The sequence below is a fragment of the Alginatibacterium sediminis genome (assembly GCF_003610775.1).
GTDB lineage: Bacteria > Pseudomonadota > Gammaproteobacteria > Enterobacterales > Celerinatantimonadaceae > Alginatibacterium > Alginatibacterium sediminis.
The window spans coordinates 562,822-793,507 of record NZ_RAQO01000004.1; the positions used below are offsets into that span (position 1 = coordinate 562,822).

Sequence of the window (230,686 nt, forward strand, 5' to 3'; positions counted from 1 at the left end):
CGAGTTGAACCAACGACACATGGATTAACAGTCCACCGCTCTAACCAACTGAGCTACTGGGGATCCGAAGTCTAAATCTAAAGAAAGTAACAATTCAGTGTGGCTCCCCAGGTTGGAGTTGAACCAACGACACATGGATTAACAGTCCACCGCTCTAACCAACTGAGCTACTGGGGAATAACCGATTTGCTCAAGGACTTTCCTTAAACGCGTGGCGCATGTTAATGAACACCTAGGTTAGTGTCAACACAAACGGTGTGTAATTTCTTCAAAAAAGCGCGTTTGCTCAAACTGCCACCAGCTTAGAACAATAAGTATGCAACTTATGCTTAAGACGGTTAAAATAAGAGCTTACGAGTGCATATAAAGTTATACACAAAGTTGTTAGGGCAACCTGTAAAGGAGCTCGCCCGACTTATCCACTAAATCTGTGTATAAGTGTGTGGGTTAAAGTGCAAAATATCGAAAATACCGCAGCATAGTGCTTAGTTAAAGTGATTGTTCTAATTTTATACGATCTATAATCCCTAATAAATACAAGGACTTCGTATCTTTAGTTAAGCTTTGCTGATTTTTGCTACTTAGACCTTGGATAGCAATAAATCTGTAACTTAAAGTGTGAATTGTTTAAGCTCTATTTTTAGAATTACAGGCGCGATAGGAAATCTACATGGCAAAAGCTTTTGAGCTCATTTCAAACTACCAACCTGCCGGTGATCAACCGACAGCAATCGCGCAGCTTAATGAAGGAATAGAAGACGGACTTGCTCATCAGACATTACTAGGCGTAACCGGTTCAGGTAAAACATTTACTATCGCCAACGTTATTAAACAGCAGCAACGGCCCACGATAATTATGGCGCCCAATAAGACCTTGGCTGCGCAACTTTATGGCGAAATGAAGGAATTTTTCCCAAACAACGCGGTCGAGTATTTTGTTTCGTACTACGACTATTATCAGCCAGAAGCATACGTTCCAACGACTGACACATTTATCGAGAAAGACTCATCTGTTAATGCCCACATTGAACAAATGCGATTGTCAGCCACCAAAGCCTTACTAGAGCGCAGAGATGTTGTGCTTGTGGCTTCTGTTTCAGCTATCTATGGTTTAGGCGATCCACAAAGCTATCTCCAAATGATGCTACACCTCACAGTAGGCGAGGTGCTTGATCAACGTAAAATACTCAGACGTTTAGCTGAACTGCAATATAGTCGCAACGATGCCGCATTTCAGCGGGCTACTTTTCGAGTGCGTGGCGAAGTCATAGACGTTTTTCCAGCAGAATCTGAAAAATATGCGGTACGAATCGAGCTTTTTGACGGCGAGATTGAGCGGCTTAGTTATTTTGATCCGCTCACTGGCAGCATCGAAGAAAATCTTGCCCGAGTAACCATTTATCCTAAGACTCACTATGTAACACCTCGAGAAAAACTTTTAGAGGCGGTTGAACATATAAAAGTAGAATTAGTCGATCGCAAAAAGCAGTTACTTAGTAGCCATAAATTGTTAGAAGAACAACGCATCAGTCAGCGGGTTGCGTTTGATATTGAAATGATCAATGAGTTAGGTTATTGCTCTGGGATCGAGAACTACTCGCGATATCTCTCGTCGCGTGCTCCAGGAGAGCCACCACCGACTTTGATTGATTACCTACCACCTGATGGTCTTCTTATCATCGACGAGAGCCACGTGACCGTACCGCAAATTGGAGCAATGTATAAAGGTGACCGTTCCCGTAAAGAGACCTTAGTTGAATATGGTTTTCGTTTACCTTCGGCCTTAGATAATCGCCCGCTTAAGTTTGAAGAATTTGAATCACTTGCACCGCAAACTATATTTGTATCTGCAACACCCGGGAAATACGAACTCGAGCGAACTAACGGAGAGTTTGTAGAGCAACTGGTGCGCCCAACAGGTTTAATTGACCCTGAAATCGAAGTCAGGCCGGTGACAACACAAGTCGATGATTTAATGTCAGAGGCGAAACGTTTAGCAGCTATGGGTGAACGAACCTTGGTTACAACCTTGACCAAGAAAATGGCTGAAGACCTAACAGAGTATCTCACTGATCACGGCGTTAAAACCAGGTATCTGCATTCCGATATCGACACCATGGAACGCATGGAGATCATTCGCGATCTACGCTTGGGCGTGTTTGATGTATTAGTAGGGATTAACTTGCTACGTGAAGGCTTAGATATGCCAGAAGTTTCTTTGGTTGCAATCCTAGATGCAGACAAAGAGGGCTTTTTGCGCTCTGAGCGCTCACTGATACAAACCATGGGGCGAGCGGCGCGAAACGTAAAAGGGCGTGCTATCTTGTATGCTGATCGGATTACCAATTCTATGAAGGCTGCGATCGGTGAAACGGAACGGCGACGTGAGATTCAACGAGAGCATAATCTTAAGCTAGGGATTACACCTCAGAATCTAAACAAGAAAGTAAATGATGTAATGAATTTAGGCGCTGGCGTAAGTAAGTCAAAATGGGGTCCGAAGAAGGAAAAAGAACCAGCACGTACTGCAAAATCTGTACTCAAAGAAATTGCTGCGTTGGAAGCAAAAATGTTCAAATGTGCGGCTGAGTTAGAGTTTGAATCAGCAGCGCGAATTCGAGACGAAATAGCCGTTTTAAATCAACAATTACCTCTATTGTCTTAGATGCCCTGTGCGATCAATAGAAAAAAGCCCAGCATTGCTGGGCTTTTGGCGCTGTGGCTAATAAGAATTAGTTAGCTGCAGCGATAATTTTAGCAAAATCTTCAGCATCAAGTGCTGCGCCGCCTACAAGGCCGCCATCGATGTCAGCTTGACCGAACAATTCAGCTGCAGAAGCACCTTTAACTGAACCGCCGTAAAGGATTTGAATTTTTTGAGCAACGTTGCTGTCTTGCGCTGCAAGAAATGCGCGGATGCTAGCATGAACATCTTGTGCTTGTTGCGCTGTAGCTGATTTACCAGTACCAATCGCCCAAACAGGTTCATATGCGATAACTGCATTTGATAGTGAAGCAACGCCGCAAAGGTCGATTACAGCTTGGATTTGACGCTCAACAACTTCTTGAGTCTTACCCGCTTCGTTTTCTTCCAAGGTTTCGCCGATGCAAAGTACTGGCACTAGGTCGTTGGCTTGAATTGCTTGGAACTTAGCAGCAACGACTGCGTCAGTTTCGTTGTGATATTGACGACGTTCACTGTGACCAACAAGGCTGTACTTAGCACCAAATTCTTTGATCATTACTGGTGAGTTCTCGCCAGTATACGCACCCGCTACATTAACATTGGCATCTTGTGAACCATAGCTAATAGGAGTATCAGCTAGAATGCTTTGAACTTGACCCAAGAAAATTACCGGAGGGCAAACTGCAACTTCAACGTTTGATGCCGCTTTTGCAGGAGCAATCAGTGCAGTAGCTAGTGCTTCTACTGATGCTTTAGTGCCGTTTAGTTTCCAGTTACCCATTACGAGAGCTTGTCTCATTGAAATTTCTCCTTAAATAAAAATTGAAATGATTATAGCCCTTAATCTAAAAAGACGCAGCGCTAAAACTGTAAAATTACTACAAAAATCGTCATTTGGTGATCTAAATCGAGATTTATGAAAATTTACTACGAATTTCTTCCCACCATATACCCAGTTTCTCGTGCCAAAGGTAGTTAAAGCGATGCAAGAATTTGGCATCGGGTAAATACTCATGATAGCGAAGTTCACCTTGAATTTCTTTACCCATAAAATCAGTTGGGACAGCAGTTATTGCATCACTGTACTGTTCAAAATACTTGAGCGCCCTGGGCATGTGTGTGGCACTTGTGACAAGCGCAGTGGGTCGCTTTCCAATATAACTAGCAATTAATTCGGCTTCTTCAGAGGTATTGCGAGCTTTAGGCACAGAGATAATACTCGCGGGCACGATATTGCTTTGTTGAGCAACTTTAACCATTAACTCTGCGTTGGTATAGGGGTCGCTACCGCCATAGCCACTCACGATAAGTCGCGAGCCTGGATTTAGCATTGCAAGCTCAATGCCCTTAGAGATGCGGGCAAAAGACGATGTACTTAACTGTTCTGTTGCTGATAAGCGTGGGTCAGATATATGCGCACCACCTAAAACAACAATGTAATCGAAGCGTTGACTTAATTGACTTGGGATCTCTACTTGACGCTCATAGCGAATCATTTGTTGATTCACCCAAATTGGATTGCTACACAGGCCTAAAATGACGATTGCTGGTAGTAGGGCAACTGCGCCAAGTCTTGGGCGTTTCCATATGCACAATAGTAGTGCGAGCAGCATTAATAGTAGCGATACATTAATTGGCATGAGCAGCGTTCCCAGCCATTTTTTTAATAAAAACGTAAAACTTAGGTCCATCTTTAGCTTCTTTAGAATCCACAATCTTTGCCATGCTAACTGGTTTTTAAACCAAAGCGAATGTCTAGTTATAGAGTTGTGGGCTTGCTAACAGATTAAAGTTGTAAATTTACCAATTTTGTACGAGACGCAAACGAAATAGTGCGGTAATCTGACATAACTTGGAAGTTTTGATCTATTTAAGTCACCCCTAATAACATTAACGAGGATTATGATGTTTGAACTTGTCTCTGCTGCACCCGCTGACCCCATTCTTGGCCTTACAGAAGCGTTTAAAGAAGATACACGAACGCAAAAAATTAATTTAGGCGTTGGTATATACAAAAACGAAGACGGTCAGACACCAGTTCTTAATGTTGTTAAAAAAGCTGAAGCTAAACTTCTTGAAAGTGAAAGCTCTAAATCGTACCTAAGCATTGAAGGTAATGCTCAATACGGATTAGCAGTACAAAAATTATTGTTTGGAGCAGATAGCGATATCGTTAGTAGCGGTCGCGCACTTACTGCCCAGTCGCCAGGCGGTACTGGTGCATTACACAATGCAGCAGAGTTTGCCGTGAATCACCTGGGTATAAAGACCATCTGGGTTAGCAATCCAACCTGGGCTAATCATGGCAACGTGTTTAAGGCCATGGGTCTTGAAGTAAAGCAATACGAGTATTACAACGCTAATACTAAGTCGCTTGATTACCCTGCGATGCTTAGCTCATTAGAACAAGTTGCTAAGGGTGATTTAGTATTGCTGCATGGTTGCTGCCACAACCCAACGGGTATTGATCCTGACGCAGCACAATGGAAAGAGCTTGCAAATATAAGTGCAGACAAAGGTTGGTTGCCTTTGTTCGACTTTGCATATCAAGGATTTGCCACAGGAATTGAAGAAGATGCTCTAGGGTTACGAGAATTTGCTAAGAATCATAGTGAACTCATGATTGCGAGTTCATTCTCTAAAAACTTTGGGCTGTATAACGAACGAGTCGGTGCGTTTACTTTAGTTGCGAAAACCCCTGAAGTTGCTAAGCAGGCGTTTAGCCAAGTCAAAGCAGGGATCCGAGCAAACTATTCTAACCCTCCTTCACATGGCGCGGCGGTAGTGAGCATTATTCTTAATGATGAAGCTTTGACCCAAGAATGGCATCAAGAAGTTGCTGATATGCGTGTTCGTATTAAAGAGATGCGTGACTTGTTTGTTAAAACCTTAAAGGATGAAGGTGCTAAAGGAGACTACTCATTCATTCAAGGTCAAAACGGCATGTTCTCATTCTCAGGCCTAAGTAAAGAGCAAGTTGCATCACTTAAGTCAGATTTTGCAGTCTATATCGTAGGTTCTGGTCGCATTAGCGTCGCTGGCATGACCAAAAACAATATGCTTGCTCTTTGTCAGGCCATTGTTGCAGTAGAAAACGCTTAACATCATCGCCAACATGTTTTAGCTAGAGGCCGCGACGACACAGTCCCGGCCTTTTTTCTTAGCTTTATACAATGCATTGTCAGCTAGTTTAATAACTTCGTCGTAGTGTTCCACATCACTTGTATGTTGAGCGTACCCAATACTAACGGTGATTTGCACGGTCTTCTTCGGTTTTTTGTCTGCAGTGCGCTGTTTTTGACTACCTTGATCTCGAGTTTTTGAGTCTCGAATGGCAAACGCGCTCGAGCTAATCAATTGTCTTACTTCATCCAAATGCTGTTTTGCTTCGTTCATGTCTGTATTGGTAAAAACCAAGGTAAACTCTTCACCACCATAACGGAAAACTTCTGCTCGACCGTTCACTTGGTCAAGTTTCGCTGCCACCATGGCTAGAACGTCATCTCCAACATCATGTCCATATTTATCGTTAAAACCTTTAAAGTGGTCAATGTCAGCCATTGCTAATACGTAACCTTTGCTCAAGCCTCCAAGACGCTCGTTAAGAGCACGGCGAGCTTGTAGTCCTGTAAGATCATCTCGATAGGCGAGATCATATGTTGAGCTAAAACTGCTAATTAGAACGCAAAACATCGCTGCGCTGAAAAACAGAGCAGTAATTCCGACGCGGTCAAGAAAGACCAATGCCAGAATACAAAGTAGGCTACCGAAAAAGTAACCTAGTCGCACGATGTCAGGTTTATAAATGCAGCTAAAAAATAAACTAGCGAGTAAAAGTGTACACCAAGCTAATGCCATGGCGCTCATCACTATACCTGGCACCGGTCGCGTCGCGAATAGCTCTTGAAGAGAACCCAGTGCATCTGGGTGTGCGATTAAACTGGCTATGTAGATCAATGCCACCTGTAGCGCCAAAACTAAGTAACTGACATAAGCACTTTTTGACCGCATACCGTTATCTTTAAGTAACAAGTTAAGCAGAAGGTTACTAGGCAATATCAAACTTAAAATAGTAAAGACACTAAATGCTTGTGCATTCGCTATGGGTTGCTGCAAAAAAGAAAAAACACCCCAATAAGCTGACGCAACTAAGCCCACAAAAACGAGCAAGCGTCGACGATTAAACTGCAGTGCAAGTAAGCTTGTAATGATGCCTAAAGCATAAGGCATCCAGGGCAATGTTTGTCGAAAACTTAAGGGAAGATTGTCAAATTGAGCGACACTTATACCTGCAAGCACGCAAATGACTAGGTACGGAAACACATGATAATGGGGGATTTTTGAGTACATTTTTTCGTATTAAGTTCTTTTGTAGTTAGTTTACCTAGTCCAACCCAATCTGCCTATGCCTTAATTAATAAATATTGTTATCATGCAAAAAAGGAGGTCGCTGTGTTTAGTTCATTGATTACCCGATCTAAAGCCATTGTGATGACAGCTTTAGACATCAAACAACAGGTTTGGATAGTCAGTATTTCCAAGCAAGGACAACTTTCACAAAGCCTTATCGTTAATGAGGACGAATTTAGTTTCCCGTTTGAATGGATGTTCAAACAAGGCTATAGCGACGATATGATTGATCAAGTAAAACGGATGAAAATCAGTCGCATCTTAAGTTTCAAACTAGAAAACTGTACCCACAAAATTGCCCGAGTTAAATAGGAAAACAAGTAATATGATTAGATTTGCAGTTATTGGCAGTAGTTGGATCACGGAGTCCTTTATCAGTGCCGCTAAAAAAAGCCAACGCTTTGTTTTTGTGGGTGCTTATTCACGACAGTTAGAAAAAGCTCAGAATTTCACCCAGGCTAATGGTGGTGAGCGCGCCTTCGACAATCTTGAAGCCCTAGCAAACGACTCTCAGATTGACGCTATTTATATTGCGAGCCCTAATTCACTGCATTTCGAACAAAGCATGCAAATGCTCAATTCTGGCAAGCATGTTATTTGCGAAAAGCCTCTGGCATCTAATGCGCAACAAGTAGAGCAATTGATAGCCTGTGCTAAAGCAAACAATCGAGTTGTTTTTGAAGCTTTCAAGACTGCACACTTACCTAATTTTAAAGTGATAGAGCAGCAAATAGAAAAGTTAGGTAAGCTGCGTAAAGCGCATTTTAGTTATTGCCAGTACTCAAGTCGCTATGACAAATACCTTAATGGCGAAAATCCCAATACCTTTAATCCAAAATTTTCAAACGGATCAATAATGGATATTGGTTATTATTGCGTAGCCAGCGCAGTTGCATTGTTTGGTAAACCTAAGTCAATAAATGCACAGGCTAGCTTGCTTAAGTCTGGTGTTGATGCCCATGGCGCGGTATTGATGGGGTATGACGATTTTAGCGCTGTTGTAGAACATTCTAAAGTAAGTGATGGTTCAAATAGCAGTGAAATCCAAGGTGAAAAGGGCCGTTTAGAAATTGAGTTTATCAGTGAATGCTTAGCCGTCCGACTCATACTAAAAGGACAAGAAGTTCAAAATGTAACCGTAGCTCAAGATACTGAAACAATGATGTATGAGGCAATTGCCTTTGCTGATGCTATAGAAAATGACGATGAAGACCAAACCCGACGGTATACGCACTCTATTGAGTTAGGTTTAGTTTTGGAGGAAATTCGTCGCCAAACCGGTGTTGTTTTCCCAAGTGATAATAGCTAACAATTAAATAAAAGCGGGGACAAGGTCCCCGCTAATGATCAATAGCGGTAAGGTTTACCGGCTTTTTCCATCACTGCTGCATAATCTTTAAATATTTGAACAACACGGGCGTTGCGTTCGCTCGTTTCAGCAATTTCGTCCCAGAACTTGTAGGCTTCTTGTTCAACCTTCATCCACTCGTCATCAGGAATAGATGTAAGTTCCATTTTGGTACCTTCGGTCCGTAGTTTGGCTTCGCCGCCCCAATACCAATGTTGACGGTAGTAATGCGAACTATCCATACATAGTTTGAACAAGGTTTTTAGATGTTCCGGCAATTCATTCCAGCGGTCTGAGTTGGCAAAAAATGAGCCACACCAGGCACCTGATATATTGTTGGTAAGAAAGTAGTTAGTTACGTCAGCCCAACCAACGGTATAATCTTCAGTAATTCCTGACCAAGCAATTCCATCTAACTCGCCAGTTTGCATGGCAACTTCCACATCTTCCCAAGGCAAGGTTACCGGAACGACGCCAAAGCGAGATAAGAATCGGCCAGCAGTTGGGAAGGTAAAGATGCGTTTTCCTTTAAGGTCCTCTAACTTAGTAATGGGTTCCACCGTTGCAAAATGGCAGGGATCCCAAGAACCGGCACTGAGCCAAGTTACGCCTTCGACTTCACCATAAGCTTCTTCCCAAATTTCTTTAAGCCCATATTCGTTAAATAGAACCGGGACATCGAGACTATAGCGCGTAGCAAAGGGGAAATATCCGCCAAAAACGGAAATGTCTACGGGTGCTGCAATGGAGTCATCATCACTTTGCACAGCATCAATGGTACCGCGTTGCATTGCTCGGAATAACTCGCCTGTTGGAACTAGTTGATCGGCAAAATATAGCTCGATAACCATTTCACCGTTGGCCGCTGCATTGAAAGCATCAATGGCGGGTTTAATTACGTGCTCAGCAAGAGCAGGGCCTGCATAGGTTTGTAGTCGCCATTTAATCGGTTTTGCTGTTTTTGCTATGGCAGGTGCACCCACAATTGCGGCTGCTCCAGAGGCGGTAATAATGCCGGCTTTTTTAATAAATTCTCGTCTGTTTGTCATTGTGTCATTTTCCTTAACGTTTAGGTTTAAAATTGACTTCCAATTGCCGACAACCATTCTGGCAACTTATCTATGCTCTAGATTTTCTCCTTAGTAAAAATGTTAACGTTGGTAAACTTGTTCAGGCAACCAAAGCGCGATCTGTGGAAATGCCATTACAATTGCTAAAGCAAATACCATGATCAGTGCAAATGGAATGACTGAACGGTAAATATCGGTTAGGCTAATTTCGGGCGGTGCCATCGCGCGCATTAGGAATAAGTTGTAGCCAAATGGCGGTGTCATATAGGCAATTTGACAGGTAATGGTGTATAACACGCCATACCAAATCAGGTTGAAATCTAGCGCACCAACTAATGGGATATAAAGCGGGGCAACAATCACAAGCATAGCGGTATCATCTAAAAAGGTGCCCATGACTATGTATGACAGTTGCATCAAGATCAGTACTTCCCAAGGACTTAGTTGCCATTGGTCAATAAACAAAGATTCGATTGCTTTAACTGCGCCAACCCCATCGAATACTGCTCCAAAGCATAAAGCCGCAAGAATAATCCACATAAACATGCAACTAATGGCTAAGGTTTTGCGAAGCGTGTTTTCGATAACTTGACGGTTTAATCGCTTTTTATAGATAGCCGCTAAGGTTGCACTAACAGCGCCGACTGCTGAGCTTTCGACTAAACTAGTGACGCCCATGATAAATAGACCAGTCATCGCAAAAAAGATCACTAGTGGCAGAACGCCGGCACGCAGTAGTTTAAGCTTGTCTTTAAGTGGAACATTACGTTCTTCCTCACTTAAGGCAGGCCCAAGTTGCGGTTGTAGATGGCATCGAACAGCTATATAGATAATAAACATAGCGGCCATAAGTAAACCCGGAAATACCCCGGCTAGCCATAATTGTCCAACCGGTTGGCGTGCAATCATGCCATAAAGTACCAACACCACACTTGGCGGTACAAGAATACCTAAGGAGCTACCGGCTTGAACCACGCCGGTTACCATTATTTTATCGTAGCCGCGGCGTAGCAATTCTGGTAACGCTATACTTGCACCGATGGCCATACCAGCAACACTTAGACCATTCATGGCTGAAATCATAACCATGAGGCCAATAGTTCCTATCGCTAAACCGCCATTTAGAGGGCCCATCCAAACATGAAACATCTTGTAGAGATCTTCAGCGATGCCAGATTCTGAAAGCATGTACCCCATAAAAATAAATAAGGGTAGGGTTAGCAAGGGATACCACTTCATTAATTTCATAGCAGCGCTAAACGGAATTTCAGCACCACCGGTTCCCCACAGTGAAAGCGACGCAACAACAGCAACAAAACCAATGGCTGCAAACACCCGTTGACCGGTTAACAGCATTAGCATCATCGATGAAAACATCAACACTGCAATTAATTCGTAACTCATTTGATTTCAACTCCACGCCAACAAGCAATGTCTTTGATCAAGACCGCAAAGGCCTGAAGTAACATCAATACGATAGAAAAACACATTACAATTTTTATGGGCGCCATATATGGTCGCCAAGCCGAATAACTGCGCTCGCCGTATTCAAGTGCATAGCTAGTGCTGGAGATGCCACCGTAGAGTAAAACGCCGAGATAGAAAATGAGCATACAGATTGTGAATGCATCAACCATAGATTTGGTTTTAATTGACCAATTGCCGTATACCAAGTCCATGCGCACGTGGCTTTGAAGCTGCATTGAATAAGGACCACCAAGCATGTAGTAAGCAACCATGACAAATTGGGCCATCTCTAATGTCCAAAGCGACGGAAAGTGACCCAGCTTTGACACTGCGGAGTAAAACAATATGCCTATCAACACTATGATAAGGTACATTGCAAAACGGCCGACCCGGTAGTTTACGGCCTCAACAATTTTAATATAGCCAACCAATGCTTTGGGTATTGTTGGCTGATTAGAACGAGCTTCCATGTGCGTTCCTTATTTGATTCGTGTTTACGTCGTTTGCATCGCAATGAAGTTTATAATTGCTCGGGCTAGTAACAGCGAATCGATATGTTGATAAGTCGATTTTAAACCTTGTTCCATTACGTCTTGAGAATAGCTTTCGCTGCGTAGTTTGATTAGTGCACGACTATAGTCGGCTGTAAATTCAGGATGACCTTGTACGCCCAGAAATCTAGGGCTAAATTGAACTAAGCTATTTGGACAAAAGTCACTACCTGCTAGAGTTGATGCGCCATTGGGTAAGTGCGTAACTTGGTCTTGATGACTAACTAGCAAATCAAAACTGTCCTTAGCATCACCTATCCAAGCCGGTTTGGAATAAAATTTAGAACTATGTACGCCAACGCCCCAACCTTGATTAGCTTGTTCTACTAACCCCCCTAAAACTTTAGCGATTAACTGATGTCCGAAACAAATACCAATCAGCACGCGTTGTTCTTGATGTAGCCGGAATACAAATTTTTCGAGCTCTCTGATCCAATCAAGTTCGTCGTTTACGCCAAATTTACTCCCGCTTGTTATGAACGCATCGTAAAGATCAAGCTTGCTTGGGTATTTACCATCCAACACTCTAAAAGTGTGGATCTCAAGCTCACAGCCCGCAGCTTCAAACAAATTGGCAAAACTTTCAGGATAGTTTCCAAACTCGTTTTGTAATTCAGCCCTGATGTCATCACATAGCAGTAGCGCTACTCTCATGGGATTAGTTCCCCATTAACAGCGTTCATATATAATTGTTGGTATTGTTCAGCGCTAAACAATATTGGGTTTCCGCCGGCAGATGGATCGTTAACTGACATTTGAGCGATACGTTCAGCATCTGTTCCATCAATTCCTATTTCACTCAGAGCATGTGGAATTGACAAGGATTTTCTAAGTTCTAAGATCCAGGTTAGTACGCCGTCGAAGCTTTGATCACTCAGATCAAGTTGGCGTGCTAGTCTCGCCATTTTTTCTTGAATTTGGGATTTATTAGCAACTAAAACATAAGGCATTAAGATTGCGTTTAACATGCCGTGATGAGCGTTGTGAAGTGCGCCTAAACTGTGGGCGAGGGCATGCATGGCACCGAGTCCTTTTTGAAACGCGGTGGCGCCCATACTCGATGCGACCAACATTTGCATACGTGCATCGATATCTTGTCCATTACTAAATGCACGCGGTAAATAATCAGCAACCATACGAATACCTTCGAGCGCGATCGCTTCAGCCATCGGGTGGTAGCTTGGAGAACATAGTGCTTCTAATGAATGCGACAAAGCGTCCATACCTGTCGCGGCCGTTAATTTGGGTGGCAGTCCCACGCTGAGCAATGGATCGAGTATGACAACTTTAGGCAGCATCAAGGGGTGGAAAATAATGGTTTTAACTTGGCGTTCTTGATTTGTTATAACGGAGGCGCGCCCCACTTCAGAACCGGTACCTGCAGTAGTTGGGATTGCAATACAGGGTAAAACTTTATCTTCTTGTACCCGCTTCCAGTTATTGCCTACATCTTCAAAGTCCCAAAGTTCGCGACTTTGAAAAGCAGCTAAGGCAATCGCTTTAGCTGCATCTAAGCTTGAACCGCCACCAATACCTATAACGCCATCGCAGCGATTTTGTTTTACTTGGGCAATGCCAGCACTGACATTGTCTCCATTAGGATTTGCTTGGATTTGCGAAAATAGGCAAGCGTCAAGTTCGCTCCCTTTTAGACTTTGTACTAGGGTTTCTATAAAGTCGAAATCTTTTAGGCCTGGGTCGCACACGACCATTGGTCGCCTGATACCAAGCGCCATACAATGCTCAACACAACTGTCTAGGCTATTTGAGCCCGCTTCTATATGGCTGGGATAGTTCCATGTACCTTTTAACATACAACGTTCTCCACTTATCGACGTTATGGCGTATTTGATTTGATATGAAATGACTTTGGACGTGTAAGCTGTTCAAATCCAAGTTTAGATAGACTACAACCTCGGCCTGAGTTCTTAACCCCAGTCCAAGCCAAAGCCGGGTCAAGATAATCACAACGGTTCACATACACAGTGCCTGTTTCCAGTTGGGCCCCAATTGTCTCTGCGGCAACAAGGTCTTCGCTAAATATGGCAGCGCTTAAACCAAACTCGCTGTCGTTCATAAGCTCAATAGCTTCTGAGTCACTAGCAACACTTTGGACCGCAATTAAAGGACCAAAGGACTCTTCGGTCATTACTCGCATACTATGATCAACGTTACTAAGTAATTGAGGTGCAACAAATGGCGTGTTTTCTTTTGCATACGGGAAGTCATTGCTATTTATATGCGCTACTGCACCTTGGCTAATCGCTTGTTGTATTTGTTTTCGTAGGAAGGCTGCAGCTTTATCACTCACCATAGGACCTAGGTTAGTGCTTGCAGCTTCAGAAGGACCAAGTTGGTATTGTTGAATAAGAGCGACGGCTTTATCGATAAACGCTTGATAAATGCTGTGATGAACATAAACACGCTCTATACCACAGCAAGACTGACCGCTATTGAACATACCGCCATCGACAACCGTTGCAACTGCATCATCAAGCTGAGCATCTTGGCGGATATATGCCGGGTCTTTACCGCCAAGTTCTAAACCGACACCAATAAATTGACCAACCGCTGCTTGCTCAATGGCTTTGCCACCTGCAACAGAACCAGTAAAGGCAACGTAATTAATTTGCCCTGAGCCAATGATATCAGCTGCTTGTTGGTGGCTTAGGTGAAGGTGTTGAAACACACCTTCTGGCAGGCCTATGGCGTCAAACGCTGCTTGAAAACGTTCAGCGCAAACTAAGGTTTGTTGTGCGTGCTTTAGCAATACCGTATTGCCAGCTAAAAGTGCCGGAACAATACTATTAATTGCGGTAAGGTAAGGATAATTCCACGGTGCGATTACAAATACACATCCTAAGGCCTCACGTGTGATGTAGCGCTTAAAACCTGGTTTTTCTTCCACTGTTAATGGACATAATGCTTGCTCGCAGATGTCGATCATGTAACTTGCACGCTCTTCTAAACCCGCAATCTCCCCCTTACATTGAGAAATTGGACGTCCCATCATCGCAGATATTTCATTGGCTAGCTCTTGCGATTGACTAACTAAATGGCTAACGGCTTTGGTACAAAATGCTTTTCGTTGTGACAAACTTAGTTTACGCCAGTTGTTTTGTGCAGCCTTAGCTTTTGTTAGCGCGTCATTAATTTGAAGTGATGTTGAAATAGAGCGCTGTGCATAGATTTTCCCTGTACTAGGAGAAATACAATAAAGTTCGTCTGTTGCTGAATTATTTAAAGTCGACATAACTGACCTATATTATTTCAAAGTAGCGGTTTAGTTCCCAATCACTAATGTGACGACGATACTCACGTTCTTCCCAATCGCGACTAGCAGAGAAGTGATCTACAAAAGCAGAACCAAACATTTCGCGAGCCATGCTTGAGTTTTTCAAGTTGAGGGCAGCGGCGCCTAGTGAGGCGGGTAGTTCTATAGCTTTTGGGTGATCTATTTCGTAGGCGTTGCCTGTAACTCGCGCTAAGGGTTCTAATTTTTGTTCTATCCCAGCCAAGCCACTGGCCAAAGCGGCTGCTAACGCCAAATAAGGATTTGCGTCAGCGGCACCAATACGGTATTCAATGCGCTGTGAGTTTTCGCTGCCATGAATGATGCGAAGGGCAGTTGTGCGGTTTTCGGCACCCCAAGTGGCATGTGTAGGGGCCCAAAAGCCGGGAACCATGCGCGAGTAGCTATTAATTGTTGGTGCAACCATGCATAAAACTTCAGGCATGAACTTTTGTTGTCCGGCTAGAAAGTGACGTTGGATATCACTCATCTCAAGATCGTTATTGGCGTCGAAAAATGCAGACTGGCCATTTTTAGTCAACGAAATATGAATGTGACCACTTTGTCCTGGGTAATCATTACTCCACTTAGCCATAAATGTTGCCATCATGTCTCGGCGTTGCGCTAAAACCTTCATAAAGGTTTTAAATAAAGCTGCTTTATCTGCGGCTAGGTCAGCAAGATCATAAGTTAAAGCTGCCTCCAACACTCCGGGTCCAGTTTCAGAGTGAATGCCTTCAATTGGGAAGTCCATCTCTTCGCTGAGGTCCAAGATCGCTTTGTACAAATCGCTATGAACCGAATTTCGGATCATTGAATAACCAAACCAATCGGGTGTAATTGGTTTTAAGTCTCTGTATCCTTTTTCTCTAATCGAGTCGGGTGTTTCATTAAAAAGGAAAAACTCATATTCAAATGCAGCATTTACCTCAAAACCCATAGCACGTGCTTTATCTAACACACGGTGTAAGGTTGAACGGGGACAAACCTTGCGCGCATCACCATCAAATTCAGCGATGAATAGAAGCATGCCGTCTTCACCCGTCACATCGCGGCAAGTGTCTGGTAAAATTTTTACGCTAGCATCGGGGTAGCCGGTATGCCAACCCGTGAAGTCCACATTATCGTAAAGCTGGTCTTTTACGTCCCAGCCGAGAATTACATCACAAAAAGCAAAGCCCTTATCCAAGGCAGAAAAGAACTTAGACTTGGACATGTATTTGCCACGCATAACACCGTCATTATCGAAGATCCCAACTTTTATATGGGTTAACTGACGAGTTTCAATAAGTGTTTTAGCATCTTGTATTGTCTTAACGTCTCTGGCTTGCATTGACACAATTCCTTTGTGTATATGTGAAACAATTAGAATAACTGCTGTTACTACTACTATGGACTAAATATTTAAGACCGATCCAGTAGCTGATTGCTCGGTATTGCTACATAAATTTCGATAAGTTAACAGTGACTTATAGCCATATGAAATCAGTTGAGAATAACCAAGCTAGTGTGTGGCTAAAAAAACACCAACAACAATTAGTGTAGCTAGTTATCTAGCATAAGCATTACTTATAGTGTGAACGAACAAAGCTTTGAGACTATCAATTGCTTTATAACTGAAAAATACTAAGGCTCAAGGAAAGTTGACCTAGAACACCTTTATTAGCCAAGTTGAGCGACCTTGATAAGTTTAAGTGCCCAAGGTAGGTTTTGTTGAATAAAAGGTAGATAGTACTGAGTTAAGCAACTAGCGCTATGCTGAGCTAGACGCTCGGGTAGGGAGCCTAATTCGTTACGCCGTGATATAAGGGTAAGTGTTCGATAGAAACTATCATCAACAGCCAATGGTTCGTAGTGTAGGTTTTCTTGTAACCCTTGGGCTTGCAGCACACACAGCGGCGTACTTATTGTCCATCCTAAACCATTAGCCACTGCGGCCAAAACAGCGTGAGTGTTATCCAAAAAGATCCGTTCTGGTGGATTAACACCCAACTCATAAAGATAGCGCTCGATCGTTTGGCCTATGAGAGCATTACTGGTATAGCGTACAAAATCATGGTTTTTAGCTAGGAATTTTAAGTCGTTACTTTTGTGTAGCTTATGTAGTTGTTTAGGCAGCACCAAAATAAAGGGTTCTTTAAGAAGTCGGATCCGCTGTAAGTTGTCATGATTAACCAGTAGGTCATCAGAAATAACAATATCGACTTGTCGGCCTAATAAGGCTTGTTGATGCATATGCGACCGACCACTTGTCATCATCCATTGGTCACTATGACTTTTAATTGCAGCAACCAGGTGGTTGCCCATGGTTGCTGCAAACGAGTCTACGATTGCTAATCGCAGTGCATGCAAGCGGGTAAAATTACGCTGGCTAAGTGCTGTTTGTGTTTGTTGGGCATGTTCAATTAGGTGTTTTGAACGATCAAAAAAATATCGACCGGCAACGGTTAATGCAACCGGACGCACGCTACGGTCGAGCAGTGGGACGCCCACATTAGTTTCAAGATTTGCTAAGGTTTGACTTACCGCCGATTGCGAAAGGCCCAGTTGTTGTCCGGCCGCGGTCATACTTCCGCACTGCGCTGTCGCTACTAAAACTTCAAGCATTTTGATATCGAAATTTAAACCGTTCATCTAGCTAAGCCATTGAGAACATAGCTAAATACCATGCAAAACTTACTAACTATTTGCAAGTATAATATTTCACCGAAATAAAACGACGGATTGATGCTCTCTGGTCTTAATCCAAACGCTGTACTTTGTTGGCAGACGATTGTTGCTCTAGACTAGTGTGGGTGTAAATCGATAGAGTTGATAAATCACTATGACCAGCGCTTTTCATAACTACAGATAAGGGGACGCCACTTTCAATAGCTGCCGAGATGCCAGTATGCCGCATTGAATGTACACTGTAGCTGCGTAGCTCTTGAGCATCAAAGGGATTAGAACCTTCTATACTATTGGCGCAATCGATTAAGGTCGTGGTGACTATTTTCTGAATCGACGTTATCCCAAGCTGCGAATGGATCAGCCCCGCATCGCGCCCATGGGTACCGATTTGATGACGAATAAATAGTGGATGTTGTTCCTCAGGAACGGGGAGTTCCGTCAAATTGAGAGACAAACGATAACGTTTTAGCTCCTTGATGAGCTGATCAGGGCAAACAATTCGCCTAGCTTTACCGCCTTTACTTAATGGAACTTGGAAAAGCCAGTCGCCACCGCGGTGTTTAGTAAAAGAGCTCATTAATGGCGTATACCCAGCGCGCGCGGAAATTTCCGAAACGCGGGGGTAGATTAAATAGAGTAGGGCGAATAGAAATCGAGTGCGCGCGTGCTTCTGCGGGTCTAATTGCTCCATTCGACAAACATATTCCCAAAGTGTTTTCCATTGCTCTGGACTCAAAGATTTTTCTACCTCAACATCGATAGCGATTCGCGAATTGTTTCCATTGAGGCGTCTTAACAATACCGACGCAGGGTTTTTGTCCATGTACTCGAGATCATCTAGGAATACAAAGAAACTGCTTAGTATAGAAAGCTGAGTTTTCAGTGTGTTAAGTTTGCGAAGGTAAGTACCTGGTTGGCGGTTCACGAAAGGGCGCCATTTGGGATTAGCTAGGACTTCGCCGTTCGATTTATTATCAACGAAAAAAGCATAGGAGCAATGGCTGACTAGCTGAGCAGGGGGTTGGTTACAGAATTCTATAAATTGGGACAGTAACCGACGGTCTAGGTCAGCTATAGAGCATCCTTTAGTAAACCAACACCAATTGAAAAGTAGGTTTAACTCACTACGGATAGATTTGAAATTATTAGCATTAAAGCGGTTCTCAGATAGATAATCGACCGCTAATTCATAGCTGTAGCTTGCATCAACAATGCTGCGATCAAGATTTGAAACGGTAGTGTTGACATAAGCAACGCCGAATTCCAAGTGCTCGGCATGTGGGAACAAAGGTAAATATGAAGGCGAGTTGTTCAAATGAGTAGCTTATCCATATAAGGGGAATTATATGCTTAAGATAACTGTATATAAACACAGTTACTAGCACTTTGATTGTTCAAGTGCTTGAATACTCCCAAATGTTAAATTTAAACCTTAGCCGCCGGCGTTAGCGTCCTTAAACCTAGCTGTTGTGGCGGTTGGTAGCGATACAAACGACATAGCGAAAGTCTGAAGTAAGTCCTAATCGTTAATATAGACGAAGACCAGAATTTACAAGTTGTACTTAGGTCTTTTACCAAGTATTAGACACAAGTAAAACAATTGATATATAGGAGCACGTAGATGCGGCAAAGCTTTGGTCAATTTTATTTAGAGGAAAAAACTCGCTAAGAACTGTCTGTACTTGAGTTTGTGCTTAGGAATAGTTTTACGAATTAAGCTTTAACCTAATTTAGTTTAAACATCGCTCACAGGTGTTAAGTTAGAAAGCGAACTCTCAACAAGCATCATAAAAAGCTTTCATGGTTGGAAGTAAATTTTAAACTTGCTTGTTATGTGTTGCTGGTCTCAAGTTTCATGGCTACAGTAGAAATCATGCACCGATGAGTTAGATAAAGGATTGCTGATTTATATTAACTGTAAACTGAAACTCGTAGACTTGTATGTAACGAAGACTAAGGCCATTTTAAATGCCAAGTACAAACTGAGCCTAACGATTATGTGCGCTTATTCGAGTAATCACAGGCAAACTTCCAAACCACTGCAGTTATGACCTGGGTGTGCGCATAATATATATTATGTTAAATTGCATATCTGTAGACACAAGCGCGTACCACTCCTGTTGTGTTAATGTAAATTAAGGATGGTATCCAGTATCAGCTTAGCTTACATTCCTAGTCGACATAACGCGCTTGATGTTTAATCTCTATCGTATTGTTTTTAATGTATTATCTGATGAATCTGTTTCGTTGTGTCACCAAGGTTTGCGTACATGTATTATTATCTGTTTGACTGAATGTAAATTAAGGTTGATAACCGTAGTTTGATTGCTCATCTTTGCTGTATTTTCGAATCAACACATAGGCTACCAACAGAAAAAATAGTCCGAACATAGGAGGTTCTGAAACTGATACAGGAAAACTATCTACTCTGAAATAACCAGAACCATCAAGATAATAGTCTCCATTCGCATATTGCCCATCTTGAAACAACTTAAAGTCTAAATGATAAGAACCAGGGTCCAACGAAACAGTTCGATGACTAAATCCCAATGCAATTGCTTCCTCAGCACCTGAAAATGCGTATATATCTCTATGTGTAATTACATCAGAGGTAAGTGAATTGAATATTCCATTTATCCAAATCTCGAACTCGTCTCCAAACGCAAAAGCATCAACAACAGTAAGACTAGCTTCATCAGACAACTCTAGGTTAAAACCACCTATTGAAGTCGAAGCACCTACCCCTCCGGCCCAATCAAAAAGTTGCCATCCACTGTCTGAAATATAAATAGCGCTTGCATTTGCAACGCTTGTCATCCCAAATAATGTAGCCGCAAAAATCAGTTGAGAAGCTTTACCAATCATATTTTCGTCCTTTAAATCTGGTACCCTTGTGATAGAACAAATAGAAATACTAGATTTTATCCGTCAATCGCCATCTACTTATTCTCAGATAACATAAAAAAATAATCAACTCCTCGGTTGGTTTTTACTACACTTTTTAGGTATTTACAGGTGAAAGAGTCTAATCGGGCAAGGACGGTCATATATATACTTAGAAACTTCGGGAAGCTCCACAAAGCGAAACCTAACCTACCGCGCTAAACTTAAGTTCGTTAGTTCTCGATTATTGAAGAAACTACAAAATTTATGCAGTTGAAAGTGTCTAGCAAAGTCTGGGAAGTCCAGGCTAAACCGACTATCAGTTTATGCCGAAGGTTAGTCGGTGTAGCATAGGACTTACTAGCCTTTGTATATGTAACAAGAGTTACAGGCTATTTGAACTCGTCCTGACATCTGTTCATTATCGTTAACAACTCTGATGTACTTGGTTTATATTCGTATGTTTGTGTTAAGGAAAAAGATGCGGAGTTTTCGTCGGTACATCCTTTGCCATCAACTGAAGCCGATAACACGGGTTTACCGTTTGAGAACGAACATCCAGTTATTTTTGCTCTATTCCATATTCGAGCGCTGACAACTTTGCATGTAGGAAGCCCACTATCTATTTCATTCTCTCTTGGCCCTTCTCCAGCTTTAGATTCGTAAGCGGTCGAGGTATTACATTGTGGAGGTTTTCCCTTTGCGGCATGTAGTCCAAATGTAACAGTTTCGTCTCGAGTATGTTTATTCGAAAGAATATCCCTTTCTTTTTCGATACACGCGATGACTTCCTTTTCCCCGCTTATTGCATTCCCGCTTAAAATAACAAACGATAAAAATATAGTTTTATATTTAATTCTCATAGATAACGTCACATTAATGAAATGGAATAAGTAATTAAGCAAAATATAGACCGAATGAAATAAGAAATTAACAATCAATTGATAAGTAAGGCGTTTATCTAGAATATAGAAAGATAACTTCATAGTGACATGCAGTTATTGTAAATCCTATATTGCTATTGTAAGTTATTTGGTCTTACCCAAATGGGTGGTAAGCCCCTAGAACAGTAGAAACTTCATAGAATTATAATTAACCAAAAAATATGAGGTGTTACATGCGCGGAAAACGATATCCCGACGAGTTCAAAATATAAGCTGTTAAACAAGTCACTGAGCGTGGTTATAAAATCGCAGATGTTGCTGATAGATTAGGCGTCACTTCCGAAAGTTTGCACAACTGGATTAATAAGTTTGATAAGCCAGAAAAGCAACACATTACCATTGATAATCAACAAGACGAAATACGTAAACTCAAGGCTGAACTGCGTCGCGTAACCGAAGAACGAAATATCCTAAAGGAGGCCGCCGTGTACTTTGCAATCGAGTCAAAGAAAAGTACACGTTCATAAAGTCTAGGTTCAAGCACCATCCAGTAAAAATCTTATGCGAAATACTTGGCGTTCACCGCAGCGGTTCCTATGCCTGGCTTAAGGAGCATCTGAGTCGCAGAGCTACTGAAGATAAGCGACTATTAGGTAAGATTAAACAGTATTGGCTGGAAAGCGGTTGTGTCTATGGCTACCAAAATATCACTTTAGACCTTAAAGATGATGGTGAGGCTGTTGGCAAAAATCGTGTATATCGGATCATGAGAACAGCTGATATAAAGGCTGTACGTGGCTATAAGCGTAATCCAAGTTTTGGCGGAGGCGATGTTAGTCATACAGCGCCAAATACGTTAAATAGAGGATTTGACGTCGTTGAGCCCAAAAAAGTTTGGGTGACCGATTTTAACTATATTCGGACTCATGAAGGTTGGCTATATCTCACGGTTGTTATCGATCTATTCTCTCGACAAGTTGTCGGTTGGACTATGAAAAGTAAAGCTAGAGCTAACCTAGTTATTGATGCACTACTGATGGCGGTATGGAGACGCACTCCAACAGAAAAGGTGCTTATCCATTCCGATCAAGGCGTGCAATAAACTGTTCTGCTTGGCCAGCTTTCTTATAGAGCAAAACCTGGAAGTGAGTATAAGTCGAAGAGGAAACTGTCATGATAATGCAGTTGCTGAAAGCTTTTTCTCATTACTGAAAAAAGACAGGATTAAGCGAAAAGTCTACAAAACCAGAGAAACGGATAACAAGACACCCATGATAAGTTAATAAGTATTCCTCTAGAAAGCAATGCAGAAGCACTTAATAAAACCATTAGTTTTGGTATGGAAAAAGCTGTGTGTGTCTATGTTGTTCTTAAGAGGGCCTAACAAGCTTTGGGGCAAAAGTGAGTTAAGAATGATTGACCTTACTCGTTGATAGATAGAGAAGTCACAGAAGCTTTGTTCATAAATACGTCATGTTTAACAGTTACATTGTAACTGTTAAAAGTGTCTAGCAAAGTCTGGGAAGTCCAGCTCAAATCTGCACCCACTTACAACGTCTTCGCCACACAAGAAAGCCCGACGCACGCAGCGTGAAATACATTTGTAATTAGAGGTGTGGGATAAACTGACTTGCCCCTTACGGGCCTTGGCATCCCAGAACCATTATTGACTAAATAGTCACTTAAGCCTAGACCATCATCCCGTGAGTGCCATTATATGGATGTCTTGTTATTTTCTTCTAGCCACCGCGAATTTATATAAGGTTGTCGTTACAAATATGATTTACTATTTTTTGTCGGCGATAAAATGAAGATTTATTGCGAATATTATTACTAGCTTACAATAAACAGATGAATATCATTGTTAACTTACTTTCCTAGGAAAGTGATCTCAACAAAGTTTCGATAACCCTCTGATTTTTCGTTAAGGTAGTATCAGTACTAATTTACTTTAACACTGTGTCAAAAATACATCTCAATAAACGTATACCTACTAAGCGTTTGTTTAGTTTATACTTATATGCATTTTGACATACAAAAGCTGGATTGGTTGTATACGGCGCTATAGCTAATTTTTAGATTATCTGAGTTCTAGATTTCGTCTATGTGTATTTCCAAAAACTAAATAATGCAATGTTTAGTTCGATGCTTGAGTGCTTCCAAACCGAATACCTTAGTATTTCCTTAACTTAAAATTTGGGTGAATGTGTTTTAAAGGTTTAGATTCTCTATGGGCCTATTTCGCGCGAAGCAACCAGGTTCTGAATCTGGTGTTTGAATGGCTGAGCGAGTTACGTTAGTGGCTTATGCAGAAATACTTCGGTTTAGCCCACAAGATGCAGCTAAGATTTAACACCAACATAAGGGGTGCGCAGTCAGGACCGAGCGGAGCATCCTAGAAAGTTCAACGATCGACTTAATGTTTTGTGAGACCTGCGTTACTTAAGAAAAGATCTCCGGTTCATGGCATACGATGCAAAGTTTATTGCCGTCATAATCCCGAAAATACGCACCGTAAAAGTCGTCATGATATTCAGGACGCAATCCTGGTGGACCTTCACAATGCCCCCCTTTCTCAATTGCCAAATCATAGATAGCTCTCACTGTTGTTCTATCAGAAGCCATAAATGCCAGCACTTGACCGTTTCCTGGGATATGAGGCTTTCCATCGTAAGGATGGCAAATAAAAAAGTATGGGCGGGATTCACCAGCACTGTGCCAACCAGCCCATGGTCGATTTCGATCACAAAACCGCTCCTCTAGTCCGAGGCCTTTCATCATAGAACTATAAAACTGATAAGACTTCTCAAAATCACTTACGCTGATAAATATGTGTGAAAACAAGGATCGCTCCGTTCTAAAGAAAAACAATACCCAGGCTCGCTTTTGCGTGCGAGATTCGGGGCAGTTCATTGAGAACATTTGAAGGTGCTGGAGTTTAAGGGGGTTACCAGAGTTTATAAATGCTCTTGGTCAGTTCTGCCAAGCTAGAACTTAACTTAGCAGAACCCTTTTACAATCAAAAGTCAGGTTAACGGGCTAGTAGCAATAATGTTACTTTAGCCAGAAAACTTAGCTCAACTGTTTTTTTGAACATAAGAGTCAAGCATGTCTTTAGTAACCAAGGTTATCCCTTTATCTGTAACACGGAAACCATTGGCTATATCCTGTTCCCTATCATAACCAATGACTAGGCCTTCGGGTACATTACATTTACTGTCAAGGATAACCCGCTTTAATTTTGCTCGCTCTCCAACGTGGCTTCCATGCAGTAATACAGACTCTTCAATAACACTGTAAGAGTGGGCATGAACACTGGAATATAAAAGTGACCTACGAATGGTTGAACCAGAGATTATACAGCCTCCAGATACCGTTGAGTCTACAGCCATACCACGACGTTCGTCGTTGTCAAAAATGAACTTCGCAGGTGGAAGTTGTTCTTGATAAGTCCAGATTGGCCAAGATGTATCATATAAATCAAGCTGGGGATCAGGAGTAACCAGCTCCATATTAGCTTCCCAAAATGAATCTAAAGTACCAACATCGCGCCAGTAAGGTTGGTTGTCACTATCTGGGTCTTTGAAAGAATAGGCAAAGACATTGTGCTCTTTGATGATTGAAGGAATGATGTCATGGCCAAAGTCACGAGAAGACCCTTCTGTGACAACATCTTTTAGCAACTGATTAAATAAAAAGTCGGCATCAAAGAGGTAATTTCCCATTGAGGCTAAACATTGACCCGGCTTACCTGGCATTTCATTAGGTTGGTCAGGTTTCTCATCAAAAGCTACGACTTTGTTTTCAGGATCAACAGTCATTACCCCAAAACTACCAGCTGCTTCTTCAGTGTCTACCTCTAGGCAGCAAACAGTCATATCGGCTTTGTTTGCAACGTGCTCAGCGATTAATGAGCCATAATCCATACGATAAACATGGTCACCAGATAAGATTAGAATGTACTTAGGATTATGTGAACGAATTATCTCCATATTTTGGTATACCGCATCAGCAGTACCCATATACCAATCATCACCTGTTTGTTGCGAAGCCGGTAATATTTCAACAAATTCTTTAGCTTTAAAGCTTCCCCAGCCGCGGCTGATATGGCGGATTAATGAATGTGATTTATATTGTGTAGCGATACCAACTCGGTTAATGCCTGAATTGATACAATTGGAAAGAGGAAAGTCGATAATACGGAACTTTCCACCAAAATAGACAGCAGGTTTTGCGCGAACATCTGTTAGCTCAAACAAGCGGCTCCCTCGTCCGCCTGCTAAAACTAATGCATATGTATCTTTAGTTAGGTTACTAATATGTCGATCGTACTTGTTAGGCATAGAGTTCTCCATGGAGAGATATAAAAACTCGGTCATCAAAATAACCGATTATTGAATTGAATAATGGCGGTGTTGATCAAACTATAATGAACGGATGCTTACGAAACTGTTAGGTGATTCAAAGTACTCACATTTATGTTCATTTAAAAGGTATAGCGTAGTGGTCGAGCAGTGCCTGCTTGTCAGCACACAAAACAAATATCTAATGCAGGGTTAGAGGCGTTGTACAAACTAGGGAAATGTTAGTCGAAAATGAAACCTTACTTTAGTCAGTAACAAAGACTTCAAAGTTTTGAAGTGAAAACTTGTTAGTGGGGAAACGTCTGACGGCCTGGTTCGTCGTCAACACACCTTTGGATACTATGAAATAGTCGACGGTACCGTTAAAGTCAACAATCTGCCCCGCGTAGTTGAGCTAACAATGAACCAGCTCATGTACAATTGTATGGCGATAACTGTTGCAGTAAATGCTGTAAAATTGGTGTTCAATTATCTTTTCATGTTGTAGGTATCGATTGCCTTATCAACAAGTCTTTTGGCTTCTTCATAATCTGTTGGGCTAAAATAAAAGTCTACCAATGGACTACTCCCGCGATCAGGCGAATCAACGCTTACTCTATGCCTTATACTACCTGCAGCCTTGCTACAGTATATCTCTGTTATATCCGAGAGCTTTATCATTAATAGGTCATACTCGGCTTTTGTAGTTGTTTTTTTTACTCGGGAGTTATCTTTTTGAGTTAAGAGAGCAACGAACAAGCCTGCCGTTGCTGAGACTAATAGCGGTATGACAATGCTAGCAATGACAACTATGCTTCCGTTTTGTACTTCTACATTTCTCACCTCAATGCTTTGCCTGATTACTCGTTTAGATTTCCTGGTTAGCAAGGCAAATTCCCTACCTTGTAAAGACGACGCAATTCTATTTAACTGGTTCTTTGATAATGGTTCTCCTTCATATCTTACTTTAAATCCAAAGGTTGCGACCACTATGTATTCGGGGCTTTTGTTGTCGTTTATTAAAGGGATGTGGACAGGTTTTTTTCCGGTTCAGTCGTCATAGTATTCCCTTCTCTTTAGCATCTGCTTAATTTGTGTACATCCAGATACATTGCCAGTTACCAATGGTCCTTGCAAATCGGTGTGATTTTCTAAAAACTAAATGCGATGTATAGGGCTGACTATCTATGCTTTACGCGGCACCCTTTCCTAAGCTAGCTAATTAAGAACTTCGATTAATGGGCTAAAGCTTGACTGGTAACAAACGTTGCTATCCCTCTGATTAAATTGCATATGGCAAGGATAATGAATAGTCAACTTGTGACGGCGTTAAGCTTCATTTAGTTATGGCGCAAAGGAAGATCTTTATCTCAGCTATTCTTTAGCGATGAACTTTCAAATACCGCCTTAGGTGCTAACACGGAATGATATGGCCACTACAATGGATGACTAGTAGCGTGGCTTGGTGCTTACTGTAAAGATACTTTAACAATCAGCGTTTTATATCATGAGAACTAAGTGGCTGCATTCAAGCAATGAACTATCGTTAAGTCTTATGTTAGACAAGATTGAAAAAAATAAATTTGTGTCTCCAAAGGAGCTCTCGCGATTAATCGGATTGATCTATACGAGTGCTTGGAATAACGACTGGGCGGAGGCTTTATCTTTTCTTATGCACTTAAGTGGCTCGAATAAAGCGATGCTTGTGCTTAGCATCCCCTCTCAACATCAACCACTAATAATGGAGTTCCACACCAACTTTGATTACGAACCTGACGTACTCGCACGTTACAGCGCTACCACAGCTCAAGACCCGTACTATCAACAAAGTTTGGTCTTTTCTGAGGGTGATTGTATTTGCTTTGATAAACAACTCGTTATTCAAACTGTAGCTCACCAAACCTATCAAAATGAAGTATTGTCCCCTCTTAATGCGCATCAAATCTTAGGTGCTGTACTTCTTCGTAATACCATCGCTGACGCATATGTAAGCGTTAATCGCGGTGAGCTAGACTTACCGTATTCAGAAGATGATATTTTGCTAATTGAAATGTTAGTTCCTCATTTTCAACAAGCACTAAAAATGTTCATGAGTCTTCAACTCTACCGCGAATACTTGTCCATCAGTCAGCGCGTCATTGAGCAAAATAGCGAAGCCTTGTTAGTCTGTGATAAAGACGCCGCTGTTCATCTTTGTAATCCTGTCGCACGGCAGCTAATTGAAAGAAGCCCTTGGCTTGAAATGCATGACAATACCTTGCAGATCACTAAGCAAAGCTTAAGTACATGGTTTAAAAGTAAGTGCGCTAAGGTTGCATCAAAATGTGGGCAAGGCATTAATTTCGGTTTTTCGGAAACAATTGATACGACATCTGAGCATCTAACCATATCCGTAAATGCACTAAGCCAAACATCAACACGTTCTGAGATTAAACTCGCTTGCTGCTTAGTTACATTATCTTGCGGGAATGTTCCAAATTGGCAGTTAGTGAAACTCAACTTTAAGCTAACAGCTAGTGAGCTAAGTCTGGTTCAAAACTTGTATTCCAAGATGAAACTAAAAGCTATATCACAACGAGATGGCGTGAGTTATAACACCTTACGCAGCCATCTAAAATCGGTGTTTAGAAAAACCCAAGTAAGCTCTCAATCAGAATTATTCATTCGCTTAATGGAACTATCTTAACCAAACGAGAATCAGTGAATTAAATCGCACCCTATTTCGGCGTACTAAGTTCTACAATCAAGGAGCTTTGATAAAGATAATAACAATTCATTGCAGTAGATTTGAACAAGTGTTTTGTCAATAACCTACATAGACAGCCTACGTACTTATCTGCAACCCCTTCTCTTTGTGCCCTATTGATGTCTTTATAAACTTTCAGGTTTTCAGCCCAAATCGTCAGGTTCTGTTGATTATATTTACACTATTTAGACAAGCAAAATGCCGTAAAACAAGAACCAATCAAGCGAGCACTAACTTGTCACACTAAAACACCCCCAAATGGGTCAGTCTATGGAGAATACAATTTAGATTCAATGGCTGATGAGAACCGTATAACTCATTGAATATTAGCTGCAACTTCATAGTGGCACCAATGTTGTAATGCCTGTTCTACAAATTTGGTAGAGATAATGCAGATGATGAAACTATTCGGACATATTTTGGCTTTGGCGTCTTTAAGCGCTATACAAATAAACGCTACATGGGCGACTCCCATTGCAATTGATTACGGTGCATTTACCAGCGCGACGGTAAATGCACATGTACAAGGTAGCGGTAATCCACATAGCTCAGCTGGGCAATCATGTAGCGTGGGGTTTGCACCGACCGCTCAAAATTATATCTGTCATGCTGGAAATTCTTTTGACCATGAAAAGTTTAAACTAACCTCAACGGATAGCGCCACAATTGAAGCTTCGGCTTGGAATGCGCAAGCTAGGATAGTCTCGAATAATACTGCAACCTCATTTGCTGACCTCGAAACTGGCGTTTTAAAAACATATACTAAATCTTCACCAGACAGAGATATAGCTGCTGGTAGTGGCAGAGTTTTTTCGGTAAATAATTATGCGATTGCTGAAGCGTGGCTAGAGGAAACCCTACACTTCAAAATACCAGTAGAACTTGCTGGCCTAGAAATTATAGTAAATCCGTTTTTTAATCTGCACGCAGAATTTTTGTCACCAACAAGCCCTTCAGACTCATGGTTAACTTTCAATGCTTTATATAAAGCTATCTATGGAGGTGCGGGTTATTTTCATAGTCAGGTAAGTGACACAAGAACGGTTTATGATAATACGAATATATACAAAGAGTTTGACGTGATTTTACAACATGAACGAGAATACAGTGAGGATGTTTACCTTTCTCTTAACTATGGAATGCACAATATCAGTACTTCTGCCGGAGAAATAAACGCTCTAAACACTGCAAGTACAGGGATCAAGGTTCCTTTTGATCTTCAATTTACCTCAGGTTCGCAAGTATACTTGTCTAAAACTCCCGATGAGAGCCCAGTATCAGTGCCGGAACCAAGTTCTATGGCAGTATTTTTGCTTTCGATCTTAGCAATGGGTTTTAGAGTGCGCGCTTCCGTTTTATTAACAACAATAGATAGTGTAATTATCAACGTTAGAGATAGTTTATCGTTGTTTAAAAATAATAAGACGCCGATAATTAGATAATAAAAGAACTTCACGAACTTAAACTAGGCGGTTCTCTGATTGTTTGTTGTTACAGAATATTAAGTGAAGTAGTCGCCTTGTTAAGCCTAACATAGTGCAGACTTTGTTGTTTATCTGATTTATTACAATGCACTTTATTCGCGTTACTTTCATAATCACAGCAATAGTTTTTTAAACTCGTCGTAAGTGCAGCTTTGTTAAATAGTGCCTTGATGTAAACCGACGTCGCTATTTCGCAAAGTACAAGAGTTATTGTTTTAACCATTTAGTAAAGCTTGGTTACTATCCTCACATTTAATAGTAATACCCTAAAAACGACTACACCTTGGCCTTGTTAAATAGCACTGTTATTATGTCAATATCCTTTACAATAAATTATTTATTCAATATATACACTTTCTAACACACTGAATAATAGTTATTTCATAATCTGGCTTATAATTTGCTTGCTAGTATTCAGTCGTAAGTTTTATACGAACTTTTATATAGATTCGTACGTGTTATGCGCCTAACCTAAATCTAAATACAAGGAACAAAGAATGCGATTGCTACAAATAAAAAGGATTTTAGTATTGTTAGTTAGTGTATCTTGGTTTGGTACCGCACAGGCTGGCATCATAACAATTCAATGGGATACAACTGTTGAGGACACTGATTTCGCTGATGTGTCCGTTGGCGAGTCAGCCAGTTTAGTTGTTCGATTCAACGCTCTTAGCAATGATTTGGCCAATTTGGTCGTAGATGCAACAAATTTCATTGATTACAGCATTCGTTTCTCTGCTAGTGGTGAGTTTGCTACTTGGAGTGTAGCCGCCCCTGCTACCGATTTGACTTTACTTGGTCCAAACTTGTTCGAGTTTAACAATTTAGGTGAGTTAAGCTCGGTTAACGAATTCTTTATTGAAGGTAATGATTATCTAACGAGTATCAACGGCTTATCTGATGTTGCTACCCTCTATAATGATGGTGAAAATTGTATATTATGTTCTAACGTTGGAGACATAGATGTTTTTGATGTTGATTTTGGTCTAAATCCGCAAGCTTGGTCGGTCACAACGCAGGTTCCTGAACCATCAACCTTAGTTATTTTTGCGCTCGCTGTTATAGGTTTAGTTACTCGTAGAAATACAAAACTAATAGCGATTTGACCCCCGCATGATTTACTGAGGTTGTTTTCGATAATCATGGTTTTATTGCAAGCTCAAATCACGGATTTCTGGTCTTGGTGATTTGAGCTTTTCGAAGTTAGATTAAGTACGTGTTAAAAGCAAAGAATACTATTGTTTGCTAGTCGTTAGCTTTAATCCAACTGACCATTCTCTAAAACGAAGCTTTAAATTCCTCAAGAAGTTTCTTCTGATGGTCGTTTAAATCTTGCGGCGTATCTACATGAATCGTTACCAATAAATCACCGGTGACACCTTTACGACTAGTAACGCCCTTACCGCTCATTTTAAATTTGCGGCCATTTTGTGTACCCGCAGGAATTTTTAGCTTGAATCGACTGTCCAACACGTTTACTTCCGCGTCACCACCGAGCGCTGCGGTAAACATATCAATATGAGTTGTAATACTAAGATCATTGCCATCGCGCTTTAGAAACGGATGCGGTCGAACCGCAATAGTTAACAACAAATCCCCATTCACACCGCCGTTTACTCCTGCGCTGCCTTTTCCAGAAAAACGAATTTTCTCACCATCTTTGATACCTGCTGGTATCTTGACGTTAATTTTCTTTTGTTCGCCATTTACTGGTAGTTCAACTATTTTCTCTGTCCCTTGAACGGCGTCTACAAATGCTACATGTAGCGTAAACTCGTGATCTTGCCCTTTTTGCGCTCTTGAGCGACCACCACGACCTTGAGAAAACAGATCTTCAAAACCACCAAAATCATGAGCTCCACCATGTTGGCGTTGCTGTCGAAATGCACCTCCAAACATGTCTTCAAAACCAGCGTGGCCATGCTGTGATTGCCTCGAACGAGATTGAGAGCCCGAACCATCAAAAGCGGCGTGCCCAAATTGGTCATATTGCCGACGTTTTTCAGTGTCACTTAAAATCTCGTAAGCTGTTTTAACTTGCTTAAAGCTTTCTTCTGCTACTGTATTACCTGGATTCTTATCCGGGTGATGTTTCATCGCCAATTTTTTATAGGCTTTTTTTATTTCTTTGCTTGAAGCTGTTTTAGAAACTCCAAGAATGGTGTAATAATCTTGTTTGGACATCGTTGCCCCTTACCAAATACCTAAGAAAAACTGAAAAGGACGTAGAAGTTGCCTTTTACGTCCTAGTATCAATGCTGATTTGATTATGAACTAGCGCGTCTATCCTCGATAGTATCTATCAATAAAACAAGGATTTATTTCACTTCTTCAAATTCAGCTTCAACAACGTCTTCTTCTGACGCGTCTTGTTCATCGGGTTGTGCCGATTGTTGTGCTTGCTGTTGCGAAGCTTGTACTAGTTGTTGCGTCAGTTGCACAAGCGCTTGTGTCTTCGCTTCAATAGCATCTATGTCATCAGCCGCTTTAAGCACTTCTAGTTCTTGAATGAGTAGCGTCACTTGTTGCTGCTCATCGGCGCTAAGCGTTTCACCTAAGCCTTCAATTTGCGTTTTCGACGCATGGATCGAATGGTCAGCTTGGTTACGCGCTGTTGCTAGTGCTTCGAACTGTTTGTCAGCTTCTTTGTTGGCCTCCGCTTCTTGTACCATGGCTTTAACCTGATCGTCGCTTAGGCCTCCGGACGCTTGGATGGTGATATTCTGCTCTTTCCCACTCGACTTATCTTTAGCCGAAACTTTAAGAATACCATCAGCGTCTAAATCAAAACTAACATCAATTTGAGCCATGCCCCTTGGAGCTGCTTGGATCCCTTCTAGGTTGAACTGACCCAAAGAGTTGTTATGTATCGACTGCTTGCGTTCACCCTGAAGCACATGGATAGTCACCGCACTTTGGTTGTCCTCAGCTGTCGAAAACGTTTGACTCGCTTTAGTTGGGATCGTGGTGTTCTTTTCAATCAGTTTGGTCATCACACCTCCCATAGTATCAATACCAAAAGATAAGGGAGTGACATCCAATAACAGAACATCTTTAACATCGCCAGCAAGTACACCAGCCTGAACAGCTGCTCCCAAAGCAACGGCTTCATCAGGATTTACGTCTCGACGCGCTTCTTTGCCAAAAAACTCAGCAACTTTAGCTTGTACCATCGGCATACGGGTTTGACCACCCACGAGTATAATATCCGAGATATCGCCTACACTTAGCTCAGCATCCGCAAGCGCTACCTTTAAAGGCTCAAGCGTTCTAGTCACAAGATCTTCGACCAAGGATTCGAGTTTTGCACGTGTTACTTTAACGTTCATGTGCTTAGGCCCGCTTGCATCAGCTGTCACATACGGCAAGTTTACGTCTGTTTGCTGGGCTGAAGACAATTCAATCTTTGCTTTTTCGGCAGCTTCTTTAACCCGTTGCATTGCTAATGGATCGGACTTTAAGTCAAAGCCTTGTTCTTTTTTGAATTCGTCTACTAAAAAATTAATCAAACGGTTATCGAAATCTTCTCCACCAAGGTGGGTATCCCCATTTGTAGCGAGTACTTCAAAGGTTTGCTCACCGTCAACATTGTCTATCTCGATAACCGAAATATCAAAAGTACCGCCGCCGAGGTCATAGACTGCAATAGTGCGTTCACCATCTTTTTTATCAAGACCGTAAGCTAGTGCAGCTGCGGTAGGCTCATTAATAATGCGCTTTACTTCAAGTCCAGCGATTTTACCTGCGTCCTTCGTGGCTTGGCGCTGCGCATCATTGAAATACGCTGGTACCGTAATTACCGCGGCAGTAACTTTTTCGCCAAGATAATCTTCTGCGGTTTTCTTCATTTTCTTTAGAATCTCAGCTGAAACTTGCGGCGCTGCCATTTTCTGGCCTTTTGCTTCAACCCATGCATCGCCATTATCGGCCTCAAGGATTTTATATGGCATGATTTCAAGATCACGCTGGATTTCTTTGTCTTCAAAGCGCCGACCAATAAGACGTTTGATGGCAAATAGTGTGTTGGTCGGATTTGTAATCGCTTGGCGTTTTGCCGGTTGTCCGACCAGGGTTTCGCCATCGGTATATGCAACAACCGAAGCAGTCGTGCGCTCGCCTTCTGCATTTTCTAATATACGTGGGGTGTCGCCATCTAAAACAGCTACACATGAATTTGTTGTACCTAAGTCGATACCAATGATTCTACTCATAATAATTACCCTTTCGCTTCGCATTATTTTGGCTAATGCAAAATCAATTTATATAAATGTATATTCACAAGAACAGATTTAAGGTCTTCGCCGTTAAATTGCTCGTTTATCAATCAAATACGTAAGCCAAGTTTTAAGCTTAATCACCTTGAATGTGATGCTGCTGAACCTTAGCTTTGGTGCCAATGCTTAAGTGAGTAAGCGAGGGACTATTTGTTGATCAAAATCTTACGTGCTTTCATCGCTTCGGGTACTAGGCGTACGAGTTCGATGTGTAGCAAGCCGTTTTCCATACTCGCGGATGACACGTTTACGTAGTCAGCAAGTTGAAATTTACGTTCAAAGTTGCGCTCGGCAATACCTTGATAAACGTAATTAGGCTTAGTCTCTGAGCAGGCTATGTCACCAGAAACAACAAGCATGTTTTCATTTTGAGTTAGTGATATCGAATCTTCAGAGAAGCCAGCTACTGCCATGGTTATACGGTAGTTGTGCTCATCTATCTGTTCGATGTTATATGGGGGGTATGCATTTTGAGACGGCTTTTTCTGGCTGTTCTCTACAAGATTGAACAGGCGATCAAAACCAATGGCATGACGGTATAAGGGAGAAATATCTATATTACGCATAATACTATCCTTTAAAAAAGCAATAGTTCTCAACGCATAAGCGAAGAGACAGAACACATACTCCTGAGTTTTAGTTAACCCACTAGACATATGGTTCATTGGTTAAACATGAAAGCAGCGTTCTGGCTCACCAGTGCATGCACTTCGTTATGATGACCGTTGACTCCCTACTAGAGGCGAATCGAGGCATCAATGAACTGAACTAACAATTCATGGTGCTAATATAATCGCTTGTCGCTTGCTTGTCAACATTTGGATTAGATTTTCTAATGGTTGTTTCGTATTTTATAAACGCAACTAACTTGCTACCGTGAGATCATAGACTTAAAAGTTTAGCGACGATTAATCTATTCACACGTCTTTGTGGTTAAAGCCTCTAATTTGGATATAGTTGGTCTATGAACTTAAAATTGAACACCCATCTGGGAGTAATAGTTGCTTATCAACACGATTTCTTACCAGATTTACGACAAGCAAAGTCCCCCGAATGTCTTAATGGATTAAAGTGCGGTGCAAAATAAAAGACTTTTCGAAACGAGATTCTAAGCTTAGAATGAACTGGTTATTTATACAGTGGTAGTTTATGAAAATTATTCCTCTTCTCGCCCATGCTGGCATTGTTGGCTTTGAGTCACCCGCTGCTGAATATACTGACTTAGAGCTCAGTCTAGATGAACTACTGATAGAGCACCCTAGTTCCAGTTGGATAGCTCTAGCTGTAGGTACCTCGATGACTGGGGTTGGAATATTCGACGGGGATATTCTTGTTATTGATAGGCATGAAACAGCTCGTAATACCGATGTTATCGTGGCTAACTTGAATGGTGAGTTCACCTGCAAGATTATTGATTTTACCGGGCGACAATTGTTGTCAGCCTGCCCTCACCATCGTGCGGTTTCGATTTCAGAACATGACGAGTTCACTATCGAAGGTGTTGTCTCGCGTTCGGTTCGTTGTCACCGCCCTAGCCCGTTGTTTACGAGTAAATCCTAGTGTTTGCATTGGTTGACGTTAATAGTATGTATTGCGCTTGTGAGCAAGTGTTTGACCCAAGCATACGGGGTAAGCCGGTAGTTGTGCTATCAAATAATGACGGCTGCATTGTCGCCGCAAATCGGCAAGCTAAAGTGTTAGGCATTCCAAAATTTAAGCCGTTTTTTGAAGTCAAAGCGCTGTGTGAAAAACATAAGGTTGTGGTTAAAAGCTCAAATTATGAGTTGTATAGCTCGCTTTCAAACAAGCTTATGGATGTAATTGGGCGATTTGCACCAGAGCAACATGTGTATTCAATTGACGAGTCGTTTTTGTCGTTTAAGCATTGTGCTGCAATACCGGATTTGCATGCGCAAGCAATGAGTATTCGCAGGGCCGCCTGGAAAGAAACACGTTTAGCGGTATGTGTTGGTATTGGTAACACCTTAACACTCGCAAAAGTTGCGAACCATGCGGCCAAAAAGCATGCCAATTACCATGGCGTCTGTGTGATTGAATCGGTTCAGCAACGCACAGAGATTTTAAAAGCTATGGATGTAAGCGAGGTTTGGGGAATTGGTCGTCAGCTATCAAAACGTTTAAAAGAGTTAGGGATCTCGACCGCCTATGCTCTGTCACAAATGCCAGCTAAAAAAGCACGTCGTTTTTTTAATGTGAATGTTGAGCGCACAGTACGTGAGCTCAATGGTGCACCGTGTATGTCGTGGGATGAAGCGCGCGCAGATAAACAACAAATTTTCTCAACCCGCAGTGTCGGTGAACGTATTACGGAATTAAACTCTTTAAAGCAGGCGTTAAGCCAACATATTGCAATTGCAGCAGCGAAAGCACGCAAGCAAGGCAGTAATTGCCGAACCATGATGCTGTTTACTGCCAGTTCTCCCCACGATGATAGACCAAAAAGTTTTCGTCGTACCCTTCAGTTCGCTTACGCGACGAATTGTACCGTAACCTTGACGAAAGCAATGAGCAACATAGTGCATGAATTGTTTGTCACAGGCGTACGTTTTTATCGAATAGGCGTGGGTCTAATAAACTTAGAACCTCAAGAGAGTAGCCAATTTGAACTATTTGAACAAAAACAAACCAATCCTGCATTAATGCAGGTGTTAGATCGAGTGAACGCACGTTATGGACGTGATTTTATGTTTGTTGCCTCGCAAGGCTGCGAGCAAAAATGGTCTATGCGCCGAGATTATTTAACCCCTCAGTACACCACCTCATGGCAGGATATTCCCAAGGTTAAATGTTAAGCCTTAAACTCGGCTTTATTGATTCTATCTATTTGAAATCATAATAGTCGCTATCACCCCCATTTAGGATGTTTTTCTTTACGCTATCTCCATTCCCAAATGGAGAATTTTGATGACTAAACCCAAGCAATTTGTAAAGAGTCTGCTCGCGACATCGATCATGGCTACGGCCACGATAGGAAGTGCTTTCGCAACAGATAAGGCACCAAACATTGTCGCAATCATGGTCGACGATGTTGCACCAATGGATCTTTCGGTATATCACCGTGGATTAGGTGCTATAGAAACACCAAATATAGACAGTATCGCTAAACGTGGTGTGATGATCAGTGATTACTATGCCCAAAGTAGTTCAACTGCAGGTCGTGGCGCTTTTATTACTGGCCAGTACCCTATTCGAACAGGTTTAACTGGCGTAGGGCAACCGGGCTCAAAACTGGGTATTAAGAAAGAAAGTCCAACCTTGGCTGAACTGTTAAAACTAAAAGGTTATGCAACAGTACACGTGGGTAAATCTCATTTGGGTGACAATAACAGCCATTTACCAACTGCACATGGGTTTGATGAGTATTACGGTTTTTTGTATCACCTAAACGTTATGGAAATGCCAGAGCAACCCGAATTTCCGAAAGATCCTAATTTCAGTGGCGTTCCGCGTAATGTTCTTCATACGGTAGCCACGGAAACCTTTGACGAAACTCGAGACCCTAGATTTGGAATCGTTGGTAAGCAAAAAATAACCGATAAAGGCGCTTTGGGCAAAGAGCGTATGAAAACAATTGATGAAGAATTTTTAGATTTCGCTACTGATTGGCTGGATAAGCACGACGCTAATAACGATAGTCAGCCCTACTTTATGTGGTACAACCCATCGAGAATGCACACCATCACCCATGTCCAAGAATCCTATGAAGGTGTTAGTCAAACATCAACCTACTATGACGCTGTAAAAGAGTTAGATGATCAAATTGGTGTTTTGATCAATAAATTGGAAGAGCAAGGAGAGCTAGATAATACCATCATTCTGTTTAGCTCCGACAATGGAGTAAACATGGACCATTGGCCAGACGGTGGCGCAGCTTCATTTAGAGGTCAGAAAGGAACAACATGGGACGGCGGTTTCAGAGTCCCTATGCTTGTTAGTTGGCCAGAAAAATTTCCACAAGGAAGCTATGTAGACGGAATGATGTCTGCTGAAGACTGGTTACCAACGCTAATGGCAGCTGCCGGCGATAGTGATATTAAACACGATTTATTGCAAGGCAAAACCATTGAAGGCACTGAGCGCGTTGCGCATCTAGATGGCTATAACCAAATGGATATGCTTGCTAACAATGCCGATAGTTTACGTCACGAGTTCTTTTTCTATAACGAAACCGATCTTAATGCGATAAGAGTAAACCAGTGGAAAGTACATTTGCGAACCAAAACGACGTGGACTGAACCGGCAAAAAACTGGCCGTTTGGCGTTTTAATTAATATTAAAGCCGATCCCTATGAGCGCTCACCAGAAACCCCTGGCTGGTATCACTGGATGAAACAAAAATCATGGGTATTACCAGAGTTCTATCAGGCGATAGGAAAATACCAACAATCACTTATCGACTACCCACCAGTGCAAAAAGGAACCGGCGTAGGAATGGGTAACAATACGATTAACTAAACGACGCAAGCGTTGTAAATTGGGATGGCGTTCCCGTTTACAACGCCTTCAATTTCAAGCGCTAACGAAAAATAGCTACAGTAAAATTCATACTTCACGGAAGGAGACCCCAAACCAAAGCGTTTAATAGAGGCCAGCATGTCAACCCAACTTCCATTTAGTTTGATAATTAAACCTGTAGGCAGTCAATGTAATCTTAGATGTAGTTACTGTTACTACATCAACAACGATAGACAACATAAAATGACTATTGATGTGCTCTCTGAAATGATTGCTCAACACATACAAGCACAGCCCGAGCACACAAGTTATGTGGATTTTATTTGGCATGGCGGCGAACCTATGATGCGCGGGCTTAGTTTTTATGAAAGCGTCGTGTCCGAACAAAAAAAATTAAAAACAAACAAGAAGATAAAAAACACACTGCAAACAAATGGGACGTTAATTACTGAAGCATGGGCAACCTTTTTCGCCGACAATAATTTTATGATTGGGATTAGTATTGATGGACCTGAGCTGGTTCATAATATTGGCCGCATAGATAAACGTGGAGACTCAAGCTATGAGAAGACAATAAAGGGTTTGGCCTTGCTCAACAAATACAACGTTGAGTTCAACACGCTTACTGTTATAAATAACCGTTCTTTTCATAGAGGAAAGGAAATCTATAGGTCTAAAAAAGAGCAAGGGTGTACTTATCTTCAGTTCCAACCCTGTATAGACCATGAGCTAGACAGAATTTCAGATCATGATTGGTCCTTAAGTGGCAGTCAATGGGGTACATTCTTGTGCGATGTTTTTGACGAGTGGTGTATCGAAGATATCGGAACAACATATGTTCAATTCTTTGAAAATTGTCTTGCGATACTGATGGACTACCCTAGCCAAATGTGTCACCACGCGCCAACGTGTGGGCAGCAACTAATCGCTGAGGCAAATGGTGAAGTGTTCAGTTGCGACCATTTTGCTTATCAAAGTCATTCATTAGGCCAGTGCACTGATCCCAGCGACAAGGAGTACTCTTCATTAAAAGAAATGGTCAATAGTTCCGATCAACGAGAGTTTGGTGAAAACAAAAGAAATCAGCTTGCTCAGCAGTGCCTTAGTTGTGATTTTTTGCCGCTATGCAACGGCGGGTGTCCAAAAAACAGAACACTAAGCACGCAACATAATGAGCCACTAAATTCATTGTGTATCGGCTATAAGCAGTTTTTTCACTATGCACTACCAAGGCTACTAAAAATGGTTGATGCAATGAAAAATGGCTACTCTCCCATGTGCCACCAACTATTTTGAGTTAAACTCCATACAAATTATACAAGCTTGTGATTGTGTATCGTCGATGGAAAAAGATTATAACCTGCTACACGTATTGGTGGTTTTGTTTCAAACAAAACAAACTGTTGCGGCCGCTAGAAAGCTACAGATTAGCCAGCCTTCAGTAAGCAGCATGCTAAAGAAGCTACGTGTACAATTTGCTGACGAATTGTTTGTACGTAATAAAAACATGTTGGAGCCAACGCCAAAGTGCAATGAATTAATGGACCGAATCCCGCAACTTCTCGAGATGATGGACGGTCTATATGAAACAAGCGGTAGTTGGGATGTGTCGCAGATGCGTGGTGAAATCACGCTTGTATTTCCAACAACACTAATGGCTCCAGTGGCACCATCACTGCTCGCTGAACTAAACCAACGAGCACCCGATCTGACCGTAAACTGTATATCGTGGGGAAGCGATACCATCAATCATTTGGAAGCTGGTGGCAATATTTGGGCCGTTGGCTACCTGCCAATGGAAACCAATAAAAATGTAATGCAACGTCCTCTACCGAGCGACCGGTTTATATTGGTAAAACGCGCCGGTCATCCTTTAACAACAAATGACCTTCAGTCAGTTTTGCGTCACCCTATTTGCTTGAGTGTTATCCCTGGTTATATTGAGGCTTCAAAAGCTGAGATGTTAATTAAGAAACACAAACTCGACAAATCAATAAGTGTACGAACAAGCGATTCGGCACTTATGCTAGAGCTGATTAAGAGCACAAATACGATCGGAGTAATGTCACATCGTATCGATTCAACCCTACCCAAACAGTTTGAGACAATGCCCCTTCCTAAAGAGCTTAAGAACGATACATTCCAGCGTGGAGTATCGCTTTTCTATCATGCTTCAAATCGGCATGCTCCATTTACTCAGTGGTTGTTTACTCAGCTTGACCAACAAATGCGGCAAAAGGATTAGTTAATTGGAGCAAACTTTGGAACAACTAGAGTCGCTGTTGAACTTGCACACTATTACTAATCGTAATAACTCATATTAAGCACTCTAAGTAGGAATTTTCGTATATTAGCTTCAACCAACGGAGGTTTTTATGCCAACAAGTCCTATACAATCATTTGTCCTTTCCTTTGTTTTAATAACGTCGTTTTTTTCCTCGACGGTAATGGCGGATGCTAGCCATACCCAAGAAGTTAACCCTGCGCAACAAGCCTTACACAACGAAGCTTACAACTTAGGTATTAGTGCTTATCTTTGGGGTTCTACGCTAGTGCGAATGGAACAGATAAGCCGACTGTACACCGATGTGTCCATGCCACAATCCGATACTAGCTACCGTGCCCCTTTAAATGAGTTTGGTCATGCTAGGCGCCTAAGTACGCCATCAGATACCGATATGCCAAGTGCAAACCGTGACACCCTTTATTCGAGCGCCATACTAGATGTTAGCGCTGAGCCTATTGTTCTTGAAGTGCCAGCGGTGACCGACCGCTATTATGTGATTAACATGTTTGATATGTGGCATAACCTATTTAAATATGTCGGCACCCGAGAAACTGGAGACATGGCAAAACAATTCTTGATTGTTCCACCTGGATGGGAAGCGAAACAAGATATTCCCCGAGAACTCAATATCATTGAAGCACCTACAACTAAAGTTTGGCTTTGGGGGCGCACTCAAGTTACCGGGGAGCAAGACTATGCACAGGCGCACTCAATTCAAGATCAATATAAATTAACACCGTTGAATGAATACATCACCGGCGAACCGTTACTCGATAATGTTGAACTAAAAGAGCACCATTTTTCTGACAATGACCCCTTGCGGTTCTATGCAGAATTAGGTGCTTTTATAGCCGAAAACCCACTTGATGAACGTCAACATGCCATGCTTGGGCAATTCAAAAAGATTGGACTTACAAAAAATGGTTTTAATGATAATAATCTGTCTGATTCAATCAGAAACGAACTTGTACGAGCCATTGAAGATGGCAAAGAAATTGTATCAGCGCAGGCAAATCCAACAAACCTAGAAATGAAAGACGGTTGGGTTTACACCTTTGCCTTAGATGCTTTTGGTGACGACAACGCCATGCGCTCATTGATTGCACATCCTTATCTAGGCGGACAAGGTCCAAAAGAAGCAATCTATCCTATGGCTGCCATCGATACCAATGGCCAAGCTCTAAGTGGCAAAAGTAATTACACAATGACCTTTGAAAAAGAGCCACCAGTTGGTGCCTTTTGGTCAGTCACTGTCTATGACGCACAAAGTAAAATGTTAGTTGAGAATCCGATTGATCGCTATGCAATTGGTAGCTTATCAGATCTTAAACGTAACTCGGACGGCTCGTTCACCGTTCAGCTTTCACCTGATGCACCTACCGATTTACAGTTGCACGACAACTGGTTACCTACACCTAGCGGTAACTTTTATCTATTAACTCGTTTGTACATTCCAGGAAAAGAGATCCTTAATATGGAATGGACGGTGCCAGGTGTAAAACCTCAGTAATGCGACATATGTTTACAGGCATGCGAAGCGTGCCTGTAACTAAATCTGGAAAACTTTAGTTTAACTCAGCAGTACTCAGCGTCACTAAATTGAAGATCATATAAACCAGATGGCGCTTTGGCTGATTTACGCGCAATAGTGGGAGATGGTAGATCCTAAGGTTGAAGTTTACGGTTTTGATTTCAAACATAGTCAGAATACACGTATAGTAATTTGACGACATTATCGAAAAACTAAGCATGCGGAGTTCCAGTGAAACTGATAGATAAACTCACCAAACCCATGGCATACACTTCAACCTTTGATCTAGCTGATCTTGAGCTGCAACTGCCAGCTAAGCAGTTGTGTTGGGAGTTTAACCAAATTGCTCCCAGTGATAACAACAAAAAAGTTGAAGTGTTAACTAAGTTGTTTGGAACCTACCACCGGATGGTGTTTGTAGAACCCACTTTTCGCTGTGATTACGGCTTTAATATTCACTTTCATGGCATGGCGCTAATTAATTACAATTGTGTCATCCTTGATACGTCACCAGTTAATATTGGCGCAGGCGTATTTATTGCACCAGGCGTATGCATAAGCTGTGTAGGTCATGCTATCCACCCTCAACAACGGGTTGAAGGTGTAACAACATCTGCTCCTATCACAATTGAAGATGAAGTATGGATAGGCGCAAACGCCACTGTGTGTGCAGGCGTAACTATTGGTAAGGGTAGTATTATTGGCGCTGGCAGCGTTGTTACTAAGGATATACCAGCAGGAGTTATTGCAGTTGGTAGTCCTTGTAAGGTGCTTCGAGCCATTACCGAACAAGATAGACTTGAGCTGGTTTAAACTTTGCGAAATTGTATAGAAAGCTTAGCTATACTTTGCGTTTAGTTGTGAATAGTCCTTTGCTCTTTTATTGCTTGTAAGCTGCAAGTTAATTGGCTGGAGACCACCATAATTCTTGACGTTGGATGGGGGTTGCCAATGGTAGTAAAGGATTGTCCATTTTTATGATGGTTCTATTTTTCAAATCAGCTCTTTTTATGTGCTCGCCAAAATGGTCCTCAAAAATGGCTTGTAGGCTGCCATCATTGACCATCTTTTCTAAGCCATCCGCTAAGCGCTTAGCAAGGCGCGGATATTGAGGTGATACGAAGACATAGCTTGGTGCAGGTATATATAATGCGAGGGTCGATTCGACGGCTAGATTTGGTAGCGTTTGTATACGTTCTTCGAACTCATCATATATTTCATGTACCCCTCTTGGACTAAACCCAAATCGTTTTCGATTTAGCATACTAAAAATAGATTCGTAATCTGAGGTCGTAACAACATCAAACCCCAATGTTTCCATCACTCTAGTAATCGTCCAACTTTGGCGTAATCCTACGGGAATATTTTTTAAGTCGGCTACTGTTTTTACACCTCGAAATAACTCAACATCCTCTTTGTTTATAAGCAGCAGGCGATAACTAAGTATTCCTCGACGAACTGGGATACGTATAGGGATAGTTTTGTTTTCCCAACTTTGATTTGTTAATGCGATAAACACGTTTAACTGTTTACCTTCTACCATTTCGTTTAGCGCTCGCAAGGTATTCATGCGAGGAGCAGTGTCTGAGAAACGATAACTGCCATAATTGGAGACGGTTTTTTCCATCGCAGTAGTAAGAACTTCACGCTTGTAGCTCATACGGCTATCAACGTCTGACTGACCGGATTCAAAACGAATTTCATCCATAGCGAATGAAGTTCCGCTGGTGGCCAGATAAAGAACCAGCAATAGTAAATTTCTAAAGCCAAACAATTTCTGGTTGATAGCTAACGAGATGAGGTCAATGTTAAACAAGGTTTTAACCACCTTATATAAGCCTGTGTATAAATGCGGTTCTAATATATTTAAAACCAACAAGTTGTTGGTATGTATTGGATAATTATGGATACCTACAAAGTTTAGATCATTGATGTAAAACCAGCGAATTAAGATCAGGAACATTCTAGAGGATTGATAAGCGGTCTGGCCCATTATGAGTAGTGGTTTTGAATTGCTTTGCAAGTCGATATACCGGAATGCATTAAAAAATGTTCCGGTATATTAATTGCGCGCGAAAAACCTTTTCCTTTTCACTAATCTCTAGATAAGGCGTCTACAGGATTAAGTCTCGCAGCATTTCTAGCAGGCAAAAAGCCAAAGACAATGCCTATCACCGTTGAGCAAGCAAAGGCAGCAATGATGGATGTGCTTGAGTAAATCATTTCAAATTCACTGTTACTATATTGGAAAACTTCTCCAACAAGATACGCTAAGCCTATTCCAAGAGCACCGCCACAAAAACAAACCAGCACTGCTTCGATTAAAAATTGGCGCATTATATCGGTCTGCCTTGCGCCAACAGCCATTCTTATTCCGATCTCACGGGTACGTTCGGTTACCGAAACCAGCATAATGTTCATGACGCCAATGCCGCCTACCAGTAAAGAGATGAAAGCGATTGCGGATATCAATAAGGTCATCGTTTCAGAGGTTTTGGTAATATTTTGACGTATGGTATCGGTATTGATGGTGAAAAAATCGACGGTTTCGTGACGCATGGCAATTAAATCTATTATCCCCTGCTCTGCGACATCACTATCAACATTGTCACTGATCCTAACTGTTATATCATCGACATAGTTTTGCCTAAATATGCGTCCAGAGACCGTGGTATAAGGCAGCCAAATATTAAGTTCATCGCTGCTGCTCGACACGCTATCCAGAGCTTGGGTAACGCCGATAACTCGCACCGGAAGTCGACCAAGGAAAATAACACTACCTAGTGCATCGCCATCTGCAAACAGTTCTTGCTCTGTATTTGAGTCAATAACAGCTACTTGCTCTAGTGATTCGATACTGTCTTCGCCAAAGAACTGACCTTGCGCCAAGCTGTAACCCCGAACTCGGAAGTACTCTGTACCAACGCCTTGAATCGAACCGCTTACGGTTTCACTCGAATAACGAATCGCAACATTTGCCCTAACGGTAGGGGTTGCGCTGTCGACAAAAGGTAAATTGCTTAGTGCTGTAGCGTCATCCGCGGTAAGGGAGCGAACTCTTGCAGAGCGCCGATCTCCGCGTCCAGTGCCCGGCTTGATTTCAATAGTATTGGTGCCCATAGATGAAATATTGTCTAGAATCTGTTGTTGAGATCCCGCACCCAAAGCCACAACCGATACTACCGATGCAATTCCAATAATAATGCCTAACATGGTTAAAAAAGTTCGTAATCGGTGATTAGACATAGCAATTAGCGACATTTTTAGGGCTGCAAAATATCGAGACCAATTCATCCCTTTGTTTACATCTGCTTTTTGATGCAAGCCTTGCTGAGTCGCAAGTTTTGGATAGTTTGGTTCTTGACTAGAAGCATTTGATGTATCGCCAATTATTTCACCGTCTTTGATTTCGATTATTCGGTCAGCAAAGGCAGCAATTTCGGGATCGTGAGTCACTATAATAATAGTGTGTCCATCGGCGTGAAGTTCACGTAGAAGTTTCATCATCTCGGCGCCACTGCTACTGTCTAAAGCGCCCGTTGGCTCATCGGCTAAAATGACATCGCCACCGTTTACTAAAGCTCTAGCTACACTAACCCGTTGCTGCTGCCCGCCGCTAAGCTGCGCAGGTTTATGGTCTAGGCGATCACTTAATCCTAAACGGCTTAAGAGTTTTTTGGCTTTATCCTGACGGGTGTTTTGTGCTTCATTGGCATATAGTGCTGGAACTTCGACGTTACCAACGGCACTTAAATCACTTAATAAGTGGTAGCGCTGGAAAATGAATCCGAAATACTCACGACGCAATGCGGCCAAATCGTCTTCGTCCATAGCGGACGTATCTTTACCATTGATGAAATAACTGCCTTGGCTTGGTTTGTCTAAGCAACCCAGTATGTTCATTAAGGTCGACTTACCTGAACCCGACGCACCGATGATTGCAATCATTTCTCCACGCATGATTTGCAAGTTAATGTCATTAAGTACCGTTAATTGCTGATCACCGGCTGCAAAGCTGCGCGTTACGCCTTTGATGTTTAACAAAGCATCAGTCATCAGTTATAACCTCATTCCTTGACCAGGGCCACCGGCTCCGGGTCCACCAGCACCTTGACCGAGCATAGACGTACTGCCAGTCAATGAGAAACTTGAGGCTGTTTGATTACTTTTTGTCGACTCGCCAATCACAACTTGGTCGCCTTCACTTAGTCCTGATAGGATTTGAGCGTAAACCTTATTATTCATCCCTACTTCAACGTTTCGATATTCAAGTTGTTGGTTGTTTAACACGGGGATTTGATAACTGTCTTGCGTGCCTTGTTTTAGGATTAATACTTGAGATGGGACGAGTAACGCATCCTTAACACTTTCTAACACAATGGACACCTGTGCGGTCATGCCTATGCGTAGTACTTGATTTGGGTTCTCTACATCAAATAAAGCGTTGTAGTAGATTGCTTCGTCATCTCCAATCCTTAAATCGCTATCATCGCCGGTAAGTAGGGTTGGGCCAGGCTCTATGGCACGAAGAACCCCACGAAAGGATTTACCGCTTGCACCAAGAATGGAAAAATAGGCTTCTTGTCCTGACTTAACATTAATGATATCCGCTTCAGATACTTGCGCTTTAATTGTCATTGTATCAAGTTGGGCTAATTCAATAATACTCGGTGTGCCTTGATTGTTATTTACTGTTTGCCCCTCTTCAACTGATACATAAATAACGGTGCCATCAATGGGCGATGCAATGCTGGTGTACCCCAAATTAAGTTCAGCGTTATTGACATTGATAATTGATTTTTCTTTCTCGGCATTAAGTTGATCAAGCTCTGCTCTATAAACCGCAAGTGTTGATTCTGCTGTATCAAAAGAGGATTGAGATGTTGTACCCGTGGCCAACATCTTTTGGTTGCGTACGTATTCTGCGATCGCTACTTTTATTTCTGCTTGCTTGGCTGTGTATTGAGCATTAATACTTTTAAGCGAAGCTTGAGCTTCTTTAAGTGCATTTTGCTGGGTCAAATTATCAATTTCGGCTATTAAGTCACCCTGCTTCATTTCGTCGCCCAGCTGGACGTCAATCTTGCTGATCATTCCCGATACTTGTGCGCCAACACTAACAAGTTTTGACGGGTAGATAACTCCGTTGGTAAGCACCACTGTTTCTAAATCACCGCGCCGAACTTGGTCGGTGGTAAATTGCGTTTCAACAGGCTTCGCCATACTGTATTGATAGCCGAGCCCAGTGGCGATACCGGTAATAACAAGTAGCGATACAACAGTTGTCTTTAGGTGTTTAATCATGGTTATTCTCGTGACAAAGGGTAATTAGCAACCTTATAAAACACGTTAAAGCGTGCTTAACTGGCTAATCACATCAAAATAAGTTGAATTAAGTCTATCGAAGAACGTTTTAGCATGGATGACAATGCTGTCATTTAAGCGTTATAAGTGACTAGATTGAGGCGAGAACACTATTTATGAGATTCGCACTAACGATTAACTTGCCAACTTAGATACTTACACTAGAAACATGAGTTTTGATAACAGCAACCAAACAAGAAATCAGGCTATGGGGTTCACGTTTGCCAACAATGGGCTACTTCAAAACCCGTTCTAAAGTAACCCCATTGTTAACGAAGTGGCCTGATGTCGTTTGGCTGAGCTTTTCAACACCTACGAGCAGTCTTTAGCGCACTGCTGTTGGCTTTCAGTACCGTCGCAAATACCGTCGCCGCAGTATTTCTTTGGAGACTTGTTGTCACTATTTTGGTTGTCGTGTGCTACTGCTTTTTGTTTTTTTCTGCTTTCGCCTGAACTGCTTGCACTTGCACGACTAAAGTTTTCAACCGTCTGTTTGCCTTGAGCGTCACTTAGCACAAACTGGTATTGGCCATTTTCATCCCAGCTATAGCTTAACTGGTGGGTTTTTCCATTTAGGATGTATTCTAAATTGTAGCTAGATTGCCCTGTTTTGCTAAAACCACTAATGCGAGCATTATTTAAAGGACCGTAATCAGCAGTACGTACCGGAGTCGATCGCGGCTGAGGAGTGACCTGGTCTTCCGGCGCATTTGCTAATGAATCAACTTGAACTTCTCCTCGAAACCCTGCGATAAGGTAAGGTGGATAGTCGGTTGCATGATACTGATAAGAGCCGCTTTGGTTAAACCGGCCTAAATATTCATCTAGATGTTCGTCGGTCTGAGAATAAACCGGAAAACCATCTAGTGCATAGGCTATCGGATTGCCAGCCCCTACAATTTGCTCTAGGTGTTCTGGTGCCAAGTGGTAATGGTAATCATCTGCGCGCCCACTATGTCCCCCCCAGTTATCAAGCTCCCCAATATCTGCGGCATATTCACCACGATTGTTTAAGGCATTGAAAATTGGGACGCCATTAACAGCGATGGCAATTGCACCTTTATGGAAATGGTCTTTAGTTAACAATGGTGATGTTGCTAAAACTGGATTGAGCGGGATCTTCCAACTATTACTACCGCTATAGTTTTGAGGGAGTGGCACTTGTTGCTGCCAGCTGCTTATACCAACCATCATGTTATGTTCAGGCAAACCATTCGATTCGATACTGACAAAGCTTTGATCTTCACTGCTAGTCACATTTTCGAAGTGGCTAAAGTGTGAATGGATATCACCGTGCGGGTCTTGGCCTTGACCAACTGGAGACTCGCTACCGTCACTAACAGTTAAGCGACAAAGTATGGTGTTGTCTTTTTCTAGATCAGCTGTCCAGATAAGTTTTGCACTCGGAGCCCATTGTATTTTCTCAAAGCCACCTTTGGGCCGAACTTGGTCTGCGGTGTACTGGGTTGCTGGTTGCCAAGAACTGTCATCAAAACTTGGAAGTGTCCAAGACTGCGGCGCGGTAACAACTTGATACAGACATGAACCTTCGCCAGCAATCGGTGTGGACGTTTCAACACAGCTACTGTTTAAGGGCGCTTTATGAATAACCATACAACGCATGGCACTGTTAGAAACAGCAACAACATTATCCGATCCTGATTTTGTAACTTGAGTAATGAACCCACCATCTCCGATTTGTTGTCGATTTGAACCAATATATTCAAGCCCGGTGTCGTTCTCTTTAAAGTCTTTAATTTCAAATGCTAAGACAAAGGGCAATGACGCTTGAAATTGTTTAGTTTCGGCATTAAATGAACGCTCAGTGTCAATTGAAACCGAGTCCTCCAATAGCAGCTGCCCATCAATGTATGCCGTGAACCAATTGTCGGCCCACACATCAATCCCATAACTGGTTATTTCAGTGCCACTTAACCCAGTACTAACAAGCCAGCATGCACCACAGAACCTTACAATTGGAAATTTCATCGGTTTTTATCCCTGTCTTCGTATGATGCCGTAACCGTGACTATCGGTTAGTCGAAGGCCATTAACACCTAGTTGGTGATTGCATCATAGCAACCCATAGCTGTTCTCGGATGACAATGCTGTCATTTACCCAGTGGTAATACCAATAGCATTGCTACGACATCCGGATTGCTTGATTCGAGGATTAGATCGCCACCGTGAGCGCGCGCAATTTCGCGCGATAAACTTAAGCCTAAACCGCTACCTGAAATCCCCTGAGTATGCGCAGGATCGCCACGATAAAAGCGATCAAATAATTGACGTCTATGGTCAACTGACAAAGGTAAACAATAGTTGCTAATCTGTATCTCTATCACAGATCCATTTTGTTTAGCCTGAATATTTATACCCCTTTCATGCACACTGTAACGTACTGCGTTCACTAGTAAGTTGTTTAACAGTTGCCTGAAAAGAACACTATCGGCCTTAGCAATAAGATCACGTTGGATTGAGCAACGTATAACTAAGTCTTCAGAAAACAGTTCGAAGTCGGCAGTCATTACGTCTAACAGTTCGGTAATATTGAGCGGTTCAAGATGCAGCGCCATTGAGCCTGAATCGGCTTGTGAAAGCAGTAGTAGCTTACGTGTTATGGCTGACAAGTGCCCTACTTCGTCCAAAATGGCATTTAGGTCTAATTGAGAAGGATCGGCATGTGTGACAGCTTGTTCCAGTTTACCCCGCAATACAGTGAGTGGCGTTTTTAGTTCGTGGGCGGCATCCGATGTAAAACGAGAGGTTTGCTGAAAACTATCTTCAAGTCGATTTAGCATGACATTATAGGTGTTAATTAAAGCTTCAAACTCTTTATCTTCTTTGCGCATAGGTAAACGATGGCTAAGGTCTTTTTGGGTAACTTTTTCCATCGATCTATTTAGACGATTGATAGGTCGCATGGTGTTACTAGCAATAAACCACGCACCGAGTATGCATAACAACACGGAGAAAGGAATAACCACAATCAGCGCTGTACGCAGGGTATTGATAAAATCGCTAGTGGTTGCGGATACCTCAACAGCAATAAAGCTGTGAAAGTGTCCGTCGCTAGCAAATCCGCTTCGCCATTGGTTATCTAAATGGTCGAAAGAAACTAACTGACATTCAAGCTCAGAAGGCTTTTTAGTTGCCACTCCATCATTAGTATTGGTATATAGCGATAGCGAACTGACAATGTTTTGAACATTCAAGTTTGTTGACTGAGCTAAGATCCCTTGTTCGTCTGAGTTAACCAACAGCATTAATTCACTAGCTTGGTTAATCCTTAATTTATCAACTAGATCATCGACAAGTTTGTCTGTTGAGTAGTTTGGGTCATCCATCATAGAGAGTCGAGATGGAGGAGCATTTGGTTTGGTCCTTGGAAGCATTCGTTTGGCTTCCATACACAAACGGTTATCAAGATGAGCGAGTTCCACCGTCATAATGCGCGACCAACTTAGGCTGGTCACCAGCGCTAACACAGCGCTTACGGTTAAAATAGACATGGCGAATATTCGGTTTCGAAAATACATGTTGATATCTTAGCGGGGACTTAGGCGATAGCCTGTCCCGCGGATTGATTCAATGGCTGGCAGCTGTTGCTGTTCTGTTTCTAGTGAAGAAAGCTTACGGCGTATCCGTTTTATACAAACATCGACAACATTGGTACAAGGGTCAAAGTCGAATCCCCAAACATGCTCCAACAATTGACCGCGAGTGAATACTTGATTGGGTGAGCGCATAAGATGTTCAAGTAAACTGAACTCTCTACTGGTGAGCTCTATCGTTTTAGCTTGGCTGGATATCTTGCGATTCAAGCAATCTAGTGTTAGCAAGCCAACTTCAATCAGATGTTGTTTCGTCCCTTCTTGGCGTCTAAGTAATGCATGAATACGGGCGCTAAGCTCTTCAACGTAAAAAGGTTTGGCTAAATAATCATCTGCTCCAAGCTCTAAACCCTGAACGCGATCACCTAGTTCATTTCGCGCAGTGAGTAGAATAATTGGCGTCTTATTACCCGCTTCACGAAGTGATTTAAGGATATCCAGACCATCACGACCTGGCAGCATAATGTCGAGTACGATGGCGTCGTGAATATTTCTGCTCGCTTGCGCATATCCTTTATCACCGTCATCGCAGTGGGTGACTTCAAATTGTTTTGCTCGCAAACCATCGCAGATAAAGTCGGCAATTTTTTGTTCGTCTTCAACCAACAGAATGTTCATAGCTAAGGTCCTAGGGCAGAGCTCTTGAGTATCTCATCAGCACACTTGTTCAATCAACAAGTATGACAAGATGGTCATATTTAAATCCTCCGTATAATGCGAACAAGCAGCCTTAGACATGCTTATGTAGATTGATTATGAGAATTATTAAGCTGAGTCTGATAGGACCTCTGCGTTTTATAAACAGAACCGTATTGTGATGCTCTGTATTTGCACACTGTGATCTTTTCTTTGCCAAAGCACGTAAGTAGTGCTGCGATAGCTTGGCCTTATGGAGTTATAAAACTATGTGATAGCTTAGCTATTTAGTGGGTCTAAGCGCCAATTGTAGTCACAGCTTAGTTTAGAAAAATATGGTCAGCAAGCAGCTTATCGGAACGGACTGATTTTTAGCTTATTAAAGGACAAAATATGAAGCAACTACCCTTGTTAACAGCATTGTCGTGTGCAGTCTTATTGCCCGCCCAAGCTAATGACATTATACATGATGCAGAGTTTGGGATCCTTAAACGTCAACATGCTCAAGAATGGCAACGCCAAGACCTAGAAGTTGATAAAAAGCTTGCTGAAATACGGAAAACAAATGGTGATAAACGACCCAATATCGTTTATTTTTTGGTTGATGATCTGAGTTATGGGCAAATGGGAAATCGCAAGATGAACCATGTTATGGGAGTCTCTACTAAGAACATCAATGACTTTGCCAACCAAAGTTTATCTCTAGAGCGGATGTATACAGAGCCTTCGTGTACACCAACTCGCGCCGCAATGATGACAGGGCGTCATCCAATCCGAAGTGGTTCCAGTGAAGTTAAAGTTACGCTAGTCGGTGAAGGTTTATCAAAAGATGAAGTAACTATAGCGGAGGTACTATCTGCGTCAGGCTACAATACTGCCCACATTGGTAAGTGGCATCAAGGCGACATAGAAGAATCATACCCACACAATCAAGGCTTTGACTTTGCCGCTTTTCCTGCCCACCAACAAGTTCAATTGTCGTTAATGACTAAAGAAGCAGCGTTGGCCAACAACCTATTTGGTTGGAACGAGTCGATGCAGAATAATGATTTTGTTATAGACCAAACCTTTAGACCAAATGGCATGGTTACCGGACTAGAAGCAAAAAAAGGCGGGCTAGCTACCGAAGTTCATATGCCTGCCGGCCACGAATGGAGTCAAGCGGATTACCATGCCATGAATGTCAGGTATCAAGAACAAGCGCTTGAACAACTCGAGTTGCTAGCAGATTCCGACAAACCGTTCTATATGCAATATTGGCCTTTATACCCTTTAAACTTTGTACATGACCAAACTCCAAATAAAACCAGGAATGGAGGGTTCATGGTCGAAAAACTTCAGTTGCTTGATACTTGGTTTGGAGAGTTTACCGCCAAACTTGATAGTTTAGGAATTTCAGATAACACCATTGTCATTCTAATGGCGGACAATGGTTTGATGTACCACTACGGCGGTCCATCTGGATTAAGTCAACTTATCTACCGCGGTGGTAAGACGGACTTTTTGGAAGGCGGAATACGAACAGATGCCTATGTACGTTGGCCGGGTGTAATCGAAGAAAATTCCGCAGCTAGTGATATTATCCATGTCAGTGATTTGTTCACAACGATTGCTCGAATTGGACAGGCTACCGATAATATACCTAGAGACAGAGTGATAGACGGTATTGATCAAACGGCCCTATTATTGGAAGGCGAACACAATGGCAGGCGCGATTATGTTTATGTTTACCAGAACGAAATCTTAGCTGCTGTGGTTAAAAATGAGTTTAAAATGCATACACCAACTGCTGGGATGCCAGGTGCAGCCGCCCCTGTGTTTAATGTTTACCGTGATCCTCGCGAAGAAAACCCGCATATAGGTATGGCACTATGGTCAGGGGCTTCATTTCAAGACATGATCAAACGCCATGTGATGACGATTCAAAAATACCCACATCTTCCCTTGGGTAAAGATGCTCCGTACTCAGGAATAGTTAATCTGAGGCCTGAAACCCAGAAGTTAGTCGAAGACTTCAATTCCTGGCATTAAAGTGAAAAAAAGGCCTTAGTATAAGTTTATACTCGGGTCTTCCATCCAAATTTTCAGAACTTTCTTAAGCTGTGCACCTATCAATCCAACTTCTAACCAACACTGACTTGAACTATTATCTAAAAATTATAAGCCATCAAGCTACGATTATATTTACATTTATCCACACATCAAAGTGCTAAACTCGTTGTTAAAATTGGGGATGTTTATGCGTCTACCTACGCTTGCTACGACTACGATTAGAACCACTCTTGGTATGCTTTGAACGCTTTTGTGTTTGTTTTAGATACGTCGGGTCAGGCTCAAAATTGCCATACAAATCGTCGTCGCTTTCATCAACAATTGGTTTTATTGCTAGCTCAAATCCCGGGACTAGCGTTTGCGTAAAAGTGCGCCCTATTAGTTTCTCGATGGACTTGAGCTGCTTCGACTCATCGTCACTGAACAGCGAAATAGCTAAACCTTTATGTCCAGCCCTGCCAGTACGTCCAATTCGATGAACATAGTCTTCGGCAACAAAAGGTAGATCTAGATTAATCACGCATGACAGTCGACTTAAATCAATCCCTCTTGAGGCGAGATCTGTAGCAACTAAGACTTTTATACTGCCGTCTCGAAATCCACCTAAAACTTGCGTTCTAGCATGTTGAGTGCGATTGGCATGGATTGACGCGCCACGTATTCCAACTTGCTCCAAATTCGTAACCAAATTGTCAGCACCGTGTTTAGTGCGGCAAAAGATGAGTACTTGGTTCCAGCTATTACTTTTGATCAGATGGATTAGCAGTTCGGTTTTGCGGTTTTTGTCTACCGGATGTACACGTTGTGAGATAGCTTCCAAATTAGAGGTTTCGGGAGAAATTTCTACGGTCGCAGGACTATTTAACATGTCTTCAGCCAGCAAGCGAATTGGATTGGTAAAAGTTGCGGAAAACATTAAGTTTTGTCTTTTAATTGGCAACAGCTTTTGAATGTGACGTATATCGTCTACAAATCCTAAATCTAGCATTCGGTCCGCTTCGTCTAAAACTAGTATTTCAAGCTTGTCGAAGGATAAGGCTTGTTGAGTGTATAAATCGAGTAAGCGACCAGGCGTAGCAACCAGTACATCAACGCCGGACTGCAGTTTCGCTATTTGTGGTTCTATCCTAACCCCACCATGTACAGCTGTGGTGCTAAGATTCGTCAAACTGCTATAACTTAGTATTGCTTGACCCACTTGTGCTGCCAGTTCCCGAGTTGGTGTAAGGACAAGCGCTCTAATATGATTGTCAGTAGCAGCGGTCCCCTTTGTCAAAAGCTGTAGCATAGGTAAGCTGAAACTAGCTGTTTTTCCGGTTCCAGTTTGAGCGATGGCTATAAGGTCTCGTTGTTCTAGAACCAAAGGAATTGCTTGTTGCTGTATGGCTGTCGCTTTTGTATAACCCTGTTCGATTAGAGATTGTTGCAATTCTTTACATAGGCTAAAGCTGCCAAACGACATAATGAATCCTTAAATAGGTACTGGTGGTGTTAAGCGAGTGACGTTTAAACATCCGGTGATGCTTTGAGAAAAATAATAAACGTAAGATCTGAGTGACGACTTCGAACGCATACTACAGCCAAAGTTGTAATCAAGGATAGTTATAATTAGGATTTAATACCGCGAAAACTATACCAAATTCGACCGAGGCACCAACCTACAACATCGTACTAACAACAAGCCCTACAGGCCAGTGTTAGAACGATATGGAAAACAGCTAATGTTACCTAGCCTAGCTTTTTTTACTAGTTGATCCACAGAGGATTACTGGTGATCAGGATACCTGTCAGTTATTTCTGTCATCTCATCTACATGGCTGAGTACCCAATCGACAATTGTAGGATCAAAATGCGTACCCCGCTCACGCTCTAACAGCGCTAGAATACGACTTAATGGCCACGGTTCTTTATATGAACGTCGACTACCTAAAGCGTCAAATACATCTGCTATCGAAACTATACGCCCATAAATATGTATATCTTCGCCACTTGTGCCTTCAGGATAGCCACTTCCATCCCATTTTTCATGGTGCTCACCTGCAACGATAGCAGCAGATTTAAGTATTTCTCGGTCAGAACGTTGTAACAGTTGGTAGCCCATTATCGCGTGAGTTTTCATAATTTCGAACTCATCTTCTTTAAGCCTACCGGGCTTATGTAAAATAGCGTCGGGGATCCCAATTTTTCCGAAATCATGTAATGGTGATGCAACTTTTAAAATTTCTGCTTCGCGTTCGCTTAGGCCCAGTCCGATAGCAATCAGATAGCTATATTCAGCAACGCGTCGAACATGATTGCCGGTCTCTTTAGAACGAGTTTCAATAGCTTCGCCAAGCATATAAACCATATCGCGCTGCGTGCCCTCAATTTCGTCTCTTAAAAGGATGTTCTCATAGGCTATCGCAACATTTTGCAAAAATAGTTTTACTAGATCAGCGTCATCCTCTGATAAGGGCTTATTGCTGCGTAAGTAAATGATATCTTCACGCTCAGGGCTAGGTTTGAAATAGCCAACGTATGCCTCATCACGCACCACGACACTTTTGCAATCCAGTGCTTCTCGAATAATTAAATTTACGTCTTCGGGAAGCTTATGATCTAAGTCTTCTCCAATTGCATCAACATATTTACCAGTTGCTGCGACAACTTCAATTTTGTTTTTACTCATCCTACGTTCAATTGCGATACTGTCACAAAATCCATAAAGACTATTACCTTGAACATTTAGAACAGCAATTAATTGTTCAAGCACTGCCTGAATGAAACCTTGCAACATTTTGGGTCTAAACATTTCACTCGAAGACTCGATGACACGGCGTAAGCCTTTACGGTTTGCCTCTAAGCTTTCGAGGTCACGGTAGGAACGTAAAGTGGTCAGCATAGTACTAAATAGTTTTTGAGAAGTTAGCTCAGATTTTTCTTTGTAATCGTTGATATCAAAATCAAGAATAACTTTGCGCTCTGGTGCTTCTCCGGGTTGACCTGTTCTTAGCACCAAACGAATCAAACTGTTTTTTAATTCATCACGAATGTGCCGAATTAGATCTAAACCTGCGCTATCGTTTTCCATTACAACATCAACAAAAGCAACCGCTATATCGCTGTGATGTTCGAGGATTTCCATAGCCTCCTTTGCACTAAAGGCGTGAATAAATTCAATCTCTCGTGCCTCGAACACAAATTTTCGTAAGGCAAGCTTGGTGACGTCATGAACACCTTGCTCATCATCAACAATTAGAACTTTCCATGCTGGAGCTCTTTGTACCGTTGGCAATGACTCTTCGGGTGCAAAGATTAAATCTAAGTCTTCAGGCATTATTTGTCTCCTCGCTGATAATTGGCAGTGTTATTTCAAAATGAGCTCCGGACCATTCTTCATCAATAACTTCTATTGTTCCATTTAATGTGGTCTTGACTAAATTGTATACGATACTCAAACCGAGTCCGCTTCCACCCTCGCCCATGCGGGTCGTAAAAAATGGGTCAAAAATTTTGGTTTGAATCTCTTCGCTTATTCCAACCCCTGTATCACGATAATTGAGTTGGATATGATTACGAACCCGGTTTCCGGAGATTGTGATTTTTCCTGGCTGTTGAGCGTTAAACCCATGTATAAGTGAGTTTTGAATGAGATTAACGAATACTTGGTAAAGCGCTCCGGGATTGGTATATATGTCAATTGTTGTATCAATAGTGTTGGATACAACAATTTGAGTTTTGCTAAGCTGAGGCTTAATGCTGAGTATCGCTTCGTTTATATAATTATGTAGATTAATAGTTCTAGAACTATCGCTAGACTGATCAACGGCAACTTGCTTAAAACTAGCAATCAGATCTGAAGCGCGTTTTAGATTTTTCATTAATATTGTAGTCGACTCCTGAGTATGGTGAAAAAACTCGTCTAAGTCTGACTTTTTCATTGTGCCATCGGCAAGTTTGTTAGTAATCGCGGTCAACTCTTCATCCATGTTAGATGCTGCTGTTACACCTATACCAATCGGTGTGTTTATTTCATGGGAGATACCTGCAACTAAGCTACCTAACGATGCCATTTTTTGACTATGAACCAGCTCTGACTGTGCTTCCTTTAAACTTTTCATGCTTTGGTTGAGTTCCAAATTGGCATGTTTTAACTCAAGTGTGCGTTCCTCAACGCGGAGCTCTAAGGACTCATTAAGCGTTTTAATAGATTCTTCAGCATTTTTTTTGTCAGTTATATCTGTAAAAACGAGTAGATGGCGAACTTTATCTAGATAGACAAAACAGGTTAAAGCAACTTCTATTGTACGCTTTAAGTTATCGTCCTTTAATTGAAAGTGTTCTTTTACAACTTGGCTAGACTTAGTTCTATAATTGTTTACCCATAAAAGAAAGCGCGCAAAATCACCGCTTGTGAAACAATATCTGAAGTCTTTTAATGTTGTTAGTGGCCTATTGGGAATGGTAAACATGTCACGAAATAATTGGTTTGTGTCTACAAATTCATTTTGCTCAACAACAAGTAAGCCTTCACCCATATTGGCGTGTGCATCAAAAACAGCCTGGTAAAACGATTTTTCGGATATCGCTTTATCAAGAATAGTAGCCATTTGCGTTAGGAAAAGAGCCGTGACAACAATAATTGTCACAATGACGAGTAACACATCGCGATCTAGATTGATGCCGCCGGTTGGATCTGAAACACAGTCTGCGGGGATGACAACAGCAAACATACCCACATAATGCATACCTGTTACCGCTAAGCCCATAATCAAGGCACTTAGCAACTTGAATTTTGGATTTACACGGTTTTGACGAATTTGGAAGGACAACAACAATAATGCCGCGCCGGAAGCAGCAATAGCAATAAGGATAGACAACATAACGATTGGAGGCTTGTACTCAATGTCAGGCGTCATATGCATAGCAGCCATGCCGGTATAATGCATTGCAGAGATGCCAAGTCCTATGAACAACGTAACTACAGAAAACTGTAGCCAACCACCACGTCGTTGAACAACGAATAAAGCAATAAAAGAAGCGATAATTGCTGGAACTATAGAGAAAGCAGTTAAGGCAATATCGTAATAAACAGGGATGGGTAATCTAAAAGCTAACATGCCGATAAAATGCATGGACCATATTCCCATCCCCATAGAAATGGAACCACAGACGGTCCAAATGTAAGCAGCTTTACTGCGTGATACTGCAATACGTAAACAAACACCAACGACAATGTATGAAACGTAGACAGCAACTAATATAGACAACAAAACGATAAAGGGATTAAAGGTTGAATTCACTTATGCACACCTTTGAAAAATACAAAACACAGCTTCTAAATCAATAGTATGTAACCCAATCAGTATATTACACCCTCGATAACTTCCAAGATTTAACGACATCTATGTGCCATTGGATGATGGTTAAATTGAAACAGCAATAAGAATGTCTAATTTTGGCTACAAAAAATGAGTGTAGCTTTTTATTTAAACCGTGTAGTTGCCGTTTAACGAAGTGAAAAAACTGAGCCAAAATCTATCCCAAAAATAAAGTTTATAGACACTATCAGCCATTCACTCATAAGTGCGAATCTATTTAGATAAGCGCTTTGTGTTATTGGTTTCAAAATGGGCGATTACTAATTCAGGTGATTTCGGCCTTGCAAGGTAAAAGCCCTGTACCATATCGCAGTTTAAATGCTTTAAAACATTAAGTTGTTCCTGAGTTTCAACGCCTTCAGCGACCACCGTAAACGATAAACTTGTACACAGTTTAAGCATTGATTCAAATACACTTAGAGCATCTCCTTCGTTCTCAATTCCATTGACAAAACTTCGGTCGATTTTAATCTCATCTACCGGTAGGTTTCTGAGCCGACTTAAGCTTGAATAACCGGTCCCAAAATCATCAATTGAAATCCGTATACCCATAGACCTTAGTTGTTGCAAATTTTCGTTAAGGGAAGGGTCAGAGTCCAAAAACGTGTGTTCAGTTATCTCTAAACATAGACGTTCAGCAGAAACCTCGTAACGTTTTAGCAAATTGCTTATTTGTTCGATCAGCGCTGAATTTCTAAAACGCATAGCTGAGAGATTAATTGACATTGATGGACAGTCAACGCCTTGTTTTTGCCATTGAGCCAGCTGACGGATAGATTCTGTTAAAACCCAGTCATTAATACCTTCAATTAACCAAGATGACTCTGCTATAGGTATAAATTTGTCGGGACTTATCAAACCTTTTGTTGGGTGTTTCCATCTAATTAGCGCTTCTACCCCTATTGCCGATAAGTCACTTACCCTCCACTGAACTTGATAATCGAGGTAAAACTGTCGTTCACGCAATGCCAACATAATATCGCTTTCAATTTGCATTTGTTCTTCAGCACGTTGCGTGAGTTCAAGGGTATAAAATGAGAATGTCGATTTACCATCTGACTTTGCGCGATACATCGCAGCGTCGGCATTTCTTAGTAATTCAATATAATTTTTACCGTCTTGGGGGTAGATAGCGATGCCCATACTTGCTGATATACTGATTCGCTTACTGGGAATCTCATAGGGCTCAATACACTGTTGTTGAACCTTGTTAACTATATTTAATGCACGTCTTGATGCTGAGCCAGGTGTTAAATTGCTAATAAAAATACAAAACTCATCACCGCCTAATCTACAAATTGTATCGTTGGGGCCAATTGCTAGTTTAAAGCGTTCTGCTACTTGCTTTAGTAACACGTCGCCCGATTCATGGCCTAAGGTGTCGTTAATATTTTTGAAGTTATCAATATCAAGTATAATGAGGAGTGATTCATATGCCTTGTTAAGTGATACACCAATAGTTTGGTTTAAATGATATCGATTAGTTAGACCCGTAAGAAAATCATGGTTTGCTTGATGTTCCAACTTATCATGCGATTGGTTTAACGCATTAAATAGCCGTTTAAGTTCGATTGCTGAATGCTTGCCTAATTGGTTTAAGGTTTCGTTATCGTCAACAATTAAAGCATTTTTAGCTAGGGTTATCGGTTTAATGATACGTTGATAAAAATAGAACGCAGCAATACCGACCAAGCTGATTATCCAAAGCGCTAGTCCAGCAAGGATACGCAAGTTGATTTGAGAATGTTGAATACTATCGTGGTTATACTGTTTAGAAATGATGCTTAGCTGCTCAATTAACAAATTAAATTGTAGCAAGCTCTGTTGATGCAATAATAAGGAAAACTCTTCGTTTTTGGGACCAGAAAAACTCGCCAAAAAGGCGTCAAGTATGTCGATTGAGTCGTCTACATTTTTAACTAATTCAGTCCAATTGTTTTGTGTAGCAATACCTCTCACATTGGCTAACGCGACTATACTTCCGTTAAGAGCACGAGGTGAACCTAAGGTTGAACGGGGATCAACCATACCTACTGCGGTACTTACACGACTGATGAGAGTATTTGCTGTAGATATATCCAAACTTACATTTTGTCTAAGGTTAGACTCATTAAATAGTCTGATCGTTATCACACCAGTTATTGCACCACTTATTAAAGTAATGAAAAAGATGGCTAGTGTTAACTTTTGAGCAGATATATTCATTCAAGTAATTTTATTGAATCCGGGCTTACTTTAGACAATGGCCCAGTCTCAACATACTGACGGTAATCTATTGGCGCTTGGTCAACGTACCCTACTCTATAAGCCCATTTGCCTTGTTGCTCTAAATGGAATAGATCTGATTCAGCCAAATTAAGGCTAAACGAAATGTCACCATAGAGTTCACTAAGTTCCTCTGGTGAAGAATCGACGATCTCGGAATGATACAAAGCAACTTTATCAGGGTTGGAGCGAATATCTTGTTCTGCCCGCTTTAATGCGGACAAATATTTTTCAACAATCTGTGGGTGTTGTTCAAGAAAATCAGGATGCGTTACGACATACCAACCTTCTGTTGCGTAGGTAGTGCCGCGAATAACTTTAGGCTTTGTTTTAACAGCTTTGTATACATCTAAGTGAAACGGAGACCATACGATGGCAGCATCAATTAAGCCTTGTTGGCTGGCTTGAGCTAAGTTACGTGTAGGAATATTTACGATTTCGATATCATCTGGATTAATGTTGTTAGCAACCGTTACCCGATACCAAAAGTACTCAGCTGCTGTTTGCTGTTGTAAACCAAGTTTTTTACCGACTAAACTTGCCGGATCTGGGTTTTGTTCACTATCAAGGATGACTAGACTATTGAGATTGGAAGAACGGTAAATATTCGCCACTATCCGAATGTCGTTCGGAAGACTGATTCTGCCCTGTGCAAGATAGACAATTGGAGTTGGTGCGACGGTTCCAATATGTACTTCTCCTGCAATAACCTGTTTCATCGATTCAACGCCAGCCGAATTGTGAACTAACTCAATATCTAATCCTTCATCAATAAAATAACCTTCACGATAGGCATAGTAGAGGGTTGCATCACCGACAAAATTAACCATTGCTACTTTAACCGTGTTCAGTTCATCAGCATAAGAATTCGTTGAAAATCCTAGTACCGCACACGCTATAAATGTAGATAAATAGTTTCGAATAACCGAAGAACCAAACGTCATAATTTATCCTTAATAATTGCTTACTAAAAGAATAGCCCAAATGTGTAATAATTTGTGCAGCTTAAAGTAAAAGATCTGTATAAGAACAAAACTTTGGGACGCACATGACTAGATTTTAGTGCGCTAATCGTAGGCTATTTTAGCCGTTTTACTAACTAACAAGGGCTGAACGCGTACAGAGTTACGGCATAAATGCACTTAAAGATTTCGGAAAGCTAGCTATTTACCTTCTGTTTTTACTGGAAAAACATAGGTGCGCAGAACTAAAACTAACGTTAAACTTAAAAGTAAGTTGTCATCGCTATTGAAAAATAGAGACTAAAACGGAGCTTGTTTACATGTTATCTACGAATCAAAACAGTCTAGAAATAGACGCGTATACTTTGTCTCAAGTTTTCGAACACATAGAAAGTGCAGTTATTGTTGCAAGTTTAGATCGAAAGATTGTCAGTTTGAATCAAGCCGCAAGACTTCTTTTCGGTTACGACAATCAGCAACTAAAAGGTAAAAGCACCAAGTTGCTATACGCCAACGAAGCTGACTTTATAGAACTAGGTAAAAAACGGTTTAACTCACAAGCCAACTATAATGAAGAGTCTTATTCAGTTGATTACCTAACCGCATCGGGTTTACAACTTAAAGGGCAGACTTCCAGCGGTTTAATCAAGGACAGCTTGGGTCGTACTAGCCATTTTGTAGTTATTATAAATGATGACTCCGCCCGCTTAGCGGCTGAAGAAACACTGAACCGATTACACAGTATCACCTCTTCAAGACAGCTAACGTTTAAGCAGCGAGTGCAAGCCATGTTAGATCTTGGAGCGAAACACTTTGGTTTACCTATTGGTATTTTTAGTAAAATCACTGGCAACCAATATGTGATTAAAGAAGCGATTCATCCGGAAAACGCCCTAGAAATTGGGATGACTTTTGAGCTAGGTAACACCTATTGTAGCCATGTATTTAATGCGAACGATGTTGAAGGTTTTCACCATGCCTCTCAAAGTCATATTGCAACTCACCCTTGTTTTCTAAATTTCGGACTAGAAGCCTACCTTGGTGCCCCTATATTCGTTGATGGAGAACGCTACGGTACTTTAAATTTTTCTAGCCCTTCACCTACCAAAGCATTTATTCGTCAAGACATAGAAATAGTGCGCCTATTTGCCGAATGGGTCGGACATGAAATTGCTAGAGAGCATGATTTAAAAGCTTTAGAGAATGCCCACGCTCAGCTAGAAATATTAGCCAATACTGATGCCCTTACCGGTTTAGCGAATCGAGGTTGCACTGATCGTTTTTTACATGAGCAAATTAACGTAGCCCACCGTTTAGAGCGTGAGCTTGTGGTCGCTATTTTGGACTTTGACCACTTCAAACACGTAAACGATAACTATGGTCACCATGTTGGCGATGAAAGCCTTAAAGCATTTGCTAGCATTATAAAGCAATTAGCGCGAAGTCAGGATTTGTGGGGCCGTTGGGGCGGTGAAGAATTTCTAGTCATTTTTCCAAATGGCAGTATAGAAGGAGCAACAACGTCAATAGAACGTGTAATGACACAGCTTAAAGCTGTAAAATTATCATCTGAAGCACAAGATTTGCAGCTTACCATGAGCGCCGGCGTAAGTAGTTTACGCAGTGATGATACTGAGAAAAGCTTACTAGCTCGGGTTGACTCACTTCTTTACAAGGCTAAAGAAAACGGACGAGACCAAATTCAGAGTGATGATTAACGCGTGCGGTAGAAGCGTTATAATAAACTCAATGTAGCGCTGCATTTAAAGGGAAATCTTGTAGCTATCATTGAATAAAGGTTTAGGAAGGCATACGCCATAGCCCTGGGCGTAATCGACCCCTAATGTATCGAGAACATCGACAATGTCTTCGCTTTCTGCGTATTCGGCGACGGTTAATTTACCTAAAAGGTGGGCTATTCGGTTGATCGTTGCGGCCATCTCGCGATCAATTTGGTTGGTATCGATATTTTGCACAAAGCTACCGTCTATTTTGAGGTAATCAACTGGAAGCTTCTTTAGGTATTCGAAAGAGCTCACGCCAGTTCCAAAATCATCAAGTGCAAACTTAAAACCAATTGTTTTACATTCGTTAATAAAAACTGTAGCGGCTAATAGATTTTTTACCGCCACTGTCTCGGTTACTTCAAAACAAATCGAACATGGATCTACACCGTATTGCGCTACTTTTGACTCTATAAAGGGTAGTAGATTTCCAGTATTAATCGACGCGCCAGATAAATTAATACTAACCATTAACGAACAATCTTGGTATTCGTCAGTTAGCTGTTGAAAATCTGCAAATACCTTATCAATCACCCAGCGATCAATTTGCTGAATCAGGTCATAGCGCTCAGCAGCTGGTAAAAAGAATTGCGGCAATATCAGCGCATGACTTTCATCAAGCATTCTTAGTAAAATTTCCATATGTAATCGCTCTGTTTGGTCGCCGTTAAGCGAACGATATGATTGCTGATAGAGTACAAAGCGATTGTCTTTCAATGCCGATTCAATACGTTCAACCCAATGTGATTGGTTTCGATTTGCGGCAAGTTCAGTGTCGCTGGGCAGAAAAACACAGACTTGGTTTCTACCGTTTTCTTTTGCCCAATAGCAGGCTGAGTCGGCCTCACTTAATACGGCACTAGTGTCTGGGGTATCGCGTGTGATATTGGTCAATCCAATACTAATTCCTACGGTATAAACGCGTTTCATCCAAAAAAATTGAAACGAACTAATTTGATCCACGATCTCGTTACAGATCAATTCTCCTTGTGTGGTATCACAGCCATCGATAAGCAATCCGAATTCGTCCCCACCTAGGCGAGCCAAGACGTCGCCTTCTCGGACCTGAGATTCCATTAATTGTGTAATCTGCATAAGCAGTTCATCGCCTGCGGCATGACCGCAGGAATCGTTAACGACTTTAAAACGGTCTAAATCCATAAAACACAGCACAAAACGGTGCTTGCCTTGTTTCGATCTTTCAATTGCCTTTGATACTTTTTGTTCAAAAGCGCGACGATTTAATAAACTAGTAAGAGAATCGTGGGATGCCTCCCATGAGCGTTGTTCCAAATAGTTTCTCGCAATAGTGACATCGCGAATACACAAAACCACACCTGTCATTTCTTGGTTATGGCTAAAAATGGGTGCCGCGCGTTCTTCTATCGCAACGACTTTATTGTTTACGTCTAAAAAACTTTGCCCCTCACATGATGCCTCTGCTCTGGTAGCAAGCACCGTGTCAATAACCAGCGGATGCCTATCTCCAGATTTGTTTCTAAGATTCAATACATCAGCTATCGGAAGCCCCTTCATTTGTTCGAAGGGGCGTTCTAGTAGTGTCTCAGCTGCATCGTTTGCGAATAAAATATTTGTTTGAAGGTCACAGCGGATAACGGCATCACTGATCGAATGCAAAGTAATTTCAGCCCGATCTTTTTCTTCGAAAAGTTGATCAGAAATTTTTCGTACTTGACGTATAGGTAATAGACGCATGACGACCATAACCATAAAGCCAAGTATAAGACCAAATAAACCAACCATTAAGGTATTGGCTATTAATTGAGAAAGGGATTTACTGATATCAATGCGTCCGACTATGCTGTCGATATCATAAAGAGGATAACTACGGATCATTTTTAGTGAGTCAACAGGGTGTCCAGACGATGTGATTAAATCTCCTTGAGAGTCGTACACCTGTAGAAATTCATTCTCAAGTACGATAGGTTCTCGTTTCAAAATGCCTTGAATTCGGTTTTCAGCGTACATCCACGTATCCGGCATAGTTGTAATCAACTCGGATTGACTATTGGACTTAATTTTCACCTTAAAATTTAACTCACCGCTAAGATCGTTATAGGCCACAAACGCATACCCGATAGGCAAGCTTAATCCGACTATCAATGAAAGAATCATTGATAGTTTACTAATAAAATCCGTAAGCTGGCTATTTTCTTGCGGCATAGGTAAGCAACATAGTTAAAGTACCAAGTTTCCGTTTTGTATCAGAATTGCTGCACCTTTTTCAGACCGAATGAAGTCAACGACATGTTGTACATTTGGGCTCAGAGTTTCGGGAAGAATAAGATAGAAGCGTTTTACTAAAGGATAGAGACCCGAATCAATTGTTTCTGGACTGGGCGTAACACCATCTAATGTTAAAGCTTTAAGCGTTCTATTTTCAGAAAGGAGAAGGGCTAAACTGGTGACCCCGAAGCTACCTGGCGTATTCTCAATTTTGTTTACCGTTTCTTGATCGGTAGATGCAAACAAAAGCCCTTCTCGCTCTTCAGCAAGCTCAACAGCTTGTTTCAGTGCAGGTGAGAGTGCTTTAAGCTGAACAGTGTTATCGTCACCGGCTTGCCGTATGATCGGTCTAACTAGCGAACCATCTTCCCAGTTAAGGGTTGTACCAGTGTAGATGTCAACGAGTTGCTTAGTGGTGATGCCATCAATATTACTAGCATTAGATACAGCAATAATAGTGGGTGTTCGCGCGTATTCTATGGCGATCATGCCTTTGCCTAACTCGGTTTCCTTCAAAGGGCGAGCACTCAAGCCAATTTCAATTGCTCCTTTGGGTATGGCTTTGATGGCGCCACTACTACCAATGCTAGGAAGCACCTGAACCTTGTTTGTGTCGTAGCTTTTGTTGTATGCGCTTGCGATAAGTTTCATGGTACCCAAGGCGTTACCGGTGCCGCCAATTTTGATGGTTTGCGCTTGGGTCGCGAGGCTCAGCAATAGCGCTATGAATAACACTATGCCTTGTAACAAGAATTTGTGTGATTGCTTAGGTATTTGGAATATCAAAATCATTCTCCTTGGTTGAAACAGGAATGCTACTTGCCTTGCTCCATTTTAGCTTAGCGCATCATGGGAATATTCTGTTAACTGAAATCAGTGCTTACAGCCACTAATTTCAAAGTACTTCTATTGTTAACTGTGACGATAATCCAACTGACGGAGGATGAGCATCAGTGCGACCCTACTCGTTTTTTAGTTTACTTCGTTGGTATCGGCTAACTAAGCAATTTGATTGATATGTGATGGACAGATGTCTGCTGCTTAAGCATCATGATTCATATAATAAAAACTATTCACCCTAAAGGTTCAATATGTATAAGACTATTTTAGTAACCGGAGCCACTAGTGGTATTGGTTTGGCACTAACTCATGAGTTATGTAATAAAGGCTTCACTGTATTGGCGTCTGGCAGAAACCTTGCACAACTTAATAAACTTCAACTAGAAACATCATGTTTTACGTTTCAAGCCGATCTGAGTGACCCAACGCAAGTTATTGACCTCTACAACTATGCTGAGCGTGAATTAAATGGCGTAGACGTGCTTATTAATAATGCTGGTATGAATTCAAGAAAATGTGGAATCGATGAATTCACCTTAGAAGAGTTTGACCAACAATACGCTATTAATTTACGCGCCCCAGCACTCTTGTGCAGAGAAGCGTTAAACGCTATGAAACCGCGCGGTTACGGATATATCATTAATGTATCGAGCACGGTTGCTAAAAGAGCTAACGAAACAATGAGCGTGTACACAGCAATGAAACAAGGATTGTCTGGGTTTAGTGGTATTCTAATGAAAGAAGCGCAAACGCATGGAATTAAAGTTTCAACCCTTTTCCCTGGTGGGACAGATACAAACTTTAGAGAAGCTACACGTCCAGATTACATGCAGCCCTCAAGTGTCGCAACAACTATAACTACGCTTCTCAGCCTGCCCCAAGACGTGATCGTTCACGAAATGACCTTTAGACCCTCAGTAGAACTTGAATAACTACAGTGTAAACGGTCACACCTAGACAGCTAGCTGGTTTGTACCTTAAGACATAGTGGTCTCAAGGTACAGACTTACAAGGTTTAGCTGCCAAACAACTTAATTAGCAACGATACTAGTATAGAGACCAAATTGCCCTTGAATCACCAAGCAATAGATCTCCATCACCACCAATTTCATTATCTGATTAACCAAAATCTAATCGGATAGAAATAAACGCATTGGTTAAGTTTTTTTCTATCGCAGCCACTAATAATGCGATCTCAAGCTACAAGTTCAGTAACATTTACCAAAGAAGCCAATGCACTACGACTTGAGTCCTTAGATGACTCTTTAGCTGTATTGACCGAGCCTGAAGTGATTCCTGGCGGGTAGTCGTTCACAAATTTATTTGTCAAAGGTCTGGTGCAACTACAACAGGCCTGTTTAGCGTTAAGTAGCCGCTAGTTTGTCGCCAGAGTTTCAATAAGTGTGTCTATTTCTCGCTTTAAAACTTTATCACTAAGCTTAGACGCACTCGCTTTTGCCTTTTTAAGGCTCTCCATTGCTGCACTCGATTGTCCCAATTCAACTTGCATTGTTGCCATAGAGTAAGCAATTGACGCCATATACTCTTTTGAGTTCACCGCTATCGCCTTATTTAATGCCTTTTGATAGCCCGCTATTGCCTCTGCGTAATCTTCTGTGAAGTCAGCAAGGGTTTCCCATTGTACAGGGTGGTCTTTATTGGTGTTTTCGTTTTCGAGACATATCGCCTTTAACTCTAGGTAAAAGCCATCAAACGCAACTTGATTTTCAGCTTGGGCGGCGTCCATAAGCTTACTTGCAAGATCTTGAACAGCTTGGAAAGTATTGGAATCGGAACTCATTTTGTAACTTACCTATGATTTATAAATATGATGTTGGACAAAGCATAACTGCTTTATGGCGAGTGTGATGCTAATTGTAGCATTGTATGCCGTGGTATAAACCAAAGACATAGCGCTAACCATTAAAGCTAAGTTTCTTAGGCGCCCATTAAATAGCGGGCTATGCCGTAGACATACAGTATAGAAAAAATGATATTGATGTACTTTAGCTGCCGCTCAGTGCGAAGCCACGCGCAGTAAATCCATATTAAACAAAAAGGCAGGCTGACAAACATCGTAAATGGATACCAGTTTTGCACGATAGCAATAGTGCTTAATATCCCAAGTGCCAATGCAAACCATTTCAGTTCCTGTTCATAGTTAGCTAGGGTGTTTAATGTCATTCAATTTTCCTTGGACGGCATGGATGATGATACAGACGTAAAATCAACAGCTTGATTTCGCGAAGTCATGCATAAAATATGTTTATTAACTAGTTTGGCATATTAATGGTTTGCACTAATTTCAATCATTCGCTGAACAAAACAGTCCAGTACACATTGATGTGCAATAAATGCCTAATATAAGTTGTGTGAAGCGTGGTTTGTATATATCTAACGGGCTAAGAAGTGCATTATAATAGGCACTGCTATTGTGTTCGATATGGTCTTATTAGCGGGATATCGGCGTAACCATAAGGTTTACGATATTTTCAAAAGACTTTACTCCTTTATAGGTGTTTTAGCAATTAACAATATTAGCCTATCGATAAAACCTCAATACGATCTAGTTCGTAATAAGCAATGTTTAGAATTAAAAGGCTTAGAATATTGTTGCTATCAGCACTGCATCTTATGCTTTCGATGTATAATCAACATCAATGGTGTCAGCCTAGGTACAGAGAGTATTTGTAATGGAACTAGAAGAGATCTATCGTCAAGATTTGAGTTTACTAATTGCATTACAGATTTTGATAGAAGAAAGTAGTGTCAGCAAGGCTGCAAAACGTCTGCATCTTAGCCAATCAGCAACCAGTCGTATCCTTTCTAGGTTGCGCGAAATGCTAGATGACCCACTATTTTCTAGAGTTGGACAGCAGTTAGTTCCAACAGAATTCGCACTTGAGTGCTACCAACAACTGCGCCAACCAACAGGTCAAATTATTGACCTGCTCACACCAAAAGAATTTGTACCAGCCCACTGTAAACAACGGTTTTCGATCGCGGTTACTGACTACGCAATGCAAGCACTAGTCCCTTACATTTTGCCGCACATTTATCAGCAAGCGCCGAATATAAGATTAGAGATAGTCCCTGTTCAACACAATGAATTGCAAGAGCAGCTGAGTGTGAAAGGGGCAGATATTGCAGTTTGTCGTGCAATTGGGGTAACTGACAATTTGCTACATAGCTTTTTGGGTAAAGTTGGGGTTGGTTGTTTGGTGTCTCCAAATCACCCTCTTGCAGATAAACCAATTAGCTTAGATGACTACTTAGTCTATCCTCATGCAACGATTGCAATTAGTGACGGGGTAAAAGCATTGCTTGATGATGCAATTAGCCAATATCCAGCGCGGACAGAACTGTTGCGTACACCACTATTAGAAAGTGCTATTGCATTGCAATCAATTAACCCGTTGATCATCACCTTGCCCGAGGGCATGGCTGAAATTGCAGCAAAACGCCATGGTCTACTATGCAAACCCCTACCCTTTGCCCTGCCTAGCTTAGATTACAATATGTTTTGGCATACGCGGACCGAGCACGATAAGTCACACCGCTGGCTTAGAAACTTAGTCAGTAAGACAACACAAGCATTGCTGCTTTAGGCACAAAAGTTGTGCTTGATTGAAAAATAACGAGAAAGCCCCGCAAGCCACTACCTAGGGGGCAAACCCTTGTTATAGTTTAACTAATACACGACCGGTTACTTCGCCTTTGATTATGCGCTGGGCAAATTCAGGAACTTGCTCTAAGCTTATCGTTTCGCAAGCTTGCTGATAGTAGGTTTCTGGCAACAAGCTAATCACGTCATTCCAAGCCGCACGTCGTTTTTCAAAAGGACATGATACAGAATCGATACCTAATAAACTTACGTTTCGTAGGATAAAAGGCATCACGGTTGTCGGCAATGCGAAACCACCAGCTAAACCGCATATTGCAGCACTTCCACCATATTTCATTTGAGACAATGCAGTAGCTAATACTTTATTCCCAACCGTATCTACCATCCCTGCCCAGCGTTGTTTGTCTAGAGGTCTTGCATCAATGTCGAGTTCACTTCGGTCTATCACTTCTGCTGCACCCAAACGTTTAAGTAAATCACCATTTTGAGAGACACGACCTGAACTAGCTACAACCGTATATCCCAATTTGTTTAACAGGGTTACGGCAACTGAACCTACCCCGCCGCTAGCACCAGTGACTAAGATATCACCATCACTAGGTTGTACATTTGCATTTTGTAGGGCTTGAACACATAACATCGCAGTTAAACCAGCGGTTCCAATTTGCATCGCTTTAGCTGCATCACAATGTTGAGGCATAGGCACGAGCCAATCGGCTTTAACACGGGCTTTCTGAGCTAAACCTCCCCAATGATTTTCGCCAACACCCCAACCGGTTAAAATAACCTGATCACCAGCTTGGTAACGCTCATCTTGAGACTCAATAACTCTGCCAGCAAAATCAATTCCTGGAACCATAGGAAAATTTCGGATGATTTTACCCAATCCGGTAACGGCAAGACCATCTTTATAGTTCAGTGACGAGCATTCCACCTCGACCAATACTTCACCCTGTGGTAAATCAGATTCTTGTAGTTGAGTAACTGATGCAAAGGTTTGTTTGTTTTCTTGAGTTAAAACGAGCGCATTAAACATATGTTTGTCCTAATTGGTTTTAATGAAAGCATACTAAACCATCTTAATAGATGTACGAAGTGCATTATTTGCATTGTCACTATGCACACAATTCATAGCTGTATAAAACAGTTGCTCGTATTTGAGCTGAATTTGGAATTATTAAAAAAAAACGCCCATCATGGGCGTTTTAGAACTTAGCTTTTGGTTAGTTACCGACACCACCAACATTATCAACGGCTTGGGCTGAACTAAGTACTGGCCACTCAACAAAAGTTGCTAAATGCTGTTGCACAGCAGCTTGAGCAGGACCAAAGGCCCACATTTTTTCTCCCATCCATTTCATATACATGCCGGATTCGTCCGCTGCTCTTTCATAAGGATCGCGACGCAAATTAAACAGTAGTGGTGCATTGAGCTCTTCTTTAGCGCCACTCCAACCATTGTTTTGAACAACAAAATGCGCCTTCCAATCCCCAACCCTTACCGCTTGAAGTTTATCGCGTTCGTAGTAAAAGATTTCGTTTCGCGCCGACTCGCCATCTTGACTAAGCATCTGCATTTGGTTATATCCATCTAAATGCGCTTTAAAGCCTTCGTGCCCATCTAACATTTTTTGTTTCAGGTCACTAGGGCCGCCTGCTGCAGCGACCAAGGTTGGCAACCAGTCCATTCCATCAAATATACCGTTGTTAACACTTCCAGCTGGGATAGTTCCCGGCCAACTAACTAAAGCTGGCGCTCGAACCCCACCTTCCCACGTGGTACCTTTCTCACCGTGGAAAGGTGTCATGCCACCGTCGGGCCACGTCATGATCTCGGGACCATTATCAGCGGTAAACATCACAATAGTATTGTCAGCAACGCCCAATTCTTCCAACTTAGCCAACATTTCCCCCACATGATCATCGAGATCTTTCATTACAACTTCTTGTAAGCCCCAACTATTAGTACCAAGCATTGCTTCATACTTAGGTGACAAATGCGTCCAAACATGGCCTCGTGAAGGACAATACCAAGTAAAAAACGGGGTATTTGAAGCAACTGCTCGCTCTATAAAATCAATCGCATGTTTATTAACTTCGTCATCCAAAGTTCGCATACGTTCAATAGTTAAAGGACCGTCATCAGCAATCGTTTGACCGCCAGATCCGTCGGCTTTAGCATGAATGACATTTCTCGGTGCAAAAGGTTTTATTGAATCACCTTTGGGCCAATCGGGATCCTCGGCATATTCCATTGCATTTAGATGATAAAGCCAACCCCAATACTCGTCGAATCCATGCATGGTAGGTAAAAACTCATCCCTATCCCCCAAGTGATTTTTCCCGAATTGACCGGTGACGTATCCTTGAGTTTTCAACAGCTCGGGTAAAGTTGGCGTGTCAGGATGGAGTCCAACAGGGCCGCCAGGTAAGCCTACCGTATGCATGCCAGTTCGTACTGGTATTTGCCCTGTCAAAAAGGCACTACGACCTGCAGTGCAAGAAGGCTGAGCATAGTAGTCGGTAAGCAGCATTCCTTTTTCTGCGATGCTATCGATATTTGGCGTGTGGCTACTCATTACCCCGTTATGATAGGCACTCAAATTTGAAATACCTATGTCGTCAGTGAAGATGACAAAGATGTTTGGTTGTTCGGTTTTAGCTGTCGATACCGACGACCAAAAACTAACGAGTGTCAGCAAACAAAGAACACAAATCCTTTTCATTCGAACATTCCTATTTTGAAGTACGTATTTCAAGCTATTAATAGCTATCGACAACAATAAAGCTCTGTTGTGCGAAAACTCGGTTTATGTGCTCATCATCGATAACACAAATATATTTATATTGAGATCATCTGCTTATCGAAAGCACAACTAATAAAGAAAGATCCTTTGATGTAGTTAATTAGTGTTTAAAATTTGTAAAAATGCGCCGATGTTAATCGAGTACAAATTAAATCACCCTGTGCAGTTACGTAGCGTGATCAGAACTAGACTAGTAAATTCAAAGGACCATTTATTTACGAAACAGCGCAATTAGCAAGCACAGTGTCTAGCCTAGCTTATGATTACGTTAATTCAAACCAATACTAAACCTGCGTTACATACGAGCCTTATGACTCTGGATTTATGCAGATCCTTGACTACGCTTAACATTAGAAGTTTTCGTTTTGTTCGATCTTAGGAGTTTGACATGCCACATAAAGGTACATTTGCGACACTAGTTTTGGTATCCGGTCTTACAGGCGCTCCTAGTCTGGTCTCTGCTTCAACTCTTCCGATGAGCAACTGGGAGCATAGTTTTGAACTTTACGCTTTGGCCTTAAACATCGAAGGTGACAGTGCCTTGGGTCCGCTATCACCAACAATCGATGTAGATACTCGTTTTATTATGGATAATTTCGATAAAGGTTTGATGTTTCGACTAGAAGGAATTCGTAACAACACGTGGGGGTACTATTTTGACTATAGCTTTATGGACCTTAGTGCTAAAACATCGGGACCAGGCAACTTGGTTACAGGTGGATTTAAATTAAGACAAGGCGTGCTCGAGGCAAAAGGATTTAAACGTTATGACTATGGATACGCAAGCATTGATTATATGCTCGGATTGCGTTGGTGGGACAACGACATTGAAACAAGCTTAAACGGCCCTGCAGCAGGAGCAGGATTGAGTAGAGAGATAAAAGAAGACTGGCTTGATTTTGTTATTGGCGTACGCTGGATACGTCCACTTAGCGATAGCTGGAATTTTTATATCTACGGAGATGCTGGACTCGGCAAAGATACCAACTCCACATATGCTCTACAAACGGGCTTCCGTTATGAAATGAACGATTGGTCAGACATTAATCTCAGCTACAAATCTACTTGGGTAGATTATGACAATAAAGATAACTTTGCATACGATACAAAGTCCCACGGATTTCTGATTGGGCTAGGGTTAAAATTTTAAGCTATCAGAGCAATAATCACCGCTCCTAAAAGCGTTTATTTTTATGATAGTAAGTTTTATCATGCTCGTTAATGTTTCGTTGAACTTTGCATGGGTTGCCATAGGCAACTACATTTGCGGGAATATCTTTGGTGACAATACTACCCGCACCAATTACAGTATTCTCGCCGATGTTTACTCCTGGTAGCACTACCGAATTAGCACCAATCCAAACGTTGTTAGCTATAGTAATTGGTAAATTAAATTGAGCGACTTGTTCCCGCATTTGAGGATCAATAGGATGCCCCGCGGTGGCCAGAGTAACGTTTGGCCCAATCATAACGAAATCACCAATATAGATATGTGTATCGTCAACTAAAGTTAAATTGAAATTAGCATAAACGTTTTTGCCCAAGTGAGTGTGGATCCCCCAATTTGCATGCAAGGGTGGCTCGATATAACAATTTTCGCCAACAGTCGCAAAGATCTGGTTCAGCAAGTTTTGGCGTTTAGTCGATTCGCTAGGCCGAGTTACATTAAAGTCATACAGAACCTCATGGCAAGGCGTTTGTGCCGCTTCTATTTCTGGACTATGGAAGTATATGCCTTGGCCATGTAGCTTAGTTTTATAACTCATCTTTACCCCTCATTGCTTGGATAGACCTAAAATCTAACATTCTTAATAGAATCAATAAAAACTAGTTATTTACGACGTACGACAATAAAAGCCAAAGGAGAACGTTCAAGCAATCTAGCTAAAACGTAAGAAATGCTCAGCGCTCCAATAAATACCAAGGCATCTTTTAACAATCCCTGCCAGCCTAAAATACCTGCAAGATTAAACATTAGTATGACAACCAGTAAATGTATGAGATATATTGCAAGCGACCAACTCGCAAGGTGTTGGACCCACCGAGTATTCCCAATTTTCGGGTTAGCTAAAAACCACAAAAACATACCGCTAGCCCACAACGCCGTACCGAACAAATAGTCATTCATGTTAAAGACCTGGCCAAAATCATGCAAAAAAGCGGCTTCACTGAAATGAATAATCATACCAAGCGCAGCAAGTATAATTGCTTGGTAAGATTGAATGCGAACGTTTTTTACTCGAAGTTCAAGTCCGATGGCAACCATTAACAGACTAAAAAATGGGCCGTTTCGAGTAAAGAATGGCGGTTCTATTTCGGTTATAACCTGATAGCTGCCAGCAAGAACCCCGTAAATATAAAGCGCTAACGCGATTGGTAGCAATAGACGCAAGTAGCCAGTAACGATAGCAAAGGCACATAAAAATACGGCTATGACGAGTGAAGGTATAAACCAAAGGTGCACTAATCCGCCTTCTAATAAACTATTTAGGGGCGTTAATAATAGAAAGTTCCAGTAGCCGCTGCGTTCAGCAAAGTAGCCGTGCTCGACCACACTCGCCATGTTAAACGGCATCAATAATGCTATTACACTCCATACAAGCCAAAACATCATCAGTGGCGAACAATACTGCTTGGCAGTTTGCCAAGGATTTTCTAAAAGCTTAGGTGCAATCAAATATCCAGATATAATAAAGAATAACGGGACTGCAAACCGGGCAAGCTGATTCACAATGTAGCTTAACCATGGTTCATTTCCGATATGCCCGAATGTGAGAAAAACTTGAGAATGAATAACGACGATTGCAACAATAGCGACTACTCGTGCCAATTCAAGACTTGCTATTTTATTTGGCGATGACATGTATGTTTTCTTCAGTAAAATCAGACGACGGATTAATTTCTGAAACCTTAAAAACATAGGATTCAGACAATTCGGTCAAAAGATAAAATCTACAATGAGCATAGAAGATAGTTCTTTAGACTGGTCAACGCAACATATACAGGCGTTTACGCCTTAATGTGTGCTTATAGTCACAATTTATTCGGTGTATACCTTAACTGTAAAACAAAGACCTGCAACCTATACAGCTTGCCGACATCAACGACTACTTAAAATGAATGTCGTTGTATTCAGTAACTTCATGGGTGCAATCGTTTTGCAGTGGTCAAACTTCTCGCTTCCCGTGTACATTAAAATGAAAATAGCCATCGCGAACGAAAGCTTGGCCGCAATGAATATGATTGACCCTTGCTTCTATACTACCGCTTACAAACAACTCTGTGTCATTTGGCACATCAACACTTCCAAAAATGCGCATGTAATTAAACTCATCACTGATTACTTTTTCTTGATAGCCGCTTGCTACAAGTCTTTTAGCGACTTTGGTGATTACAATCGCCCCATGCTTAACTAAATTGTAATTGTCTAGCCACTGTAAGCTTAGTTTGTGTTGTCCAATGATTTACTAAGAAATACATTGGTCTCTTTTTGATAGTTCGATACCGTGCTGAGCAAAAGCAGCTATGCTGAAAGTAAGTAAGCCAAAATATAATTGCTTAAACAGCCGCAAAACAGTCCATTTATTAGTCAATTCCTGCAAACTTAACTGTGAATATAATCTTTATATAAGCTAAGTAATAAAGACAATATTATGCGATACGTAACGATAAAGATCGCTCTATTTGAAACATCACATATTAGGTGCTAAACGGCATATCCTTCTTAGAATAAGGTTACCCGATACCTTTTGCTGTATATGAACACCGAAAAAAAAACTAGGCTTGGTAAATGCAAAGATTCCTGTGATAATCCCCGCTCATTTACCTAATCAATGGCCTACCATGAAATTATTAGTACGCAACCTAGCCCGCACAACGTCTGAGCAAGAAATCCGAGTGCTTTTCTCTGAGTTTGGTGACGTAACCGACTGCAATTTAGTCCTCGACCAAGAAACAGGCCTTTCCAAAGGGTTTGCTTTTGTAGAAATGCCAGATGAAACAGAAGCAAAATCTGCCTTAGCTGGTCTTAATCTTACACTGGTAGCTGAAAGTAAAATCCGCGTCAAAAAAAGCGACTAACGTTGTGAATTGATACAAATAATCCTGTAAAACGAATCAGAATTATCAGTATAGGCACGAGTGAGTATAAGGTTGTGGAGTATTAAACTGGCTAACACAAACGTTCAGGACTTGAGAGCAATGGCGTAAAACTTGCGCCACCCTTGTTGTCTTTCTTTTTACCTAAACGTTGCACTCTAGGAGTATGATTCCAAGTACTAAGCCAAGATTCGAAATCATTAGCGCTTAAGGCTTTAGAATATATAAACCCTTGTGCTAATTCACAACCAAGTTCAAGAAGTTTTTCCTGCTGCGCATAGCTTTCCACACCTTCGGCGATAACCGGTAAATCGAAAGTCCTGGCTAGGCTTATAATACCTTTGACCATACGGAGATCGTTTGGATCGTCCAGCATGTCACGCACAAAACTGCGATCAATTTTAATGAGTTGTGATGGTAAACTTTGTAAATAAGTCAAGGATGAGTAACCTGTCCCAAAGTCGTCTAAAGCAAACCCAACACCCAGTGTTAAGCATTCGCCGATAGTCGCTGCGACGCCATTGAGATCCTCTAAAGATCCTGTTTCTGTTATTTCGAGCTGGAGTTTGTTAGCAGCTACATCAGGGAACTGGTTTAAAAAAGATTGCAGTCTTTCAACAAAATTGCCTTGTTGAATATGTAGTGCCGAAATATTTACACTAACTTTAATTTGATGCCCAGCTTTTGACCAATGATGAATTTGAGATAAAGCATTTTCGATAACCCATTCACCTAGTTTAATACTTAAGCTGTGGTCCTCTACAACATGTAAAAACTGATTAGGTCCAAGTAAACCACGCTCTGGGTGCTGCCAACGGACTAAGGCCTCAGCGCCAACCAACAGACCAGTAGTCATGTTAATTTGCGGTTGATAATGCAAGTGTAGTTCATGGCGATCTACAGCCAACTCAATACGTTTTCGATACGAATGCAACTCGCTTAGCTGGCGAGCATTCTCTGTGTCATAGATCGAATAGCAATTTTTTCCGGTGATTTTTGCTTGATAAAGAGCTTGATCCGCTTGGCGGATCAGCTGGTCAGCGGCTAAGGCATTTTTTGGGTCTAAGGGATAAAATGTTATCCCGATACTAGCAGTTACATTGATATGAAACCCATCCATTAGGATAGGTTCTGAACAACAGTCCAATAAACGTTGAGCAATCGATAGACTGGAATCTTCTAGACTTGAATCCCATAAAACTGCGGCAAACTCATCACCGCTTAAGCGAGCGATGGTGTCTTGTGTTTTGATGACAGCTCTAAATCTATCGGCAAGTACGCATAGAATTCTATTACCTATGCTAGTACCTAACTCATCATTGATTAACTTAAAATCATCTAAGTCAATCACCATTAAACTGATTTGACTATCCACACGACTAGTACTGGATTGGGCAATATTCAAACGGTCTTCGAGCAGAACTCTGTTGGGTAAACCGGTAAGGGCATCATGTGTCGATTGTTGAGCTAATTGATGTTCTCGTTTTAAACGAAGGTTCATTTCTCTTACTGATTGCGTCCATCGTTTGATGACTAGCCATACTAAAAATATAGGCGACATTAGAAGGATAATAATAATCTCATCTAGCTCCCAGTTTTCATGGCTTCGGCTAAAATTGTAAAGATACTCAAAGGCTTCAAAGTAGGAAAACGATAGACCCAATAAAACTATGCCTATAATCGCAAACAGACATTCGCGAATCTCTAAACTATTTGAACGTTTTAAAAGGCTTATCAAACTCTCATTCCTTGAGTGATTGTAGCTATATGTTTTGAGCAAACTATTATTGAGTTAATTTAGCTTATGCTCAACAAATTAATCGTTATCATCATAGACCGCGACGCAGTTGATTAAAAATCAAGTTGACTAAGACTATAATGGTCTTTGAGTTGGCACAAGGGATTGTGATTAAAAACTTTAACATTATCCGTTACATAGGCTCTCACTAACAACTATCTAGCCGAGGTATTCTTACCTATTCCACAAATGTATTCGAACAGATATGTTTAAAAATACATCAATTCAATTGCCTTAAAGTATAATAAATACAAAGCGGATCGACACCATAATCACTATAACGCTCAAAGCTAAAACTAATAGTAAAACCATTCTTTGTCCAATGGCTGCTAGTTTAGCTTTAAACCTTAGAAATACATTTTGATGGCGGATGTTTGCTGGAGCAGGTGTCTCAAGAATAGTTACTGCGACAAATAACAGTAATGACCACAACACAATCAGTACAGAAATGATTAGTACGTGTTGTTGAGTCACTGGATTGTCTATACCGAACAAACCGTAAGCAGCTACAAGCAATGCAAAACAGCTAAGACATAGCAAAACCAGCTTAAATGGGCTTAGCTTAACTGCAAGTAGATGTAGTTTATTAACAGTTGTTGGTTGTATAGGTCACCTTCGTTAATGCTGGTTAACTCTGAGAATCCGAGTCAAAATCGCATAATAAGTTGTTAGTCGGCAGGGGTTTTCACCTCTTGGTAGCACCCTTCGATTGTAACACCTTCACTGGAATCGCTGGTGCGTCTATTTACAACCAACGCATATATAAATGTTAGTACTAAGACTGGAACAGTGATCAGAAAACCTAGAATTAAGCTTGCAACTGCAATACTGGTTGCTACGACTATAGAAAATATGTTTCTCATGGCTGTGTATCCTCTGATTAATTAGACTCAGCTTATACCAATCCATATTGCTAGATCATTGCACCAAGATTAAATTTAGTTAATCTAAGGCTGAGTCGGTGAAAACAATCCTAACTCAAACAAACATCGACTAGTTTTGTGCACTACCATGACGAGAATAGCTGTCTTTTTGCCATCTTTGGAGCCCTCATGTCAAAAACTAAACAACTTCAACTTTTCGCAGATGTTGTCCAACAAGGCTCATTTACTAAGGCTGCGGCGCTGCATGGACTAGATAACTCAGCCTTGTCAAAACAAATTAAAAACTTGGAGAAAAGTTTAGGCGTACAGTTATTAAATCGCTCAACACGTAGCTTTTCGCTTACAGAGCCGGGTCAAAGTATATTGCAAGAAACCAAAAAGATGTTGTATTCCTTAGAGCAAATACACCATATCGCTGAAAACTACCAAGCACAACCACAGGGTATGTTACGAATAACATGTCCACATTTTTTTGGTCAACATATACAAGCCGTAATTTCTGATTTTATGAAAACTTATCCTGGTGCTGGGGTCACATTATCGCTAACCGACATTAAAGAAGATATCATTGCTGACCGCTTCGATATCGCTTTTAGACTGGGCAAACTCCAAGACTCAAATTTAATCGCTAAGAAGATTGCCCCAACTCAATTTGCGTTAATCGCATCGGAAAAATTCATCAAACAAAATGGCATGCCAAATTCTCCTAAACACTTGGTTGAGTTACCGGCAATCATCTATAACAATTCAGATGTCATTCTTGATCAGTTCAAAATGAGTGAATCTGCAGGTAGCAATGTTATTAAGTCGTATCGTATGCAAGGTCGATATCGGGTTGGAGATGTTAGGGCTATGATAGCTGCGGTAGTAGACGGATTAGGCTATTCATTAATTGACCTGTCAAATTTGGAGTCTTCGATTGACCAGTTAGGCCTTGTGGCGCTATTGACGGACCATACTTTATCCACGATGGATACTGGTATATATGCGCTTTACCCTCATCGTATTCAAACTCCCTTAGTGAGCGTATTCCTAAAACTGTTAGTTGCGCATATTGGTGCTCCACCTTATTGGCAATCCTATGTACCCGATTATCAAAACATGTACCAATAAGCAGATCGTTAAGTAACTTATCTGTATCGACTAGTTGCTAGCAATTTTCTCTAAGAAAACACTTAGCTCAACGAGGTTTGTTTGGCTTTATTATCACAAGCGGCCTTGAGGACTTAGTTTATATAATCCCCCACTGTCAGTTCCTATATAAATGAACCCTTTCGGACCGGTCGAGACTGAGCGTATCCGCTGGCCAAACCCATTGAGTAACCGTTCTTCTGATATAGGGAAACCTTGTTCGTCCATGACAATACGATTTAAGTGTTGAAGCTTTAGCGCTCCTGAAAACAAATCACCTGCCCATTGTTCAAATACATGACTTTGATAGACCATTAACGAACCGGGTGCAATTGAGGGAGTATAAATCTTTATAGGACTTTCAATTCCTTCGGCTGTCTCTGATTCTCCAACCGCTACGGGTCCCCAGTATTCTTTACCGTGAGACGTTGTTGGCCACCCGTAGTTGCTACCCGCTTGAATTAAATTTAGCTCGTCGCCTCCGCGTGGACCGTGCTCAATTGCCCACAATCGCTTAAAGCGCAAATCAAAAGCCAAGCCTTGTGGATTTCGGTGTCCGTAGCTAAAGATTGCCGAGTTAACCTTTGTTTGAGCTACAAATGGATTATTACTCGGTATGCCGCCATCAAGACTTAAACGTAAAATAGCTGCGGCTTGGTTACTAAGATCTTGACCGTTACTTCGAACGCCACGGTCACCAATACTCATATATAAGTGGCCTTGCGTATCAAATGCTACGCGACTTCCAAAATGGCGGTTTGTGCCACTAGACGCGTCACTAGTCAGTAGTTTTTCCCAATTTTTCTGATGTATATTATCGCTCTCATCGACTACAAATTGAGTTCTAGCTAAGCTAGTAACGCCCTGCCCCTTAAGCGCTTCAACATATGTTAAGTAAAACCATTGCTTGGGCCCTTTAACGATGTCGAGCAATCCTGCTTGGCCTTTAGACCAAACCTGTATCGGGAGATCGATGGTTTGGGTTCGGACAATATGTTCAAGATTGGTGTCAAATGTAAGACATAACAAACGACCCTTGCGCAGTGTCACTAGCAAATTGGTCTCATCTAACCAGCTTTGTGCCCAAATTACGCCTGATAACTGCTCTAATTCACGAAGCACCAGTTGGTATTCTTGGCTGTTTTCTTGCCAAACTATTGGCGCAGCAGGGAGATCCTCGTTCGCATCAACCAGCACGGTTATACATAAAGACACCAAGAGCACGCCCAGTAGTACGAGTCTTTTACTGTTTGCTAAACCAATAAACATAGCTATCCTCATCTGCATCTATAACTTGTTCTATGATTTTAGTATGGATCATTTTCGAAGCGCAGTTTCAGATATCCCGAAGCTGCATCTACCTATTGCAAAAAAGTAGCCTTACTTTAGGATGGTCACCGACCGGTTAAGATATATTGTTCGTCTTTCACGAGTAACAACGAATAGGTACAAAATCCAACACCGATAAAGCTAATTAAGAAAAGGGTAAAGTAGTCTTTTTTGCTCACTTGAAGGGATTCTGGCCATTGAGAGCGGTCTCCGCCATATTCCTTACTAAGTATCTGTTGTCCAAAATCGCTGTTCCGCGCTCCAGAAAGCCGTATTGAACTGAAATAATCAAAGGCTATCGAAGCCATCCCAAATAATAAAAGTGCGAATCCCGCCCGCTCACCATCTTGTTCGAACATTGAGGGGGCTAGCACTATGGTCACAAAAGCACACAGTAGAATTAAAATACTTACACTTAGTATTGCGGCTGATTTTCTATTCATTTACATATAGTCCTAGAATTTTAAGTCGTAAATATGCTATTTGATCGAATCGATTACAAGATAATTGAATTAAATTCGCTTACACCATTTCAGCTAATGTAAGATTATTCTTGGCCAGTAAAATAATGACTTAACTCGTTAGCGATAAAATTGAACACTCGTTTAATTTTTGCGTTATGCTGCATATCTTCATGACATACTATCCATATTGGTAGGCATATCAAGCTACCAGAGTCGCAAAACACAGCTTGTAGTTCGGGCTCTTGCGCAGCCATATCTTGCGCTAAGTAAACCAAACCTAATCCTCGCTTGCATAATTGGATTTGCATCGCTTGATTAGCAGTAATCGTTTTGAAATTATCAGAATTGACCTTTATGTTTTTTACTAGCAGTTGTTCTTCTATAATTTTACTCTGATCAAAAGCAATAATTTGCAAAGCGTCCAATGGGGCTTTGTTATTGAGCTCCAAATTGTAATCGAGAGCATATTGAGTACTCGCATACAAACCAATCTCCTCTTCTCCCAATTTACGAGCTACTAATTGACCTTGTGATGGCCTAAAACTTCGAATAGCAATGTCTGCTTCGCGACGTTTTAGATCGCTTGTTAAGTTTGATACAACGATTTCCAATGTTATACCCGGCTCTGCTAATCTCAGCTTTGAAATTATAGGCGGCATGCGGTAAATGGCGTCTAGTTCGCAAACAGAGATGACTACAGTACCAACTAGACTTTCAGATTGTCCTGATGCAGCTAATGAGAATGCATATGCTGACTCACCCATCTGATGAGCATGTTTATATAGTTGTAAACCGCTGGAGGTCAATTCAAGTCCGTGAACGCTACGTGAAAACAAGCTAATACCCAGTTCTTTTTCAAAGGAAGCAACCTGACGACTAAGCGTAGCTTGGCTACTATTTAAGGTTTTTGCTGCCGCTGAAAATGAACCCGTTTCGGCACATTGCAGAAACGCTTTTGTTTTATTCCAATCAAGGCTTAATCCATCCCATTCCATACGAATATGTATACCTTTATGCACAATTAGCTTCTTAATCTAACATTAAAGTATAGGTATAGTCTGCTTACAATTATTAATGAAAGGTTATTTGTAGATGAGAACTTTAATTGTCGGCGCTAGTGGCGCAACTGGCAGTCGCTTAATTAACGCCATGCTTACCAAACAACAAGCAATACGAATAGTGATCCGTCCAAGTAGTATTGTTAAAACACACATACTAGATAATCCATTAGTAGATGTAGTTTATGGAGAGGTTTTACGATTTAACGAACAACAAATGACGTCCTTAGTGCGCGGTTGCGATGCAATTGTTAGTTGCCTTGGACACAATATGACGTTCAAAGGTATGTACGGAGGTCCTCGTCAGCTAGTGACCGATAGCTGCGCGGCTTTGGTAAAAGCCGTAGAACTATTGAAACCACAAAAAAGCGTTAAATTTGTGCTTATGAACACCAGCGGAAACCGTAATAAACTTGCTGGGGAGACTGTGAGTTTGGCGCACCGCTTGATGATAGCTGTGATCCGCAAATTGGTCCCCCCGCATGCCGACAATGAAAATGCCGCAAACTACTTGCAAGCCAATTTAGGTATACAGAATAACTATATACAGTGGGTTGTTGTAAGGCCGGATTCACTAACGGATGAAGACAGTGTTAGTCCATATGAGCTGTATGAGAGTCCGGTTCGCGACGCATTGTTTGACGCTGGTAAAACGAGCAGAATTAATGTAGCAAACTTTATGTATCGTTTAATTAATGAGCCTGAATTATGGCAGAAGTGGAAGTTTCAGATGCCACTTATATATAATGCGGGACAATAAAAATCGATCCCACTCCTAGCTCAGTGAATCAAGTACAGAGTGGGATATATAAATAACTTACGGAACACGACCCAGCATGCGACTAATCATGCCGTCTTTATCTACGAATTGGTGCTTTAAAGCAGCCAAAACATGAAGCACCAATACGGCAATAATGACATTGATAGATGAATGGTGGATCCAACTACCTATACTTGCCAGTGTTTCCGACTTTTCACCACCCGATAAAAGTACAAGACCAAAAAACTCGGTTGCCCTGCCCCCTGCGATATTCATGATTAAACCAGAAACAGGCATAAGTAGTGTTGCAACAAGTAACAGACCATGTACTGCACTGGCGCTTATTTCTTGCCAACGAGGCAAAGCAGACAGTGCACTAAGCTTGCCTTCTTTCAAACGCCAGACTACTCGAACTGCAGCGACAACCAAAACTAACAGTCCAAGTGACTTATGGATGGCTAAAAGCTCAAATTTTTCCGGAGTTCTTGGCAAATCACTAATATAAAGTCCCATTCCTAACACCGCCAAGAAGGTCAATGCAGTTAACCAATGCAAAGCGATGGTAGGTTTACTTAACTTGGTACTCATTCTTTTTATCTCTTAATGTTAATTGACGTAATACTGCCCAAACATGTTGTGATTAACTAGCCCTGAACATGTAAAACTATGTAAAACGAGCCCGGATTACAGCAATAACATAGCTAAACAATCTATTTTCCACCTAGATAACAATTAGCGAGAGTTCTCGGCTTTTATTCGATCAATCTCACATCGTACATACTTGGCTAACGCTCCTTGAGCACGTTGTTGCAGTGGATTCTTTGTTTCTAGATCGCCAAGTACGATGATGTTTTCATCGTTTAAACGATTAGCAGGCCCGGTGTAATTAAACGAACCAGCAATCACAACGCTGTCATCGATGACCATTAGTTTGTGATGTAGTTTTCCTATGCCCTTGTGATGTCCAGCTGCATATAAATGAGCACCTTGCTGTTCTAAACGCTTTAGTGGTGCCCATTTTTGCGCGCCTGCTGCAGCATCAAATACCCCATTAATACTTATCCCTAAGTTTAATAATGCGTACATAGTGTCATCTATACCGGATGATTTTGAGAAAGTGAAGATTGCAAAGTCGATACGTTTTTTTGCTTTTAACATTTGCTTCATAATCTCCATTTCGGGGCTATGTTCCGGTGCAAACAGAACTTTTATCGAGATATCAGATACTAACCGCCTTTTTGGAATGGGGTCATGGCTTAGCATGTTACTGCCAAAACGACCTTTTTGTATTTCAGAAAACTCCTTTCGATAAATTTTAGCGATAACTGAATCGTGAACAATAACAATGTGGTTAAGATTTTTATCGGTACCCGTTAACGTAAAGTTTGTAGAGCCCGTGAGCACAGATTGGCTATCGCGCACAATAAATTTTTGATGAAATATGTGCGGATTATAGTCACTTTTAATATCTATATTGGCGCGCAATAAAGCGTCATGGATCAAACGGTTCTCTTCGTTTGACGACCGGTTAGGAACAGACCAAGGAGTCTTGGATTGGACGCTAGAACGCAGGTAATGCTGCTCGATGACTAAACGAACTCGAACTTTTCGTCGCTTAGCTTCTATGACTGCTTGCGCAATGTTTCTGTTTTCTAGTTCTTGGACTGCGATATCTAGGCTTTTATGGGCTAAATTAATAAAATCCACGATAACTTTTTCAAGATTATCGAGAGCACCAGCACGCTGTGGACCTGCGTAGAACTCAATGTCTCCGTGTTTGATAGCCATGTCAGTGCCTTCAAAAGTTATCTATTTTGAGTATAGATCACTCCGTGAAACCTGCTTGCATTGCTTTATCATTGATTTACATCTCAATTGACTAAGCAATAGCCAAAAAAGTCCTACGAAAGTACTTCATAGTAAGCTAATATTAATACAAATAGATGCGAAGTTTGCATTCTCTTTGGCTTGTAAGCACTAAAGCTGTTTGAATGAAAGTTTGTAGGACGATAGATTTAAGGACGCATTCACAGCCATATGATCCCCAGTTCACTACTAAAATATACCCGCTTAAGACTGATCATTCTCATCACATCGGTCGCAATCTTATTGTCGGTATTAATCACCTATATCATCACCATAATTTTGGCAGATGGATTTTCGTTAATCACTTTTTCCAGCGCTATAATCGTTCCACTTCTAATTTCGCCAGTTCTAACATGGTATATCGTAGGTCTTATGTTGCAAGTTCAAAAACTGGAGCAAGAACAACGTTACCTAGCAAGTTACGATATGCTCACTAAACTTCATACGCGACGGACATTTTTAGAGTTGTTTGAAGAAAAGTTCGATGCATGTGCCAATGATTACAGTTGTGTATCTTTTGCCTACATCGATATTGATAATTTTAAAGCGATTAATAGTGAGTATGGTCATAGCGGTGGCGATGAAGTCCTAAAACAGTTTGGGGACTTATTGAGAGCTTCTATACGCAGCGTTGATATCTCTGGTCGAATCGGTGGCGAAGAATTTGCCATCGTTCTACCGCACACTAGTGGCGATTCGATTCTAACTGTATTGGAACGCTTAGTAGATAACACTCATGCAAGCAGCGTTCAATTTGGCTCAGCAAATATTCAGTATACGATCAGCATTGGCTATTCAACCTATCAATATGGGGATATTACAAACAGCAAACAGCTTGTCAATCGTGCAGACCAAGCTTTATTGTTGGCCAAAAATCTCGGCAAAAACCAGGTACAACAATACCGTAAAAACACTAACTCCCACACAAGCTAAACTATTCGTCCTCATTGTAAGAATCTAGATTCGTCGATTAACAACAAATCGTGGTACTTGTTCCCCTTACTATCCATGCACGATCAGATGTAGCCTTGCATTAGTCGGCACTTTTTTTGGGGGGTCCGTCGTAATCAAGACAAATGCGTATATCTGTGTATAAACACAATGCAACAATTGCATGTTTTGTGTAGGCCCGTGCCAAAAGCTACCTAAGCGACGAACGACGCCCCACTATTAAGTGCAATGGTTTCTAGCTAAAGCTACCTAAATACTTTGTCCAAAAGCGCTTTGTTCAACTTTATACCAATCCCATTATATTTTTGGTCTTTTACTTGTTGTACTAAAACGCTTAGCTTTAGGAAGAAGTCGCGGTTATTAGCGGTCTAATGACAAGAGTTATGACGACAAGATTGGTGTTTTAGTCAAACAATAGTGATCAATAAATTACTGTGATTGGTATGACTTGCTTGATGATAGCGGTTTGTTTGAAATTACAAATAACATCCAAATCAGTATCATTAAAATATAATTAAGCGAGAGGAAGATGCTTATCAAAGATGCCGTCGTGCAGCAATGAACGCGGGTCTACTGATTTACCTAGAATGGTGTGGTGGTATTTGTAAATAAAAACATCGGCTAACACAAGCTAGCCGATGTTTTGAGCGTGGAGCTTACGATCCGTATTGGCGTTCGTAAGCAGATTCCATGACTTTCATAACTTTAGAATAACCTAAGCGCTCAAGTTGAGATTGGTATTTGTCCCAATCTTCATTGACATCGCTAGTACCCAAAATCCAAGCTTGTTGCATTTCTAACATATAAGTTTTGATTGAGGGCCAGTATTTGTCATAAACCTTTTTCTCGTCTTCAACAAAAGCAACACCCATGTAAGGTTCTAAGAGATAGTCCCCAGCTTCATATAGAGCAATCCCTTCCAGTGCGTGTTTGTTAGACCACTGACGTTCGTATTCGTAGTCTTGATAGAAACCACGTTGAACCTGAGCTCCAACTTGCCACATTTGAGTATTAATAGGCGTGCCTGCATTTAGTATTTCGGGCTTAAAGGTTGCCTTGCCATCAACTAAATCATAGTGAACGCCTTCAATACCAAAGTTAGACAGGTTACGACCTTCTTCAGTAAACCAGAAATCAAAATATTTTATAGTTTCAACGGGATGTTCGTTAGTGTACGAAATAGCCCAACCTTCAGGTTTTACTTTAGTACGTCTATTCGCTTCGACGCGCTTACCCGATATGCCTTCTGGCGGAATAAATGCTTTGAAGCTGAACTCTGGAATTTTTTCTGAAACAGAATCGTTATAACTTGAAGTTGATGCGAACCAATCATGGGTCATACCACCTAAATCGTTCGATAGTAAGTATTCGCGTGCTCGTGAACCTCGAGTAAAGACTTCTGGATCAATCAGTCCTTCTGCATACCATTTAGCTAGATTGCTGATACCAACTTTATAGCCTTCTTCAGAATAGCCATGGCGGATTTCGCCGTCTTGTACATAGAAATCATGATAGGTATCTGAACCACTGACACGTCCATCCCACAAGGTTACTAGACGGATTAGCTCTTCCCACTGGCGAGCAAAAAGTGGGATCTCATCTTTTTTGCCATTACCATTTGGATCGCCGTCACGAAACGCAACTAAGACATCGTGCAATTCGTCAATATTTTGAGGTGTTTCTTTTCCAACTGCTTTTAACCAATCTTGGCGAATAAAATAAGCTCGAGCAAACTTCCCATCTGGCACGTAAGGAATAAAGTAGAGATTACCGTCAGCAGCAGAAATTGCGTTCAAAATGTCTTTGTTAGCATCAAAGAATGCCTTTAAGTTAGGGGCATGTTCTTCAATAAGATCATTGAGCGGCAAAAATGCGCCCTGCGGTCCATATTGGTTCACATTTTCTTTAAGGCTTGAACCACCAACAATATCTGGCAAATCCCCAGATGCAATTAACAAATTAAAGGCTTCTTCACTTTTGTTAGTTGCCATGGAAGCCACGTTCTTTAAACTTACGTTGGTAAGTTCTTGAGCACGTTTTTCTACAGGCCAATCATCGTTGTATACATACTTCTTTGTATGTAGGTGAATGGTGAGTTCTAAAGGCTTGTCCGTAACCTTGTAATTCATATCTGCGGCACTTGCCGTTACTGGCAATGTCATAGACGCAGCAACCAATGCTGCCAACGTCGATATGGATAACTTTTGCATATTATTCTCCATTTATAGCAAAAAAACTTTAGGTAATAGGCCATAAAAATGGCCACAAAACACCGCTACAACTTAAATGCGGAACTACTCTTTCACTCCCCCTAACAGTATCCCTTTATTGAAATAACGTTGAATGAATGGATAGATAAACAGCACAGGTATGATTGAACACACCATAATTGCTGCGCTTACAGTTTCGAATGAATAAACAGACTCAATTAAGGTACTAGCAAATTCATCGTCATCAGAAAGTTGCGTAATCATCTGACGCAAAAATACTTGTAAAGGAATTTTTTGTTCATCTCGAAGCAATACCATGGCCCAGAAGAAACCGTTCCAGCGCGCAACGATACAAAACAGGGTTATAGTCGCTATAGCGGGTTTAGCTAGGGGGATGAAAACCTTCCACAAAACTTGGAACTCGTTCGCACCATCCATTCGAGCGGCTTCTTCTAACGAACTTGGTATCGCCTCAAAGAAGTTTCTAAGTAAAATGATGTTAAACGCGTTACAAGCAAAACCAATGATAATTCCGAAATAGCTATCCAGTAGTCCCAGATCACGCATGTTCAAGAAAAATGGAATCATTCCGGCGTTGAACCACATTGTAAATGCAACCACCAAATTCCAGAATCGGCGACCAATAAGCTGTGGACGCGACAAGGCATAAGCACCAGGAATAATAATAAGCAAACTAGTGATGGTGCCAAACAAGGTATATATAAATGTGTTCTTGTAACTGGTCCAAAACATCGGTTCAGAAAGAACGCGCTTATAAGCTTCGATGGTTACATCAACTGGCGTTAGTACAACCTGCCCTGAGGTGGCTGCATCTCCCGAGCTAAATGATAATGCGGCAATATAAATAAACGGATACAAGGTGCTAATGGTGAACAAGCCAACCAAAAACATGTTCATGTAAACGAATGCTTTATCGCCTCTAGAGTACAAATTCATATTCAGATTCATCTCGGTATCCTTACCACAACGAGGTGTTTGAAAGACGTTTGCTAATGGTGTTAGCAGACATTACGAGGATGAATGCAACCACGGCATTAAATAAGCCTGCAGCAGCGGCCAAGTCATACTGTCCCGCTTGAAGACCTTGACGATATATATAAGTACTAATGACATCAGCAGTATCGTACGTCGCAGGTTGATATAACAAAATGATAAGTTCGAACCCGACTTCAAGCAGATTACCAATACGTATAATGAGCATGATAATGATGGTTGGCAGTATGCAAGGTATTGTTATCTTCCACATCATTTGCCAGCGGGATGCGCCATCAACAACAGCTGACTCGTATAAGGCTGGGTTAACACCTGCCATTGCTGCTAAAAATACGATAGAGCTAAAGCCAGATTCTTGCCAAATTCCCGAGCCAATAAAAATAGGTCTGAACCATTCTGGTTTCACCAAGAAGTAAACAGGATCAAAGCCTAAACTTTGCAGCAACAGATTAACTACCCCCGAAGAAGGTGAAAACGCTGTAATGACAATACCGGCGATGATAACTGTCGATATAAAATGTGGTAAATAGACAATTGTTTGCGTGGTTTTCTTAAATTTTGGATTCAAAATTTCATTAAACATCAGCGCCAGCAGTATCGGGACAGGAAAACCGAATACTAAGCTCAAGCTGCTTATGATCACCGTATTCTTAATGGCTCGAATAAAATGGTCGTTTCCAAATAGCGTGGTGAAATGCTCGAACCCCACCCAAGGACTACCAACAATACCTTTAAAAACACTATAGTCTTTAAAAGCAATTTGTAATCCATACATCGGTTTGTAGAGAAAGACAATAAACCAAATTAAAGTTGGCGCAAGTAACACGTAAATTTGCCATTCGCGCTTTAAGTGCCGGCCCAACCAAGCCAGCTTTTCATTATAGCTCTGCATCGTTTAGGCCCTTTAGTTCATAGTCGGATGATTTAACGCTATGCCTGTTTCGGCATCAAAAACTGTCATACGACTTGGGTTAAAGTAGATCTCTTTTAGCGCATGTAAATGTTCTAAGCCATCAATGGTTTCAGCCTTAATAACAAAAACAGCATCGCCAACATGGGTGTGTAATAAGGCTTCAGAACCCAAAGTTTCAAGTAAATCTACTTCAATAGGTACGCCCTGAGTGCCTTCGAGAGGCACAATCGATACATATTCGGGTCTAACCCCAACTACAATTTCTTTTCCGACACGGTCTTCTAATTGTTGAGATTGCGGTAGGCTTACTAATCGATCGCCAATTTGGGCGCAATATCCATGCTCTGTTTTCACAAGCGTTGCGTTAACTTGGTTCATTGCGGGAGAACCCATAAAACTTGCGACAAAGGTGTTGATTGGATGGTTGAACACTTCCATTGGTGTACCCACTTGTTCGATATAACCATCGCGCATAATCACAATGCGATCAGCAAGCGTCATTGCTTCAACTTGGTCGTGGGTAACATAAATACTGGTAACGCCTAAACGTTTATGCAAACGCTTAATCTCGGCACGCATCTGGGTACGAAGTTTTGCGTCTAGGTTAGAAAGCGGTTCATCAAATAGAAAAACCTTCGGATGACGAACAATCGCTCTGCCCATAGCGACCCGTTGGCGCTGGCCGCCTGACAAATCCTTTGGCTGACGATCAAGATACTCTTCAAGCCCAAGTATTTTTGCAACTTCTGCGACGAGACGTTTAGTTTCTATTTCGGGAGTTTTTCGGATCCGTAGGCCAAACGCAATATTGTCGGCTACGTTTAAGTGAGGATACAAAGCGTAGTTTTGGAATACCATCGCCACATCACGATCTTTTGGAGCAACATTATTGATGAGGCGATCTCCAATCGTTACCTCACCAGCAGAGATCTCCTCTAATCCTGCCACCATTCTTAAGGTGGTTGATTTACCACACCCGGAAGGACCAACAAGCACAACAAACTCTTGTGACTTTACTTCTAAGTCAATTCCATGAACTACAGTCGTTTCGCCGTAGCTTTTAACAATACTTTTTAACGCGACACCAGACATACTTAAATTGCTCCCTATCCTTAGGACTTATATCTACGCATTTTGCGACTGCTGTCTAAGCCTTGAGTGAAAGGCATAGACGGATCGAATGCTGCAGCCTATGTTTGTAAACAGTACTTTATTTGCTTCCTCTTATATAAAGCTATTATACGACAAATAAAAAAGACAGCGACTAGCTCACAGTTTTATAAAACTCTTGTCAGTTATGTACAATAACTCCACATCGATCACAACAATTGCATTACCTGGCGATAACAACAAACTTTGATTGTTAAAGCAGCATTGGATCACAGCACTATCCTATGCTTACAAGGCTCAACAGCTTTCAGGTAATATTTCGGAAACTAAAACATTTACATCTGTGCCTGATAATTCAAACGACTAACGAGGTGAGTTGCGTGTGTAAGAAGTGTTTTCCGAATATTTCTACCGAATAATTTGCTTACGTCTGCTACTTACATTTGCTCGTTAATTGAACTAATGTATTACTTTAGAACAATGCTAAGACAACAAAGCAACATACCCTTTTATCGTCAATCACCTATTAGCTTATAAATTATTGTTACTGGACGCGTAGTAACCGTCCACGTTCTACATCCTGGGCAACAATCTCGGCACTCAATACTCCGTGACCATGGTCATGGCCATGGCCATCGAAGTGATGATGTCCTGATTCAAGTTGCTCATCATCTAAGTAGGTCTGTGTTAGTTCATTGCAGAAATCTTCATGCCATAAAACCCGCGCGCTTTCATCAGCCATAATCAATTCTGCTTTTGGACCAAGCTTGTCCATATAAAACATACCCAATTCCTCTCCAGCAACACCAGCATAGTTGACCAAATTTGAAAACGCAGGCTCTTGATCCTCGTTGCTTAGGTACCCATTTTTGTAACAAACTGTCAGTCCAATTATGTCGTTGCCAAGGGCTTCAAGTGCTGGATTGTAGTGGTTATGACTATGATTATGAGTTGCCCCATGACCACTAGCTATTGCCACACTAGGTGCACAAACAAACATTACAACCAAGGATAATTTATATAGATTCATGATTAACTCCAAATATGTTATCGAATAAACGAGGGCACTCACAAAGTGCCCTTAGTTTTTGCTTCTAATTAGTTAGATTCAGGATGAGTGGGAGACAATTCATGCTCTTCATAAAAATCATAATCGTTACCGTGTCCTTCGCTACGCTGAGTTGGACGTGTTACTGACTTACGCTCTAGACCATGATGCTCTCGTGCTTCGTCCATAAACACTTGTTTAGTGTTCATGCCTCGTTTCATTGAATCTGGCACATCTTCCGCTTTAATCACGACATCTCTATCGGTTGGCCATTCCGTCATCAATGTTGGGTGATAACCCTCGGGATAGTACAAAGCCGGATCGATTTCTAAATCTCGGATCGCTTGCTCTTGAATATCCGAACGCTGTTTCTTTGGAAGCGGAATTCTTAACTCTCCACCTGGTTGTAAATCAAACTGTGGAGCCCGAGCATTAGGGAAGTCAGGTAAAATGCCTTCGCGAACCCACGCATTGTCTTTAGTCATGTTAACTACAATGCCGTCAGGCGCACCAAAGTGGTAAGGTCCTTTCCAGTGTTCACGCACTTCTGCAACTGTTTCTTCGTTCAAGTAGGGGTCAAATGACATATGGGTAGTCATAAATAAACGTGGTTGGACTTCGTTTGCAACATAACCCGCCGCATACGCCGGTGTGTGGTGGGTGTCGACGGTATAACGAGCTAAGAAAGGCGGAACCCCTTGGATTATCGACGACACACCAAAGACTTCTGTTTGTAGTTCAGTAATAAATAAGTCAGCGCCTGCAGCGTACTTAAGGTCAAGTTCTGTTGGGCGACCATCGCCAGTCCAAACCATTGATAACACGCGGCCGTCTTCTTGAGTCCAGTTTAAGCGATAGCCTGAAGCCCCATCTTTTGCATGGCTTCGACGCCAGTGAATAACCTCAACGTTATCTTGGTCATAGATGACGCCGCCGTCATCTCTGAAATCGAATTCGTGAACAACGATATCGTTACCTGAGGGAAATACATCAAATGCATCTGTATGCCAATTAAGCATTTGTTGCATGCCTTCAACCATATGGCGTGTACCGTACTCTGGCGTAGCACCTGATGGTCCGTAAATATTCAAGGGTTTTTCCCAACGCCCGTTCCAACCACCGAATTGATATAAATATGGCAACGAACCATAGTGGTCAACATGTAAATGCGTTATAAAAATATGGTCGAGTTCGTTTAGTGCAACACCAGCTGCAACATAATTTGAAATTGAACCTTCTCCAAGGTCAAACACAAAATTTGAACCATTTCCAAGTTCAACATAAATAGATGTATTGACCTGGCCAGGTCGTATCATTGGTGACGTCCCCATGAAGGTAACGCGCATTTCATTAGGTTGTACGTCTTCAGTGCGTGGGTACCAATTTGCTCCGGAAACCATATGGTCGCCGTAAGGAGCTATACCGTCGAATAGCAAACCTTCTTTCCATGCACTACCTTCTGCTTCTCGCTGAGGATGGTTATTAACGCCCCCCATGAGAACATCCATTATTTCTTGATCAGTTGAGTAAAGTTTGCCTTTTGGCTGTGTGGCACGGTACTCCTCCATGGTGAAGCCTTCGTGGTACTCGTATTTGTTTAGATTTTCAATCTTACTTTCAACTTGCTTACTATTGTATTGCAGCATTGGGTCGTCGCTAGCAAATGCAGAACATGCAATAAAAATGGATGTTGTTAACGTGGATAGCTTGGCAAATTTTCTCATAAACTTTCTTACCTCATTTTCAAATTAGATAGTAAAGAAAATGGGTAACTCCCTGACTCACTTTCTATGCTAAGAATTATAAGAAGTAGTAGCTTAGGGAAGAATAGCCTTAGCTTGTGATGAGACCTCAATTTGATTTATGTATTATTAGTTTGAAGCACTTGGATGTTGGTTATTTCTTCAAATACAGCAAATTCGTAATATTTTTTAAAGTAATTGCTAACCATAGCTGAGGTGCGAAGGCACAAGTGTTTAACGTAATTTAAAAGCTAACCTGACTTGCTGGGCGGGAAAATTTTGAATACTACTACTGGATTTATATTTCCATTTGCTGACGGCTTCTACAGCTGCTTTATCAAAGATGTTTTTAGGGGATGAATCTAGTACTTGTATGTTTTGAGTTATTCCGTGATTGCTTACGTTAAACTCAAGCAAAACATAGCCTTCAATTTTTCTACGCCTTGCATTTCTAGGGTAACTAGGTTCAACCCGCGATACCGGAATTGCTTTAACTTGTGAGTTTTGAGTTGAGTTACTACGTGCCAGATTGCCTTTGAGATGAGTACTTGACTCATTTATACTTGCATTGTTACTCGTTTGATTCTTGTTGTTACTAGGCTTAGCTGTTGAATTAGCAGTAGAGCTTTCTTGGGGTTTTAATGCTTTATCTGTCTCTACAGTTGAATTACTACTGGGATTGATTAACGCAACGGCTACTGTGGCTGTAGTTTGCTGAGGCACATCACTTGTATTAGGACTGGGTGTATGACCAAGGGTCTCGCTATCCGCAGATTTGTTGATAATAGTAGCACTGTCTTCTTTAACTTGAACATCAGAAACCAAGGCTATAGCGTCGGATTTTGTTAATGGCTGAGTAACAACTTTTTCTTGCTTGGCATCTGACAGTGTTGCTTGCTTTATTGCGCTGCCTTGAACATCGTTCTTATGTATCGAAATCGTGTTGTAACTCACTGAATCTATTGTTTTTGTACTTGGATTAATATCTACCAATTTACTCATTAGTAGAAAAACTAATAAGCTTGCTATTAATGCCAAAGGACTAATCAACAAGAAACGAAGCATGACTAGTCTTGACCTTGAACCGTTTGAGTAGCAATAGCTATATGCTCAATACCGAGTCCTTTAGCGATGTCCATAACTTTAATAACGGTACCGGTTGCGCTGTTCTTATCCGCTTGCACTAACAAAGTAATCGCATCACCCTGACCAATCTCATTTGCAAGTATGCGATGTAAACTTGCGATATCAAACGATACTCCATCGATATATAAATCGTTACTAGCGTCTATCGCAACTATGAAATCCGTGTCTTGCTGTGCATTAGAATGACTCGCCTCCGGTCGCGATATATCAACCCCAGCTTCACGAACAAAGCTACTGGTTACTATAAAAAAAATGAGAAGAATAAAAACGATATCTAACATAGATGTTAGGTCAACCGTCGCTTCGTCACTGGCTTTTCGCTGACTACCTATGCGCACTTATTTCTCCTTATTTCAATGCCAACAAACGTTCTAAATGCAAGTGTTTACGAGACAATATAAAAGCCAACTGGGCAACAACGAAAAGAGCAACTAAGGCACTTACCATACCCGCCATTGTTGGTAGCGTAGCCAATGAAATACCTTCCGCCATCGCTTGAGTATTAGTATTGCCCTGCTCTTGCATCGTATCAAAGATTTGCATCATGCCACTGACAGTACCTAACAAGCCAAGCATTGGGAAAACTACTGTAATGAGTTTAAGTAAACCGATGTTACGCATTAAAGCATGCTGGGCCTGGGCCAAACTTGCCTCGCGTTGTTTTCGAGCAAACCAGGAGTTTCTATCGTCTCGAGAAAGCCAACTCGATACCAAATTTTTTTTTAATCTTGGGAAACTGAACACTACAAACCAACAGCGTTCGAAAACTAATAACCAAAACAGAAACATAAGGGCTAACAATACCCACAAGATTGGTCCACCAGCGCCTAAGAAGTGTTGCAGTTGCTCTCGGGTTTGCGCGAAGTATTGCAGCTGCATTGCGCTATACCAAGGTATCAACAGGACTAAGAGTAGACATCTCGGCGCGTTGAGCAACCAAACCAAGGCCCTGCTTGTCAATAATCATGCGAAGATGTTGTGCTTTAGTGTTAAGCAAACTATGCACAAATAGTAATCCAATTGCAGCAATTAAGCCCAAGACCGTTGTAACTAATGCCATCGAAATTCCACCTGCCATTAACTTGGGATCAGCGTTTCCGTGTTCTGTAATAACTTGAAAGGTCTCTATCATACCCGTCACTGTGCCTAGCAATCCCAACATGGGTGCTAAAGCAGCAAATAACTTAATTAACCCAAGACCGGACTCTAGACGATGCTGCTCTACAATAATAATTTCTAAGATGCGTAACTCTAAGGCTTCGACATTTAGTGTTTTGTCGCGTTGGTAGGCGTTTAATACACGCCCAAGCGGGTTATTAGAAGGTTTACTCGGTTGCTTTAATTGCCGGTTGATTTGATAACTAGCGACTCCAAGATAAATGGCTCGATAAATACCAACTAAAACACCAAGACAAAATAAAGCCAAAATCGTTTGGCCGATAAGGCCAGCATGTTGGAATTTTTGTATAAGTAATTCTCGTAAGTTCGATTTAGTCTCTGATGGGCTAAAATCCAAAGCAATACTTATAAATTCAGTAAAACCCAGCCCAAGTTTATCTAAATCTGGAGATGGTATTGCACGCTCATTAGCATAACTAAAAGCGATGGCCTGACGAGGGTCCCAGGACACTAAATTGCTACCATCACTAAGTCCAATATTACCGATTCTGTAAAACGACTGCTGCGTGAGTAAACCGCCAACATCGCTATGGCGTAATTGGTGTTGGCTTATTGCTGCCGAAAGCTGTAATTCCTGCACAAGGATTTCGTATAAGATTTCAAAGTCGTTACTGCTTGGGGTGCTATTTTGAGTTGCAAATCGATTAAGAAACTCAGTACTGTTCGAACTACGTATATTACTTAGCTCGGGATTGTTATCTGATATTAGTGCATTAGCAGTGTAATTAAAGGCCGAAAATGCACTTTGCAAGTCAATAGCCTCAGCATTAAACAGATTTTGTTGTTGGCTTAGACCTTGTTTTTGGCTTTCCAATTTTAGTTCTAATTGAGCTATTGATAGTGATTCTTCTAGTGGTGTTTTAGTCGTGATAGTTTGTGCGTTTGCCTTAGCAGCAACAGCTTTGAAGTCCATCGCGATTAGGGAAATGGGCAGTTCAAACGTTAAGTGTGTAAGCTTATCACTAGCAGCACTATAGGCTTGCTTTAGTTGAGAATGATGCTCACTTTGCAGCCCAATCCAAGCCCCCTGTTTAATATCCCATGTCCAATACACCTGTTTATCTAAGCTTCTTGCGATGAGGACTGCCCGCCCTAACATTAAGATTTCGACTACGCGTTGTTTATCTTCAATTTGATGGGATTCACTATACACCATTAGCCGACTACCATAGTCTATCTCTATCACCAATGCTTCGAGCAAACTACGGTTTTTTTGTGCATTAGAAACGTTAGGTAGACGCATCATTTGGCTCAGTTTCTCCAAACGCTGACGACGCTCTGGCAACAAAAAGGGTTTATCTATAATCAACCACCGTTCTAGAAACTCGAGGATCTGGTGGTTAATAAGTAATAATGCGTCGCGGGTAACAGGTAATGACTTACGCTGCTGGTCTATCGTTTGTAATTGCTTTTCTAAGGTAGCGCTGAAGTCTAACAACTGAGCGCGTTCAAGGGTTTGTGTTTTTGCGTGTTGTGATTCAATGTTCTGTTCTGAATCCTTGGCTGTCGCGCCAAAACACATAAGAAATGCGACCGCAAGCATTAAAAAGTGTTGAATACTCACTCGATACATCTTCGCTACCTAAAATTGTGAATCCAAGCAATTGCCTAGTATACCTGTGTTAAACCCAGTACTAATTATCTCATGTTTGCACAGCAGTGAGTCAGCCTTATTATGAGCTACTAACAGCACTTAACGCTCAACTTTATTGACAGATTTAGCTCAAGCATTTCGCGCGTATTAAAACAGGCCTTAAATTTTCTTCATTGCTTGCGCCATTTGAACCGTTGCTAGACTAGCGACTGTGGCTCAGATTGCAAGATTGAAGTGTCAGGTAACACCAAATGTTGTTAATTTAATTGGCTGCATCTATCGATTGTTTGTACATCTCAATGATAAACTCTAGATTGACTACTTTGATGTCCAAATCCATCTATTCGTTAAAAATACAGGCTTGCGATTGTTAGTTGATATTGACCAATTTTACCGGCAACTTAGAGCCGTACATGCGAATGACTATCACCTTTGTTTTTACTGCGGGTGCATTGCATGCCAAAAGGACTATGCTCCACCACGCGACCATCTACATAGCTATCTTTCTCGTAGCCTATCAGCTGACTTTCTTATTGTGCCAGCCTGTAAAGAGTGTTCTGTTTTTCTAAAAGGATCTCAATTACCTTTAGTCGAACAACGTCGGCAACTGGTGCAAAACAAGCTCAAACAAAAATATAAACAAGCTATACATGTGTATTTAAGTTGGAGTGAAGACGAAGTTTCCGAGATGGAAGGCAACTTACTGTTAAGCATCTCAGCTGGCGTTAAGCTGGGCGAGGAGAGCTTTATTCGTAGCTCGTATATAGGCTACGACTTTGAGCTCGATGGGCAACGAAACTCAAAAAGCCATTTTGTAAGCCCTGTTGTTAGTGTTTTTGGGCAACAATTTAATGACTTAAAAACAGCAATAACGGCTTGTAGCCAACGTTATGATATTTATGCTGCTCAATTGAGCGAAGACCTAGCTAAACACGACAATAATTTAGAAGCCGTAATTTTAGATATTCAAGATCAACAACAACAGAAAGCCTACAGACGCGAGCTTAACTCTCAATGTCTTCGGTTTGCAAAGCAACACAAATTGTCACGGATGCAAGTTGTAAACGCTGTAGAACGCTATATTGATAAAAACGCTGACTTAACCATTCCTCAAGCCTTGCAGCAGTATTATGAGCAAAGAGTCCAGTATTATTGAGCCAACATTATCTAGGTTCATGTATAATTAATACCTCGCTCACTTATAGATTTTGATAACGGACCGTTATGTCTACGATGCTCAATCCGGTATGGCTAAGAACTTTCGTAAGCTTGGTCGAAACCAAGCATTTCACGAAAACCGCGTCAGTGTTGCATATGACACAACCGGGTGTTACGCAGCATCTACAACGTTTAGAGGCAGCATGTGGAGGCTCGCTCATCGTTCGCTCCGGAAAAAGCTTTGAGATCAATGAGCATGGCGCTATCGTTTATCAATATGCTTGCCAGTTATTCGACAATGAGCAAGAGCTTCATCAAAAACTAAGCGTAGATGACCCTTATTCGGGTGAAATAAGCTTTGCTTGCTCTGGTTCAATCGCGCAAGTTCTCTACCCTCATTTTATTAACTTAATGCGAGCTTACCCAAATCTAAGCATCATAAACGAAGCGGCACCAAATCAAGTCATTTTGCAGTCAATTCAAGATAAGAAAATTCAATTAGGTGTCGTCACTCAACTCAGTGAAAACCTTGCTTACGAAGTATCGGCGCTGGGTTGCCAACAGCTAGTGTTAGTTATTCCAAGGTCATATGCGACTCACAAGATAGACTTAAAGCTCTTACAGCAACTTGGTTCAATCGAGCATCCTGATTTTTATAACTACCTAGACTTGTATTGCGCCGCAAGTGCTTTGCCTTGGGTCAACGAACTGCAGCATGCGAGCCTTACAAAACAAAGCTACGTTAATCAGATCCAACAAATCCTATTACCATTGAGTATGGGCTTAGGATTTACAGTTATACCTCGGCATACGGTCGATGTTTTTGAACAAAAAGACAAGTTGCATATCGTTGAAGATAGCAATGTCGTACAGCAGGAACTTTTCCTGGTACATAAACGATTACACGCCTTGCCTAGTCGTTACCAACAGATTATCGATCTGTGCAAGCAACAGCTTTTTTGACCTAATGGGCCAATATAGGAACATATTCAAATGATTACTCGTAACATTATTGCGCTGAGTGTGTTCGTTGCTACATTTACAATAGCAACAGAACAAGATGATCAATTCGAAGAAAATGATGCCTTGATTAGCCAACATATGGCTATCGATTTTGCTAAGGTTCAAAGTCAAAGTAACACTAACGATACCTCAGAAGTTACGCAGTGGGGATCGCTAACATTACTGGACGCTAATGTAGGCGCAGGCGAGTCTGCTACCCTGCCATGGTACTCTGGACACTTGCCTGGCGGATTTAGAATGCCCACACCAGTAGTAGTATTGCGCGGTAAACAACCCGGTCCAACGGTTTGTTTAACCGCTGCAATTCACGGCGACGAGATCAATGGCGTAGAAATTGCGCGGCGAGTCGTACAAAATCTGAATGCTGAAGAAATTAAAGGAACAATCATTTCTGTTCCCGTGGTAAACATGGACGGATTGTGGCGCAAAGATCGTTATATGGCAGATAGGCGCGACTTAAACCGTGCATTCCCAGGAGAAATCGACGGCACAACTGCCTCACGCGTAGCTTATAGCTTGTTCACAGAAATTATAAGACATTGTGACAGCCTCGTTGATTTACACTCCGGGTCAATGTTTAGAGAAAACAGCCCTCAATTGCGAGCTGATCTTACTATTGAGGATGTTGCAGACATTGCTAAGCAATTTGGTGCAATTTCCGTTTTACAAAGCATAGCGCCAGTCGGCAGTCTTCGTGGCGCTGCAACCGCTGCTGGTATCCCCACAGTAGTTATGGAAGTCGGAGGACCTTACACGGTCGACTTAGCGCTAGTTGAAACGGCAGTTAAAGCACTACGAAGCTATCTAAGTGCAATCGAAATGTTACCTCGATCGTTTTTTTGGTCTTCACCACAACCCGTTTTCTACGCCTCACAATGGGTCCGCTCACGCGATGGCGGTATACTAATCAATAAAGTCAAACTAGGCCAACAGGTAAATAAAGGGCAACTTCTGGCTACAATTAGTAATCCCATTACCGATCAGGAAGAATCAATTGTGGCACCGTTTAACGCAGTTGTGCTTGGGCGCGCACAAGATCAGTTCGTATCAGCAGGCTACGCTGTTTTTAACCTTGGTGAACGCCGAAGTATCGAAGATTTGGAGCAGCAAGGCCAAGAACTGAAGGCAAAAGCAGTGGTCAAAAATGTTGAGCAGCTAGGATTAAACACAGAGTTAATTGAAGAACAAACGAAATCAACAAGTAGCAGTATCGCAACGGATGCAACCAAGAGTACAAATTAACACCTTTCATATTAACGACTCTTGATTGGAGTTCTATTGGTAACTCACTGGCTCATGGCTAGATGTCAAAATCGTGGGTAGTGGTTTTAATTCTGCGCTTAACTAAATGTCGAATAGCACTGGTAGAAAAATTATTATCAACAATTATTTCATAGCTTTGTCGCCCAATCTCAATTTCGAGAACCTTGAGTTGTAGGTACTTCTCATGTGCAAACTCATTAACGCCTGTCATTTTTGAAAAAGGTATAAAGACATGGCCAAATTTGTAGTTGGTGTCCTTAATTCCAAGAATATATTTGCCACGGTTAGCGATAATAAGGTCAGTACCATCGGTCATGATCATACAATCGAGAAGCTTAGAATTCTTATTCGAACTATATAGATTTAGCAGACTTGCAGGGCTAGGCTCCGCGAGCTCCCTACTCTCTTGATAGCCTAATATTGTGGGTTTGCTGACCCCTTTTTCTTTGTCTCTAAAATAACGGTATATTTGTTTTTCGTTTAAAGTTCCCATTGGGCTATCTAAGCTAGGATGAGAACGTTTATTTTGTCGTAAGCCCAAGCGGATCAATTCTATCGCTTGACTGGCGACCTCCATTGAAACCAAATTGTAGCGAACATCAACAATTTCACGACTTGAAGCAATACAAATAAAGCTACCGAGTAAGTCGCCACCATGTTCTAAATAGCAAATATCTTCAAATAAAAAAACTTTTCGGCTAAGTAGTTCATTTTCTATAGTAAAAATTGAAACACTATCTTTTGAAACGGCTACAACCTGCCAATAAAGCAGCATTCCAGCGGCCATGTTGCGTCGTTCTTCTTTGACTGGAACCTTAAACGAAAAATCGGCATTTTCGATGGTATCAAGTACATCTAAAAACTGTGCTGGTACTTGGCTGGCATCTTCAATTACCATTAACCAAGGACCGAATTTATTGTACTCAATTTCTTGTTCGTTTAGATTAATGTCCATAATTTGCTCCTACACGCATCTTGTGCCCTCATACAAATTATAGCTAGAGTACGGCGTTTAAAACGTTCTAAGCTCACAATATCGGGCAAAACAACTTATAAAGAACTTTATAGCACTGGCGCACTAAGTCGTGCGATACGGACTAACAACTGAAAATACCAAGGTTTATTACTGAATTCATCATTAGCTACCAGCTGAGATTTGGAGAAATCATCTTCGAGCATTTGTTTAACCTGCTGGGCAAATACAACATCATGTACTATTGCGGTTAACTCAAAGTTTAAACGAAAAGAGCGATTGTCTAGATTTGCAGTACCAACTGCGGCTAAATCATCGTCAATTAACATTACTTTTTGGTGCAAAAAACCGTCGCTATATCGGTAGAACTTAACGCCCACCGGGCTCACGTCGTGAATATACGCAAATGCTGTTAAATAAACCAAATAATGATCGGGTTTATCTGGGATCAATATACGAATATCAATCCCTTTTAGTGCTGCTAACTGTAGTGCCGCTATAACGGCTTCATCGGGTACAAAATATGGGCTGGTTATCCATATCCGAGACTTAGCACTGCGAATACACTGGACGAACATAAGCTTAGCGGACTCTAGTTCATCTGCTGGTCCAGTGGGTAACACTAAAATGTGCGCATCTTGGTTAGCGCAGTTGGTGATTTCCCACTGTAGGTCAAGAATTTCACCTTTTGCCCAATTCCAGTCTTCTAGAAACGACAGCTGTAAAGCTTTAACAGCTGGACCTTCAATGCACATATGCGTATCACGCCAATGACCAAATTTTGGGTATTTTCCTAAATACTCATCGCCGACGTTATGACCTCCAAGCCATGCTTTATTGCCATCGATTACAACATTTTTACGATGGTTTCTAAAATTGACCTGAAATCGCTTACGGATATTACCTTTCTTGTTAAAAGTCGCGACCTTAACACCGGCTTTATTGAGTGTATTTAAGTAGGAACTGTCTAAGGCGTAGCTACCAACCTCATCAAACAAGAGGTACACCTTTACTCCACGCTGAGAACAGTCAATCAATGCATCTCGAATACGTCGTCCTAGACCATCATCTTTAATGATAAAGAATTGAAACAAAACGTAGTGGTTTGCACCGCGTAGACCTTCAATAATATGATCGAACGTTGCATCTCCATCAACAAGTAACTGCAAAGCATTGCCTTTTACAACTGGAATACGGCATAGCTCTCGGCACAACCAAACGGGGGGTTCGTTAACGCTTGGCGTGACTATATAGTTGCCTATATCACGAGTCATTTCATCGATATATGGCTTAAACTGCTCACTAGAAGCTTGTCTTGAACTGACATAACCATCAAATCGATTTCGACCCAGGAAAAAATATAAAGGCACGGCTAAAAAAGGAAAACTAAGCAAGCTAATTAGCCAAGCAATGGCTCCTTGAGTACTTCGGGTGCTCATAAGGCTGTGTATAGCCATTGCAATACCCGTAAGATAAAAGCCTAAAACTATCCACGGTATTAATTCACTCAAATTAGCCACCTTTTCGAAAAATTAACGATTACCTGAGGTGTTAGAGTAGTTCAGTATTTAAGTCAAAGCCAGCAACACTAAAATCATAGGCACGCTGATCAAGCGGATCTATAAAACTTAACTTTTGAGCCAGCAGTTTTAGTGGATTGCTATAATCTAGAGCGGCCTCGGAAAGTAGCTCTGGATACAAGCGATCATTTAAGATCGGATAACCAATATCATTCATATGCAATCGAAGTTGGTGGGTTTTGCCGGTGATAGGTTCTAGTTCAAACAAACTTATATGTTTAAGTGTATCTATTTTGACTATTTTTGACCATGAGTTGGGGTCTTCGGTTGGCTGTGAAACCATGCGAAAACTTGGTTGCCCCTTAGTTATTCTAGAATTGATATGCCATTGACTATTTTCATCCACGCCATCGCCCATTGAAAGTGCTTGATATGTCTTCTTGATGCGTCTGGATGCGAAAAGCTCATGGTAGCGGTGACGATGTTCTACTTTTTTGACTAGTAGCACTAGGCCTGCCGTTGCCCTATCTAAGCGGTGAGCTGGCGTTAGCTCCTCGCAAACAAGGGATTTTCTCAAGCGATTTACCAAACAATTTTCAATAACGTTCCCACTAGGGTTTAACGCCAAAAAGTGGGGTTTAAAGGCGACTACGAAATTCTCATTTTCAAATACAAGGTGTTCGTAAAGCGGAACTTCTGGTTCAGATTCGAGTTCGCGATAATAGTAAACACGAGCTTTAGGCTCAACGAGGGTATCTAAACCAATCAATTTATGGTCGTGCCAATATACTCGTCCTTGCTGCATACGTTGTTGCCACTGTTCACGAGAGACGTGTTTAAATCGTTGCGCCAGAAAATCAACTACAAGTAGGCGTCTGTCGGTCGTCTCCGGGATGACTACAGACGATGCTTGATTAGCGACAACAGTTTTACTCATTCGGATTCCCCAGCACGGAATACATTGATAGATCGTTAGGGTCAATATTAGTCAATTTTTGCCACTTCTTTTTCATCTGCTCGATGGTGGTGTCGGGTACGTTGTGGATAGACCCGAAATCGTCGTGGCATTCGATGACTTTAAGATGCGCTTGGTATTTTTTTGCAATATTTATGTAAGGTAACATTTCCCATAAACAAACAAAGGTGTTGGATACAACAACTGATGTTGATTGTTGCAATGCTTGCTCACATTTGTTTTGGCACCACGCATGAGCATTTGTGAGGTGATCAGCATCAAAATGATACTCTTGTTTATCATTTACAAAATATTGATCTGCTTCTAAGTGAACCAACTGCTGATCGTCCGTGCACATTTGTTTTGCTAGTGTCGACTTTCCCGAACCTGGCAGGCCCCTTATGATGGTTAAACGCACGTTGCTCCTATCAGAACACTAAGTTTTGTACGGCAAAGTGTAGCGAGACACCGCTTTGACCACAACGCGTTTTGTTATTAACCTTTTCGAATTGTGTAACGGGCTTAAATTGAAAATAATGACTGATATAACAACCATTAGCATTGCAGCTACTGATGTGGTTGAGGGGTGTTCAGCGAGAAAATAGAAACCCAACACACTCGCAATTACAGGCGCTAAAGCACCTGTTGCTGCAGCAATTTGGGGGCCAATTTGTCTGATCGCATAAGCATATAAAACGCAGGCAACGATCGCAACTGCGATAGCTTGAATGAGGGTTTGCAATGCTATGTCTGTCCATGACATCAGCTCTAATGCTGGAAAATCAACAACCAATAGCAAGGCAAACCAAACGATTGCATTGCTGCACAAAACCCAAGTTGCGGCGTTAAGCGGTGCAAGCCCACTTTTTTTGAAGCAAAAAGTAAAAATCGCCCAACAACATGCAGCGCTAAGTAAAAGTAGGACCGCTAACGACGGTGAAGCTAAACTGGTTTCAATGTTAGATGCGACTAACACTGCAACGCAAACTAGAATTGAAACCATACATAGTCGTGGCACTAAACCCAACTTAGGAACTTTTGGGTCAAAGCTGTGTAACAGCGCTAAAAATATGGGAGCTAAGGCAGGTATAACCGTACTTGCTACGGTTATACTACTAGATTGCATTCCGCCTACACCTAAAAACAAAAAAGGGAGCCCAGAACCAAACGACATCCCAAAAAGGTAAATCACTGGTGCTTGGGAAATGCGTTTCCAATTCCAAAAGAGTATAGGAGTCAGCAGTATACTTGGGAGCACATAACGGAAAAAGGCAATGTCATACCACTGCATGTTTGTACTTAAACCCACTTTTAAGCCCGTGAAAAATAAAGCCCAAATAAGCGCCGTTAATAAGGCCGCAATAGTCCCAAAAACACGGTTTGTGTTGATTGTTTTTGCTGCAGGCTCATGCTGTATTTTCTGAGTAAGCATAACGATAACCTAAGTATGAAAACATTAGTTTAAGACGAATATGGGATTGTAAGGTGGCAACTTTTACCCCATTATAAGCAACCGTTAGCTCGTTACACTAAAATGAATAACAATGTGAGTTTAAATGACTAAACTAGACAAAACTAATCGACATTTGCTTGAGCTCATTCAGAAAGATGCCCGCTTAAGTACCCATGAACTCGCTGATCTGGTTGGTCTTTCTGCCTCTCCTGTTGCACGTCGACTACGACAGTTGGAAGACGACGGCCTCATTGAAGGCTACAGAGCGCACTTAAACCAACGCAAACTTGGCTTACACATTACAACTTTTGTACATGTGCGACTCAAAGACCATCAAGAAGCCAGTGTATTGGCATTTGAACAAAGTGTTAGAGAAATGAGTGCTGTACTCAATTGCCATACAGTTTCTGGAGCCTATGATTATCTATTGCAGGTGGTTTCCCAAGATTTGGTTGACTACGAACAGTGGGTTAGATCACTGCAACGATTGCCATTAGTAAGTCATATCGATAGTAGTTTTGCTATTCGAGGTGTTAAAACTAACGATTTCCTACCAATTCCTTGATCCCATAACCAGTGTTAAAACTAAGTGCAATTCCCTAGTATTCAACTAAACTAGCGCCAGATTTAGCCCTAGACACATAGAAATGAAATCGAATACCTTCAAAACCAAAAAGAACTTTTTGGTAAAGCTTGGAAAAGCTTTGCATAAGTACGGTACTCCTGCTTCTGGTATGGAACAGCATCTGAGTGATGTGTCTACAACGCTAGGTGTCAAAGGACAATTTTTGGTTACCCCTACAACTCTCACATTTGTGTTGTTTGATGATGAGTCTGACCAAGAGTTCAACTATATACTCAGAGTAAGGCCAGGAGAAATAGACTTAGGAATGTTAACGCGTACACAACAACTCGTTGATCGGGTTGTACTGGGCGAACTAGACCTTTTCCAAGCCATTTCTACCTTAGATGAGAATGAACAAAAGCCTGATTTAAGCTCAGGTCCCTTAACTTTGCTTGCTTATGTTGTTACTGGCGCAGCGTTCGCTATGCTAATGAATGCGAATTGGATTACCATCGCTATATCAGGCCTGTTGAGCATTATAGGTTTTAGTTTAGTGTGGCAGGCCCGAACAAGGCCTCGTATCGCAAGTGCAATCGAACCTTTAAGCGCGGCGCTCAGCGCTATTGGTGCTTATGCATTAGCTTTTATATTTCCCAGCCTCGACATTAATTTAACGGTCTTGTCCTCAATCATTATTTTTATACCCGGCTTATCACTAACCTTAGGACTTAACGAGCTAGCCTCCCGCGAATTAATTTCTGGTACCGCTAGGATCATGGATTCGTTTATGACCCTATTCAAACTCTACTTTGGGGCTATCCTCGGATTGGAAATCGCCAAGCAAGCCCTTGGGATCCCGCTCCTAATATCCGATGTACAACATTTATGGTGGCTAAATTGGTTAGGTGTAATTTTATTATCATTAGGGCTAACTGTCATTTTCAAAGTTCGTAAAGCAGAGTTAGTGTGGGGGGTTTTATCTGGGGTTATTGCTTATGGGGCAAGTGTTATAGGCGCTGTGTATATTGGGGCTGGATTAGGCCCTTTTGTCGGTGCTTTTGTAGTCGGCGTTTACGCTAACGTATTTGCGCATGTACGTAAAATACCGGCGTCGGTGGTCTTACTACAAGGCATCGTTTTACTCGTGCCCGGTAGCAAAGCATATATAAGTTTAAGTAATACGTTTATTCAAGATAGCTTTGTAGTGAACAACAACATGGCATCTGAAACTTTCATGATATTTATGTCAATTATAGCAGGCTTAATATTTGCAAATCTTGCATCACAAAGGCGATTAGGTTTGTAAGCTAACGCAGTCTGCGCCTAATGATAAATGCGCTAGGACACACCGCCCTACTGCGCCATGACTCGGTTATAGCAATTGCTATACAACAATAGTGAACAGTCAATTGACAAGAACCAAATAGTTTCCGCTTTTTTAACCTACCAGCCTTGGCCACCTAAACTTTTAGAAACCAACATCAGTGCTGATTAACAGACATAAACTTACGATATTGAATCAGGCTAATATTTGCTCTAGCGAACTTCGTTTTACAAAAGTCTTGTATGTCGAAACGGATAATAGTGAATTGGGGCATTAATCAATGAAACGACCTTTGCGTTACTGTACTTTTGTTGATTTCACAATCACCAGCCAATTTTTCATTCTCGCTAGCGTTTTATAAGACTAGCAAATTCCATTTTGTGGTTTGTTTTTGATTAATGAAATTTCTAGCCGAGGTCACCGAAACTGTTTACTAATCGAGTGATACGAAAACCGAGTTCAATGTTTTAGAATGGCAATAGCAAGGTTTAATTGACTTTGGTGTCTAAAGTAGCATTGAATCCGCCCTTCATGAGCCTGTTAGTCATAACTGCAAGCTCGTACTGCAAATGTCTGAAAAACCTTGTTTGCAAATAATTCTTAAGTCGGTTTACACAAAGTTGTGAAAGACACCCTGAGGACGTATTGCTAAATGCTTTATGATAGCGACGCAGCCTTAACGCTTAACACGCTGCAATACTCAACTGTTTCAGTGAACTAATTGATGCGTACCCCTTAGCACTTTCAAAGGCGCCTATTAGACACATTTAGCTGTTGATATTTTGCACGATGAACGAGACAGCCTAAGCCGAATGCTCAATACCTTGTTGTTCTGCAAAACTGGAGAACTCAGTTGTAACAAATTTCGAGCATATTCTTTTGAACTAAAATTTAACTTGGACCCACTTATGGCTATTTTTTAGCCGAATTGCCCACTTTTCTATATGTATGTTGTAGCTAATCATGGCCAACCTGTAGCACAAACCCCTTAGAACTTACTAAATGATTGGCTTCTTTTAATCAAATCGCGTGTTGGCACATCACTGGAACTACCTCTTTAGTAAGGGTTTTCAATGTAAAGTAAGCACAAGAGCAAATAAAAGCCAGTCTTTAACTGGTGCGAAATTGATCTAGATCAACTGGGTTAAAAAAGAGTTAGTTTTTTGCGTTGATGTTACGCAAATATGTCGGCCCAATGCACATTACAAACTATTAATTGTAAGTTTGATCAAGTATCATTCTGGCTATTAACTAGCTTTGTTTTTTTATTGGATTTGAAAGCAAACTAGTTATAACTCCCACAATAATAGCAATATAGCAACGGAAGCATTCATACTATGGACCATGCAGCTACACATTCAGAGAATGACTATAACTACAAAGTAGTGCGTCAATTCACTGTGATGACTGTAATTTGGGGTATCGTTGGAATGAGCGTTGGCGTCCTAATCGCAGCTCAACTGATTTGGCCAGCCCTTAATTTCGATACACCTTGGCTCACTTATAGTCGCCTAAGACCCCTTCACACCAATGCCGTAATTTTCGCATTTGGTACCAGTGCCCTAATGGCCTGCTCTTTTTACATTGTACAGCGAACCTGTCAAACCAGACTGTTTGGTGGCCCCCTCGCCTCCATCGTGTTTTGGGGTTGGCAATTGATAATCGTTTCTGCAGCTATTTCGCTGCCGTTAGGTTATACGACAAGTAAAGAGTACGCAGAACTTGAATGGCCGATTGGTATCTTAATCGCGGTCGTTTGGGTAATTTACGCCATCGTCTTTTTCGGTACTCTGGCCAAACGGAAAACCACGCATATATATGTTGCAAATTGGTTCTTTGGTGCTTTTATTATCACCATTGCTATGCTGCATATCATTAATAACCTCGCAATACCGCTAAGTTATACCAAGTCATACTCAATTTATGCTGGTGCAGTGGATGCAATGGTACAGTGGTGGTATGGACATAATGCCGTTGGTTTCTTGTTGACAGCAGGCTTTTTGGGAATGATGTACTATTTTGTTCCTAAGCAAGCTGGACGTCCTGTTTATAGCTACCGCTTATCGATTGTTCATTTTTGGGCACTAGTATCGATATATATCTGGGCAGGCCCGCACCATTTGCATTACACAGCACTACCTGATTGGGCTCAATCCTTAGGTATGGTTATGTCTTTAATTCTGTTTGCTCCATCTTGGGGTGGCATGATTAACGGTATTATGACGCTGTCAGGTGCATGGCATAAACTACGCTATGACCCAATTTTGCGCTTTTTGATTGTTTCCTTGAGTTTTTACGGAATGTCGACCTTCGAAGGTCCGATGATGGCAATTAAAACTGTTAACGCCCTCTCTCACTATACCGACTGGACTGTTGGCCATGTACACTCAGGCGCCTTAGGTTGGGTTGCAATGGTTACAATCGGAAGTATCTATCATCTAATTCCGGTGCTCTTCAATCAAGAGCGTATGTACAGTACCAAACTAATTAACACCCATTTCTGGCTAGCAACTATTGGCGTTGTATTGTATATCGTTGCAATGTGGATTTCTGGCGTTATGCAAGGGTTGATGTGGCGTGCGGTTAACGAAGACGGTACTTTAACGTACTCGTTCATCGAATCAATAGAAGCGTCTTATCCGTTCTACTTTGTGCGTTTAGTTGGTGGTTTGTTCTTCTTAGGCGGAATGCTACTGATGGCCTATAACGTGTTCAAAACAATTTCAGCCACTGATGGTAGCCTCAAAGCTACTGAGCAAGCATAAGGAGTATTCAGAATGAAGCATGAATTTGTTGAAAAGAACCTTGGCGTGCTAATGGTTTTCATTGTTATAGCGATCAGCTTCGGCGGTATCACACAGATTACACCGCTGTTGTTCCAAGCAGAAACAACTGAGCCTGTCGATGGTTTAGAACCCTACACGGCCTTACAAATGGAAGGGCGTGACATCTACATTCGTGAAGGATGTTCAAACTGTCATAGTCAGATGATACGTCCGTTTCGAGCAGAAACAGAACGCTATGGTCACTATAGCGTCGCTGGGGAAAGTGTTTGGGAACATCCGTTTCTTTGGGGTTCTAAGCGCACCGGTCCTGATTTAGCACGTGTAGGCGAGCGATACTCAGATGAATGGCATCGTGTTCACCTAACCAATCCTCGTACCGTTGTTCCTTCATCGAATATGCCGTCCTTCCCTTGGTTGAACGAAAATATTCTTGATGGAAAGCTCACCGGCCGTAAGCTTGAGATTTTCCGCGACCACTTTGGCGTGCCTTATGAGCAATCAGATATTGACGGCGCTAAAGCAGCAGTTGAAGGCAAAACAGAAATGGATGCGGTCATCGCTTATCTTCAAGTGTTAGGCACAGCCTTAAAATAGGAGCGACGATATGGACTTTGGAACATTCAGTGGTTTGTATACAGCCTTTCTTATTCTAATTTTTATTGGAATATTCGCTTGGGCTTATAGCAAACGTCGCAAAAAGGATTTTGAAGAAGCTGCCAATTTGGTATTTGCCGACGAGGTAAATCAAAAACACGGTACTTCTAGTCAAGGAGCTAAACCACAATGATGAGCTCATTTCTAAGCATTATGGTTACTGTAATAACCTTAGGCAGCATTGTTGGCTGTATTTTGTTACTACGGGCAACTAACAAGAACAAAACCGGCGTTGACGAAGGTGCCTCTATGGGGCATACCTTCGATGGTATCGAAGAACTAAACAATCCGCTGCCCAAGTGGTGGACGTATATGTTCTATATCACTATTGTTTATGGTTTGGGCTACCTAGCGCTTTACCCTGGTCTTGGTAATTTTCCTGGCCTTTCTGGCTGGAAAAGTTCAGAGCAAGGGATTAAGTCGATCGCTGAGAAAGATCAACGAATAGAAGCCTATGCTGATAAAGCAGTCGCAAACCAATACTTAAGTGAAGTTGCGCATGCAGAAGAACGCTTTGGCGAAGTATTTAGAAGCATCGCCTATCAAAGTGACGGTAATTACCGTCCAATTGAAGAGCTAGCAACAGACGAAGATGCACTAAAAATCGGTCAACGTCTTTACCTACAAAACTGTTCACAATGTCATGGTGCAACCGCGCGTGGCTCAACAGGATTCCCCAACCTAACCGATAACGACTGGTTATATGGTGGAACACCAGAGGCGATCAAAACCACGCTTATGAATGGTCGTGCTGGCCAAATGCCTGCTTGGATAGATGTACTAGGCGCTGACGGTGTTAAAGAGGTGACAAGTCACGTTCTACGTTTGTCTGGTCGTAAGGTCAACACCCTTGAAGCTGAAGCTGGCGCCGCAAAATTTGCTGTCTGCGCTGCGTGTCATGCTGCTGACGGTACTGGTAACGAAGCTTTAGGCGCCCCTAACTTAACCAATAACATTTGGTTATATGGTGGTTCTCGTAAAGCAGTTGAAGAAACACTTACCTATGGTCGCGCAGGTGTAATGCCCGCTTGGAAGGATATTTTAGGAGAAGATAAAATCCATGTTATCTCAGCCTACGTATATTCTTTGTCACAAGAAAAGTAGTTTCTAGTCTAAATAAAAACGGCGCTAAGGCGCCGTTTTTATTTAGCTCGTAAAATAATAGCCGTAATTCCATTGTTGTTAATAGATTTAAAATCTATCATTAGCACAAATGGCACTATGATTGCCTACATTCAGACGTAGTAAGGAAATCCACGATGGATACGCAACAGTTAATTCTCCCTTGGTACAAACAATTCTGGCCTTGGTTTTTGATTGCTCTACCCGCTGCAGCTGTCATTGCGAGTATTAGTACTTTCTTTATAGCCAACAACAATAAATCTGATTTGGTTGTGGACTCGTATTACAAAGTTGGAAAGTCCATCAATCAAGATTTATCAAAGCTAAAGGCTGCAGAAACTTTAGGTATCAGTGCTGACTTAGAAAGCAAAGACGGCGCGTTAATACTATCAATGCAGGTCCCTTCGTCTTACCAAAACCAAGCTTTAGAAGTTAAGTTGGCTCACAAAACTCAAGCAAAAAAAGATTTGGACTTCTTGGTCACAGCTGATGCTAACGGACGCTACCGTTTTGGTGAAAACTTCGACCAAGCCGGTCGTTGGTTCATTCGAATAGAGCCTATTGACGGCAGCTGGCGCCTGCAAGAAGAATTAGTACTTCCGCTAACAGCAACCGAAGCAATCGATGGCCAGTAACTCTTCAATCAGTTGTTATCATTGTGGCGAGGATGTACCCAAAAATCTAAATCTTGAGGTACAAATTTTAGGCCAAAAAAGGCCTATGTGTTGCCAAGGTTGTTTTGCTGTAGCAAATACAATTATTGAATCAGGTCTAAGTGACTATTATAAACACCGGACTGCCATTGGGCCCTCTGGAGCGCAACTTGTCCCAGAAGAACTTGAGAAACTAACACAGTATGACAACTTAGATATACAAGCTGAGTTTGTAGCGGATAGTGGTGAGTACAAAGAAGTTCTATTGTGTGTTGAAGGTATTGCTTGCGCAGCTTGTGCGTGGCTAATAGAAAAACAAATCGGCAATCAAGACGGTGTCTTGAGGCTAAATGTGAATTCAACAACACAACGTGCGAATCTACACTGGGATCCAACTAAACTTGAACTAAGTCAAATTTTGCAGGACTTCCAAAACTTAGGGTATCAAGCCCTTCCCTTTCAAACTGATCAACAAGAAGCATTTTACAAAAAAACTTATCGCCAACATCTCACAAGGCTCGGGGTTGCTGGATTAGCTACAATGCAGGTAATGATGTTCGCATTTGCATTATACGGTGATTTCTTTGGTGAAATGGATGCCCAATTCATTGGTTATTTTCGTTGGGTAAGTTTACTCATGGCCACGCCCGTTCTACTTTACTCAGCGCAACCTTTTTACGTAAGTGCTTATAGAGCTTTGCGATCTGGTAGTCTAAATATGGATTTACCGGTATCGATTGCATTGTTGGGGGCATATAGCGCTTCTTTGTATGCAACTGTGCAAGGCCACGGCGAAGTCTATTTCGAATCGGTATCGATGTTTACGTTCTTGTTATTGCTAGGACGTCTACTCGAACTGCGGGCGCGTCGCAAAGCAAGCGAGTCTAGTACAAATCTTTTAAAGCTAATCCCAAAGGTTGCTAACCGCCTAGATACATCTGGAAATATCGAAGTCATCGCCTGTAAACTTCTAAAGGTCGGCGATATTGTTCGCGTACGTCTAGGTGAAACAGTTAGCGCAGATGGTATTATTAAAGAGGGTCATTGCTCTATTGATGAGTCAATGCTCAACGGTGAGTCGCTCCCACTACCTAAAACTGTTGGAGACCAAGTTTTTGCCGGCAGTATTAATCACGGTCAATCCATAGATATACAAGTAGTCGCAGCCCAACAACAAACCTTTATCGCTCAAATATTGCGCTTGCAAGAACAAGCGCATAACGACAAAGCATCGGTAGCCAGTTTAGCAGACACCGTATCTCGGTATTTTGTCGCTGGCCTGTTAGTGATAGCGAGCTTATGTTATGGCTATTGGTCAATCTATTCTCCTGATGATGCTTTTTGGATAACACTAGCAGTCTTGGTGGCAACATGTCCTTGTGCGCTATCTCTTGCAACGCCAGCCGCTCTTACCATAGCAACGCAACGATTATCCAAACACGGCGTATTGGTTAAAACGCCGCATGTACTCGAGTCACTAGCTGCGTTAAACACCATTGTTTCTGACAAAACAGGTACTTTAACATTAGGCCAACTAGAACTTTGTTGTGACCACAGCTTAAGTTCGCAAGATCTAAAACATCTGTCGATAGCTTGCTCGATGGAGGCTAGAAGCTTGCACCCAATTGCCTTAGCGTTTACCAAAGCTTCGAAGCAGTACCAGTTGAGCGCGATTAAATTTGATTCTATAAGTGAACACAGCGGCCAAGGACTGCAGGCTTATTTAGATAACGACGAGTATCGCCTAGGTTCGGCGCATTTTTGCCATGTAAGGCCTTCGCCTCGAGATACGATGATAGAAATTGTACTGTGTTGTAACGGGACACTATTGGGTCGTTATTATTTCAAAGACCAGCTAAAACAGGATGCTATCGAATTCTCCCAGTATCTAAAACAGCGCAATATTGAATTGCAAATGCTCAGTGGAGACACCAGTTCACAGGTATTCAGTTACGCTAAATTGTTAGATATTTCAGTCGTCAAAGCTGGAGCTATGCCAAAACAAAAACTTGAGTATGTAAATGAACTCCAGCTTAAGAACCACAAGCTAATGATGCTTGGTGATGGCGTAAACGACGGGCCAGTGCTAAGCGCGGCAAACTTATCAATGGCGATGAGTCATGGTACCGACTTAGCCAAAACATCGGCTGACAGCATATTACTTGGTGATCGATTAATGCCTATTGCGAAGGCAATTGAAACGAGTATATTTTGTAAAAAAATTATCAGACAAAATATGACCTGGGCAATAGGTTACAATGTACTTATTCTCCCCTTGGCAGCAACGGGAAATATTACCCCCTACATCGCCGCCTTGGGGATGTCATTGTCATCGCTAATCGTGCTAAGCAATTCGTTGAGGTTAAATAAACATTGAGTATTATCTTCGTTCTTATCCCGATTGCACTCATCTTTGTCGCTATAGCCATTTTTGTTTTTATCTGGGCTGTTCGCTCTGAACAATTTGACGATCTTGACCGCCAAGGCTCGAACATTCTCTTTGACGAAGATCAACCGCCTCTGACCAAAAAGCATTCGACAAAATCAGACGATGAACTTTGATTTTCCGCTTTTCTTCTCTGCGTTTATGGTAGGACTGTTAGGTGCTGGTCATTGCCTGTCTATGTGTGGGTCTATCGCATGCGCAGTAGGCATGACTGCTGGAGGCCCTAACAAAGCCCCATTGTTAAGACTATTTTTGTTTAACATTGGGCGGATTACCAGCTATGCGATAGCAGGCATCATCGTTAGCGGCTCTGCAGCAACATTGATTGAGTTAGGCAAACTTGAGCATATGCTGTGGATTTTACGTATCTTTGCAGCAGTTTTGCTGATCTTTCTAGGTTTATCCATTGGCCAGTGGCATCAAGGAATCAAATACGTCGAAAAAGTTGGAGCCCGCCTTTGGCGTACGCTTCAACCAAAAGCATCTCGATTATTAGCGAAGCAAGATAATCCATCTGCATTGTTACTAGGAATAGTCTGGGGTTGGTTACCCTGCGGATTGGTCTATTCCATGTTAACTTGGAGTGCTACACAAGCGTCAGTTGCCACAGGTGGCTTAATCATGGTCTTTTTTGGGCTTGGCACATTTGCGGTTATTTTGAGCGCTAGTATTGGAGCCGCTAGCTTCAATCAAAAAATCAAAAGTTTATTCTTCCGAAGAATATCAGCAATTACTATGATTTCATATGGTGTCTATCAATTGCTTTATCTCGCATAGTGTTCGACATGAGGCTTTAATCGCTACTAATGATTCTATTTATAGCATTTAATTGCAAAAAGCATTGGGTTCAGCAAAAATTTAGAAAATGATGAGATCGACTAATAGTTCTTTGAAAATGACCTAGATCAATGTAAAATCGATAGCAATTAAATTAAGAAATAATCGTATGAATAGTAGCCTAAAAGCTAAACAGCGCGTTCAAGCCGGTGGTAGTGAGATACATTGCCAAGATTGTAGTATTGCTGAGTTGTGCATTCCCTACTCGCTTAACGAAACTGAGTTGGATCGTCTCGATAGTATTATTGAGCGTAAAAAGCCGCTTCAGAAAGGCGAAGAAGTCTTTGCCGCTGGTGATAAGTTGCGTTGCCTGTACGCGATACGTTCCGGTACCATCAAGTCATATACCATTACTGAACAAGGTGATGAACAAATTACTGGCTTTCATTTGGCCGGCGATTTGATAGGTTTTGACGCGATTAATGAGCAAATGCATACCAGTTTTGCTCAAGCCCTAGAAACATCAATGATATGCGAAATTCCTTACGACACAGTTGATGAGCTTTCTGCAACCATGCCTAAACTCAGACACCAAATAATGCGTTTAATGAGTTGTGAGATTATTGCAGACCAAGACATGATTTTACTCTTAAGTAAGAAAAATGCAGAAGAACGTTTAGCTGCATTTATCTTCGGATTATCCGAGCGCTTCGCTCGCCGAGGCTTTTCTCCTCGCGAGTTTAGGTTAACAATGACGCGCGGTGATATTGGTAATTATTTAGGCTTAACTGTTGAAACCATTAGTCGTTTACTTGGACGCTTTCAAAAATCTGAAATGATTAATGTTAAAGGCAAATATATTTCTATCGTTGATCGTGAAGCTCTTTCAATGATGGCTGGCACCAAGCGCTCAGCTTAAGTTTTAAATATATAAACAACAACTTATAAAGATTGCTGATTGTTAGGTCGATCAGCTTTTTTTTTGTATAATTGAACTACAGTATATATGAGACATGTTTGTATATTGGAGTTCCAAATGACCAAATATCGAAATATATTAGTCGTTATCGACCCTACTCTTGATGAGCAACCAGCCTTAATTCGCGCATTGGCCTTAGCACAACGTAAAGATGATGTGCGTATCAAAGCTTTTCTAACTATTTATGATTTTTCTTATGAAATGACGTCGATGCTATCTATCGATGAGCGCGAAGCAATGCGTTCGGCTGTCATAAATGAACGTAACATTTGGTTGAAAGATCAGGTAAGCGCAGCTTCACAAAGCTCGAAAATTGAATGCAAAGTGGTTTGGCATAATCGTCTATTTGAAGCCATCATCAACGAAGTACTCGATTTTGGACACGATTTAGTGGTCAAAGCAACCCATGACCACCCTAAACTCAAGTCAGTAATCTTTACCCCTACAGATTGGCATCTTTTACGAAAATGCCCATCACCACTGTTACTGGTAAAACACCATGACTGGCCGGAAAACGGTAAGATACTGGCTGCAGTAGATGCAACCACTGAAGATGAAGAACACCTTCGCTTAAACGAAAGAGTGATACTTGAAGCAACTCAACTAGCTGAGTTATTAGATGCCCCCCTTCACTTGGTGAATGCCTATCCGGCTGCGCCTATCAACATAGCGATCGAACTCCCTGATTTTGACCCATATAAATATAATGCAAGTGTCCGCGAGCATCACCTTAAGCAACTTGCTACGTTCGTTGAAACACATCAATTACAAGGTTGTAGAACCCATGTGTTAGAAGGAATGGCGGATGACGTGATACCGGATGTCGCAAATGACATCAACGCTGAACTGGTTATTTTAGGGACTTCAGGTAGAACAGGGCTCAGCGCTGCGCTTATTGGGAATACTGCTGAACACATTATTGATAGCTTAGATTGTGATTTACTTGCGCTAAAACCGTCTAACTATATAAGTCCATTAGATGACTCACTTAGTTAAGCAGATAATCTTGCTATTATCATGAAAGTATCAAACTGGCAGGTAATGTATCTGCCAGATTTCTAATATACACCACTTTATCCTGCCTGTAATATTATTGTCACAAACCACTGTTTAAATGCACTGGATTCAAATTCAGCCTATACATTTAATTGAGTGAACTATTGTGAATAATAAAATATTTTCGTCTATCAGTGCCCTATCTCTCTTACTTTCAAGCGCAGCCATTGCCGGCAATACTGTCACCGTATCGGGATCGACTTCAGTAACTGGATTGATGGAAGTTTTAGCAGAAACCTACCAGTTACAACAGAACGATTATATCGAAGTCCAAGGAACAGGCTCTGGAGCGGGTATACGAGCTGCTAAAGAAGGCACTAGCATGATTGGTATGTCTTCACGCCCTGTTGCAACAGATGAACTGGGTAAGGACGTTCAACAGTTCGTTATGGCTTTAGACGGAATTGCAGTCGCAGTTAATAATCAAAACCCGATAAAAAACCTTAGTATCGAACAAGTCAAAGCGATCTATACCGGCGATATTAATAATTGGAGCCAAGTTGGCGGTGATGACCAAGCCATTGTTGCTGTCACACGAGAAGTTGGCTCAGGCACCCGTGGCGCCTTTGAGGATATTATGGGTTTAACACGTAAAATTAATGACATTACAGTAACCGCAATTTCTGCACGCGCTCAAGTACAAAGCGGTAACGGATCAATTAAAACCTTAGTTGCAAATAATAGTGCTGCCATAGGGTTTATATCCCTAGGTAGTGTTGACGAGTCACTAGCGGCGCTTCAAATCGAAGGTGTAGACGCTACCAAGGCTAATATTCAAACCGGAGATTATGGCATCGCAAGACCATTCGTATTAATGGCAGCCAATTCACCAGAACCCGAAGCCCAACAGTTCATCGACTACATCATGAGTAGCGAAGGTCAACAAGTGATCGCAGACCACGGCTATATAGAAGTTAAATAGATTTATTTCCCTATTATGCTAATCGAACAACAGTGCTTGTTGTTCGCTCTATTTCTATAAAACAAAGTTTGAGTTATGACGGATATCATTGACACGCAACTTGCTAATTTATCGAATAAAAAAGAATTAAGCCAAGAGTTAAAACGTCGCGCTATGCGCACTGATTATCTAGGGACTTTTTTTAAGTACTTGTTTTTTCTTAGTGCTTTTATTGGGGTTTTGTCAGTTGCTACGATAGGTTACTTTCTTTTCTATGAAGGTATTCCGGCTATTAAACACGCCGGTTTAATAGAATTCTTGAGTGGTCGAGAGTGGCTACCACCTGCACTTTATGGCATCGCGTCAATGATCGTTGCCTCACTTGTTTCTAGTTTAGGCGCTGTAATAATCGGTGTGCCAATTGCAATACTTTGCGCTGTTTTCCTTGCGGAAATTGCACCAAAGTGGTTGGCAAATCTGGTTCGTCCGGCTATCGAACTGCTAGCGGGTATACCGTCTGTTGTATACGGTTTCTTCGGCTTGGTAATTATTGTTCCAGCGATTCAAACCCTCTTTAATATACCAGCTGGCTCCACATTACTAGCGGCAATCATCGTATTGAGCGTAATGATACTCCCGACTGTTATTACCATTGCTGAAACGTCAATTCGCGCTGTGCCTTCTACCTATAAGGAAGGCGCTTTAGCCCTAGGAGCATCCCAGGTTTACACCATTTTCAAAGTTATTCTACCAGCAGCACGCTCTGGTATTTTAGCAGGAATTGTTTTAGGGGTTGCTCGGGCCGTTGGCGAAACTATGGCAATAATTATGGTAATGGGTAATGCGCCAGCGATGCCAAATTCTTTATTGGAATCGGCTCGCTCATTAACCGCAAATATTGCTTTAGAAATGTCTTACGCTACCGGCATGCACGCTAGTTCTTTGTATGCAACTGGTATCGTACTTCTAATATTCGTTATGTTGCTAAACGCATGTCTTCTTTACCTTAACCGCCAACGAGCGTACTCATGAACCAAGCTATCAAAGACAAATTTGCCTTAACGGCAATCTGGACCTGTGCCTTGATCACCATACTATTTTTGGTATGGATGCTCTGGCATATTCTAAGCAATGGTTTGTCATATGTGAGTTGGGAATTTGTGACAAGTTCATACTCAGCAATCGGCAAAGCTTCAGGTATATGGTCAATGATTGTATCGACCATTTATATGGTTGTACTGTCAATTTCTATCGCTGCCCCACTAGGAATTATGACTGCATTATTCCTAACTGAATATGCAAAACCCAGTAGCAATTCAGTCAAAGTAATCCGATTTTGTACCGAATCTTTAGCAGGTATTCCATCTATTATCTATGGTTTGTTTGGGATGACATTTTTTGTTGTCACACTAGGGCTTGGCTTTTCAATTCTGTCAGGAGCCCTGACGCTTTCTATTCTGATTTTACCAGTCATCATACGCACAACAGAAGAAGCTTTATTAGCAGTTCCCCAAGCCTATCGAGAAGCGGCTTACGGCTTAGGCGCGAGCAAAATTTATACCATTTGGAGAGTGATCCTGCCTAGCGCGATGCCGGGAATAATCACGGCTGTTATTCTTAGCACCGGCAGAATTATAGGTGAATCCGCGCCAGTGTTTCTTACTGCTGGCATGGTTACGCGTATCCCTGAATCGGTTTTTGATTCGGGCAGAACGTTAACAGTACATCTGTACAAATTGACTCAAGAGCTGTTCACAATTCATGAATGGAATCAAGCTTACGCCACAGCGACTGTTCTAATTATGCTAGTCCTAGCCATTAATGTGATCACTAAGATCATTGGCAAGCAACTAAACAAAGCGAATTATTAAGAGATTGTTTATGAACAAATTTAATGTAAGAGATCTAGATTTATACTACGGCGATACCCACGCGCTCAAAAACATAAACATGTTGATTCCAGAACGCAAAGTTACTGCGCTTATAGGCCCATCAGGTTGCGGAAAATCAACCTTGCTTAGAACACTAAATCGCATGAACGATCTGATAGAGAATGTACACATCAGCGGTCATGTTGAGTTAGAGGGTGTAGACATATATCAATCTCGTGACATATCAGACTTACGCATGAAGGTTGGAATGGTCTTTCAAAAACCAAATCCATTTCCGATGAGCATTTTTGAAAATGTTGCGTTTGGCCTAAAAGCCCAAGGTATAAACGATAAGCAACTAATTAAAGACACCGTAGAAAACGCGCTTCGCAGTGCAGCATTATGGGACGAAGTGTCAGATAGACTAAACAGCCATGCATTTGGTCTAAGTGGCGGCCAGCAACAGCGCCTATGTATTGCTCGAGCCATAGCCATACAACCTGACGTTATACTTATGGATGAACCGACCAGTGCGCTAGACCCTATTGCAACCCATCGCATTGAACAACTAATGGAAGAATTAAGAAAAGAGTACACGATAGTCATCGTGACTCATTCAATGAATCAAGCGAAGCGTATTTCAGACAAAACAGCAGTGTTTTGGATGGGGGAGTTGGTTGAACACGCAGATACACAAGAGATTTTCAATAACCCGCAAGACCGTCGCACTAAAGCTTATGTAAACGGAGAATTTGGTTAAGCTCAAAGTCGTTTGCGCTGTTAGCTTCGAGGTCGTATAATCCGCCGGTTTTTATCCAGAGATTAAATCATGAGTTCAGCAGCGCAAGCCAAAATCAAACATAAGCAAAACAAGCTGTCCAAACGCTTGCACCGCCTGACAGGGCAAGCAATAGCTGACTACAATATGATTGAAGATGGTGACAAAATAATGGTCTGCTTATCGGGCGGGAAAGATAGTTATGCCATGCTTACAATCTTGCTCAATCTAAAAGCACGCGCTCCAATAAACTTCGACATTATTGCCGTGAACTTAGATCAAAAGCAACCTGGTTTTCCTGAACAAATTTTACCTGAATATTTAAAGTCTATCGGGGTTGAATACAGAATAATTGAAGAAGATACATATTCAATTGTACGCGACAAAATTCCAGAAGGTAAAACTACATGCTCGCTGTGTTCACGTTTACGCCGAGGCATTCTTTACCGTGTGGCAAAAGAGCTTGGTGCTAGCAAAATTGCGCTGGGCCATCATCGCGACGACATGCTTGAAACCTTATTCTTAAATATGTTTTTTGGCGGTAAACTCAAATCTATGCCGCCAAAATTAATGAGTGACAACGGCGAACACATGGTAATTAGGCCACTGGCTTATTGCAAAGAAGCGGATTTAATCCAATTTGGAGAAGACCAACACTACCCTATTATCCCTTGCAACCTTTGTGGATCACAAGAAAATCTACAGCGCCAAGCAGTTAAGGCTATGTTATTGGATTGGGATACACGCTTCCCTGGTCGTATAGAAACGATGTTTAGCGCGGTTCAAAACGTAGTTCCCTCTCACTTGCTTGATCATCAGCTCTTCGATTTTAAAAATCTTAGCACCAACGATAAAGTTATTGACGGCGGTGACATAGGTTTTGATGCCCCAGAGATCAGCCAACCATTAGTTAAGGAAACAACTCAAGGGCTAGGAGTGCAGATCGTCGAATTAAATTAAAAGTATAAAGCTTGTAATTAATTGGTCTCTAACTGAACCCCAAATTCTGCTTCAAAAAATTCCGGCACTACCTGTGTTGCTGCGCCGTACGCATGCTCATTAAACTCGTGTTGATGCTCGCTAGGTTCTAAATTAAGCTCTACCGTTCTAGCTCCTTGGCTAGCGGCTTCATGAACAAAACCTCCTGCCGGATAAACATGACAAGAGGTGCCGATGGCTACGAACATATCGGCTTGCAACAACTGGTGATAAATTCGGTCAAGGCCCAGAGGCATTTCGCCAAACCAAACCACATGTGGCCTTAATGGATTAGGGATTTGGCAACACGTACACAAATGTTGGTTGGCTAAGTCTTGTTTCCATACTAATGTTTGTCCGCTTTGGGGACAGCGAGCACGAAGTAGTTCTCCATGCATATGCAATACTTGTTTACTACCCGCGCGCTCATGTAAGTTATCAATGTTCTGGGTAACCAAGAATAATTCAACATTTGGGTTTTGTTCAAGCTGAGCAATTGCAATATGGGCTGCGTTGGGCTTTACATCTTGCTCTTGTATTTGAGCCCGACGCAAACTGTAAAAACGTTGTACTAAATCTGGATCGCGTAAATAACCTTCAGGAGTAGCCACGTCTTCAACGCTATGTTTTTCCCATAAACCATTACTATCGCGAAATGTTTCGATACCAGATTCGGCTGAAATTCCAGCACCAGTCAAAATAACAACACGTTTTTTATCGTTTTTTATCGCCATAATCGCACAACTCTGCCCAATAAAACCCTAAAGAAATTAAGTCTTAAAATAACAAAGATACAACACTTTGTAAGCTACTACTTTAGTTTGAATGTGATGTGTAAATTTATAGCAATGGCGCACCATAATGGTGCGTATTTAAACAAAAGTTTTAAGTGGTCTATTAATCGAGCTTTTTAATTTATTATTATGTGACACATTGCACCAAAATAGTGAGCAACCGCACATTACCTACAAATAGTTAAATATCTTTGTGTTTATCTCTACTGTTAATGACTTGTGAACAACCTCGCACTTTGACCTAAAATAGTCTATTTATCGGACAAAAAATCTATTAATTCAGCTCAGTTAGAGCAATTGCTGTTGTTACGTTTATGTTGACAGCACAAAGAATGATGTTTATTTTGGACTTAACTGAAGCAAAAAGTGATCGTTTTGACTTCAGTAATATAAAACAACATAGCGTGACTAATAACAGGGATGATAATAATGTTGAAAAAGACCCACCTTAGTGCAGCAATAGCCGCCGTTTCATTGGTGTTAACAACTTTCGGAGCTCAAGCCGAAGGTGATACTCTTTCTTCAGTAAAGAGTAAAGGTTTCTTACAGTGCGGTGTTAGTACTGGTTTACCTGGCTTCTCTAACCCAGATGCAGAAGGTAATTGGCAAGGACTAGACGTTGACGTATGTCGCGCTGTAGCTGCCGCAGTATTAGGCGACGCAACAAAAGTAAAATATACTCCGCTTACAGCTAAAGAACGTTTCACTGCACTTCAATCAGGTGAAATTGATGTTCTCTCTCGTAACACAACTTGGACGCTAACGCGTGACGCTTCTCTAGGTTTGAACTTTGCTGGTGTTAACTACTATGACGGTCAAGGTTTCATGGTAAGCAAAGAGCTAGGTGTTTCAAGTGCGAAAGAACTTGATGGTGCAGCAGTATGTATCCAATCGGGTACAACTACTGAACTTAACCTAGCTGACTACTTCCGCGAAAATGGCATGGAATACACGCCTATCGTATTCGATACCTCTGACCAAACAGTTAAAGGTTTTGAAGCGGGTCGTTGTGATGTACTCACCTCAGATCAGAGCCAACTTTATGCACTACGCATAAAACTTGCAGATCCAGGTTCAGCAATGGTTCTTCCAGAAGTAATTTCTAAAGAACCACTAGGTCCAGTTGTTCGTCAAGGTGATGATGCTTGGTTTAATATCGTTAAGTGGTCACTTAACGCTATGCTAAATGCTGAAGAACTTGGTCTTACTTCTGCAAACGTAGATGAAATGGCTAAAGGTACTAACCCTAACATCCGTCGTCTAGTTGGTCTTGAAGGACCAAAAGAAGCATTAGGTTTAGAACCAACTTGGGCATATAACATTGTTAAGCAAGTTGGTAGCTACGCTGAGTCTTTCGAGCGCAACGTAGGTACAGGTTCTCCACTAGCAATTGATCGTGGTATCAATGCATTGTGGAACCAAGGCGGCTTCATGTACGCGCCACCAATTCGTTAATTAATATCCAACGATTTTAGAGCAGGCTTCGGCCTGCTCTATTTTGTGGTTTTGTTATATCGTCGGAGCTTATATGTCATCACTCCCCCCCGGTTCCAACAGTGGCTTGTCACTGCGTAAACTTTGGTTCGACCCGAACGTTCGTTCACTTGTGTTTCAACTTATTGCAGTTCTCGCCGTCGTCGGTTTTTTCTATTACATCATTAATAACGCGCTGTTTAATCTTGAACAACGCGGGATTACCACCGGATTTGCGTTTTTAGATAACAGCGCTGGTTTTGGTATTATTCAATCGTTAATTGAATACGATGAAAGCTACAGCTTTGGTAGGACGTTTTTCGTCGGTCTACTAAATACCATTTTGATTTCAGCCTTAGGCGTGTTTTTTGCGACTATTCTAGGGTTTATTGTTGGGGTTGCTCGTTTATCTGACAACTGGTTAGTGGCAAAAATTGCGACATTTTATATTGAAATATTTCGTAACATCCCCTTGTTACTTCAAATCTTTTTTTGGTATTTTGCTGTACTTAGAACGCTACCAAGCCCTAAACAAAGTTTGCAAATAGGTGAAGCAGCATTTCTGAATGTCCGTGGACTTTACTTGCCTAAAACCATATTGGAAGCGGGTTCAGGTATTGTAGTTTTTGCGTTTTTTGCTTGTTTGATCGCAACGGTATTTATTTTCTTTTGGTCTAAACGCCGCCAAATGCTAACCGGTAAACAGTTCCCTACTTTTCTGTTTAATGCCGCGTTGATGATAACCGTTCCAGGTATCGTCTTTCTATTAGCAGGGTCACCCGTTCATTTAGAGTATCCCGAACTTAAAGGCTTCAATTTCAAAGGCGGGCTTACAGTAATTCCTGAGCTAGCAGCCTTGCTAATTGCGTTAACTGTGTACACCGCTTCATTTATTGCAGAAATTGTTCGCTCTGGAATTGTAGCTGTAAACAAAGGTCAATCAGAAGCGTCTATAAGCTTGGGTCTGTCCAAAACCCAAACGCTTAAGTTAGTGGTAATTCCGCAGGCAATGCGCGTAATTATTCCGCCTTTGACCAGTCAATACCTAAACCTAACCAAAAACTCATCGCTTGCAACTGCGATTGGGTATCCAGATTTGGTTTCTGTGTTTATGGGAACAACACTCAATCAAACCGGGCAGGCAATCGAGGTTATCGCAATGACCATGGGGGTTTATCTTACGATCAGTATTTCAACATCGATCGTGATGAACATTTATAACCGTAAAATGTCTTTGGTGGAGCGCTAATATGACTGTTCATGAATTCAAACCCGATTTAGCTCCACCAACGAGCGCTAGAGGCGTTGTTGGGTGGTTAAAGTACAACCTATTTAATGGACCAGTAAACTCAATATTTACCCTGTTACTGATTTATTTGGTCATTCCACCTTTGCTTAGTGCTTTCCAGTGGATTTTTATTGACGCTGATTTTATTGGTGATTCACGCGATGCATGTACCAGCGATGGTGCTTGTTGGGTGTTCATTTCAAGCCGTTTCGAACAGCTTATCTATGGTTTTTACCCATCTGAAGAACGCTGGCGAGTAAATATTGTTTTTGTTAGTTTTGCGCTGATTATCGCCGGTCTCATCTGGCCTAAAACACCGCAGAAAACTAAACTCGCGATATTTTCCTTGGTCATTTATCCAATCATTGTATTTTACTTATTGATTGGTGATTCGTTTGGTTTAGCTAAAGTTGACACCCACCAATGGGGCGGGCTGATGCTAACCTTAACCCTAGCGGTTGTCGGTATTGTGGCAGCACTTCCATTCGGTATCTTGTTAGCACTGGGTCGACGCTCAGATATGCCGATCATTCGCAGTTTTTCAACCATTTATATCGAATTCTGGCGAGCAGTTCCGCTAATTACGGTCTTGTTCATGGCGTCGGTAATGCTGCCTTTGTTTGTTGGTTCTGAAGTCGATTTTGACAAACTTATGCGAGCGCTGATTGGTATTATTATGTTCCAGTCGGCTTATATGGCGGAAGTTATCCGTGGTGGTTTGCAGGCAATACCAAAAGGTCAGTACGAAGCCGGTGAAGCACTAGGTCTGAATTACTGGCAGTCGACGGGTTTGATCATCTTACCCCAAGCGTTAAAAATTACGATTCCATCGATTGTTAACACCTTTATTGCCTTGTTTAAGGATACCAGTCTGGTTTTAATTATCGGGCTATTTGACTTACTTGCAATTGGACAATCGGCGTTAGCAGACCCAGCATGGTTAGGTTTCTCAACCGAGATGTACGTTTTCGTTGCTTTTGTATTCTGGGTATTTTGTTTTGGTATGTCCCGTTATTCGGTCTACCTTGAGAACAAACTCCATACTGGACATTAAGATTAAAGGATTAAACTATGACTAACTCAGCTGCTAGCGAGACCAAGCCTGAAGTTGTAATTGAACTCAAGCAGATGAACAAATGGTATGGCGACTTTCATGTTCTTAAAGAACTGAACTTAACGGTTACCAAAGGCGAAAAAATTGTTGTATGTGGGCCATCGGGCTCTGGTAAATCAACCATGATTCGTTGCATTAATAGATTGGAAGAGCACCAAGCTGGCCAAATTATTGTCAGTGGCACAGAACTCACCGAAGATTTAAAAGCGATAAATGAAGTTCGAAGCCATGTTGGGATGTGTTTCCAACATTTTAACTTGTTTCCTCATTTAACGGTTTTACAAAACTGCTGCTTGGCGCCAATCTGGGTTAAGAAAATACCTCAAGCAGAAGCTGAAAAAATCGCGATGAAGTTCTTGGAGCGGGTTAAGATTCCTGAGCAAGCAGACAAATATCCAGGTCAGCTTTCTGGTGGTCAACAGCAACGCGTAGCGATTGCTAGAAGCCTATGTATGAACCCAGAAATTATGTTATTTGATGAACCCACATCTGCACTTGATCCTGAAATGGTACGTGAAGTGTTAGATGTTATGGTCGAACTCGCTGAAGAAGGAATGACGATGATATGCGTAACCCATGAAATGGGCTTCGCAAAGCAAGTCGCTGACCGTGTGATATTTATGGATCGCGGCGAAATAATCGAAGAAAATGTACCTACAGAATTTTTCGATAATCCTCAGTCAGACCGAACCAAGTTGTTCTTAAGCCAAATTTTGAATCACTAGGCAAAAATAGTTTCAATATAGGGCGCTTTGCGCCCTTTTTTTGGATGCCAGATTACACGCGAAGCAATTGTGTTTGTATTGAGCTAGTTCGCTTTCCCCGTTACTGCCCTGCCCTTATGTACCTTTAGACAATTTTCATGCTTGGATAAACCCTAACTCGTCTAAAGTGATGGCTATAGCTAGCCTCTCCACTGAAGCATGTGAATCTTCGTTCTTGGCAAGCTAGCCAAACGATAAATGTTTAATTCTCACTATGCTCTCAATGTCAAAGTCATCAGCCTTAAAAGAGACTAGAATTAAACCATAGTATTAATTCGTTTAACTTGAAAGAGACTAGTATTGATGACTGAACAAAAAGATTCTCTGAACGAAACAGAACTAAACCTGATCGAACTTAACTTACAATCTAGAAGACATAAAACCCAGATGAAATATGTCTATTATGCTGGCGCCGTATTGTGCGTTATCGGCGTCGCATTTGCAGGGTACAGTTTAAATAGCATCTCGAAACTTAAGAATGATTTGGAAGCGGTTGCTCTAAAGGCCGATAGTCCAGAAATGCAAATTAATGAAAGTACATCACTTAGTCTACAATCTTTAACTAGCGCAACTAAAACTGCAAAACAAGAGTTAGCCTTGTACCTAAAAGATTTAAAAACCAAACAAGGACGACACACCTTTAAATATACGCAAGTTGAACTACCTTTAAGCGGTGTTGATATGTGGAGTAAAAACGTCAAAGTTTGTACCAAAGATATCTTAAGCGCTAGTTGTTGGGCTAAAAATAACAAGCAAGTTGAAATACATGAAACCCTTAATGGCGGTTGGCTAAAAACATTTAGCACCTCAGAAAATGAGTCTTACAATGTGTGCGCGGTTGTGTGTTTGGACGACTATTAAAGGATTTTGTTTCTTTTGAGTACCGCTCAAAAAAAACTGCGAACCTTATTTGGGCTCGCAGTTCTTATAGACCTTGATTGTCGTTACCTGTATCCCTTAGCCACTACCTAAAAGCAGTGTCGGAAAAAGTGCACCGACTTTTACAGCGATCTCTAGTTTTACAAAGCAATGATAACCTGTTCACCATCAATCATTAGCTCTAGTTCATTATCGCTAAGCTTATAAGTCACGTCAGTTTTCGGCTGACCTACTTTGCTTGGAACCAATAGGGTCAAAATGTTGTGTTGTTTTTTAGCTTTAAACTTCGCTTCAACATGGCGGTGAATATCTAAGTCTTTAAACTCAGCTGGATCAACCTCTCCAAAACCTTCAACATTTTCGATTGAGAGTAAATCGGCTTTACAGTCATTGATAAACGACACATCTAACAAGCCATTGTCTCCAATAATCTGGAAGGAATCGTTAGCCGTTTGGGTTTTAAACGTTGTGTGAAGCAACCAAGTTAAATCTTGCTCTGTTTTCAAGGTTGCTGTGTCTCGCATTACAAAGACTTTTCCCTTGGCAAACCAGATTTTACGTTTATACGACTCTAACTCAGGATTATGGAACTGATATGACGTTGACGCGTCACCTTCAACGAAAAGCACTTCAGACTCAGTATCGTAGTCACTAATTTTACCGCCAGCTTCGATACAATAGCGATCTTGGTGCTCACCTTCGAACTTAGTCGTGGTGTTCTCCGCATACTGACCTTTTCCATTAAACAAAGGCAAGTTTTTAGAGAAGGTTCTACGGCGCCACTTAATATGCATATCAACGCCAAAACCACCATAATATCCAGTAATTGCGGCTAAGGTATCGCCAAAAGCATGTAATGTGTAGGCATTTTGATCACCATGCGAATGGCTAATTGAACCAAATGGACTGCATTTGTATACCATGTGTACATGATCTTCACGCTTTGTCATATTGCTATGGAAAGCTGCCCAACCGGTTATTGGGAATACTTTTAACTGTGGCTTGTCAGAAGGGACAACTTCTGGCATATCGTTCCAGAGATAGTCAAAACGTAGGTCATCATAGCCGAAATCCCACCAACCAAAGTTGTAAAACTTGGTATGCGCTTCAGTATCGCGCGCTTTAAGCTGGTTGTAATACCAAATATATTCTGGCTTGTTGTTAACGCCTGCAAAATGTTTGATATTGTAAGCTAGTTTTAAGCCAGGGTAATCACCAATACTAGATTGGTCACAGAAGCTGGCGCGCTTCGAATGTACAGGCATACAGTACATAATGAAGTCACCGGTATTCTTGTAGAATTCTTTATTGAACATATTGATTGAGGTGTAGCTTTTAAGCAGATCAAAAGACTCACCCAAGAATGCCATTTGGGTGTTCCAATAGTCTGGGCCTTCAGCCCATGCACCGTCTTTACCACCCCATGGAGGATAATGAACAGCATAGTATTCAATACCATACTCAATATATTCACGAGCCTTTGGATACTCGTTGTATAAGGCTATACACGTTGGTATAACCGCGGAACTAATACTGCGGACTCCATGGCTATTAAGCGGATTAGCCAACAGATCAACGGTCACCTTTAAGTGATGCATGATTTCTTCTAAACGAACAATCAGCGCTTGTTTTACGGTTTCGCGCTCGGCATCGGTAAAGTAAGCATGAAGCCAATCATAACCCCAAGCCATAGCTGCAATAACACGAAATGCTGCTTCATCATTATAGCCACGCGAAGTGACACCTTCAGGATCATATGACGCAAGTTCTAAGGTCCAAGCCTTAGCCTTTGCTATTATGGTTTCATCTTCTAATATGACACCAGCGATGGATAAGTTACGCGTTGCATTAAAAGCTTCTTGGCAACTGACATACATTTGACGCCAATAAGGGCGCCATAATGAGGCTTTTCCAACAGTTTCTTCAGGGTAAGCCTGAGGCTCTGCATAGGGTGCAACATCAAGAAACTTATTGGTCGAATTTGCCATGAATGCGTCGAACTTACAGTAACTTTTGTCTTGACTAAGCTTTGTTCTAAAGGCGGCGAGATCTTTGTTTTGTACTAACAGTCGTGGATGTTCAATGCTTAAGTTATCTAGAAAAGACAGATCAATTTCAGTTTTCTGAACCTTGATAGGCATGCAATCTACAAGATTTCCTGCGGATTTATCGTTTTCCAATTTAATCGCTTTAATCGCGTCAAAAGACTTATCTGTAGCCATTTAATACCCCAAAATAGTAGTTGTAAATTTGAGCTTTGTTTTAGCTTCCCAAGAACATGGGGGCTAAACAATAAATTTTATGTTTTCAACTTAGCCTTTATGTTTACGGTCACGCTTTTTAGTAAACGAGGCAAACATTGTTAACGAAGTTTAGCTCGAATAGTTAGCACTAGCTAATGCAAGTTGAAACGTAAGTAATTTATATCATTTGTATTACTAAATTACAATTCATACAGCTGTGAAATGAGTCACTGATCTACAAATAATTGGGGGGTGGTTGTGATCATTTTGGAGATTGATAGTTTTACACAAAGCAATATGGTGTTGTCAGATATCTAATAATAAACTTGCGTAATTAAGCACGGAACACCTACCTTAGAAGACAGCGAAACAAGATGCGCCAAACTCATGCAGCGGTAATATCGATCAATAACTTGCGTTGGTCATCCCAACGCCAAACCGTACTTTTATTAAGGTAAACCCCGCCAAGCCAGCGTTCCCAAATTTGACTTTTAGTCGTAAAACTACCAGTAGTACCTAGCAAGCTCTGCCCTTTACTTGTAATGCTAAGCTTATGTGAAGCAAAATTGCTGGCACAAATTTGTTGTCCTTCCAAACTGGATTTGATTAAAGGTTCAGGCTTATCCATTAACGCATTCAACACTAACATAAAGCTCAAATCACCCATGTAAATAGCTTCTTCGAGTTGTTGGCAGGCTGCGAATACTTTTCCAGGTTTAACTATTCCGGATCCAATCACTTGTAGGGCTTGAAATTCACTGCGGGACAATCCCGTATGTATGCATGGGTATTCTTGCATAACACGTGTCACGCATGAACTGAGAAAAGGTAACGCTGATAGATCCCTCTGCTTTAAGAGACTCCATAGCTCAGGATTTTCGAAACCGAAAGCTAGCCATGCACTGTTCGCCAATTCAAGTTGGATCTGATCCACAGGCTTTAATTTTGGTGTCAAATCACGTATAGATGAAGCAGTACAGCGTCCTAGGTAGGTTGCATTATCAAGTAGCGACAAAGTTGTAGAACTTCTGAGAATTTTGCTTAGGCTGAAGAAATGTAGAATTTGAAGCACTTGAAGTTGGTCATACATATCATGCTCGAACCACAGTTCGATGTGATCAAAAGCATGCCAATCTTTTAGTACCGAATCTCGGGTCTTAAAATCGAGACTGACTTGCTCGAATTCTGCCCATCCTAGGTTTGCAATATGACTGGCACGGAGGTGTGACAGTGATTCAAGCTCGAGTCGACTATCAATTTGCCCTTCGTGTAAGACGTCCCGCCACGCAAGGATTTCGGCCTCAAAACCAGCGCTTTGCATTACGGCTACAGCACAATCGCCATTGGTAATAATTAGACGCCGCACAATATCTCCAAAAAGGTATTAAAAAGCCGATGCAAGCATCGGCTTTTAGTACTAATCCTGGTTCAAATCGGCGTTTTCGACTCGACTTTTAAGCTTTTGTCCAGGTCTAAACGTCACCACCCTGCGCGCCGAAATAGGAATATCTTCGCCGGTTTTAGGGTTACGTCCTGGACGTTCATTTTTAACTCGTAAGTCAAAGTTACCAAATCCGGAAATCTTGACTTGTTCGCCAGCTTCAAGAGACCCACGGATTTCTTCGAAAAACGCTTCTACAAGTTCCTTAGACTCTCGTTTGCTAAAGCCTACTTGTTCGAACAATGTTTCAGCAAGATCAGCTTTGGTTAGTGCCATAATCACTCCCTCAAGGATGCGTCAAACTCAGAACAGATCGCGGTTACAACTTTTTCTACCGACGCTGCTATTTCTTTTTCTTCCAAGGTTTGGCTTACGTCCTGCAGAGTTAAGGCGATTGCAATGCTCTTCTTGTCTGCTGGAACACCTTTACCTTGGTATACATCAAACAAGTTTACGCCAACCAATTGATTTCCGCCAACTTTTTCAGCCAAATTAATTATGTCTTTACTTGCAAGGGTTTTATCAACGATAAAAGCAAGATCGCGGCGATTCGCTGGGAACTTCGATACAGCCTTTGCTGACGGGATATGTCGCTCAATTAAGCTGTACTGTTCAAGCTCAAAAACAAAACACGGCCCCTGCAAAGACAAGGCTTTGTAGTGACTCGGGTGTAAACCACCAAGATAGCCAATTACCTTACCATTTTTTAAAATTGCAGCCGATTGACCAGGATGAAGTGCTGGGTTTGAAGCGGCTACAAACTCAAAGTCTTGTAACTGCCCTGCTGCATCGAGCAGTGCTTCCACGTCACCTTTTGCATCAAAGAAGTCAACACTTCGAGCTTCTTGGTTCCAGCTCTCTGGGTTAACACTGCCACAAATTACACCAGCTATCATTGGCGTTTGTGCCACACCATTCTCAGCATTTTCGTCAGACACAAAACGTAAACCCGTTTCAAATAAACGAATCCGTGATTGTTGACGCTTTTGATTGTTACTTACTGCATCCAACAACCCCGTCCACAAGCTTAAACGCATAGCTGACATTTCAACCGAAATTGGATGTGGCAAAATCATCGCTTCTTGTTCAGGATGCAATAATATTTGTCGCTTTGGATCAACAAAGCTATAAGTAACAGCTTCTTGGTAACCACGAGTATTTAATACCTGACGTAACTTGCTTAGCGGATTGCTTGCTTCAGGCTTAGCAAACATTTTAAGACGCGCTAGCGGTGAAACATTTGGAATATTATTGTAGCCATAGACGCGCGCTACTTCTTCTATGAGGTCTTCTTCAATAGCAAAGTCGAAACGGTAGCTTGGAGCCACACATGACCAACCGTCCGAGGTTGGCGTAACCTCTAGACCCAATCGTTGTAAAATGTCTAAAACTAGAGATGCTTCGAAGGATTGTCCTACTACTTTTTCAAGGCGCGCATGACGCAGTTCTATCGTCGCTGCTTTTGGTATTAGGCTTTCATCTCCAGCTTGAGATATTGGACCAACTTCGCCCCCACAAATTTCTTTAATGAGCTGGGTAGCGCGCTCAATTGCTTTATGTTGCAGTTGATAGTCAACGCCGCGCTCGTAGCGGTGAGATGCGTCAGTGTGTAAACCATATTGACGAGCTCGACCGGTAATCGCTAGCGGCGCGAAAAATGCGCATTCTAAGAAAATATGGTTAGATTCAAGGCCAACACCCGTTGAAGCACCGCCAAATATCCCAGCAAGTGCAATCGGCCCGCTCGAGTCGCTAATAACGAGAGTATTATCGCTTAACTTCACTTCGCTTTCGTCTAGCAAGGTTAAGGACTCTTGTGAATTAGCCATGCGCACATCGATGCTTGAACCAAGCTTCTCTAAATCAAAGGCATGTAAGGGCTGACCCAACTCTAAAAGTACATAGTTGGTTATATCTACAACGGGATCGATACTGCGAGTGCCAGAGCGACGCAGTTTTTCAACCATCCACAATGGCGTTTCAGCGTTCACATTAACATTTTTTATGACGCGACCCAGATAAACAGGACACGCTTCTGGCGCACTCACTGTAACCGGGTAAGTATCGGCTATTGTTACTTCAGCTGTTTCCCAAACCGGTTCGGTGACGTCAACTTTATTAATCACGCCAACTTCACGCGCAACACCAGCAATACTTAAACAATCAGCACGGTTTGGGGTTAAGTCAATTTCGATACAATTATCATCGAGGCTCATATACTCGCGTATATTTGTACCTACTATTGCGTCAGTAGCTATCTCAATAATACCGTCATGGTCATCAGAAATACCAAGTTCACTATAAGAACACAGCATGCCCATCGAAGGCTGACCACGTAATTTTGCTTTTTTGATTTTAAAATTGCCGGGGAGCACTGCTCCAACAACAGCTACGGCAACTTTAAGGCCAAGGCGACAGTTTGGAGCTCCACAGACAATATCTAATAACTCTGAAGAACCCACATTAACTTTGGTGACTTGAAGTTTATCTGCATCCGGGTGTTGACCACACTCGACAACTTCACCAATGATAACACCACTAAACTCTGCTGCAGCTGGCACAACATCATCTACTTCTAGGCCAGCCATAGTAATTTGTTCTTGTAATTCTTCACTAGAAACAGCTGGGTTTACCCACTCACGTAACCACGATTCACTAAATTTCATTTGTCAGCAACCCTTACTTAAACTGTTTGAGGAAACGAATATCGTTTTCGAAGAATGAACGTAAGTCGTTGACGCCATAGCGCAACATCGCTAAACGTTCGACTCCCATTCCAAAAGCAAAGCCTGTGTATTCCTCAGGGTCGATATTCACAGCGCGCAGCACATTAGGATGAACCATGCCGCAGCCTAATATCTCTAACCAACCATTTTGACCAAGAACATCGACTTCAGCTGACGTTTCTGTAAATGGAAAATATGACGGACGAAAACGTACTTGTAAGTCGTCTTCAAAGAAGTGTTGCAGGAAGTCGTATAACACACCTTTAAGTTCAGTGAAGTTGACGTTCTTATCGACCATTAACCCTTCAACCTGATGAAACATTGGTGTATGAGTTTGGTCATAATCGTTACGATACACACGACCAGGTGAAATAATCCGGATCGGTGGTTTTTCTGTTTCCATGGTTCGGATTTGAACCCCTGAGGTTTGCGTACGCAGAACCAAATCAGGGTTAAAATAGAACGTATCATGATCGGCGCGAGCAGGATGATGCTCAGGGATATTAAGCGCGTCAAAGTTATGGAAACCGTCTTCAATTTCCGGCCCTTGCTTGACTTCAAAACCGAGTTGACCAAAGTAGTTCTCAATACGCTCGATGGTACGTGTCACAGGGTGAAGCCCGCCAAGCTCGTCTACGCGTCCTGGCAATGAAACATCAACGGTTTCACTCTCTAATTTTTTGTTTAACTCAGCATTTGCCAGCTGTTCACGTTGGTCGTTAATGAATGCTTGGATGCTTTGTTTGGCTTGGTTGATTAGCTGACCAGCTTTAGGGCGTTCTTCCGCGCTAAGTTTTCCTAGCGATTGAAGCTGTTGGGTCATCAAGCCTTTTTTACCTAAAAACTCGACTCGTAAATTATCAAGTGAGCTTAAATCGCTAACCTGTTCTAGTTTGGCTTTGGCCTGTGCAACTAAGGCATCAAGATCCTGCATGCTGTCCCTCTAAGGCTTGCTTATAACAATCCACATTTAGACTTTTAGTCCTTCCTGTAACTAGGGCCTAGCCAAGGATAATAGAGCTGAATAAGAGTATGTGCGTTGGTATAAAGTAATGTATTTTAAGATCAGAAATAGTAATAGATTGCAGTGGTTTATACTAGGGTGTATCAACGCCAAAGGCATAAAAAAAGGGAGCAATAAGCTCCCTTTCCAATCTATAAGTTAAAACTTACAGTGCAGCTTTCGCTTTTTCTACCAAAGCAGCAAATGCTACTTTATCGAATACAGCGATATCAGCCAAAATCTTACGATCGATTTCAACAGAAGCTTTCTTCAAACCGTTAATGAAACGGCTGTATGTCAAACCATTTTGACGTGAAGCAGCATTGATACGTGCAATCCAAAGTTGACGGAATTGACGCTTACGCTGACGACGGTCACGGTATGCATATTGACCAGCTTTAGTTACTGCTTGGAAGGCTACGCGGTAAACACGTGAACGTGCTCCGTAATAACCTTTAGCTTGTTTTAATACTTTTTTATGACGTGCACGTGCTTGTACACCGCGTTTTACTCTAGCCATCTGTGTTTTCTCCTAACCTTATGCGTACGGCAACATGCGTTTTACGGCACGTACATCTGAAGCTGCTATTAATTTCTTAGCGCGCAAGTTGCGCTTAACTTTAGTACGGCGCTTAGTTAGGATGTGACGCAGACCAGCTTGTTTACACTTAAAGCCGTTCGCTGTCTTTTTAAAACGCTTTGCAGCGCCTTTGTTCGATTTAATCTTTGGCATTTTAATAGTTACCACTTCGCATTGGTTTATCAACTAATAGTAAGGCGAATAAAAACAGCCCGACAAGCAGGCTGCTTTATTACTTGTATGCCTTATCTATTTCTTACGGGGTGCAAGTACCATTACTGCTTGACGCCCTTCCATTTTTGGAAAAGCTTCAACAACAGCAATCTCTTCTAAATCAGCTTTAATGCGATTTAGTAGATCAAAGCCGAGGCTTTGGTGCGCCATTTCACGACCACGAAAACGTAGTGTTACTTTAGCCTTGTTCCCTTCTTCTAGAAAGCGTGTCAGGTTGCGTAGTTTTACCTGATAATCACCTTCATCAGTTCCAGGTCGGAATTTAATTTCCTTAACCTGAATCTGTTTTTGCTTCTTCTTCTGTTCTTTAACAGACTTACTTTTCTCGTAAATAAACTTACCGTAGTCCATTACCTTACAAACTGGTGGCTCTGCATTTGGACTGATTTCGACTAAGTCGACTCCAGAGTCATCTGCAATTGTTTGGGCTTCAGCTAAAGTAACAATCCCTATAGCTTCACCTTCGAGTCCAGTTAGGCGTACTTCGGTAGCCCGGATCTCTTCATTGATTTTATGCGCTCTTGCAGCTGGTTGCTGACTACGTCTTCCGGATTTTATAGTTTATTCCTCCACTAAGGATAATGTTCGGTTATTGATTTCTTCGCTAACTTGCGAGATGAATGCATCTACATCAAGTTTGCCTAAATCAACACCCCTACGAGTTCGTATTGCGACTTGCTTCTCTTCGACTTCTTTATCACCGACTACGAGCAAGTACGGAATACGCTTTAAAGTATGTTCGCGGATTTTAAAGCCTATCTTCTCATTTCTCAAGTCCGCAATTGCCCTAATACCCGCTTTATTTAACTTTTCGACGGTTTCTTGCACAAAATCGGCCTGTTTGTCGGTAATATTCATAACCACAACCTGTTTTGGTGCTAACCAAGTTGGGAAGAAGCCTGAATACTCTTCAATCAAAATGCCGATAAAGCGTTCAATTGAGCCTAGAATAGCACGGTGTATCATCACCGGTACATGCCGTTCGTTATCTTCGCCAACAAAATTAGCGCTTAAACGACCTGGCATTGAGAAATCGAGCTGAATAGTGCCACATTGCCATGCACGATCTAAACAGTCGTGTAAGGTAAATTCAATTTTAGGACCGTAAAACGCACCTTCTCCTGGTAGATAACTAAATTCAATTCCAGCGGCGTTTAATGCATCTGCGAGTGCTTTTTCTGATTTGTCCCAAGTTTCGTCATCACCAACGCGTTGCTCAGGTCGAGTGGATAATTTGACTTCAACTTCGGTAAAACCAAAAGCTGCGTAGGTTTCATAAACCATTTCTATACACGAAGCAACTTCAGCTTGTATTTGATCATCGGTACAAAAAATATGCGCATCATCTTGGGTAAACCCTCGAACTCGCATTAAGCCATGCAGCGAACCCGAAGGCTCATTACGGTGACAACTACCAAATTCAGCCATGCGCAAGGGAAGATCACGATAGGATTTCAAACCCTGATTGAATATTTGCACATGACCTGGGCAGTTCATCGGTTTAATTGCGTATTCACGATTCTCAGAAGCCGTAGTAAACATGCCATCAGCATACTTATCCCAATGTCCTGATTTCTCCCACATTGAGCGATCCATGATCTGTGGCGCTTTTACTTCCTGGTAGTCATATTTACGCAGTTGACTTCGTACGAAGGTTTCAAGTTCACGGAATATCGTCCAACCCGCATCATGCCAAAACACCATACCTGGTGCTTCTTCTTGCATATGATACAAATCAAGCTGCTTTCCAATCCGGCGGTGATCACGCTTTGACGCTTCTTCTAAACGCTTCAAGTAGGCTTTAAGTTGCTTTTTGTCAGCCCAAGCAGTGCCGTAAATGCGCTGCAGCATTTTGTTGTCACTATTGCCACGCCAATATGCACCAGCAATCTTCATTATTTTAAAATGATGACAAAAACGCATATTTGGAACATGTGGGCCACGACACATATCGACGTATTCTTCATGGCGGTATAAACCTGGTCGGGCATCTTTATCGATACCGTCGATAATTTCTAATTTATACGTTTCACCAAGTTCTTCAAATGTTTTGTAGGCTTCGTCAACGCTAACTTTGGTTTTTACAACGTCATAGTTAGTTTTAGCAAGTTGCAACATTCGTTTTTCTAAAGCGTCTAAGTCTTCTTGGGTCAAGGAATGGTCAAGATCTACATCATAGTAGAAGCCATTATCAATGGTTGGCCCAATCGCCATTTTGGTATCTGGCCAAAGCTGTTTAATTGCATGGCCCAATAAGTGTGCACAAGAGTGACGAATTATTTCTATTCCATCGTCATCTTTTGCAGTAATAATCTGAATGTCTGAATCTTCGGTGACGAGTTCTACGGCATCGACACGCTCGCCGTTGATACGGCCTGCAATACAAGCTTTAGCTAAGCCCGGACCAATGTCCATTGCGATGTCTAAAATAGATACAGCAGCGTCGAACTGGCGCTGGCTACCGTCAGGAAGTGTTATTAATGGCATGGGAGTTCCTCGTGGATTCACAGTGGTGATGCATACCAAGCATCACATGTTGTCAAAGTCTAAAACTTTGCATGAACTGCGAATAATAAGGAGAGCCAAAGACTTTGACAAGCTTCACAACACCAAAAGCTGAAATTAGTTTTAATCGAGGTGTAAGTACGCCTAGGAGGCAATTATGAATACTTTGACTCTGACACGAATTGACTGCCCAGTCTGTGGCCATTCTAATCAATTTAACCTCGATACTAGCAATGGTGATCAAGAGTATTACGAAGACTGCAGCGCATGTTGCAATCCGATTCATTGCAACATGCATATTGACGAAGTACGCGGTGCAATCGAGCTTAGCGTAGACGCCAGCGACGAGCAGTATTTTTAACCTTAAGACTAAGCTTTGATAATGTATTAATGCACGCCTTAGTGTAAGCTGTCATATCTGATTTTAAACCGTTTTAAATCTTCGGCTAAGCTGTAGCGCTCGCTACACAGATAGCTATTTATCTCATTGTCTCAATTTGGTCCCTTTAAATGCCACATTCGCACCGTTTCTATAATCGATATCGTAAACAAATACTTGATATATTAGCCTTACTTGGCCCAATTTTAATCGCACAACTTACCGTTGTTGGCATGAGTTTCGTCGATACAGTCATGGCTGGTAATGTTGGCTTCACCGATTTAGCCGCGGTTGCAGTCGCTGCCAGTTTTGTCAATCCAATAACACTGCTTATGCAGGGCATTTTATTGGCTCTCACCCCGTTAATAGCCTATCAGGTAGGTGCAAAACTAACCAATCGAACTGCCAACACCGTTCACCAAGGTGTGTATCTAGCGATCGCAATGACCATATTGTCGTGGTTAGCACTAGCTTATAGTCCTGAATTATTTAGTTATTTGGAAATCGAGCCCGAGCTTGAAGCAATGGCCCGTCAATATTTGGTTTTCTATAGTTATGGGCTTCCAGCATTTGCGCTATATCACGTGCTGCGCTGTTTAAATGAAGCATATTCTAATTTGAAGGCCATCATGTTAATTGGGGTCTTTGCCCTACTACTAAACATTCCATTGAATTACATATTCATTAATGGCCTTATGGGCGCGCCAAAACTTGGAGGTGCGGGCTGCGGCATTGCGACTGCCCTTGTTTATTGGTTTATGTTCATAGCATTGTTTGTTTATGTTCAGCGCAGTAGTAAGTTTAAGAGCTTGAACTTACTTAGTCATTGGAATCCACCGCAAATTACAAAACTCAAAAAGATCCTTGGGATCGGTTTACCCATTGGTGCGAGTATATTCTTTGAAGTCTCCTTGTTTTCAACGATTGCATTGCTACTCGCTCCGCTTGGTGCAGATGTTGTAGCGAGTCACCAAATCGCCTTAAACTTTACCTCTATGGTATTCATGCTACCGCTTAGCATTGGTATTTCAGTTACCATTTTGGTTGGCAACAAACTAGGCGAGCAAGATCATAAAGGTGCTAAGCATGCCGCTTGGACAGGGATTGGTATGTGTGCAAGTTTTGCTATTTGTAGTGCTATTTTGACCGTTCTGTTTCGTCACCACATTGTCGATTGGTACACCGATGACAGCCATGTAGCTGTCGTTGCAGCAAGCCTTATGCTAATGGCTGCTAGCTATCAGTTACCTGATTTCTTACAAGTTGTAGCCGCAGGTGCGCTGCGCGGTTACCAAGATACAAAATATGTAATGATGGTCACGATGCTCAGTTTTTGGCCACTCGGTTTAGGTATTGGTAGTATTTTGGCATTCACCGACTGGGTTACTAGCGAGCCCATGGGTGTATATGGATTTTGGGTTGCAATGATTATTGCATTAACTTGCTGTTGTTTGAGTTTGGTGGTTCGTCTTAGAAAGATCTCGAACCTTACAGATCCTTTAGCAGCACACCAACAATAAGATAAATCGAAATGTACTTGCCCAAGCTAAAGTTAATACTGCAGCTTGGGCTTGTGTTTTTATCGATTTTTGTTGTTTATCGGGTATGGCAAGCCTTCGATTTAAATCAACGATATCAACGCTTTAGTCAAGCAATTTTTAGCCTGCAAAGCACTCAAGTCAAACCAGTCCCTACTCCCAAATCACCCTATCGATATCCACCAATAAAAGAATTACTGTTACGAGAATTAACATCAACATGGAACCTAAAAGACACTTACGCTCTGCGCGCCTGTAGTCTAGATGGGCTAGTTTTTGCTAACAATTCCACCCAAGCCAAAAATCAAACAGGTTGGTTACAGTTACAATACCAACTAGATTTAATTAATGGTTTGTTTGATTGTCTTCAACGTCGTGAATTAGACCCTGCATTGGAGTTGAAGATTAGTGATTTACTTCGCCATAAACGCTCGCAACTTCCGATTTATTGGAATAACTTTTTAGTCACCGAACCAGCACTCATCAATCAATGGCAAGTCAGTGGTCTGCGCTACGATAAACAACGGTATTATTCAAAATTCCCTATCGATAGTTTGGCTGTTCTTAGTGCGTTAAAAACCTATGTTCTGTCTGCAGAACTACCTATTGCTTATAACGAGACTTCTGTATTGCAGACCTTATATACCCTCGATGGGAAAGCTTATCTCAGTCCCTTGATAAGTGACCTACAATTAGCACTGATTTGGTTGCCTACATTAAATAATCAACTCAAACAGGTCACCAATTGCCCAAGTTCCAAACAAGACCTAATTTATGGCATTCTATCGAGGTATTTCACTCAAGGCACCCAACTCGAATTAGCTAGGCTTGATACCGCTTTGAACCAAGTAATTAGTCCACTTCAACGCATATATTTCGAAACCACTCACGAAGCACAAATAACTCAACTTATCCGTCAAAAAAATCAACTTCATGGCTTTCTCAAAGTTCATGTTCAACAATGGCAACGTTTGATAAGCCTTTGTGATGGCAAAAAGTAGTCAGAATGTCTAAAGAATCAGCGTTTAAGCGATAAGCCTGTAAAAAACACTTGCTCCCCTAAAGCTCACTCGCTATTATTCGCCACGCTTTCAAAGCATTCAGTACGACCGTAGCTCAGCTGGTTAGAGCACCACCTTGACATGGTGGGGGTCGGTGGTTCGAGTCCACTCGGTCGTACCAATTTATAAAGTTGTTTTGAAACAATTAGGGTCTTTAGCTCAGTTGGTTAGAGTGCTTGCATGACATGCAAGATGTCACTGGTTCGAGTCCAGTAAGACCCACCATATTCCCATTAAACCCTGCCCTATGGCGGGGTTTATTGTTTAGAACGTAAGTAGCTAATAGCTACGAGTCAATAGCTGACCTTCTCAAAGATTATTTTTTGCGTAAGTTTGGGATTTTTAACGATTGCTCCGATGATTCAATTAAAACCTGCAGTCGTCTAGCTCTTGTTTCATGCTTTTTAGCGCTCATTACCCACCAAATAGAATCTCGCTTATAGCTTGGTGCCAAGTTAATGAAGAACTTCCAAGCAGGTTTATTGAGCTGGAGTAGCGCCTCAAACTCGCTGGTCAGTGCTATGTTTCTATCTTCCGAACTATAACCTTTAGCATCTCGTCTATTGTTAAACAGACGCATACCAATAGCAGTCATCTTTCCAAGTTTATCTAGCTCTTCCACCTTATTAACATTTACAGCACTCCATACACTATTCATTTTGCGCGGTGTAAAGCGGATCGCATAGCGTTGATCATCAATGGTTTTACGAATGCCATCAATCCATCCGTAACATAAGGCAACATCAACTGATTCTGACCAGCTTATACTTGCTAGTCCTGTATGTTTCTTATAATAGCCAAGCCAAATTTCATTTTGCTCAAGGTGCGTTTCCAAGTAATCATTAAACGCTTTTTGATTTTTAAAAAATAGAGCCTTGTCCACCGCGAAGTCTCCAATTTAGTCTCATTTATTGTCTACATATGTCATATGCGTATCCTTTGTAACTTTTCGTGGATTTTGCAATTTAATACATCGTCATATTCGACAGAAAAAACTGTCCTACCCTTCACGAAACGCTAACCTAAGGCTCCGAAAATTTTACATAACCATGATTTACTATTAGATCTTTTCAAAATTATTTATTTATCGCCAGTTGCTAGTATTAATGAGCCATTTTTTAGATCTAAGTTAAGGCAACAGTCAAAAGTAGACGTTAAAGTTTTGGTCTTATAAACAATTATGCGAGAGTAAACATAGCCACTAAAAGCTGCTTGGCTTAACGCTTAAATTGTACCTATAATTTTACTTATATAAGCTCATTTGCAGTAAATTCCCACTGCATTTGTAAGGGGCCATATATTAACAAGTTAGCAGTAACGAATTTCGGCAACGCAATACAAAAACTACTGGATTGCGGGGTAGAACGAAACCTACCAGCTTTATATCAAACCATACGTGGTCTTAATACCATCATTTGTATATACATTAGCGGAACCTTAACATACACCTTGCTTTTAGACTTTGCTGAGGTTCCTTCCTTGTGGCTAACCACAATCATTTTTTGCGTCGCCTATTTGCTTGTACTTCCCTTGGTCCATTGTCGAAAAGTCTTATTTGCCGCTTATTATTGCCTAGCACTAATGATTTTCCAATTCAGTTATATTTCAATATTCGTTCTTGATACCACAAGCAAACTTTCATTACTGTTAATCACCATTATACCCGCTAGTTTCATTTTGTTACCTCATGTCTCTCGATGGCACCATTTATTTATAGCGACGTCGGCGGCAATCGCTTTAACAGTTTCGGAGTTAAGTCTCTTTAGTTTTAGCTTGCACCGACTTCCGACAAGCTTTGAACTACCGGCAATGATATTTGTTAGTTGTTCGGTGGCTTTAATGATGCACATAGCAATGCACGTCAGCTCAAGTTCAGTAGCTCGTTACCAAGCACAACTGAGTTGGCTTAGTCATCGAGATGAATTGACTAAGCTTCCTAATCGCCGCTTTTTCATAAACAGAGTTGATGAACTGATAAAAAATAAGACTCAAAGTCTTGGTTATATAATGACCCTCGATTTAGATTACTTTAAACGAGTCAACGACACTTATGGCCATAGTGTGGGTGATAAGTGTTTAGTTTCAGTTGCACAATCAATTCATCAAAGCTTACCAAACGATGCCGTGTTCGCTCGTTTAGGTGGTGAAGAATTCTCAGTCTATTTACCTATAAATAAGGCCAAAGATTCGAGTAGTGACCAAGCGGCACTAGCTCTCGCAAGCCAGATTTGCCGGCAAGTTAGTGAGCAGTACATTACAATCAACGAGACAACAGCTATTGCCTGTAGCTTAAGTATCGGGGTTTCAAAGCGGTGCCAGGATCTATCATCTGCCATGAAACAATCGGATATCGCTTTGTATCAAGCCAAAACTCAGGGACGAAATATGGCGGTCATGTTTTCTGATCAAGAAAGCAATGAACAAGTTGATATCGGTGGAGGAGATTCGAACTATGCTCCAATATCTTAAGGCAGTAGGCAACACTGATTATGGCGTAAGAGAAACTCGACTGTTAGGTTTATGTTTACTAATTGCGACCCTAAGCTTTGGCTTTATTTTTTACCAACTCGGTTTTACTGCCATCGTTCAAATGGATTGTGTTTATTTTTTGCTGTACATGGGGTTGCTCTATGGCTCTCTAAAAAGTGACTCTCGGATCATAAACGAATTGATGCTTTTGAGTTCATTAAGCCAAGTTCTTATCATTACAATCTTCTTTATTGGAACAGGACCGGGTTTACACCTCTATAGCATTGGCATGATCCCAACGGCTTATGTTGTTATAGACCCACACTACACAAAACAACGAATGAGAGTGATTTCATGCTGTATTATCGGTCTGGTGTTTGCTGAAACCCAAACCTTTTTCTCCCCTATTTATACTATAGCCGAGAACATCCAATACATTTTAAAAGCGTCGGTTACCTTCTCGGTGTCTTTTATGGTATTCGGTTTTTATTACTTGTTTTTTAATGATATTGAACGACAAAGTAATATGCTTAAACATCTAAGTGAAATTGATGAGCTGACACAACTTGCGAATAGACGTCATTTCATGAACGTTTTAGATAATGTCTCCTGCTCGTCCAAACAACATAGCCTGCTATTTATTGACCTAGACCATTTTAAACTCATCAATGACAACTACGGGCATATAGTTGGTGACGATGTACTCATTGACGCTAGTCGCGTCTTAAGGGATTTTTGTAGTGATGGGGAAATAGTGGCACGATTGGGAGGCGAAGAATTTGCCATATTACTAATAAATAATCCTCGCCAAAGCGCTATCGCAAGAGCAACTTCGCTGTGTAAGAGCATAGAAACGCGACAAGTACCAATTAAAGGGAAATCTGAGGTTCTTGTCAGCTATACGGCTAGCATTGGGGTTAGCAATCTAACTAATGACATTAATCATAGCCTCAGCTTAGCTGACGATGCGATGTATTTAGCAAAACAACAAGGCCGCAACCAAGCAATTTTTCTGTAATATAACGTAAGTATATGCTCAAGTTGAGCCATTACACATTTATAAACTAACCATTTCGTAGGCGTGATACTAGCCTTCGGCTTGCTTTACCTACTTTTTTCAATTGCGTCTTGAAAGTTACAGCTTTAGCTTGCGCATCGTGGCGCTGACGATTTCTTTGAATGTTTGCTGCCGACTGAAATTGCTCAACCAATACCTGCTTAAATTCATCATAGCCAAAGTGCACCTTATTAGGAGCAATGGATAGGGGTAAAATAATATCTGGGCAAAACAGCTGAGCGTTGTATTGAACAGCTTGGGTTATAGATTCGGCTTTGTCGCTGCATGGCTCTTCAATCCCATATGGCGGGTTCCAAACTGCTTGCGGTTGCAATCGGTCAACTTGATTTACGACAACAATTATTTTTGGTTTCTTGCGAGAAATGTTTATTGATAAGTTAAAATACTCATTGAATTTCGTTAGCAGACTTTGGTCAAGTTCCCTTGCAGCTTGGTCTGCTTTCAAAACCCAAACAACTAAATCAGCATGTATGATGTCTAGCAGCGCATTGTCTTCTGATCCTTTACTACCATCTAGGCCCTTTAAGTCCAACAAGCATAGCTGTTTATCGTCAATATTTACCTGGTAGGAGCAAGCATTCCTCGATGTAGGCAAACTATCGATCTCAGCAAGCCATTCCCCTGTTATAAGGTTGACTAACGATGATTTTCCCCCACCCGTTTGACCCACAAATACTATCCTAAAGGGTTCAAGCGCTGCAGCACCTCGTTTTTCATCTTTAAAGGAAATATCAGAACGTGGAATGGTCTCTGGAAGATTAAATCGACCACTATACAAATCAATGGCTACAGCTGCGACTTCATCCAAGAACGCTGTTTTTGCATTACGTTGTATCTCGTCAACAAGCCCCTTTGTCATTGCGGCAGTAGCTTGTTCCTTGCTTAGATCTGAAACGACTTTAAACGGATTGTAAAAAAGGTTTTTCGTATGATTTGCCCACAGTGCCACTTTAAACAATTTGTGGCCAAGGTCGCCATACTTGTCGTAGACATCAAAGCTGGTTTTCAGATAACTAAGTTTTATTAAGTCCGCTCCAGGTAAATGCTGCTCTATAACATGCCTATAACGTTCACTTATCTCTTCAAACAGTGCTAAACCCTCTGGAAGAGTAAATTCAAGGGGCTTTTTACCGAAATGCTGTGCGACTTGTCGTAATACTTCTAACGCCAATTGGTCTATTTCGGTCCAAAAAACTTGTGTTTGAGCAAGCTGTCTAACCTGCAATTTGGATTCGTTCCAAACTGACAGTTCAGCATCGGACCAATCTTCAGATGCTTTGACTAATGAATCTTCAGTTTTTATCCCAGAGCCTAAAACGTGTACCTTTGTCGCTTCACTTTTCCGTCCTAAAACATATAAGGGGATTGTAATGATCAAAGTGCTCAATGCGATTACCAGTGACAACTGTAATAGATAGCCATGTTTAAACGATAGAACTAAGCCGTAGCCCATCAAAATACAAGCTGGCAATAGTGAAGAAATCAGGAGTATTCCCCAGCGACCACCCGATAATAAATACAGTAGTTGAAAAAACTTCCTAAGTCTTATCATCGCCGCCTACCTGCTTACTTTGCTTTAATCCTTCATAAAACATAGCCTGAAGCGCTTTTTGAGACACTGGTTGATTTTTACTTTTATTATAAAAGTAATAACAGGCGGCTCTCGCTAATGCATATGAACTTGCAAAACTTAGTGTCGAGGCAGCAACTGCACCAACGGTTTGTCCATAACCAGGTATTATTTTCATAAGCTGCCTAAGCCCGTGTTTACTTGAATATTGCAGCGCGAAACTGCCCCCTATGCTTGCTATAAACTCAGTAAATGTTTTCTTATTCCACACAACACCATATTGATTGGCCAGACTTTGTAGCATCTTGGCTTGAATGCTAGGTACCGATACTATGCCTACAAGAGGAACAAGATCACTAGCTGAAGCACAACCGCAATACCAAAGTATCTCTTTCTTGAGGCGATGAAAGTTTTGAGCTTCAATACTACGGTGCTCTTGATCGTGTAACATCAATCCGACAACCGGAAGTTCTGTACTTATAGCGCAAATCATTTCATCAAAATTATAGACAGTGCCATTGCCTGTATCAAAATCAACACCTACAGAGATAAATTCAGATCCCCATACTTTACTCAATTGCGCTTCATTGAAACGTTGGTGACGTTCGCGATCATCAGGAGAAAGCTGCAATACTGCACTATGTATCACAATTAAGTGCTTTAGCTTATGCTTAAGCTTAGTGAGAACACTTAGCACTGCAGATTGTTCAGGGTCGTCGGCCTTCATGATGACAATTAATGCATGTGCTGATTTTTCTAGCTCGCTTATGTCAGCACTTGGGTCATAGTTCGCTTCGGCTAATCCTCGCGTATCAAGAAAGCGCATAATAGGCTTGTCCCTAGGGTACTCATATGCTGTTGACGTAGGGGTGCAAGGCATAAAACCGTTACCAATTATTAGCTCATCTAAACCGGCAATGCTTTTTATCAGGGATGTTTTTCCAGCTCCAGTTTTACCTAACAACCAAAGTGTTGGTAGATGTTTGCTTTGGTAGTTACCGGCCAAAATTAAGCTTGAATTCTGACTTGGGTTTATAAATTTCTTAATCTGATCGAGCATAGACACCGCTTCTTGATACTAGTTGATAGCAAAATAAGCTAAAACCGACGCTAGCTTGGGGTTCGAGTGACCAAACTAGGAGTTCCTGAAGTCTAACAAATTAAAACGACTTCACCGGCCACAAGATAGCAATCAATTACCGGCTAGAAATCGCTTAACTTATAAACGTTAGCGTATATATAACAATAAGCATGCACAATGTTCGCTTTCTTTACATTGTTTTAATCAGTCGCGCAATAAACAAGCAGGCTTTAGCAAACTACTCTTGCTCGCATTGCCATTCAACGCGTTTAAACAAATAATATCAGCTCTCCTTAATTCGATGTTCACATGCTAAACGCATTGATTTTTTTCATTTTACTAGCCAACTAAAATAGAGTCCGCAATGAAGACTGTAGTAGATCGTTTTTTACGTTACATAGCCATAGATACGCAATCCAATGCAGAACAAAAACATAGTCCAAGTTCCGAAGGCCAAATCACATTAGGCAAAATGTTAGAAGCTGAATTGCTAGCTATGGGACTAACAGAAGTAAGCTTAGACAACAATGGCTACCTCATGGCGCATTTACCGTCCAATACCAACAAGGATGTTCCAAGCATCGGTTTTATAGCTCACCTAGATACCGCTCCCGATGCTTCAGGAAAAAATGTCAAACCACAGGTCATCAAAAATTACCAAGGCAATAAAATTGCATTAGGCTCTAGTGGCGAATCACTATGCCCTACACAATATCCAAAGTTACTACAACTGATCGGTCATGATTTAATTACTACCGATGGTACAAGCTTACTTGGTGCCGATAACAAAGCAGGTATTGCCGAAATCATGACTGCTATAGATTATTTAGTTTCCCATCCTGAGATCGAACACGGGAAACTATGTATCGCATTTACACCAGATGAAGAGATAGGTCGCGGCGCAGATCTATTTAATGTCAAAAAATTTGATGCTCAATGGGCTTACACGGTTGATGGGGGCCCTATAGGTGAATTGGAATACGAAAATTTTAACGCATGCAGCGCAACAGTAATTTGCCACGGCGTCAGTGTGCATCCAGGTACAGCTAAAGATTCACTGGTAAACTCAATGACAATAGCAGCTAAGTTTCAGCTTGCTATGCCAGTGAACGAAACCCCAGAAACGACAGAAGGCTATCAAGGCTTTTATCACTTAGGCTCAATGAAATGCAGTATCGCTAAGACAGAAATGCATTACATTTTGCGTGACTTTGATCAGCTTGCAATGAAGCAGCGCAAGACATTCATGCGTGAACAAGTAGATAAGCTAAATACCAATCTTAACAAAGGCCATGTTGAGCTTAAAATCACAGATAATTACTCAAATATGAAATCTATGATCGAGCCCCACCCGCACATTATTGAATTAGCTAAACAATCAATGCTCGAGCTAAATATCCAACCTGACATTAAACCTATTAGAGGTGGAACAGACGGAGCGCGCCTTTCGTTCATGGGTCTACCTTGTCCAAACCTATTTACCGGAGGTTACAATTTTCATGGTATCCATGAATTTGCGAGTACTAATACGATGCAGCAAGCAGTATCTGTGATTGTTAAAATCTCAGAAAACCTAGCAAAGTCGGTATCACTACCCAAGTCATTGTGAATTTGGAAATCAGGATTTAGCCAATCCAAAAAATTTAATCTCAATTTACAGACAAAAAGCTTTATATTGTTGTCTAATACTGAGATTCTAACCAATTGATTGTAATGAATAAGTTCTACAGGGATGAATGGTTTGAAACAACTTTTACGCGTGTTGCAACTTGTTTGTATATGCTCTATTGCAAGTATGCAAAATAATGCAGTTGCCAACGAGAACCAAGATAAACCAACACTAGACTCAAGTTCTTTAATGGCAATGGCAGCTCGCTTGGAACAAAGTAATGCTCAAATGCAGACCTTACATCGCGATTTGGACACAATTAATGGTTTAACCCAGCAAATTAGTGAACAAAATGGTACGCAAGCCCAGCAACATAAACTCATGTTGGCTTCAACCAAGATTAATGAAGAGCTCGCCGATCTTGGTAAACTCATTATTTTTCATTCTACACAAAAGAATCAACTTGACCGATCATTAGGCTCGGTAGAACAGTCAATTAGTGATGTTCTTACTACGCTTACTAATGAGCCAAGCAATAGTGTTAGTTGCCAGGAAAACCTAGGAAAAACCAATTCAAAATTTCAACTATTGAAACCTGAACTAATGAAGTTTAAACAATATGACGTTAATGATGATGAGCAACGTGCCTTAGCCTACACCACGTTAACCGCCCTCATTCCATTAAGCATGTTGATTGGTGAAGTTCAGATGAACATACTCAGTTGCGCAGTTCCGATACCGGCTTAAGTTGTGCATTAGACTAATTATTCTCATCGGGATTATACTTGAGAACCTGATAGTACTAAGGTACGGTCTACTGAACTAAATTGAGGAAAGGATTCAGATGAAAATTAAAGCCATTGTCGTGCTTACAGGGCTGTTACTGAGTCAAAATGCTTACGCCGATTGGGAGTCGATAAAAAAATCTGCTGAAAAACTTGGCCAAGATATAAGCCAAAGCAGTAAGAAAACTTGGAAAGAGGTGAGTAGCTCAGCAAGTGAATACTGGCAATCCTTTTCGCAGTGGAGCAGCGACACTTATAATAAAGCTGGAGCTTGGACCAATGAATCAGTAGAAACCGGGAAGTCTTGGTTAGCGGAAGCCGACCAAGCAGTCTCAGACATGCTTGCAGAAGACGACCCAAAGCAGGAACAAAAAGCCATCGATACCATGGCCGATACCGCCTTGATCAGATTATTCAACACGACAGCAAGCGCAAAGCACCTTTTCGACCAAAGTTATGGTTTCGCCGTTTTCGACTCGCGCCAGTTTTCTTTAGAACAACTGGCTAAACAAGGCAGCGGTGTTGCACGAGTTAAGGGAAGTCAACAAACCTACTATTTGAAAATGACCGGCTTACCCATTACACAAGGGGGGGCAATCAAGTTCTATCAACAGGTTATTTTGTTCGAAGATCAACAAAGTTTCGATAGTTTTGTAGAGCAAGGTTGGCAAGCAAATAGTGACGCCGCGCTCGTCAAACCCAGCGAATCGTCTACTCTTTCAGCCACTTTTGTTGACGGTAAAGTAATTTATATGATCGACGACGAGGGTTACATCGTTAACCAAAGTATTTTAGGCAGTCAATACGGGGCAGCTCAACAGCCTAATTAACATCATCAATTTGCCTTGAACTACTTTTGTTGTAGTTCAAGGTCTTCAATTTCACGCCATAACTTGTCTGCGTCTGCACTGAGCATCGAATAGGTCATAATGTCTCCTCGTCTTTGGGCATGCATTGCGGTTTCAAGTAGATAATCATATTCTTTGCGTTTTGATTTCACCGGATCTCGCTTAAATAGTCCAAACATAGCAGTCTCTCCTCTTATTGCTTATATCTAATACGAGCATAGGTGGGCAAAGGTTCATATTTTCCAGATTGTTATACCAATCACAGTAATTTATTGATCACTATAGTTTGACTAAAACACCAATCTTTAGTACAACAAGTAAAAGACCAAAAATATAATGGGATTGGTATTATTGGGGCTTGATAAACAAAAAAAAGGCCAATAGAAATTGACCTTGAAATTACATGAGGTTTATTTAGTTATTTGGCGTCGAAAAACGCAATTTTTAAGGCTGCTTCCATCCCGCGAACCTCGGCTAAACCTTTAAGTCGACCAATGGCTGAATACCCTGGATTTGTGCGCTTTCGCAAGTCATCTAGCATTTGATGACCATGGTCTGGGCGCATAGGTATAAGGCGTTCATCGCCATGTGCACGACGACGTTGTTCTTCACTCAAAATAGCTTTAACCATGCCATACATGTCAACATTACCAGCCATGTGTGACGCTTCGTGAAAACTCATAGGATTCTCTTCACGTTGCGTTGAACGTAAATGGGTAAAGTAAACTCGATCCGCAAATGCTTCGGTCATGCGAACCAGGTCATTGTCTTCACGTACGCCATACGATCCGGTACACATTGTGATTCCATTGCTTGGGCTAGGAACTTCCGTGGTTAGCCACTCAATGTCTTCAATCGTCGACACAACTCTAGGTAAGCCTAAAATAGGACGCGGTGGATCGTCTGGGTGAACAGCTAGACGAAGTCCATTGGAATCACAAATTGGTGTAATTTCTTTTAAGAAATCGGCTAGATGTTTACGCAAGGTGTCACGATCAATATTTGCATACCGATCTAGCTGGGTTTGGAACTCTGAAAGTGTGTAACCTTCTTCGGCACCAGGTAATCCCGCTATAATATTTTTAGTAAGCTTTGCTATTGCTTCTGCTGACATGTCGTCGAAGTAAATTTTAGCTTCAGCTTGTTCGTGCTCGGTATAAGACTCTTTAGCATTTGGACGCTTTAGAATATAGATTTCAAATGCAGCAAACGCTATTTGGTCGAATCGAAGAGCTTTAGAACCATCAGGCATTTCATAAGCTAAGTCTGTACGGGTCCAATCAACGACGGGCATAAAGTTATAGCAAATGGTGTCAATGCCGCACTTTGCTAAATTGACTAGCGTTTGTTTGTAGTTCTCAATCCATAACTTGTAGTCACCCGTTTGAGTTTTTATTTCTTCATGGACAGGGACACTTTCAACAACAGACCAATTCATACCCTTAGCTTCAATTTCTTGTTTACGCTTTTGGATCTCTTCAACACTCCAAACTAGACCATTTGGAACATGGTGCAAGGCTGAGACTATGCCAGTTGCGCCCGCTTGCCGTATATCATCAAGAGAAACAGGGTCTTGCGGCCCATACCAACGCCATGTTTGTTCCATTGTCTTTCCTTACATCTAATATTAATTAATAATTGGGTTTTCATTAAATAGAAAACCATCAAATTCGGGGTGGTCAACGTCTGAAAATCCAAGCAGAGTTTGCTTAACGTTTTCCAAATGCTGCCACATTGCATCGCGAGCGGCTGCAGGGTCTTTACGTTGCAACGCGGCTAATATTTTTTCATGATCATGCAGCCATTTTTTACGGTAATCTTGATTACTAATATGTACATGTAATTGTTGCCACATAGAGCTGTTATTGCGGCGTACCCATAAATCTTTGACCATATCAGCAAGTACGCTATTTTGGCTCGCCTCGGCAATAGCGATGTGAAACATTTCGTCGCCATCGTAATCTTGACTATCGTTTTCTAGATGACTACGTTCCATTTCTAAAGCCTGCTTAAGCCTTGATATGTCATTCTTAGTCACTTGAGTTGCTGCAAACTCAGCAATACGGCTTTCTAGAAATTGCCGTGCTTGAAGTAATTCAAACGGTCCAACATCGGAGGTAGAGTGATCCAATTGTTTGTGCTTATGTGCTTCATCACTGACCGTATCACTGGGTAAGTGAGTGACGTAAACACCAGAGCCTTTGCGGACATTTACTATTTCTTGTAGCTCCAGCATTATTAGTGCTTCTCTAACCACCGAGCGGCTTACATTCATCATCTCTGCAATTTCACGCTCTGCAGGTAGCTTATCTCCCACGATAAATTCGCCAGCTTCAATTCTATCTTTTAGGGCTATCCCTACCTCTTGATATAGACGCTTAGGTGAATTCATTTACAACTCTTTTAACCTCGATAAACAGGGGCTTATTGCCCATTATTGCTGTAGTTCCAGCTTCTTGTAAAAATCACCAAGTAAACTAAAAGCATCCTTTTTGGTGAATTTGTCATTAGAAATTAGACCTTTGCGATTCCAGCCTTGTTGAAACATATTCTGACGACGTTCAACCCGAAATTCATAGAGTATCCAGGGAGAAATGCCTTTGATGTAATCCAATCGCTCTAGATATTCGATTTGCTCACGGTACACTTCCGACATATAAGCTTCACTAAAGAAACCTGAACTTGGCGCTCCTTTTCCAATGAACCCGTCAGCACCTGTTTCAGATATTACAACAGGTTTTCCTGGGTTGGAGTTTTCCCCGATAGCAATAAGCTCATCGAACACTTCTTCGTACCAACCGTAGTATTCGTTAATTCCGATCACATCTAATACGTCTGCTAAACGGTCTTCTATTTTGTTTTTTGCATGGTTGACCAAACAAGCCGCTGATAATAAACGACAAGGGTCAAACTCACGTGCGCTGTGACAAAGATCAGACATGAATTTGAGACGAGCGTCAGTATCAGCATTCTCATTTCCAACAGACCAAATAACAACACTTGCCCGATTACGGTCACGTTTAATCATTTCAAGTAACTGGTTTTGAGCATCCCTATATGTTGCTGGGTTTTCAAAATCAATTGCCCAGTAGACGGGAATCTCTGCCCACACTAAAATGCCATATTGGTCAGCTAACTTGGTAGCCATTTCATGATGCGTGTAATGAGCGAATCGCATAAAGTTGCAATTAAGTTCTTTTGCATGCGCAAAGCGTCGTTTTAAGTCTTCAACAGTAACCACTTTGCCATCTTGAATGTCATCTTCATGGACACTAATACCACGTAGAAAAATATTGTTGCCATTCAAAAATATCTCCGTACCACGGACCTCTATTTGCCTAAAACCAACCTGATCTTGAACACTGTCAGACAAGTATTGGCAATCAATAGTATATAGCTTTGGCGAATCTGGCGACCATAATTGTGGTTGACAAAGGATGTCTGCTGCGGCTTTACCAGAAACTACGGCAACTTGCTGTTTTATACCTAGTTCTTTTATTTCAAAATCTAAATAGCCATTTGGACCGTCTACTTCGATTTCGATATGTACGCAATTGTAGTTGTTATCGGGCTTTAAAAAGACATGCACATCGGTAATTGTAGCGAAGGGGGTGCGGATAATTTCGATGTCTCGATAAATACCACCATAGTTAAACCAATCGGTATTTCGCATCGGGACTCTGTCGAGGGTTCTAGTGTTGTTCACACAACACATAATCCAATTGCGACCAGAATTTAGTTTTCCCGTAAACTCGACAAAGAACGGAGTTGATCCCCCGTAGTGATTGCCTAAAAACTCACCATTGAGAAACACTTTACAATCATATTGCGCAGCACCTATTCGTAAGAAAACTCGTTCATTGCTATTTTTTTCAACATAGTCCCAAGCGCGGGTGTACCAAGCACTACCCTCAAAAAAATACCATTTCTCTTTTTGCATTTGCCAGCACGAAGGCACTGCGACGGTTTCACCTACGTAAGGATCATAATCCCAAGGCTCTGACCTAGCTTCTGCTGCACTGGGTTTCATTGCGTACCATCGTTGCCGTAATCCGGTATCTAGCAAGTCAACGGCAAAATTCCAGTGTCCATTAAGAGACTCAGTGTCTCGGCCAGCTACAAAGAGCATGTTGGTGTGATTTAGATTTTGAAGATTAAAAGGCACATCGTACTGTTCGTCATGCAAACTATTAATGGCGTTGTCAGCTAAATTGGATCGTTCTAACATTAGATCTCCTAAAAAGGGGGCAAAGCCCCCTATTCAATCAGGTAAATATACTATTGTGCTAAGGCATCAATAGCTGTTACATATGTTGCAATCGCTGGGTTATTCAAGGCTTCGTCATGCATAGGTTTAACCGCATCGACAAATGCTTGTTTTTCAACTTGAACAACTTTCACACCCATTTCATCTTGAGCTTGCTTAATCGCTGCATCTGTCATTTCTGACCACAAGTCTTTATGGAACATCATTGAATCTTTTGCGGCTTTTTTGAGCGCAACTTGATGCTCGCTACTTAATTTGTCCCATGATGTCGAACTAATAACGAGTACGTCAGGGATCATCGTGTGCTCATCCTGGCTAAATACCTTTGATACTTCACCATGACGCGAGTTAGTTAGTGCGGTTGGGTTGTTTTCAGCACCGTCTACAACACCTTGTTGTAATGCAGTATATAGCTCACCGTAGGCTAACGGTGTTGGAGAACCACCCATGAGTTTAATCATGTTCACCGCTGTTGGGCTTGGCTGTACGCGAATTTTTAGACCTTTTAGGTCTGCAGGAGTAAGAATCTCTTTATTTGCGTAAAAGCTACGAGCGCCTGCATCATAATAAGTTAGGCCTACAAAGCCTTTATCATATGATGCATCTAATATTTGCTCGCCAACCTCACCGGACATTGCACGGTAATAATGCTCGCGGTCTCGGAAAATATACGGGATGTTAAATGCGCCATACGCAGGTTCAAATGATTCCATCTCACTAGCATTTGACTTCGCCATGTCTAGCGCGCCATTTTGCAGTAGTTCCATAGATTCACGTTGTGTTCCCAATTGTCCATTTGGGTAAATCCGAATTTTTAACTCACCGTTCGTAAGCTCTTTAACTTCGTCAGCCATAAACTGCATTGATTTATGCACCGGATGGTTTCGGTCTTGGTTATGGCTAAGCTTTAAGTTAGTCGCAGCTGTTGCTGAAAAAGATAGACTTGCCGCAACAACACTTGTGATGCACGTAGCAAGCAATTTCTTATTCCCAAACATAGGTATTCTCCATTTCTATAGGGTAGTTTCTTGTTATTGATATTTGGTAGGACCAAAGAATCAGTTCCAATCTCGAAACGGGATTTTGCGCTTAAAAATAATAGTTTCAATGCCTTTATCAGCCATTTAAGATCCTTGTCACACTTTTATCCCTCACTTTGGTCAGTCCAATTATTTGTGATCAATATCACTTGGTCTTACCAATTACATAACTATACTTGCGCTAAATTTTTCATCATCTAAGTATCATTGTTGGTGTTGTTCGATAGCACTTAACTCTCAGGAGATCTTATGAACAAGCTCATTTCTATAATGGACCGAGCGTTATCAATCTTTTGTATTTCACTAAGTAGTTTTTTGGTGGTCTGCGTGGTTTGGCAAGTGTTTTCGCGTTATGTGTTAAATGCACCGAGTACCATGACTGACGAAGTCGCTCGTTTTCTGTTTATTTGGGTAGCCTTAATGGGTGCCGCTTACACACTCGGTCAAAAACGCCATCTCGCTATTGATTTACTAGATTTTAAACTTGAACAAAAACCCCGTATGCGTTGCAAACTACATATGTTAATCAACGTTATTAGCTTTAGCTTTGCCTCTGTCATTTTAAGCTATGGGGGAGGTCGGCTAATGCTTAAAACCTTGTCTACTGGTCAGGTTTCACCAGCATTAGGAATCGAAATGGGCCTAGTTTACGCTGCAATTCCTCTGTCAGGAATTTTCATGATCTTGTACCTAATCAATGATTTTAAATTAAATTTAGCTCAGTTAAAAACCTTACCCAATTCACTATAAACGCACTTGCGTTAGGAGCAATACACATGGAATGGCAAGTTCTAATTGTCTTATTCGGTAGTTTTTTCATTTTCTTGGGAATTGGTGTACCTATTTCATTTGCGATCGGTATCTCTTCCCTATTTACGGTTTTATTGTCGCTACCATTTGAGCCTGCAATTGCGGTCATTTCGCAAAAGATGGCATCAGGATTGGATAGCTTTGCTTTACTCGCTATCCCTTTCTTCATTTTAGCGGGCAACATCATGAACCAGGGCGGTATCGCCATGCGTTTGATTATGTTTGCTAAAGTGTTAGGGGGTCGACTTCCTGGCTCTCTTGCTCATGTAAACATCATTGCTAATATGATGTTTGGTGCAATATCCGGCTCAGCAGTTGCTTCAGCAGCTGCAGTTGGCGGCACTATGGCACCGCTACAGAAGAAAGAAGGTTACGACCCAGCTTATTCAGCTGCCGTTAACATTACCTCGTGCCCTACTGGATTGCTTATTCCACCTAGCAATACCTTCATCGTGTACTCACTTATTTCCGGCGGTACTTCAATTGGCGCGCTTTTCTTGGCTGGTTATATTCCTGGGCTGCTAATGGGACTAGGACTAATGACAGTCGCAGGTATCATTGCGAAACGCCGCAACTACCCCGTTGACCAACGCTCTAGCCTGTCTCAGGTTCTTACCACTACTTGGAGAGCACTACCGAGTCTAGGGTTGATCGCTGTGATCATGGGTGGGATCATAGGAGGTATCTTTACTGCAACCGAAGCCTCTGCTATCGCTGTTGTTTATACCTTATTACTGGCAGTCGTTTTTTATCGCGAAGTTAGTTTACGCCAGCTACCAAAAATTATCTTGGAGTCAGTGGTTACCACTTCAATCGTGCTGCTACTCATTGGTGCATCAATGGGTATGTCCTGGGCTATGGCCAACGCCGACATTCCGTATATGATTAGTGATGCCCTGCTTGCCGTTTCAGAAAATCCGATCATTATCCTACTGATTATCAACTTAATACTTTTGATTGTTGGTATTTTCATGGACATGACACCAGCACTACTTATTTTTACACCCATCTTTTTACCCATCGCAATGGACTTAGGTATGGACCCTGTACATTTTGGGGTGATGATGACCTTCAACTTATGCATCGGTATCTGCACTCCACCAGTGGGTAGTGCACTCTTTATTGGTTGTTCAGTGGGTAAAGTCAAAATTGATAAAGTGGTAAAACCCCTACTGCCTTTCTACGCCGTGTTAGTCATTGCATTGATGTTGGTGACGTTCATTCCAAAACTAAGCCTTGCCTTACCGCAGTATTTCTTAGGTTACTAAGCAATTCAATTTCAAAGAAGTGAAGCGAGAGCTTCACTTTTATAGGATGTATACAATGAAAACAGTTAAAAATTGGCGCTTTATCCAGAGTCACGACAATCGTATCGACTTTGAATGTGATGAACGTCATAGCATGCATATTTTCGTACTTGAGCACGACATTATCCGAGTTCTTTTTAAAAACAATGGTCAATTCAGACTCGACAAAACGTGGTCAATTGCGCCTGATGGCAAAGACGTACCTTTTGAAGGTCGCGAACGTATGTCAACACAGGGATTTTCGCTGCCCGATTATGACTGCACCGACAATGGCGACAACGTAACTATCACGACTGACAAACTACGCTTACGAGTTGTACAAGGTTTGTTTTTAGCCCTCGAGTGGGAACACAATATTGCAGGACAATGGCAAGCCTTAGCTCGCGATCGGAAAACAGGAGCCTATTCATTAGGAGTAAAAGATGGTCGAGTCCAACATTACATGGCTCGCAGTAACGATGATAACTACTATGGACTTGGCGAAAAAACCGGTGATTTAAACCGTAAAGGTAAGCGTTATGAAATGCGTAACCTAGATGCGATGGGTTATAACGCAGAAACTACAGATCCGCTTTACAAACATATCCCCTTTTACATTACCCGTACCCAAGATGCAGCCTTCGGATTGTTCTACGATAACCTTGCTAGTTGCTGGTTCGATTTAGGCAATGAGCTTGATAACTACCACGAATTTTATCGTTCATATCGCGCTGAAGATGGGGACTTAGATTACTATATGATCTTGGGACCAAAAGTTAGCGATGTGACTAAACGCTACACAGCAATGACTGGCGGTACTTTCTTTGGTCCAAAATGGAGCCTAGGTTACAGTGGCTCCACGATGCATTACACCGATGCGCCCAATGCTCAGGAGCAACTATTAGAGTTCGTAAACCTGTGCAATGAGCATGACATCCCTTGTGATTCTTTCCAGCTCTCCTCGGGTTATACATCTATCGGTGCTAAACGATACGTATTTAATTGGAATTACGACAAAGTACCAAGCCCTGAAACTATGAGTAAAGGCTTCCATGATGCTGGTATGTATTTAGCCGCAAACATCAAACCATGTCTGCTACAAGATCATCCTCGTTTTAATGAAGTTAAAGAGCAAGGTTTGTTTATTAAAGACTCTGAGTTCGACCAACCAGAGAGTTCTGTGTTTTGGGACGATAGCGGCTCGCACCTCGATTTTACCAATCCAAACACCGTCAGTTGGTGGAAACAGAATGTTAAAGAGCAGCTATTAGATAAAGGCATCAACTCGACCTGGAATGATAATAACGAGTACGAAGTATGGGATGGAGATGCACGTTGTTTTGGTTTTGGAAAACAAATACCAATACGCCTCATTCGTCCATTGCAACCGCTACTCATGATGCGCTCATCATTTGACGCTCAAATCGAACATCAGCCGAATCTTCGTCCTTTTCTGATATCACGTTCGGGCTGTCCAGGTATGAACCGCTATGTGCAAACTTGGACCGGAGACAACCGGACCAATTGGAATAGCTTACGTTATAACATTCGTATGGGTGTGGGCATGAGCTTGTCGGGACTATACAATGTTGGACACGATGTAGGCGGTTTCTCAGGTTTACGGCCCGAACCAGAATTGTTTGCTCGTTGGGTACAAAATGGGGTGATGCACCCTCGCTTCACTATCCACTCATGGAATGATGATGCTACCGTAAACGAGCCTTGGATGTATCCAGAAGTAACTCCCATAATTCGCGATGCTATTGCCCTACGCTATCAACTTTTACCTTATCTATATGACAGTTTGTATGCGGCTCATGCGCATCACGAGCCCATGCTTCGCCCTACTTTCTTTGACCACGAACATGACCCTAAGACACTCGAAGAATGCGACGACTATCTATTAGGGCGCGACTTATTAGTTGCATCAGTTGTTGAACAAGGTCAACGCCAACGTGAGGTTTATTTACCGGATAATGTTCATGGTTGGTATTGCTATTATTCGGGGCAATGGTTTGCGGCAGCTCAAAACGTGGTGCTTGACGCACCACTTGAGCGCCAACCACTGCTTGCTCAAGCCGGGAGTATAATTGCCACCAGCTCACGCTTGGCGCACGTAAACCCTCAATCAGACACACAACGTCAGCTACGCGTATTTCCACTACAAGGCAGAGGACAAAGTTCACGAAGCATATTTGATGATGACGGCGAAAGCTTTGCTTATCAGGAACAAAGCTTTCTTAAACTAGACATAGTTATGCAATGTAAACTTGAACGTATCGACCTAAATATATCTAAACAGGGGCAATGGCAACCCGCCTACTCAAGCATTGAAATTATATTACCAGTTAACGAAACACGTCCCGTTTTTGTAAATGGGGCAGCCTTAATGAACAATACTATTCAACTAGACTCGCTGTAGGAGCCACTAATATGAAAACTATTGCAACGGTAGATCTGCCTGCTCACGTTCAGGTACCAAGTTATGATCGCGCCCAGTTAAGGTCAAAGATTGTTCATATCGGTTTCGGCGCCTTTCACCGCGCCCACCAAGCGCTAATCCTTGACCGAGTTCTAGAACAACAAAGCAGCGATTGGGGCTATTGTGAAGTCAATCTTTTTGGGGGCGAACAACTGATTAAAGACTTACGCGCCCAAGATCATCTGTTTTGTGTAGCAGAACTTGGCGCCCAGAGCACCGACTATAAAGTGGTTAGCAGTGTTAATGAGTCTTTGCATGTCTCGCTTGACGGTACCCAAGCCATCATTAACAAAATGGCTGAGCCTCAAGTTGCTATTATTTCGATGACTATAACCGAGAAAGGTTATTGCATAGAATCAGGTTCAGGTCGATTAGACCTTAATAACCCATTGGTTTTATCGGACTTAGCAACCCCAGACGAACCTAAGTCAGCCTTAGGTTTCATTGTTGCGGCTTTGGCTATGCGTCGTAAATTAGGACTAAACGCTTTTAGTGTGATGTCATGTGACAACATCCCAGAAAACGGTCACTTGGCTAAAGCTGCAATTTTAGATTTTGCTAAACAACTAGACGGCGAGTTTGCCAGCTGGATTGAAAGCAATGTTTCTTTCCCAAGTACTATGGTTGACCGAATCGTACCCGCTGCAACACCCGAAACCCTAGCGAGTATAGAAGTAGCACTAGATGTCGCCGATCCAGTTGCCATTGCGTGCGAACCGTTCTTGCAGTGGGTAATTGAAGATAATTTTGTAGCAGGACGACCACAATGGGAATTGGGCGGGGCACAGTTGGTTGATGACGTCATTCCGTATGAGGAAATGAAATTACGCATGCTAAACGGTAGCCATTCGTTTTTAGCTTATTTAGGCTATCTAGCCGGTTATCCGCATATTTCGGACACTATGGCAGACCAACAGTTTAAAGATGCTGCCCATCAACTAATGATCAACGAACAAGCAACGACTTTAAGCATGCCCGAGGGGACTGACCTACAAGCGTATGCTCGACTATTAATTGAACGCTTTACTAATCCAAGTTTGAAACATCGAACTTGGCAGATAGCAATGGATGGTAGCCAAAAACTGCCACAACGCTTTGTTGATTCGATTCTTTATCATCGAGAACGTAAACAAGCGCACCCCCTACTTACTTTAGGTCTTGCAGGATGGATCCGCTACATAGGTGGTGTAGATGAACAAGGTAAGGCTATTGATGTTCAAGACCCTATGCTTACGCAGTTTAAAGATATCTATAACACATCTGAAGATGACATCGTGGCAAGGGTTCTAAGTTTACCAAGTATCTTTGGCAACACCCTCTCACACGATAAAAACTTTGTTAGCGAAGTTCAAAATGCCTACTTGTTGTTAAAGGCAAAAGGGGCAAAGCAATGTGTCGCAAGTACCAATACTACTAACGCATCGTTTTAGGAGCTGAAAATGAAAAACTTTATGTGCGATGATTTTCTTTTAAGCACTGAAACAGCGCGTCGCTTGTACCATGACTACGCAGCTCAATTACCTATATTTGACTATCATTGTCACTTGAATCCAAGTGACATAGCTAAGGATCGTCGATTTGATAACTTAAGCCAAATATGGCTCGAAGGTGATCACTACAAATGGCGAGCGCTCAGAAGTGCCGGTATCGAAGAACAACTAATCACCGGCAGCGCTAGTGACTTTGACAAGTATATAGCTTGGTCTAAAACGGTCCCCATGTGTTTGGGTAATCCTCTTTATCATTGGACTCATTTAGAATTACGCCGTCCATTCGGGATACAAGGCAAACTGTTTAATCCTGATACCGCAACTGAAATTTGGGAACAAGGAAATGCCCTACTCGCGACCCCAGAGTTTTCTGCTCGCGGGATCATGAAACAAATGAATGTTGAATTTGTGGGAACAACTGACGATCCAATTGATAGCCTTGAGCACCACAAAAGCATTGCTCTTGATAGCAGTTTTGACATAAGCGTTGCCCCAAGCTGGCGTCCAGATAAAGCCTTTAAAATTGAATTGCCAGGTTTTGTTGATTACATCGCGAATTTAGAGCAAGTCAGCGATCTTTCAATTTCAAGTTTTAGTCAGCTACAAGATGCCTTAATGAAGCGGCTTGATCATTTCGATGCTCATGGTTGCCTAGCGGCTGACCACGGCATCGAAATTTTACGTTTTGCCAATATCCCTAGCGAGCAGGTCTTAGATGGTATTTTATTAAAAGGTTTAACCAAACAAACTACTCTAAGTGAACTAGAAATTGCCCAATTTGGTAGTGCTGTTCAGGTCTGGCTCGCCACAGAATACCACCGCCGTAATTGGGTTATGCAGCTACACATTGGAGCGCAGCGCAATAACTCAAGCCGTATGTTCAAACTGTTAGGGCCCGATAGTGGTTACGACTCCATTGGTGACCGCAATATCGCTCAACCATTAGGCTTATTGCTTGATGCAATCGATAGCACTAATAGTCTGCCAAAAACTATTCTTTATTGTCTTAATCCTAATGACAATGAAGTTCTAGCTACAATGGTTGGTAACTTCCAGGGTGGCGGTATGGCTGGCAAGATTCAATTTGGGTCGGGCTGGTGGTTTAATGACCAAAAAGACGGGATGATCCGTCAACTAACACAATTGTCACAGCTTGGTTTAATTAGCCAATTTGTAGGTATGTTAACCGACTCACGTAGTTTACTGTCCTATACCCGTCATGAGTATTTTCGCCGTATTTTATGTGAAATGATTGGCTCGTGGGTTGAAAACGGTGAGGCACCGAATGACTTAAATATGATGGGTCAGTTGGTCAGTGATATTTGCGTTAAAAATGCTCGACGTTACTTCAAAACTTAGCTGGTTATTGAACCAAAAACCCGTGACTATTTTGTCATGGGTTTTAATAGCTTTTCGATATATAAAACCACCAGCAACTATATGTTTGCAATATAAAGAATATCATTCCAAACACTCTCTAAATAAAAGATATTCATTCCACTGTAATAGTTGATGCAGGTCAAGCCTCTATACTCCTAACTAAGTAGTCTAGTTACCAAATATAGTCCCTTGCTAAGAGTCGTGCGTCATGAAGAACGTGTTCAAGCCTATCCTTAATAAATCGGTATCTAGACGTGGATTTATTAAATCCACGTCCATTGCCGGTGGAGTTGCAGCCGTAACCAGTGCTGTAAGCCTGCCTTTTACATCCTTTAAATCTAAAGCCAACGATTCAGTCGCGAGTGAAGAAAAAGTCGTTTGGAGTGCTTGTACCGTTAACTGTGGTAGTCGTTGCCCGTTGCGGATGCATGTCCAAGATGGCGAAATTAAATGGGTTGATACAGATAATACCGGTAATGATGACTACGAAAACAAAGATGTACAAGTTCGGGCCTGCCTTCGGGGCCGCTCAATGCGCCGCAGAGTTTACAATCCAGACCGCTTAAAATACCCATTAAGACGGGTTGGGAAACGTGGGGAAGGAAAATTTAAACGAATTTCCTGGGATGAAGCCTACGATGAGATTGCCAACAGCATTACCAGCATCCGCAAAGATTACGGCAATGAAGCCTTTTATCTAAACTATGGCACGGGCACCCTCGGCGGCACGGTCACACGTTCTTGGCCACCAGGAAAAACTTTATTGGCTCGCCTAATGAACCTTAATGGTGGTTATCTTAATCACTATGGTGATTACTCGACTGCTCAAATTGCGAAAGGACTTGCTTATACTTACGGCGGGTGGGCTAACGGCAATTCCTTTTCAGACACAGAAAATACTAAACTGATTGTTCAATTTGGTAACAACCCTGCTGAAACGCGCATGTCTGGTGGTGGTCTTATTCACCATTTGATTGAAAGCAAAGAAAAATCTAATGCCAAAATGATAGTTATTGATCCGCGTTATACCGACACAGCTGCCGGTCGCGAAGACCAATGGGTGCCTATTAAACCAGGCACTGATGCAGCATTAGTTTCTGCAATAGCCCATGTCATGATAAGTGAAGATCTAGTCGATCAACAATTTCTTGATACCTATTGTGTTGGCTATGATGAGAGCACGCTACCAAAATCAGCACCCGCAAATAGTGATTATAAGTCGCACATTCTTGGTAAAGGTGACGACAAAACGCCGAAGACACCGGAATGGGCATCGTCCATTACAGGCATCCCTGCTGACCTAATCATTAAACTTGCACGTGAAATAGGTTTAACCAAACCTTGCGCTATATATCAAGGTTGGGGATTACAGCGATCTCAAAATGGAGAAATTGCCTCGCGTGCAATAGCTATGCTGTCACTCCTTACCGGAAATCTAGGGATCCATGGTGGCGGATCTGGTGCGCGAGAGTCTGATTACAATATTCCATTTGTACGTTTTCCGACCCTTGAAAATCCAGTTAAAACCTCTATCTCTATGTTCTTGTGGACTGATGCAATTGTGCGTGGTCCTGAAATGACAGCGACTCGCGATGGAGTCCGCGGCAAAGATAAACTTGATGTACCTATTAAATTTATATGGAACTATGCAGGCAACTGTTTAATCAATCAACATTCCGACATCAATCGAACCCACGACATTCTGCAGGATGAAAATGCTTGTGAAATGATTGTGGTCATCGATAACCATATGACGTCCTCTGCTAAGTATGCGGATATCGTATTGCCCGATTTGACCACCTCAGAACAAGCTGATTTCTGTATGGATGGTAAAGCGGCAAACATGCCATATTTCATCTATGCCGATCAAGCCATTGAACCGCAGTTTGAGTCGCGTAGTATTTATCAAATCTGTAGCGACATTGCTAAACGCCTAGGTACAGAGCAGCAATTCACAGAAGGCAGAACGCAAGAGCAATGGCTTCGTCATCTTTACGCACAAACTCTTGAACTCGATCCTAGTCTTCCCGACTTTGAAACCGTGCGTAAACAAGGCATCGTAAAACGTAGCGATCCTAATGGTCATTATGTTGCCTACCAGGCATTTCGAAGTGACCCAGTCAACAACCCGTTGACAACACCTTCAGGCAAAGTAGAAATCTATTCTGAAGATTTAGCCCACATCGCGGATACATGGGAGCTTGATGAGGGCGATGTTATTCATCCTTTGCCTATTTATGTGAGTACTTCTGAGGGTTGGGATTCACCGCTTCGTAACCAATATCCACTGCAATTAACTGGTTTTCATTACAAAGCCCGTTGCCATTCAACCTATGGCAACGTTGATGTCCTAAAACAAGCCGCGCAACAAGAAATGTGGATAAACCCTATCGACGCTAAAAACCGAGGGATAGAACATGGTGAACGTATTCGCATATTCAATCAACGCGGTGAAGTTAGGATCCACGCAAAGGTGACCCCACGGATCATGCCTGGGGTTGTCGCTCTAGGTGAAGGAGCGTGGTACGCACCTGATGGAAACAAAGTCGACCATAACGGCAGTATCAATGTTTTGACGAGTCAGCGCCCTAGCCCTCTGGCTAAAGGTAACCCTCAACATACCAACCTCGTTGAAGTTCAACGCGTGGCTACGGCTTAAGGATTAAACAATGACACAATATGGCTTTTATATTGACTCAAGCAAGTGCACTGGTTGTAAAACTTGTCAGCTATCGTGCAAAGACTTTAAAAACTTAGATGTCGACCGAAATTATCGTCGCGTATACGAATACGCCGGGGGTAATTGGGTAGAAGATAACGGGACGTACCGCCAAGATGTATTCGCTTATTACACCTCAATAGCATGTAATCACTGTGACGAACCAGCTTGCGCTAAAGTTTGCCCTTCAGGTGCAATGCACAAACGTGAAAATGGTTTTGTCATTGTTGATGAAAGCGTATGTATTGGCTGTAAGCATTGTGCGAATGCATGTCCTTATGGTGCGCCGCAATACAACGCAGAAAAAGGACACATGACCAAATGTGATGGTTGTTTTGAACGTGTAGCACAAGGATCAGAGCCTATTTGTGTCGGTTCATGCCCACTTAGAGCTTTAGAATTCGGTCCTATAGCAGAACTACGCGCTAAATACGGCACTAATGCGGATTGCGCGCCTTTACCGTCATCAGCCCTAACTAAACCCAACATTGTGATCAAAGCGAATCGCCACGCACGACCAACTGGCGATACTTCTGGTCACTTAGCAAATCCAAAGGAGGTATAAAATGGCTTGGCATGAATGGCCCTTAGTGGTCTTTACCGTATTTGCCCAAACAGCGTTTGGTGCCTACCTTTTGATAAACCTAGCGATCGTTAATCAAGAGCCAAGTAACAAAACAGCCGGCATAAAACTACAATTTTTCGTATGGGTGTTTATGGGCCTAGGCTTATTAGCATCAACGGCTCATTTGGGAAGCCCATTGCGGGCTATTAATGCATTCAATCAAGTTGGTAGCAGCTGGTTATCAAATGAAATTTTGTCCAGCGTTTTGTTCTTTGCTAGCGGTGGTGTGTTGTGGTTGCTAACAATGTTGAATAAAACCAGCCCTATGCTCAACAAAATTTTGTTGGTGTTAAGCATCGTTTTTGGTGCCTTCTTCATGTATGCGATGATCAATGTGTATTTGATTAACACTGTACCTACATGGAACACCATTTATACGCCTTTAGCTTTTGTAGCTACTATCGTAGTGAGCGGGGTCATGTATGGGCATAGCTTATTAAGCGTTGCTAAACTAAATACATCTGCGATTACTAAGTTCTCAAAGCTCGTCGTCGGTGCTGGTTTAGTGCTTATACTACTTAGCACGGTTAACCACATCATAAGCCTAAATGATATAAGTAGTTCGCTATACTCAGCCAGTAGTTTAGTTCCTCAATTGGCACAGCTCGTAAGTATCCGATTAGTGTTACTTATTGTCGGAGTAGGCCTATGGTTATTTGGCTGTAAACAAGGTGTCGGCCTACAATTCTTTGGCTTCGCATTGGTTCTGATTTCAGAACTTATGAGTCGTGGCGTCTTTTTCGGCCTGCACATGACCGCCGGTATGTAGTGCGACCAATATTACTTTAAATCTACGGGAGAGCTTGTCTCTCCTTCTGAGGTTGAATAAACAATGGTAGACCCACAAGCTGAAGCACAAACAATAACACTCAACGATCTTGGTTCGATGGCTAAGCTATTTGGCTCTCTGTTCTATTACCCGCTAACCGAGCCAAATAACCGAAGTATGCTGCGCCAGTTTGCCGCTGACCCCGACGCAGAACTTAATGGATTTGAACAACTGGTTCAAGCACTCGAGTATGACAGTGATGACACGCTCAATAATGATTTTTTCTTGCTGTTCGAAGGGGGTGAAATCATGCATGCCCCACCATGGGGATCGGTATACTTAGATAAGGAACAGGTCATCTTTGGTGACTCACTGCTAAGTTATCGTAGCTTTCTAAAACGGCAAGGCATAGAGCTCAACACCGGTATGCGTGAACCAGAAGATCAATTTGGTCTAATGTTATTTGCCATGAGTCAGCTAATCGAAACCAATAGTGATATTCGCATTATAAAAGAGCTGTTAACGGAGCACTTACTGGTTTGGTGTTATCGTTATTTGGAGTTGGTTGAAGCCAATGCCCTTTCTAATAGTTACAAAGTGCTAGCGCAATTAGCAAAACAGTGGTGTGAAGTCGTTCAAAGTGGCCTTGAAATCCAGCCTGAAACCAAAAAGATTTATCGCTAATGTCGGATAAGTTTGACTTACACGACCAAGCTTTTCTAGCTCATAAGCAGATCAGCCGCCGTGGCTTACTGCGCCTTTTTGGCGCGGTACCTAAGCAAGCAATTAAAGATAGTCAGCAAAATTTGGTAAAGAGAACCTGCCCTCGTCCACCAGGTGCGGTAAAAGAGTCCGTTTTTATGGCCAGTTGTAATGGCTGCGCTCTATGTGTTTCAATTTGCCCTGAGCAAGTCATAGAGATAAGCGATGGCCTAGCTCAACTTAATCTCAATTATGGCTCTTGCAGTCAGTGCAATAAGTGTAGCGAGGTTTGCCCCAGCAATGCCTTATCAGAATCAAATAAGGATATTGGATTAAGGCCGGTGTTCTCAAGCAGCTGCCAAAACAAACTATTTGGAGATTGCACTCTTTGCAACGCACCTTGTCCAAAAGAGGCAATAACAATCATACCTAAGCAGCTACCGCAAATAGATTCAACTAAATGCGATGGCTGTGGTCTTTGCCAACAAGCATGTCCATTCTCAGTACTAAGTTTAGAACTCATACTCACTTGAGCACATATTATACCAATCCCATTATATTTTTGGTCTAATGACAAGAGTTATGACGACAAAATTGGTGTTTTAGTCAAACAATAATGATCAATAAATTACTGTGATTGGTATTAGCTATACGCTCTAGCAATCCGTCCCTTACCAGTCATTGCAAATTTCCGAACATAAGCGGGAATGAAAGCAGATTGTCCCGCTTGTAAAGTCAGCGTTTGATCATCTACTGTGCTTAACTGACATTCACTATCGATACAAAAGACAATTTGAGCACAATCACTTTGAACATTAACTGAGCATTCACTTAAGTTGGCAACACTGAATTTAAAATCGGGTACCGGAACTGGGTAAAGATCCCCTTCTTCGCTCACCAAAGCAGTACTGAGTAAATCTGAGTCTTTAATCGCAGCAAAGCGAGTACAATCACTTAGCTCATTAATATCAATATGTTTAGGCGTTAAACCAGCGCGCAATACATTGTCACTATTGGCCATAATTTCTAAACCGGTGCCTTCAACATAGGCGTGAGGGGTGCAAGCGTCTAGGTACATTGCTTCACCCGGTTTCAAAGTCAACACGTTAAGAAATAAAGGTGAAAATGCTCCAATATCATTCGGGTAGCTTTGCGCTAGTTTGCTTACGAGTTCAAAAACCTCGTTATCAGCACGAGATTGGGCGTAGGTCAGTAAATCGCTTAACGCGAGTTGTTTCTGCTGCCCTTCTAAGGCAAGCATAGCAACGAAAAACTGCTGTAAACCAGCTTCGGTTTGATTCGCTACATATGCAGCGAGCAAGCCATTGGTCACCTTGCTATCTAAGCTAGTAAAAACATCAATAATTTGATGCGCTTGCTTAAATCCATTCATTGCCTGGTAATGCGTTAAAGCGTATACCAGCTCAGGTTTATGATTATCGTCTCTGTAATTACGATTAGAAGCATTCAAGGCTATCCCAGCTTGGTTCTCTTTTGCAAAACCATCAATTGCTTGTTGCTTACTTGGATGCACCTGAATCGACAAAGCCGTTCGCGCTGCTAGCACTTTAAACAAATAAGGTAACTCGCCAAAATTATCGGCAGTGCGTTTACCCAAAATAGATTGTGGCTTGGTGTGGATAAAGTCAGAAAGCTTGGTTGGGATCCCTTTTACAACAATGCCAGAACACCCGTTGGGATGAGCGCCCATCCACAACTCGGCTTGCGGCTTATGTTCAGGATTTTTAAATCCGAACAAGTTTTGCATAGAATCATAACTACCCCAAGCGAAGTCTTGGATAGGGTTAGACATTAGAAAAAAAGGGTGTTTAATCTCAGGCATTTTTACGTTCACTGTTAGTCTAAGGGACAGCGATATTGTGCGGATATTTAAGGTAGGTTTCTAGCGTTGGATCAAAAAAGTTGATAGAAAATCAACTTAGTTCTATTTGATGACGAAGAAACGGGCTCACACACTGCGAACCCGTCAGATATACCTAAGGATTAGGCGAATGCTTGTGCAACGATAGCGCGACTTGTTGCAATATCAATGCTTTGGTTTTCGCCAATCACCAACATACCGTTACCCTGGAGTTTAGCAATGACCGCATCAACAGCCTCATCTTTAGTCCCTTCATAATCAGCAAATGATGTTTGAACATCTAGTCCGTTATAGAAGGCTTCAATGGCCTGAATACATGCTTCGCTTAGATCTTCACCTTCACTTAAACCAAACACGTTTACTGCCATTTGCTCAAGTTTGGCTTTTTTGTATTTAATTTGGTTACGCATTAATGAGGGTTGGATGATAGCCAATGAACGGGCGTGATCAACACCAAACATTGCGGTTAATTCATGCCCTATCATGTGAGTAGACCAATCTTGTGAAACACCTGAACCAATAAGCCCGTTTAAAGCTTGGTTAGCTGTCCACATTAGATTTGCGCGCCAACTGTCATTATCACGATTGTCAAAGTCAGCCGCTAATACTAGTAAATTCTTCAGCAACGCTTCAGCGTATCCGTCTTGAACCATTGCTCCTTGCGGGCTGGTTAAGTACTGCTCGCAAATATGTACCCATGCGTCAACTAAACCGTTAACCAACTGTCGCTCTGGCAGTGTTTTCATTACATCTGGGTCTAGTACTGCAAAACGTGGCAGAACCGCTGGGGATAAAAATGAAAGCTTAGTTTGAGTAGCTGATTTAGTGACCACCGCACCCATATTGGTTTCAGAACCAGTAGCAGGGAGCGTTAAGATTGCACCAATAGGAATTGCTTTCTCAACTTGGTATTTACGCTCTAGAATATCCCAGCCTTCGCCAGCATATAACGCAGCGGCCGCAACATATTTCGAACCATCGATAACTGAGCCACCGCCAACAGCCAATATGAAGTCGACATTTTCTGATTTTGCTAATGCGACGGCCTTATCTAAGGTTTCTACGGTTGGATTAGGTTCAACGCCTGAAAATTCAATCCATTTATGTCCAGATAGCGCCTCTTTAACTTGATCATAGACGCCATTTTTCTTAATTGAACCGCCACCATAAATAACCAGTACCTTTGCATCGGCATCAATCGCTGTTGCAACTGACGCAATTTGACCTTGACCAAAAAATATTTGAGCTGAATTAGCGTATGTGAAGTTCATTTACGTTCCTCTTCCATTAATGTCATGACTAGCGTCACTTTTATTACGATGTTTGCATAATAATCCTAGAACACATGTGTTTAAAGGCAAATTTGTCGAATAAACTTGCCTAAACCTACTGCGATGCTATTATTTTTTGTTCTAGGAGGTAAGCCATGACGCAACTAGCCCAATTACTAAAACAATATGCACAACAGCAACAATTAGATTTATGTGATGGCGTCTATGATACTGATATCCTAGGTCTAAGGTTTTATATCAGTCAACACGGTTCAGCACGACAAGCCTTGGTTTATCAATCCGGGATTATGATCTTAGCGCAGGGACACAAAAATATATTCTTACAGCAACAGCAATTCCAATACGGGGCTGATGAATATCTGGTTTTGGGAGTTCCTATGCCCTTGGAGTGCGAGGCTGTTGCACCCGTAGGAGATTGTCTGATGGGCTTATTACTGGATGTCGATCCGAAAGTCTTAGGGCCTTTAGTGCAACAAATCTTTGAGTTTCAAACGCCTGTTAATAAAATGGACACCCCGAGTTTATTTGCGTTGCAGTCGACACCTTTTGATCAAAAAATGAGAAATGCAAGTTTACGTTTGGTGAGTGCCCTTCTCGATAAAGTGGAAGCACAAATTCTAGGGCCAACGATTGTGCGTGAAATTATATACCATGTTCTTTGCGGCCCGAGTCGTGACGTACTTATTAATCTTGTAAATCATGATAGTCATTATGCACGCGTAGCTAGGGTGTTAGACAAAATACATATTGATTATGCCCAAGGCTTGAGCGTTCAAGGACTAGCCAATGATGCCAACATGAGTATCTCAGCGTTTCATACCGCCTTTCGTAGCGTAACTCTCGAGTCTCCACTACAGTATTTGAAAAAGATTCGCTTGAACAAAGCAAAGGAATTGATCCAATTTCAGGGAAAGCGTATTAATGAAGCAGCGAGATTAGTGGGTTACAGTAGTGCTTCGCAGTTCAGTAGAGAATATCGACGCCAGTTCGAGCATAGCCCAAGAGCGTCTAATTCTAGATTAGACGCATAAAAAAACCCAAGCATGAGCTTGGGCAATTACACCTATTGAAGCTTAGTAAAGTACTGAAGTTGCTTCTTTAGTATCAATGTTTTCAGCAGTTACAAATACTACACCGGTATCAATAAATTTCTCAAGCTTCACACCTTTAAGAAGTTTATCAACTGACATTACACCTTCATAGCCCATTGCATAAGACGACTGGACAACAATTCCGTCAAGGGTATTGTCTTTTACGAAGCTTTGTAAATCTTGGTTTCCATCAAAACCAACGGCTTTGATCTTACCTGCAAAACCTTGTTGTTTAAGAGCACGTCCCATGCCAACTGCTGTTGGTTCGTTGGAACCGAAGATACCCACTAAATCTTGATTGGATGCTAAAACGTCAATGGTTTGGTTTAGTGCAGTAACCATGTCTGCCTGTGAGTAAAATGGACCAACAACTTCATAGCCAGCTGCTTCAATGGTTTCTTGGAAACCGCCGTCACGTGCAATTGCGCTACCAGCACCCGGAGTAAATGACATCATGGCCACTTTGCCTTTTTTACCATCTAGCTTATCAATCAGTTGGTTGGCAGCTAGTGCTCCAGCGGTGTGGTTATCAGTTGCTAAAAAGCTTTGATAGTATTTATCAGCATTATTAAGGTTTGAATCGATTAGGATAACCGGAATACCATTTTCCCATGCTTTTTTAACACTTGGAACCAAAGCATCTGGATCAGAAGGTGCTAGTACTATGCCGGCAACGCCACGGTTAATCGCGTTATCCACCATGTTTACTTGTTCGGCAATCGCGGTTTCAGCTTCTGGACCTTGGAAGGTAATTTTATAACTACCCAGTTCCTTTTCTGCGTCCTCTGCTCCACCACGAACGTTTTGCCAAAAGTTTGAATTTGACGTTTTTACAATGACAGCAATTTCACTTGCCATTGCATAAGGGGCAGCAAACATAGCCGTTGTGAGTCCTATCATCGCAAAGGTTGCTAACTTTTTCATATTCTGATTTTCCTTGTAGGGTTTCTTTTTTGCTGTTTTAGTTGGTTTTTTGGATTGATGCTGACGTAGCTGGTCAAACGCAACAGTCATAATAATTACGCTACCGATAATTATCTGTTGTACAAAGAACGACACACCGTTCATGTTTAGACCATTTCTAAGTACGCCCATAATGAACGCACCTATTAGTGTTCCTGGTATGGTGCCTACCCCACCCATAAGCGAGGTACCACCGACGACCGCACTTGCGATCGCATCTAACTCATACATGACTCCGCCATTAGGTTGCGCTGTGACCAGCCGCGAGGCTAAAACTACCCCTGCAAGGCCGGCTAACATGCCACTTGCGGTGTATGCAATAATTTTGACTTTGTCGGTATCGATCCCCGATAAACGTGCAGCTTCTTCGTTTGATCCAATCGCGTACAGGTAGCGACCGACCCGTAGTTTGGTAAGCGCAAAGGTAAACAGGATTGCCAGTAGTATCATCAGGATTACTGGATACGGTATACCGGGGAATTTAACTAAAGGCATACCGGTTACCGGATGGCTTTCTACAATACGAAATAGAGCACCGTTTCCAAGATACGAAAACGACTCTGGCATGCCACTTACTGGCGCTGCATTCGTTACATACAACGCTATGCCGCGGGCTATCATCATCATGCCTAAGGTTGCGATAAACGGTGGTAAACGCAGTTTAGTTACAAATATTCCATTAAAAGCGCCACACAATGCACCTGTTGCAATACCTATAAGCATGCCTAGGGGAACAGGTACACCCGCTTTAACAGCCATACCTGCAGCAACACCACTTAAAGCAACAACAGAGCCAATGCTCAAGTCAATACCGCCAGTCAAGATGACGCAGGTCACCCCAATACCAATAAAGGCAATAGTTGAAGTCTGTAAACCAATCGTCATTAGGTTATTTACAGTGAAGAAATACTCATTGGTTAAGGTAAATGCAATAAACAGACAAATTAACCCTGCTAATGCAGCTAACTTTTGAATCATTTGTTTTTGGCGTTCACTCATGAGGCCAGCTCCATATCATGTTCAAACATATCTTTTACCCCAGTCGCGTACTGCATAATTTCCTCTTGATTCGTGTCTTTGGTGGCCAACATTCCAGTCATTTTCCCTTCTTTCATCACAATGACTCGATCGGACATTCCTAGTACTTCTGGCAGCTCAGAGGAAATCATAATCACTCCAACTCCTTGCGCTGCTAGTTCATCCAGTAATTGGTATATTGCATACTTAGCACCAACGTCGATTCCCCTTGTCGGCTCATCAAAAATCATGACTCTAGCGTCACGAAACAACCATTTACCAATCACTACTTTTTGTTGATTGCCGCCACTCAAATTGTTTACCAACTGTTCGATAGTCGGCGTTTTGATATCCATTTTGTTGATAAATGTTTCTGATGCGACTTGTTCTTGTGGCGCAGATATCAGTCCCCATCGATTGGATACTTTATCCATCGATGGCATCGTCATGTTTTCTTTAATTGACATTTTTACAGCAATTCCGTTTAGCTTCCGATCTTCGGACAGATAAGCTAAACCAGCTTTAATTGCGTCTTTAGGATTGCGTATATGGATTTGCTTGCCATGAATAAAAATGTCGCCCTCATCCAACTTGTCAGCACCAAACAAGGCACGTGCAAGCTCTGTTCTTTTAGCGCCAACAAGCCCGGTAACGGCTAGAATTTCACCTTTTAGCAGATCAAAATTCAGCGGAGCAAACACCCCATTTCTGTATGCATTCATGACTGACATCACCAACTCTTCTGTTGGCTTACAGCTACGCTTAGGAAAGTGATTATCTAGAGAACGCCCTACCATTTTAGAAATTATCTCGTCCATGCTTATATCGCTAAACACATGGTCAGACACATATGCTCCATCTCTAAAGATTGTGATGTGATCGCATATTCGTTTTAGTTCGTCCATACGGTGTGATATGTAAACAATGGCGAGACCTTTGGCGCGTAGCTTGTCAACTAAGGCAAACAACTTCTCAATCTCTCGCTCAGTTAATGCAGAGGTGGGTTCATCCATGATCAATACTTCAACATCAAACGATAGCGCTTTTGCGATTTCAACCATTTGCTGCTTTGCAACTGATAAGGTGTTTATGATGTCACTCGGTTTAACATCAATATCGAAAATTGAGAGCAATTGAGCAGCGTCGTGTTCCATCTTTTTACTATTAATGATTCCGTGCTTTAAAGGCTCGCGTGCAAAGAATATATTTTCGGCAACGCTTAGATGAGGTATTAGATTTAACTCTTGAAAAATCATGCTGATACCTTGACGCTGTGCATCTAATACCGAATCAAAGTTTATCGGTTTATTTTTATAAATGATGGTGCCGCTATCAGCTTGGTGCACACCAATCAGCACTTTCATCAGCGTTGATTTGCCAGCGCCATTCTCACCCATTAAGGCATGCACTTCGCCTTTACGCAGCGTCATCGACACATCGCTTAAGGCTTGAACACCTGTAAACGATTTGTATATGCCCTGCATTGTTAAAACTTGGTTCGACATTTACTGCGTCCTTGTCTAGTTTCTTATACTAACTATCCACTGTTGAACAGATAGTAACCTCGAAAGAAAACGATTGCATTCGAACGCATGCGAAAACGATAGCTACTTCACATTATATTTAGATTATTTGTTAATTCAGGTGCGGAGATTATTGGTGGTAGCTTAGTTGCTCAACTGAACAGCGAGGTAGAAAACTACCCAAAAAAACACTGTAAGCACCTATTAAAACGGGGAATAGTGAATAATCTCTCCACAAACGCTATGTGACTAAACATAAGCTTCGTAGCTAAATTGTTGATAAATTGCTAGTGATTGCGCTGAAGGCTATTGGTACAAGTTCATTGCCAACCGATAAACCGAAGCTATCCGAATGGTTGTGAATCTTGCCCACTACCGTTTATATAACAAAACCGACCTCTTGGTCGGTTTTGTTTTGGCTCGTTTTGCTACGGGATTGTTAGCTAAGCATCGTGTTTGCCACAACCAAAGCTATACTCTAATAGTACCTGTTGGATCTTATTGAGGATTAACGCTTTGGCAGTCACCTTTAGTTTCTGCTGTGCAACTAATTGATACTGAACAGGGAAATATTGACTTAGCATTCCAAGTGGAATTTCAACCTTGTTTAAGTTGTGTAGTAGTTTGTCTAGTGCTGCAGAAATTCGTGGATCAGGCCAATAATAGCGGATCCGATCCGACAGACTATAATGCAGATCTATCATCGCTTTGGAGTGTTCAGGTGCGTAGTAGCGTTTCCAATATTTCGGTTCATCAAGCATGACTTCGTCGATAATCTGGCTAATATGGCTTTGTTGCTCTAGTGATACCAGTTGGGATTCAATTTCTGCTAAAGAAAATATGGCTTCACGAAGGGCAAAAGTAACCGCTGGACCAACTTTTAGTATCGCATAATGGTCTTCTACTAACTGTTTGAAGGCTTCAGCTGTCTGGTAGTCAGTTGAGTGAGCCTCGTAAACAAAATCAGTTGACTCTATATACTTACTTAAGTCCTTAGCAGCTTCGCGGTCATATCGAATGACACTACTGTGATCAAATTCAACACCAGGTTGGACAACAATCCCAACAACCTTTGAGATTGCATGTTCAATACCACTGCGTTTAAACGCCTCAACATGCGTATCTATGGTGTTCTTAGCGTCTTCTACACGTGTAACGTGTACACTAGTAATTGCTTCTTTTTCCCCACCAGGGATAGGAACTTCAGTTCCTATCACATAACTTAAAGCCTTACGTTGTTCATCACTTGCGCATTCTTCTGCTACGACACAAAGACGTGCTGCCCGCTGAGCAACAACTTCTGGATCTAATGGTATTGGGTCATCAGCGCAAGACATCGAAGCGTCAAGATGAATCTTTGTGAATCCAGCTTGTACATAAGCTTTAATTAGGTCTTCAGATTTAAGCATTGCAGATTCTGCGCTTTCATCCTGCCAGCAATTTGGTCCTAAGTGGTCCCCCCCTAATATAATCCGCTCGATTGGAAATCCAACATCGGTTGCAATTGTCTCAATAAACTGACGATAATCGGCCGGTAACATACCGGTGTATCCACCAAATTGGTTACATTGATTCGATGTAGCTTCGATGAGTACCTTGTTTTTAGTATGAAGTTCGTGGCGAAGTGTAGCTTCTATCACTAGTGGGTGAGCGGAACAAACTGAATAGATTCCGATTGGTTTCCCGGATTTATGCTTGGCTATTATTGATTTCATTTTGGTCTCCAATTATTTACACCCACTATAAACGAAAACAAACGAAATTAAAAAACGATAGCAAAACATAAATGCGATACGATTCACAAATTTGAGTAATGGTTCAAATATTGATTTTTGTAACTTCCCAAACAGGCTTGATTCTTTTGCTAAATTCATATCCGGTTAGCTATAATTCATCAGCCCTTAAGCACTATAGACTTGATGAACAACAATGATCCTTCGTTCCTTTACTGGTATTTTATTGCAAGTCGATTAACGAGTTACTGTTACGAACAATACTAATACCTGTTTTGTCGATTCCAGATTTTGCATAAAGCGAAGATAAACGGCATAATCGAACGAAATAATCATCTAGCGCAGTTAGCGCGCTGCAGATAATAAACAGGATTGATATGAACGCCTTACGAAGACGAGAAAAAATACTGGCGCTATTAACCCAGCACGGAAGCGTAGAAGTCAAAACCCTGGTGACTACCTTTAATAATTCCGAAGTAACTATCCGCGGTGATTTAAGAAAACTGGAAAAAGAAGGCAAATTGATTCGCTATCATGGCGGAGCTCAATCGGTAGATTCCTTACCGAACACCTTACGCAATGATGATGAAATTAATTTAGATAGCCGATTTGACTTGAATACCTCAGCAAAACATAGGATAGCCGAACGCGCTGCCCAATTTGCAGACCCCGGCGCTTCAGTGATATTTGACAGTGGTAGTACAACTCACTTAGTTGCAGCTGAAATCGCTAAGCGTGGCAATATTTTTGCAATCACAAACAATTTACCGGTTGCTGATGTGTTTGTAGATGCTAAAGATGTATCGATTGTTATCAGTGGTGGGACGTACCGCTCAAAGACTAAGTCATTACACGGGCCGATGGCCGAGCAAAGTTTAATGAATGTCACCGCAGACCTGTTATTTGTAGGAGCAGATGGTATTGATGCAGACAAAGGCATTACTACCTTTAACGATGGCTATTCAATTAGCCAGGTAATGGCAAACTGCGCAAAGCTTGTTGTGGCGGTTGTCGATTCCAGCAAGTTTGGCCGTATTGGTTTTAATAAAGTGCTAAACACGGCAGACATAAATTACCTGATTACCGATAACCAAGTAAGCGAGAATGATATTCAAGCTTTCAGCAAACTTGGGGTTACTGTGATCGTTGTTTAAGCGTAAATAATAGTTTTACTGACGTCGCTCGCGGAGCTGCTAATCTTAGATTTCTTTTTTTACAGCCCGCAATAGTAAATTGTCCTATGTGTTAGTCCTCGTTAACCAAATAATGCTTGTGCAACATCTCTTGGTATTGTTGGTATAGTCCTTTATACATTTCAACGTTCTCATGAATCGGTTTAGCATTTTTACTTGGGTCTAATTGAACAGCTTGTTCACACAGATCTTGCAAGCTTACTTGCTCTGATTGTAGAAGCCGTGAACACCAGCACGCTTGTATTGCAGCACCTAATGCTCCAAGTTCAGTCTCCAATGGAGACACTACTTCTAAATTACAAATATCGGCTACCATCTGTCTCCAAGCAGCGCTATTCGCACCTCCTCCTATCACTGTTGCACGGCTTATACAAAGTCCACTTTTAATTAGTAGTTGAATCCCATGCCACAAATTGAAACAAATGGCTTCAACTGTTGCTCGCTGTAAACATGCAGAATTTAAGTTTTGATCGTTAATTCCCATAATGCTGCCATTTGCTTTGGGTAGATTCGGCAACCGTGCGCCAATAAAGTAAGGAAACACCACCAGGCCCTTACTGCCGATTGGTGTAGTACGTAAATTGGTTTCAAATGTTGTTAGCGAACTATCGAGCAACTGATTCATTTTGCTTGTAGCACTGGTTACATTCATTGTTGAGATAAGAGGTAGGTAGGCATTATTTGACGAACAAAATGCGTTAATATCCGGGAAGTTTGCACTTGATACTTGCTCGTTAGAAAAGGTATATGCAGTACCAGAAGTGCCTAGACTTAGAGTAAGCATACCTGGAACTACATTCGCACTCCCAATTGCAGCCATCATGTTGTCACCACCACCACTGCCAATGATTAGCTTCGGGTTCAAACCTAAGCTTGCCGCTAGAGTAGGCTTTATTTGTCCGTGGGCTTGATGAGATTCAATAAGTTCAGGCAATTCGCAACTACTAGGCAGACCAAGTACCTTTAATACCTCAGTATTCCAGTGTTTGCTTCGCGTATCGAAATATCCTGTACCCGACGCATCACCAGCTTCACATTTGTATTGACCGGTAAACATGTAATTGAGGTAATCATGAGGCAACAATATTTTTGAGATTTGATTAAAATTAGTAGGCTCGTTTTCTTTAAGCCAAGCAAGTTTCGCAATCGTAAATGCTACTGGCACTTGGATGCCAATCAAATCCACGAAACGATTCGGCAATAGCTGCTGTTCGAATCTCGTTAAAGCATCAGTTGTTTGAGTATCACACCACAACTTAGCAGGGCGTATGACCTTGGAGTGTTTATCTAATACAACTAATCCATGTTGTTGCCCAGAAATACTAAGTGCTTTAATGTCTAGTCCATCAACTTTTGAGTCGGCCAATGCCGCGCTAATTGCAGCCCTTGTCGCGTCAAACCACCAATGTGGGTGTTGTTCTTGTTTCCCGCTACCATCTTGAATAATGCCGTAGCTATGATATGAACGACCTAACACACCGCGTTTTGGATCCCATACGATAGCTTTTGTTCCTTGGGTTCCACAATCGATTCCAATATACATTTTTCTTTTCCTGTCATTGCAACTGAATTCACCAAACTATCGTTACATAACGTGAGCAATGTCGATATAACTTCGTTTGCATTCGTATGGTTCCGAATATATCATCATATTATTCACAAAGCGTAAGCTTTGTACCCAAAACGCGAGCTGAATTCGGTTTTGGAAAACTCAGGAGAGCAAAAAATGAATGCTAGCATGCTTGAAGTCGTGGTTGCTAAAAATCGCGAATTGCGTGTCATCGAAAGCGTAACGCCGATTGCAGTAAATGACGAGGTTCTTATTCAAGTAGCGTTTTCAGGGCTTTGTGGCTCTGATATCCCCAGAGTATTTCACAATGGAGCCCACTATTACCCAGTAACTTTAGGCCACGAGTTTTCGGGTACAGTGATTGCACTTGGTCCAAAAGTGACTGAACTCAAAATCGGCGATCGTATTGCTTGCGCCCCATTGGTGCCATGTAAGAATTGCGACGTCTGCCATCAGGGACTTTATTCGCTTTGTAAAAACTACAGTTTTGTAGGCAGTCGAGTTCGTGGCGGAAATGCTCAAATGGTTGCCGTACCTCAAGATAGTTGTTTTAAACTCAACGAAAAAATTAGTTTTAAACAAGGCGCCTTTTTTGAACCGGTAACCGTAGGGATTCACCCTATACTCATGGCTGGTGGTTGCACCGACAAAAACGTTGTGGTTTTAGGCGTAGGGACCATTGGACTGCTTGCAGTTCAAAGCGCAAAAGCTATGGGCGCAAAAACAGTTACAGCCATTGATATCGACGAGACCAAACTAGATAAGGCTAAAACTTTAGGTGCCGACTTTGTGTTCAACTCCTTAGACACGGATTTTATCGCTCAGCTTCAACAGCTAAAGCAAATTGACGCTAACCAGTTAATCCTTGAGACCGCCGGTACACCCATTACCGTCAAAATGGCAATAGCAATGGCTGGACCGCGAGCTCAGATTGGACTGGTCGGTACCTTGCATCAAGATATCTCAATGACGCATAGCGAATTCGAACAAATCTTACGTAAAGAGCTAAGTCTATTTGGGAGTTGGATGAACTATTCAAAACCCTATCCTGGTGAAGAATGGCGAATTACAGCGCAACTATTTGCAGAGAATAAAATTGATATAGAAAGCCTTACCCAAGCTAGTTTAGCGCCACATGAATATATTGAAGAAGTGATTGCCCTAGATGGTAAGCCTTCGAATGGGAAAATATTACTTGAATGGTAACCATCAATTATAAAGAGGCCACAACATGTTAAAGATGATCAACCCGCTCATTTCTCCTGAACTACTTTGTGAGCTAAGCAAAATGGGGCATGGTGATGAGATTGTACTTAGTGACGCTCACTTCCCTGCCGATAGTGTTAACGACACAATTTTTCGCGCCGACGGTATCGAAGTAGCAGACTTATTGGATGCCATACTCCCTTTATTTGAACTTGACCAATACGTTGATGACAAAGTGGTCATGATGCAGGCCGTTAGCGGAGATCACTTACCTGAAGGATTAGTTGAAGAATACAGTCGCTCTCTACCAGGTGGCGTAGCCATCAGTTTTACGGAACGTTTTGCTTTCTATGAACGCAGTAAAAATGCTACCTGTGTTGTTGTCACGGGTACTACGCGGAAATACGGTAATATCATTTTGAAAAAAGGGGTTACTCCCGATTGGCAAAGTAACTAATAATTAATATGTCCCCGAATTAATGTCAAAGGAAACGATAATGACAAGCTTTAAGATTGCCGACAATGCGATTGCGCAAACCTTAATACCAACGCTAACATTGAGTAATGGTTTTGAAATGCCCGCAATAGGGATGGGAACTTTTGGCTCGGATCGTTATGGTCACGAACAAGTCAGTGAAGCGGTACTCGGAGCAGCATCTATGGGGTATCGATTCTTTGATTGTGCATCGGTTTATGGCAACGAACATCATATAGGTGAAGCGCTTCAAACGATTCAAAGCGTAATACCGCGCTCAGAGTTATACATTGACTCAAAGGTTTGGAACGATCAACATGATCATGTCATAGAATCATGTAAACAAAGCCTTAAAGACTTACAGCTCGACTACTTAGATCTTTACTTGGTGCACTGGCCATTTGCTAACTACCACGCTCCCGGATGTGACGGTGACGCGCGAAATCCTGATTCACGACCTTATGATCACGAGCGCTTTATGAATACTTGGCGTCAAATGGAACAGCTGGTTGACATGGGGCTCGTCCGAAGTATTGGTACATCAAACATGACGATTGCCAAACTAAAACCATTATTACGCGATGCCCGAATTAAACCAGTAGTCAATGAGATGGAGTTGCACCCACATTTTCAACAAAGTGAACTCTATGATTTCTTAAATGAGAACCAGATTCAACCAATTGGTTTTTGTCCCATAGGTTCCCCACAGCGTCCAGCTCGTGATACCACTGAAAATGACACGGTAGATATAGAAGACCCAATCATTATTGCGGCGGCCAACAGAATAGGCGTTCACCCAGCCATAATTTGCCTTAAATGGGCACATCATCGAGGACACGTCCCTATTCCATTCTCGGTGGATCCAGAACAGTATCGTGGGAACCTCGAAGCCATTACTAAAGACCCGCTTAGTAGTTCAGAAATAGCGGCGCTAAAAACTATAGATAAAAATTGCCGTCTGATTAAAGGGCAAGTATTTTTATGGCAAGGGGCAAATGATTGGCAAGATCTATGGGATTTAGATGGTGAAATAGTTTCCTAAATTTCGTACTACCTTCCTTCGGCCTCTAATGAGGCCTTTTTTTTAATTTCTATGAAACAGGTCAAGCCCAATTCACAGCAATTCGGTAAGCTACAATCCTTTATACTACCTAGGAAAAATAATGACGATACTTTATTTTATGCGCCACGCTGAAAGTGAGGCTAATCAACAAGACATACTTGCATCGCAAATGGATTTTGAACTCACCAGCAAGGGCCATAGTGACGCAAAAGCTATCGCGCAGCAGTTTTTAGTACAACATCATATAGACCGCGTCATTAGTTCTCCCCTATTACGAGCGCAACAAACAGCCCAAGCCTTTCTCAAACCCGATCTCAAATTAAGTATTGAGCCAGCAGTTATAGAACAGGATTTAGGCCGTTTTGCCGGAATGAGCTACGCGCAACTGGAAAATGAGCAAGACTACTGCCATGAGCGCAGTCAACGTTGGCTTTGGCAACCCAATGGCGGAGGCGAATCATATGAAATGATAGCCCAGCGATTGCTACCCTTTTTTAAGCAATTTGACCCAAACGCAGAGCAAGCGTTATTGGTTGTCACACACGCAGTCACGATGCGATTAATTAAAGCCTTGCTCGAAAATAGTACCCCTGACTACCCGCACGATATTGCTCATAATGGCGAAGTTTGGAAGGTTGAGTTCAAAGGTCTAGGTATTGTGCACCCAATAGTGTCGCTTATGTATGCTAATAAAGGGCAACAAGCCCACCGAGCTTAAAGTAATAAATGTGTTAATTTTGTTGTATAAATCGTGCTATTAACACCATAAACGTCGGTAAAAACGAGATTTTCAGCGCTTAAATATGTCAAAATAATCAAATTTCAGTACAAGGTTTTACTAAAGTTTGTATACTCATGCCCATCTTGCTAGCTTCTTGCTGCATAAACAAATGAAAATGGTGTGATATGGATCTAGAAATTATTGATGGCGCTCTTCACATTGGAGACTTTATGACTGTAACCCTCGGGATTATGGTCTTGTTTATTGGTCGGCGCATAAATCAAAAAGTCGCTTTTTTAGAACGATTTAGTATACCCGAACCCGTTACTGGTGGCTTACTGCTTTCGATAGCCATTGCCATTATCTACTACACTACGTCAGTCGAGATACACTTTGATCTCGGTACTCGTGATGTGCTCCTCATCTATTTCTTCACTACAATTGGTATTAATGCGTCAATAAAAGATTTGTTACAAGGTGGCAAGCCACTCATTGTTTTGTTGCTCATTACCATCGGCTATATGATCCTCCAAAACTTCACCGGGATAGGTGTTGCACGTTTGTTTGACCAGCCCGTCGCTGTTGGTTTGCTTGGTGGCTCGGTTTCGCTTATTGGAGGGCATGGTACTGCTATCGCTTGGGCACCACGAATTGCGGAAGATTTTGGCATCAGCAATGCGATGGAAATTGGTATCGCGAGTGCTACATTTGGCTTAATACTCGCAAGTTTAATGGGTGGTCCAATAGCGCAGTTCTTAATCAAACGCCATAATCTTAGTGCCAATAAAGATGAAGCTATGGATGTGGGGGAGTCTAAAGAGCATGAACCGCAAATTGGAAGCTACGACTTTCTAGATGCACTTCTAGCGATTCATATTTGTATCTTTTTTGGCTTTATTTTTAATGAACTACTTTTACAAACAGGCCTACAATTGCCCTTGTTTGTGAGCTGTTTATTTGCCGGTATTGTATTGTCTGCGCTAATGCCATTTACCAAGAACCGAATCACAGGCACTAAATGGCCTGCCCGCCAGCCAGCAGTCGCGCTTATCGCGAATATTGCACTGGGTACTTTTTTAGCAATGTCATTAATGAGCATGCAGCTTTGGACACTTGTTGATATGGCCGGCCCTATCTTTGCAATCCTCGCAGCTCAGTTTGTGGTGGCTATTGTGGTTAACCTATTTGTAGTTTTTCCTGCGATGGGGAAAAGCTATGACGCCGCTGTAGTTTGTTCCGGTTTTGGTGGAATTTCGCTCGGGTCGACACCCACAGCAATGGCGAACATGGCCTCGGTCACTCAACGCTACGGAAACTCGCATTTAGCGTTTATTATCGTGCCCTTGGTATGTGCCTTCTTTATCGATCTGGCTAATGCTTTGCTTATTCCTCTATTCTTGCAACTAGCCTAGTTGTGTTTGCCTATCGCAGTTAGCAGCTGCGATAGCTTGTCACCAATGTTGGTTGAGTAGATTTTTATAAACGACGTCAATCTGTATTTATAAAACACTATAGAGGGAATACTTTAACGAACCGTTCCAATACCAGCTCGCTTTGACCGGTAAAGTCTATTCCAAGGTCTTGTGCATGTGCTTGGAAAAACCGTTCATGAGCTTCGCGCCACCATTCGTAGCTTCTATCACCCTCGCCTTCGGCAAAAGCAAAGTCAGGGCTTACATTGTCAAAGGCACATAAAGTCACATCAACGAGCTTAACGATGCAAATAGGCTGTTGTGCCCAATTGAGAACAACTGTCAGTCCACCAACTTGAGGAAGGGCTTCATTATCAATATCGAAACCTGCTTTCAAACTGCATGTTGCTTGTTTTTGACCAAGCAAAATTAGTTCAGCGCAGATATTGGCGTTGTATTCATCATTGCAGAAATGTTCAGCTATTAGTTGCGGAATCGCTTCCCGTTCAGATTCGCTCAAAGAATCCAAGTAGGTGTTTAAAAATTGGGTTTGTTCAGAAGTCATTTTAGGGGTCTCATTCAAACGCTGATTGTTGTGTCCACTTTAGAACCGAACCATCATTGTCGGTCTTGACTAAGGTCCAACCAAGTTTTTCGTAAATCGCTTTGATATCAGCCAGCACAAACAAAGGCGTCTGAACTTTCATTGCGGCGCTTATAAGTTGGCTTGCAATGCCTAGCCGACGAAAACGCTCATCGATAACCACACCGTTGATCCAAATAACTGTGTCGCTTGCTTCTGGGTCTTGCCACAAACTAAAAGCTAAGCCGCCAATAAGTTGATTTTCAACCATCGCAGCCATGGCCAGAGGTGTCTTTACACCTTGATCCTCTTGATCAAAATCGGCAAAGTCAGCCCACTGCGCTTCAAACAATTCGCGTAGTTGTGTTGTCAAAACAGAATGCTGAATCGGATTAATACTAATAATTTCTAGTGTAGATAGGTCCATATTCACCCACTAGTAGACCATAATGTTGACTAGGCAAGTAAGGCAACTAGACACGGATAACTTCCACCCCATGGGACTGTATTTGCTGAGCAGCTTGATCTGATAAACCGCGATCGCTCAGCAAAATATCAATACTGTCCCAAGCGAGTTCCAAATTAGGTATTTTTTTGCCAAATTTTTCTGACTCAATAAGTACAATAACTTGCTTGCTTACTTCAGCCATCACTTTGCTTAAGCCTAATAACTCGTTAAAACTAGTAGTACCACGATTTAAATCAATACCATCTGCACCAATAAATAACTGGTCAAAGTCGTATGAGCGCAGCACCGATTCAGCAACTTGCCCCTGAAAAGACTCCGAATGAGTATCCCAGGTGCCGCCAGTCATTAGTAGTGTTGGCTCGTTCTTAAGTTTACTAATAGCATTGGCAAGCTCTAAGGTATTAGTCATTACAACGAGGTCTTTCTTATCTGCAAGTTGCTCGACTAACGCCATTGTAGTGCTGCCACTATCAATAACGATTCGACTATTGTCTTGAATAAGCTCAGCTGCAGCACTAGCTAATAGAAGTTTAGATTTGGTGATAGAGCCGACCGTAGTTTTATCTACCACTATAGGCACAGAATCAACTTTCTGAGGCAAAGCAATCGCTCCACCGTAGCGACGCAGCAACAGCCCAAGTTTTTCGAGTGCCGCTAAATCTTTGCGGATGGTTACTTGTGATGTTTCAAACTGCTTCGCCAGTACATCAACACTGAGCTCATGCTTTTCAACGATAAGACTTACAATTGATTGGCGGCGCTGTTGCGTATTTCGACGAGTCATCTAACACCTAAATTTCGATATGAAACATAAATATATCATGTCGAAACAATAGAGTCCAAAACCAACGCGACGCTAAATCAATTGGTGACGATTGTATAATCGAAAGCATCTACTCTGAGTTAGATGCTTTGGGTACGGCTTATGCAGATGCTGTTTATAGAAATGCTTTGTATACAAACCATACAACGGTATCGTTAATATCCTGATTAATCGATGCACTACTCATGCTACCGTGCGTATTTTCAACTTTAATTTGTCCCCAATGCCTTTTATCCTGCGACAATGGCGTTGCAATTTGAAAGGTAGTTTTTACTGTTTCGGTGGTAATGTCACCATCTAGATAATCATATTCTGGATATAGGGCTAAATAAGTACCGTCTTCTCCGGTTTGCCACACACCATAAATAGCTCCCATTCCACCAACAATACTGCTGTCGGATACATTAAACGCTTTGGTTGTTGAATCTGAGTACTCTCCGCCCATTACAGCTGCTCGACCATAAAACGTAAGTGAATCCATTGGTGTTTTGAAAATTGATATGGCTCCAAGTGCAGCCGTTGAAAACTGTTTGTTATCAATAAAATCTAAGGAGGCTGCGATCCGCGGCGAAACTTTGCTATCTAAGTTAAACACCTGAAACAATTGCAATCGACTATCTTTGTAATCGCCTTCTTTATCCATCGTCCCCTCAAGCGTCACCATCGAAGATTGTCCATTTGCATGGTTTAACGACAATGACCCGGAAGCTTTAAGGTCACCATCATTACTGGCTTGGAACATAAGCGTACTATTCGCTCGAGTCAGATCGGATGCGTCGATTTCTTGACTATCGTCTGCGGCAAATACAGGCGTACAAAAGAGAGATAGCAATGTGGTGTTAATCGCGATGTGTTTAAAACTTAGCATAATGTTAGTACCTGTTTGAGAATGATTTTTGATTTGTCGCTATGCTAAATGACAAATTAGCTTTCCCTAACTCTCAAACGATGGATCCAACCCATCAAAACAAGGAAGTCTTAATTTTCGCAGTCATGGCTTTTTTGATAGTTCTACGATAAATGGCAGCTGCTTCATTTACCTTTACATAAATAGCATTGCTGCCATACTCGCTTTCAGTGTTTGGCTGCTATTGTTACTACTTGCAGCAAACACTATTACCATTCCTATTCATTAGTTGGTCTTCACTAGTCGTATATAGAACTGCTTAGATCGAGGAATAATTGGTAGGATTGGTATCAGCCCCTTCAGTTGGCAAAATAGACTTTAGGTTAATGATTACTAATTAATGGTAAATATCATGAGCAAAGGTCAAGAATCAAAAAAAGACAGCAAGAAAAAGCCCCTTTTGACTGCTAAAGAAAAAAAAGCAGCCAAACAAGACAAAAAAAATTCGAAGAAAGTTTTAGGTATTGGGAGCTAAAGGTTTAGCGGCACGAACTCAATACCATATCGAGAGTTACCACCTTGTCCGGTAACTCTCGCAATCCGTGTTTAGGAATTGGCTAATATTTTTCGCGCACCCTAATCAATACTGCCAAAAGGCCTTATCTCCAGAGATGCTTCAACATTAACTAAATGTATCTAAGGCGAGTTCAAAGTAGGGCCAAAAATAAAAGATTACAGTGCTAAGAAAAATCACGAATAATAGAAATATCCGTTTAGTATCTGCTACTTGCATTTGTTCTGACTGATAACTCATACACAATTTGTAGCCACTAAGCATGGCGCTAAAGTATCCACGCTTTTGGATACTGAACACCAAAATACTGAACACATGCAGCGCGCTAAGCCCAAGTAATAGCTCAAAATTAATCTCATGAATGCGCGACATTTGCTCGCTTGTTGCTTCGCTCACAAGTGAGTACAAAGGGCCATCGCTTAGAATATCATCGCTGTTAAACCAGCCAGTGATGAGCTGCACACCAATCAAAAGCATTAAACTGATGGCCATGTAACCACCAAGTATCGAATGTCCTAAATGCGCTTTGGGTTGACGTTTGAATTCAGCTCGAATTTCTTTAAATGCACTCTGAGGTCCACCCACAAAGTTAGCAAAACGGGCACTATGGCTGCCAACAAAACCCCACACTAAACGCGTGACAAGTAATACTGACAGCACCATGCCTAAACCAATGTGAAGATCACTAAAACCTTGTTCGATTGACCACCACAGTGCAACTAACAATACAAGTTGACACCAATGATAGAACCTTACAAAGCCATCCCAAACCTTCACTTTTTGCATGCCTAGTGTCCTAGTATTGTTGATACAAACTTAAGTGCTGCTGATCATCAAAGGCAATCACTTTAAAGTCTTTGTATTTGTCACCGGGGCGGGCCATACCAGGACTGTGTTGTGGCATTCCAGGTGCCGCTAATCCTTTGATGTTGTCGGGACGTTCTTTGAGCAAACGCGCGATGTCGCTCTCAGGCACATGACCTTCAATTAAATATCCATCGATAACGGCACTGTGGCAAGATTGTAGTTGCGGTGGCATACCGTGTTTTTGCTTGATAGGCGTCCAATCTTGTTGGTGGTGAATGTTCACGGTATAGCCTTTCTCTTCCATTATTTTTGCCCATTCTTTACAGCAACCACAAGTAGGCGATTTATAAAGCTCAATGCTCGTCACTTGCGCAAACGCACTGCCAGCTAGGCCAAATATGGCGATAATAGATAGAAATAAACGGTTCATATGTGTTTCCTAATTAGTGTTCTGCGGCACGACTAATGTTAAACGACGCGTACCGACGGTAAGGGAATAGTTGCCCGGTGTAGGTAGCCATTGCCAATCATGGCTTGAATAAGCAGCAATCTCTAAGCTGTTAGGCCCCCCTAGTGGGCTTAAATCGACCACAACTGGTTCTAACAGGGCATTAAAAATAACCAATTGCGCCGGTTTCGATGTAGTAAGTTCTAGTTCGTTAGATTCAGGTTCTAAATCGATAGTCCATTCAAGCAATTCACTGTTAGATAGCTCGTCTAAGTAAGCAATTAATTTCATTTTTTGGATGTCACTTAAGGACTTACCCAACAGTTGCATGGTAGGTTGTTGCTCAAAGGCTATTTGTAGCTGTTCAAAGCTGGCACCTCTAATATTTCCGCCAACATTTCCTGCACCATTGGCATATTTACCGTGGCAAGCGCTACAACCATAGCCACCAGCAGTACTGTAGAGCTGCTCTGCCGTTTGACTCGCTAATAACAGCGGACTAATCAACAACATTGCTAAACTAAAACCCTGCTTAATCATCACAATCCAATCTAAAGGCTTTATGACTTTGTTTACTATGTTTTTTTAGTTGGGCTAATGCCTGTTTGACTGATGCTTGGTCGTCAACTAAAAGCAGTTGATCAAGTAAGCTTGTAAGTTCGTCAATCCCAGTTTGGTAGTCCTGAATAGTTACGGAGTTACTTGGTTCTTGCTTGAGTTTAAGAGGCGTCTCTTGTTTAGATAAAACTGCTGTATCTAGCATTATTTGAGCATGGGCTAACATCGCAGTTTTATCGCCGTCTTTAAACGCATTAGAGTAGGCTCTAAGCTCTGTCTTTAAGGTGTCCATTTGCTCTGATAATTTAGTGTCACCACAATGCTCGCTATGGGCGAAAGCAAGGTTAGAAAATATAGATAGGCAGAGGATAAGTAGCATTTTAGTTTTTAACATGATAATCCCTTAAGGTTTCATACAATTGGATAAAAAATCGTAGTGCCGTTAATAAGCTTTCAACTAGTGTAGCCATACTTAGGAAAAAAAGCTGCGCCTAGACACAATAGCCTTAGCAAATAAAACATTGCAAAGACAAGCGCATGACAGTTATTTAGGAAGTCTGAGGAGGACGTAGTAGAGCGTTTAAATGCTCGTAACCATTCAAATTTTTGTAAGTGCATTGAGCTTCATCAGCGCAAGATATAACAATTGTTAGAAAGAGAGATACAGCCATCGTTGGCGCGCTACAGTTATGCATTGTGCACTGAGTAGCACATTCCTCATGGGCACACACCTTAGTCGTCGGTGTTCTTTCGCTGTTGTAATCTTCCCGCACATCAAAAGTGCTAGTGTTGCTGTGTGCTTGTATTGAATTTGCCTTAATAGCGTGAGAAAAGCATTCAAAAGAATCACGTGGTGGTTCACCAGCAAAAGTATGACTGGTAAACAGATTTATGATGATGAGAAAGCTTAATACAATATTCCGCATTTTTAGATAGTAGTCCTTCGTGTGCCCAAGGCGTAATAGCGTTTTCGTAAATGTCTGTAAGGCAGACCAACATAGAGTTGATTTATATATCTAATTATTGGCTTGGGTCGGGCCTTGTGACCAAGTAGCTAGCAATCACAACAAATAAACAAGCCAGTCCGATTAACACACCACTACTATTAGTTGTCAGCCAAAGCACTAACCAACTTAAACTCAACATCAATACCGCAATCACTTTGCTACGACGTGAAATTGCGCCCTCCCTTTCCCAATCCCTGAGTAAAGCACCGAACCTAGGGTGACTATATAACCACTGATGTAAAGCCGGTGAACTCTTAGCTGCAAACCATGCGCTCAACAATAAAAATGGTACCGTAGGCAAACCTGGTAAAATCACGCCTACCAAAGCAAGTCCTAAGAAAAAGTAAGCAGATACTAAGGCCATCAATCGTTTCATCGCTCTACTCTAAAATCTATCATCGATTTCGCAACCTTGTTTTTAAGTGCCAGGTTTTCGACTTTATCAAGGCATATATGGAGCCATGATGCCAGTTTGTTGTCTTATTCTCACCAAACAATTTTAGGTAAGGGCTTGTTGGCGTAATACCTGCCGCAAAATCTCAAGTGCTTGCGCTATCTCATCCAAAGTATTGCCACAAAAGCCCATCACTAAACCGTTATGTGTCAACTTACGTTGTGAAAAACCAGAGAGGGCGCGAATGTCGACACCCTGCCGGCGTAATAAACTTGCTATTTGACTATCATTTAACGGCGAATTTAGGCTAAAAATCAACTGCATACCTGCTGGGTGCTCTTGTACACTGCCATAGTTATTAAAGCTGCTTTGTAGTTCGCTTACCAAGTATTTTCGCCGCTCATTATAGGTTTTACGAACTCGCCTTAAGTGGCGATAGTAATCGCCACTGTCCATAAAATGAGATAGGGCCTGTTGGGGCATCAAGCCAGCTTTGAACCCATAACGCATCATTGTTGATTCAATTCTATTAACGAGGCTAAGGGGCGCTATGATGTAGCCTAAACGAAGTGTGTTTGAAAATATCTTTGAGAAGCTTCCTACATAGAGGCAGCGCTGCAGCTTATCAAAGCTTGCTAACGCTGGGATAGGTTGTCCGGCGTAGCGGAACTCACTGTCGTAATCATCTTCTATAATCCAACTATTGTTAGTCTTTGCCCACGCAATGAAATCGCGGCGCCGCTGCGGAGACATGACCCCGCCAAGCGGATATTGATGAGATGGTGTGAGTACAACTAGTTTTGAACGATATTTAGGGCTTGGTAAGGCTGTCCCTTCGGCTTGTACATCTAAAAATTCGGCCTTCAATTTATGGCTATCAGCATAGCGTAAAATTGGTGGATAGCCCGGATCTTCCAGTCCAATTCTTTCTCCTGGTCGACTAAGACTAGCAAAACAAATGTTTACAGCCTCACCAGCACCTGCAGTTATAATTATTTGCTCCGCACTCGCTTCAATCCCACGCCATTGCTTAACATATTCAGCAATAGATTGACGCAAAGCGGCATTCCCAAAAGGACTGGTTTCAACCAACATCGTTTGTGTTTGGGTTCGACAAACGCGAGCAACATGTTTGGCCCATTTTTTATAGGCGAACAGGCGCATATCAGGATGACTGGCACGTAATAGGTGTGCAGCCGGCGGCGCAGGTTGATTGATGGCAACGCTAGGTTCAGACGCCGGTAATTCCAAGCCCTGTGTAGAGCAAACACGATAGCCAGCACCGGTTCTAGCGTGTATGTATCCCTCAGCGACCAACTGCTCGTACGCATTAACCACGGTTGAGCGTGAAACAGATAACTCTATAGACAAGATTCGAGTCGATGGCAGTTGCACGGCTTGTTTCAATTGCCCGTTGTTCACAAACGTTCGTATCAAATTTGAGATTTGATTAGATAAAGAAATCTTAGATTGTCGATCGATATTAAAGGTTAAGCCCGCTAATAAAGTCAAATTGGTATGCTCAATATTGTCCAAACTGGATCTTATAAGTATACCAATCATATAGCAAAATTAGTTTGAGCAACGAGCATTAATGATTTAACGATTAACATTACGGACTAAGCAAGCACTGCAATTAACTTGCAAACTCGAATCGAGCAAAATCAAGTCTAAAGGAAAACCCCATGTTACAAGCACAAGTATTTCGCGAACAACGAAGTGATGTCATGCACGATATGATCGCAAACAACAGTTTTGGCAGCGTAATTACAATGCAAACGGGCTCTATTGTTGCTGATCATCTGCCCTTGAACATTCATCCTGAAATCGGCTCGCACGGTACGCTGCGTGGACATATCGCGCGCAGCAACCCAATGACAAAGCTCCTAGACAACGACCAAGAGATACTTATCATATTTCAAGGCCCGCAACATTATGTCAGTCCCAGTTGGTACCCCTCTAAAGCATTGCATGAAAAAGTAGTACCGACTTGGAACTACATTATGGTTCACGCGCGCGGCAAGGTTAAGTTCCATGATGACGCGGATTGGATTTATAACCACTTAGTTGAGCTTACGGCGCGCAACGAGGTGGGTCGGGATAAACCTTGGAAAGTAAGTGATGCACCACCTCAATTTATTCGATCGCAGTTGAAGGCTTTAACCGGTATAGAGATAGAGATAACTAGCCTTCAAGGGACGTGGAAAACTAGCCAGAACAAAAGTTTAGATGACAACATCGGCGTTTGTCAGGGCCTTATGTCTGAGGGTTCAGATATGGCAACTCTTATGGCTACTCAGGTAGTGCGGTCGCGTAATTAGCTGCTAGATTGAGCTAATATACACCGTATTATGGTATAGCATTTGCGCTTTAAAAAAGTGCTTTTGCATGTACGCTTTATATCGTTAGTCATAAATCTTAAGCTCTGCTAGTCTTGCGCAACAATCTATATAGTCAATGTTTACATGAACAACAATCTTTGCATTATCGATGGCGGCATGGGCCGCGAGTTACAAGATATTGGTGCCCCTTTCTCTCAACCACTGTGGAGCGCACAAGCACTGATAGAAGCGCCAGAGTTTGTCAGCATGGCACACCAAAACTTTGTAAACGCTGGTGCCCAAATTATTATCGCCAATAGCTATGCCTGCGTACCCTTTCATTTAGGTGAAGCGCGTTATCAACGCGACGGAGCTAAGCTTGCAACACTAGCGGCTAAAATCGCTAGGCAAGTTAGTTTAACCTCAACTCATGTACGCGTTGCAGGCGCTATCCCTCCGGCCTTTGGCAGCTATAGACCTGACTTGTTTGATGCGCAGCAAGCCGCAAAAATTTGTCTGACGCTGATTAATGCCCAAGCACCTTATGTTGATCTTTGGATAGCTGAAACGATTTCCAGTGTCGCAGAATATGATGTGATTAGTACCGCCTTAGGTGGGAATGAAAAACCTAGTTATTATGCTTTTAGCTTAGATGATACCAGCCCCACTCGTCCCCTACTGCGCTCTGGTGAATCTGTTGAGCTTGTTTGTCGTCGCATCTGCTCAAGCCAAGCACAAGGAATTTTATTTAATTGTTCTGTCCCTGAAGTCATGCTCCAAGCCGTTAAAGTTGCAAAACAAATCTGTCAGCAGCAAAACCGCTTGATTGAAGTTGGTGTGTACGCTAACAATTTTATGCCTATAGACACCGATCATGAAGCAAATCAAGATCTTCAACTTATGCGCGAACTTAGTCCCCAAGACTACCTAAATTATGCCAAAAGATGGTATGAAGCGGGAGCGACGATCATCGGTGGCTGTTGTGGCATAGGGCCTTCACATATCCAAGCACTAGCGCAATGGAAAAGTCAGCTTACCTAGCCAAGTTTGTTAGGATATCTTGTTGCTCTCTCGACTAGGTTTTTAACCCGAACTTACGGATCTTATTTAGATTTCGGTTGATTAACTTGCGCAGGACATATTGATAAGCAAATTTTTTAAGACCGTGCATGTTACTGCCATGCTTAGCAAAAAAGTCGTCAGGTGCGTTAAAAAGGCCTAGGTCATCCGCAATACCGTCAGCCTGAATATAGGTGCTCTGCCCCATGAACTTATTGTTTGGGTTTTGAAGATCAGGGACAGCAATCGCATATCCGCTAAAGCTTTTGCAATTTGAATAGCCAGCTTGAACTTGCGATAAAAACACCTGGTCGACTATAAAGCCTTCTAAGTTTATCCATACGTCTCTGATCAGAACTTCAACCCAGCTATGAAGTATACGTTTTGGGGCAAATGGCATGAGGTAATTTGGGATCGCGCCGCGTTGCAAGGCATTGTAGATAGTAAACCCATGGAAACGACAAGCGATGCCCAATGCCCTTAGTAAGGCCATTAACAAGGTACCTTTAGTATTACATTGACCGTAGCCGTCACCAAGAACCTCGCTTGCTGAGATTGCATCATCACGATTGTAGCCAAACTTTATTTCATCACGCACATAGTCATACACCTGCTTAATGGCGGCATCACTGCTTAAAGTGCGCCATTGACGCATTTCAATTAATTGCTCTATGCTTTGTTCTTGATAGTCAATTAGCGGGGTAACTTGTAAGTATTTAGTTGTCATTGCTAGCTCCTTGGTTACGAACTAGCTTAAACAGGCCTTACTAAGGATAATTGTATAAACTAGCTATCCTTAAAGCTGAGCAGTAACTGTTTGCTGGTCATACCCAAATTCCGGCTTAAGGTATGACTAAGATGGGCGCTATCACTAAATCCAGCTTGATAAGCCGCTTGGGTGGCACTTTGACCGCGCTTTATCGCTAATAGTGCACATATGAGCCGCTTCCATAGCAGATAGGGTCGCCACGCTATCCCTAACTGCGCTCTAAACAAATGTAGAAAACGACTCTCCGATAGAAACATCGCCTCAGCAACTTGCTTTGCACGCCACGAATCTGGTTTCAAGCATTCGCCGGCTAAACATTGATCCAAGTTTTCGAGTAACGCGCGCAAACGGTCATCACGGGCCTGATAATCATTATTGTTGAGCGCATAAACAAGACTGGGATAAGCACTAAGGACTTGGTTGAGATCCGAATCATCCTCACAGGGTTTAAACCTTGGGATTTCAATCGAAATTTCTGCTATCACCTGCCCGAGAACACTCTGGGGTTCAGCAAGTATGATCCAGCCCTTAGGCATATTAAGTTGATGCGTTTGATTTGGTTTAATAACTACGGCGCCATTTATCGGCTTTTGGTTAAGCTGGCTTGCTTGACTTGGTAGGCAAAGCTGCCAAAGGGGATGCTTATGTGCTTGCGCATCAATAGATTGGCCGTACGCAACTACGCGGCCAGGTGCAAACAAGGTTTTACTCTCGCCATTGGTATTCAATGTCCATCCGCAGTTGTTCTAAAAAAACGCTTAATTTAAAGGCTAACAATAGCGTTGCCTGTATACAAGCGTACAATTGGCTAACTTGTGGTACTGAGGACATAAAAAATCCAGAGGCTTATCACTGACTCTGGATTATAAGACTTTCGCGAAGCTTAGATTACGATTCGCTTGGAGTCTCGCTTGGTTTTTGCTCAGCTTGCACCGGCTCAACTTGTTCTACATCGTCTTTCTTTTCTTCGTGGTTTGAACCACCACACCCACCGCAACAACCCATAATAGTACCTTTTACTTCGTTAAAACTGACTTCTAGGACTTGTGTTAGAACCCAGTGTGTATCGATATTTCATACATATTATTAAACATGCATACTATTTACTACTTTAATTTCTGATAAGCGTGACTAGCATGATCTGCGTCAATGCTAGATTAACCCTCGAGTATTTAATTAGTCCCTAATCAACACGTGCACGTATCAAGATCGGTGTATATAGCGCGACAAAACAGCTATAAGCAAACACCCACAACAGGCTAGACAGTGTAATTATGTCTATCGTATTCATGGGGAAGTGCGCTCCAAAAACTCTAACGAGTAAGGCCAAAAGCATTAGCGAAAAAGCCGTAGTCATCACTTTACCAACAACTATTATACGGCCTGTATGCCCTAGAGAAACGCGCGAGATCATCGACAATATCATTGCGCCCATACCGCCAACCGTCAACATATGAACCGCTTGTGATTGGGATACGCTACCTGATACCAGTGCAACACCATACATAACAAGCCCAATCGCAACAGCCCAATAACTCAGGTGCAAGGACCATACTAAAGGCGTTTTTAGAGCTACCCAGATTTTCCAACGCAGCGCACGTACACCATTAGCAAAGCCACTAACGATGAAAACGGTGGCCACAAGATGTTGCGGAATACTTTGAAATTGAAAGCTTAAAATGACAGCCAAGACAGTACTGACAATACATAGCTTTTCTAGCCAAGGCAGTGCTGGTGTGCGAGGCGTGCTAGTACCATTAGCGGTAAACATTGGGAACACGCGGCCTCCCATAATGCACATAACCAGCGTAATCAATAATACCATGCCATTTGCGGCCTTTGACATAAGCAAAGCCTGCTCAAAGAGTACACTGTAATGCATCGCAGCATTAGCAAGAGTCATCAAAAATAGAATCACAATAAACATTGCATTTCGCCACAACTTTGCACTAATAATATTGTGCGCTAGACAACCCATCGCTATTGGTAAAAATAGCATATCAAGTAGCGCTATAGACCAAGGAGCTAAGCTACTGGGAAAGAACATCGCAATACGCGCAAGCAGCCATACGCCGAACAACAGCATAAGCCCCCGCCCATTAATGCTTCTTACCCCCGTCCAGTTTTGAACCGCGGTTAACAAAAAGCCCACCACAATCGTTGCAGCGAATCCAAATAGCATCTCATGAATGTGCCACCACATGACCCCGCCATAGACATTGAGTGCGGCGCTTCCATTCCAGAACGCAGCCCAGGCTAACAATGCTACGATGCTAAACAACGACGCGCTTAGAAAAAATGGACGAAATGCAAGCTCAAAAAGTGCCTCAAAATTAGGGCTTTGATCATTTTTAGTGTTTATATTTATGCTCATTTAAAACCTTGGTTGTAAAACGTAATGTCGATTTGTGCTTATAAAGCTTTGAACGCCAAAAGTTGCCCTAGCTTAGGACGATGCTCTTTGCCTAGTAAGTCACTAAGGCTGTATCCATCTAAACTTTCATAAAAACACTGTTGCGCTTCTTCAAAAATATTTTTCAATTGACAGTTAGGTGTGATGACACAGCGATTATTGTCACCAAAGCATTCGACGAGTTTACTGCTATCTTCAAATTCTCGAACCAAGCTGCCGATATTGATGTCGTTGGGATCGCAATTAAGTTGCAGCCCCCCATTCTTACCTCTGATTGCTTTGATATAGCCTCTACGGTTAAGCTGCTGAACAATCTTCATCAAATGATTTTTGGAGATATCATAACTTTTAGCTATGTCGTTAATGGTACTCATCGATTGCTTATTAATCGCTAAGTAGATCAGCACTCGTAAGGAGTAATCTGTAAATCGAGTAATATGCATGTGCACGCCTTCTAAAAGATGCATTATGTATACATCTTAATGTATGCAAGGATTTTGAACAAGTAATTAGCCAATTATGGTAGTTATTTCGTTGAGCTATTAGTCATAGATGCAGGTGCATACTATGAACTGCACCAAGAGCCAGAGTAATAATTACGACCGTCTAAATTCAACTATAGATTAACTATTAAACGACGAATAAGGCTGGATATACACGTTGCAAGCAAGTAGCAGATAAACAGACAGAGTGTGACTATAAACACCCAGCCTAGCAGCGAAGGTGCGCAAAAATTCCAACCGCATGCGCCCGCATTTTGAATCAATCCTGGAATTCCTAGGGCACTCAATAAATAGATGCTGAGTACTGGAGAAGCGACAATAAAACCAAGAGTAGTATCTAGGTATTCGGGCCATAGCAGAACTGGCAGCCACAATACAAAGTAGATACCAAGGATAAGTAAAAAGACCTTTAAAGTTGTCTGTTTTTTGTTCATGTCCCAATACTAGCCTTATTAAACTAGTGAGTAAAACATTTGAAACCCTGATCAATATCCATTTTCTGTTGCCCAATTTGTTTAGCTGTCAGTTTTTTTGGTACTAGTTATTTATAGATTTTTTGTTTCTGGACGAAACGAAAGACTAGTGGGAGAACACGCAGTTGTAGTTTCGCAATGCGGGCAGTCAAATAAAGTTGGCTCACTAGCGTCGCATAACCAACAATAAAAATATAAATTTGGGTTAATTTGACAAGTGTTGTCATCACCACAGCGCATACACAAGCCATTGGGTGAACTGAACAGACTTTCGTCACCAAAGCTGTCATTGCAATCAATTGACCTTTTCTTAAGCCTTGCTTTATCCCGCAAATAAACAACAAATACAGTAATAGCGATAAGTGTAAATCCTGTAAATAACATAATTATCCGCCTTGTATCTTGTTGCCCAGCTTAGTAGGCAAAAATATGTGCCCGCGACATAAATAGGTGTGCGCAAAGCTACTGTGCGATTAACTCATTTTGAGCCCGTAGGTACCTAGAGCCAGGATATTCGCTTTATTTTAATCAATGCCATTGTAAGCAAGACGAGTTCCTTGTATCGAGGTAGTTAAGACACGAAATTCCGCGAATTAGGAAAGGCTACTAAATATAAGTAAGCGCCCTTTCCTCACCATCTTAGATATTCATTGGACTTAACTAGCAGGGGTTGGGTTGGATCAACAAATGGAAAACACAAACATGGAATTTTACATTTGGTTTCAACACTTGATTCTTGGTCTAATCTTTGAGCTACTCACTAGTTTTCGCGACTTGTTTTGCCTTACCCTGCTTTAAGTCCGCGAGCCAAATACAAGAGCTAGATTTCACACTTAGAATTAAACATAAAGTTGATGTGCGTATCAGAAAACTAGCAGTTATTATTTGCAATTTGTTTAGCTACAAACGAACGCTGCCTTGATTTACAGGAGAATTGAATCGCAAACTTAAACCAACAATAAGTCCGATTTGCTATTATAGATCTAATTTTTTTATTCAAAAAAAATGACCATAAATATGGTCATTTCATACGTCTTATTTTATTTTTACAATCGCTACAAGAAAAACAACGAGTTATTCAACCGTTACCGCTTTAGCTAAGTTACGCGGTTGGTCTACATCTGTACCTTTAATCAAAGCTACGTGGTACGACAACAATTGCATTGGTACGGTATAGAAGATTGGGGCTGTTATTTCGTGCACATGTGGGAGCGTGATAATTTTCATATTTTCATCGGAGACAAAACCTGCGTCGGCGTCGGCGAATACATAAAGTAAGCCACCACGGGCTCGCACTTCTTCAACGTTTGATTTTAGCTTTTCAAGTAATTCATTATTAGGTGCAACCACCACCACTGGCATATCTGCATCTATAAGTGCTAGTGGGCCGTGTTTCAACTCGCCAGCTGCGTAGGCTTCTGCGTGGATATACGAGATCTCTTTAAGCTTGAGTGCGGCTTCCATTGCGATTGGGTAGTATTCACCACGGCCAAGGAACAAGGTATGGTTTTTATCTGCAAAATCTGCTGCAAGCTGTTCGATTTCTTTATCGTATTCTAAAGCAGCTTCAATTTGAGCTGGCAATTGATGTAGCGCTTGCACAATCTCAGCTTCTTTAACTGCATCGATGACTTTCTTCTCTTTACCCAGTGCTGTCACTAGCATTAACAAGGCGGCAAGTTGGGTTGTAAATGCTTTCGTTGATGCAACACCAATCTCGGTTCCGGCGCGTGTCATAAACGCAAAGTCTGATTCCCGAACCAGGGAAGATCCTGCGACATTACATACTGTCATGGCTGCCATGTAGCCTTTTTCTTTGGCTAAACGCAGGGCGGCTAATGTGTCGGCTGTTTCACCTGACTGCGACAAGGTAATCAGCAAGCTATTGGGACGGGTTACAAATTTACGATAACGAAACTCTGAGGCAATCTCTACGTCACAACTGACACCAGCAAGTGATTCGAACCAATAACGAGCCGCCATGCCCGAATTATACGAGGTACCGCAGGCAATGATTTGAACATGCTCAACCTTGTTTAGGATTTCCTGAGCGTGAACCCCTATTGCATTGGTAACCACGCTATCGGCAGAGATACGGCCTTCCATGGTGTTGATCAGTGCTGTGGGTTGTTCAAAGATTTCTTTTTGCATGAAGTGACGGTACTTGCCTTTGTCACCCGCATCGTGTTCAGCATTAGACTCGTGTTCTTCTCGCTCAACTTTTTGACCACTTAGATCAAATATTTCAACGTCGCGGCGAGTAATTTCAGCAACGTCACCTTCTTCTAAGTAAATAAAGCGGCGGGTAACACTTAATAGTGCTAGCTGATCCGAGGCTAAGAAGTTTTCACCAATACCTAAACCAATAACTATCGGACTGCCAGAGCGTGCAACAATAATTCGTGACGGGTCGTTGCGATCTAGGACGACGGTTCCATATGCACCATCAAGTTGTTTTGTAGTGCGTTGAAATGCTTCACGCAGCGAACTCGATGACTTCATCTCCCAATGCATTAAATGCGCAATAACTTCTGTATCCGTTTGCGACTCAAATACATAGCCACGCTGCTTGAGTAGTTCGCGAAGTTCTTCATGGTTTTCAATAATACCGTTATGTACGATGGCAATATCGCCTGACATGTGTGGGTGCGCGTTAATCTCACTTGGTTCGCCGTGGGTTGCCCAGCGAGTATGTGCAATCCCAGTTCCACCGCTAAATTGTTGTGCAGCGACAGCATCGGCAAGCTCTTGTACCTTACCTAAACGTCGAATTCGTGTTAACTCGTTGGCTTCATTAACAACAGCAATACCGGCAGAATCGTAGCCGCGATACTCTAAACGACGAAGACCTTCGACCAATATTTCTGAAACATCACGTTGCGCTACCGCGCCAACTATTCCGCACATTTGGTATTCTCCATTTTTAAAAATAAGTTAGATCACCTTCTAATATGAAACGCATAGTTTCACATCGTAACTATTAAGTCTATATCTTTCTATTAACTTACGAAACGGAAGATAGAGTAAAGATTTGGTCTAGAAGAAAGTTGAACGGAATAAAAACAGTTAGTATTTAGCAGTTAACTTGTGAGCGAATTGTCTCGGCAAAGGGTATGAATAGTGCCCGTAATGGCTAATTCAATCGTTGACTTCACTTTTTGATTATAGCGATCTAAATACATTTTCAAGGATGACCCGCTTAAGCTGTCGGCAAATTCGTTGTCAAACTCTATTGGCATTAAGGTTTTAATCGCACTAACTTTATTGAGTTCAAAAATGACGTCAGGCTCAGTAAAGCTAACCTTGCCTTCTTGTACCTTGGTCCATTCTTTTAATGTTACAAATATATCAATATCGTCGTAGACTTGTTTACTAAGTACGCCAAGTCCTAACAATAACTTGGTTCTTATGAGTATGTCTCCTAAAGGGCCGTCCGTAGTTAGCAGCGGTTCAACAACATACTTAACTGCATAATCATCCTTGTGAAAAATGCTTTTTAGAACTGCGTCAACGGTATCGTCTAGTGCATCATAGGCGGCCATGAAGCATTCGGCTGCACTTTTGGTTTCGGCTAGGGCTTCTAACAATTCAACTTCATGATCTGGATGTATTGGCATACTGACTCAATAAAAAAGTGCTGCTAAGCAGCACTTAAATTAATACTAACGTAAAGCTAAATAAGCTGTTTTAGCTAGTTTAACAACTTCTGCATCGCTATTCAGCTCTGAATAGTGAGCAAGCGTTTCTTCAAAGCCTTTATCAGCAAACATTGCCTGTAGCTCTACCGCTTGAGGGTCGTCGTCGTTGACATAAAGGAACGCCGCAGCAATACCCTTAATTAAATGCGCATTCGGAAGGCCATATTCTAGGGTGCCGTTTAATGGCTTTATTAGGCGATCGTTTGGACTGAGTTTGCGTATCGGTTGGCGTCCAACGCGGTCGACTTCATCGCGTAAGTACGGATTAGCGAATCTACCTAGTATTTTTTCTATATATGCCGCGTGAGTTTTTGGGTCAAATCCATAACGCTTAATTAGTACTGCCCCACTCTCTGTCATGGCGGCTTTTACATCAGCATGTATTGCAGGATCTTCTATGGAATCTTTTATTGTTTCATGTCCAGCTAACACACCCAAATAGGCGGTAATCAAGTGCCCAGTATTTAAGGTAAACAACTTACGTTCAACAAATGCCATCAAGTTATCAGTGCATTCCATACCTGGAATGTTTGGGATCTCTCCCTTGAATTGAGTTTGGTCCACTATCCATTCACTGAATGTTTCGACTGTCACCGCTAGTGGATCAGTTTCACCGGCTTCTGCTGGGGGGACAATACGATCGACGGCTGAATCCACAAAACCAATGTTTAAATCAGCAAAAGATTGTTGATCGTCGTTTAACAGTTCGTAAACAGATGCTTTTAACTGACTAGTACCGCGTATCATGTTTTCACAGGCGATTATATTGAGGGCTTTGGTATTTCCAGATTCCATACGCTTGGCAATACCGTTAGCGAGCGTACTAGCGATGATCTTTAACACCGTTGGACCAACTGCCGTGGTAATAATATCTAGGTCACAAATTAGGTCTACTATTGCGGGATCGTTAGAATTGAGAGCCGTCACATTGCTGACTTGCTCAATAACTATATCTTCCCCTACTACTTTCACTGGATATTCGCCACGCTCAATAAGCGCTGAAATCACTATCTCATTTACATCAGCAAAGCAGACCTCAAAACCAGCGTCGTTTAATAATTTGCCAATAAAACCACGACCGATATTGCCTGCCCCAAAATGTAATGCTTTCATAACAGTGTCCTGTTTATCTATTTGATCGACAAGGCCAGTTGTTAACTGGCCTTTAAGTTTAAATTGTATTACGCCTTACTTACCATTAAGTATGCGCAGTACGTCTGCTACATTAGTTGTTGATTTAAGACATTCAATTGCTTCTTCATCATCTAGAGCATTGGTTAACGCAGTTATTACTTGGATATGTTCATCACCTTGCGCTGCAATACCAACCACCATTTTAGCCACATCGTCTTCGTCTTCTCCCCACTGAATTCCTTCAGGGTATTGACAGAAAACAATGCCAGTTTTTAGTACAAACTGTTTAGCTTCTATAGTGCCATGAGGAACTGAAATCGACTCACCTAGGTATGTGGATACTAGTTTTTCTCGCTCCAGCATACCTTCAATGTAAGCCTCTTCTACATAACCCAACTTGAACAATTGTTGCCCAGCAAACTTGATGGCCTCTTCTTTAGCAGTAGGTTTTAAACCTAAAAATATGTTCGAGTCATCAAGTTTGAGCGTAGCGTTTTGAGTTTCTTTTGGCGCTACTAGGGCTGAATTACTTTTTTTTTTAGCGCCGCTAAGCTCATTAACTAAGTTGTCATACACGTTTGCATCCAAGAAATTGCTCAAGGAAATGTGTAATGCACCTTGCGCATGAGTACGGGCTCGGTCGGTAAGATCTTTATGAGTAACAACAATATCAACGTCATTAGGCAGGCTGTTAATCGCCAAGTTAGTGACTTCAATATCTAAGTTGGCAGCTTCTACTTTCTTACGTAGTAAACTTGCGCCCATTGCACTTGAACCCATACCAGCGTCGCACGCTACAATAATCTTACGTACTGTTGCATAGTCAATGTCGCCAGCTTGCCCTTTCGAACTTGCTTTCATATCTTTCATTTGTGCAGTTGCTGCTTCCAATGAGTCATCGCCATCAGCAGATTGCTTTTGAGTTTTCATTAGTAGAGAAGCAACGGTAAATGATACCGCAGCAGATGCAGCTACTGATAAAAGCACACCAACAAGTGATCCAGACGGTGTCATTAACAACACAGCGAAAATTGAACCAGGTGAAGCTGGTGACAATAGGCCTGCATCAAACATAGTTAACGTGAATACACCTGTCATACCACCTGCGATTACAGCAAGAATTAAACGAGGGTTCATCAATACATATGGGAAGTAAATCTCATGGATACCACCGAAGAAATGAATAATGGTTGCACCGGCTGCTGATTGTTTAGCATTACCACGGCCGAAGACCATGTAAGCGAGTAGTAAACCAAGACCCGGACCTGGGTTTGCTTCAATAAGGAAGAATATAGACTTACCAAATTCTTCTGCCTGTTGAACACCCAATGGCGTAAAGATACCATGGTTAATCGCGTTATTAAGGAACAAGATTTTAGCAGGTTCTACGAATATAGATGCAAGTGGCAATGCACCCGCTTCTACCATTACGTTTACACCGTAGGCAAGTGCCGTTGAAAGGATCTTAACCGCAGGGCCAATCACAACAAATGCGATAATAGCGCATATCATACCAATGATACCGGCTGAGAAATTGTTTACCAACATCTCAAAACCGCTTTTCACTTTACCGTGAACGGCTTCATCAAAACGTTTAATTGCAAGGCCACCAAGTGGACCAACAATCATCGCTCCCATAAACATTGGAATGTCAGTTCCAACAATAACACCCATGGTTGTTATCGCACCAACAACAGCGCCGCGATCGCCCGCAACCATTTTACCACCGGTATAACCGATCAATAGCGGTAGTAAGTAAGTAATCATTGGGCCAACCATTGCCGCCAAAGTTTCGTTTGGCAACCAACCGGTAGGAATAAATAGTGCGGTGATAAATCCCCAAGCGATAAATGCGCCAATATTTGGCATTACCATATTAGAGAGAAATCGACCAAAATTTTGTACTTTGATTTTAGCATCTGGTGATAGCATAAACGTCGTCCCGTTATCCATTGTAGAGCCAGTTGTCTGGCAGTCCTTAGTCACTAAAAAAGGTAACACAACATTCTAAATTGTCGATACTCAGGGCCTTTTGTGATCCCGATCACGCCAAAAAGATCCCTGAGCTATAAGTTTCGTGACTCGCGTCACATCAAAACTGCGTATGTAAATTTCAGCAGCAATATCGCAACAATTATGAAACACGAGATCGTGACGCTAGTCACACTACCGAGCCCCACAAGCAACATATTGATCGTGATTTAAATCACACTTTTGCAAATAACTGCAAATATCTTGCTTCAATATTAAGCGTAAAAGTCATCACAAGACCCTTGCTAGTTTATTTTTGTAACCTAAATACATAAATGTAATTTAATTACACAAATTAAAGCTGTTTTTCACCGGTGCATATTCCCTTAACTACAATCGCTCAATTGCTCATCTATTTAGATCTTTTTTGGCTGATGCTAGCTTAAATACGTGTAATAGCGATTGGATTAGTAATGGAAGTTAACGTATGCGTTTTGGATAGATCGATAAAATTATCACTTGCTACTATTGAAGGGGAATTATTGCTTATAGCGGGCAAACGTTAAACGTTTCTGAACTTCGCTGCATAAACTTGTGGAATACCTACATGTTAGGCAGCTCTACCACTTAGATTTGTTGAGCACCGACATACATTGCTATAGATATTAAACTCCTTTCTTTATTACTATTAAAGATAAGTATTCGCTATCAGATACAACCAAGCTGCAATTTACACAGGCTAATTAGCAAATTTTATCTCTATATAAGCTAAACTCAAACCTTGAGTACACTTGTATTCACATCCAAGTTAGCACTTAATTCACAAAGAAAATATAGATCTAAGATAAGTGTGAATTACCTCCCAATTTTGCGTGTTAACACCCCTATCGCGTACAATTTTAAAGATCTTATTTCGCGAGGATTAATAAGATGCTATAGTCAGGTCATATCCTAAATACTTAGCGCAAGGAAATGTCATGAGACTCATCCCTTTAACAACTAAAGCACAAGTTGGACAATGGTCTGCACAATATATTGCCGACACAATCAATAAATTTTCACCAAGCGCGGATAAGCCTTTTGTACTGGGTTGCCCCACCGGTAGCTCACCTCTTGAAACCTATAAGTCACTTATAGAGTTATATAAGCAGGGAATTGTTAGTTTTGAACATGTTGTCACTTTCAACATGGATGAGTATGTAGGGATAGCCCCTAATCATGAACAAAGCTATCGCACATTTATGTATGAAAACTTTTTCAATCACGTCGACATTCAAGAAAATAACATCAATTTGCTTAACGGCAATGCAGACGATCTTGAACAAGAATGCGCAGCCTATGAAGAAAAAATTAAGTCTTACGGTAAAATTCACTTATTTATGGGGGGAGTTGGCAACGACGGGCACATTGCATTCAATGAGCCAGCGTCTTCATTGGCTTCTCGTACCCGCGTAAAGACCTTAACGCAAGATACACGTATGGCCAATTCGCGCTTTTTTGATTCCGTGGACGATGTTCCACGCTTAGCTCTAACCGTTGGAGTTGGTACCCTTCTCGATGCTGAGCAAGTCCTTATTTTAGCTGCTGGGCACAACAAAGCACTTGCTGTTGAAGCTGCCGTTGAGGGCTGCGTGAATCATTTATGGACAGTGAGTGCATTACAACTGCATCCAAAAAGCATGATTGTTTGCGATGAACCGTCGACAATGGAACTCAAAGTAAAAACAGTACGCTATTTCAACGAACTAGAAGCCGCTAACATCGCGCCTTACTTATAGTCAGTTTTTAACGCTCTCGTTTTCCGTCATAGAAAACGGGAGCTTTTGGTTTGCCTCCATCATGTACTGCCCAACCCAATCACGCTCCTTTTTACAAAACTCATCTATGGCATGTCGAAACTGAGCATGTTCAATCACGTGAACCGATGTGGTTAACGTCGGTTCAAAGCCACGCACCACTTTGTGTTGACCTTGAGTTCCGGGATCGAATTTTAGCAAATTATTCTCTATACAAAACTCAATTCCCTGATAGTAACAAGTCTCGAAATGTAGCCCTTGTTGTTCGATATGGCTGCCCCAATAGCGCCCATACAGTGTTTCATTGTCGAATAGACATAAGGCAGCAGCTTGCCAAACATCATCTTTAAACGCTCGAATAAGAAGTAACTGGCTTGATTGATGTTCGCGCAGCAATTTAAAGAAACTAAGATTTAGATGTTCTTGGTGGCCATAGCGGTCATAGGTAGACTGATAGAACTGATAAAATTCTTCGACCATGCTGTTGGAAATTTGGTCCCCTTGTACACGCTCAAATCTAAAACCTTGTTGCTTAAGTTTACTGCGTTCCTTTTTAATCTGTTTGCGTTTTCTACTCTTAAATCGAGCTAAAAACGATTCGAAATTGGCATAATTTTGGTTTAACCAATGATATTGACAGTCATTTCGCACAATAAATTCTGAGTTTTCTATTTGTTTAGGTTGCGTCTCTTGATCTGCAAATAAACAATGCCAACCGGAAATTTGATTGTTGGTCAGCAATGCAGGTAAGGCCCGTTGCCACAGTTCAAGCAGTTGAGCACTAGTCACTGATGAGTGATGCAGCAACCGCGGTCCAACCGAAGGGATAAACGGAATAGCGGTGATTAATTTTGGGTAGTAGTCCAAGCCATGCTCTTGGTATGCTCTTGCCCAATCCCAATCAAAAACAAACTCGCCGCTTGAATTAAACTTTAGATACATAGGCATGAAACCAAGCAGTTTAGAGCCGCTTTTAAAAAGCACATGCTGAGCTACCCATCCACTATTACTGGTGACGCAAGAACTCAATTCTAAAGACATTAAAAATTGCGGGTTGATAAACGGGTTTTGTTTAGTATTCCAATCACACACAGTGGCGACTAGATCTGGATTTAAACCATCACAGATTTCTATCTTTATCGTCATTTGTTTTATTGCGCTCATTATTAGGTGACCCTTGCGTGCCAAGATTTCTCGTTTAATAGCGCCTTTCGTGAAGTGACAGCTCCCATCAAAAAGGGAAGGTCTGCCAAATCTAGCGCTAACTTTTTGGTCACAGTTCACATTTTTAAGCCGTAGTATTTGGCTACTACCGTTCTCACATGTGTTAACGCTAAGCTAATTAGCGTAACACTTGCATCTCTTAACGTTAACATAATGAGGTTTCAACATGGCTAGAATACTGGTAATTGCAGGCGATTTTGTAGAAGATTATGAGATCATGGTTCCATTTCAATGTTTATTGGCTTTTGGGCATGATGTGAGTGTCGTTTGCCCCAATAAAAATAGTGGCGATACTATTAAAACAGCGATACACGACTTTGAAGGCGACCAGACTTATACCGAAAAACCTGGGCATAATTTTGTACTCAATGCGAGCTTTGCTTCGATAAAGGCTAGTGAGTTCGACGCCTTACTTATCCCTGGAGGACGCGCCCCTGAATATCTGCGGCTCGACGCAGATGTACTCGACATGGTCTCTCACTTCCTAAGCAACAATAAACCTACTGCTGCTGTATGTCACGGCGCACAGTTGCTTTGCGCCACTGGCTTAGTTGAGGGTCGAGAAATCAGCGCATACCCTGCTTGCGCGCCAGAACTTAAAGCTTGCGGAGCAACGTATATAGACATAAATGTCGATCAAGCGCATACCCAAGGCAATATCGTAAGTGCACCAGCTTGGCCCGCGCACCCACAGTGGTTAGCGCAGTTTGAAGTTTTACTAAAGACTATTTAAGACTAAAGTCTAAGTGTTGGAATTTCATTTGCCTACATACTTTCAATTTTAATAACCAAGTTGTGGGCATATATGTGCGAATTATACTCCGGTACTGAACCTGAATTGTTTGAGCTAAAAACCCGATCCGTAAGACTTGACGGCGCAGTGACCAGTATACGATTAGAAGCAATTTTTTGGCATTTATTAGAAGAAATTGCGGCTAAAGACCAGCTAAGTTTGGCTACTTTTCTAAGTCGAATCTATCATGAAGTAAATCAAACTCGCGGCTCTGTGGGGAATTTTAGTTCCTTGTTACGAGTTGCATGCACCACCCATCTCAATCAAGGTAAACGTCTAGTTTTATAATAATTTCAATCGCTAACAAATGCAGGGACTAAGTTAGTCCTTGTTCTGTATGTTGATCGCCGCCCACTCCGAAAGTGAATCTAATACTGGATAAAGGCTGTGTGCTCGTTTACTAAGGCTATATTCCACTCGCGGTGGAACCTCAGGAAAAACCTTTCTTACCACAAAGTCGTCTTTTTCTAACTCGCGTAACTGAGAGGTTAACACCTTTTGAGAAATCCCCTGAATCGACTTGTTAAGTTGATTAAATCGAATCGATTGTTGATTTCTTAGATTAAAAATAATGATTAACTTCCATTTACCTCCTATCATCTCAAACATTTTTTCAAGCGGACACTGTTTATAAGTCATTGATTCCTCACTTTACTTACCTATTGGTGCTTAGGGCACTTTAGGGTGCCTACTTACTAATGGTAAGTTTAATACTTATAGTACCGCTAAAGCCAATTAATTTATCAAAGGATAAGAAAATGAAAAACATCTTCGTCAGCGGCACAAGTGGTGCTCAAGGTCAGGCAATTGCGACGGTACTGAACCGCGAGGGCTATACGGTCACCGGAATGTCTAGATCGGAGACCAGCAATGACTTAAACCTAAAGCTCAAGCAAGGCGATCTTGAGAAGCTTGTTGATGTCAGCAGCGCTATGGAAGGCTGTGATGCAGTAATTCTTACATTGCCATTATTATTCGATGCAACGCTAGTAAAAACAATAACCCAAAATATTGTCTCAGCAGCCAAGCTCAACAGCATAAGCACTATAGTTTTTAATAGTGGGATCCCACTTGGTGACAATAAAACTGGTTTTGCAGCAATAGATGTTAAACATGATGCACTAGAGATTTTAGATCTCTCTGGCCTTAATATTGTGACTTTAATGCCAACCATCTACCTAGATAACCTAAATTCTCCATTTTTACGTCCAATAATTGATGAACACTCAATAATTCCTTATCCTCTGGCAATGGATTTTGAGTTCTCCTGGATATCCCAAGAAAATCTAGGTCGGTTTTGTCTAGCGGCGTTAAGCGATAACAAACTGCACGGCAAGCGCATTGTTATCAGTAATCGCGATAAACTTTCGGGTAACAAGTTGGCCAACGCTATATCAATCGTCAGCAAGCGCAAGTTCACTTACGTGCCATCATCATTCGATGAATTTGAAAATAACCTAAAACCGGTGCTAGGTGATTTCGTTGCCAAAGAGATCGCTAATCTATATCGCGGTATTGACCAACATCGCGCAGATTTTTTTAATGAAGAAAATCAACATTTGATGTCGCACGTCGAGTTACAAACGACGAGTGACTGGGCTAAAGAAGCCAAATTTTAGAGGCATAAGGATCACTAGTCATTGGCGAGACATGCTGATTACTAGTGAACAACAAACCTCTGTCAGTTAGCAAAGGCAGCGATTGGGAAAGTCGCGGTCTGGGAGGATTAAGCTTTGCTTGCCGGACAATACGCATTCAGTTTATTGCCGTCTAAGTCCCTAAAGTAAGCTCCGTAGAAACCGTTAGTTCCGCGTGGGCCTGGTTTACCTTCACAACTACCTCCCAAGGAGAGTGCTGTTTTATATGCAAGGTTAACTTGCAAGTGCGAGCTTGCTTTAAGTGCGATCATAACGCCATTACCGACGCTCGCATTGTTGGTATCATGCGGCGTAACGATACAAAAAGCGGGGTCGTTACGAGAGGCCCCCCAGGCAGCCATTGTTTGGGTTTGCCAAAGTCGTTGTTCGCCAAATACTGCCATTAGTGCATCGTAAAAACCAAGAGCGTTCTCAAACTGGTTCGTTCCTACTGTGGTATAACCAATCATCGTTGTGCATCTCCATTTGCATTTTTACTAATACGATAAGACCCTGATTATAGCGATGCCTTCCAACTTATTCAGCGTCAGCCCAATTAAACTTCGTTTCGTCGATTCCTTCTTTTGCTTCTTTCAATCTCTCCCTGCGAGATAGTTCTTCTGCTCGGGCATCATCAATCTCTTTTAATATAGCTGCAATGTCTGCCTCAGTATCAACTTGATTAAATTCGCCTGTAAGTTGTGTTTCAGGGGTGAGTTCCCCTTTTACGTATAAAGCCCACATCTCTTTAGCGTACTGGGTAGCACTTAACTCAGGAGCAAACTGCGCGTAATAATCGCGAATATTATTAATATCGCGGGCTAACATGCGCTCGGCGTTATTGTTAGCGGCAGCATCAACGGCCTGGGGTAAGTCAATAATGACGGGTCCATAATCATCCACGAGTACATTAAACTCAGACAAATCGCCATGTATTATCCCGACGCAAAGCATTTTCAACACATATTGCATCATCACATGATGGTCTTCGACGGCTTGCTCTTCAGACATCATGACATCGTTGAGCCTAGGAGCAACGTAGCCTTCATCGTCGGTTACCAATTCCATGAGCAAAACCCCATCAAAACAACCGAAAGGTTCCGGGACCCTAACTCCAGCGTCAGCTAGTTTATATAGCGCATCAACTTCAGCGTTTTGCCAAACCTTTTCTTGCTGTTCCCGGCCAAATCCAGAGCCTTTTTCCATAGCTCGAGCACGACGAGAATTTCTAACTTTACGTCCTTCTCGGTAAGCTACAGCTTGCTTGAAGCTTCGTTGGCTAGCTTCTTTATAGACCTTTGCACAACGGATCGTTTCACCACAGCGTACAACGTATACTGAGGCCTCTTTGCCACTCATCAATTGGCTTTTAACCTCGTCAACCAAACCATCGTCGACTAGAGGCTGTATTCTCTTGGGTATTTTCATAGCCTCGTTATACCTTAGTTGGCTGTCGGATGTAATATTAAGCTGGAAATCAGTGAGCGTTTGTCGGTATTAGCTTAGCTACACGCTCAAATAACGCACAACTGCGTTAGAAAAGCACTGCATGCATCCAAATTAGCGCAAGTGCGAATCATAGTTATTAGTTAAAGAGTTCGAATAATGGCTTTGAATTAATCACTGTGAACAGATTCCCATCCGAGTGCGTCAAAATCCATATGCTGTTCTAAGCAATCAGCCAAGCGATTGATATTTTGTTCTCGTATAAGGGCTAGATCTACCCGTGCGCCAGATGTTGCTCCGGCCCATTCTAGGATCACGGAACTGGCTTGTGGGCTGTCAAATAAGCCATGTAGATAGCAACCCATTATCTGGTTATCGGGGCTAATCACTCCGTCCGTTTCGCCGTTTTCGAAGGACAACACTGGTTCGTATGCTTCGCTTATGGTTGTACTGCCAGCATGGATCTCGTAACCCTCTACGGCAACCGTTTCTTGATTAGGTAAGCTTAATGTGGCGGTTCTATTCTTTAGCGATTTTTCAGATTTTAGTTGCGTATGGCAGGGTAAGTAACTAAGGCCTTGAGAACAACCCGACTCCCCTTCAATTCCTAAAGGATCGGATATGCTTTGACCTAGAATTTGATAACCGCCACAAATACCAATCACTTTGCCGCCATAACGAAGGTGTCTTTCAATCTGCTTGTCCCACCCATTGTCACGAATGAACTGCAAGTCAGCACGTACGCTTTTGCTACCAGGGATAATAATTAGATCAGCTTTAGGAAAGGTCTGTCCGAAACGAGCGTAACAAAAGTCGAGGTCCGGGTTGAAGCGCAGCGCATCAAAATCTGTATGGTTACTTGTGCGTTGAAGTAACAACACTACAACTTTGAACTTGCCTACTCGTTCTTGTTGGTCTTCTATCGCATCTTCAGCGTCAAGCTTTAAACCATGTAAGTATGGAATAACACCAAACACTTTTTTCTGGGTTTTTTGTTCAAGCCAATCGAGGCCTGATTGCAATAAACTAATATCCCCTCTGAACCGATTTATCACAAAACCCAAGACGCGATCTTGCTCCGATTGAGATAACAACGCTAAGGTGCCGTATAAGTGAGCAAAAACACCACCTTTATCAATATCGGCAATGATAATGACTGGTACATCCGCCGCTTCTGCAAAACCCATATTAACAATGTCGCGGTCACGAAGATTAATTTCAGCGGGGCTACCAGCGCCTTCAACCAGAATCGTATCAAAGCGTGTCGTTAATCGTGTAAATGATTGCAATACTTTAGATAGTATTTCGGGTTTGTGATTATGATAAACCTTGGCATCCATATTCTTATAAACAGCGCCTTGTACGATAACTTGGGCACCGGTATCAGAATTTGGTTTAAGTAATACTGGGTTCATGTCAACGTGAGGAGCCACACCGCAGGCAAGCGCCTGGAAAGCCTGCGCCCTGCCGATTTCGCCCCCCTCCGGCGTCACGGCACTATTAAGCGCCATATTTTGTGCTTTGAAAGGGGCAACTTTGGTATTGCGTCGTGCTAAAACCCGACCTAGTCCCGTCACTAGCATCGACTTTCCAGCATCAGATGTTGTGCCTTGTACCATTAACACTTGTTGGCTGTTATATTTCAAATTTTTAGACGCCTAGCTAGCACTACCAATCGATCCCAATTCGGGCTTTTAAACCTGAATCAAATCCATGTTTTACGTTACGTACTTCTGACACCGTATCTGCTACTTCAATAAGCTTTCGGTGCGCAGCTCGTCCCGTAACCACTACGCTTTGCTCCCTAGGTCGGTTTTGAATGTAGGCGATCACTTCGTCTACATCTATGTAGTCGTAACTAAGCATGTAGGTTAATTCATCTAAGACCACAACATATACACTTTCGTCTTGTAAGAATGCTTTTGCTTGCTCCCATACTGCTAACGCTGCATCTCGGTCTTTATCCTTGTTTTGAGTCTCCCACGTAAAACCAGTAGCCATAACAGCAAACTCTACATCGTTCTTTTCTAGTAGTTCACGTTCACCACAAGCCCAGGTGCCTTTAATAAACTGGACAACTTTTGCCTTGAATCCATGACCGACAGACCGTGCAACAACACCAAAAGCAGAGCTAGATTTGCCTTTACCGTTGCCAGTTATGACCAGCACTAATCCTCTTTCAATCTGAGCATTGTCAATTTTTTGGTCAACTTTTTCTTTTAACTTTTGTTGGCGTTGTTGATGTCGATCACCGTCTTTTAGTTCGTTGTTCATCCAATCTCCGGGGAATATGGCTTAAGTCAAAGGCTGTATATAGCGTATCCGCTAAGGCTTGTGTATAGTGCCAACATCACAGGATCAGGTAAAGCAGATGTTTAAAGACAACCCACTTCTTGCGCAACTCAAAGCGCAAATCGTTGAAAATTTGCCAACGGTTGAAGGCCGCGTTAAAGCCAGCGACAAGAGCTACGGATTTTTACAATGCGATGGCAATAAAAGCTATTTTATAGCCCCGCCATTCATGAAAAATTTAATCCATGGCGACCTTATTAAAGCTAGCTTACATGAACAAGGCAAAAAAACCTCAGCTGAACCCCAAGAGCTGCTGCAGCCATCACTTAGCCAGTTTATTGGTCAAGTACAGTTTATAAACGGGAAATGTCGTATTGTTCCAGAACATCGGCAAATTAACCGCGATTTACCGGCTCGCAGTGTTGATCCTAAAACGCTAAAGCTTGAACAAGGTGATTGGGTTAAAGCTAAGCTAAGCTCACATGCGCTGACCGATAAACAATTCGCTGTTATCGTAGAGTCCCTAGTAGCTAAACAAGACGATCCATTAGCACGGTGGAAAATTGTAACCGCTAAACATGATCTAGCATGGGATGAGCCAGAGTCCAGCGAAACCACTCTTGAAGTCGAACAGGTGTCATCACGTGTCGATTTAAGGCATATGCCTTGGTTTACGATTGATGGACTTCACACCAAAGACATGGACGATGCAATTCACATCAGCGATCAAAGTGATCACTGGCGATTAAGCGTTGCAATTGCCGATCCATCTGCTTATGTCAGTGAAGGTCACCCTTTAAACCAAGTTGCTAAAGATCGTTGTTTCACATTGTATTTACCTGGTAAAACGGTGCCTATGCTACCGGAAAACCTAGCCAACCAAACCTGTTCCTTATTGCCAGGTGAGGACAAGTTAGCATTGGTGTGCCACATGAAAATCGAGAAGACTGGTTTACTTAAACCAGACTTCGAATTTGAACTGGCTACTATACGTTCTCATCAACGTTTGGATTATACCAGCGTCAGTAATTTGATTGAGAATCAGCTTGATTTAGACTTAGTACCGGGTATTGAGGCTCAGTTACAACAACTTGCAGAGTTTTCAAGACAACGTATTGAATGGCGTCAGCAACACTCTACTGTATTTAAGTCTCGCCCTGACTACAGCTTTGAGCTAAGCGAATATGGTGAACTACTCGATATTCACTGCCAACCGCGTCGGATCGCCAATAGCATGGTCGAAGAGGCCATGGTGGCTGCTAACGCTGCCGCAGGTCAATTTCTGAGCCAACAACAACGCCAGGCAGTGTATTCAGTCCACTGTGGTTTTAAAACCGAGAGCATTGACGCACTATTAAAGTTTTTGGAAAAGAATGGCTATTGTTATTCCGCACAAGAACTTCAGACCCTTTCAGGGTTTTGTGAACTGCGCAGGCAGGTTGAGGCTCGTGGCGATGTAGCCAACGAAGTGCTACTGCGTCGGTTCTACAACCAGAGTGAGTTCGCTAATGATAGCCAAGCACATTTTGGATTGGGCGAGGCTGCCTATGCCAGTTGGACATCACCAATTCGAAAATATGGCGATATGCTAAACCATCGGATTATAAAAGCCGCTATCCTTGAGCAAAGTAACGAGGCCCCTCTCACGGAAGAATTGTCACAGCACATGAGTGAGCAGCGGCGCAAACATAAGTTTGCCGAACGCGAAATGGCCGATTACCTTTATACCCAGTATTATGCAATGCTAAAAGTTGGTTCTAAGCTAAAAGCAGAAATTATGGACGTTAATCGCGCTGGGCTTAAACTTCAGTTTATGGATACTGGTGCGCGAGGATTTCTTCCAGCATCACTCATGAGCGATGCTAAAGATGTTTTAGTCTTCGAAACGGATACAGGGTGTATTGTTCAAGGCGAGAGTGTCAAACTATGTTTAGGCGAGACCATAGAGGTTATTTTGCATGATGTACGCATCGAAAACCAAAACATCACGGTGCGTCTGGAAAAACCGTACAGCAATACACCAAACTAACAATGACGATTAACAAAAAAAACGCGCTAATAGCGCGTTTTTTTATACCTTAAAACTAGGTCTTGCTAATTATAAACTTAAGTCATCAACTGCGATTAAGGCAGCTTCGGTTAAGAATACGTCTTCAGGCTCATATTCTTCAGGGATATCATCAAGTTTTTCAATCGCTTCAAAGCCTGCACGAACCAACTGTTCATTAAGCTGAGTTAATTGAGCTTGCTCTTTGCTTTCACGAATAGCTAAACGTTTTGCTTCATTTAAACTGACTGTTTTTTTATCTTTTTCGCTGCGGTATTCTTCAATATCACTGAGAATATACGCAAAATCAGGATCGTTTTGGATTCGCAACTCATGTCTTGCTTTTAACTCTTCAATCGATTGAACTGCGCTACCAAGCGGTTCATAGTTCGCCGCTTTAATGCTATCCCAAGGTAATGCGTTTTCTTCTAGACTTTCACCCGTTTCTTCAGGTAACACCGCCGTAGGGAAACTTAAGTCTGGAATAACACCTCTATGCTGGGTACTGCCGCCATCGATGCGATAGAACTTGGCAATAGTATATTGAACATGCCCTAAAGGCTGGTCATACAGGTCATATATACGACCTAAACCGCGGTGTTGTTGTACTGTACCTTTCCCGAAACTCTGTTCGCCTACGATGAGCGCTCTGCCATAATCTTGTAAAGCAGCTGCAAAAATCTCAGATGCTGAAGCACTATAGCGATCGATCAGTACCATTAACGGCCCACTATACTGTGGCGCGTCGTTACTAGACGCATTGACACTTACGCGCCCTAGTTGGTCACGAACTTGTACAACAGGACCTTGTGGTATAAACAATCCAGTCATTGCAGTTGCTTCGGTTAATGCACCACCGCCATTACTGCGCAAATCAACAATAATCGAATCAACTTTGGCTTGCTCCAACTTTTGAAGTTCTTTACTGACATCTTCACTTAAGTTGACATAAAAACTGGGGACTTCAATCACACCAATCTTACGGTCGTTAATTTCCATCACTTCGCTTTTGGCTGCGCGATCTTCGAGCCTAACTTTATCGCGTACTATCGAGACGATATTGGTTTGGCCGTCTGCTTTGCCACTTTTCGACAAAATTTCTAGACGAACAACTGTACCTTTAGGGCCTTTAATTAGCTCTACTACGTCATCAAGGCGCCAGCCAATAATGTCCACCATTTCGGCTTGGTCTTGGGCAACACCTACGATTCGGTCTTCAGCAACCAGCGACTTACTCATTGCTGCAGGACCACCGGGTACAAGGCTCCGAATAACTGTATAATCGTCCTCAGCTTGCAAAACCGCCCCAATGCCTTCTAGCGATAAATTCATCTCAGTTTGAAAACGATCAGCTGTGCGTGGCGAAAGATAACTGGTATGCGGCTCAATCGTACGTGAGTATGCAAGCATCGCACTTTGGAACACGTCTTCACTTTCAGTTTGGGTTAACCGTTTAAGCGCATTGCTATAACGTTTTGTCAGCAGTTTAGAAATCTCTGGCCACTCTTTGCCAGTTAACTTTAAGTTAAGTGCGTCATATTCTACTTTCGAACGCCAAAGGTTTTGAAGCTCTGTTTCATCCGAAGGCCATGCTAGATCAGAACGGTCAAAGGTGTATTCATCATCACTACCAAAATCCATCTCAATATCGAGCAACTCTAACGAATATAGTAGTTGAGAATAACGACGCTCTAGATTCTTGCTAAAGATAGTGTACATCGCATCAAGACGACCCTGTGGGATGTCCTGATCAAGTTGAAAACGATAGCGCTCAAAGGAGCGAATGTCATTTTGGGTAAACAAGCTTCGGTTGTAGTCGAGTTGTTTTAAATAGCGGTCATACACTTGTGATGAAAGTTCATCATCAAAGTCTACATTGCGATAATGAGACCTTGAAAATAACGCACTTATACGCTTCGCCGAAGTCGCGTGCTGCGTTTCTGCTTTAAGCGTGGGTAGCGCACCAACATCAAAATTATGATCTTGGGCAAGCAAGCTAGCAGAGAAAAAACAAACAGCACTAAATGCTATCCAACGAAGTATCTTCATACGCACTAACCTCTAGCGATGGGCTTGCCCAATTTCCATGTAAAAACGAACTGGCTACTCTACAATGTGCTCTGGTTTAACCTTAACTTGCATACCAGATTGCAATTGTACAGAAACACCATCTTTCGTAACTTCTTGAATCGTAGCAGACATTGGAGTTTTGCCGACTAAAACTTTTATCTCTTTACCCGTTTTAAGTGAATCTACCGCAACTTGTTTAAGTACCGCTGCTGGTTTTTGCACTGGGTTTGGTTTGCGATTATTACTGCGCTTTGGCGGATTCGCACGGGTTTTACGTGCGGTAGCAGGCTTAGAAGTTTCGTTATTAGCATCTTGCTTAGCTTTAGCCTCAGCTTGTGCTTTTTTACGTTGTTCAAACGCCCGCTCTTTACTTTCTTTAAGCGTTTGCTGCGCATGATCCATATGTTCTTGCTCAATCGCTAGACCTTGCTCACCGTCTAAATCTACACGGTGTGAACCTACTTTGACGCTATGTAGATAACGCCAACTCGATGTGTATTGACGTAAAGCAGAGCGAAGTAAAGTCTTAGTGACCTTTTCATCTTCTTTTAAACGCTCAGCGAGTTCATGAAAGATCCCTACTTTAAGCGGCTTGGCATCACCTTCAATTGAAAAACATGCAGGGAACTGCTCAGCGAGATATGCAATGACTTCTTTACTATTCTTTAACTTGTTTGTGGGTTCCATGAACAACCTTATTGACCTCTAGTCGCCGTTAACAGCGGCGTTATAGTCCGGTATTATAGTGACGAGAGACTGAAATGCCATTAAAAATCAAATTTCACTAAGCTTTTTTCTAGAATATTGACTAGATCTTGCAAGCCTTGTTGATCTTCTTGGGTAAATCGAGACAAAAGTGGGCTATCAATATCGAGTACCGCAACTACTTTATCAGCATGATAAATCGGGACTACAATTTCTGAACGGCTCGCTGCATCGCAAGCAATATGTCCCGGAAATTGATCAACATCCGCAATTCGTAAAATTTGTTGTTGGCTGTACGCTCCACCACATACGCCTTTACCCGGTGCAATGTTAGTACAAGCCACATTACCTTGAAACGGACCTAGAATCAGTTGGTCTCGTTGACTGTCATATAGATAGAATCCCAGCCAATTAATGTCTTGGAACTCATTCCACAGCATGGCACTAAAATTCGCTAAATTGGAGAGATAGTGATTTTCGGGATCAAGCAATCCTTCGCACTGACGTGCTATCAGGGAATAATTCACAGTTGTCCTTAAGATTCGTCTGCTATTGGGCTAAACTCCGCCCCTTTATATAGATTCAAAATTTGTTCTTTATGACTAGCCAAATAAAAACCGAGTGTTTCGAGTTGGTTTTCATTAAGCTTAGGCTCAGCATGTTTGAGTGCTTTGCTTAGTTGCTCTGCAACATCTAACATTTTGTCGTAGGCGTCCGCCTCTTTACGCGAAGTAAATGTCATTTTTTCTTCACCTTGACGTTCAACCACATATTTAACAATAACCGCCACATTGTTCTCCTACACGCGCTAGTTTAGTACTGTATGTAATGACAGTACTATAACGAGATAAAGATTAAACTACCAGTCAAAGATTGCATTGTTTAAACTTAAGCCTATAAAAGAGTAAGGAAATGGTTCTCATTGTCTATGCCACAAGCAACCGTTAGTCAGTCAGTAGTGCCCAGTCGTGCAATTCAACTTGTGTGTCCGTGTTGCGATTTGTTAATGCAGGTTGGATCAAATCATGACCACAGTAAGCATGAACTTATCTGCCCGCGCTGCAAGCATCAAGTACAAGCCGCTGGCAATATGGGGTTTACTAAACAAGCATGCATCGCCTTTAGTGCCTTACTAATGCTGATATACGCAAATACTAACCCTTTGCTTACCTTTGACTTTGCAGGCGCATATAACACTGCAAGTATCCTTCGAGGTACCCTGCTATTACTCGAGCAAGGTTTTTATTTTGTTGGTGGTAGCGTTATTCTTACAAGTTTTGTCGCGCCTTTTTGCTTCCTTACGCTAATTATTATCAACTCACTATGTTTACTGACTAAACGTCGTCCGTTCTGGCTAGCCACCAGCATACATTTTCAACAGCATTTAGCGCTATGGAGCATGCTAGAAGTTTATTTACTTGGGTTCATCATTTCACTGGTTAAGTTATTAGATCTTGCTCAAGTTAATGTGGGCGTAGGAATATGGTGCTTTGCTGCTAGTTTCTTATTAAGCAGTTATCTAGTGCATAAAATCAGTGGTGAATTGTATTGGAGTACCTATGCAAAGCGCTAGATCACAGGGTTTGGCTCAGTGTCAGCATTGCCATTGGGTACAAGCAATATCGAAAACAAATTGCGAGCGTTGTCACTTAACAATTGAAGTACGTATCAAACACAGTGAGCAACGCTGTTGGGCATTTCTATTAACCGCATTTGTGTTTATGTTTCCAGCAAATTTACTACCCATCACTATTTTGAGTTCTATTGGTGCCCCACAACCAGAAACCATTATCTCCGGCGTATTTAGCCTTATCGATAGTGACATGGAAATTATTGCAGTTATTGTCTTCGTCGCAAGTATCGTGGTGCCGGCAATTAAGATAATAGGTTTAGCTCTTATCCTAATTTCGTTACAATTGCGTCTTCATCTAAATAATTCACAGCGGATCTTCATTTATCGCTTTGTGGATGTGATTGGCAAATGGTCAATGATTGATCTATTTGTTCTTTCGATCATGGTTGCAGTATTTCAGTATAATGACCTCGTTGGTGTTGTTGCTGGTTTTGGTGCAACCGCATTCACAGCTGTTGTACTTTTGACCATAGCTGCGGCCAAAAGTTTTGATACAAGATTGATTTGGGATAAATGCCTTGACTGAGTTGGCTCAAGCACAAACTAAAAAACCGCCAGTAGTTTCACCCATTTGGCTGTTGCCTATTATTGCGCTTGGAATAGGGATTTGGCTCGTCTACCGTTCGTGGGCTAGCGCAGGCGTACTAATAGAGATTCAGTTCGAAAATGCCAACGGTATTAAAGCCGGTCAAACCCTCATTTATTATCAAGGTTTAGATGTCGGCACAGTTCGAAAAATATCATTAAATCAAGTCAGCAATGGCGTTATCGTCGAAGCAGAAATTAAACGAAGCGCTGAAAAACTACTGCGAAGTGATTCACAATTTTGGTTAGTTGCTCCTAAGGCATCAATCACCGAAATTAGTGGCTTAGATGCTCTAGTGGGCGGAAACTACATTGCTTTGGCCGCTGGCGAAGGCGAAGCTCAATACGAGTTTATTGGTTCACTAACCCCACCTGCACTGCTCAATGGCAGTGGACTTAACATTGAACTTAGTGCGGACAACCTTGGATCGCTAAATGTTGGTTCAGCGATTTACTACAAACAAATACAAGTTGGGGAAATCCAGCGCTTTGAGCTTAGCCAAGACGATCAAAGCGTTAAATTCAGCGCTTCAATTGATGCCGAATATCAAAATTTGGTCCGAATGGACAGCCGATTTTGGAATGTAAGCGGCATAGATATTGATATCAGCACTAGCGGAATCAAAGTTGAAACCGGCAGTTTAGCCAGTATTATTGCCGGCGGTGTTAGTTTTGATAGCCCCAGTTACTCTGAACCGGCGGACAATAAACATCTGTTTAAACTTTATGATAATTACCAATTGGCTAATCGCGGTAACACCATCCGTGTGTATGTAGATGAGGTCAAAGGTTTTAAAGAGAACAGTAGTCAGATTTCGTTTCAAGGCTTACCTATTGCATATTTGGAAGCAGTGGTACTTTTAGAAGACCAAAGCTTTGAAGCAATTTTCAAAATTATTGAAGGCTACCAACAATTATTTACCACAAATTCCCAGTTGCTTAGTATTGACCCCAAACTCAGCTTAGACGGCATCGAAAATCCTCAAGCGTTTATTGGTAGTCGAAATTTTGAACTTATTTATGCTCAAGGTGAAAATAATGGCTTGTTTGACCTTAGGCAAAGTGCGAAACCAAGCGAAACTAGCTTCACTATCGAACTAAATGCAGAAGAGGCACGCGGTTTGGCGATTGGCTCTGCAATTGATTACCGCGGTGTTAAAATTGGTCACTTAAGTAGTATAGACCTCAACAATGGCGAGCTATTTATTAGTGCCGACATCCTTGATAGCTATCGGCCATTGATTAACCAACATTCGCGTTTTTACAAGCACTCGCTACTGCATATTAACGCTGGCCTTGAGGGAATAACCGTGCAAACCGGTGAGATAAAGTCCGCGTTGTCAGGCGGTTTGGGTCTTATTACTCGTGCAGATGCTAAACCCATAGTTGGTTTTGAAGACAAGTTCCCGATATTTGTCAATGAAGAAGCTGCCCGCCTAGCACAGCATTCTGAAGGCGCTAAATCGATTCGGCTTAAAGCTAAACATTTAGGTTCCGTTGCTAAAGGCAGCCCGCTGTTGTTTCAAGAATTACAAGTTGGTCAAATTGTTGATTTTAGTATGCTTAGCAAAGGTGAGTTCCTAGTTGAGCTTGAGATTTGGGGACCCTTTAGTCATCTTTTAGACAGTCACACACGCTTTTGGGAAAGCTCGGGATTTCAAGTGGAAGCCTCTCTAGCAGGTGTTAATATCGATGCTGCTTCAATAGAATCCTTATTGCGTGGTGGTATCAGTTTTGACCACTTTAACCAATTGGATCAATCCTATAACAGAGTGCTCTACCCAGATCGAGAAAGTGCTATTTCACGCGTTACTAAGATTAATATTGACGCCAAAAAAGGCTACGGCTTACGCGCTGGTATGGATATCCGACATAATGACCAAACAATCGGTGAGGTCGAAAGTGTCAACTTTAGTGACGATCTTAAACTGTTAAATCTAGAAGCAAAGATTAATCATCCCTTCGAGAAACACTTCGCAAAAGCAGGAGCAAAGTTCTGGCTAAGCACCAGTGAAATTAGTCTAAGTGGTAGCAAAAACATTGGAAACCTAATCACCGGCGATTATATTTCAGCCAGTCCTGGTAAAGGCAAGCTTCAAAAGCAATTCTCACTTCATGAGGATCAACCTTTGTATGCCGGAAAAACCTTACCCCTGCGCTTAAAAAGCCAAAGTATGGGCTCTTTAAGTAAAGGTAATCCTGTTTACTATCGTCAGTTGCAAGTGGGTACCATCGTCGCTACCGGTTTAGCTAATACTGGGGAATCGGTTTATATCGATATTGAAATCGAAAAGCGTTATGCACATTTAGTTCAACGTAACTCTAAATTTTGGCATGCTTCCGGGTTTGAATTTAATCTCGGTTTTGGTGGTGCCAGGCTCAAAATGGAGTCGATTGAAAGCTTGGTCAGTGGTGGGATTGTATTTGCAACTCCCCCGGCCTCAACAACTCCTGCTCGTCGTTATCAAGTTTTTGATTTACATGCTAAAGCTAATGATGAATGGCTACAATGGTATGGCGACGCCAACTAGGCTTTTTTTGGATTTCTAAGGAATACTTTTGCAAAGCAAAATCCCCTTGCAACTGCTGCAAATGTTAAATATGCCGCTTGATGCACAAGTAACTCAAGAGTTTATAGCGATCAGTGAATTGCCCCTTCGTTTAAGCGTGAGAGTAAATCCGCTAAAAATGAGTATCGCTGACTTTCAGGCTTTAGCTCTTAGTCAAGGCTGGTCTCTACAAGCTATCCCTTGGTGCGAGACTGGTTTTTGGTTGCGATTAAACGACCAAGATCAGGGGAAGCTTGGCAATCTGTTAGAACACATATTAGGTTGTTTTTACATTCAAGAAGCCAGTTCAATGCTTCCAGTAGAGGCCCTGTTTCACCAGCTAAACAGCATAGACATTAATACTTGTATCTTAGACGCCGCTGCTGCACCTGGTTCTAAAAGCACGCAGTTGGCTGCTCGTATGAACAATCAAGGTTTACTAGTGGCTAACGAATATAGTGCCTCGCGCTTGAAAGGTTTATATGCCAATGTCTTGCGTTGCGGTATTAGTAACACCGCACTAAGTCATCACAATGCTGACGTCTTCGGTTCGTGGTTACCAGATAGTTTCGACGCCGTGCTATTAGATGCCCCTTGCTCCGGAGAAGGTACGTATAGAAAAGATCGTAAGGCCTTTAATAATTGGAGTTTAGAGTCCGTTAACAGTATTGCCCAGTTGCAAGAAAGCCTTATCAATAGTGCCTACCAAGCCTTGAAACCTGGTGGCGTATTAGTCTACTCAACCTGCACCTTAAATCCAATTGAAAATCAGCAGGTCGTCCAATCCTTACTTAACGATTATCCACACCAACTCGAAGCGATTGAATTGACGGAGCTTTTCGAAGGAGCACACCAATGTAGAAGCGACAATGGCAGCTTATTGGTAATGCCGCAAGTTTTTGACAGCGAAGGCTTCTACATCGCTGCGCTGCGTAAATCCCCTAACGCCCCTTTACAAACACCAAAGCAACGAAAAGCTCGTGACAGTGGTTTCAAACCGGTTAGTTCAAAACAAGCAGAAACGATACGTAACTATTTTGAGAACCAATTCGGATATCATTTTAATGCTTCTCCGAATTTGTATAACCGAGACAATGAGTTTTGGTTATTCGCTAAACCAATGCAAACACTAGAAACTAAGTTACGCTTCTCTCGCCTAGGCTTAAAATTAGCTGACCAACATAAAAAAGTGGTGCGGGCGACTCATGAAGTGGCTATGGCATTAGGAAATGACTTTAAACACAACTGTATTGAATTAAGCCGCAGCCAATGCATCGAATACTTACAGGGCAAAGATCTACATGGAGTTGATGGGTTAGAAGAATTGAGTAGCGGTGACATTTTGATACGCTATCAAGGGCTTAGTGTTGGTCTTGCCAAAAACTTGCAAACGCGGC

At 41.8% G+C, this 230,686-nt stretch carries 198 protein-coding genes, 3 tRNA genes and 2 pseudogenes (1 of these 203 cut by a window edge); 88 read left to right on the forward strand and 115 right to left on the reverse strand.

Annotated features, from left to right (window positions below; translation table 11 throughout):
* Positions 1–100: 100 nt before the first annotated feature.
* Positions 101–177 (reverse strand) — tRNA-Asn (locus DBZ36_RS05635).
* A gap of 493 nt (positions 178–670) precedes the next feature.
* Here DBZ36_RS05635 and uvrB point away from each other — a divergent pair.
* Positions 671–2,665, forward strand: a complete 1,995-nt coding sequence (uvrB, locus tag DBZ36_RS05640; protein WP_120353939.1) for an excinuclease ABC subunit UvrB — start codon at positions 671–673, stop codon at positions 2,663–2,665.
* Between the two features lie 67 nt (positions 2,666–2,732).
* On the opposite strand, the gene tpiA is transcribed toward uvrB, so the two are convergent.
* On the reverse strand, positions 2,733–3,485 hold the full coding sequence (tpiA, locus tag DBZ36_RS05645) for a triose-phosphate isomerase (RefSeq protein ID WP_120353940.1): 753 nt from the start codon (positions 3,483–3,485) through the stop codon (positions 2,733–2,735).
* A gap of 115 nt (positions 3,486–3,600) precedes the next feature.
* Positions 3,601–4,326, reverse strand: a complete 726-nt coding sequence (locus tag DBZ36_RS05650; RefSeq protein ID WP_158589033.1) for a YdcF family protein — start codon at positions 4,324–4,326, stop codon at positions 3,601–3,603.
* A 265-nt stretch (positions 4,327–4,591) separates the two neighbouring features.
* Between DBZ36_RS05650 and DBZ36_RS05655 the strand changes: the two genes are divergently transcribed.
* Positions 4,592–5,788 (forward strand): amino acid aminotransferase, encoded by a 1,197-nt coding sequence (locus DBZ36_RS05655; protein WP_120353942.1) that lies wholly within the window; start codon positions 4,592–4,594, stop codon positions 5,786–5,788.
* 18 nt (positions 5,789–5,806) lie between these two features.
* Here DBZ36_RS05655 and DBZ36_RS05660 read toward each other — a convergent pair whose 3' ends face one another.
* Positions 5,807–7,036 (reverse strand): GGDEF domain-containing protein, encoded by a 1,230-nt coding sequence (locus DBZ36_RS05660; RefSeq protein WP_120353943.1) that lies wholly within the window; start codon positions 7,034–7,036, stop codon positions 5,807–5,809.
* A gap of 102 nt (positions 7,037–7,138) precedes the next feature.
* Here DBZ36_RS05660 and DBZ36_RS05665 point away from each other — a divergent pair, with 102 nt between their 5' ends.
* Together DBZ36_RS05665 and DBZ36_RS05670 are read left to right on the forward strand one after the other, a co-directional pair.
* Complete coding sequence (locus DBZ36_RS05665; RefSeq protein WP_120353944.1) at positions 7,139–7,408, forward strand: hypothetical protein; 270 nt, start codon at positions 7,139–7,141, stop codon at positions 7,406–7,408.
* Between the two features lie 13 nt (positions 7,409–7,421).
* A complete protein-coding gene (locus tag DBZ36_RS05670; protein WP_120353945.1) occupies positions 7,422–8,405 on the forward strand; it encodes a Gfo/Idh/MocA family protein in 984 nt (327 codons plus the stop codon).
* A 38-nt stretch (positions 8,406–8,443) separates the two neighbouring features.
* On the opposite strand, the gene DBZ36_RS05675 is transcribed toward DBZ36_RS05670, so the two are convergent.
* The 10 genes from DBZ36_RS05675 to DBZ36_RS05720 form a co-directional block, all read right to left on the reverse strand.
* Positions 8,444–9,493 (reverse strand): TRAP transporter substrate-binding protein, encoded by a 1,050-nt coding sequence (locus DBZ36_RS05675; RefSeq protein WP_120354473.1) that lies wholly within the window; start codon positions 9,491–9,493, stop codon positions 8,444–8,446.
* Between the two features lie 102 nt (positions 9,494–9,595).
* Positions 9,596–10,918 carry a TRAP transporter large permease gene (locus DBZ36_RS05680; protein WP_120353946.1) on the reverse strand — a complete coding sequence of 441 codons (1,323 nt, stop codon included), beginning with the start codon at positions 10,916–10,918 and terminating at the stop codon, positions 9,596–9,598.
* Positions 10,915–11,451, reverse strand: coding sequence for a TRAP transporter small permease subunit (locus DBZ36_RS05685; RefSeq protein ID WP_120353947.1), 537 nt, complete (start codon positions 11,449–11,451; stop codon positions 10,915–10,917). The genes DBZ36_RS05680 and DBZ36_RS05685 overlap by 4 nt, the downstream gene beginning before the upstream one ends.
* A gap of 24 nt (positions 11,452–11,475) precedes the next feature.
* Complete coding sequence (locus DBZ36_RS05690; RefSeq protein WP_120353948.1) at positions 11,476–12,186, reverse strand: glutamine amidotransferase-related protein; 711 nt, start codon at positions 12,184–12,186, stop codon at positions 11,476–11,478.
* On the reverse strand, positions 12,183–13,346 hold the full coding sequence (locus tag DBZ36_RS05695; RefSeq protein ID WP_120353949.1) for an iron-containing alcohol dehydrogenase: 1,164 nt from the start codon (positions 13,344–13,346) through the stop codon (positions 12,183–12,185). Before DBZ36_RS05695 ends, DBZ36_RS05690 begins: the two co-directional genes overlap by 4 nt.
* A 23-nt stretch (positions 13,347–13,369) precedes the next feature.
* Positions 13,370–14,785: an aldehyde dehydrogenase family protein gene (locus tag DBZ36_RS05700; protein WP_120353950.1), complete on the reverse strand. Its 1,416-nt coding sequence runs from the start codon at positions 14,783–14,785 to the stop codon at positions 13,370–13,372.
* A 7-nt stretch (positions 14,786–14,792) separates the two neighbouring features.
* Complete coding sequence (locus DBZ36_RS05705; protein WP_120353951.1) at positions 14,793–16,157, reverse strand: glutamine synthetase family protein; 1,365 nt, start codon at positions 16,155–16,157, stop codon at positions 14,793–14,795.
* 329 nt (positions 16,158–16,486) lie between these two features.
* A complete protein-coding gene (locus DBZ36_RS05710; RefSeq protein ID WP_120353952.1) occupies positions 16,487–17,458 on the reverse strand; it encodes a LysR family transcriptional regulator in 972 nt (323 codons plus the stop codon).
* A gap of 106 nt (positions 17,459–17,564) precedes the next feature.
* Positions 17,565–18,809: a tyrosine-type recombinase/integrase gene (locus tag DBZ36_RS05715; protein WP_120353953.1), complete on the reverse strand. Its 1,245-nt coding sequence runs from the start codon at positions 18,807–18,809 to the stop codon at positions 17,565–17,567.
* A gap of 986 nt (positions 18,810–19,795) precedes the next feature.
* Positions 19,796–20,359, reverse strand: coding sequence for a hypothetical protein (locus DBZ36_RS05720; RefSeq protein ID WP_120353954.1), 564 nt, complete (start codon positions 20,357–20,359; stop codon positions 19,796–19,798).
* A 1,135-nt stretch (positions 20,360–21,494) separates the two neighbouring features.
* Here DBZ36_RS05720 and DBZ36_RS05730 point away from each other — a divergent pair.
* A pseudogene (locus DBZ36_RS05730) lies at positions 21,495–22,514 on the forward strand (IS3 family transposase); the annotation flags it as partial.
* Positions 22,515–22,792: 278 nt separating this feature from the next.
* Here the strand turns inward: DBZ36_RS05730 and DBZ36_RS20680 are convergent.
* The 3 genes and pseudogenes from DBZ36_RS20680 to glgC form a co-directional block, all read right to left on the reverse strand.
* Positions 22,793–22,912, reverse strand: a pseudogene (locus DBZ36_RS20680) (transposase); the annotation flags it as partial.
* 791 nt (positions 22,913–23,703) lie between these two features.
* Positions 23,704–24,105, reverse strand: coding sequence for a VOC family protein (locus DBZ36_RS05735; RefSeq protein ID WP_120353956.1), 402 nt, complete (start codon positions 24,103–24,105; stop codon positions 23,704–23,706).
* Positions 24,106–24,338: 233 nt separating this feature from the next.
* Entirely contained in the window at positions 24,339–25,604 is a 1,266-nt protein-coding gene (gene glgC / locus DBZ36_RS05740; protein WP_120353957.1) for a glucose-1-phosphate adenylyltransferase, read from the reverse strand.
* Between the two features lie 1,507 nt (positions 25,605–27,111).
* Here glgC and DBZ36_RS05750 point away from each other — a divergent pair.
* The 3 genes from DBZ36_RS05750 to DBZ36_RS05760 all read left to right on the forward strand — a co-directional run bounded on the left by DBZ36_RS05750 (position 27,112) and on the right by DBZ36_RS05760 (position 30,940).
* On the forward strand, positions 27,112–28,290 hold the full coding sequence (locus DBZ36_RS05750; RefSeq protein ID WP_120353959.1) for a helix-turn-helix transcriptional regulator: 1,179 nt from the start codon (positions 27,112–27,114) through the stop codon (positions 28,288–28,290).
* 449 nt (positions 28,291–28,739) lie between these two features.
* The gene (locus DBZ36_RS05755; protein ID WP_120353960.1) at positions 28,740–29,792 is read left to right on the forward strand and encodes a PEP-CTERM sorting domain-containing protein; all 1,053 of its coding nucleotides are present in this window, start codon (positions 28,740–28,742) and stop codon (positions 29,790–29,792) included.
* A 539-nt stretch (positions 29,793–30,331) separates the two neighbouring features.
* Positions 30,332–30,940: a PEP-CTERM sorting domain-containing protein gene (locus DBZ36_RS05760; RefSeq protein ID WP_120353961.1), complete on the forward strand. Its 609-nt coding sequence runs from the start codon at positions 30,332–30,334 to the stop codon at positions 30,938–30,940.
* A 172-nt stretch (positions 30,941–31,112) separates the two neighbouring features.
* Here the strand turns inward: DBZ36_RS05760 and DBZ36_RS05765 are convergent, their stop codons facing one another.
* From DBZ36_RS05765 to DBZ36_RS05775, 3 genes are all read right to left on the reverse strand, one after another.
* A complete protein-coding gene (locus tag DBZ36_RS05765; RefSeq protein WP_120353962.1) occupies positions 31,113–32,018 on the reverse strand; it encodes a DnaJ C-terminal domain-containing protein in 906 nt (301 codons plus the stop codon).
* A 134-nt stretch (positions 32,019–32,152) separates the two neighbouring features.
* A complete protein-coding gene (gene dnaK / locus DBZ36_RS05770) occupies positions 32,153–34,045 on the reverse strand; it encodes a molecular chaperone DnaK (protein WP_120353963.1) in 1,893 nt (630 codons plus the stop codon).
* A 209-nt stretch (positions 34,046–34,254) separates the two neighbouring features.
* Complete coding sequence (locus tag DBZ36_RS05775) at positions 34,255–34,674, reverse strand: Hsp20 family protein (RefSeq protein ID WP_120353964.1); 420 nt, start codon at positions 34,672–34,674, stop codon at positions 34,255–34,257.
* 583 nt (positions 34,675–35,257) lie between these two features.
* On the opposite strand from DBZ36_RS05775, the gene DBZ36_RS05780 reads away from it, so the two are divergent.
* The 7 genes from DBZ36_RS05780 to DBZ36_RS05810 all read left to right on the forward strand — a co-directional run bounded on the left by DBZ36_RS05780 (position 35,258) and on the right by DBZ36_RS05810 (position 43,215).
* A complete protein-coding gene (locus tag DBZ36_RS05780; RefSeq protein ID WP_120353965.1) occupies positions 35,258–35,668 on the forward strand; it encodes a LexA family protein in 411 nt (136 codons plus the stop codon).
* The gene (locus DBZ36_RS05785) at positions 35,668–36,921 is read left to right on the forward strand and encodes a Y-family DNA polymerase (RefSeq protein ID WP_120353966.1); all 1,254 of its coding nucleotides are present in this window, start codon (positions 35,668–35,670) and stop codon (positions 36,919–36,921) included. Before DBZ36_RS05780 ends, DBZ36_RS05785 begins: the two co-directional genes overlap by 1 nt.
* 112 nt (positions 36,922–37,033) lie before the next feature.
* Positions 37,034–38,584 (forward strand): sulfatase-like hydrolase/transferase, encoded by a 1,551-nt coding sequence (locus DBZ36_RS05790; protein WP_199711777.1) that lies wholly within the window; start codon positions 37,034–37,036, stop codon positions 38,582–38,584.
* 138 nt (positions 38,585–38,722) lie between these two features.
* Complete coding sequence (locus DBZ36_RS05795; protein WP_120353967.1) at positions 38,723–39,880, forward strand: anaerobic sulfatase maturase; 1,158 nt, start codon at positions 38,723–38,725, stop codon at positions 39,878–39,880.
* On the forward strand, positions 39,846–40,829 hold the full coding sequence (locus DBZ36_RS05800) for a LysR family transcriptional regulator (protein ID WP_120353968.1): 984 nt from the start codon (positions 39,846–39,848) through the stop codon (positions 40,827–40,829). Before DBZ36_RS05795 ends, DBZ36_RS05800 begins: the two co-directional genes overlap by 35 nt.
* 130 nt (positions 40,830–40,959) lie before the next feature.
* Positions 40,960–42,381 (forward strand): DUF1254 domain-containing protein, encoded by a 1,422-nt coding sequence (locus DBZ36_RS05805; RefSeq protein ID WP_120353969.1) that lies wholly within the window; start codon positions 40,960–40,962, stop codon positions 42,379–42,381.
* Positions 42,382–42,633: 252 nt separating this feature from the next.
* Complete coding sequence (locus DBZ36_RS05810) at positions 42,634–43,215, forward strand: sugar O-acetyltransferase (RefSeq protein WP_199711778.1); 582 nt, start codon at positions 42,634–42,636, stop codon at positions 43,213–43,215.
* A gap of 88 nt (positions 43,216–43,303) precedes the next feature.
* Here the strand turns inward: DBZ36_RS05810 and DBZ36_RS05815 are convergent, their stop codons facing one another.
* The 6 genes from DBZ36_RS05815 to DBZ36_RS05840 form a co-directional block, all read right to left on the reverse strand.
* Positions 43,304–44,218 carry a type 2 periplasmic-binding domain-containing protein gene (locus DBZ36_RS05815; protein WP_147394998.1) on the reverse strand — a complete coding sequence of 305 codons (915 nt, stop codon included), beginning with the start codon at positions 44,216–44,218 and terminating at the stop codon, positions 43,304–43,306.
* A 278-nt stretch (positions 44,219–44,496) separates the two neighbouring features.
* Positions 44,497–46,458 (reverse strand): MacB family efflux pump subunit, encoded by a 1,962-nt coding sequence (locus DBZ36_RS05820; RefSeq protein WP_120353971.1) that lies wholly within the window; start codon positions 46,456–46,458, stop codon positions 44,497–44,499.
* Between the two features lie 3 nt (positions 46,459–46,461).
* Positions 46,462–47,706: an efflux RND transporter periplasmic adaptor subunit gene (locus DBZ36_RS05825; protein WP_120353972.1), complete on the reverse strand. Its 1,245-nt coding sequence runs from the start codon at positions 47,704–47,706 to the stop codon at positions 46,462–46,464.
* Positions 47,707–48,078: 372 nt separating this feature from the next.
* On the reverse strand, positions 48,079–49,755 hold the full coding sequence (locus DBZ36_RS05830; RefSeq protein WP_120353973.1) for a YHYH protein: 1,677 nt from the start codon (positions 49,753–49,755) through the stop codon (positions 48,079–48,081).
* 122 nt (positions 49,756–49,877) lie between these two features.
* Positions 49,878–51,305: an ATP-binding protein gene (locus DBZ36_RS05835; protein ID WP_120353974.1), complete on the reverse strand. Its 1,428-nt coding sequence runs from the start codon at positions 51,303–51,305 to the stop codon at positions 49,878–49,880.
* Between the two features lie 9 nt (positions 51,306–51,314).
* Positions 51,315–51,998, reverse strand: a complete 684-nt coding sequence (locus DBZ36_RS05840; RefSeq protein ID WP_120353975.1) for a response regulator transcription factor — start codon at positions 51,996–51,998, stop codon at positions 51,315–51,317.
* A gap of 411 nt (positions 51,999–52,409) precedes the next feature.
* Here DBZ36_RS05840 and DBZ36_RS05845 point away from each other — a divergent pair, with 411 nt between their 5' ends.
* A complete protein-coding gene (locus DBZ36_RS05845) occupies positions 52,410–54,047 on the forward strand; it encodes a sulfatase-like hydrolase/transferase (protein ID WP_120353976.1) in 1,638 nt (545 codons plus the stop codon).
* 214 nt (positions 54,048–54,261) lie between these two features.
* Here DBZ36_RS05845 and DBZ36_RS05850 read toward each other — a convergent pair whose 3' ends face one another.
* The 5 genes from DBZ36_RS05850 to DBZ36_RS05870 all read right to left on the reverse strand — a co-directional run bounded on the left by DBZ36_RS05850 (position 54,262) and on the right by DBZ36_RS05870 (position 62,637).
* Positions 54,262–55,530, reverse strand: a complete 1,269-nt coding sequence (locus tag DBZ36_RS05850; protein ID WP_120353977.1) for a DEAD/DEAH box helicase — start codon at positions 55,528–55,530, stop codon at positions 54,262–54,264.
* A gap of 303 nt (positions 55,531–55,833) precedes the next feature.
* The gene (locus DBZ36_RS05855; RefSeq protein WP_120353978.1) at positions 55,834–57,384 is read right to left on the reverse strand and encodes a DUF3369 domain-containing protein; all 1,551 of its coding nucleotides are present in this window, start codon (positions 57,382–57,384) and stop codon (positions 55,834–55,836) included.
* A complete protein-coding gene (locus tag DBZ36_RS05860) occupies positions 57,377–59,350 on the reverse strand; it encodes an MHYT domain-containing protein (protein ID WP_120353979.1) in 1,974 nt (657 codons plus the stop codon). Before DBZ36_RS05860 ends, DBZ36_RS05855 begins: the two co-directional genes overlap by 8 nt.
* A 291-nt stretch (positions 59,351–59,641) precedes the next feature.
* On the reverse strand, positions 59,642–61,561 hold the full coding sequence (locus tag DBZ36_RS05865; RefSeq protein ID WP_158589034.1) for a putative bifunctional diguanylate cyclase/phosphodiesterase: 1,920 nt from the start codon (positions 61,559–61,561) through the stop codon (positions 59,642–59,644).
* A gap of 68 nt (positions 61,562–61,629) precedes the next feature.
* Complete coding sequence (locus DBZ36_RS05870; protein ID WP_120353981.1) at positions 61,630–62,637, reverse strand: ABC transporter substrate-binding protein; 1,008 nt, start codon at positions 62,635–62,637, stop codon at positions 61,630–61,632.
* A gap of 338 nt (positions 62,638–62,975) precedes the next feature.
* On the opposite strand from DBZ36_RS05870, the gene DBZ36_RS05875 reads away from it, so the two are divergent.
* Positions 62,976–64,373: a bifunctional diguanylate cyclase/phosphodiesterase gene (locus tag DBZ36_RS05875; RefSeq protein ID WP_120353982.1), complete on the forward strand. Its 1,398-nt coding sequence runs from the start codon at positions 62,976–62,978 to the stop codon at positions 64,371–64,373.
* Between the two features lie 45 nt (positions 64,374–64,418).
* Here DBZ36_RS05875 and DBZ36_RS05880 read toward each other — a convergent pair whose 3' ends face one another.
* The gene (locus DBZ36_RS05880) at positions 64,419–66,575 is read right to left on the reverse strand and encodes an EAL domain-containing protein (protein WP_199711779.1); all 2,157 of its coding nucleotides are present in this window, start codon (positions 66,573–66,575) and stop codon (positions 64,419–64,421) included.
* Between the two features lie 63 nt (positions 66,576–66,638).
* The gene (locus DBZ36_RS05885; RefSeq protein WP_120353984.1) at positions 66,639–67,478 is read right to left on the reverse strand and encodes a PstS family phosphate ABC transporter substrate-binding protein; all 840 of its coding nucleotides are present in this window, start codon (positions 67,476–67,478) and stop codon (positions 66,639–66,641) included.
* 299 nt (positions 67,479–67,777) lie between these two features.
* Here DBZ36_RS05885 and DBZ36_RS05890 point away from each other — a divergent pair, with 299 nt between their 5' ends.
* Positions 67,778–68,458 (forward strand): SDR family oxidoreductase, encoded by a 681-nt coding sequence (locus DBZ36_RS05890; protein WP_120353985.1) that lies wholly within the window; start codon positions 67,778–67,780, stop codon positions 68,456–68,458.
* A 443-nt stretch (positions 68,459–68,901) separates the two neighbouring features.
* On the opposite strand, the gene DBZ36_RS05895 is transcribed toward DBZ36_RS05890, so the two are convergent.
* A complete protein-coding gene (locus DBZ36_RS05895) occupies positions 68,902–69,327 on the reverse strand; it encodes a tetratricopeptide repeat protein (RefSeq protein WP_120353986.1) in 426 nt (141 codons plus the stop codon).
* A 137-nt stretch (positions 69,328–69,464) separates the two neighbouring features.
* Positions 69,465–69,710, reverse strand: coding sequence for a peptidase (locus DBZ36_RS05900; protein ID WP_120353987.1), 246 nt, complete (start codon positions 69,708–69,710; stop codon positions 69,465–69,467).
* A 509-nt stretch (positions 69,711–70,219) separates the two neighbouring features.
* Between DBZ36_RS05900 and DBZ36_RS05905 the strand changes: the two genes are divergently transcribed.
* Positions 70,220–71,134: a LysR family transcriptional regulator gene (locus DBZ36_RS05905; protein ID WP_120353988.1), complete on the forward strand. Its 915-nt coding sequence runs from the start codon at positions 70,220–70,222 to the stop codon at positions 71,132–71,134.
* Between the two features lie 72 nt (positions 71,135–71,206).
* Here DBZ36_RS05905 and acuI read toward each other — a convergent pair whose 3' ends face one another.
* Both acuI and DBZ36_RS05915 read right to left on the reverse strand, forming a co-directional pair.
* On the reverse strand, positions 71,207–72,187 hold the full coding sequence (gene acuI, locus DBZ36_RS05910) for an acrylyl-CoA reductase (NADPH) (RefSeq protein ID WP_120353989.1): 981 nt from the start codon (positions 72,185–72,187) through the stop codon (positions 71,207–71,209).
* Positions 72,188–72,374: 187 nt separating this feature from the next.
* Positions 72,375–73,877: an arylsulfatase gene (locus DBZ36_RS05915; RefSeq protein WP_120353990.1), complete on the reverse strand. Its 1,503-nt coding sequence runs from the start codon at positions 73,875–73,877 to the stop codon at positions 72,375–72,377.
* Between the two features lie 469 nt (positions 73,878–74,346).
* On the opposite strand from DBZ36_RS05915, the gene DBZ36_RS05920 reads away from it, so the two are divergent.
* On the forward strand, positions 74,347–75,108 hold the full coding sequence (locus tag DBZ36_RS05920) for a hypothetical protein (protein WP_120353991.1): 762 nt from the start codon (positions 74,347–74,349) through the stop codon (positions 75,106–75,108).
* A 25-nt stretch (positions 75,109–75,133) separates the two neighbouring features.
* Here DBZ36_RS05920 and DBZ36_RS05925 read toward each other — a convergent pair whose 3' ends face one another.
* Positions 75,134–75,724 (reverse strand): sugar O-acetyltransferase, encoded by a 591-nt coding sequence (locus DBZ36_RS05925; protein WP_120353992.1) that lies wholly within the window; start codon positions 75,722–75,724, stop codon positions 75,134–75,136.
* A 65-nt stretch (positions 75,725–75,789) separates the two neighbouring features.
* Positions 75,790–76,821 carry an acyltransferase gene (locus DBZ36_RS05930; protein ID WP_120353993.1) on the reverse strand — a complete coding sequence of 344 codons (1,032 nt, stop codon included), beginning with the start codon at positions 76,819–76,821 and terminating at the stop codon, positions 75,790–75,792.
* A gap of 980 nt (positions 76,822–77,801) precedes the next feature.
* On the opposite strand from DBZ36_RS05930, the gene DBZ36_RS05940 reads away from it, so the two are divergent.
* Positions 77,802–78,038, forward strand: a complete 237-nt coding sequence (locus DBZ36_RS05940; RefSeq protein ID WP_120353995.1) for an RNA recognition motif domain-containing protein — start codon at positions 77,802–77,804, stop codon at positions 78,036–78,038.
* A gap of 91 nt (positions 78,039–78,129) precedes the next feature.
* On the opposite strand, the gene DBZ36_RS05945 is transcribed toward DBZ36_RS05940, so the two are convergent.
* The 3 genes from DBZ36_RS05945 to DBZ36_RS05955 form a co-directional block, all read right to left on the reverse strand.
* The gene (locus DBZ36_RS05945) at positions 78,130–79,794 is read right to left on the reverse strand and encodes a putative bifunctional diguanylate cyclase/phosphodiesterase (protein ID WP_120353996.1); all 1,665 of its coding nucleotides are present in this window, start codon (positions 79,792–79,794) and stop codon (positions 78,130–78,132) included.
* A gap of 294 nt (positions 79,795–80,088) precedes the next feature.
* The gene (locus DBZ36_RS05950) at positions 80,089–80,328 is read right to left on the reverse strand and encodes a hypothetical protein (RefSeq protein ID WP_147394999.1); all 240 of its coding nucleotides are present in this window, start codon (positions 80,326–80,328) and stop codon (positions 80,089–80,091) included.
* A 194-nt stretch (positions 80,329–80,522) separates the two neighbouring features.
* Entirely contained in the window at positions 80,523–80,717 is a 195-nt protein-coding gene (locus DBZ36_RS05955) for a hypothetical protein (RefSeq protein WP_120353998.1), read from the reverse strand.
* Between the two features lie 189 nt (positions 80,718–80,906).
* Here DBZ36_RS05955 and DBZ36_RS05960 point away from each other — a divergent pair, with 189 nt between their 5' ends.
* The gene (locus DBZ36_RS05960; protein WP_120353999.1) at positions 80,907–81,851 is read left to right on the forward strand and encodes a LysR family transcriptional regulator; all 945 of its coding nucleotides are present in this window, start codon (positions 80,907–80,909) and stop codon (positions 81,849–81,851) included.
* 93 nt (positions 81,852–81,944) lie between these two features.
* On the opposite strand, the gene DBZ36_RS05965 is transcribed toward DBZ36_RS05960, so the two are convergent.
* The 3 genes from DBZ36_RS05965 to DBZ36_RS05975 all read right to left on the reverse strand — a co-directional run bounded on the left by DBZ36_RS05965 (position 81,945) and on the right by DBZ36_RS05975 (position 84,681).
* Positions 81,945–83,138, reverse strand: a complete 1,194-nt coding sequence (locus DBZ36_RS05965; protein WP_158589035.1) for a PQQ-dependent sugar dehydrogenase — start codon at positions 83,136–83,138, stop codon at positions 81,945–81,947.
* Positions 83,139–83,263: 125 nt separating this feature from the next.
* Positions 83,264–83,641, reverse strand: a complete 378-nt coding sequence (locus DBZ36_RS05970; protein WP_120354001.1) for a hypothetical protein — start codon at positions 83,639–83,641, stop codon at positions 83,264–83,266.
* Positions 83,642–83,745: 104 nt separating this feature from the next.
* Entirely contained in the window at positions 83,746–84,681 is a 936-nt protein-coding gene (locus DBZ36_RS05975; RefSeq protein WP_199711780.1) for a LysR family transcriptional regulator, read from the reverse strand.
* Between the two features lie 73 nt (positions 84,682–84,754).
* On the opposite strand from DBZ36_RS05975, the gene DBZ36_RS05980 reads away from it, so the two are divergent.
* The gene (locus DBZ36_RS05980; RefSeq protein ID WP_120354003.1) at positions 84,755–85,480 is read left to right on the forward strand and encodes an NAD(P)-binding oxidoreductase; all 726 of its coding nucleotides are present in this window, start codon (positions 84,755–84,757) and stop codon (positions 85,478–85,480) included.
* A gap of 57 nt (positions 85,481–85,537) precedes the next feature.
* Here the strand turns inward: DBZ36_RS05980 and DBZ36_RS05985 are convergent, their stop codons facing one another.
* On the reverse strand, positions 85,538–86,068 hold the full coding sequence (locus tag DBZ36_RS05985; protein ID WP_120354004.1) for a cytochrome b: 531 nt from the start codon (positions 86,066–86,068) through the stop codon (positions 85,538–85,540).
* 144 nt (positions 86,069–86,212) lie between these two features.
* Positions 86,213–87,268, reverse strand: a complete 1,056-nt coding sequence (locus DBZ36_RS05990) for a phospholipase D-like domain-containing protein (protein WP_120354005.1) — start codon at positions 87,266–87,268, stop codon at positions 86,213–86,215.
* A 249-nt stretch (positions 87,269–87,517) separates the two neighbouring features.
* Here DBZ36_RS05990 and DBZ36_RS05995 point away from each other — a divergent pair, with 249 nt between their 5' ends.
* Positions 87,518–88,279: a GGDEF domain-containing protein gene (locus tag DBZ36_RS05995; protein ID WP_120354006.1), complete on the forward strand. Its 762-nt coding sequence runs from the start codon at positions 87,518–87,520 to the stop codon at positions 88,277–88,279.
* A 674-nt stretch (positions 88,280–88,953) separates the two neighbouring features.
* Here DBZ36_RS05995 and DBZ36_RS06000 read toward each other — a convergent pair.
* The 10 genes from DBZ36_RS06000 to DBZ36_RS06045 all read right to left on the reverse strand — a co-directional run bounded on the left by DBZ36_RS06000 (position 88,954) and on the right by DBZ36_RS06045 (position 100,223).
* Positions 88,954–90,507 carry an extracellular solute-binding protein gene (locus DBZ36_RS06000; protein ID WP_120354007.1) on the reverse strand — a complete coding sequence of 518 codons (1,554 nt, stop codon included), beginning with the start codon at positions 90,505–90,507 and terminating at the stop codon, positions 88,954–88,956.
* An 84-nt stretch (positions 90,508–90,591) separates the two neighbouring features.
* Positions 90,592–91,476 carry a carbohydrate ABC transporter permease gene (locus DBZ36_RS06005; protein ID WP_120354008.1) on the reverse strand — a complete coding sequence of 295 codons (885 nt, stop codon included), beginning with the start codon at positions 91,474–91,476 and terminating at the stop codon, positions 90,592–90,594.
* A gap of 10 nt (positions 91,477–91,486) precedes the next feature.
* Positions 91,487–92,413 carry an ABC transporter permease gene (locus DBZ36_RS06010; RefSeq protein ID WP_120354009.1) on the reverse strand — a complete coding sequence of 309 codons (927 nt, stop codon included), beginning with the start codon at positions 92,411–92,413 and terminating at the stop codon, positions 91,487–91,489.
* A 12-nt stretch (positions 92,414–92,425) separates the two neighbouring features.
* Complete coding sequence (locus DBZ36_RS06015; RefSeq protein WP_120354010.1) at positions 92,426–93,526, reverse strand: ABC transporter ATP-binding protein; 1,101 nt, start codon at positions 93,524–93,526, stop codon at positions 92,426–92,428.
* Between the two features lie 562 nt (positions 93,527–94,088).
* Complete coding sequence (locus DBZ36_RS06020; protein WP_199711781.1) at positions 94,089–94,574, reverse strand: hypothetical protein; 486 nt, start codon at positions 94,572–94,574, stop codon at positions 94,089–94,091.
* Between the two features lie 68 nt (positions 94,575–94,642).
* Positions 94,643–96,316: a guanitoxin biosynthesis MBL fold metallo-hydrolase GntH gene (gene gntH, locus DBZ36_RS06025; RefSeq protein ID WP_120354011.1), complete on the reverse strand. Its 1,674-nt coding sequence runs from the start codon at positions 96,314–96,316 to the stop codon at positions 94,643–94,645.
* Positions 96,317–96,568: 252 nt separating this feature from the next.
* On the reverse strand, positions 96,569–97,372 hold the full coding sequence (locus DBZ36_RS06030; protein ID WP_158589036.1) for a TonB family protein: 804 nt from the start codon (positions 97,370–97,372) through the stop codon (positions 96,569–96,571).
* Between the two features lie 29 nt (positions 97,373–97,401).
* Positions 97,402–97,818 carry an ExbD/TolR family protein gene (locus DBZ36_RS06035; RefSeq protein WP_120354013.1) on the reverse strand — a complete coding sequence of 139 codons (417 nt, stop codon included), beginning with the start codon at positions 97,816–97,818 and terminating at the stop codon, positions 97,402–97,404.
* Positions 97,819–97,828: 10 nt separating this feature from the next.
* Positions 97,829–98,359 carry a MotA/TolQ/ExbB proton channel family protein gene (locus DBZ36_RS06040; protein WP_120354014.1) on the reverse strand — a complete coding sequence of 177 codons (531 nt, stop codon included), beginning with the start codon at positions 98,357–98,359 and terminating at the stop codon, positions 97,829–97,831.
* A 4-nt stretch (positions 98,360–98,363) separates the two neighbouring features.
* Positions 98,364–100,223, reverse strand: coding sequence for a DUF3450 family protein (locus tag DBZ36_RS06045; protein WP_158589037.1), 1,860 nt, complete (start codon positions 100,221–100,223; stop codon positions 98,364–98,366).
* A 397-nt stretch (positions 100,224–100,620) separates the two neighbouring features.
* Between DBZ36_RS06045 and DBZ36_RS06050 the strand changes: the two genes are divergently transcribed.
* The 3 genes from DBZ36_RS06050 to DBZ36_RS06060 all read left to right on the forward strand — a co-directional run bounded on the left by DBZ36_RS06050 (position 100,621) and on the right by DBZ36_RS06060 (position 103,676).
* The gene (locus tag DBZ36_RS06050; protein ID WP_120354016.1) at positions 100,621–101,409 is read left to right on the forward strand and encodes a hypothetical protein; all 789 of its coding nucleotides are present in this window, start codon (positions 100,621–100,623) and stop codon (positions 101,407–101,409) included.
* Positions 101,410–101,477: 68 nt separating this feature from the next.
* Positions 101,478–102,374 carry a LysR family transcriptional regulator gene (locus DBZ36_RS06055; RefSeq protein ID WP_120354017.1) on the forward strand — a complete coding sequence of 299 codons (897 nt, stop codon included), beginning with the start codon at positions 101,478–101,480 and terminating at the stop codon, positions 102,372–102,374.
* A gap of 30 nt (positions 102,375–102,404) precedes the next feature.
* The gene (locus DBZ36_RS06060; protein WP_120354018.1) at positions 102,405–103,676 is read left to right on the forward strand and encodes a succinylglutamate desuccinylase/aspartoacylase family protein; all 1,272 of its coding nucleotides are present in this window, start codon (positions 102,405–102,407) and stop codon (positions 103,674–103,676) included.
* Between the two features lie 58 nt (positions 103,677–103,734).
* Here DBZ36_RS06060 and DBZ36_RS06065 read toward each other — a convergent pair whose 3' ends face one another.
* The 5 genes from DBZ36_RS06065 to DBZ36_RS06085 form a co-directional block, all read right to left on the reverse strand.
* Positions 103,735–104,652 (reverse strand): hypothetical protein, encoded by a 918-nt coding sequence (locus tag DBZ36_RS06065; RefSeq protein ID WP_120354019.1) that lies wholly within the window; start codon positions 104,650–104,652, stop codon positions 103,735–103,737.
* 107 nt (positions 104,653–104,759) lie between these two features.
* Positions 104,760–106,181, reverse strand: a complete 1,422-nt coding sequence (cls, locus tag DBZ36_RS06070) for a cardiolipin synthase (protein WP_199711782.1) — start codon at positions 106,179–106,181, stop codon at positions 104,760–104,762.
* A gap of 40 nt (positions 106,182–106,221) precedes the next feature.
* Positions 106,222–107,127 (reverse strand): pseudouridine synthase, encoded by a 906-nt coding sequence (locus DBZ36_RS06075; protein ID WP_120354020.1) that lies wholly within the window; start codon positions 107,125–107,127, stop codon positions 106,222–106,224.
* Positions 107,120–107,563 (reverse strand): AAA family ATPase, encoded by a 444-nt coding sequence (locus DBZ36_RS06080; RefSeq protein WP_120354021.1) that lies wholly within the window; start codon positions 107,561–107,563, stop codon positions 107,120–107,122. The genes DBZ36_RS06075 and DBZ36_RS06080 overlap by 8 nt, the downstream gene beginning before the upstream one ends.
* Before the next feature lie 18 nt (positions 107,564–107,581).
* The gene (locus DBZ36_RS06085) at positions 107,582–108,577 is read right to left on the reverse strand and encodes a DMT family transporter (protein WP_120354022.1); all 996 of its coding nucleotides are present in this window, start codon (positions 108,575–108,577) and stop codon (positions 107,582–107,584) included.
* 124 nt (positions 108,578–108,701) lie between these two features.
* Here DBZ36_RS06085 and DBZ36_RS06090 point away from each other — a divergent pair, with 124 nt between their 5' ends.
* The 17 genes from DBZ36_RS06090 to ttcA all read left to right on the forward strand — a co-directional run bounded on the left by DBZ36_RS06090 (position 108,702) and on the right by ttcA (position 125,470).
* The gene (locus tag DBZ36_RS06090) at positions 108,702–109,163 is read left to right on the forward strand and encodes an Lrp/AsnC family transcriptional regulator (protein WP_120354023.1); all 462 of its coding nucleotides are present in this window, start codon (positions 108,702–108,704) and stop codon (positions 109,161–109,163) included.
* Positions 109,164–109,302: 139 nt separating this feature from the next.
* Positions 109,303–110,469 (forward strand): threonine/serine exporter family protein, encoded by a 1,167-nt coding sequence (locus DBZ36_RS06095; RefSeq protein ID WP_233558098.1) that lies wholly within the window; start codon positions 109,303–109,305, stop codon positions 110,467–110,469.
* A gap of 1,355 nt (positions 110,470–111,824) precedes the next feature.
* Positions 111,825–113,252 (forward strand): cytochrome-c oxidase, cbb3-type subunit I, encoded by a 1,428-nt coding sequence (gene ccoN / locus DBZ36_RS06100; RefSeq protein WP_120354025.1) that lies wholly within the window; start codon positions 111,825–111,827, stop codon positions 113,250–113,252.
* A gap of 12 nt (positions 113,253–113,264) precedes the next feature.
* Positions 113,265–113,867 carry a cytochrome-c oxidase, cbb3-type subunit II gene (gene ccoO, locus DBZ36_RS06105; protein WP_120354026.1) on the forward strand — a complete coding sequence of 201 codons (603 nt, stop codon included), beginning with the start codon at positions 113,265–113,267 and terminating at the stop codon, positions 113,865–113,867.
* Positions 113,868–113,877: 10 nt separating this feature from the next.
* Entirely contained in the window at positions 113,878–114,060 is a 183-nt protein-coding gene (locus DBZ36_RS06110; RefSeq protein WP_120354027.1) for a cbb3-type cytochrome oxidase subunit 3, read from the forward strand.
* A complete protein-coding gene (ccoP, locus tag DBZ36_RS06115) occupies positions 114,060–115,031 on the forward strand; it encodes a cytochrome-c oxidase, cbb3-type subunit III (protein WP_120354477.1) in 972 nt (323 codons plus the stop codon). The genes DBZ36_RS06110 and ccoP overlap by 1 nt, the downstream gene beginning before the upstream one ends.
* A gap of 155 nt (positions 115,032–115,186) precedes the next feature.
* Entirely contained in the window at positions 115,187–115,684 is a 498-nt protein-coding gene (locus DBZ36_RS06120) for a FixH family protein (protein ID WP_120354028.1), read from the forward strand.
* Entirely contained in the window at positions 115,674–118,079 is a 2,406-nt protein-coding gene (locus tag DBZ36_RS06125; protein WP_120354029.1) for a heavy metal translocating P-type ATPase, read from the forward strand. Before DBZ36_RS06120 ends, DBZ36_RS06125 begins: the two co-directional genes overlap by 11 nt.
* Positions 118,076–118,264, forward strand: a complete 189-nt coding sequence (gene ccoS, locus DBZ36_RS06130; protein ID WP_120354030.1) for a cbb3-type cytochrome oxidase assembly protein CcoS — start codon at positions 118,076–118,078, stop codon at positions 118,262–118,264. Before DBZ36_RS06125 ends, ccoS begins: the two co-directional genes overlap by 4 nt.
* Positions 118,254–118,925 (forward strand): sulfite exporter TauE/SafE family protein, encoded by a 672-nt coding sequence (locus DBZ36_RS06135; RefSeq protein ID WP_120354031.1) that lies wholly within the window; start codon positions 118,254–118,256, stop codon positions 118,923–118,925. The genes ccoS and DBZ36_RS06135 overlap by 11 nt, the downstream gene beginning before the upstream one ends.
* A gap of 169 nt (positions 118,926–119,094) precedes the next feature.
* Positions 119,095–119,844: an FNR family transcription factor gene (locus tag DBZ36_RS06140; protein ID WP_120354032.1), complete on the forward strand. Its 750-nt coding sequence runs from the start codon at positions 119,095–119,097 to the stop codon at positions 119,842–119,844.
* Positions 119,845–119,961: 117 nt separating this feature from the next.
* The gene (gene uspE / locus DBZ36_RS06145; RefSeq protein WP_120354033.1) at positions 119,962–120,900 is read left to right on the forward strand and encodes a universal stress protein UspE; all 939 of its coding nucleotides are present in this window, start codon (positions 119,962–119,964) and stop codon (positions 120,898–120,900) included.
* Between the two features lie 166 nt (positions 120,901–121,066).
* Entirely contained in the window at positions 121,067–121,882 is an 816-nt protein-coding gene (locus tag DBZ36_RS06150; RefSeq protein WP_120354034.1) for a phosphate ABC transporter substrate-binding protein, read from the forward strand.
* A gap of 153 nt (positions 121,883–122,035) precedes the next feature.
* Positions 122,036–122,893 (forward strand): phosphate ABC transporter permease subunit PstC, encoded by an 858-nt coding sequence (gene pstC, locus DBZ36_RS06155; RefSeq protein WP_120354478.1) that lies wholly within the window; start codon positions 122,036–122,038, stop codon positions 122,891–122,893.
* A complete protein-coding gene (pstA, locus tag DBZ36_RS06160; protein ID WP_120354035.1) occupies positions 122,890–123,732 on the forward strand; it encodes a phosphate ABC transporter permease PstA in 843 nt (280 codons plus the stop codon). The genes pstC and pstA overlap by 4 nt, the downstream gene beginning before the upstream one ends.
* Positions 123,733–123,742: 10 nt before the next feature.
* Entirely contained in the window at positions 123,743–124,492 is a 750-nt protein-coding gene (gene pstB, locus DBZ36_RS06165) for a phosphate ABC transporter ATP-binding protein PstB (RefSeq protein ID WP_120354036.1), read from the forward strand.
* A gap of 69 nt (positions 124,493–124,561) precedes the next feature.
* Entirely contained in the window at positions 124,562–125,470 is a 909-nt protein-coding gene (ttcA, locus tag DBZ36_RS06170) for a tRNA 2-thiocytidine(32) synthetase TtcA (RefSeq protein ID WP_120354037.1), read from the forward strand.
* A 17-nt stretch (positions 125,471–125,487) separates the two neighbouring features.
* Here the strand turns inward: ttcA and cobB are convergent, their stop codons facing one another.
* Positions 125,488–126,222, reverse strand: coding sequence for a Sir2 family NAD+-dependent deacetylase (gene cobB / locus DBZ36_RS06175; protein ID WP_120354038.1), 735 nt, complete (start codon positions 126,220–126,222; stop codon positions 125,488–125,490).
* Between the two features lie 489 nt (positions 126,223–126,711).
* Here cobB and DBZ36_RS06180 point away from each other — a divergent pair, with 489 nt between their 5' ends.
* From DBZ36_RS06180 to DBZ36_RS06200, 5 genes are all read left to right on the forward strand, one after another.
* On the forward strand, positions 126,712–127,737 hold the full coding sequence (locus DBZ36_RS06180; RefSeq protein WP_120354039.1) for an amino acid ABC transporter substrate-binding protein: 1,026 nt from the start codon (positions 126,712–126,714) through the stop codon (positions 127,735–127,737).
* A gap of 73 nt (positions 127,738–127,810) precedes the next feature.
* Positions 127,811–129,004, forward strand: a complete 1,194-nt coding sequence (locus tag DBZ36_RS06185; protein WP_120354040.1) for an amino acid ABC transporter permease — start codon at positions 127,811–127,813, stop codon at positions 129,002–129,004.
* 1 nt (position 129,005) lies between these two features.
* Positions 129,006–130,097, forward strand: coding sequence for an amino acid ABC transporter permease (locus DBZ36_RS06190; protein ID WP_120354041.1), 1,092 nt, complete (start codon positions 129,006–129,008; stop codon positions 130,095–130,097).
* A gap of 17 nt (positions 130,098–130,114) precedes the next feature.
* Positions 130,115–130,882 carry an amino acid ABC transporter ATP-binding protein gene (locus DBZ36_RS06195; protein WP_120354042.1) on the forward strand — a complete coding sequence of 256 codons (768 nt, stop codon included), beginning with the start codon at positions 130,115–130,117 and terminating at the stop codon, positions 130,880–130,882.
* 342 nt (positions 130,883–131,224) lie between these two features.
* Positions 131,225–131,782 (forward strand): hypothetical protein, encoded by a 558-nt coding sequence (locus DBZ36_RS06200; protein WP_120354043.1) that lies wholly within the window; start codon positions 131,225–131,227, stop codon positions 131,780–131,782.
* A gap of 158 nt (positions 131,783–131,940) precedes the next feature.
* On the opposite strand, the gene DBZ36_RS06205 is transcribed toward DBZ36_RS06200, so the two are convergent.
* The 9 genes from DBZ36_RS06205 to thrS all read right to left on the reverse strand — a co-directional run bounded on the left by DBZ36_RS06205 (position 131,941) and on the right by thrS (position 142,514).
* Positions 131,941–134,022, reverse strand: coding sequence for a DUF4962 domain-containing protein (locus DBZ36_RS06205; protein ID WP_120354044.1), 2,082 nt, complete (start codon positions 134,020–134,022; stop codon positions 131,941–131,943).
* 406 nt (positions 134,023–134,428) lie between these two features.
* The gene (locus DBZ36_RS06210) at positions 134,429–135,409 is read right to left on the reverse strand and encodes a hypothetical protein (RefSeq protein WP_120354045.1); all 981 of its coding nucleotides are present in this window, start codon (positions 135,407–135,409) and stop codon (positions 134,429–134,431) included.
* 51 nt (positions 135,410–135,460) lie between these two features.
* Positions 135,461–135,760: an integration host factor subunit alpha gene (locus tag DBZ36_RS06215; RefSeq protein ID WP_120354046.1), complete on the reverse strand. Its 300-nt coding sequence runs from the start codon at positions 135,758–135,760 to the stop codon at positions 135,461–135,463.
* 2 nt (positions 135,761–135,762) lie between these two features.
* Positions 135,763–138,150, reverse strand: a complete 2,388-nt coding sequence (gene pheT / locus DBZ36_RS06220) for a phenylalanine--tRNA ligase subunit beta (RefSeq protein WP_120354047.1) — start codon at positions 138,148–138,150, stop codon at positions 135,763–135,765.
* Positions 138,151–138,163: 13 nt separating this feature from the next.
* Positions 138,164–139,144: a phenylalanine--tRNA ligase subunit alpha gene (gene pheS / locus DBZ36_RS06225; protein WP_120354048.1), complete on the reverse strand. Its 981-nt coding sequence runs from the start codon at positions 139,142–139,144 to the stop codon at positions 138,164–138,166.
* A 235-nt stretch (positions 139,145–139,379) separates the two neighbouring features.
* Positions 139,380–139,733 (reverse strand): 50S ribosomal protein L20, encoded by a 354-nt coding sequence (rplT, locus tag DBZ36_RS06230; RefSeq protein ID WP_120354049.1) that lies wholly within the window; start codon positions 139,731–139,733, stop codon positions 139,380–139,382.
* A gap of 18 nt (positions 139,734–139,751) precedes the next feature.
* On the reverse strand, positions 139,752–139,946 hold the full coding sequence (gene rpmI / locus DBZ36_RS06235) for a 50S ribosomal protein L35 (protein WP_120354050.1): 195 nt from the start codon (positions 139,944–139,946) through the stop codon (positions 139,752–139,754).
* 96 nt (positions 139,947–140,042) lie between these two features.
* On the reverse strand, positions 140,043–140,585 hold the full coding sequence (gene infC / locus DBZ36_RS20585; protein ID WP_199711810.1) for a translation initiation factor IF-3: 543 nt from the start codon (positions 140,583–140,585) through the stop codon (positions 140,043–140,045).
* A 3-nt stretch (positions 140,586–140,588) separates the two neighbouring features.
* On the reverse strand, positions 140,589–142,514 hold the full coding sequence (thrS, locus tag DBZ36_RS06240) for a threonine--tRNA ligase (RefSeq protein WP_199711783.1): 1,926 nt from the start codon (positions 142,512–142,514) through the stop codon (positions 140,589–140,591).
* 175 nt (positions 142,515–142,689) lie between these two features.
* Between thrS and DBZ36_RS06245 the strand changes: the two genes are divergently transcribed.
* The 5 genes from DBZ36_RS06245 to DBZ36_RS06265 all read left to right on the forward strand — a co-directional run bounded on the left by DBZ36_RS06245 (position 142,690) and on the right by DBZ36_RS06265 (position 145,735).
* Positions 142,690–142,893: a CPXCG motif-containing cysteine-rich protein gene (locus DBZ36_RS06245; RefSeq protein ID WP_120354051.1), complete on the forward strand. Its 204-nt coding sequence runs from the start codon at positions 142,690–142,692 to the stop codon at positions 142,891–142,893.
* A 149-nt stretch (positions 142,894–143,042) separates the two neighbouring features.
* Positions 143,043–144,431 carry an MATE family efflux transporter gene (locus DBZ36_RS06250; RefSeq protein ID WP_120354052.1) on the forward strand — a complete coding sequence of 463 codons (1,389 nt, stop codon included), beginning with the start codon at positions 143,043–143,045 and terminating at the stop codon, positions 144,429–144,431.
* Between the two features lie 17 nt (positions 144,432–144,448).
* Positions 144,449–145,450 (forward strand): DUF3080 family protein, encoded by a 1,002-nt coding sequence (locus DBZ36_RS06255; RefSeq protein ID WP_158589038.1) that lies wholly within the window; start codon positions 144,449–144,451, stop codon positions 145,448–145,450.
* A 104-nt stretch (positions 145,451–145,554) separates the two neighbouring features.
* Positions 145,555–145,631: transfer RNA gene (locus tag DBZ36_RS06260), tRNA-Val, on the forward strand.
* Between the two features lie 27 nt (positions 145,632–145,658).
* Positions 145,659–145,735: transfer RNA gene (locus DBZ36_RS06265), tRNA-Val, on the forward strand.
* A gap of 91 nt (positions 145,736–145,826) precedes the next feature.
* On the opposite strand, the gene DBZ36_RS06270 is transcribed toward DBZ36_RS06265, so the two are convergent.
* Positions 145,827–146,393, reverse strand: a complete 567-nt coding sequence (locus tag DBZ36_RS06270; protein ID WP_120354054.1) for a YdeI/OmpD-associated family protein — start codon at positions 146,391–146,393, stop codon at positions 145,827–145,829.
* Positions 146,394–147,349: 956 nt separating this feature from the next.
* Here DBZ36_RS06270 and DBZ36_RS06275 point away from each other — a divergent pair.
* Entirely contained in the window at positions 147,350–147,979 is a 630-nt protein-coding gene (locus tag DBZ36_RS06275; protein WP_158589039.1) for a GGDEF domain-containing protein, read from the forward strand.
* Positions 147,963–148,997, forward strand: coding sequence for a GGDEF domain-containing protein (locus DBZ36_RS06280; RefSeq protein ID WP_158589040.1), 1,035 nt, complete (start codon positions 147,963–147,965; stop codon positions 148,995–148,997). The genes DBZ36_RS06275 and DBZ36_RS06280 overlap by 17 nt, the downstream gene beginning before the upstream one ends.
* Before the next feature lie 46 nt (positions 148,998–149,043).
* On the opposite strand, the gene DBZ36_RS06285 is transcribed toward DBZ36_RS06280, so the two are convergent.
* Together DBZ36_RS06285 and DBZ36_RS06290 are read right to left on the reverse strand one after the other, a co-directional pair.
* Positions 149,044–150,609 carry a GTPase family protein gene (locus tag DBZ36_RS06285; RefSeq protein WP_120354057.1) on the reverse strand — a complete coding sequence of 522 codons (1,566 nt, stop codon included), beginning with the start codon at positions 150,607–150,609 and terminating at the stop codon, positions 149,044–149,046.
* The gene (locus DBZ36_RS06290) at positions 150,596–151,687 is read right to left on the reverse strand and encodes a YcjF family protein (protein WP_120354058.1); all 1,092 of its coding nucleotides are present in this window, start codon (positions 151,685–151,687) and stop codon (positions 150,596–150,598) included. The genes DBZ36_RS06285 and DBZ36_RS06290 overlap by 14 nt, the downstream gene beginning before the upstream one ends.
* 385 nt (positions 151,688–152,072) lie before the next feature.
* On the opposite strand from DBZ36_RS06290, the gene pepT reads away from it, so the two are divergent.
* The 3 genes from pepT to DBZ36_RS06305 all read left to right on the forward strand — a co-directional run bounded on the left by pepT (position 152,073) and on the right by DBZ36_RS06305 (position 154,932).
* Positions 152,073–153,317, forward strand: a complete 1,245-nt coding sequence (gene pepT / locus DBZ36_RS06295; RefSeq protein WP_120354059.1) for a peptidase T — start codon at positions 152,073–152,075, stop codon at positions 153,315–153,317.
* 132 nt (positions 153,318–153,449) lie between these two features.
* Positions 153,450–154,064 carry a hypothetical protein gene (locus DBZ36_RS06300; protein WP_147395001.1) on the forward strand — a complete coding sequence of 205 codons (615 nt, stop codon included), beginning with the start codon at positions 153,450–153,452 and terminating at the stop codon, positions 154,062–154,064.
* Positions 154,065–154,161: 97 nt separating this feature from the next.
* Positions 154,162–154,932 (forward strand): lipid-binding SYLF domain-containing protein, encoded by a 771-nt coding sequence (locus DBZ36_RS06305; RefSeq protein ID WP_120354061.1) that lies wholly within the window; start codon positions 154,162–154,164, stop codon positions 154,930–154,932.
* 20 nt (positions 154,933–154,952) lie between these two features.
* Here the strand turns inward: DBZ36_RS06305 and DBZ36_RS06310 are convergent, their stop codons facing one another.
* From DBZ36_RS06310 to DBZ36_RS06330, 5 genes are all read right to left on the reverse strand, one after another.
* Entirely contained in the window at positions 154,953–155,129 is a 177-nt protein-coding gene (locus tag DBZ36_RS06310) for a DUF6435 family protein (RefSeq protein WP_120354062.1), read from the reverse strand.
* A 239-nt stretch (positions 155,130–155,368) separates the two neighbouring features.
* Positions 155,369–156,556: a mannonate dehydratase gene (gene uxuA, locus DBZ36_RS06315; protein ID WP_120354063.1), complete on the reverse strand. Its 1,188-nt coding sequence runs from the start codon at positions 156,554–156,556 to the stop codon at positions 155,369–155,371.
* A 21-nt stretch (positions 156,557–156,577) separates the two neighbouring features.
* Positions 156,578–157,342: an FCD domain-containing protein gene (locus DBZ36_RS06320; protein ID WP_120354064.1), complete on the reverse strand. Its 765-nt coding sequence runs from the start codon at positions 157,340–157,342 to the stop codon at positions 156,578–156,580.
* A 42-nt stretch (positions 157,343–157,384) separates the two neighbouring features.
* Positions 157,385–159,178, reverse strand: a complete 1,794-nt coding sequence (locus tag DBZ36_RS06325; RefSeq protein ID WP_120354065.1) for a glycoside hydrolase family 2 protein — start codon at positions 159,176–159,178, stop codon at positions 157,385–157,387.
* A gap of 50 nt (positions 159,179–159,228) precedes the next feature.
* Complete coding sequence (locus DBZ36_RS06330; RefSeq protein ID WP_120354066.1) at positions 159,229–160,215, reverse strand: TRAP transporter substrate-binding protein; 987 nt, start codon at positions 160,213–160,215, stop codon at positions 159,229–159,231.
* Positions 160,216–160,506: 291 nt separating this feature from the next.
* On the opposite strand from DBZ36_RS06330, the gene DBZ36_RS06335 reads away from it, so the two are divergent.
* The 10 genes from DBZ36_RS06335 to DBZ36_RS06380 all read left to right on the forward strand — a co-directional run bounded on the left by DBZ36_RS06335 (position 160,507) and on the right by DBZ36_RS06380 (position 173,053).
* A complete protein-coding gene (locus tag DBZ36_RS06335; RefSeq protein WP_120354067.1) occupies positions 160,507–161,007 on the forward strand; it encodes a TRAP transporter small permease in 501 nt (166 codons plus the stop codon).
* Positions 161,008–161,033: 26 nt separating this feature from the next.
* Positions 161,034–162,335, forward strand: coding sequence for a TRAP transporter large permease (locus tag DBZ36_RS06340; RefSeq protein ID WP_120354068.1), 1,302 nt, complete (start codon positions 161,034–161,036; stop codon positions 162,333–162,335).
* A 55-nt stretch (positions 162,336–162,390) separates the two neighbouring features.
* Positions 162,391–164,775 (forward strand): glycoside hydrolase family 31 protein, encoded by a 2,385-nt coding sequence (locus DBZ36_RS06345; RefSeq protein ID WP_120354069.1) that lies wholly within the window; start codon positions 162,391–162,393, stop codon positions 164,773–164,775.
* Positions 164,776–164,786: 11 nt separating this feature from the next.
* Entirely contained in the window at positions 164,787–166,265 is a 1,479-nt protein-coding gene (locus tag DBZ36_RS06350; protein WP_120354070.1) for a mannitol dehydrogenase family protein, read from the forward strand.
* 9 nt (positions 166,266–166,274) lie between these two features.
* Positions 166,275–167,684 carry a glucuronate isomerase gene (uxaC, locus tag DBZ36_RS06355; protein WP_120354071.1) on the forward strand — a complete coding sequence of 470 codons (1,410 nt, stop codon included), beginning with the start codon at positions 166,275–166,277 and terminating at the stop codon, positions 167,682–167,684.
* A gap of 229 nt (positions 167,685–167,913) precedes the next feature.
* Entirely contained in the window at positions 167,914–170,364 is a 2,451-nt protein-coding gene (locus tag DBZ36_RS06360) for a DmsA/YnfE/YnfF family dimethyl sulfoxide reductase (RefSeq protein WP_120354072.1), read from the forward strand.
* Positions 170,365–170,374: 10 nt separating this feature from the next.
* Positions 170,375–170,989 (forward strand): DMSO/selenate family reductase complex B subunit, encoded by a 615-nt coding sequence (locus DBZ36_RS06365; RefSeq protein WP_120354073.1) that lies wholly within the window; start codon positions 170,375–170,377, stop codon positions 170,987–170,989.
* Position 170,990: 1 nt separating this feature from the next.
* Positions 170,991–171,818, forward strand: a complete 828-nt coding sequence (locus DBZ36_RS06370; RefSeq protein ID WP_120354074.1) for a dimethyl sulfoxide reductase anchor subunit family protein — start codon at positions 170,991–170,993, stop codon at positions 171,816–171,818.
* A 63-nt stretch (positions 171,819–171,881) separates the two neighbouring features.
* Positions 171,882–172,502 (forward strand): molecular chaperone TorD family protein, encoded by a 621-nt coding sequence (locus DBZ36_RS06375; RefSeq protein ID WP_120354075.1) that lies wholly within the window; start codon positions 171,882–171,884, stop codon positions 172,500–172,502.
* Positions 172,502–173,053 carry a 4Fe-4S binding protein gene (locus DBZ36_RS06380; RefSeq protein WP_120354076.1) on the forward strand — a complete coding sequence of 184 codons (552 nt, stop codon included), beginning with the start codon at positions 172,502–172,504 and terminating at the stop codon, positions 173,051–173,053. The genes DBZ36_RS06375 and DBZ36_RS06380 overlap by 1 nt, the downstream gene beginning before the upstream one ends.
* Before the next feature lie 110 nt (positions 173,054–173,163).
* Here DBZ36_RS06380 and manA read toward each other — a convergent pair whose 3' ends face one another.
* Positions 173,164–174,363, reverse strand: coding sequence for a mannose-6-phosphate isomerase, class I (gene manA / locus DBZ36_RS06385; protein ID WP_120354077.1), 1,200 nt, complete (start codon positions 174,361–174,363; stop codon positions 173,164–173,166).
* Between the two features lie 161 nt (positions 174,364–174,524).
* Complete coding sequence (locus DBZ36_RS06390; protein WP_120354078.1) at positions 174,525–175,673, reverse strand: iron-containing alcohol dehydrogenase; 1,149 nt, start codon at positions 175,671–175,673, stop codon at positions 174,525–174,527.
* 155 nt (positions 175,674–175,828) lie between these two features.
* Between DBZ36_RS06390 and DBZ36_RS06395 the strand changes: the two genes are divergently transcribed.
* The gene (locus DBZ36_RS06395) at positions 175,829–176,725 is read left to right on the forward strand and encodes an AraC family transcriptional regulator (protein WP_120354079.1); all 897 of its coding nucleotides are present in this window, start codon (positions 175,829–175,831) and stop codon (positions 176,723–176,725) included.
* 42 nt (positions 176,726–176,767) lie between these two features.
* On the opposite strand, the gene DBZ36_RS06400 is transcribed toward DBZ36_RS06395, so the two are convergent.
* The 3 genes from DBZ36_RS06400 to gatZ all read right to left on the reverse strand — a co-directional run bounded on the left by DBZ36_RS06400 (position 176,768) and on the right by gatZ (position 182,003).
* Positions 176,768–178,747, reverse strand: coding sequence for a substrate-binding domain-containing protein (locus DBZ36_RS06400; RefSeq protein ID WP_120354080.1), 1,980 nt, complete (start codon positions 178,745–178,747; stop codon positions 176,768–176,770).
* Complete coding sequence (locus tag DBZ36_RS06405) at positions 178,744–180,270, reverse strand: sugar ABC transporter ATP-binding protein (protein WP_120354081.1); 1,527 nt, start codon at positions 180,268–180,270, stop codon at positions 178,744–178,746. Before DBZ36_RS06405 ends, DBZ36_RS06400 begins: the two co-directional genes overlap by 4 nt.
* A 461-nt stretch (positions 180,271–180,731) precedes the next feature.
* Positions 180,732–182,003 (reverse strand): tagatose-bisphosphate aldolase subunit GatZ, encoded by a 1,272-nt coding sequence (gene gatZ, locus DBZ36_RS06410; protein WP_120354082.1) that lies wholly within the window; start codon positions 182,001–182,003, stop codon positions 180,732–180,734.
* A gap of 395 nt (positions 182,004–182,398) precedes the next feature.
* On the opposite strand from gatZ, the gene DBZ36_RS06415 reads away from it, so the two are divergent.
* Positions 182,399–183,175 (forward strand): DeoR/GlpR family DNA-binding transcription regulator, encoded by a 777-nt coding sequence (locus DBZ36_RS06415; protein WP_120354083.1) that lies wholly within the window; start codon positions 182,399–182,401, stop codon positions 183,173–183,175.
* Between the two features lie 91 nt (positions 183,176–183,266).
* Here DBZ36_RS06415 and xylB read toward each other — a convergent pair whose 3' ends face one another.
* On the reverse strand, positions 183,267–184,757 hold the full coding sequence (gene xylB / locus DBZ36_RS06420; RefSeq protein WP_120354084.1) for a xylulokinase: 1,491 nt from the start codon (positions 184,755–184,757) through the stop codon (positions 183,267–183,269).
* Between the two features lie 183 nt (positions 184,758–184,940).
* On the opposite strand from xylB, the gene DBZ36_RS06425 reads away from it, so the two are divergent.
* From DBZ36_RS06425 to gltS, 5 genes are all read left to right on the forward strand, one after another.
* Positions 184,941–185,990, forward strand: a complete 1,050-nt coding sequence (locus DBZ36_RS06425) for an alcohol dehydrogenase catalytic domain-containing protein (protein WP_199711784.1) — start codon at positions 184,941–184,943, stop codon at positions 185,988–185,990.
* A 25-nt stretch (positions 185,991–186,015) separates the two neighbouring features.
* Positions 186,016–186,447, forward strand: a complete 432-nt coding sequence (gene fucU / locus DBZ36_RS06430) for an L-fucose mutarotase (RefSeq protein ID WP_120354085.1) — start codon at positions 186,016–186,018, stop codon at positions 186,445–186,447.
* 40 nt (positions 186,448–186,487) lie between these two features.
* A complete protein-coding gene (locus tag DBZ36_RS06435) occupies positions 186,488–187,507 on the forward strand; it encodes an aldo/keto reductase (RefSeq protein WP_199711785.1) in 1,020 nt (339 codons plus the stop codon).
* A 121-nt stretch (positions 187,508–187,628) separates the two neighbouring features.
* Positions 187,629–188,246, forward strand: coding sequence for a histidine phosphatase family protein (locus tag DBZ36_RS06440; RefSeq protein ID WP_120354086.1), 618 nt, complete (start codon positions 187,629–187,631; stop codon positions 188,244–188,246).
* Between the two features lie 188 nt (positions 188,247–188,434).
* Positions 188,435–189,661 carry a sodium/glutamate symporter gene (gltS, locus tag DBZ36_RS06445; RefSeq protein ID WP_120354087.1) on the forward strand — a complete coding sequence of 409 codons (1,227 nt, stop codon included), beginning with the start codon at positions 188,435–188,437 and terminating at the stop codon, positions 189,659–189,661.
* 97 nt (positions 189,662–189,758) lie between these two features.
* On the opposite strand, the gene DBZ36_RS06450 is transcribed toward gltS, so the two are convergent.
* From DBZ36_RS06450 to DBZ36_RS06465, 4 genes are all read right to left on the reverse strand, one after another.
* On the reverse strand, positions 189,759–190,226 hold the full coding sequence (locus DBZ36_RS06450) for an ASCH domain-containing protein (RefSeq protein ID WP_120354088.1): 468 nt from the start codon (positions 190,224–190,226) through the stop codon (positions 189,759–189,761).
* Positions 190,227–190,236: 10 nt separating this feature from the next.
* Positions 190,237–190,671, reverse strand: a complete 435-nt coding sequence (locus DBZ36_RS06455; protein WP_120354089.1) for a GNAT family N-acetyltransferase — start codon at positions 190,669–190,671, stop codon at positions 190,237–190,239.
* Positions 190,672–190,717: 46 nt separating this feature from the next.
* Positions 190,718–191,497: a DeoR/GlpR family DNA-binding transcription regulator gene (locus DBZ36_RS06460; RefSeq protein WP_120354090.1), complete on the reverse strand. Its 780-nt coding sequence runs from the start codon at positions 191,495–191,497 to the stop codon at positions 190,718–190,720.
* 154 nt (positions 191,498–191,651) lie between these two features.
* The gene (locus DBZ36_RS06465) at positions 191,652–192,404 is read right to left on the reverse strand and encodes a hypothetical protein (RefSeq protein WP_120354091.1); all 753 of its coding nucleotides are present in this window, start codon (positions 192,402–192,404) and stop codon (positions 191,652–191,654) included.
* A 391-nt stretch (positions 192,405–192,795) separates the two neighbouring features.
* On the opposite strand from DBZ36_RS06465, the gene DBZ36_RS20735 reads away from it, so the two are divergent.
* Positions 192,796–192,918, forward strand: a complete 123-nt coding sequence (locus DBZ36_RS20735; RefSeq protein ID WP_267900171.1) for a hypothetical protein — start codon at positions 192,796–192,798, stop codon at positions 192,916–192,918.
* Between the two features lie 147 nt (positions 192,919–193,065).
* Here the strand turns inward: DBZ36_RS20735 and DBZ36_RS06470 are convergent, their stop codons facing one another.
* From DBZ36_RS06470 to pdxR, 6 genes are all read right to left on the reverse strand, one after another.
* Positions 193,066–193,743 carry a cytochrome b/b6 domain-containing protein gene (locus DBZ36_RS06470; protein ID WP_120354092.1) on the reverse strand — a complete coding sequence of 226 codons (678 nt, stop codon included), beginning with the start codon at positions 193,741–193,743 and terminating at the stop codon, positions 193,066–193,068.
* A gap of 10 nt (positions 193,744–193,753) precedes the next feature.
* The gene (locus DBZ36_RS06475) at positions 193,754–194,194 is read right to left on the reverse strand and encodes a DUF411 domain-containing protein (RefSeq protein ID WP_120354093.1); all 441 of its coding nucleotides are present in this window, start codon (positions 194,192–194,194) and stop codon (positions 193,754–193,756) included.
* 9 nt (positions 194,195–194,203) lie between these two features.
* Positions 194,204–194,752 (reverse strand): c-type cytochrome, encoded by a 549-nt coding sequence (locus tag DBZ36_RS06480; protein ID WP_120354094.1) that lies wholly within the window; start codon positions 194,750–194,752, stop codon positions 194,204–194,206.
* Complete coding sequence (locus tag DBZ36_RS06485) at positions 194,745–195,164, reverse strand: cytochrome b562 (protein WP_120354095.1); 420 nt, start codon at positions 195,162–195,164, stop codon at positions 194,745–194,747. The genes DBZ36_RS06480 and DBZ36_RS06485 overlap by 8 nt, the downstream gene beginning before the upstream one ends.
* 626 nt (positions 195,165–195,790) lie before the next feature.
* The gene (locus DBZ36_RS06490) at positions 195,791–196,153 is read right to left on the reverse strand and encodes a YbaN family protein (RefSeq protein WP_120354096.1); all 363 of its coding nucleotides are present in this window, start codon (positions 196,151–196,153) and stop codon (positions 195,791–195,793) included.
* Between the two features lie 123 nt (positions 196,154–196,276).
* A complete protein-coding gene (gene pdxR, locus DBZ36_RS06495) occupies positions 196,277–197,707 on the reverse strand; it encodes a MocR-like pyridoxine biosynthesis transcription factor PdxR (protein WP_199711786.1) in 1,431 nt (476 codons plus the stop codon).
* 149 nt (positions 197,708–197,856) lie between these two features.
* Here pdxR and DBZ36_RS06500 point away from each other — a divergent pair, with 149 nt between their 5' ends.
* Both DBZ36_RS06500 and DBZ36_RS06505 read left to right on the forward strand, forming a co-directional pair.
* Complete coding sequence (locus DBZ36_RS06500; RefSeq protein WP_120354098.1) at positions 197,857–198,492, forward strand: FMN-binding negative transcriptional regulator; 636 nt, start codon at positions 197,857–197,859, stop codon at positions 198,490–198,492.
* A gap of 144 nt (positions 198,493–198,636) precedes the next feature.
* Positions 198,637–199,533, forward strand: a complete 897-nt coding sequence (locus DBZ36_RS06505; protein WP_120354099.1) for a homocysteine S-methyltransferase family protein — start codon at positions 198,637–198,639, stop codon at positions 199,531–199,533.
* Between the two features lie 34 nt (positions 199,534–199,567).
* Here DBZ36_RS06505 and DBZ36_RS06510 read toward each other — a convergent pair whose 3' ends face one another.
* The 9 genes from DBZ36_RS06510 to DBZ36_RS06550 form a co-directional block, all read right to left on the reverse strand.
* Positions 199,568–200,278 (reverse strand): transglutaminase-like domain-containing protein, encoded by a 711-nt coding sequence (locus tag DBZ36_RS06510; protein WP_120354100.1) that lies wholly within the window; start codon positions 200,276–200,278, stop codon positions 199,568–199,570.
* 59 nt (positions 200,279–200,337) lie between these two features.
* A complete protein-coding gene (locus tag DBZ36_RS06515) occupies positions 200,338–201,048 on the reverse strand; it encodes a helix-turn-helix domain-containing protein (RefSeq protein WP_199711787.1) in 711 nt (236 codons plus the stop codon).
* 455 nt (positions 201,049–201,503) lie between these two features.
* Positions 201,504–202,694, reverse strand: coding sequence for an NnrS family protein (locus tag DBZ36_RS06520; protein ID WP_120354101.1), 1,191 nt, complete (start codon positions 202,692–202,694; stop codon positions 201,504–201,506).
* A gap of 38 nt (positions 202,695–202,732) precedes the next feature.
* On the reverse strand, positions 202,733–203,176 hold the full coding sequence (locus DBZ36_RS06525) for an RrF2 family transcriptional regulator (protein ID WP_120354102.1): 444 nt from the start codon (positions 203,174–203,176) through the stop codon (positions 202,733–202,735).
* 173 nt (positions 203,177–203,349) lie between these two features.
* Positions 203,350–203,670 carry a hypothetical protein gene (locus DBZ36_RS20455; RefSeq protein WP_147395002.1) on the reverse strand — a complete coding sequence of 107 codons (321 nt, stop codon included), beginning with the start codon at positions 203,668–203,670 and terminating at the stop codon, positions 203,350–203,352.
* Positions 203,671–204,783: 1,113 nt separating this feature from the next.
* A complete protein-coding gene (gene glmS / locus DBZ36_RS06535; protein ID WP_120354104.1) occupies positions 204,784–206,616 on the reverse strand; it encodes a glutamine--fructose-6-phosphate transaminase (isomerizing) in 1,833 nt (610 codons plus the stop codon).
* 173 nt (positions 206,617–206,789) lie between these two features.
* Complete coding sequence (locus DBZ36_RS06540; protein ID WP_120354105.1) at positions 206,790–207,326, reverse strand: MltR family transcriptional regulator; 537 nt, start codon at positions 207,324–207,326, stop codon at positions 206,790–206,792.
* Between the two features lie 45 nt (positions 207,327–207,371).
* A complete protein-coding gene (locus DBZ36_RS06545) occupies positions 207,372–208,520 on the reverse strand; it encodes a mannitol-1-phosphate 5-dehydrogenase (RefSeq protein WP_120354106.1) in 1,149 nt (382 codons plus the stop codon).
* A 75-nt stretch (positions 208,521–208,595) separates the two neighbouring features.
* Positions 208,596–210,494 (reverse strand): PTS mannitol transporter subunit IICBA, encoded by a 1,899-nt coding sequence (locus DBZ36_RS06550; protein WP_325049073.1) that lies wholly within the window; start codon positions 210,492–210,494, stop codon positions 208,596–208,598.
* A 995-nt stretch (positions 210,495–211,489) separates the two neighbouring features.
* Here DBZ36_RS06550 and nagB point away from each other — a divergent pair.
* On the forward strand, positions 211,490–212,290 hold the full coding sequence (gene nagB, locus DBZ36_RS06555; RefSeq protein WP_120354108.1) for a glucosamine-6-phosphate deaminase: 801 nt from the start codon (positions 211,490–211,492) through the stop codon (positions 212,288–212,290).
* Here nagB and DBZ36_RS06560 read toward each other — a convergent pair whose 3' ends face one another.
* On the reverse strand, positions 212,291–213,472 hold the full coding sequence (locus DBZ36_RS06560) for a GNAT family N-acetyltransferase (protein WP_120354109.1): 1,182 nt from the start codon (positions 213,470–213,472) through the stop codon (positions 212,291–212,293).
* A 226-nt stretch (positions 213,473–213,698) separates the two neighbouring features.
* Here DBZ36_RS06560 and DBZ36_RS06565 point away from each other — a divergent pair, with 226 nt between their 5' ends.
* Both DBZ36_RS06565 and DBZ36_RS06570 read left to right on the forward strand, forming a co-directional pair.
* Complete coding sequence (locus DBZ36_RS06565) at positions 213,699–214,265, forward strand: DJ-1/PfpI family protein (RefSeq protein ID WP_120354110.1); 567 nt, start codon at positions 213,699–213,701, stop codon at positions 214,263–214,265.
* A gap of 72 nt (positions 214,266–214,337) precedes the next feature.
* Positions 214,338–214,613, forward strand: a complete 276-nt coding sequence (locus DBZ36_RS06570; protein ID WP_120354111.1) for a ribbon-helix-helix domain-containing protein — start codon at positions 214,338–214,340, stop codon at positions 214,611–214,613.
* A 33-nt stretch (positions 214,614–214,646) separates the two neighbouring features.
* On the opposite strand, the gene DBZ36_RS06575 is transcribed toward DBZ36_RS06570, so the two are convergent.
* Positions 214,647–214,964 (reverse strand): winged helix-turn-helix transcriptional regulator, encoded by a 318-nt coding sequence (locus tag DBZ36_RS06575; RefSeq protein WP_120354112.1) that lies wholly within the window; start codon positions 214,962–214,964, stop codon positions 214,647–214,649.
* A 119-nt stretch (positions 214,965–215,083) separates the two neighbouring features.
* Here DBZ36_RS06575 and DBZ36_RS06580 point away from each other — a divergent pair, with 119 nt between their 5' ends.
* Positions 215,084–215,944: an SDR family oxidoreductase gene (locus tag DBZ36_RS06580; RefSeq protein ID WP_158589041.1), complete on the forward strand. Its 861-nt coding sequence runs from the start codon at positions 215,084–215,086 to the stop codon at positions 215,942–215,944.
* Positions 215,945–216,051: 107 nt separating this feature from the next.
* On the opposite strand, the gene DBZ36_RS06585 is transcribed toward DBZ36_RS06580, so the two are convergent.
* From DBZ36_RS06585 to cobO, 4 genes are all read right to left on the reverse strand, one after another.
* A complete protein-coding gene (locus tag DBZ36_RS06585) occupies positions 216,052–216,432 on the reverse strand; it encodes a VOC family protein (RefSeq protein WP_120354114.1) in 381 nt (126 codons plus the stop codon).
* Between the two features lie 67 nt (positions 216,433–216,499).
* On the reverse strand, positions 216,500–217,390 hold the full coding sequence (locus tag DBZ36_RS06590; protein ID WP_120354115.1) for a PA4780 family RIO1-like protein kinase: 891 nt from the start codon (positions 217,388–217,390) through the stop codon (positions 216,500–216,502).
* A 188-nt stretch (positions 217,391–217,578) separates the two neighbouring features.
* A complete protein-coding gene (locus DBZ36_RS06595) occupies positions 217,579–219,027 on the reverse strand; it encodes a cobyric acid synthase (protein WP_120354482.1) in 1,449 nt (482 codons plus the stop codon).
* A gap of 49 nt (positions 219,028–219,076) precedes the next feature.
* A complete protein-coding gene (gene cobO / locus DBZ36_RS06600) occupies positions 219,077–219,682 on the reverse strand; it encodes a cob(I)yrinic acid a,c-diamide adenosyltransferase (RefSeq protein ID WP_120354116.1) in 606 nt (201 codons plus the stop codon).
* Positions 219,683–219,749: 67 nt separating this feature from the next.
* Between cobO and DBZ36_RS06605 the strand changes: the two genes are divergently transcribed.
* The gene (locus DBZ36_RS06605; protein ID WP_147395003.1) at positions 219,750–221,729 is read left to right on the forward strand and encodes an exoribonuclease II; all 1,980 of its coding nucleotides are present in this window, start codon (positions 219,750–219,752) and stop codon (positions 221,727–221,729) included.
* A gap of 69 nt (positions 221,730–221,798) precedes the next feature.
* Here DBZ36_RS06605 and prc read toward each other — a convergent pair whose 3' ends face one another.
* From prc to DBZ36_RS06625, 4 genes are all read right to left on the reverse strand, one after another.
* The gene (gene prc, locus DBZ36_RS06610) at positions 221,799–223,796 is read right to left on the reverse strand and encodes a carboxy terminal-processing peptidase (RefSeq protein WP_120354118.1); all 1,998 of its coding nucleotides are present in this window, start codon (positions 223,794–223,796) and stop codon (positions 221,799–221,801) included.
* Positions 223,797–223,850: 54 nt separating this feature from the next.
* A complete protein-coding gene (gene proQ / locus DBZ36_RS06615) occupies positions 223,851–224,504 on the reverse strand; it encodes an RNA chaperone ProQ (protein WP_120354119.1) in 654 nt (217 codons plus the stop codon).
* Positions 224,505–224,584: 80 nt separating this feature from the next.
* Entirely contained in the window at positions 224,585–225,049 is a 465-nt protein-coding gene (locus tag DBZ36_RS06620; protein WP_120354120.1) for a GAF domain-containing protein, read from the reverse strand.
* A gap of 8 nt (positions 225,050–225,057) precedes the next feature.
* On the reverse strand, positions 225,058–225,312 hold the full coding sequence (locus tag DBZ36_RS06625; protein WP_120354121.1) for a YebG family protein: 255 nt from the start codon (positions 225,310–225,312) through the stop codon (positions 225,058–225,060).
* A gap of 138 nt (positions 225,313–225,450) precedes the next feature.
* On the opposite strand from DBZ36_RS06625, the gene DBZ36_RS06630 reads away from it, so the two are divergent.
* The 4 genes in view from DBZ36_RS06630 to rsmF are tightly spaced (at most 28 nt apart) and all read left to right on the forward strand, a layout consistent with a single transcriptional unit that may run on beyond the window.
* Positions 225,451–226,095 (forward strand): paraquat-inducible protein A, encoded by a 645-nt coding sequence (locus DBZ36_RS06630; protein WP_120354122.1) that lies wholly within the window; start codon positions 225,451–225,453, stop codon positions 226,093–226,095.
* Positions 226,082–226,681, forward strand: coding sequence for a paraquat-inducible protein A (locus DBZ36_RS06635; RefSeq protein ID WP_120354123.1), 600 nt, complete (start codon positions 226,082–226,084; stop codon positions 226,679–226,681). Before DBZ36_RS06630 ends, DBZ36_RS06635 begins: the two co-directional genes overlap by 14 nt.
* The gene (locus DBZ36_RS06640) at positions 226,674–229,271 is read left to right on the forward strand and encodes a PqiB family protein (protein ID WP_120354124.1); all 2,598 of its coding nucleotides are present in this window, start codon (positions 226,674–226,676) and stop codon (positions 229,269–229,271) included. The genes DBZ36_RS06635 and DBZ36_RS06640 overlap by 8 nt, the downstream gene beginning before the upstream one ends.
* A 28-nt stretch (positions 229,272–229,299) precedes the next feature.
* Positions 229,300–230,686, forward strand: partial view of a 16S rRNA (cytosine(1407)-C(5))-methyltransferase RsmF gene (gene rsmF / locus DBZ36_RS06645; protein ID WP_233558099.1) — the 5' portion only. 50 nt of this gene lie beyond the right edge of the window; 1,387 of the gene's 1,437 nt are visible here — the first part of the coding sequence; its start codon is at positions 229,300–229,302; its stop codon lies off the right edge, out of view.

Bases quoted from the DNA above. Each gene is read 5' to 3' on its own strand.
- uvrB (WP_120353939.1), top strand. From the start codon at position 671: ATGGCAAAAGCTTTTGAGCTCATTTCAAACTACCAACCTGCCGGTGAT.
- tpiA (WP_120353940.1), bottom strand. From the start codon at position 3,485: ATGAGACAAGCTCTCGTAATGGGTAACTGGAAACTAAACGGCACTAAA.
- DBZ36_RS05650 (WP_158589033.1), bottom strand. From the start codon at position 4,326: ATGCCAATTAATGTATCGCTACTATTAATGCTGCTCGCACTACTATTG.
- DBZ36_RS05655 (WP_120353942.1), top strand. From the start codon at position 4,592: ATGTTTGAACTTGTCTCTGCTGCACCCGCTGACCCCATTCTTGGCCTT.
- DBZ36_RS05660 (WP_120353943.1), bottom strand. From the start codon at position 7,036: ATGTACTCAAAAATCCCCCATTATCATGTGTTTCCGTACCTAGTCATT.
- DBZ36_RS05670 (WP_120353945.1), top strand. From the start codon at position 7,422: ATGATTAGATTTGCAGTTATTGGCAGTAGTTGGATCACGGAGTCCTTT.
- DBZ36_RS05675 (WP_120354473.1), bottom strand. From the start codon at position 9,493: ATGACAAACAGACGAGAATTTATTAAAAAAGCCGGCATTATTACCGCC.
- DBZ36_RS05680 (WP_120353946.1), bottom strand. From the start codon at position 10,918: ATGAGTTACGAATTAATTGCAGTGTTGATGTTTTCATCGATGATGCTA.
- DBZ36_RS05685 (WP_120353947.1), bottom strand. From the start codon at position 11,451: ATGGAAGCTCGTTCTAATCAGCCAACAATACCCAAAGCATTGGTTGGC.
- DBZ36_RS05690 (WP_120353948.1), bottom strand. From the start codon at position 12,186: ATGAGAGTAGCGCTACTGCTATGTGATGACATCAGGGCTGAATTACAA.
- DBZ36_RS05695 (WP_120353949.1), bottom strand. From the start codon at position 13,346: ATGTTAAAAGGTACATGGAACTATCCCAGCCATATAGAAGCGGGCTCA.
- DBZ36_RS05700 (WP_120353950.1), bottom strand. From the start codon at position 14,785: ATGTCGACTTTAAATAATTCAGCAACAGACGAACTTTATTGTATTTCT.
- DBZ36_RS05705 (WP_120353951.1), bottom strand. From the start codon at position 16,157: ATGCAAGCCAGAGACGTTAAGACAATACAAGATGCTAAAACACTTATT.
- DBZ36_RS05710 (WP_120353952.1), bottom strand. From the start codon at position 17,458: ATGAACGGTTTAAATTTCGATATCAAAATGCTTGAAGTTTTAGTAGCG.
- DBZ36_RS05720 (WP_120353954.1), bottom strand. From the start codon at position 20,359: ATGATTGGTAAAGCTTCTCAACTGATTTTTGCGGCTACATTATTTGGG.
- glgC (WP_120353957.1), bottom strand. From the start codon at position 25,604: ATGCCTAACAAGTACGATCGACATATTAGTAACCTAACTAAAGATACA.
- DBZ36_RS05750 (WP_120353959.1), top strand. From the start codon at position 27,112: ATGAGAACTAAGTGGCTGCATTCAAGCAATGAACTATCGTTAAGTCTT.
- DBZ36_RS05755 (WP_120353960.1), top strand. From the start codon at position 28,740: ATGCAGATGATGAAACTATTCGGACATATTTTGGCTTTGGCGTCTTTA.
- DBZ36_RS05760 (WP_120353961.1), top strand. From the start codon at position 30,332: ATGCGATTGCTACAAATAAAAAGGATTTTAGTATTGTTAGTTAGTGTA.
- DBZ36_RS05765 (WP_120353962.1), bottom strand. From the start codon at position 32,018: ATGTCCAAACAAGATTATTACACCATTCTTGGAGTTTCTAAAACAGCT.
- dnaK (WP_120353963.1), bottom strand. From the start codon at position 34,045: ATGAGTAGAATCATTGGTATCGACTTAGGTACAACAAATTCATGTGTA.
- DBZ36_RS05775 (WP_120353964.1), bottom strand. From the start codon at position 34,674: ATGCGTAATATAGATATTTCTCCCTTATACCGTCATGCCATTGGTTTT.
- DBZ36_RS05780 (WP_120353965.1), top strand. From the start codon at position 35,258: ATGAAAATTATTCCTCTTCTCGCCCATGCTGGCATTGTTGGCTTTGAG.
- DBZ36_RS05790 (WP_199711777.1), top strand. From the start codon at position 37,034: ATGACTAAACCCAAGCAATTTGTAAAGAGTCTGCTCGCGACATCGATC.
- DBZ36_RS05795 (WP_120353967.1), top strand. From the start codon at position 38,723: ATGTCAACCCAACTTCCATTTAGTTTGATAATTAAACCTGTAGGCAGT.
- DBZ36_RS05800 (WP_120353968.1), top strand. From the start codon at position 39,846: ATGGCTACTCTCCCATGTGCCACCAACTATTTTGAGTTAAACTCCATA.
- DBZ36_RS05805 (WP_120353969.1), top strand. From the start codon at position 40,960: ATGCCAACAAGTCCTATACAATCATTTGTCCTTTCCTTTGTTTTAATA.
- DBZ36_RS05820 (WP_120353971.1), bottom strand. From the start codon at position 46,458: ATGACTGATGCTTTGTTAAACATCAAAGGCGTAACGCGCAGCTTTGCA.
- DBZ36_RS05825 (WP_120353972.1), bottom strand. From the start codon at position 47,706: ATGATTAAACACCTAAAGACAACTGTTGTATCGCTACTTGTTATTACC.
- DBZ36_RS05830 (WP_120353973.1), bottom strand. From the start codon at position 49,755: ATGAAATTTCCAATTGTAAGGTTCTGTGGTGCATGCTGGCTTGTTAGT.
- DBZ36_RS05835 (WP_120353974.1), bottom strand. From the start codon at position 51,305: ATGTATTTTCGAAACCGAATATTCGCCATGTCTATTTTAACCGTAAGC.
- DBZ36_RS05840 (WP_120353975.1), bottom strand. From the start codon at position 51,998: ATGAACATTCTGTTGGTTGAAGACGAACAAAAAATTGCCGACTTTATC.
- DBZ36_RS05845 (WP_120353976.1), top strand. From the start codon at position 52,410: ATGAAGCAACTACCCTTGTTAACAGCATTGTCGTGTGCAGTCTTATTG.
- DBZ36_RS05850 (WP_120353977.1), bottom strand. From the start codon at position 55,530: ATGTCGTTTGGCAGCTTTAGCCTATGTAAAGAATTGCAACAATCTCTA.
- DBZ36_RS05855 (WP_120353978.1), bottom strand. From the start codon at position 57,384: ATGCCTGAAGACTTAGATTTAATCTTTGCACCCGAAGAGTCATTGCCA.
- DBZ36_RS05870 (WP_120353981.1), bottom strand. From the start codon at position 62,637: ATGACGTTTGGTTCTTCGGTTATTCGAAACTATTTATCTACATTTATA.
- DBZ36_RS05875 (WP_120353982.1), top strand. From the start codon at position 62,976: ATGTTATCTACGAATCAAAACAGTCTAGAAATAGACGCGTATACTTTG.
- DBZ36_RS05880 (WP_199711779.1), bottom strand. From the start codon at position 66,575: ATGATTCTTTCATTGATAGTCGGATTAAGCTTGCCTATCGGGTATGCG.
- DBZ36_RS05885 (WP_120353984.1), bottom strand. From the start codon at position 67,478: ATGATTTTGATATTCCAAATACCTAAGCAATCACACAAATTCTTGTTA.
- DBZ36_RS05890 (WP_120353985.1), top strand. From the start codon at position 67,778: ATGTATAAGACTATTTTAGTAACCGGAGCCACTAGTGGTATTGGTTTG.
- DBZ36_RS05895 (WP_120353986.1), bottom strand. From the start codon at position 69,327: ATGAGTTCCGATTCCAATACTTTCCAAGCTGTTCAAGATCTTGCAAGT.
- DBZ36_RS05900 (WP_120353987.1), bottom strand. From the start codon at position 69,710: ATGACATTAAACACCCTAGCTAACTATGAACAGGAACTGAAATGGTTT.
- DBZ36_RS05905 (WP_120353988.1), top strand. From the start codon at position 70,220: ATGGAACTAGAAGAGATCTATCGTCAAGATTTGAGTTTACTAATTGCA.
- acuI (WP_120353989.1), bottom strand. From the start codon at position 72,187: ATGTTTAATGCGCTCGTTTTAACTCAAGAAAACAAACAAACCTTTGCA.
- DBZ36_RS05915 (WP_120353990.1), bottom strand. From the start codon at position 73,877: ATGAAAAGGATTTGTGTTCTTTGTTTGCTGACACTCGTTAGTTTTTGG.
- DBZ36_RS05920 (WP_120353991.1), top strand. From the start codon at position 74,347: ATGCCACATAAAGGTACATTTGCGACACTAGTTTTGGTATCCGGTCTT.
- DBZ36_RS05925 (WP_120353992.1), bottom strand. From the start codon at position 75,724: ATGAGTTATAAAACTAAGCTACATGGCCAAGGCATATACTTCCATAGT.
- DBZ36_RS05930 (WP_120353993.1), bottom strand. From the start codon at position 76,821: ATGTCATCGCCAAATAAAATAGCAAGTCTTGAATTGGCACGAGTAGTC.
- DBZ36_RS05940 (WP_120353995.1), top strand. From the start codon at position 77,802: ATGAAATTATTAGTACGCAACCTAGCCCGCACAACGTCTGAGCAAGAA.
- DBZ36_RS05955 (WP_120353998.1), bottom strand. From the start codon at position 80,717: ATGAGAAACATATTTTCTATAGTCGTAGCAACCAGTATTGCAGTTGCA.
- DBZ36_RS05960 (WP_120353999.1), top strand. From the start codon at position 80,907: ATGTCAAAAACTAAACAACTTCAACTTTTCGCAGATGTTGTCCAACAA.
- DBZ36_RS05965 (WP_158589035.1), bottom strand. From the start codon at position 83,138: ATGTTTATTGGTTTAGCAAACAGTAAAAGACTCGTACTACTGGGCGTG.
- DBZ36_RS05970 (WP_120354001.1), bottom strand. From the start codon at position 83,641: ATGAATAGAAAATCAGCCGCAATACTAAGTGTAAGTATTTTAATTCTA.
- DBZ36_RS05980 (WP_120354003.1), top strand. From the start codon at position 84,755: ATGAGAACTTTAATTGTCGGCGCTAGTGGCGCAACTGGCAGTCGCTTA.
- DBZ36_RS05985 (WP_120354004.1), bottom strand. From the start codon at position 86,068: ATGAGTACCAAGTTAAGTAAACCTACCATCGCTTTGCATTGGTTAACT.
- DBZ36_RS05990 (WP_120354005.1), bottom strand. From the start codon at position 87,268: ATGGCTATCAAACACGGAGACATTGAGTTCTACGCAGGTCCACAGCGT.
- DBZ36_RS05995 (WP_120354006.1), top strand. From the start codon at position 87,518: ATGATCCCCAGTTCACTACTAAAATATACCCGCTTAAGACTGATCATT.
- DBZ36_RS06000 (WP_120354007.1), bottom strand. From the start codon at position 90,507: ATGCAAAAGTTATCCATATCGACGTTGGCAGCATTGGTTGCTGCGTCT.
- DBZ36_RS06005 (WP_120354008.1), bottom strand. From the start codon at position 91,476: ATGAATCTGAATATGAATTTGTACTCTAGAGGCGATAAAGCATTCGTT.
- DBZ36_RS06010 (WP_120354009.1), bottom strand. From the start codon at position 92,413: ATGCAGAGCTATAATGAAAAGCTGGCTTGGTTGGGCCGGCACTTAAAG.
- DBZ36_RS06015 (WP_120354010.1), bottom strand. From the start codon at position 93,526: ATGTCTGGTGTCGCGTTAAAAAGTATTGTTAAAAGCTACGGCGAAACG.
- DBZ36_RS06020 (WP_199711781.1), bottom strand. From the start codon at position 94,574: ATGAATCTATATAAATTATCCTTGGTTGTAATGTTTGTTTGTGCACCT.
- gntH (WP_120354011.1), bottom strand. From the start codon at position 96,316: ATGAGAAAATTTGCCAAGCTATCCACGTTAACAACATCCATTTTTATT.
- DBZ36_RS06040 (WP_120354014.1), bottom strand. From the start codon at position 98,359: ATGCAGCTGCAATACTTCGCGCAAACCCGAGAGCAACTGCAACACTTC.
- DBZ36_RS06055 (WP_120354017.1), top strand. From the start codon at position 101,478: ATGTCTACGATGCTCAATCCGGTATGGCTAAGAACTTTCGTAAGCTTG.
- DBZ36_RS06060 (WP_120354018.1), top strand. From the start codon at position 102,405: ATGATTACTCGTAACATTATTGCGCTGAGTGTGTTCGTTGCTACATTT.
- DBZ36_RS06065 (WP_120354019.1), bottom strand. From the start codon at position 104,652: ATGGACATTAATCTAAACGAACAAGAAATTGAGTACAATAAATTCGGT.
- DBZ36_RS06075 (WP_120354020.1), bottom strand. From the start codon at position 107,127: ATGAGTAAAACTGTTGTCGCTAATCAAGCATCGTCTGTAGTCATCCCG.
- DBZ36_RS06085 (WP_120354022.1), bottom strand. From the start codon at position 108,577: ATGCTTACTCAGAAAATACAGCATGAGCCTGCAGCAAAAACAATCAAC.
- DBZ36_RS06090 (WP_120354023.1), top strand. From the start codon at position 108,702: ATGACTAAACTAGACAAAACTAATCGACATTTGCTTGAGCTCATTCAG.
- ccoN (WP_120354025.1), top strand. From the start codon at position 111,825: ATGGACCATGCAGCTACACATTCAGAGAATGACTATAACTACAAAGTA.
- ccoO (WP_120354026.1), top strand. From the start codon at position 113,265: ATGAAGCATGAATTTGTTGAAAAGAACCTTGGCGTGCTAATGGTTTTC.
- DBZ36_RS06110 (WP_120354027.1), top strand. From the start codon at position 113,878: ATGGACTTTGGAACATTCAGTGGTTTGTATACAGCCTTTCTTATTCTA.
- ccoP (WP_120354477.1), top strand. From the start codon at position 114,060: ATGAGCTCATTTCTAAGCATTATGGTTACTGTAATAACCTTAGGCAGC.
- DBZ36_RS06120 (WP_120354028.1), top strand. From the start codon at position 115,187: ATGGATACGCAACAGTTAATTCTCCCTTGGTACAAACAATTCTGGCCT.
- DBZ36_RS06125 (WP_120354029.1), top strand. From the start codon at position 115,674: ATGGCCAGTAACTCTTCAATCAGTTGTTATCATTGTGGCGAGGATGTA.
- DBZ36_RS06135 (WP_120354031.1), top strand. From the start codon at position 118,254: ATGAACTTTGATTTTCCGCTTTTCTTCTCTGCGTTTATGGTAGGACTG.
- DBZ36_RS06140 (WP_120354032.1), top strand. From the start codon at position 119,095: ATGAATAGTAGCCTAAAAGCTAAACAGCGCGTTCAAGCCGGTGGTAGT.
- uspE (WP_120354033.1), top strand. From the start codon at position 119,962: ATGACCAAATATCGAAATATATTAGTCGTTATCGACCCTACTCTTGAT.
- pstC (WP_120354478.1), top strand. From the start codon at position 122,036: ATGCGCACTGATTATCTAGGGACTTTTTTTAAGTACTTGTTTTTTCTT.
- pstA (WP_120354035.1), top strand. From the start codon at position 122,890: ATGAACCAAGCTATCAAAGACAAATTTGCCTTAACGGCAATCTGGACC.
- pstB (WP_120354036.1), top strand. From the start codon at position 123,743: ATGAACAAATTTAATGTAAGAGATCTAGATTTATACTACGGCGATACC.
- ttcA (WP_120354037.1), top strand. From the start codon at position 124,562: ATGAGTTCAGCAGCGCAAGCCAAAATCAAACATAAGCAAAACAAGCTG.
- cobB (WP_120354038.1), bottom strand. From the start codon at position 126,222: ATGGCGATAAAAAACGATAAAAAACGTGTTGTTATTTTGACTGGTGCT.
- DBZ36_RS06180 (WP_120354039.1), top strand. From the start codon at position 126,712: ATGTTGAAAAAGACCCACCTTAGTGCAGCAATAGCCGCCGTTTCATTG.
- DBZ36_RS06185 (WP_120354040.1), top strand. From the start codon at position 127,811: ATGTCATCACTCCCCCCCGGTTCCAACAGTGGCTTGTCACTGCGTAAA.
- DBZ36_RS06190 (WP_120354041.1), top strand. From the start codon at position 129,006: ATGACTGTTCATGAATTCAAACCCGATTTAGCTCCACCAACGAGCGCT.
- DBZ36_RS06195 (WP_120354042.1), top strand. From the start codon at position 130,115: ATGACTAACTCAGCTGCTAGCGAGACCAAGCCTGAAGTTGTAATTGAA.
- DBZ36_RS06200 (WP_120354043.1), top strand. From the start codon at position 131,225: ATGACTGAACAAAAAGATTCTCTGAACGAAACAGAACTAAACCTGATC.
- DBZ36_RS06205 (WP_120354044.1), bottom strand. From the start codon at position 134,022: ATGGCTACAGATAAGTCTTTTGACGCGATTAAAGCGATTAAATTGGAA.
- DBZ36_RS06215 (WP_120354046.1), bottom strand. From the start codon at position 135,760: ATGGCACTAACCAAAGCTGATCTTGCTGAAACATTGTTCGAACAAGTA.
- pheT (WP_120354047.1), bottom strand. From the start codon at position 138,150: ATGAAATTTAGTGAATCGTGGTTACGTGAGTGGGTAAACCCAGCTGTT.
- pheS (WP_120354048.1), bottom strand. From the start codon at position 139,144: ATGCAGGATCTTGATGCCTTAGTTGCACAGGCCAAAGCCAAACTAGAA.
- rplT (WP_120354049.1), bottom strand. From the start codon at position 139,733: ATGGCTAGAGTAAAACGCGGTGTACAAGCACGTGCACGTCATAAAAAA.
- rpmI (WP_120354050.1), bottom strand. From the start codon at position 139,946: ATGCCAAAGATTAAATCGAACAAAGGCGCTGCAAAGCGTTTTAAAAAG.
- thrS (WP_199711783.1), bottom strand. From the start codon at position 142,514: ATGCCATTAATAACACTTCCTGACGGTAGCCAGCGCCAGTTCGACGCT.
- DBZ36_RS06245 (WP_120354051.1), top strand. From the start codon at position 142,690: ATGAATACTTTGACTCTGACACGAATTGACTGCCCAGTCTGTGGCCAT.
- DBZ36_RS06250 (WP_120354052.1), top strand. From the start codon at position 143,043: ATGCCACATTCGCACCGTTTCTATAATCGATATCGTAAACAAATACTT.
- DBZ36_RS06275 (WP_158589039.1), top strand. From the start codon at position 147,350: ATGATGCACATAGCAATGCACGTCAGCTCAAGTTCAGTAGCTCGTTAC.
- DBZ36_RS06280 (WP_158589040.1), top strand. From the start codon at position 147,963: ATGCTCCAATATCTTAAGGCAGTAGGCAACACTGATTATGGCGTAAGA.
- DBZ36_RS06285 (WP_120354057.1), bottom strand. From the start codon at position 150,609: ATGATAAGACTTAGGAAGTTTTTTCAACTACTGTATTTATTATCGGGT.
- DBZ36_RS06290 (WP_120354058.1), bottom strand. From the start codon at position 151,687: ATGCTCGATCAGATTAAGAAATTTATAAACCCAAGTCAGAATTCAAGC.
- pepT (WP_120354059.1), top strand. From the start codon at position 152,073: ATGAAGACTGTAGTAGATCGTTTTTTACGTTACATAGCCATAGATACG.
- DBZ36_RS06305 (WP_120354061.1), top strand. From the start codon at position 154,162: ATGAAAATTAAAGCCATTGTCGTGCTTACAGGGCTGTTACTGAGTCAA.
- DBZ36_RS06310 (WP_120354062.1), bottom strand. From the start codon at position 155,129: ATGTTTGGACTATTTAAGCGAGATCCGGTGAAATCAAAACGCAAAGAA.
- uxuA (WP_120354063.1), bottom strand. From the start codon at position 156,556: ATGGAACAAACATGGCGTTGGTATGGGCCGCAAGACCCTGTTTCTCTT.
- DBZ36_RS06320 (WP_120354064.1), bottom strand. From the start codon at position 157,342: ATGAATTCACCTAAGCGTCTATATCAAGAGGTAGGGATAGCCCTAAAA.
- DBZ36_RS06325 (WP_120354065.1), bottom strand. From the start codon at position 159,178: ATGTTAGAACGATCCAATTTAGCTGACAACGCCATTAATAGTTTGCAT.
- DBZ36_RS06330 (WP_120354066.1), bottom strand. From the start codon at position 160,215: ATGTTTGGGAATAAGAAATTGCTTGCTACGTGCATCACAAGTGTTGTT.
- DBZ36_RS06335 (WP_120354067.1), top strand. From the start codon at position 160,507: ATGAACAAGCTCATTTCTATAATGGACCGAGCGTTATCAATCTTTTGT.
- DBZ36_RS06340 (WP_120354068.1), top strand. From the start codon at position 161,034: ATGGAATGGCAAGTTCTAATTGTCTTATTCGGTAGTTTTTTCATTTTC.
- DBZ36_RS06345 (WP_120354069.1), top strand. From the start codon at position 162,391: ATGAAAACAGTTAAAAATTGGCGCTTTATCCAGAGTCACGACAATCGT.
- DBZ36_RS06350 (WP_120354070.1), top strand. From the start codon at position 164,787: ATGAAAACTATTGCAACGGTAGATCTGCCTGCTCACGTTCAGGTACCA.
- uxaC (WP_120354071.1), top strand. From the start codon at position 166,275: ATGAAAAACTTTATGTGCGATGATTTTCTTTTAAGCACTGAAACAGCG.
- DBZ36_RS06360 (WP_120354072.1), top strand. From the start codon at position 167,914: ATGAAGAACGTGTTCAAGCCTATCCTTAATAAATCGGTATCTAGACGT.
- DBZ36_RS06365 (WP_120354073.1), top strand. From the start codon at position 170,375: ATGACACAATATGGCTTTTATATTGACTCAAGCAAGTGCACTGGTTGT.
- DBZ36_RS06370 (WP_120354074.1), top strand. From the start codon at position 170,991: ATGGCTTGGCATGAATGGCCCTTAGTGGTCTTTACCGTATTTGCCCAA.
- DBZ36_RS06375 (WP_120354075.1), top strand. From the start codon at position 171,882: ATGGTAGACCCACAAGCTGAAGCACAAACAATAACACTCAACGATCTT.
- DBZ36_RS06380 (WP_120354076.1), top strand. From the start codon at position 172,502: ATGTCGGATAAGTTTGACTTACACGACCAAGCTTTTCTAGCTCATAAG.
- manA (WP_120354077.1), bottom strand. From the start codon at position 174,363: ATGCCTGAGATTAAACACCCTTTTTTTCTAATGTCTAACCCTATCCAA.
- DBZ36_RS06390 (WP_120354078.1), bottom strand. From the start codon at position 175,673: ATGAACTTCACATACGCTAATTCAGCTCAAATATTTTTTGGTCAAGGT.
- DBZ36_RS06395 (WP_120354079.1), top strand. From the start codon at position 175,829: ATGACGCAACTAGCCCAATTACTAAAACAATATGCACAACAGCAACAA.
- DBZ36_RS06400 (WP_120354080.1), bottom strand. From the start codon at position 178,747: ATGAGTGAACGCCAAAAACAAATGATTCAAAAGTTAGCTGCATTAGCA.
- DBZ36_RS06405 (WP_120354081.1), bottom strand. From the start codon at position 180,270: ATGTCGAACCAAGTTTTAACAATGCAGGGCATATACAAATCGTTTACA.
- gatZ (WP_120354082.1), bottom strand. From the start codon at position 182,003: ATGAAATCAATAATAGCCAAGCATAAATCCGGGAAACCAATCGGAATC.
- DBZ36_RS06415 (WP_120354083.1), top strand. From the start codon at position 182,399: ATGAACGCCTTACGAAGACGAGAAAAAATACTGGCGCTATTAACCCAG.
- xylB (WP_120354084.1), bottom strand. From the start codon at position 184,757: ATGTATATTGGAATCGATTGTGGAACCCAAGGAACAAAAGCTATCGTA.
- DBZ36_RS06425 (WP_199711784.1), top strand. From the start codon at position 184,941: ATGAATGCTAGCATGCTTGAAGTCGTGGTTGCTAAAAATCGCGAATTG.
- fucU (WP_120354085.1), top strand. From the start codon at position 186,016: ATGTTAAAGATGATCAACCCGCTCATTTCTCCTGAACTACTTTGTGAG.
- DBZ36_RS06435 (WP_199711785.1), top strand. From the start codon at position 186,488: ATGACAAGCTTTAAGATTGCCGACAATGCGATTGCGCAAACCTTAATA.
- DBZ36_RS06440 (WP_120354086.1), top strand. From the start codon at position 187,629: ATGACGATACTTTATTTTATGCGCCACGCTGAAAGTGAGGCTAATCAA.
- gltS (WP_120354087.1), top strand. From the start codon at position 188,435: ATGGATCTAGAAATTATTGATGGCGCTCTTCACATTGGAGACTTTATG.
- DBZ36_RS06450 (WP_120354088.1), bottom strand. From the start codon at position 190,226: ATGACTTCTGAACAAACCCAATTTTTAAACACCTACTTGGATTCTTTG.
- DBZ36_RS06455 (WP_120354089.1), bottom strand. From the start codon at position 190,671: ATGGACCTATCTACACTAGAAATTATTAGTATTAATCCGATTCAGCAT.
- DBZ36_RS06460 (WP_120354090.1), bottom strand. From the start codon at position 191,497: ATGACTCGTCGAAATACGCAACAGCGCCGCCAATCAATTGTAAGTCTT.
- DBZ36_RS06465 (WP_120354091.1), bottom strand. From the start codon at position 192,404: ATGCTAAGTTTTAAACACATCGCGATTAACACCACATTGCTATCTCTC.
- DBZ36_RS20735 (WP_267900171.1), top strand. From the start codon at position 192,796: ATGAGCAAAGGTCAAGAATCAAAAAAAGACAGCAAGAAAAAGCCCCTT.
- DBZ36_RS06470 (WP_120354092.1), bottom strand. From the start codon at position 193,743: ATGCAAAAAGTGAAGGTTTGGGATGGCTTTGTAAGGTTCTATCATTGG.
- DBZ36_RS06475 (WP_120354093.1), bottom strand. From the start codon at position 194,194: ATGAACCGTTTATTTCTATCTATTATCGCCATATTTGGCCTAGCTGGC.
- DBZ36_RS06480 (WP_120354094.1), bottom strand. From the start codon at position 194,752: ATGATTAAGCAGGGTTTTAGTTTAGCAATGTTGTTGATTAGTCCGCTG.
- DBZ36_RS06485 (WP_120354095.1), bottom strand. From the start codon at position 195,164: ATGTTAAAAACTAAAATGCTACTTATCCTCTGCCTATCTATATTTTCT.
- DBZ36_RS06490 (WP_120354096.1), bottom strand. From the start codon at position 196,153: ATGAAACGATTGATGGCCTTAGTATCTGCTTACTTTTTCTTAGGACTT.
- DBZ36_RS06500 (WP_120354098.1), top strand. From the start codon at position 197,857: ATGTTACAAGCACAAGTATTTCGCGAACAACGAAGTGATGTCATGCAC.
- DBZ36_RS06505 (WP_120354099.1), top strand. From the start codon at position 198,637: ATGAACAACAATCTTTGCATTATCGATGGCGGCATGGGCCGCGAGTTA.
- DBZ36_RS06510 (WP_120354100.1), bottom strand. From the start codon at position 200,278: ATGACAACTAAATACTTACAAGTTACCCCGCTAATTGACTATCAAGAA.
- DBZ36_RS06520 (WP_120354101.1), bottom strand. From the start codon at position 202,694: ATGAGCATAAATATAAACACTAAAAATGATCAAAGCCCTAATTTTGAG.
- DBZ36_RS06525 (WP_120354102.1), bottom strand. From the start codon at position 203,176: ATGCATATTACTCGATTTACAGATTACTCCTTACGAGTGCTGATCTAC.
- DBZ36_RS20455 (WP_147395002.1), bottom strand. From the start codon at position 203,670: ATGAACAAAAAACAGACAACTTTAAAGGTCTTTTTACTTATCCTTGGT.
- glmS (WP_120354104.1), bottom strand. From the start codon at position 206,616: ATGTGCGGAATAGTTGGCGCGGTAGCGCAACGTGATGTTTCAGAAATA.
- DBZ36_RS06540 (WP_120354105.1), bottom strand. From the start codon at position 207,326: ATGCCAATACATCCAGATCATGAAGTTGAATTGTTAGAAGCCCTAGCC.
- DBZ36_RS06545 (WP_120354106.1), bottom strand. From the start codon at position 208,520: ATGAAAGCATTACATTTTGGGGCAGGCAATATCGGTCGTGGTTTTATT.
- DBZ36_RS06550 (WP_325049073.1), bottom strand. From the start codon at position 210,494: ATGGATAACGGGACGACGTTTATGCTATCACCAGATGCTAAAATCAAA.
- nagB (WP_120354108.1), top strand. From the start codon at position 211,490: ATGAGACTCATCCCTTTAACAACTAAAGCACAAGTTGGACAATGGTCT.
- DBZ36_RS06560 (WP_120354109.1), bottom strand. From the start codon at position 213,472: ATGAGCGCAATAAAACAAATGACGATAAAGATAGAAATCTGTGATGGT.
- DBZ36_RS06565 (WP_120354110.1), top strand. From the start codon at position 213,699: ATGGCTAGAATACTGGTAATTGCAGGCGATTTTGTAGAAGATTATGAG.
- DBZ36_RS06570 (WP_120354111.1), top strand. From the start codon at position 214,338: ATGTGCGAATTATACTCCGGTACTGAACCTGAATTGTTTGAGCTAAAA.
- DBZ36_RS06575 (WP_120354112.1), bottom strand. From the start codon at position 214,964: ATGACTTATAAACAGTGTCCGCTTGAAAAAATGTTTGAGATGATAGGA.
- DBZ36_RS06580 (WP_158589041.1), top strand. From the start codon at position 215,084: ATGAAAAACATCTTCGTCAGCGGCACAAGTGGTGCTCAAGGTCAGGCA.
- DBZ36_RS06585 (WP_120354114.1), bottom strand. From the start codon at position 216,432: ATGATTGGTTATACCACAGTAGGAACGAACCAGTTTGAGAACGCTCTT.
- DBZ36_RS06590 (WP_120354115.1), bottom strand. From the start codon at position 217,390: ATGAAAATACCCAAGAGAATACAGCCTCTAGTCGACGATGGTTTGGTT.
- DBZ36_RS06595 (WP_120354482.1), bottom strand. From the start codon at position 219,027: ATGGTACAAGGCACAACATCTGATGCTGGAAAGTCGATGCTAGTGACG.
- cobO (WP_120354116.1), bottom strand. From the start codon at position 219,682: ATGAACAACGAACTAAAAGACGGTGATCGACATCAACAACGCCAACAA.
- prc (WP_120354118.1), bottom strand. From the start codon at position 223,796: ATGAAGATACTTCGTTGGATAGCATTTAGTGCTGTTTGTTTTTTCTCT.
- proQ (WP_120354119.1), bottom strand. From the start codon at position 224,504: ATGGAACCCACAAACAAGTTAAAGAATAGTAAAGAAGTCATTGCATAT.
- DBZ36_RS06630 (WP_120354122.1), top strand. From the start codon at position 225,451: ATGCCACAAGCAACCGTTAGTCAGTCAGTAGTGCCCAGTCGTGCAATT.
- DBZ36_RS06635 (WP_120354123.1), top strand. From the start codon at position 226,082: ATGCAAAGCGCTAGATCACAGGGTTTGGCTCAGTGTCAGCATTGCCAT.